The sequence below is a fragment of the Pseudonocardia nematodicida genome (assembly GCF_040105385.1).
Classification (GTDB): domain Bacteria; phylum Actinomycetota; class Actinomycetes; order Mycobacteriales; family Pseudonocardiaceae; genus Pseudonocardia; species Pseudonocardia nematodicida.
Map to the genome: position 1 here is coordinate 113971 of NZ_JBEDNQ010000002.1, position 230686 is coordinate 344656.

The following is a 230686-nucleotide window of genomic DNA, read 5'->3' on the forward strand; positions in this document are numbered from 1 at the left end:
AGGATCGGCCACGTCGCGGCCCACGCGGCGAGGAAGACCTTGCTCTCCAGCCCGACGCCGAACACGAGTACCGCGAGCGGGATCAACGCCACCGAGGGGACGGGCCGCAGGAACTCGACGATCGAGCGGGTCGCCCTGAAGAGCAGGAACACCGAGCCGATGAGGATTCCCAACGGCAGCGCGACCAGCACGGCCAGGCCGAGGCCGAGCGCCCACCCCAGCAGGGTCTGCCCGACCGGGAGCCGGAGCGAGCCGTCGGAAACCATGCCGAGCAGCGCCACGAGCATCGATGACACCGGCGGAAGGAACCGGTCGTCGACCAGCCCGGCGCGCGGGACGAGCTCGAAGATCGCGAGCGCGACGGCGACGCCGCCGACGGGCAGCCATCGCCCCTGCGCCGTCCCGGAACGCGCCCGACCGCCACGGTCCCGCCCGGCCGCCCGCCCACCACGGTCGCGCCCGGCCGCCCGTGCGGCCGCGCGGTCCTCGGTCGTCCCCGGTGTGGTCGCGAGCCGGGATGGGGGTCGTGGCACGCTGCTCCCCTGCGCGTCGATGCGGCTGTGCCCCGCCCGGTCTGTCCGAGAAGGGGCCGGAACCGGACCCTATGGCGGCCCGGATGCCGGTTGCGCCGGTCGGATGACGGGTCACGAACGGCGAGACGTCGGCCGTCCGGACGCGACGGATGTCTCGGACACCGGCCGACTCGCCGGCCGGTCCGGTTGCGACCACCCCGTCCGGAACGTCGGTGCATGTCACCCGAACGTCGGGGGTACAGACCCTGGATCGCGCACGCGGTCCGGCGGACCATCGCTCCCCTGCCCGACCGGCGCACCGGTGCCGGTCGACGGGGAGGGAGATCGAGATGACCGTTCCGGGAGGGGATCAGGCCGCACGGGCTCGGGCCACGACGGCCGATCAGAGCACGGTCGGCACATGGGTCCGGGGCCTGGTGGCGCTACGCGGAGTGCTGCTGCTGGTGCTCGGCCTGGCGGTGCTGCTGACGCCGGGGATCGCGCTGCTGGCGCTGGTGTACGTCTTCGCCGCCTACGCCCTGGTAGACGGCGTGGCCGCGATCGTGCTCGGCGTGCGGCACCGCCACGAACGGCCGGGCTGGGGCTGGGCGATCGCGCAGGGCGTCATCTCGGTGCTCGCCGCGATCGCCGCGTTCGTGCTGCCGCTCGCCGCGGCCGTGGCGATCCTGTTCGTGATCGCCTTCTGGGCGATCGTCGCGGGCGTGGTCACCGCGATCTCGGCGAACGAGGTGCGCAAGCACGACGGCCCGTGGGGCTGGATCGCCACGAGGGCGGTGCTCGACATCGTGTTCGGTGTGGTGCTGCTGGTCTGGCCGGCGTCCGGGATCCTGGCGATCCTCTGGCTGATCGGCGGGTTCGCGGTGGTGACCGGGGTGGTGCTGCTCGTCCAGGCGTTCCGGTCGCAGCACCACCCCGCCGTCGGCTAGCCGCTGATCGCCGCGTAGGCCGTCTCGAGCAGTGCCGGGTCGGGGCCCTCCAGGCGCCCGGGCTTCGCCAGCCCGTCGAGCACCACGAACCGCAGGGTTCCGGCCCGGGACTTCTTGTCGCCGCGCATGGTCGCCGTCAGCTCACCGAGCACGCCGGGCTCGTAGGACGTCGGCAGCCCGACCCGCTCCAGCACCTCCCGGTGCAGGTCGGCGGTGGCGTCATCGAGCCGGCCGGCGGCGCGGGCGAGCTCGGCGGCGAACACCAGCCCGACCGCGACGGCATTGCCGTGCCGCCAGCGGTAGTCCTCGCGGCGCTCGATCGCGTGGCCGAGGGTGTGGCCGTAGTTGAGGATCTCCCGCAGGTGCGACTCGCGCAGGTCGGCGCCGACGACGTCGGCCTTGACCCGGATCGCCCGGCGCACCACCTCGCCGAGCACCGGACCGGCCGGGTCGAGCGCCGCGGCGGGGTCGGCGCGTACCCGGTCGAGGATGACCGGGTCGGCGATGAAGCCCGCCTTCCAGACCTCGGCGGACCCGGCGACGAGCTCCTCACGCGGCAGCGAGCGCAGCGTGTCCAGGTCGACCAGCACCGCCGCCGGCTCGTGGAACGCGCCGACGAGGTTCTTGCCGGCCGCGGTGTTGATCCCGGTCTTGCCCCCCACGGCGGCGTCGACCATCGCCAGCAGCGTGGTGGGGACGTGCACGACGCCGATCCCGCGCATCCAGGTCGCGGCGACGAACCCGGCGAGGTCGGTGACCGCTCCCCCGCCGAAGCCGACGACGAGGTCGGAGCGGGTCAGCCCGGCTGCCGCGCAGGCGTCCCAGCAGGCGGCGAGTGATCCGAGGGACTTGCCGGCCTCGGCGTCGGGGACCTGGTGGGTGAGAGCCGCCGTGCCTGCGGCGGCGAGCTCGGCGCGGGCGGCCTCGGCCCGGTCGGCCAGGGTCGGCGGGTGCAGCAGCAGCACCCGGCCGGCACCCGTCCCGGCGACGACCTCGGCGAGCCGGCCGGCCACGCCCGGGCCGACCAGCACCGGGTACGGGCGGTCGGCGTGCACGTCGATCCGGACGGCGCCGTCGGGCTCGACCACACCGGAGCCGTCCGGGGTGGAGCCGGCCATCGGGGCCCGCTCGCCCGGTGGCGTCCCGGGCTGCCGGCCGCGGCCGGCGTTCCCACCGGGGCCTGACCCGCCGCCGGTCACCGGGCCGGTCGCCATGAGGGCGCGACCGGTCCCGGACGGTCCGGACGCTGCGGGTTCGGTGGGCTCGGTGGAGGCATCCGATGTGCCGGTCGCCGCGTGCCCGGCACCGGTGCCGGACGCTCCGGCCGGGGCGCCGAAGCCGGGGGTGGGCAGCGCCGCGTCGTCGCGCTCCGTCGGACGGTCGTGCGGGTCCGACGCGTCGCGGGACGCCGTGGGCTCCTCGTCCCCGCCGAGCCCGAACGCGGCCAGCACCGCGGCGACGACCTGGTTCGGGCTGCGCCGGGCGGTCTGCACCTGCACCGTCGCGACCCCGGCGTAGAGCGGCGCGCGGTCGGCGAGCAGCGTGCGGAACGTGGCCCGCGGGTTCACCCCGGCCAGCAGCGGGCGCGCGGTGGACATACCGGTGCGGCGCATCCCGTCGGCCAGGTCGACGTCGAGCGCGACGACCCGGTGCTCGGCCAGCAGCTCGCGGGTGTCGGCACGCAGCACCGAGCCGCCGCCGAGGGCGAGCACGCCGTGCCCGGCGCGGAGCTGCTCGGCGACGACCTCGTACTCGAGCTCCCGGAACGCGGGCTCGCCGTCCTGGACGAACATCTCGGCGATCGGCTTGCCGATCCGCTCGACGATCGCGGCGTCGGTGTCGGCGAAGGCCAGACCGAGCCGCTGCGCGAGCAGCGTCCCGATCGTCGACTTGCCCGATCCGGGCGGGCCGACGAGCACCAGGAAGGGACGGCCCTCGGCGTCCGGACCCGGGGCGCTCACCGGTCCCCCGCCAGGTAGCCGGCGACGTTGCGCCGGGTCTCGGCCACCGAGTCGCCGCCGAACTTCTCCAGCGCGGCCCGGGCCAGCACCAGCGCGACCATGGTCTCGACCACGACCCCCGCTCTCGGCACGGCGCAGGCGTCGGAACGCTGGTGGATGGCGGTGGCCTTCTCACCGGTGACCGTGTCGATGGTGCGCAGCGCCCGGGGCACCGTCGAGATCGGCTTCATCGCGACCCGGACCCGGACCGGCTCGCCGTTGGTCATGCCGCCCTCGATGCCACCGGCCCGGTTGGTGAGCCGGCTGACGGGGACGGTGCCGGCCGGGCCCTCGTGCGGCTTCCCTGCCGGGACCATCTCGTCGTGCGCGACGCTGCCGCGGCGGTGCGCGGTGCGGAACCCGTCGCCGATCTCGACACCCTTCATCGCCTGGACGCCCATGAGGGCCGAGGCGAGCTGCGCGTCCAGGCGACGGTCGGCCTGCACGTAGGTCCCGACGCCGACCGGCATGCCGTAGGCGATCACCTCGATCACCCCGCCGAGGGTGTCCCCGTCCTCGTGCGCGGCGTCGATCTCGGCGGCCATCGCGGCGCCGGAGGCCTCGGTGAAGGCCCGGACCGGGTTCGCGTCGATGCGCTCCAGGTCGCCGGGGCCGGGCAGCGGCTCGTCGTCCGGGGCGTCGGCTCCGCCGATCGCGACGACGTGCGACACGATCTGCACGCCGAGGGCCTGGTCGAGGAACGCCTTGGCCACGGTGCCGAGCACGACGCGCGCCGCGGTCTCCCGGGCGGAGGCGCGCTCCAGGACCGGGCGGGCCTCGTCGAAGCCGTACTTGGTCATCCCGGCGAGGTCGGCGTGCCCGGGACGCGGCCGGGTCAGCGGCGCGTTGCGCGCGCGGTGCGCGATCAGCTCCGGGTCGACGGGATCGGCGGCCATCACCGTCTCCCACTTGGGCCACTCGGTGTTACCGATCCGGACGGCCACCGGGCCGCCCTGGGTGACCCCGTGCCGGACGCCGCCGATCACCTCGAGCTCGTCGGCCTCGAACGCCATCCGCGGGCTGCGGCCGTAGCCCAGCTTGCGGCGGGCCAGCTCGGCCTGCAGCTCCTTGGTGGTGATGCCGACACCGGCGACCATGCCCTCCAGCACGCCCACCAGCGCAGGGCCGTGGGACTCACCGGCGGTGATCCATCGCAACACGGAGTTCGTCCTCTCGCCCGCCGGTCCCGTCCCGCCGGGCCTGTCGTTCCGTCGGCGCGTCCCGCCCTCGTGGGGTCCGGACCACGCCTGAATAGGCATGTTCGGGTTGTCAACCCAGTCTCTCACTCACCGTCGCGCGGCCCGGATCAGGTCATGTCCCCGCACCCGCGACGACGACCACGAGCGCCGACCCCAGCAGCACCGGCCCGTGCGGGAGCCCGGTCCGCCACCCGGCCCGGCCCGACACGAGGGCCACCACCGCCACCACCGCCGAGAGCTGGACCACCAGCACCGCCGCCACCGGTAGCGACGCCCACGCCGGCCCGGTCACCGCGGCCCCGACCGCGCCGGCGAGCTTCACGTCACCGGCCCCCATCGCGACCGGCGACACCAGATGCACCACCGCGTACGCCCCGGCGAGCACCAGCGCCCCGCCGAGCCCACGCAGCACGGCGGCCTCCCCGGCCGGAACCAGTGCGAGCAGCACCAGGGGCAGGGCGGGCAGCGTCAGCGCGTTCGGCAGCCGCCGGCGGAGCAGGTCGGTCGCCGACCCCGCCACGGTGAGCCAGGACAGCACCGTGAGCAGCGCCGCCCACCGGACATCGACCAGGCTGCCGGCGACGCCGACCCCGAGCGCCGCCCAGAGCACACCGAGCCCGACCTCGCACCACGGCGGCTCGACCGGGGCTCCGCGGCGCAGGCGGACCAGCCACCGGCGCGTCAGCGCGCCGGCGAGGGCACCGGCCGCGCCGCACAACACCGCGGCCACGAGCGGAAGGGCGGCGCCGAGCGGGACGGCCGTGCCGAGCAGGGAGGCCGCGACCAGAGCAGCGGCGTCGCTGGCCCCGGCGGCGGGCGGGAGGAGCAGCAGGTCCACACCCCCGAGCCTGGCGCGCCCGGCCGCCGCCGCACCCACGATCTCGCGCCCTGTGGACAACTCCCCGCCGCACCGCCGACGAGTCGCCCCGCCCCGCAGCCGGCCCACCCGCCCGCCGACCGCTCGGGGGGGCACGTGGGAGTAGTTCGATCAACCGATGACGACCCTCATGTACCCCTCGCGGGCGGTCGACCCTCGCCACCGAGCCGTGCCGGGCCCGCCGAGCGGCTCACCGGGCACCATGGGCGCATGGGTTCCGGTGTGCCGCAGCGCGGGCGCGTGGCGACGACGGTCGTCCGCGCCGAGGTCGACCACGGCGTCGCCGAGCTCGTGCAGGACCCGGACCGCGCGCAGTCGTGGACGCTGCTGGTCGACGGCACGGCGCAGTCGCACGTCGACCTCGACGACCCCGAGCACCTGGAGTTCGAGTACGTCCGGCGGATCGCGCACGTCGCCGACCTGGCGGTGCCGCCCGCGGTCCCGCTGCGGGTGCTGCACCTCGGCGGTGGCGCGTGGACGCTGGCCCGCTACGTCGCCGCGACCCGGCCCGGGTCGGCGCAGACCGTCGTCGAGCTCGACGCCGCGCTGGCCGAGCTGGTCGCGCACCGGCTGCCCGGCCCCGGCGCGGACGACGGGCTGGAGGTCCTGACCGGTGAGGCGCGGGCGAGCCTGGCCCGGCTCCCGGCGGCGTCGGCCGACCTCGTCGTGCTGGACGTCTTCGCCGGCGCCCGCACCCCGGCCCAGGTCACCACGGCGGAGTTCGTCGCGCAGGTCCGGCGGGTACTCGCCCCGACCGGGATCTACCTGGCGAACCTCGGCGACGGCGCGCCGTGGCCCTTCCTGCCCGGCCAGGTCGCCACGTTCTCCGCCGCATTCGGCGAGCTCGCGCTGATCGCGGCCCCGGACGTGCTGCACGGGCGCCGGTTCGGCAACTGCGTCCTGGTCGGCTCGGACCGGGCACTGCCGATCCCCGGCCTCACCCGCCGGGCCGCCGCGGACCCGTTCCCGGCCCGGGTGCTCGACGACGACGACACCCGCGCGCTGGCGGGTGACGCCGCCGTCGTCACCGACGCCACGGCCGCACCGTCTCCGAGACCGCCGGCCGGCCTCTGGGGCCAGTAGTTCTCAGGCGATCGCGATCGACGGATCGACCAGCACCTTCATCTTCCGCCCGGCGTGCAGCGCCTCGAAGCCCTCGTCGACGACGTCGCGCATCGCGATCTTCTCCACCCACCCGGTGGTGTCGTAGTGCCCGCGGCTCATCAGCTCGATCACGGCCCGGTAGTCCTCGTGGGTGTAGCAGAGCGAGCCCTGGATCCGGGACTCGCCGAGCACCAGGTTGAGCAGCGGGGTCTCCAGCGGCGTCTCGTAGATCGCCACGCTGACCATCGGCCGGCCCGCGCCGAGCGCGTTCAGCGCGGTCGCGACGGCCGGGGCGACGCCGGCCGCGTCGTAGCAGGCGTCGGCGCCGCGGCCACCGGTCATGTCGTTCACCAGCGCGGGGACGTCGTCGGCGGTCGGGTCGAGGGTGGCCGCGCCGAGCCGCTCGATCGCCGCCCGCCGGGTCGCCGACGGCTCCACCACCTGCACGTTCTCCACGCCCATACCGCGCAGCGCGAACCACAGCCCGATGCCGATCGGTCCGGCGCCGAACACCAGCGCGGTCGAGCCAGGGTTCACGTCGCCGAGCTTGGCGGCGTGGTAGGCCACCGCCATCGGCTCGACCAGCGCGCCCATCTCCAGGGAGACCTCGTCGGGCAGCGCGTGCAGCATGTGCGAGGGCACGACGGTCCGCTCGGCCATGCCGCCGTCGGCCATGAGCCCGTGGAAGCCGATCTGCGCGCAGACGTTGTAGCGGCCCTCCCGGCACCGCGGGCAGACCCCGCAGGTGTAGAGCGGCATGACCGCGACCCGGTCGCCCACGGCGGCGTTCTCGACGCCGGCGCCGACCTCGGCGACGGTCCCGGAGAACTCGTGGCCGAGCGTCAGCGGGAGCTCGCGGCCGGTGAGCGGGTGCTTCTCCCCGTCCGGGATGAAGATCGGTCCGGCGTAGTACTCGTGCAGGTCCGACCCGCAGATACCGTTGAAGCCGACCTCCAGCCGCACCTCGCCCGGCCCGACCGGGCCCTCCGGCACGTCGGTGATGTCGAGGTCCTCGCGACCCCGGTAGACGACCGCACGCATGATCGAAATCCCTTCACCCGACGACGCTGTCCGGCTCCGGTGTACCCGCTGGACGTGACTCCGGTCACGCGTTGGACCGAGGTTGCATGCGGCAGAAGGTCAGAACGCCCCGGCGGCCCGCGCCTTGTCGACCTCGACGAGGTGCTCCTCGTAGGTGACCGAGAAGCAGGACGCACCCTCCGTGGTGCACCGCACGAAGAACAGCCACGGCCCCTCGGGCGGGGCCTCGGCGGCCGCCAGCGCGGTCGTCGACACCGACGCCACCGGCGTCGGGGGCAGCCCGGTGTTGAGGTAGGTGTTGTACGGCCCGGGGGTGCCGCGGGCCTCCGCGGTGGTGCGCAGCGCCTGGACGTCGAGCGGGTAGTTGACCGTCGAGTCCATCTCGAGCCGCTGGTTGATCGCGAGCCGGTTCTCGATCACCCGCGCGACCTGCGGCATGTCCTCGGCGAGGCCCTCCTTCTCCACGATGGAGGCCAGCACCAGCGTCCGGTAGGCGCCCTCGCCGGAGAGGCCGGCCTCGGCCAGGCGCGCCGACGAGATCTCCAGGACCTCGCGCAGCACCTGGTCGGGGTTCCCGACGGGGTCGATGTTGTACGGTCCGGGCGCGATCAGCCCCTCGAGCCGGCGTTCCGGGGTGGCGGCGCGGAAGCCGTCCGCGGCCCAGTCCGGCACGCCGATCGCCGCGGGGTCCGCCGCGGCCATGGCCTCGCGCAGCTGGTCGGGAGTGGTGCAGCGGGGCTCGTCGTCGGCCCGGCCCAGGCAGGTCGCCTCGGAGATCTGGGTGATCACGCCCGCGCTGACGTCGCCGTTCGGGGCGCGGGTGTCGTCGAGCTGGACGCCGCCGCGGACGTCCATGAACCCGACCCGCCGCTCCGGGTCGACCATCGCCTCGGCGGCCGACGAGCCCGACATCTCGGACCGGAGCTCGTAGAAGCCGGGCTGCACGCGTGCGATGTCCGGCTCCCCGGCGGCGGCGCCCACGAACGCGGAGCGCGACTTCACGACGCCCGCGGCGACCAGGGTGTCCCCGATCGCGCTGGTCGAGTCGCCCTGCTGGACCCGGACGACGACCGATCCGCTGCCCGTGCCGATGTAGTCGTCCGGGCCGAGCACGAACAGCGCCGAGGCCACCAGGACGGCTCCGGCGAGCAGCGCGGAGGCGAGCAGCGCCAGCCGGCGGCGGCGGAACTGCGCGGGCGTCGGACGGTGGCGGACGGGCCGGGCGGTCACCGGTGCGCTCACTCCCGGTCCCGTCCCGGGGACCGTCGGTTCTCGTCGTTCACACCGGTCCCGGTCACGACCCGAGGGTAGCCGCCGGGGCACACCCGCATGCGCGACCGGGCCTTGTCGATCACGGAAGACCGCCTGGTAGGGCGGTCACGAACGGGTCGTGTCCAGCCATCCCTGCAGGATCTGGACAGCGGCGGCCTGGTCGACCACGGCCCGCTGCTTGCGTCCCTTGACCCCGCGCCCGGAGAGCTGCCGGGCTGCGACGACGGTCGTCATCCGCTCGTCGGTGAGCTCGACGGGCACGTCCAGGCCCGCCCGCAGCGCGTCCGCGAACACCCGTGCCGCCTCGGCGGCCGGGCCGTCCTGCCCACGCAGGTTCCGCGGCAGCCCGAGCACGACGCCGACGACGTCGTGCTCGGCCACCAGCTCCGCGATCCGCCGCACGTCCGCGCCACCCTCGAGGTCCCGCGCGACGGTCTCCACCGGGGTGGCGAGGATCCCGTCGGGGTCGCACATCGCGACCCCGACCCGGACCGCACCCACGTCGATCCCGAGGCGCCGCCCGCGCGACCACGTCATCCGCGTACGGCCCCGCGCAGGGCCTGGATGGCGGCGTCGATCCCGGACGGGTCGGTCCCGCCGCCCTGCGCCAGGTCCGGCTTCCCGCCGCCGCGACCGCCGACGGCCGGGGCGAACTCCGGGATCAGCTTCCCGGCGGCCAGACCGTTGTCCCGGGCCGCGGCCGTGGTGGCGACGACGAACGACACCTTCCCGTCCGCGACGGCGAACAGCGCGACCACACCGGGGCGGGTGCCGAGCTTGCCGCGCACGTCGGCGGCCAGGGTGCGCAGGTCGTTGCCGCTCACCCCGTCCGGCGCGGTGACGGCGACGAGCGCGGTCCCGTCCAGGTCCTCGGCCCGCTCGGCGAGCGCCCCGGCCGAGGCGAGGACGGCGTCGGCGCGGTGCTTCTCCAGGTCCCGCTCCGCGGTGCGCAGCCGCTCGACGATGCCCTGGATGCGGTCGGGCAGCTCCTCCGGACGGGCCTTGAGCTGGTCGGCGAGCTGGTTGACCAGCAGGTGCTCGGTGGTGGCGTGCCGGTACGCGTCCAGCCCGACCAGCGCCTCGACCCGGCGGACGCCGGAGCCGATGGAGGCCTCGGACAGCACCCGGACGAGCCCGAGCTCGCCGGTGCGCCCGACGTGGGTGCCTCCGCACAGCTCGCGCGAGTAGTCGCCCATGTCGACGACGCGGACCTTGTCGCCGTACTTCTCGCCGAACAGCATCATCGCGCCGAGCTTGCGGGCCTGGTCCATCGACGTCTCGTAGGTCTGGATCTCCCGGTCGGACTGCAGGACCGAGTTGACCTCCTCCTCGATCTCCACCAGGGCGGCCGGGGCGACGGCGCCGGTCGGCGAGGTGAAGTCGAACCGCAGCCGGCCCGGGGCGTTGAGCGAGCCGGCCTGGGCGGCCGAGGTCCCCAGCGCCCCGCGGACACCGGCGTGCACCAGGTGGGTGGCGGTGTGCGCGCGGGAGATCGCGGCCCGGCGCCCGGTGTCGACGGAGGCCACGACCTCGGCGTCCAGGGTGACGGTCCCGGCGGTGACGACGCCGCGGTGCACCCGCAGGCCGGCGACCGGGGACTGGACGTCGTCCACCCGGACCTCGAAGGAGGCGCCCTTCAGGACGCCGGAGTCGGCCTGCTGGCCGCCGGCCTCGGCGTAGAACGGGGTGCGGTCGAGCAGCACCTCGACCTTCTCCCCCTCCTCGGCGGCGGGCACGGTGGCGCCGTCGCGCAGCAGCCCGACGATCCGGGACTCGGAGTTCAGCGTCTGGTAGCCGAGGAAGTCGGTGGCGCCGTGCGTGTCGAGCACGGCCCGGTACACCGAGGCGTCGACGAAGCCGACCTTGCGCCCGGCGGCGTCGGCCTTGGCCCGGTCGCGCTGCTCCTTCATCAGAGCGGCGAACCGGTCCCGGTCGACGGCCAGCCCGGCCTCGGAGGCCATCTCCAGGGTGAGGTCGATCGGGAAGCCGTAGGTGTCGTGCAGCGCGAACGCCTGGTCCCCGGCCAGCACGGTGCCGCCGGACCGCTTCGTCTCGGCCACCGCACCGTCGAAGATCTTCTCCCCGGCGGACAGCGTGGCGAGGAAGGTCTCCTCCTCGGCCCGGATGACCGCGGAGATCCGCTCGAAGTCGCTCGCGAGCTCCGGGTAGGTCGGGGACATGGCGTCCCGGACGACGGTGGCGAACTCGCCCAGGCACGGCCCGGTCACCCCGAGCAGGCGGGCCGAGCGCACGATCCGGCGCAGCAGCCGGCGCAGCACGTAGCCACGGCCCTCGTTGCCGGGGGTGACACCGTCGCCGACGATCATCATCGACGACCGGGCGTGGTCGGCGATGACCCGGAACCGGACGTCGTCGACCTCGTTCCCGCCGTACCGCCTGCCGGAGAGCTCCTCGGCCTTGGCGATCACCGGGCGGACCAGGTCGGTCTCGTAGACGTTGTTCACGCCCTGCAGCAGGAACGCGACCCGCTCGACGCCCATGCCGGTGTCGATGTTCTTGTGCGGCAGGGTGCCGATCGGCGGGTGCCCCTTCTTCGGGGACAGCTCGCCGCGCTCGTCCTGCATGAAGACGAGGTTCCAGATCTCGAGGTAGCGGTCCTCGTCGGCCTCCGGGCCGCCGTCGGCGCCGAACTCCGGCCCGCGGTCGAAGTAGATCTCCGAGCAGGGTCCGCCGGGACCGGGCACGCCCATGTCCCAGTAGTTGTCGTCGCCGCCGCGGCGCTGGATGCGCTCCTCGGGCAGGCCGGCGATCTCCTTCCAGAGCTCGATCGCCTCGTCGTCGTCGAAGTAGACGGTGACCCAGATCCGCTCGGGGTCGAAGCCATACCCGCCGTCGTCCTGGCTGTTCGTGATCAGCGACCAGGCCTGCTCGATCGCGCCGCGCTTGAAGTAGTCGCCGAACGAGAAGTTGCCGGCCATCTGGAAGAACGTGGTGTGCCGGGTGGTCTTGCCGACCTCGTCGATGTCCGGCGTGCGCACGCACTTCTGGATCGACGTGGCGCGCGGGTAGGGCGCGGGCACGTCACCGAGGAAGTACGGCTTGAACTGGACCATGCCCGCGTTGACGAACAGCAGCTGCGGGTCCTCGAGGATCAGCGACGCGCTGGGGACCGGCGTGTGCCCGGCGTTCTCGAAGTGGGCGGTGAAGCGACGGACGATCTCGTGGGTCTGCACCGTGAGGGACTCTCGTTCTCGGGTACGGCGACGGGTGTGCGCTGCTCGCGCAGGCCGACACCGTACGGCGGGACGGCGCCGCAGCGCCGTGGAGGCTCGGGGACGCGGGAGCTTCTCAGGCGCCCGCGCCGGGCGCTCGGTCACGGTACGGCTCACGGGGCACGGTGGAGGGAACGGCGGCGATGGTCACGCGGCTCCTCCCCTCGTCCCGAGTCCGACCGCCACGTGGCGTCGAGGTCGCGGACCAGGTTACTCCCCGCGCCCGGCAGACCTCTCCCCGGTTGCGTCCGGTCAGGACCGGTCGAGCTCGTCGGCGAAGGTCGTCGTGCCGGCGCCGGGCTCCAGACGGGCCCGCAGCTCGCCGTAGAGGACGACGGCCGCGGCGAGGGCGAACACGGTCAGCGGGATGAGGAGCAGGTTGATCAGCAGCTGGCTCACGATCAGCGCCGGGTCGCCCGGCACGGCCCCGAGCGCGGGGACCGAGCCGACCAGGGTGGCCACGACCGAGTAGGCGGCGGAGAGAAGGAACAGCGCCAGCAGACGGCCCAGCACGCCGAAGAACCGCGGGTTCACCAGCGCGAACGCCCGCCCGATCCCGGCCCGCTCGACGACGACGGCGCCGGTCAGCGCGCCGGCGAACACGACCGTCAGGTAGATGCCGGGAAGGACCAGCGCCAGGAACCCGATCACGGTGAGGATCGCCGACAGCACGATCCAGCCGATCAGCGGCAGGAATCGCCGCCCGGCGAACCCGAGGACATCACCGGGGCTCCATGCCCGGCCGGCCGCGTCGCGGACGACGACGAAGACGGAGGCGGCCAGTCCGAGGGCGCCGAACACGATCGACGCCAGACGGACTCCGGCGGACTCGGTGGCGAGGCTGTACTCGAACCCGAACCGGGGGGCGAGGGCCTCGGCGTCCTCGAACGCCCCGAGACCACCGAGCAGGCCGACGACCACCGCCACGGGCACGAACACGCAGAGCTGGATCACGACGAGCGGGACGAGGCTGCGACGGACGACCGCGATGCTCTTGCCGAGCCAGTCGGAGAAGCCGCCGGAGACGAGCGGGTCCTCGGCGTCCTGCGGGGCACTCGCGTGCGGGGAGACCATCCGGCGCACGCTATCTGGGCTGTTCGGCGCACTATCGAGCCACCGCGCGGGAGCCTGTCGAGGGCTCGACCGAGCAGAGCCGGTGCCGGCGCGCGCCCGAGCGCGCCGGCACCGGCGGGGCGGGCCACGCCGCCGTCTCCCGGTACGGGGGGACCGGAGACGGCTCGTGGCGGACCCGCTGCCGGGGGCCGGGTCAGACGGCGACCGGGAGCCCACGCCCTCGACCGGCCGCGTCCGTGCGGACCTCGTGCGGGCGGGGGGCCGGGTGGGCGGCGGACCAGGCCACACGGCCGGGACGGCGCGGACCGGGGATGACGGGTCCCGGCCGGCGTCCACCGGCGGCCGGAGACGGCGCGACGGTCACGTCGCCGTCGGTACGGCGGGCGGCGGGCCGCGGCCGGGGAGCCCGGACCGGCGCCGACGGGGCGAGCCGCTGCTCGGCCGCGGCCAGGCGGGCGTCGCGCTCGGCGATCTCGCGACGCAGCCGGTTCAGCGCGCGGTGCTGGGCGACCCGGATCGCGCCGGGGGTGGACCCGAGCGCGTCGGCCGTCTCCTCGGCGGTGAGACCGACGGCGACCCGGAGGGTGAGGATCTCGACCTGGCGGGGTCCGAGCACGGCGAGCAGGTCGCTCAGCCGCGCGCTGCGCTCGGCGTCGAGCACGATCTGCTCGGGGTCCTCCTCGCGGCCGATCCGCTCGGGGATCTCGTCGACGGCGTCGGAGCGGTTGCGGGCCATCGCGCGGAACGCGTCGGCGATCTTGTGGCGGGCGATCCCGAAGACGAACGCGCGGAACGACATCCCGGACAGCCGATACTGGGGCAGCACGGCGAGCACCGCCATGCACACGTCCTGCGCGACGTCGTCGGCGGAGCCCAGGGTGGTCTCCCGCCGTCCGAGCCGGGCCCGGCAGAAGCGCTCGACCTGCGGCTGGATCACGGCCAGCAACGCCGCGATCGCGTCGGGCTCACCGACGACCGCGCGCGCCAGGAGATCCGCCGGGAGCGGCTCGGCGACCGGCGCCGGTGTCGCGGCGCCCGGTCCCTCCCCCGGTTCCTCCTGTTCATCGGGCTCGTCGAGGACGGCGCCTTCGGCCACTGCGGGTCCGTGATCCATCCTGCGCTCCTCCGGTGCGGCTGCCGCCGCGCCCCCTCGTGTCGGTCGCCGGGACGTCGTGTGCGCCGGACCTCAGGGCCGACCGGCCGCGTCCCGGCCTGCGATCAACACTGTCGAGACACCCGATCGGGGTCAATCAACATGGTCAATTTGCGGTACGCCGACAGGAAGCGGGACGGAGGGTGCGCCAGTGACCCCAGGGACACCCGTTCAGGGCCACCCGGTCCGGGCACGCCCATGTCCGTGACCCGGACGGAGCAGTCTCGTTGATCCAGATGTCACGGTCCGCTCACCGTCCTAAGGACTACTCCCGGTGCCTCTCCGTCGTCGGAACCGCCTCCTGCTCGCCGCCCTCGCCGGGGCCGCGGCGATCGCCGTCGGGGCTGCCGTGCCGGCGACGGCGGCACCGGAGCCGGCCGCGCTGCCGCTGCTGAGCGAGGTCGCGGCCGCGGGCCTGCTGCCGGAGGTGTCCCGGGTCGCGGGCGGGTCGGCGGCCGGGGTCTGGTTCGACGACGGCCGGCTGATGGCCGGCGTCTGGGACCCCGCGGAGGCCGCGGCGCTCGAGGCGATCGGGGTGACGCCGGTGCTGCGCGACGGTCCCCGCCGCGACCCGGCCGCCGCCCGCACGGCGCTGGACGCCCGCACGGCGTCGGGTATGCCGGAGGGCCTGGCCTCCTACGGCGTGGACCCGCGGACCGAGCAGCTGGTGCTCGACGTGGTGGCGGGCCAGGACACGGAACCGCTGGTCCGCGAGCTCACCGCCGGGCTGGACCCGTCTGTGGTGCGGGTGGAGACGGTGCCGGCCGGCCCGGCGCGCCAGGCCGCGGTCACCGGCGGTGACTCGATCTCCGACGGCAGCCGCCGGTGCACCGCCGGGTTCTCCGGCTCGGACGCCGCCGGGGACTGGCTGATCACCGCCGGGCACTGCACCCGCGGGTCGTCGACCTGGTACGCCGCCGACGACAGCACGATCGGCACCGATTCCCGCAGCGCGGAGCGGGGCATCGACGTCGGGGCGATCGCGGTCGACCCCGGCAGCGCCTCGGCGACCGTCGCGGGCACCCGGGTGACGGGGACCCGGGCGGCGCCCGTCGGGTCGTCGGTGTGCCTGTACGGCTCGACCAGCGGCCGGTCCTGCGGGACGGTCGAGCGCACCGACATGACCGTCAACTTCGACGGCCAGCAGCAGTCCGGTCTCACCTCGGTGCGCGCGTGCGCCCGGCAGGGCGACTCCGGGGCGCCCTACATCACCGCGGACGGCCAGGCCCAGGGCGTGCACACCGGCGCGGGCGGCCCGGACGGCTGCACCAGCTACTTCACGCCGATCGGCACCGCGACCAGCGCGCTCGGGCTGACCCTGCGGACCGGCTGACGCCCCATCCGCCCCACGCATCCCATCCACCCCATCCACCCCATTCCCGTGGGCGACTCATGGAGCTTTAGTTCGGTATGGCCGAACTAAAGCTCCATGAGTCGGTCCGTGGGCCGGGGCGGGTCGGGTCGGGGGGCGCTCAGTCCCGGCGTCCACGGACCACCCGTCGCAGCTTGGGCAGCCGCTCGGCCAGGGTCCGCTCGTGACCGCGCCCGGTGGGCGCGTAGTAGTCGGTCGCGACGAGGTCGTCGGGCGGGTACTGCTGGCGCAGGACGCCGTCCGGGTCGTCGTGCGGGTACCGGTAGCCGACGGCGTTGCCGAGCTTCTGCGCACCCGCGTAGTGCCCGTCGCGCAGGTGGGCGGGCACCGTGCCGACGGCGCCGGCCCGCACGTCGGCCATCGCCGAGTCGATCGCGGTGATCACGGCGTTCGACTTCGGCGCGGTCGCCAGGTGCACGGTGACCTGGGCGAGCGCGATCCGCGCCTCCGGCATCCCGACGAGCTGGACGACCTGGGCGGCCGCGGTGGCGGCGGGCAGCGCGGTCGGGTCGGCGAGGCCGATGTCCTCGCTGGCGTGCACCATCAGCCGCCGCGCGATGAACCGGGCGTCCTCCCCCGCGACGATCATCCGGGCCAGGTAGTGCAGGGCGGCGTCCGGGTCGGACCCGCGGATGGACTTGATGAAGGCGCTGATGACGTCGTAGTGCTGGTCGCCGGCCCGGTCGTAGCGGACGGCGACCTCGGTGACGGCGCGTTCGACGGCGTCGAGGTCGACGACGGGACTCTCCGCTCCGGTCGCGCCGCCGGCCGGGTCCGCAGGATCATCGTCGTCGGCGGCGGTGCCCAGCACCCCGTCGGCTGCGGCCTCGAGCGCGGTCAGGGCGCGTCGCCCGTCCCCGGCGGCCAGCCGGATCAGGGCCTCCTCCCCGTCCTCGGCGAGGACGACCGCGCCGGCCAGCCCGCGCTGGTCGGCGACGGCACGGCGCAGCAGGCCGCGGACGTCGTCCTCGCCGAGCGAGGTCAGCTGCAGCACCAGGGAGCGGGACAGCAGCGGGGAGACCACCGAGAACGACGGGTTCTCCGTGGTCGCCGCGACGAGCAGCACGAGCCGGTCCTCGACGGCGCCGAGCAGCGCGTCCTGCTGGGTCCGGGAGAAGCGGTGCACCTCGTCGATGAACAGCACGGTCGAGGTCCCACTGCGGTCGCGGCGGCGACGGGCCTCCTCGATGACGGCCCGCAGCTCCTTCACCCCGGCCGACAGCGCGGAGAGCGCGACGAAGTGCCGCGCCCCTCCCCCGGCGCGGGCCATCAGCCGGGCCAGGGTGGTCTTGCCGGTGCCCGGCGGGCCGTAGAGCAGCACCGAGGCGGCCGCACCGCCGTCGAGCAGGCGGCGCAGCGGCGCACCGGGCTTGAGCAGCTCGGCCTGCCCGACGACCTCGTCCAGGCTGCGCGGGCGCATCCGGACCGCCAGCGGGGCGTCCGGGCGCGGGGTCGCCCCGCCGTCGTCGCTGTCGTCGATGCCGTCCACGGCTCCGCCCGGGCCGGGGTCGAGGTCGAACAGGCCGTCGGTGCTCATCGCCGTCCAGCCTGCCAGGGGTGCACGCACCCCGGCCGGTCAGGGACGGTCCAGCTCACCGTCGAGGACCGGGGTGTGGACGGGGTGGTGCTCGCGGAACCGGTTCTCCGCGTAGATCACCACGAGGGCGGCCGTCGCGACGACCGACATCGGGATCAGCAGCACGTTCTGCAGCAGCTGCACGAGCACCAGGCTGGTCAGCGCGAACGGGCTGGTCAGCAGGCCGATGAGCCCGCCGTAGACCAGCGCGAGGACGGCGATCAGCGCGAGCCGCCCGAACGTCGGGAAGAACCGCGGGTTGACCAGGGCGAAGGCCCGGCCCATCCCGGCCCGCTCGACCACCACGACACCGGTGAGCGCGCCGATGAACACGACCGCGAGGTAGACACCCGGGACGACGAGCGCGACGAGCCCGAGCACCACGAGCAGGCCGGCGAGCAGGTTCCAGCCGACGACGGCGAGCGCGCGGCTCCGCGCGAACGCGAGCACCTCGTGCGGGTCGTACGTCCGCTGCGCGGCATCCCGCACGACGACGAACACCGACGCCGCCGAGCCGAGGGCCATGAGGACGACGGATACGGCGAGCTGCAGGAGCTCGATCGCGCCGAAGGTCGCCAGCGTCGTGACCGCGGGGACGCCGACGGTGCTCGCCCGCGAGGTGGCGCCGAGGCCGACCAGGGTGAGGATCCCGTCCAGCAGGGCGATCGGGACCCAGACGGCGACCTGGATGACCGCGAGCGGCCGCCAGCTGCGCTGCACCGTGCCGATGACCTTGGAGACCCAGTCGCCGAAGGAGAAGGGCACGAGCGGGTCCGGCGAGGGTCCGTGGGGGACACCGGTCGCCGACACCGGATACCCGCCGGGCTGGGCGTCGTAGGGCGCGGAGCCGTACCGGGGCGCTCCGTAGGGCGACTGACCGGAAGGCTGCTGGGCGTCGTAGTTCTGCTGCCCGTAGGGCTGGGCGCCGTAAGGCTGCTGCCCGTAGGGCTGGGCACCGTAAGGCTGGGCGCTGTAGGGCTGGGCACCGTAGGGCTGGGCGCTATAGGGCTGGCCCGTGTACTGGCCGTGGGTCCGGGCGCCGTAGGGGTCGCCACCGTCAAGAGCCCGGCCCTGAGTGGGCTGGTCGTACGACTCCACCTTGTAGCCCTGCCCGCCGTCCGGCTGCTGACCGGGAGCCTGGTGACCACCGTAGGGCGCCGCGCCGTAGCCCTGCCCGTCGTAGGGCTGCGTACCGTGCGCCTGGTGCGCAGCAGCCGGCCCCGTGCCGTGGCGCTGTTGAGCGTCGGCCTGCTGCTCGCCGTGGGCCGGCTCGCCACGGAGCTGGTCACCCTGAGCCGGCTGCTCACCGGAGGCCCGCGGATCGTCCGGGCGTTCGGCCGGGACGTCCCCGCCCGCGGGCGGGAGGGGCCCGGCGGGCCCGTCCTGCGAGGTCTGCGACCCGACCGTCCGCTCCGGTTCCCCGGACCGCACCTCCTGGGTGTCCGGTTCGTCCGGTGCCGGCGACCCGGCGGTTCCCCGAGACGGGTCGTTCACCGGCGGCTCCGTGCTCATACGCGCGGACCCTAGCCCCACCCCCGGACACCCGCAGTGATCATGGTCCGCCGCGTCCGGTTCCCGGTGCGATGACCGGTGATCGCGACGGACCCCCGATCGTCGCCGGAACGCAACTCCGGCGACGCGTGGTGTCACCGACCGGCAACACGGGCGCGGCACCCTCGTCGGGCATGGACACGATCCCGGCCTGCCCCCTGTGCTCCCGCCCGCGCACTCCCGCGGCCGTCCGCGGCCAGGAGTGGAGCGGTCACCACGGACCCGACGGCACCGTCTGGGTGTGCGGGCCGTGCACCCGCACCCACCTCACGGACCTCGAGTGCGGCCTGCTCGACCCGGTCCGCCCGGTACCGCGGGTGGCCGCCCGCGAGAGGCGGGCGGCCTGAGACCCGCGCCGATCCGGGTCGTCGTTCAGCGGCGGTTGTGGATGTCCTCCGACATCCGCACCACGGCGTAGTAGAACTCCAGCGTCACCCGGAACAGCGTGAGGTAGATCAGGAACCCGATCGCGCCGCCGATGAGCGCGAGCAGGCCCAGTCCGAACCCCTGGCTGAATCCGGCGACGACCACGAACACGTAGCCGATCACGAGCGCCGCGAACAGCAGGATGTAGAGGAACTTGACGATATAGGGCGTCACGAAGCGGTTGAAGCCGAAGTCGAACAGCGCGACGAACGGGTTCGACGGCGGCGGTGGCGGCGGTGGCGGCCCGCCTGCCGGGTAGGGGCTACCCGGGTACTGCGGCGGCGGTCCAGGTGGTGGTGAGCTCATGGCGGCGGACAGTAGCGCCGAACCGCGGAGTCGATAGGCCGTTCGCACCAATCGTGATCGGCTGGTCACCCGATGGACGTCTCGCGGCCCGGCGAGTCGTAGGGTCCATCACCGTGCGGGAGATCCTGGAATTGCTGGAACGGGACGCGTCGCTCGGCCACGCCACGATGGCGACCATGCTCGGCCTGCCGGTCGAGGAGGTCGACACCCGGGTTGCCGAATGGGAGCGGACCGGTGTCATCCGGCGGCACCGCGCCGTCGTCGACTGGGCCCGGTACGAGGACGGCACACCGGACGGCCACGTCGCCGGCGCCGGCCGGGCGGGGGCGCAGGTCACGGCGTTCATCGACGTCGCTGTGGCCCCGGCGCGCGGGGTCGGGTTCGACGACGTCGCGCACCGCATCTCCCGCTTCGACGAGGTCCGGGACTGCCATCTCGTCTCCGGCGGGCACGACCTGCGCTGCACGGTCATCGGCCCGGACATCCGGGCGATCAGCGACTTCGTGTCCCAGAAGCTGTCGACGATCGACCGGGTGCGGTCCACCGCCACGCACTTCGTGCTGGCCACGCACAAGCGCGACGGCGACACGTTCGCCGAACCCGAGCCGGACCACCGGCTGCCGGTGACCCCGTGAGACCGCTCAACACGACGATCACCGCGATCCCGCCGTCCGGGATCCGCCGGTTCTTCGACATCGCCGCCGAGATGGACGACGTGATCTCCCTCGGCGTCGGCGAACCGGACTTCGTGACCCCGTGGCGGATCCGCGAGGCCGGGATCTACGCCCTGGAGCACGGCTACACCACCTACACCGGCAACGCCGGGCTCCCCCGGCTGCGCGACCTGATCTGCGCCGACCTCGCGTCCCGGTACGACGCCCACTACGACCCGGCCACCGAGTGCCTGGTGACGACCGGGGTCTCCGAGGGGCTCGACCTCGCCCTGCGGGTGCTGCTGGACCCGGGCGAGGAGGTGATCGTCCCGGAGCCCTGCTACGTCGCCTACCAGCCGTGCGTGCGGTTCGCCGGGGGCACACCGGTCGAGGTGGCGACGCGGGCCGCGGACGGATTCGCCATCGACGTCGCCGCGGTCGAGGCGGCGGTCACGCCGCGGACCAAGGCGATCCTCATCGGGTCGCCGGCCAACCCGACCGGCGCGGTGCAGCCGCCGGAGGTGCTGCGCGCACTCGTCGCACTCGCCGAGCGGCACGACCTGTACCTGGTATCCGACGAGATCTACGACCGTCTCACCTACGACGGCGTGCACACCTGCCTCGGCGCGGTGCCCGGCGCGCGGGAGCGGACCGTGGTGCTCGGCGGGTTCTCCAAGGCCCAGGCGATGACCGGCTGGCGGGTCGGCTGGCTGGCCGCGCCCGCGCCGATCGCCGAGCTGTGCCTGCGCGTGCACCAGTACACGATGCTGTGCGCCCCGCACGTCTCGCAGGCCGCCGCGATCGAGGCCCTGGCCGGTGCCGAGCGCGAGGTGGCCGAGATGGTCGCCGACTACGACCGCCGGCGCCGGGTGTTCGTGAAGGGGCTGCGCGAGGTCGGGCTGGACTGCCCGGAACCGGCGGGCGCGTTCTACGCGTTCCCGTCGATCCGCGCGAGCGGCCTCGACGCGGAGACGTTCGCCGAGCGGCTGCTGCGCGAGGAGTCGGTCGCCGTCGTCCCGGGGACCGTGTTCGGGCCCTCCGGCGAGGGGCACGTCCGCTGCTCGTACGCGACCGCGCTGCCCCAGCTGGAGACGGCCGTCGAGCGGATCGGGAACTTCCTGCGCCGGCTCTGACGCCACCGGCTCTCCCGGCCGCACCGGGTGATCATCGCCCGGGTCCCGGACAGTGCCACGGATGGCACCGACCGGCGCCGGAACGGCGATCACCGGACCCCGGCACCCAGCCGACTCCCCCACCGCCGCGAAGATCGTCGACCGGGTCCCGGGAGAGGCCATCCATGGCACCGATCGGCACCAAGACGGCGATCATCGCTCACCCGCCTCGGCGTCGGCGGGCTCCCGGGCCAGCTCCTCGGCGCGGGCCGCCCAATGGGCCGCGCCGAGGGCGCCGGCCAGCTCGCCGGCCCGGCGGGCGAACCGGGCGGACCCGGCGTCGTCGCCCAGGACGCGCGCCGTGCGGGCCAGGAACAGGTCCACCGGGCCGAGCACCAGCAGCCCGTTCCCGGTGCACACCAGCCGGCCCGACCACGGCAGCAGCTCCTCGTGCGCCGCGGCGGTCGCCGCACGGTCGCCGAGCGCCACCGCGTTGCGGGCCCGCAGCGCGGTCACCGCGAGCCAGGTGGCGTCGCGCGGCCACGGCGGGAGCGGCCAGAGCGCGCGGGCCTCGTCGGGCCGGCCGGCGTCGACGAGCGCGGTGACCAGCAGGTCGTCGACGCCGCCGTGCGCGTGCGCGGCGACCGCACGCAGCCGCTCGACGAGCACTCCGGTGTCGCCTGCGGCGAGCTCGACCGTCGCCGACGTCCAGGCCCGGATGATCTCGGTGTTGGGTTCGCCCTCGGCGCCGAGCCGGTCGACGACGTCGGTGAACAGGGTGCGGGCCTCGCCGATCCTCCCGCGCAGCACCGCGTCGGTCGCGCGGGATATCCGGGTGGCGAGCAGCATCGTGCCCAGCCGCCCGGTCCGGCTGGCCCGCACCGCCGCGTCGAGGTTGCGGTCCCGGTCGGCGGTGTCGGCGCGGCCGACCGCGTCCGAGGCGGCGACGAGGTGGCCCAGCGCCAGGTAGTCCGGGTCGTCGGCGGCCCGGGCGGCCTCGATCAGCTCGGCGGCGCAGCGGCCGAGCTCCGCGGTGTCGTCGTCGGTGAACGCCTGCACCACCCGCGTGTTGAGCACGCGGCAGCGCAGCAGCGGGTCCCCCAGGCCGTCGGCGAGCCGGCCGGCCTCGCGGGTGCTGGGCAGCGCGACGTCGAGCAGCCACGGCTCGGCCTCCTGCGCCCGGGTGACCAGGAGCTCGGCCCGCAGCCGCAGGTCGGCGGGGTCGATCCGGTCCAGCAGCCGGCCGATCTCGTCGGCCGTCGCGGCGCTGTCCGCGGGGTCGAACGGACGGGCCGTCCACAGTGCCGGTCCGGGGATCGGCCATGCCCGGGCGACGTCGGTGTCGGTCCCGAGCTCGCGGGCGGCGGCCAGCGAGACCTCCCGCTCCCGGCGGGCGCCGACGACGTCGCCACTCCCGGCGACGGCCGCCACCAGCTCCCGGTGCGCCGCCAGCCGGCCCGCCGGGGTGCCCGCGCCCAGCCGGTGCGCGGCCAGCACCTCGCGCCAGTACCCGGCCGCCTGGGCCGGGGCGCCGCCGTCGCCGGCCCGTCGCGCGGCCCGCTCCAGGTGCGGCAGCGCCCGGGCCGCGGTCGCCGGCCCCAGCGACCGGGCCGCGTGCTCGGCCAGCAGGAAGGTCCGGTCGCCGGCGCGCTGCTCCAGCGCGGTCAGCGCGGCGAGGTGCATGCGGGCCCGGCGCAGCGGCGGGATCCGCTCGTAGCAGGTGTCGCGCACCAGGACGTGGGTGAACCGCAGCTCCCCCGGCGGCACCGTCTCCAGCAGCCCGGCGACGACGGCGGCGTCCAGGTCGTCGATCACCTCCTCCTCGCCGTCGGTCCCGCGCGGCGGCGACAGCTCCAGCAGGAGGTCGACGTCGACGTCGCGGCCCAGCACCGCGGCCCGGGACAGCGTGCTGACCGCACGGGCGGGCAGCTGCTCGAGCCGGCGGGTGAGCAGGTCCCGCAGGGCCCGGGGCAGCGAGCGGACCGCGGCCGGCCCCTCCAGCGCGACGACGCCGGCCAGCTGGCGCAGGAACAGCGGGTGCCCGGCCGCGCGCTCGACGAGCTCCCGCCAGGCCGCATCCGGCAGCGGGCGGTCGAGCAGGTCGCGCAGCAGGATGGTCGCCGCGTCGTCGTCGAGTCCACCGAGGACGATCCGGTCCGCGGTCCGGCCGGTGGTCGCGGCCAGGGTGGCGAGCAGCTCCGGACCGCCCTCCACGCTGCGGAAGGTCGCGACGACGAGGAGCCGGCCGCCACCCCGCCCCGAACCGAGCAGCTGGCGCAACACCTGCAGGGTCTCCTCGTCGGCCCGGTGCACGTCCTCCAGCACGACCAGGACGCCGGGGTGTGCGGCGACCGCGGACGCGACCCGGCCGGCGAGGTCGAAGGCCCCCGACGGGCCGGGGTCGTCGTCGCCGGGGGCGAGCTCGCCGAGGACCTGCTGCCACGGCCATCCCGGCGGAGAGCCCGTCGCCTCAGGGCAGCGACCGCGGGTGACCCGGACTCCGTCGACACACCGGGCGTACTCCTCGACCAGCGCGGACTTGCCGGTCCCCGCCTCCCCCTCGACCCAGACGACCGACGGCTGCCCGTCGCCCCGCCCGGCCGCCGCGGCCAGCCGGGCGAGCTCGGCGTCGCGGCCGACGAGGCGGGTGCGGGGATCCGGCGGTTCCGGGCCCGCCGCGCCGTCCGATCCGACGGCGCCGTCCGGGCGGACCGGATCCGCCGCGCCGCCCGGGCCCGCGGCATCGGCCAGGACCGCCGCGTCGGCCGGGACGGTTGCATCGACCGGGCCCGCCGCACCCCCGGCCCCCGTCGAGCCGACGGAGCCACGTTCACCACCGCTGTCACCCGGCGCCGCACCCGCCCGGCCCGGCGCGGGAGCGAGTGGGCCGGGGCTGTCGAGGACCGGGGACTGGGTCAGGATGTCGGACTCCAGGGTCCGAAGCGCGGGGCCGGGGTCCAGGCCGAGCTCGTCGGCCAGTCGCGCGCGCAACGCCCGCAGCTCGGCCAGCGCCTCCCGCTGACGGCCCGCCCGGTACAGCGCCCGGGCCCGGAGCGCGACCGCCGGCTCCCGCAACGGGTCGGCGCCCAGCAGCGCGTCGGCCAGGACGTCCCGTGGCCGGTCCAGGTCCAGTGCGGCGGCCGCGCGCAGCTCCACCGCCGTGGCCCGCGACTCGCGCAGCCGCGCGATCTCGACGTCCGCCCACTCCGATCCGGAGTAGGCGGCGAACGGCTCGTCGGTCCACAGTGCCAGCGCCCCGGTGACCAGCTCGACCACCTGTGCCGGGTCCGCCGACCGGGCCGCCGTGGCGACGAGACGGTCGAACGACCACACGTCGACCGCGTCGGGCGGGAGTCGCAGCGCGTAGCCCGGCACCGCGCTGACCAGCACCGACGCCGGCGTCCGGGGAGCGCGGTCCGGTTCGAGCAGGCGACGCAGGTGCGACACGTAGGCCTGCAGCGACCCCAGCGCGTGCGGCGGAGCACCGGTGGACCACAGGTCCGTGGTGAAGCGGTCGGCCGACACCACCCGGCCCGCGGCCGCGACCAGCACGCCGAGCACGGCGCGTTGCCGGGGGCCGCCCAGCTCCACCGGCTCCCCGTGGACACGGGCCGATATCGGCCCGAACGCGGTGATCGTCACGTCCGCCACGCGCGCAGCGTAGACCGATGCGCGGTGGAAGATCAGCCCTCGGCGGGACCCCGTGTCACGAACCCGCGGTGCGGAACGCGGGGAACAGCGGGAGCTCGGACGGCGCGTCCGGGAACCGTTCGTCCAGGGCGTCGACGACCGCGCCGGCGAGCTCCGCGGTCCCCGGCAGCCCGGTGGCCGCCGCGATGCCGGCCAGCCCGCGCCAGTAGTGCCGCAGCGCGGTGCTGATCCGCGGCGACCGGCCGGCGTCGCTGCCGATCGGACCGTCCCGGTGCCGGATCCGCGGCAGCAGCATCCACGTCGACCACCACACCCACAGCACGTGCGCGTCGGTCAGCCGGGACGCGAGCAGGTCGGGATCGTCGAGCTCGGGCCACACCGGCGCGACCTCGATACGCCAGGCCTCGAGCATCTGCTCACCCATCCCCGCGGGCAGCGCGAAGCTGGCCGCGCACCCCGGGAACGGGACGCGGGCGTAGGCGGCGTCCAGCACGACGTCCCGGAAGCACCCCCACTCGAAGTCGACGAACCGCACACCGCGGCTGGTCACGAGGTTGTTGTCCGGGCAGGTGTCGGACGGGCTGAACGCGCGGAACCCGGTGCCGCCGAGCAGCCGGACCGCGGCACGGGCCTCCAGCACCGCCAGCTCCGGCGGCGCGACGCCGAGGTCGGTCCCGAGCAGCTCGGGCAGCCCGGCGAGCGCGGCCCGGGCCTGGTCGGCGACCGGGTCCCGGCGGACCTTCTCCCCCAGCCGGCGCAGCAGGGCCCCGAAGTCACCCTCCCGGCCGGCGGTGGCGGCCTGCATGCGGCCGAGCCCGCGGGCCCAGCCGAGCAGGCAGGACTTCGCGGCCTCCCGGTCGTGGCCGAAGAGCTTGTCGGCCAGGGTCGAGCTGCGTCCGAGGTCCTCCAGCACCAGGAGCCGCTGCTCCGGGTCGTGGGCGATGATCGCCGGGCTCGGCCGGACGTCGGTGGGCAGCGCGGTGAACAGCTGGCAGGACGCGACCTCATAGCGGAACGGGTCGGACGTGGCCGGCCCGCCCGCCGCGGGCTCGGCGGTGATCGGGAAGTACTGCTTGACGACGACGCTGCGGCGGTCGGAGAACGGGTTCTGTCCCATCCGGGCCCGGGCGACGACCGAGTTCCCGCTGCCACCGAGATCCTCGGGCTCGGAGAGCTCGACCTCCGAGCCGGCCCGGCGCGACAGCAGCCGGGCAGCACCGGCCGCCGCCGCGACCGCCGTGGGGGTCGCGTACGGATCGGACATCGCCGGAAACCCTACCCTCCGTCCGCGCCCCGGTCCGCGCCGTGACGGCACGAACCGGCGAGCGGCGCGGGGCGGTAGGAACGCTCCCGGCCCGGCAGCGCCGCACAGGATCCGGCCGCGGCGCACAGGTCACGGCCTGTGCGGCGAAAGCCACGACCTGCGCGGCAGCGCTGCCGGTCAGGCCGACGGGGCCGGCTTCTCCGGGGCACCGCCGCCGGTCTCGGCCGGCTTGCCGGGGCGGGCGCCGCCGGGGGCAGCGGCGGCCGGCTTCGCGTCGACACCGGCCTCCTTGCGCTGGGCCGCGGTGATCGGCGCCGGGGCCTGGGTCAGCGGGTCGAAGCCGCCGCCGGTCTTCGGGAACGCGATGACCTCGCGGATCGAGTCGACACCGGCGAGCAGCGCCGTGATCCGGTCCCAGCCGAACGCGATCCCGCCGTGCGGCGGCGGGCCGTAGGCGAACGCGTCGAGCAGGAACCCGAACTTCTCCTGCGCCTCGTCCTGGGTCAGCCCCATGATCTCGAAGACGCGCTTCTGGACCTCGGCGTCGTGGATACGGATCGAGCCGCCGCCGATCTCGTTGCCGTTGCAGACGATGTCGTAGGCGTAGGCCAGCGCGTTGCCGGGGTCGGACTCGAACTTGTCGATCCAGTCCGGGGTCGGCGAGGTGAAGGCGTGGTGCAGCGCGGTCCAGGCGCCCGCACCGACCGCGACGTCGTCGGTGTCGGCGGCCGACTCGAACAGCGGCGCGTCCACGATCCACACGAACGACCACGCGGACTCGTCGATCGCGTCGATCCGGCGGGCGATCTCGCCACGGGCGGCGCCGAGCAGCGCGCGGGCCTCGGACGGCTTCCCGGCGGCGAAGAAGATGCAGTCGCCCGGGTTCGCGCCGACGGCCCCGGCCAGCCCGGCCCGCTCGGTCTCGGAGAGGTTCTTGACGACCGGGCCGCGCTCGTCGACCTGCCCGTCGTCGCCGATCAGCACGTAGGCCAGCCCGCGGGCGCCGCGCTGCTTGGCCCACTCCTGCCAGCCGTCGAGCACCTTGCGCGGCTGCGACGCCCCGCCCGGCATGACGACGGCGCCGACGTAGGGGTTCTGGAACACCCGGAACCCGGTGCCCTCGAAGTACGAGGTGAGCTCGGTCAGCTCGATCCCGAACCGCAGGTCCGGCTTGTCCGAGCCGTACCGGGACATGGCCTCGGCGTAGGGCATCCGCGGGAGCGGGGTCGGCACGTCGTACCCGACCAGCTTCCAGAGCGCGACGAGCACCTTCTCGGCGAGCGCGATGACGTCGTCCTGCTCGACGAAGCTCATCTCGACGTCGAGCTGGGTGAACTCGGGCTGCCGGTCGGCGCGGAAGTCCTCGTCCCGGTAGCAGCGCGCGATCTGGTAGTAGCGCTCCAGCCCGCCGACCATGAGCAGCTGCTTGAACAGCTGCGGGCTCTGCGGCAGCGCGTACCAGGACCCGGGCCGCAGCCGGGCCGGGACGACGAAGTCGCGGGCGCCCTCGGGGGTGGACCGGGTCAGCGTCGGGGTCTCGACCTCGAGGAAGTCCTCGGCGGCCAGCACGTCGCGGGCGGCCTTGTTGACGTCGCTGCGCAGCTTCATCGCCGCGGCCGGGCCGGGGCGGCGCAGGTCTAGGTAGCGGTGCGTCAGCCGGATCTCCTCGCCGACGCCGGTGTGCTCGTCGACCGGGAACGGCAGCGGCGCGGCCTCCGACAGCACGGTCAGCCCGGTGACAGTGACCTCGATGTCGCCGGTCGGCAGCTCGGGGTTCTCGTTGCCCGCGGGGCGCCGGACGACCTCCCCGACGACCTGCACGCAGAACTCGGAGCGCAGCCGGTGGGCGCGCTCGGCCATCTCGCCCTCGCGGAAGACGACCTGGGCGGACCCGGAGCGGTCGCGGAGGTCGATGAAGATCACGCCACCGTGATCGCGGCGGCGGGCCACCCATCCGGCGAGGGTCACGGTCTGGCCGGCGTTCTCGGCACGCAGGGTGCCGACGGGGTGGGTTCGCATCACGGCGGTCAAGGCTATCGGCCGGGCCCGGGGGCGCCGCCACCAGGTTTACGACGACCGGCGACCTGCGCACAGCGGACTCGTGGCCGTGGGCAGATGGCGGAGAAGAGGCTGCGTCGCGCGGTCCCGGCCGGCGAGGTCGACAGGCTGCTCGACGAGCTGCCGCCGGTCGATGCGCGAGCCTGGTCCCGCGACCGCGCGGAGGTCGAGGCGCTGCTCGATGACGGAGCACTCGGCGATCCCGCCGAGGACGGACCACGGTGACGTGTGAGCCCACGGTGAGCGGCCCCGACTCCGTTCACATGAGGCTCAGCTGCCCCTCCCGCGGGTCGGGCGCGGGGGCCTGCTCGGGGATCCGCTGCCACCCCGGATCCCGCGGATTCGGCAGCGGCCGGTCCAGCCCGTGCCGGGCCAGCAGCGGCGCGACCCGCCGGGCGAGCGCCTCGCGGTGCTCCCGGCCGGCGTAGGCACCGCGCCGGTAGAGCCGTTCGTAGCGGCCGACCAGGGCCGGGTACTCACGGGCCAGCCACCGCAGGAACCACTCCCGGGTGCCGGGCCGCAGGTGCAGCGCCAGCACCGTCGCCCGCGTCGCCCCGGCCGCCGCGATCTCGGCGAGCAGCGCATCGAGGGCCTCGTCGGAGTCGGTCAGCCACGGTAGGACGGGCGCGACCATCACCCCGCACGGGAGGCCCGCGTCGGTGATCCGGCGGACCAGGTCCAGCCGGGCCCGCGGGCTCGGCGTGCCCGGTTCCAGCCCGGCCTGCAGGTCCCGGTCCAGCAGCGCGATCGAGACGCCGGTGCCCACGGTGACATCGGCCGCGGCCGCGCTCAGCTCCGGCAGGTCCCGGGTCAGGACAGTGCCCTTGGTCAGGATCGAGAACGGCGTCCCGGACCGGGCGAGCGCGGAGATCACGCCGGGCATCAGCCGGTACCGCCCCTCCGCCCGCTGGTACGGGTCGGTGTTGGTGCCCATCGCGACGTGCTCGCGGGCCCACGACGGCTTCGCGAGCTCACGCTCCAGCACCCGCGCGACGTTCACCTTCACCACGATCTGGGAGTCGAAGTCGGTCCCCGCGTCCAGGTCGAGGTAGGTGTGGGTGTTGCGGGCGAAGCAGTTGTGACTGACCACCCCGGCGGCGACGAAGTCCCCGGTGCCGGTGGTGATGTCGAACATCGGCACGATCTCGCCGGTGTCGGCGACCGACACCACCCGCGGCTCTCCCCGCGGCCCCGGCTCGACGAGCGCGCCGCCGACATCGCGCACCCGCGCTACCGCCGGGTCCGCGAGCGCGACCAGGCGGAGCTGCTCGGCGACCCCGCCGAGCAGCCGCAGCACCCGCACCCCCGGCCGCCCGGACGGTTCGGTCGCGACCCGGAACCCGAGCCGGCGCAGCGCGTCGACACCGGCGCGGGCCAGCGCCTCGTCGCCCGGGACGATCCGCAACACCCCGGCGGTGACCTCGCCGCAGCCGTCGAGCAGGCCACCGAGGAACCCGGCCGACCAGCCGGCGCCGGGCCGGGCGGGCCAGGCGGTGACGCCGACGGTGCGCCCTCCCCCGCGCTCCGGGAGCGACGGACCGCCGGCCGGGACCGGCCGCACCGTCGTGAGCAGGTGGTGGGCGCGGGTCAGCGCCTCCAGCTCGACCCACGCGGACGGGAACGGCTCCGCCGTCACCCGGGCCCGCACGGCGTCGGCCCGGACCAGCCCGCAGAGGTAGCCCTCCGTCCAGCCCTCGGGACGTTCCCCGCCCGGCACCGCGTCGGCCCCGGGGCCGACGAGCGCCGTTCCCGGCCGGAGGTGCGGGCGGTCCGACGACGCGCGGCAGCGGCCCGGCCGGACGTGCGCCCAGCCGTCTCCGGTGAGGAACCGGTGCTCGGCGGAGGTGACCAGCACGGTGCCGTCGTCGAGGGTCACCCGCTGGGCGCGGCGCCGGGTCGACCAGTGCGCCAGGACCGGGGTGCGGGCGAAGCGGCGCCGGCCGCGCCGGTCCGGCACCGTTCCGATCACCTCGTCGCCCGGACGCAGGTCCGCGATCGGCCGGGACCGGCCGTCGGCCATGAGCACGGGTGTGTCCCCGCGCAGGCAGTAGGTGCAGGCGTGGGAGCAGCCTCGATACGGGTTCACCGTCCAGCCGAACGGCACGGGCGACGACGCCCCGACCCGGTTCAGCACCGAGCGCGCCTCCACCTCGTGGAAGACCGTGCCGGCGAACTCCGGGGTCCGCACCGATCGCAGCAACCCGCGCATCCCCGGCAGCGCCGCGTCGCCGCCGACCCCGTCCATCCCCACCTGCTGTCCGCTCCACCGCACCCACTGAGTCGAACACATATTCGAACAACGGGCAACCGGTCGGCGCCCGGCGGTGTCGTCCGGGCGAGCACCGGTCGGGCCGGCGCGGGGCGCTTGCGAGGATGGGGCCGTGCAGCCCCACGACCCCCGTCACGGTCCGCCCGGCGGCCGTGACGGACGGTCCGGCCGGGGCGAGCCCACATCCGAGCCCGGCACCGGACGCCGCCGTGCCGTACGCCCGCCCGAGACCGGTCCGTACGCACGCCCCGCGACCGGGCACACCGGTGGGCACCGCCCGCCGGACGTCCGGCGTGGTCCAGGGGATGACCCGGTCCCGGAACGTGGCTCCGACCGGGAATACGAACGCGGCGGGTACGAGCGGGACGGATACGACCCGTACGACCACGACCGGCGGGAGTACGACCGGCACGGCCACGAACCGGGCGGCTACGACTCGCACGGCTACGAACGGACCGGTCACGAACCCGACGCGTACGATGAGCCGTACGACCGGCACGGTCACGACGGGCACCGGCCCGGACGAGAGCCGTACCCGGCCGGGGCCCGTCGACGCGGTCCCGGCCGCCGGACCGGCCCCCCGCACCCCCGGGAACCGTGGCCGGACGCCGACCGGGCCACCCCCTCGACCGCGGGTGTGCGGGACACCGGCGCGATCCCCGTCGGCGCCGGTACCGACCATCCGGACGGTGCGGACACCGGACGCCGGGCCACCCGTACCCGCGCGTCCCGCCGGTCCGGGCCCCCTCCCCCGCCCGCCGACGACGCCGCAGCGACCGGGCACGGCCACGGGCACGGACACGGACACGGCCCCGCCACCCCGGCCGGCCGGCGGATCCGCACCCTGCTGATCGCGCTGCTCGTACCGTGCGCGCTCGCGACGCTCGCCGGCGTCGTACTGCTCTGGCCCGGCGAGCTCCCGGTATCGGAGCTCCCGCGGACCGAGCAGGTGCGCGCCGACGTGACGGCCGTGCAGGTCGCGGACTGTGCCCCCAACTCCGGGGACGGTGCCTGCACCGGCGTCACCGTGACCATGACCGACGGGCCGCGCGAGGGAAGGGAATTGGTCCAGCTGGTGCCGAACGAGCCGTCGAGCCCGCGGTTCGCCGTCGGCGACCCGGTGACGATGTCCTACTCCGGCGGTGACCCGGACGCGGCGAGCTCCTACCAGATCAACGACTTCCAGCGGACGCCCGCGCTGGTGTGGCTGGCCGGGGCGTTCGCGCTCGCCGTCGTGCTGCTCGGCAGGCTGCGCGGGCTCGCCGCGCTGGCCGGCCTGGTGCTGAGCTTCGTGGTGCTGCTGGGCTTCGTGCTGCCCTCGATCCTGTCCGGGCACGCGCCGCTGGCGGTCGCCGTCGTCGGCGCCTGCCTGATCATGTTCGCGGTGCTGTACCTGGCACACGGGGTCTCGGCGCGGACGTCGTGCGCGGTGCTGGGCACCCTGGCGTCGCTGGCGCTTATCGGGGTGCTCGGCTACGTCTTCACCGCGGCGACCCGGCTGACCGGGCTCGACGACACCACCGCGAACCTCATCGGCACCCTCGGCGACGCCCCGATCGACCCGCGCGGCCTGATCCTGGCCGGGCTGGTGATCGGCGCGCTCGGCGCGCTCGACGACGTCACCGTCACCCAGGCCTCGGCGGTGTGGGAGCTGGGCGCGGCGAACCCGGAGCTCGGGGCGAAGGATCTCTTCGCGGCGGGGATGCGGATCGGCCGCGACCACGTCGCGTCGGCGGTGAACACCCTGGTGCTGGCCTACGCCGGTGCCGCGCTGCCGCTGATGCTGCTGTTCACGGTCGCGGCCGGGAGCGTCGGTGACGTGCTGACCAGCCAGGACGTCGCCACCGAGATCGTCCGGACGCTGGTCGGGTCGATCGGGCTGGTGGCCTCGGTCCCGGTCACCACCGGGCTCGCCGCGCTGGTCTGCGCCCGGCGGTAGTGCTCGCGACGCACCGGCCCGATCCGGTTCCTCCTCACTTCGGGTACCGACGGCCGGACCACGAGCGGCGGGACGGAAGGTGCGCGATCTCGTGCCGCCAGGCCACGGTCAGGTTGAGACCGCCACCGAGGTCCGGGAGCTCCGCCAGGTCCGCCTCCGGAACGGGAGCCGGGGTCCCGCCGGCCGCCGCGACGGCCAGGGCCGCCCTCGCCAGCACGTCCACGCTGCGTGCGCGCAGCACGGCCTCCGCCGGCCCCGCCCCCACCGCTGTCAGTCCGTGTCCGCGAAGGACAATCACCGGCCGGCTCCCGAGCGCCTCGGCCACCTCGCGGCCGAGGTCCGGCGTCCGCACCAGCACGCTGCGCGGGTACACCGGGACGCCCCCCGCGGCGAGGTGCGCGCCCGGGATGTCGTAGGCCCCCAACAGCGGCCGGACCGGATGCCCGGCCAGATCCGCGGCGACGACCGCGAACGGGTGCGCGTGCACGACGCAGCGCACGTCCGGTCGTGCCGCGAGGATCTCGGTGTGCAGCGGCAGCTCGGCCGGCGGTGCGTAGCCGCCACCAGGATCCCCGGAGCCGTCGACCGCCACCACGCGGACGTCGGCCGGTTCGGTGTGGGCCAGTCCGCGTTCCCGGGGCCCCCGGCAGCGGATCAGCATCCGGGCCGCGTCGAGCCGCACGCTGATGTGCCCCAGGAACCCGTCGGCCAGACCCCGCGCGGCCAGCACGCGGCAGCCCAGCGCGATCTCCCGGCGCAGCCGGCGAACCCCCGCAGCGGTCACCGTCCCGCGGGCCGTCAGATGATCACGGCCTCTCGGGTCTCGGGCGCGAACAGCTCGTCGGGCTCCAGAAGGCGGCCGGTGAGGCCCTGCTCGTGGGCGTAGCGGAGGAACACCTCCAGCACCCCCCGGTTGGCCTCCAGCCCGTAGGGCCAGAAGTCCTCGCCGAGCAGCGCGCGGGTGCGGTCGAGCTCGTCGGACAGCCAGGGCACCATCGTCGGGTTCGCCGCGGCCTCGGTCATCCGGGCCTCGACGAGCTCCTTGGAACGCTCGAACGCCGTCAGCATCGACCCGGCGAGCCAGGGGTGCCGCCGGTAGAGGTCCCGGCGCAGGACCACGGTGTGCATGATCGGGAAGATGCCGGTCTCGGCCGCGTAGCGCTCCTCCTCCGCCCGCGGATCGGTGAAGAGCGTGCGCACCGATCCGGGCTGCGACGGCCGTGGTGTGCGCGGCGCGTACAGCGCGTCGATCTCGCCGTCGACCAGCATGTCGACCAGGGTCCGGTCGGCCGGGATCGGCTCCACATCGATACCGGCCGGCAGCGCGAGCGGTTGTTTCTCCACCCGCCCGGGGCTGTGCATCCCCCCGGTCCGGTACCGCACCGACCGCACCGGCAGGCCGTGCCGGTCGGCGAGGATGCCGCGGATCCAGACGACGGCCGTGAGCTGGTACTCCGGCACCCCGACCACACCACCGGCGAGCTCGGCGGGGTCGGTGACCGGGCTGTCGGTGCGGACGTAGATCCCGTGGTGTCGGAACGCCCGGGACGGGAACGCGGGCAGCGCCACCAGGTCCGGGGAGTCGGTCGCGGCGACGTGCGTGACGTAGGACGACAGCGACATCTCGGCGGCGTCGAACTCGCGGTGCCGCAGCATCCGGAAGAAGGTCTCCTCGACCGGCAGGCACAGGTAGGTCAGGTCCACCCCCACCGGCCGCACGCCACCGTCGGCGAGTGCGCGGGTCCGGTCGTAGTCCCAACAGGCCAGGGACACCGGCAGCGGGCTCACGTGATGTCCCGGACGATCTGCTGGAACGCCGGGTCGGCGTTCAGGACCTCGCGTACCGCGCCGGCCAGCTCGGCGCCCGGCATGAACCCGATCGGCCGGCGCTGTTCGGCCGAGGCCGCGACCAGGTCCGGGTTCTCCAGGGCACAGGCGAACGCCTCGCGCAGGAAGTCCAGCCGGTCCGGCGGGAGGTCCGGCGGGGCGGCGACGGTCCGGCTCAGCGCGACGAGGTCGAGCAGCGACGACAGCGTCTCCCGCTGGTCCGTCCCGGCGACCGGCAGATCCCGCGCACGGGGGACGTCGTGGAGCTGGGGGCTCTCCGAGTCACCGATCACGAGGACCGGACGTAGCTCACCGGAACGGATGCCGCCGATCGTGCTCGCCACGGGGAGCACCTGGGCGTCGGCGTCACCGCGCAGGTACGCGGTCCTGGCCTCGCCGGACCCGGCGAACCCGCTGATCACCTCGACCGGGAAGTCGAAGATCTGCTGGAGCAGGGGCGGGTTGACGTAGTCGTTCGACCCCGGTCCGGTGGAGACGAACCGGACCGGATCGACCGAGTCCCGCATCGCGTCGACGCTGTCGAACCGTCCGTCCGCCGCGACCACGACCACATTGGCCTCATCGGAGATCCTGGCCACCCAGGACAGGTCCTCGAGCCGGAAGTTGATGCCGTCGGCACCGCCCATCTGCGCGGTGACGGCCCCGACCGTGTTCACGATCTGCACCCGGGTCCCGTCCGGTGCGGCCGCCGCGGTGTTGGACGTGGCGAGGAGGCCGCCCGCGCCCGCTTCGTTGACGACCTTGACCTGTCCTCCGGTGCACGACGCCAGATACGGGGCGATGTCCCGGACGTACAGGTCGTATCCACCGCCGGGCTCGTACGGGACCACGAACTCGATCGTCCGGTCCCGGTAGAACTCGTCGGCGGGCAGTGTCGCCGGGGCGGCGCCGCAGCCGGACGCGGCGAGGACCGCGAGGCTGGTGAGCACGCCGGCGAGTGTCGTACGCAGTCTCATCCGAACAGCCCTTCCGGGAGTGCGATCTCGAACACGACGCCGAAGAGGAGCCACGTCGTGAGGCCGATCGCGACGGCGTAGAGGAGACAGGCCGGCCAGCCCGACCGGGCCTGCACGCGCAGGTAGGCCGCCGCGAAGCAGGCCGCGGTGACGGCCAGCCCGAGCACCCAGGTCGCCAGGAAGAACCCGCCCGTCCAGAGCAGGGCCGAGACCCACGACCGGCGATCGGCCTCCCGGAACACCCGGGCCGTCTCGTCGCCGGAGGACGGCCGGTCGCCGGCCGACGGGGGTCTCCCCCGGCGGCGCCCGACGAGCGCCGTGACGAGGTACAGGCCGCTCAGCGCCGCACCGGTGCCCGACACCAGCAGCGGTGTGAGCGCGGCGCGGAAGCTCCAGTCGCCCGCCAGGACGAGCGCCACGACGAAGACGACCAGCAGCGTCGCCGAGATGACGACACCGGAGCGGTCGATGCCGCGCCCTGCCGGCACGGCGTCGTCCACAGCGGCCCGGGCCTCCGCGCCGTCGCCGGATGTGCGGTCGGTGGTACTCATCGCGGACTCCCACTCGTGGTCGCGCTGCGGACGGCACGGCGACGCCGCAGCAGCGGGCGGAGCAGCGCCAGTGCCGCGATCACCCCGATGACGACGACCGTCGGCCGGGTCAGCCACTCGGCCCCGTACAGCGACACGGACAGGAACAGGTAGCGCTCGGCGATGGACCCGAGCACGACGGCCAGCAGGAACGGCACCCTCGGCCAGTTCCACCGGACGCACACCACACCGATCCCCGCGGCGCACAGCATCACCAGCACGTCGCCGAAGTTGTTGCTCGCCGTGTAGGTGCCGATGGTCAGCAGGACGAGCAGCGCCGGGACGATGTAGGTGCTCGGGACGTCGGTCAGCTTGACCAGGTGCCGCACCGTGAGCAGCGCGATCGCGACGGCGACGACGTTGGCCAGGATGACGATCCAGGCCATCGACAGCGTCACGTCCAGGTCGGTGGTGAGCATCTCCGGCCCGGGGTCGAGGCCGACCACCAGGAACGCGCTCAGCAGCACGGCCGTCGCTGCACCACCCGGGATGCCGAACGCGACCGTCGGCACCAGGGCACCGCTGTCCTTGGCGTTGTTACTGGCCCCGGCGGCGATGACGCCCTCGATCGCTCCCGTCCCGAACTCCTCCGGGCGGCGCGAGGTCTGCTGGGCGTGTCCGTAGGCCAGGAACTGGGCGACCGAGCCGCCGACACCGGGCATCATCCCGACCGCCACGCCGATCGCCCCGGAACGGATCACCAGCCACCAGTGGGCGAAGGTGTCCCGGACGCCGCTCAGCAGCGCCGACATCCCGCTGGCCCGCACCTCCTCGCCGGCCGCGACGGCGTCGGACACCGCCTTCCCGGAGCGGTTGATCGATCCCTTGGTCATCATCAGCTGGAGCAGTTCCGCGCCACCGAAGAGGCCGACCACCAGTGGCACGAGCGGGATCCCCGCCCAGAGGTACAGCTCGCCGAAGGCGTACCGGGGCACGCCCTCCTGCGCGTCGATACCGATCATCGCGACGAGCACCCCGAACAGGGCCATCAGCAAACCGCGGAGGATCTTCGCACCGGAGAGGGCGACCACGAAGGTGAGGCCGAGGATCGTCAGGGCGAAGAACTCGGCCGGTCCGAACGCCAGCACCAGTGGCCGCACGATCGGGATCACCGCGACCAGCACGATCGCCCCGAACGCGGCGCCGAGTGCCGAGGCCGACAGGACGGCGCCGAGCGCGCGGCCGGCCTCGCCGCGTTTCGTCATCGGATGGCCGTCGAGGACGGTCGCGGCCGAGGTCGCCTCCCCGGGCACCCCGAAAAGCACCGAGGTGATGTCGCCGGCGGTCGAGGTGACGGCGAGCATGCCGAGCAGGAAGGCGAACGCCTGGACCGGCTCGAGGCCGACGGCGAACGGCAGCATCAGCGCGAGGGTCACCGCCCCGCCGAGACCGGGGAGGATGCCGACCGCGAAACCGACGGCGACGCCGATCAGCATCAGGAGCAGTGTCTGTGGCTGGAGCAGCTGGGTGAGGCTGCTGAGGAGCGCTTCTCCCATGGATCCTCCGTGATCTCGCCGTCGGCTCCTCGGTGAGCCGAATGGGGTGAGCGGGACGTACCGCGGCCTCGGCCAGACCGGGGCCGGGGGCGATGCGTCGCGCAGACCCTGCCACACCGACGGCGCATTGGGCTATTGTCAGTCCAATAATTTCTTGAGTTCGACCAGCGCCCACGCCGGCAACGCGTCCGGCCGGGCCGCGCACTTCCCGCACAGCGCCGGAAGCGGTCTTGCTTCGCGCTGATTGGCATGATGTCATACCAATCGCCTCCGACCAACGAGGCTGTTCGCCCGCCGCCAGGGAGGTCTCTCGTGCCGAAGGTCCTGTTCGTCCTGCCGGACGGCACCCGCACGGTCGTGGACGCGCGGGGCGGGGACTCGGTGATGGTCACCGCGACCCAGAACGGTGTCAGCGGCATCGTCGCGGAGTGCGGCGGTAACGCCAGCTGCGCGACCTGCCACGTCTGGGTGCGCGACGACTTCGTGGCCCTGTTCGACCCGCCCGGCGACATGGAGGAGGACCTCCTGGACCTGGCCGTGTCCGAACGGCGGGCCGGGAGCAGGCTGTCCTGTCAGATCACCGTGACCGACGAGCACGACGGCCTGACGGTCGACGTCCCGCCGGAGCAGCCGTGAGCGGCACCCTCGTCATCGGCGCGGGTCACGCCGGGGTCCAGCTGGCCGTCGCACTGCGGGAGGGCGGGGACACCGCGCCGGTCACCCTCGTCGGTGGTGAGCCGCACCCGCCCTACCAGCGACCGCCGCTGTCCAAGGGGTACCTGGCCGGCGCCGTTGACGCCGACCGGCTCGCCCTGCGCGCGCCGTCGTTCTACGCCGATCGGGACATCGACCTGGTCACCGGCGAGCGGGTCACCGACCTCGCAGACGGACGGGCGGTGACCGACCGCGGCCGGGAGATCCCCTTCGGCCGTCTCGCGCTGGCCGTCGGCACCGGCGTCCGCCGGCTCGACGTCCCGGGATCCGATCTCGACGGGGTGCACCATCTGCGCGACCGCGCCGACGCCGACCGCCTGCGCGCGGGGCTCGGGAGCGCGCACCGGATCGTCGTGGTGGGCGGCGGGTTCATCGGTCTGGAGGTGGCCGCACACTGCGCCGCACAGGGGCGATCGGTCACCGTGGTCGAGGCCGCCGACCGGTTGATGGGCCGGGCCGTCGCCCCGGCCGTGTCCACGTTCTACCGCGACACCCACGAGCGGCGGGGCGTGCGGGTCGTCCTCGGCGGGACGGTCGCCGCGCTCGGCGGCGAGCACGCCCGGGTCCGGGCGGTCGTCCTCGGCGACGGCCGGGAACTGCCGGCCGACCTGGTACTGGTCGGCATCGGCTGTGACCCACGGACCGGGATCGCCGAGCGGCTGGGCCTGGACTGCCCCGGCGGGATCCCGGTCGACCGGGCGGCGCGGACCGCACTGCCGGGCGTGGTCGCCGCGGGCGACTGCACCCTGCAGCCCCACCCCACCGTTCCCGGCGCGGGCCCGGTCCGCGTCGAGTCGGTGCAGAACGCGGTCCACCAGGCGAAGGTCGCGGCCGCGACGCTGACCGGCGGGACTCCCCCACCGCACGAGACACCCTGGTTCTGGTCCGACCAGCACGACCTCAAGCTCCAGATCGCCGGCCTGGCCCACGAGGCCGACGAGGTCGTGGTCCGGGGTGATCCGGCGACCGAGCGATTCGCCGCCCTGCACTACCGGGCGGGCCGGCTCCAGGCCGTCGACGCCGTCAACTCGCCGGCCGACTTCCTGGTCGTGCGGCGGGCGCTGACCCGCGGGATCGCCCTGCCCGCCGAGGTGGCGCGCCGGTCCGACCGTCCGCTCAAGGAACTCGTCGGCACCTGAGCGATCGACCCGATCGACCGACACGACCGTTCGGCACCGAGCAACGGAGGGGTTGCAGTGCTCAAGACAGAGATCAACGAGCTGCTGACGCAGACCGGACCGGGTACACCGATGGGCGAGATGTTCCGGCAGTACTGGATCCCGGCGCTGCTCGCCGAGGAGCTGCCCGAAAACGACTGCCCGCAGGTCCGGGTCAAGCTGCTCTCCGAGCGGATGATCGCGTTCCGGGACAGCACCGGGCGGTACGGGCTGATCGACGAGTTCTGCGCGCACCGCGGGGCGTCGCTGTGGTTCGGGCGCAACGAGGAGGGCGGCCTGCGCTGCGCGTACCACGGCTGGAAGTTCGACGTCACCGGACAGGCCATGGAGGTGCCGTCGGAGCCGGAGAACAGCAACTTCTGCGCGCACGTCCGGCTGCGCTCCTACCCGCTGGTCAGGATCGGCGACGTGCTCTGGACCCACATGGGCGATCCGGCCACGCGCCCACCGCTGCCCGAGTTCGAGTTCTCACGCGTCGCGCCGGAGCAGAACTACACGTCCAAGCGCTGGCAGGAGTGCAATTGGCTGCAGGCGTTCGAGGGCGGGATCGACTCCAGCCACGTCTCGTGGCTGCACTCCGGCGGGCTCAAGAACGATCCGCTGTTCAAGGGCGCCAAGGGCAACGACTACAACATGAACGACCTGCGGCCGTTCTTCGAGGTCGCCGACGCTGAGGGCGGGCTCTTCGTCGGCGCCCGGCGGAACGCCGAGGCCGACTCGTACTACTGGCGGATCACGCCCTGGGTGATGCCCAGCTTCACGCTCGTGCCCCCGCGTGGTGACCACCCGGTGCACGGGCACTGGTGGATCCCGATCGACGACCACAACTGCTGGGCCTACTCGTTCGACTACCACCCGACCCGTCCGTTGAGCGACGACGAGCTCGCCGCGATGCAGGCCGGGCACGGGGTACACAGCGAGAACATCCCTGGCACGTACCGGCCGGTGGCGAACCGGGACAACGACTATCTGATGGACCGCGAGGCCCAGCGTCGCGGAGAGTACTTCTCCGGCGTGAAGGGCATCGCCATCCAGGACTCCTCGCTGCAGGAGAGCATGGGGCCGGTCGTCGACCGCTCCCGGGAGCGCCTCGTCTCCGCCGACGCGGGCATCATCAAGGCCCGCCAGAAGCTGCGCCGGGCCGCGGTCGCACTACGGGACCAGGGGGTCGTGCCACCCGGCGTCGACCCCGCACACCACCACGTCCGGTCGGCGGCGGTGGTGCTCCCCCGCAACACCGCGTTCATCGACTCCAGCCGGGACGCGCTCACCGCGGAACCGGGCAAGCCGCACGCGTCGGTGTGAGAGCCATGACGTATCCGGCCCCGACGGGACGACCGATCCTGCAGAGCAGCTGCGCCCTGGCCACGACCGCGACGGAAGCCGGCTACCGGATCGACGCGAGGGTCGAGAGCCGGCCCGGCGCCCGGGTCGTCGCCCTCGACGACGACGCGGCCACGCTGGTCCGGCGCATCGCCCGCGACGAGTGGGCCGCCGCGCGCTTCTACGCGCTCGACGCCGGGCGGGGCGAGCGGCCCCTCCTGCGCCGGACCTCGGGAGCCCCGGCCGAGCTCGCCGACGAGATCGCGACCGCGGACGTCGTCGTCATGGTCGCCACGGCGCGCGCCGGCCGGGACGCCGCGGACGCCGCCGCCGGGATCGGCCAGGCCTGCGCCGAGCGCGGCGTGATGACCGCCGGCGTCGTCCTCGGCGAGGACCGGGACACGGCCCCGACGGTCCACGCACTGCGCCCGTACGCCCGGGTACTGCTCGTCGGCGCCGCCCCGACCGACCTCACCGACCTGCTGACCGCGATCCGTGCCTGAGGAGGACCCGATGGGCGAACCGATGACCGTTCCGGCACTCCGGGCGATGAAGCAGGAGGGACGAAAGATCGTCGGAGTGGTGGCGTGGGACTATCAAATGGCGCGGATCGTCGACCGCGCCGGCGTCGACCTGATCTCGGTCGGTGACACCGTCGGGATGAACCTGTGGGGCCAGCCGAACCCGCTGGAGATCACGTTCGAGCAGCTCCTGGTCGTCTGCCAGGCCGTGCGGCGCGGGACCCGGCACGCCCTGTTGTCCTGTGACTTCCCGTTCGGCCCGCTGCAGGAGGGTCCGCGCGAGGCGGTCCGCGCGGCGATCCGGCTGGTCAAGGAGGCCGGCGTCGACATGGTCAAGCTGGACGGCGCCGCCGACCACCTCGACGCCGTGACGGCCGTCCACCGGGCCGGGATACCCGTGTTCGCCCAGTTCGGCATCACCCCGCAGACCGCGCTGCGGCACGGCGTCGGCTACGACACCACCCCCGGGGCGGACAGCGAGGTCCCGCCCGCGATGGCCGAGCAGATGGTGGCCGAGGCGAAGGCCCTGGAGGCGGCCGGTGCGTCGCTGCTGAACTTCACCAACTCCGGCCCGGTCGCCGGACCGGCGGTGGTCGAGGCGGTGTCCGTCCCGGTGCTCGGCGGGCACGGCGGCGGCCCGTGGCTCGACGGCCGGGTCCGGATGGCCAACGCGGCGATCGGCTACGCGGCCTCGCAACTCGACGACCCGCGTGAGAGCTACGCCGACGTGGCCCGGATCAGCTTCGAGGCGATCTCGGCCTACGCCGGGGACGTGCGGGCCGGCCGGCAGATCCGCGGCGGGAGGTGAACCCGTGCCGACGACCACGATCGACGGACTGACCACCCGCTACGAGGTGACCGGCGACGGCCCGCCGCTGCTGCTGTTCTCCCCCGGCGGATTCAACGCCACGCTGGAGAACTGGGCCACGCACGGCGTGTACCGGATCACCGGGATCGTCGAACGGCTCGCCGAGCGCTTCACCTGCATCGCCTACGACCGGCGCGAGGCGGGCCGGTCCGGCGGGCGGGTGGAGCGGATCGGCTGGGCGCACTACGCCGCGCAAGGCGCGGGGCTGCTCGACCATCTGGGGATCGGGCGCGCGTTCGTGATGGGCGGCTGCGTCGGCGCCTCGGTGGCCACGACGTTCGCCGTCCAGTATCCGGAACGCACGTGCGGGATGGTGCTCTACTCCCCCGCCGGCGGGGCCCGGTACCGGATGACCCAGCATCGGCGGTTCGCCGACCACGCCGCGTTCGCCGCTGCGAACGGTCTCGCGGCGGTGGTCGCGCGGGCCCGCGGCTCCGACGCCGGCTTCGGTGCGGACGCCGCGGTCGGCCCGTGGGCACCGGTACTGCGCCGCGACCCGGATTTCGCCGCGGCCTACTCCGGCCTCGACCCGGAGCGCTACCGCACGGTGCTCGACGGACTCGTGCGGACGATGTTCGACCGGGACACCGTGCCCGGCCCCGAACCCGAGGACCTGCTGGCCTCCGACGTCCCGGCGCTGGTGGTGCCCGGTCAGGACAGCTCGCACGCCCGCTCGGCGGCCTGGTTCCTGCACGAGTGCCTGCACGGCTCGCAGCTGTGGAACGTACCGGTGGCCGAGCAGACGCAGGAGACGGCGCCGGAGCGGGTGCTGCGGTTCCTCGTCGAGCACGGCGGGTGAACGGCCCCTCCGGTCACCGCGGAGCGTGCGGGTACCCGAGCAGGGACTCGCCCCGCTCCAGGGCCGCGATCTGCGCGACACGTCCGGCGTGCCGGCCGCCGCGGAACTCCGTGGCGAGCCAGACCTCGAGGATGCGTTCCGCCGCGTCCGGGGCGATCACCTTCGAGCCCATCACCAGCACGTTGGCGTCGTTGTTGCCGCGGGCGACCGAGGCGACAAAGGTGTCGTGGCACAGCGCGGCCCGGATCCCGCGGATCTTGTTGCAGGCCATCTGCTCCCCGCTCCCGCTCCCGCCCAGCACGATCCCGGCGCCGGCGGCTCCGGTGAGCACCTGCCGGCACAGGTCCTCGCACAGCGGCGGGTAGTCGACGACCTCCTCGCCGTGCACCCCGCGGTCGTCGACCCGGTGGCCGCGGGCGGTGAGCCAGGCGCCGAGCCGGGTCTTCATCGCCACGGCGTTGTGATCGGCGACGATCGCGATCCGGGGCGCGCTCATGCGACGAGGGCGCGGGTGCCCGCGGCGAACAGGGTGTCGATCTCCGGACGGTCGGAGAGGATGTGCTGGTCGTGGGCCAGGTCGACCAGGTGCTCCAGGGCGGCCCGGTTGGGCTCGACGCCGTAGGGCAGCGGGTCGGCATCGGTCTCCGTCGCGACCGCAGTGTTGAGCCGGTCGGTCGCGTCGGGGGCGGGAATCGCCCCGGCGACCAGGTCGGCTACGTAGCGCCGCTTGGCCTCGGCGAAGGCCTCGAACAGGTCCTCGGCCAGCCACGGGTGCGCGGCGAGCAGGTCGTCCCGCACGACGACCAGGTGGTTGATCGGGTGGAAGCCGTCGCGGCGCAGGGCGGCGAGGGCGGCCGCCTCCGGATCGGGGAGGAGCGGCTCGACCCCCGCCACGGCCGGTGCGGCTCCGATCACCGCGGCGAGCGCGCCGGAGGCGACCTCCGCCGCCAGGTCGGTGCCGGCCGGAGCGGACTCCACATTCAATGGCGGCCGGTACCCCTCGACGTGCTCGTCGTCCGAGGTGACCCAGGTGATCCCGTCGAGGTCGAGCCCGTACTCGGCCGCGAGCACACCGCGTGCCCACACCCCGGTGGTCACGGTGTAGCCGCGGTTGACCCCGACCCGGCGGCCTGCCAGGTCCTCGGGTCGGCCGACCGAACCCGAGGCGACCTGGATCGCGCCGTGGTGGAACCCCCGCACCAGGAACACCGGGAGCGCGGTGAACGGAACCCCGTGCTCCCGGGCGACGAGATAGGTGGTCACCGCCATCTCGGCGACGTCGAACTCCAGCCCGCGCACCATCCGCCGGAAGCCGCGCGGCAGCGGTGACACCTCGACGACGTCGAGCTCCGCGCGCGCCGGTGTGACGGCCCCGCTCAGGAGCGCCGCGTTCGCGCCCTGACCACGGGTGAGCGTCGACAGGTGCAGCAGCTCGGTCATGTCCTCCGCCTCTCGCCCTCGGGCGGACCTCTGGTCACTCCGCCACCCGGAGGCTAGCATTGGTATGACACCAGACCATAGGCCCGCTTCGCGCGGACCCCCGGCAGAGGAGAGAGATGACGGACGACATCGTGGCCGCCGTCCGGGTGGCCCCCGGCCACACGGAGCTGCAGCACTTCCCGATGCCACGGGTGCCCGCGGACGGTGCCCTGCTGAAGGTGGAGGTGGCCGGGATCTGCGGGACCGACGTCAAGATGTACGCCCGCCCGCCCTTCGCCGACCCGGTGATCATGGGCCACGAGAACGTGGGTGTGATCGTCGACGCGGGCCCGGAGTTCGTGCGGCGGCACAGCGTGCGGGACGGCGACCGGGTCTTCGTCGAGCACTACGTCGGGTGCTTCCACTGCGAGTGGTGCCACGCCGGCGAGTACCGGCACTGTGAGAACACCGACTGGCGGACCAACCCCGACGCCCGCCGCTACGGCTACACCTCGGCGCACAACGAGCACCATCTGTGGGGCGGCTTCGCGCAGTACATGTTCCTGCCCTGGAACGCGGTCCTGCACCGGGTCCCGGACGGCGTCTCCGCCGAGCTCGCCGGGCTCGCGACCCCGCTGTCGAACGGCATCGAGTGGGCGCTCAACGCCGGCGGGGTGGGGTACGACTCGACGGTGCTCATCCAGGGACCGGGCCAGCAGGGCCTGTCCCAGGTCGTCGCCTGCCGGCAGGCCGGAGCGTCGACGATCATCGTCACCGGCACCGCGCGGGACGCCGCCCGGCTCCAGCTCGCCAAGGACCTGGGCGCCGACCACGTGGTCGACGTGACCTCGGAGGACCCGGTCATCGCGGTGCGCGACCTGACCGGCGGCCGCGGGGTCGACGTGGTGCTCGACTGCACCGCGGGCGCCGGCACCGCTCCGCTGCTGCTCGGGGTGGAGGCGCTCCGGCGCCGGGAGGGCGTGATGGTGGTCCAGGGCGAGGTCGCGGCGTTCCCGGACTTCCCGCTGAAGAAGATCACCGAGAAGGCGATCACCATCCGGAGCGCCCGCGGCCACGGCTACCGGTCCTGCGAGCTCGCGATCGCGCAGCTGGCCTCCGGCCGGTTCCCGCTCGAGCGGCTGGCCACCCACAGCTTCGGGCTGGCGGAGACCGACGCGGCGATCCGCGCCGTCGGCGGCGAGACCGGCGACGACGTCGTGCACGTGTCGCTGCTGCCCTGGGGCGGTGACCGGTGAGCGGGCCGGTGGTCGTGCGCAACCCGCCGCGGGCCGATCCCGACGCGGTCGCCGCGCTGGGCCGGTTCGGGGTGTCCACGGTGCACGAGGCCCAGGACCGGACCGGCCTGCTCGCGCCGCGGCTGCGGCCGATCCACCCGGGTGCCCGCATCGCCGGCACCGCTGTCACGGTCTCCGTCCCGCCGGGCGACAACTGGATGATCCACGTCGCCGTGGAGCAGTGCCGCCCGGGCGACGTGCTGGTCGTCGCACCGACCACGCGGTCCGAGGCCGGCTACTTCGGCGAGCTGCTGGCGACCTCGCTGGTGGCCCGCGGCGTGCGGGGACTGGTCATCGACGCGGGCTGCCGCGACGTCCGTGAACTGACCGAGCTCGGGTTCCCGGTCTGGTCGCGCGCGGTGTCGGCCTTCGGCACGGTGAAGGAGACGCTGGGCCGGGTCAACGTGCCGATCTCGTGCGCCGAGCAGATCGTGCACCCCGGGGACGTGGTCGTGGCCGACGACGACGGGGTCGTCGTCGTCCCCCGGAGCGACGCGGCCGCGGTCGCCACGGCCTCGGCCGCCCGCGAGGAGCGGGAGTCGGTGGTCCGCGAGCGGTACCGGGCCGGGGAGCTCGGCCTGGACGTCTCGGACATGCGCGGGCGACTGGAGAGCAAGGGACTGCGCTACGTCGACCATCCGGAGGGAGCCGCGTGATCATCGACTGTCACGGCCACTTCACCTCCGCGCCGCGCTCGCACCGGGACTTCCGGCGGGCGCAGCTCGACCGGCTCGGGGATCCGGCGCTGCCGTCCCCCGTCCCGCCGGCCGTCGGCGACGACGAGGTCCGGGAGGCCATCGAGAACAACCAGCTGCGGGTGCTCCGCGAACGCGGCGCGGACCTGATGATCATCTCCCCGCAGGCCTCGGCGATGGACCACCACGTGCCCGACCAGGACGTGGCCACGACCTGGGCCCGGACCTGCAACAACCTGGTCCACCGCGTGACCACGCTGTTCCCGGAGCACTTCGCCGGGGTCTGCCAGCTGCCGCAGACCCCGGGGGGCACGCTCGACGCCTGCATCGCCGAGCTGCGCCGGTGCGTCGAGCAGCTGGGCTTCGTCGGGGCGAACCTGAACCCGGACCCCAGCGGCGGGGCCTGGACGGGGTCGGCGATGACCGATCCGTCCTGGTTCCCGCTCTACGAGGCACTGGTCGAGCTGGATGTCCCGGCGATGATCCACGTCTCGGGCTCGTGCCTGCCCCCGGTGCACACGCTCGGCGCGCACTACCTGCACGCCGACACGACCGTGTTCATGCAACTGCTGCTCGGGGACCTGTTCGCGCGCTTCCCGGGCCTACGCCTGGTGATCCCGCACGGCGGTGGCGCGGTGCCCTACCACTGGGGACGGTTCGAGGGGCTGGCCGCGCGGCTCGACCGGCCGCCACTGCGCGAGCACCTCATGGACAACGTCTGGTTCGACACCTGCGTCTACCACGCACCGGGGGTACGGCTGCTGCTCGACGTGGTGGGGCCGGACAACGTCCTGTTCGCCTCCGAGATGCTGGGGGCGGTCCGCGGGACCGATCCCGCGACGGGCGCCGCCTGGGACGACACCCTGCGCTACGTCGACGCCGCGGGACTGGCCGGCGACGCACGCACCGCCGTCCTGGAGGGGAACGCCCGCCGGGTCTACCCGCGGCTGGCCGCGCGGACCGCGGCCCACGCCTGACCGCCGGCGATCCCCGGAGCGTCCCGGGGACCGCCGCCGGTCACTCCCGGGCCAGCCGTTCGGCCGTGCGGGCCAGGTGCGCGGTCATCACCGCGGTCGCCGCCGCGACGTCGCGCATCCGCACGGCGTCGACGAACTCCCGGTGCTCCGCGGTCCCCTTGACCCCGACCCGCGGGTCCTCCTCCTGCGCGCGGATCAACGACCGCAGGATCGGACCGTGGAACGAGCGCGCGAGCATCTCGATGGCCGGGTTGTGCGTGGCGCGGGCCACCCGGACGTGGAACTCGGCGGACAGCGACACCGAGTAGCCCTCCCCCGACTCGAGCGACTCCTCCGCGCGCGCGCAGATCGCCTCGAGCTCGGCGATGTCCTGCTCGTCGGCGCGCCGGCACACCAGCGGGACGATGGCGAGCTCGAAGACCTGGCGGGCCTCGGTGACGTCGGACGGCTCGACCACCGAGAACCGCAGCAGGTCGGAGATGCCCTCACCGACCTGCTCGCTCGTGGGTGCGGTCACGAAGGCGCCACCCCGGGCACCGACCCGGATCGTGACGATGCCGGTCGCCTCCAGCATCTTCAGCGCCTCGCGCACGGTGACCCGGCTCGCGCCGAACCGTTCACCGAGGTCCCGCTCTGAGGGCAGCCGGTCCCCCGCGACGAGCTGGCCGTCCGCGATCAGCGTCCGGATCTGCTCGACGATCAGGTTGGAGACCCGCCCGGCCCGCACCCGGCCGAACATCTCGGGGTTGTCGCGGCGCGCGCCGGTCTCGTCGGCACTACCGGGCACTGGAGGCATGGACCAATAGTATGGCCATCGACCGGAAGGCGGGCACCCGTGCCGGTGCGCCGGCACCGTCGAGCTCAGCGCCGTGCGTCGTCCAGCGCGCGCAGCCGCCCGAGCGTCTCGTCCGCCATCGTCCCATCGCCGAGCATCCTCCTGCACAGGAACATCGCCTTCGGCCAGTTCACGGTCACCGCCCCGCACAACCGCCCGTCCGCGCCGGCGTACACGGCGGCACCGCGGGCGGCGTCCCCGGCGATCGACCCGACGAGCTCGTGCCGGTCCGCCTCGACCGGTCGGCCGGCGATCTGGATCTTCCAGTCGTACTGGTCGCTCCACACGTACTCGACCGGATCGTGCACCCGGAGGTCCTCCGGCGCCACGATGTTGTGCGCCGCGACCGCCGCCATCTCGGAGGCGTTCGTCCAGTGCTCGGCCCGGACGTGCCGCCCGAGACCGCGGCGGTAGCTGCGGGCGCCGTCGCCGACGGCGTACACCCCGGCTGCCTGCGCGCCGGCGTCGTCGACGGCCCTGCAGTGCTCGTCGGTCACCACCCCGTCCTCGATCCGCAGGCCGGAGGATGCCAGCCAGGCGTCGTTCGGGACCGCCCCGATCCCGACGACCACCGCCGCGGCCCCGAGCGAGGACCCGTCGTCGAGCAGGACCCGGAGCCGGCCGCTGCCGCCCTCGATGCCCGCGACCCCCGTGCCGAACCGGGTGGCGACGCCGTGCCGGTGGTGCAGCTCGGTGAACAGGGCACCGACCTCCGGGCCGACGACCCGGCCGATCGGCGCCGGGAGCGGGTCGACGACCGTCACCGCGCAACCGGCCGACCGCGCGGTCGCCGCCACCTCGGCACCGATGAAGCCGCCGCCGACGACGACCAGCGGGGCGCCTGGCACCAGCTCGGCGCGCAGGGCTCGGGCGTCGTCCAGGCAGCGCACCACGTGCACGCCGGAGCTCACCGGCCACGGGACGGCTCGCGCGTCGGCCCCGGTCGCGAGGACGACCGCGTCCCAGTCCAGGGTCGTGCCGTCGGCCAGCCGCAGGGTCCGGCCACGCGGGTCCAGGCGCTCGGCGGCCGATCCGAGCCGCAGCTCGATCCCGAGCCGGCCGGCCATCTCCTCGGTGAGCAACGTGACCCCGGCGAGGTCCCGGCCACCGGCGAGGAACTGCTTCGACAGCGGTGGCCGGTCGTAGGGCAGGTGGGGCTCCCGGTCGACGAGCACGATCCGCCCGTCGTGGCCCTCCGATCGCAGGGCCTGGGCGACGCGGACACCCGCCACCGACCCGCCGACGACGGCGACGGTCGGCATCTCACCCACCCAGCGTCAGGGCGTGGACCGGGCAGCTGCGGGCCGCCTCCTCGACCCGGGACCGCTCGGTCTCGTCGATCTCCTCCTTCAGCAGCACCACGACCCCCTCGTCGTCGAGGTCGTACACGTCCGGTGCCCCGGTGACGCAGTTGCCGTAGCCCTGGCAGGCCCGGTGGTCGGCATGCAGCTTGTGCATCCGGTCTCCTCCTCCGTGAGTCGGACCGCGGCGGGTCAGACGAAGATCCCGCCGCCGTCGACGGTCAGTTGCTGGCCGCTGATGAAGGCGCCGGCCTCCGAGGCGAGGAACAGCACCGCGCCGACGACGTCGACCGGGTGCATGTCCCGGGCGAGGCTGCGCTCGCGGGCGCGGTCGGCCGCCCGGATGTCGAAGGTGTCCTCCTGGCCCTCGCGGCTGGCCTCGTTGTCGACCAAGCCCGGGGTGACGCAGTTGACCCGGATCCCGTGCGGACCGACCTCGCGCGCGATCGCCCGGGTCGCCGCCAGCACGGCGCCCTTCGACGCGACGTAGTGCAGGTTGTGCGCCGTCCCCTTCAGCGCGGTCGTCGAGGCGATGTTGACGATCGCGCCGGAGCCGGCCGCACGCATCGAGGGCAGCACCGCGGCGGTCGTGTTCCAGACGCCCCGCACGTTGACCGCCATCACGTCGTCCCACTCCTGGGGCGGGATCGACTCGAGCGGCCCCCGGTAGAGGCCCGCGTAGCGCGCCGCGTTGTTGACCAGGACGTCCACCCGCCCCCACCGCTGCAGAGCCGCGGCCACCATCGCGTCGGCCTCGGACCGGAGCCGCACGTCGGTGCGGACCCAGGCCGCGTCGACGCCCAGCGACCGGGCCTTCGCGGCGGTGTCCTCGCCGTCGGAGACGTCGGCGACGAGCACCCGGGCGCCCTCCTGGGCGAAGGCGTGCGCGTACTCGGCACCGATGCCGCGGGCGGCACCCGTGACGATGACGACCTGGTCGACGAACGACATGCTCACCCTCCCTGGGCGTGACCGGCCGGCCACGCGATCGATCGGATCTGGAGATAGGCCCGCTCGTCCGGCGGGCCGCCGACCGCGCTGTCCTTGAAACCCTGGAACGCCGCCGCGATCTCGCCGTCCTGACCGTTGATCGAGACCGTCCCGGTCTCCATCGCGCGGGCCACCGCGCGCGCCCGTTCCACGTCGGCTCCAAACACCGCTCCGCCCAGCCCGTACGAGGAGTCGTTCGCGATCCGGACCGCGTCGGCGTCGCCGTCGTGCGGCACCACCACCAGGACCGGCCCGAAGATCTCCTCCCGGACGACGCGCATCTCCCGGTGCACGTCGACCAGGACGGTGGGCTCGACGTAGAAGCCCTCGGGGAGCCCGGCCGGGCGCCCGCCCCCGAGCGCGACGCGCGAGCCCTCGTCGCGCGCGGAGCGCAGGTAGTCCTCGACCCGCGCCCGCTGGGCCGCGCTGACGAGCGGCCCGAAGTCCGACGCCGGGTCGGCGGGGTCCCCGAGCACCGCCCGCGACAGCACGGTCGTCGCGACGTCGACCAGCTCGTCGAACCGCGCCCGCGGCACGATCAGCCGGGTGCACGAGTAGCAGACCTGCCCGGTGTTGGGCAGGCAGGTGCGGATCAGGTGTGTCGCGAGCAGCGCGGGGTCGGCGTCGTCCAGCACCACGGCGGCGGACTTCCCGCCGAGCTCGGCCAGCAGTGGCACGAGGCGCTCCCCGCACCGGGCGGCGATGCCGCGCCCGGCGGCCGTGGAGCCGGTGAAGGACACCATGTCGACGTCCGCGCACCCGACGAGGGCGGCCCCCGTCCCGCGACCGCCGGTCACCACGTTCAGGACGCCGGGCGGGATCCCGGCCGCCGTCGCGAGCTCGGCCAGCAGGAGCGCGTCCAGCGAGGTCTCCGGCGACGGTTTGACGACGACGGTGCACCCCGCCGCCAGTGCCGGCCCGAGCTTGGCCGCCAGCAGGGACTGGGGCGCGTTCCACGGGACGATCGCGCCGACCACGCCGGCCGGTTCCCGGCGGGTCACGCCCCGCCCGGACGGCCACGGCGTCTCCCGGTCCAGCGAGCGCGCCCGCTCGGCGTAGTGCCGGTAGAGCGCGACCGGGCGGGTGCCGTTCGTCCGCCGGGAGCGCGTGATGACCGCCCCGTTCTGCTCGGTGACCAGCGCCGCGATCTCCTCCCGCCGCGCGTCGTAGGCCGTCGCCAGGTCCGTCAGCAGCTCGGCCCGCCGGTCGCCGGTGGTCCGGGACCAGTCGGGCAGGGCCCGGCGGGCCGTCGCCGCGGCCTCGGCGACGTCGGCGTCGCCGGCGTCGACGACCGAGCCGATGCGCTTCTCGGTGACCGGGCTGGTCAGCGTGATCCGCGCGGACGAGTGGGCGGTGCGGTACCGCCCGCCGACGTGGATCCGGTCGACGTCATGCATCGGCACGCCGCCCCCGCGCCGGGCCGCCCGCCGCGGCGGTGGCCGCCGGCGCCGGGGTGAACGTGGTCGGGACGCTACGGAGCCCGCGGAGCACATTGTTGATCTTGCGGACGGGTTCGCCGGTGGTCACCGTCCCGACCTTCGCCAGCATCGCCTCCAGGACCGCGCGCAGCTCGAGCTTCGCCAGCGCCTGACCGGCGCAGGCGTGCAGTCCGGTGCCGAACGCGAGGTGGCCGGCGGGGTTGCGGTGGATGTCGAAGCGGTCCGGGTCCGGGTACTGCCGCTCGTCCCGGTTGGCGCTGGCGTAGACGACCGCGACCCGCTGCCCCTCGGCGATCGGCACGCCGGAGACCGTCACGTCCTCGGCGGCGACCCGGGAGAACAGCTGGGCCGGGGCCTCGATCCGGAGCACCTCGTTCACCACGGCGGGTGCCTGCTGCGGCATCGTGCGCAGCTCCTGGTACTGCTCGGGATGCGTGCCCAGCAGCCAGACCATGGCGCCCAGCGCGTTCACCGTGGTGTCCATCCCGGCCGTGAGGTAGGCCGAGAGCAGGTGCAGGCAGTACTCCTCGGGGATGATCCCGGCGTCGGCCGCCTCGTAGACCGCTGCCCCCATGCTGCCGGGCGCGAGCCGCTCGCGGGTGGCGACGGTGCGGATGTAGGAGAACTGCTCGGCGATGTCGCGCAGCCCCGCGCTGGTGCGCTCCCCGGGTGGTCCGAAGGCGTCGAACGCCCCGTTCGCCCAGCGCAGCAGCTCGCTGCGGCCCTCGACCGGGAGTCCGATCAGCTCGCCGACCACCTCCACCGGGAAGACCTGGGCGAGGTCGGTCATCGCGTCGAACGTCCCCCGGTCGAGCATCTCGTCCACCAGCTCGCCGGCCCGGGCCGTGATCACCTCCTCCGCCGAGCGGAGGGAGCGCGGCCCGAGCCTGCCCTGCAGGACCCCCCGCAGCACGTCGTGCCGGGGCGGGTCCGAGGCGATCACGCTGCTCTTGCGCACGCTGTTGAACTCGTCGTTGAACCCGACGCCGCGGCCCGAGACGAACCGGGTGTGGTCCATCAGGACCGTCCGCGCCTCGGCGTAGCGGCCGACGGCGAGCACGTCGTGCCGGGCCAGGCGGACGACCGGCCCGAGCTCGCGGATCCGCGCGTAGACCGGGTAGGGGTCGGCGAGCACATCCTCGGAGAACAGGTCGACGTCGATCTCGGGAGCTGCGGAACCCACGGTGGTGCTGCCTCTCGTCGGGGACGTGTGGTCGGCCATCAGGCGACGCTCGTCCCGGCGGTCGTCGTCTGCTGCTGGAAGTGCGTGGCCCTACGGATCAACGCGCTCAGGCCGAGGCTGACCACGGCCGCGGCGGCGAACACGATCAGCAGCAGGGCGTACATCTGCGCGGTGTCCAGCCGGCCGTAGTACTCGATCGCCCGGTAGCCGAGCCCCATGTCGGCGACCTTGGTCTCCGCGAGCAGCGCCGCGGTGATCGCGACTCCCAGCCCGAGCCGGACCCCGCCGAGCAACGGGCCGAGCAGCGCCGGCAGGTGGACGAACCGGTAGACCTGCATCCGGCTCGCACCCAGGACCCGGGCGGCACTGAGGTAGATCGGGCGGATCTCGCGGACCGCGACCGCGGTGCTGACCGCGATCGGGAACGCCGCGCTGATCGCCGCGATGCCGACCTTGGACTCGATGCCGGTGCCGAGGAACAGCACGAAGATCGGCAGCAGCACGATCTTGGGAACGGCTCCGAAGTAGTACAGCAACGGGTCGAGCAGCCGGTAGACGTAGTCACCGGCACCCATGGCGCTGCCGAGCGGCACGCCCACCAGGACCGCGATCGCGGTGCCGACCGCGATCTCGTACAGCGAGGCGCTCACGTCCAGGGCGAAACTCCGGTGTCCCACCACGTCGCCGACCGCCAGCAGTACCTCGGTGGCGGGCGGGAACACCGACGCCGCGATCACACCGGTCCGGGCGATCAGCTCCCAGACGAGCAGGAGGAACAGCAGCGCGAGCACGCGCAGGATCCAGACCGTCCTCATCGGGTCACCACCCGCTGCAGGTGCGCGATCAGCCACATCAGCGTGGCCGAGATGGCGACGGTCAGACCGACCGAGACGTAGAGGTCGACGGCCTGGAACCGCAACGAGGCCTCGGCGACGGACAACCCGAGGCCACCGATCTGGAGGATGTACTCCATCGCGATCACCACGATCAGCACGTAGGTCAGGGCGACCCGCAGACCGGTGAAGATCGTCGGCGCCGCGGCGGGGAGCATGACGTGACGGAACAGGCTCCACGTGCCGAGCCCGAGGCTCCGGCCGACGTCGAGCAGGGTCCTGCGGACCTCGCGGAGCGCCATCCGGGTGTAGAGGATCGTCGGCAACGTCGCGAACACCGCGGCGAGGGCCACGATCGCGGTCGGTGTGCGCCCCATGACCACCAGGAAGATCGGGTACAGCAGGACGATCGGCGACGAGAACAGCGCCGCCACCACCGGCTCGAACGCCTGCCCGGCCCGGACGGACCGCCAGAGCACGAACCCGACGGCCACCCCGACCGTTCCGGCGATCACGAACGCGGCGAGCACTTCACCGAGGGTCACCGCCACCAGCCGGAGGTAGCCGGGATCGGCGATGCTGCGGGCCATCCCGACGACGACCCGGGACGGCAGCGGGACGAAGAACGGGTCCAGGAACCGCAGCCGCACCCCCAGCTCCACCAGCGCGAGGAGGACCCCGATGAGCGCCACGCGCACGATCCACAGGGGCACCCGGAACCGGCCGGTTCCGCTGCTGGCGCCCCGCTGCCGGACGACCTTCGGACCGGCCGGCGCGACGGTCACGACGCGCCCTCGGTCTGGTAGCTGCTGTCGAAGAGCTGCTGTTCCTGCTCGGGGGTGAGCTCCTCGGTGATGAAGTCGAACTTGAGCGCGTCCTCGAGGATCACGTCCTGGCCGTTCAGCGGCGCGGTACGGAAGTTCTCCCGCTGCAGGTAGTCGAAGGTCGTGAGCAGCGTCTCCCGCTCGATGTCCAGGTCGGTGGACCGCTGCCAGATGTCGACCGCCTCGTCGGGGTTGTCGAAGATCCAGTCGAAGGACCGGTCGACGGCCTGGAAGTAGGCCCGGGCGGCGTCCGGGTGCTCGGTGAGGAAGCGGTCGTTGGCGATGTTCACGCGGACCGCCACGTCGCGGTAGCGGTCGAGGTCGGCGCCGTCCGCGACCTCGACGAGGGTCCCGTCCTCGATCTCGGCGAGGAAGAAGGGCGGCTGGGTCCAGCCGGCGTCGATCTGTCCGGTCTCGACGGCGGTGAACTGGTCCGCGGGCCCGCCGATGACCTGGGCGTCGACGGGCGGGAGGCCCTGGGCGGTGTTCAGGTCGTTGATCTCCAGGATCCCGATGTGGCTGGATCCGCCGGTCGCGCTGTAGCCGACCGACTTCCCGGCCAGGCCGCGCTGGTCGGTGATGCCGCTGTCCGGCTTGGCGAACCAGACGAGGTCCAGGCCGGTGGTGGACGCGGCGACGATCCTGATCGGGGCGCCCTCGACGAACGCGCCGACCGCGGCGGGTGCGCTGGTCTCCACCCCGATGTCGCTGCTGCCGGACACGACGGCCTGGACCGTCTCGGCCCCGCCACCGGTGAAGGTGACCGACACGTCGAGCCCGGCGTCGGAGAAGAAGCCCTTCTCCTGGGCGACGTAGTAGGGCAGACCGGTGCTGAACAGCGTCCGGTTCGACACCGCGATCCCCATCGGCGTGACGCCGTCCGCCGCGCCGGACTGCCCCGGCGCACCACAGCCGGAGAGCAGGAGGACCGCACCGAGCGTGAGGGCGGTCAGGACCCGGGACATCGGCCGGCTAGACATTGGCGTGCTCCGCCCGGACCGGGGCGGCGGGCGCCTGCTGCTCGCGGGCGAAGGCCTGCAGCGACTCGTCGCGCAGGACGGACCAGACCCGGCCGACGATCGCCGCGAACTCGTCGGTGGCGAGCAGGCTCGAGTCACGGTCACGCGGCAGGTCGACCTCGACCACGGCCTTGATGCGGCCGGGCCGCGCGCCCAGGACCACGATGCGGTTGGAGAGCAGGACCGCTTCCTGGATGTTGTGCGTGATCAGCAGGATCGTCTGCTCGAGCGTGCGCTGGATGCGGAGCAGCTCCTCGCCGAGGATGATCCGGGTCTGCTCGTCGAGCGCACCGAACGGCTCGTCCATCAGCAGGATCGCCGGGTGCATCACCAGCGTGCGCGCGATCGCGACCCGCTGCTTCATCCCGCCGGAGAGCTGACCGGGATAGCTGCCGACGAAGTCCTCCAGGCCGACCAGCTTCAGCATGTCGAGGGCCCGGCGGCGGCGCTCCACCTTGCCCACACCGCGCATCTCGAGTCCGAACTCGACGTTCTTCTGCACGGTCCGCCAGGGGAAGGTCGACTCCTCCTGGAAGACGGCCCCGACGTCGCGGTGCGGTCCGGTCACGGTCTCGCCACGGACCACGATCCGCCCCTCGTAGCCGCTGAGCAGGCCGATGATCGTCGACAGCAGGGTCGACTTGCCGCAGCCCGAGGGGCCGACGACGGACACGAACTCGCCCTGGTCGACCGACAGATCGATGTCGCGCAGTGCGGCGACCGGCTGGGCGGTCCTCGTCGTCGGGGGATAGGTGACGTTGAGTCCCTCGATCGAGAAGAACCGGTCGGTCGTCACCGGGGCTGCCGGGGCAGCGGGGTCGATTGCGCTGGGCACACGTTCCTCCGGGTGGTTGGCGATCAGGCGTCGCTGCGAGACGCACCCCCGCGAGCGGACTTTCTGCTCTGCAGAGAGAGATTCTTCAGAGAAGATGACGGACACGGGCCTGCCGTGTCAAGGGTCACGATCTCGGACGCCTTCGGATGCACCACCGGACGGGCCGGCGCCGGAGCGGGCGTGCGCGTCGCCCCCACCGAGGGAGCCTCGGGCGGGGACACCCCCCCCCGGCCACGACTCAGATCAGCGAGTCACCCAGCTCGGTGGCGGCCTCGCGCAACAGCTCGACGGCGAGGGCGACCGTCTCCTCGGTCGCCCGGTGGATCGGGGTGGCCACACTGAGGGCGTACCGGGAGTCCCCGACCCCGGACACCGGGACGGCGATGCCGACGACCCCGTCCTCGGTCTCCTGCCGGGACAGGGCGTACCCGCGGTCCCGCACCACGGCGAGCTCCGCCAGGAGGTCGGTACGGGTGCCGATCGAGTGCTCGTTGACCTTCTGCAGGACCTCGTCCGGGTAGAGGGCCACCACCACGTCGTCGGAGAGCCCGCTCAGCACGGCCTTCCCGCTCGCCGCGCAGTGGGCCGGCATGGACACCCCCGTGCGCGACCCGACCCGCAGCGCGCGGCCGCCCTCGATCGAGTCCACGTAGCGCAGCGACGTCCCCTCGAGCCGGCCGAGTGCCGTGGTCTCCTGCAACCGCAGGTTGAGCCGCTCGAGGAACGGGCGCGCCTGAGCACGGGCGTCGATCTGGCGCGCGGCCGCCGCGGCGAGCACCGTCAGCGAGCGGCCCGGGGCGTAGGCGCGGGTGCCGGACTCCTGGACGACGAACCCGCGGAACTGCAGCATCGCGAGCAGCCGGTGCGCGGTCGACGACGCCACGCCCAGGTACTCGGCGGCCTCCTTGAGTCGCACCCTCGGCCGCTCCTCGAACAGCAGGAGCAGCTTGAGTGCGTTGTCGACGGACTCGATGGGGTACTGCGGCGGCACCGGACCGTGGACCTCCTCGGACGACTGCGGGGTGGTCATCGATCACTGTCCTCTCGCCACGGGGAGCCCGACCCGGTCGGAACGGGCCCGATTCTGCTCAGCAGAGAGACATTGTGCCCACCGCGGCGCAACGTCGGCGAACCTTGCCGCCGGACGGTCGAAGGACTAATAGTAAGACCGTCATTCTGCGGATGAGCGCGCGTCGCCGGGACTCCGGTGACCGGCCGGACGTCCCCGTGCGAGAGGCGGCTTCATGACCATCCTGGACGGCGCGACCAGTGTGCTGGACCGACGCTACGACCTGTTGCTCGGCGGGCGCCCGACGCCCACCGCGGCCCGGTACCCGGTCGAGGACCCGGCGACGGGCGACCAGCTCACCGACGCCCCCGACTGCTCGGCGGACGAGGTCGACCGGGTGGTCCGCGCCGCGGCGGCGGCCCAGCCGGCGTGGGCGGCCCTGCCGGTCCCGGCCCGGGCCGCCCGGCTCCGGCGGTTCGCCGGCCTGCTGCGCGAGCACGTCGACGAGCTGGCCGCGCTGGACGCCGTCGACGCGGGCTTCCCGCTGCCCGCGATGCGCGCCGACGTCGAGGCCGCGGCCGCGCTGGTCGACGCGGTGGCCGATCTCGCGTCGGGCCTCGGCGGCTCCACCTACCCGATCTCGGAGCACCTGCACTACTCGGTGCAGCAGCCCTACGGCGTGGTGGCGCGGATCGTGCCGTTCAACCATCCGCTGATGTTCGCCGCCGGCAAGGTCGCCGCTCCCCTGGTGGCGGGCAACGCCGTCGTGGTGAAGGCGCCGGACCAGACCCCGCTCTCCGCACTGCGGATGGCCGAGCTCGCGGCCGAGGTGTTCGGGCCCGACCTGTGCGCGGTGGTGTCGGGCAGGGGCGCCGTGGCCGGTCGCGCGCTGGTCACCCACCCGCTGATCCGCCGCATCGGCTTCATCGGGTCACCCGCGACCGGACGGCTGATCCAGCGCCAGGCGGCGGAGGTCGGGGTCAAATACGTGACCCTCGAGCTCGGCGGGAAGAACGCGATGCTCGTGCTGCCCGACGCCGACCTCCCCCGGGCCGCGGCGAGCGCCGTGCAGGGCATGAACTTCACGGTCACGGCCGGGCAGTCGTGTGGCTCGACGAGCCGGCTCCTGCTCCACGAGTCGATCGCCGACGAGGTGCTCGCGATGGTCGTCGAGCAGGTCCGGGCGATCCGGGTCGGCCCGCCGCTCGACCCGGACACGCAGATGGGGCCGCTGATCGACGAGCGGCAGTACGACATCTCGATGCGGGCCATCGAGGCGGCACGCGCGTCCGGTGTCCCGGTGCTGTGCGGAGGCGGGCGGCCGGACACCGGCGGCGACCGGGGTTTCTACGTCGCCCCGACCGTCCTGGGACCGATCCCGGCCGACCATCCGACGGCGGTGGAGGAGATCTTCGGCCCGGTCCTGTCGGTCATCACCTTCCGCGACGAGGAGGAGGCACTGCGGATCGCCGACTCCGGCGAGTACGGGCTGACCGCGGCCGTCTGGACCCGGGACGTCACTCGGGCGCACCGGCTCGCCGCCCGGCTCGAGGCCGGCTACGTGTGGGTCAACGGCAGCGCCCGGCACTACTGGGGACTGCCGTTCGGCGGGGTCAAGAACTCGGGCGTCGGGCGCGAGGAGTCCATCGAGGAACTCCTGTCCTACACCGAGACCAAGGCGGTCACGGTGACCCTCGACGCCGACGGGCCGGCCCGATGAGCGCGGCCGCACCGGGCCCCGGCCGGACCGGGGCGGACCTGGTGGTCGCGTGCCTCGTCGCCGAGGGCATCGAGATCGTCACCGGGGTCCCGGGCACGACGGTGATGGACGTCATCGACGGCATCGCCCGCGAACCCCGGATCCGGTTCGTGGCCACCCGGCACGAGCAGGTCGCGGGGTTCATGGCCGACGGGGCGTCCCGCGCCGGGGCGGCACCCGGTACCGCCCTGGTGTCGCGGGGGCCGGGCGCGGCCAACCTCGCGATCGCGGTCCAGAACGCCTACGACGAGTCGGTCCCGATGCTGGTGCTGGTGGGGCAGGTCTCGGGCGCGATCGTCGAGCGGCGGGCGTTCGAGGAGATGGACGTCGTCGCGACCTTCCGTCCGATGAGCAAGTGGGCGGTGGAGATCCACGACGTGGCGCGGATCCCGGAGCTGCTCCAGCGGGCGATCCGTGCCTCGGTGAGCGGGCGACCGGGGCCGGTCGTGGTGTCCCTCCCGCTGGACGTCCTGCAGCACCCGGTTCCGGACGGCGTCGTGGCCGCGCCGCGGTGGCGTCCGTACCCGCCGGCACCGGCACCGGACGCGGTCACCGAGGCCGCCCGGCTGCTCGCCGGGGCCGAGCGGCCGGTGCTGCTGCTCGGGGGTGGCGCCGTCGGGGACCCCGGCCCCTACCTCGCCCTCGCCGAGCGGACCGGCGCGGCGGTGGTCACGACCTGGATGCGCCAGAGCCTGGTGCCCTACAAGACCCCCGGCTACGTCGGATGCCTGGGGTACGGCGCGCACGAGGTCACCGAGCAGGTGGTCCGCGAGGCCGACGTCCTGGTCGCGTTCGGCTGCCGGTTCTCGGAGTTCACCACCAAGCGCTGGACCCTGGTCTCCGACGAGACGGCACTGATCCACGTCGACGTGGACCCCGAGGAGCTGGGACGGGTGCACCCGCCGCGGCTCGCGCTCGTCGCCGACGCGAGGCTGGCGGCACAGGCCCTGCTCGACCGGGCCGAGCGGACGGTCGGGGACGCCGGCCGCGAGCGGCTCGCCGGGTTCCGCGGGTGCTTCGAGGAGGCCACCGATCTCACGGCCGACGCGCTCGCCGGCGACGACCCGCGCGGCGGGGTGAGCGGGGCGAGCGGGGTCCGGGCGCTGCAGCACGTACTCGACCGGCCGGACACCGTGCTCGTCCAGGACGCGCCGAGCTTCGTCCCGTGGATGCAGCGGCACCTGCGGGTCCCGCGGGCCCGCAGCGTGTTCGGCTCCGCCGGGGGTGCGATGGCCTGGGGCCTCCCGGCCGCGATGGGCATCGCACTCGCCCGCCCCCGACAGCGGGTGGTGACGGTGAGCGGGGACGGCAGCTTCTGGATGGTGGCCCAGGACTTCGAGACCTGTGTCCGCGAGGGCATCCCGCTGGTCAACCTGGTGATGAACAACTTCGCCTACGGCAATACCCGCGATCGGCAGCGGGCGGCACACGGTGAGCGCTACCTCGGCGTCTTCTACGACAACCTCGACTTCGCCGGGTTCGCCCGTTCCCTGGGCGGGTACGGCGCGCGGGTCGAGACCGACGACGGGCTCCTGCCCGCGGTCGAGTCGGCGCTGGACCAGGACCGGCCGGCGATCATCGACGTGCTCCAGCACCCGATGTACGGACTACCACCGGGGCTCACACCGCTGCCGGCGCGCTGACAGGCCGTCTACGTCGTGACGAGCTCGGCCCGCAGCACCTCCGCCGCCCCCGCCATCGCCGCCATCTTCCCGGCGGCGCTGTCGCGGGGCAGGTACTTCATCCCGCAGTCGGTCGAGATGACGATCCTCTCGGGTGCGGTGTGGCCGAACGCCCGCCGCACCCGGGCGGCGACGACGTCGACCGGCTCCACCGCGTGGTCGGCCAGGTCGATCACCCCCAGGATGATCGTCTTGTCCGCCAGGTCGGCGAGCACGCCGAGGTCCAGTCCGGACTGTGCGGTCTCGATCGAGATCTGGTCGGCGGTGCAGCCGGCGAGCTCGGGCAGGAACGAGTAGCCCTCCGGGCGTTCGTGGATGATCGCGGCGTAGCCGAAGCACAGGTGCACCGCGGTGGTGCCGGTGACACCGTCCAGCGCGGCGTTCAGCGCGGCGAGGCCGTAGCCGCGGGCGGCGTCCGGGTGCGCCTGCAGGTAGGGCTCGTCGATCTGGACGATGTCGGCGCCGGCCGCGTGCAGGTCCTTGATCTCGGCGTTGACGGCCGCCGCGTAGGCCATCGCCGCGGACTCGACGTCCGGGTAGTGGTCGTTCTGCGCCTGCCGGCTCATCGTGAACGGCCCGGGCACGGTCATCTTGATCGTGCGGTCGGTGTGCGCGCGCAGGAACCGGACGTCGTCGACCTCGACCGGGTGCGGCCGCCGGATCGGCCCGGTGATCCGCGGGACCGGGTTGGGGTGCCCGCTGCGGTCGAGCGCGGTGCCCGGGTTGTCGACGTCGACGCCCTCGAGCGCGGTCGCGAAGTGGTTCGAGTAGCTCTCCCGGCGGATCTCGCCGTCGGTGAGGATGTCCAGACCGGCCTCCTCCTGTTCCCGGATCGCGACGAGTGTGGCGTCGTCGAGGGCTTCGGGCAGCAGCTCGGGCGCGACCCGCCACAGTTCCTCGGCCCGCACCCGGGGCGGGAAGCGTCCGGCGAGGCGGGCACGGTCGATGAGCCATTCGGGCTGGGCGTAGCTGCCGACCAGCGAGGTGGGGAGCAGTGGCAGGGCGGGTGTCACGGTCGGTCCCTCCGGGAGTCAGGGGGTCAGGACGATCCGTCCGCGCGCCCGGCCGGCGGCCTGGCGTTCCCAGGCGGCCGCGGCGTCGTCGAGCGGGACGCTCTCGTGGTCGACGCGCAGCGACCCGTCCGCGACGGCGGCGGCGACCCGGCTGATCGCGGCGGCGCGCTCGGCGCGGGTCAGCGCCAGGTTGGTGTAGCCGAGCAGCCGCAGCGAGCGGCCGCGGATCGTGCCCGAGTCCAGCGGGATCGTCTCCCCCGCCGCGCTGCCGAGGTGCACCAGCCGCCCGCCCGGGCGCAGTGCGCGGGCGGCCGCGGCGGCGGGTGGGCCGAACAGCGGATCCAGGACGAGGTCGACGGGCCCGCCCGCGGCCTGCCGCAACGCGCCGGTGAGCGCGTCCGGGTCGGCGTCGTCGATACCGACGACGGCGTCCGGTCCGGCCTTCCCCGCCCGCTCCCGGGCAGCCACCGAGCGGGCCGCGGCGACCACCCGGGCCGCGCCCTGGGCCCGGGCGAGCTGGATCGCCGCCTGCCCGACGACGCCACCGGCCCCGAGCACGACGACGGTCTCCCCCGCCGTGAGCCCACCGGTCGCGGTGAGCGCCTGCAACGCCGCGACCGCGGAGAGCCCGGCCGCGGCGACCGCGACCGGATCGACCGGCGCGGGCAGCTCCACCACGTCCTCGGCGACGGCGAGCGCGACGCCGGCCATGCTGCCGTCGCCCGCAGCGGTCCCGGCCGTGGTCGGGAACCAGACCAGGCGGCCGCCGGCCCGCCCGACGCCCTGCACACCCGGCACATACGGCGTCGCCGGCGTCCCGAGGTAGGACGTCCCGCTCGCGCACAGCAGGTCAAGCGGTGTGATCGGCCCGGCGAGCACGGTGACGGGTACCGCCCCACCACCCGGCTCCGGTTCCGGAACCGGACGGTCGGCGACGACCGGTGGCGCACCGAGGTCACGGATCTCGGCAGCGCGCATCTACCCGGGCTGCAGCACGAAGTCGTAGCGGCACTCCAGCCACGGCACGTCGGAGGACCCGCCGTCCGGCGTCGGGCCCGGGTCCCGCCGCTCGAACCCGACGACCAGCTCCCGCTTCACCCCGAACACGACGTCGGAGTCGAGGTACTCGGCGCCCTCCCGGAACAGGTGGGTGATCAGCGGTTCGTAGCCGGGCACGGCGAGCAGGAAGTGCACGTGCGCGGGCCGGTAGTGGCTGATGTCGGTCTGCGAGATCAGCGCGCCGACCGGGCCGTCCATCGGGATCGCGTACCCGAGCGGCGCGATGGTGCGCAGGCAGTACCCGCCGTCGTCGCCCGCGGTGTACTTCGCCCGCAGCCGGGCCTCGTCGACCGGGAGCTGGGCCTCGTAGTTGCCGTCGGAGTCGGACTGCCAGACGTCGAGCACGGCGCCGGGCACCGGAGTGCCGTCCAGCGCGCGGACGGTGCCGTGCACCCAGAGCGGCTCGCCGGGCAGCCCGTCGGACATGTCCTCGCCCCAGCCGCGCTCCGGGGAGCCGTCGATGTGGAACGGGCCGAGCACGGTCGCGGGCGTCGCGGACGGGTCGAACCGGTGGTTCTGCTGCACGACGAGCATCGACAGCCCGAGCACGTCGGAGGCGAGGATGAACTCCTCACGCTTGTCGTCGGAGATCTGCCCGGTGTCGGTGAGCCACCGGATCGCGGCCATCCACTCGGCCTCGGTCAGCTTCGTCTCGCGGGCGAACTCGTGCAGGTGCCGGACCAGGGCGGACATCAGCTCCGCGGTGCGCGGGTCGTGCGCGGTCGCCCAGCGCGCGGCGGCGACGTCGGTGATGGTGTCCTCGGTGACGGTGAGCGGTTGCGTCATGGCGACTCCTCACAGGCGGTAGGGGCTCGGCTCGACCGGGACGCCGTCCCGCTCGACCCCTCGGAAGATCTGATCAGCGACCGGGCTGCGCAGTTCCTCGGCGAGCTGCCCGATCAGCCCGGCGGTGCGGGCGAGCAGCGCGAACCCGCGCAGCAGCTCCAGCGGCAGGCCGAGGTCGGCCAGCGCCGCCCCGCAGACGCCGGCGCCGTTGAGCGGCAGGCGTTTCCCGAGCACCTCGGGGTGTACCCGGCCGATCGCGGCGAACAACCGCAGGTGCGGGCCGGTCACCCGCTCCTCCTCGGCGATCGCGAACAGCCGCGGGGTGCGCGGGTCGCCGTCCTTGTGCAGGTGGTGGCCCAGGCCGGGGACGAACCGTTTCGCCTCCCGCTGGGAGCGCACGACCTGCAGCGCGACCGCGTCCCAGCCGTCGTCGTCGACCGGGAGCGAGCCGGGGAGATGGGCGTGCAGGAACCGGCCGCAGTCCTCGGTGACGCCCAGGAACCGGGACCCGCCGCCGAGCAGCCCCGCGGCCAGCGCGCCCTGCACCGAGTCCGGCGCGGACAGGTGCGTCAGTCGGGTGACGATCGCGGTCGGGGTGAACCCGTGGTCGGCCAGCGCGGCGAGCACGGCCTCGAAGACCCGGGTCTCACCCGGGGTGGGGCGGCGCTGGGTGGCCAGCCAGAACGCGAGCTCGCCGAACCCGACCTCGCCCATCACCTCGCCGGCGAGGTCCCGGCCCAGCAGCGTGATGGAGTCCTTCGTGGACGCCCCCAGGGCGGTCGGATACGTCATGTGTCGAGCCACTTCCGCAGGTCGTCGCCGTGCTCGTCGAGCCGCGGCGGGGGCAGGTCGTAGACGGCCGGGGTGGCCGAGAACCGGATCGGGTTCCGCGTCGTCCCCACCGCGCGCTCCCCCTCGCCGACGGTGACGACGGGGTCCAGCCCGAACCGCTCGGCCATCGCGAACCCGCCGTCGATCGTCTGGATCGGCCCCGACGGCACCCCGGCCGCGGTGAGCAGCTCGAACCACTCGACAGCGCCCCTGGTCGCCAGCCGCTCGACCAGCAGCGGGCGCAGGGCGTCCCGGTTCACGGTGCGGTCGGCGTTGCGGGCGAACCGCGGGTCGTCGGCCACCTCCGGGATCTCGAGCACCACGCAGAGCTTGCGGAACAGCGTGTCGTTGGCGGCGGCGACGATCATGTCGTCGTCCGCGGTGGGGAACGGCTCGTAGGGCACGACGGACGGGTGCGCGTTGCCCATCCGGTACGGCACGGTGCCCGACGCCACCCACGCCGAGCTGTGGTTGACCAGCCCGGACAGCGCCGAGGACAGCAGGTTGATCTCGACGTGCTGCCCCTCGCCGGTCGCGTCCCGGTGCCGCAGCGCGGCCAGGATCCCGATCACCGCGTGGTTGCCGGCCATCACGTCGAACACCGAGATCCCGGCCCGGTACGGCGGCCCGTCCGGGTCCCCGGTCAGGCTCATCAGCCCGGACACCGCCTGCACCATCAGGTCGTAGCCGGGCACGTGCGCGCCGGCGCCGGACCCGAACCCGGAGATCGAGGTGTAGACGACGCCCGGATTGGCCGCCGCCACGTCGTCGTAGCCGAGGCCGAAGCGGGCCATCCCGCCCGGGCGCAGGTTCTGGATGACGACGTCGGCGCGGCGGGCGAGCTCGCGGGCGGCGGCGAGATCGCACTCGTCGCTCAGGTCGAGCGCGACCGACCGCTTCCCCCGGTTGATCCCGAGGTAGTAGGTGGCCTCGCCGTCGTGCTCGGGCGGGCGCCAGGTGCGGGTGTCGTCGCCGTTCGGTCCCTCGACCTTGACGACGTCGGCGCCCAGGTCGGCCAGCAGCATCGTCGCGTACGGGCCGGCGAGGACCCGGCTGAAGTCCGCCACCAGCAGCCCGGCCAGTGGTCCCGCTGTCTCGGTCATGATCCGGTCCACCGCTGCGACATGACCCGATCCTGGCGCGTGACCCCCGTCATGCGCCAGGGTGACGTGATCCGTGTAGCGAACGCGAAGGAGCGGCTCCGATGACCGGTTCGACTGTTCTGCGCGGAGGCACCGTCCTGACCGTGGACGCCGGGCGCAGCGTGCTCCCGGGTCACGACGTCCTGGTCACCGGCGACCGGATCGCCGCGATCGGACCGGACCTGGCGGTCCCGCCCGGCACCGAGGAGATCGACGCGACCGGCGGGATCGTGATGCCGGGGATGATCGACACACACCGGCACATGTGGCAGACCGCGATGCGCGGCTACGGCGCCGACTGGACGCTCACCCAGTACTTCGTCTGGTACTACCTCGAGTGGGGCACGATCTTCCGGCCCGACGACGTGTACGCCGGCAACCTGCTCAGCGCGCTGGAGAGCCTGGACGCCGGCGTCACCACCACCGTCGTCTGGTCGCACGGGCTGCAGACCCCGCAGCACGGCGACGCCGCCGTCGACGCGCTGACCTCGACCGGCGGCCGGTTCGTCCTCGCCTACGGCAACATCCAGCAGGCCCCGGCGGCCTGGACCGCCGACCCCGGCTTCCGCGATTTCGTGGCCCGCCGGATCACCCCCGGCGACGACATGCTCGGCTTCCAGCTGGCCTTCGACGTGACCGGCGACCCGGCGTTCCCGGAGCGCCCGGCGTTCGAGGCCGCCCGCGAGCTCGGCGTCCCGGTCACCACGCACGCCGGGGTCTGGGGCGCGACGAACGACGACGGCATCCGGCTCATGCACGAGCACGGCTTCATGACCCCCGAGACCGTCTACGTGCACTCGGCGACCCTGTCCGACGACTCCTACCAGCGGATCGCCGCGACCGGCGGGTCGGTGTCGGTGGCGACCGAGAGCGAGCAGAGCGCCGGCCAGGGCTACCCGCCCACCTGGGCGCTGCGCCGCTACGGCATTCCGGTCTCGCTGTCGATGGACACCTCGGTGTGGTGGAGCGGGGACCTGTTCTCCGCCATGCGCACGACACTCGGCGCCGACCGCTCCCGGGAGCACCTGGAAGCGCACGCCCGCGGGGACACCGTCACGAACTCGGCGCTGCGGGCGGACCAGGTCGTCGAGTGGGCCACCCGCGGCGGGGCGCGCGCGATCGGGCGGGAGCACGACCTGGGCAGCGTCGAGGTCGGCAAGAAGGCCGACCTGGTGCTGATCCGCAACGACCACTCGCCGGTGTCGTTCCCGCTGCTGAACCCGCACGGGCACGTGGTGTTCCAGGCCCAGCGCGGCGACGTGCACACCGTGCTGGTCGAAGGCCGGGTCGTGAAGCGCGACGGCCGGCTCGTCGCCGACCTGGGGCGGGCCCGCTCGGCGATCGAGTCCACCGTGGCGCACCTGCGCGGTCACCTGGGCGAGGACGCCTGGCAGGCGGGGATGCATCCCGAGGTCGTCGAGACGACGGTGCTGGAGAACCCGTACCAGTACTCCGACTACCAGCGCACGACGACGGCCGGGGACTGAGCCGGGCTCAGCCGCGGGCGAGCAGGTACGCCTCGCCGTCGCCCTCGTGGTGGGCCAGCACCTCCAGGTCCCCGAAGGCCGCAGCCAGCTCGCCGGGCGCGGCGCGGAACCGCCCGCCCTCGTCCCCGACCTCGGACCGCACGGAGATCACCAGCAACCCGCCGGGCGCGACGGCCGCGGCCAGCGCGGGATACAGCGCAGGGTCCCGGAACCGCTGGCAGACGACGAGGTCGTAGGTCCCGTCCTCGTCCGGGAAGCCGCCGTCGAGGTCGGCCTCCACCCAGCGGACCCGGACGTCGTGGTCGTCGGCGAGGGCGGCGCCGGCGGCCAGCCCGGCCGGGGACACGTCGACGGCGACGACGTCGAGCCCGCGCGCGGCCAGCCAGACCGCGACACCGCCGCGCCCGCAGGCCACGTCGAGGGCCCGGCCGGTCGACGGCACGAGGTCGAGCCGGCCGCGCAGCGCGTCCGGCGGCAGCGGGGTCCCGGCGCCGAGGGCGCGGTGCTTCGCGTCCCAACGTTCCCGATCGGCTTCGGCCATCGCCGCGCTCAGCCCTCCGGCGCCGCGTGCACGGCGGTGGTCACCGCGTCGACGACGGCGTCGAGCGGCACGTCCTGCTGCTCGCCGGAGACGAGGTCCTTCAGCCCGACCGTGCCCGCCGCCAGGTCCCGCTCGCCGAGCACGAGGGCGAACCGGGCGCCGGACCGGTCGGCGGACTTCATCGCGCCCTTGAGGCCACGGCCACCGTAGGACAGGTCGACCCGGATCCCGCGCGCCCGCAGTGCGGCGGCCACGATCACCAGCCGGCGCTTCGCGGCGTCGCCCAGCGGCACCCCGAAGACCTCGGCACGCGCCACCGACCAGGGCCGGACGCCCTCGGCCTCGCACGCCAGCAGCGTCCGGTCGACGCCGATGCCGAACCCGACGCCGGACAGCTCGGGCCCGCCGAGGGTGGCCATCAGGCCGTCGTAGCGGCCGCCACCGCCGATCCCGGACTGGGCGCCGAGGCCGTCGTGCACGAACTCGAACGTCGTCTTGGTGTAGTAGTCCAGGCCGCGGACCATCCGCGGGTTCGGCGTGTAGGCGACGCCGAGGTCGTCGAGGTGGCCGAGCACGGCGGCGTGGTGCGCCGCGGCGGCGTCGGACAGGTGGTCCATCAGCAGTGGCGCGTCCGCCATCGCGGCGCGGACCTCGGGACGCTTGTCGTCCAGTACCCGCAGCGGGTTGATCTCGGCGCGGGCCCGGGTGGGCTCGTCGAGGTCGAGGCCGGCGAGGAACTCCTGCAGCCGCTCGCGGTAGGCGGGCCGGCAGTCGGCGTCGCCGAGCGAGGTGATCTCCAGCCGGTAGCCGGTCAGGCCGAGGGCCTTGAAGCCCTCGTCGGCGATCGCGATGACCTCGGCGTCCAGTGCCGGGTCGTCGACGCCGATCGCCTCGATCCCGACCTGCTGCAGCTGGCGGTAGCGGCCGGCCTGCGGGCGCTCGTAGCGGAAGAACGGGCCGCTGTAGCGCAGCTTGACCGGCAGCCCCTGCTTGTCGAGGTTGTGCTCGATCACCGACCGGACGACGCCCGCGGTGCCCTCGGGCCGCAGCGTCACCGAGCGGTCGCCGCGGTCGGCGAAGGTGTACATCTCCTTGGCGACGACGTCGGTGGACTCCCCCACCCCGCGGGCGTAGAGCGCGGTGTCCTCGAACACCGGCAGCTCGATGTGCCCGTACCCGGCCCGCTCGGCGGCTCCGGCCAGGGTGTCCCGGACGTGCGTGAAGCCGGCCGACGCCTCCGGGTAGTACTCCGGGATCCCCTTCGGCGCGGCGAACGGCTCGGGCCTGCGGGCCCGGCCGCCGTCGGTCCGCTGGTCGGTGGCGGTCACAGCTGGTCGGTGTCCTCTCGGGCGGGGTGTCGGCGTGCCCCACCAGCCTAGAAGGACCGTCTCCCGGATTCCGTCCGAGGTCGTCCGGATACGCTCGCCGGACCCGAGCATGTGATCGAGCAGGGAGTAACGAGAAGCGTGGCGACGAACGAGCAGCGCCGGGAGGCCGCCAAGCGCAAGCTGGCCGCCCAGCAGGAGCACCGGGCCGAGCGGGCGAAGAAGCAGAAGAAGAACGCGACGGCCGCCGTCATCGTGACGGTGCTGGTCGTCGCGCTGCTCGGTGGTGCCCTCTACGCGCTGAGCACCGCGTGGGGCGGCGGGGACGGCGACGACCAGGCGGCCGCGCCCGAGACCGGTGCCCCCGCCGCCGGTCCGGACACCTCCGGGCTGCCGACGGTGCCACTGCCCACCCGGCCGGAGGCGCTGCCGGCGTCGGTGAACTGCACCTACGCCCCGGACCGGGAGCCGTCGAAGCCGGTGAACCCGCCCGCCGACGGCGAGGTCACCACCGAGGGCACGGTGCCCGCGACGGTCGCCACCAGCGCCGGGACGATCGACCTGACGCTGGACCGGGCGCTGGCGCCCTGCACGGTGAACAGCTTCGTCAACCTGGCCGAGCAGGGCTACTACGCGGACACGAGCTGCCACCGGATGACCACCAGCCCCGGCCTGCAGGTGCTGCAGTGCGGCGACCCGACCGGGCAGGGCGCGGGCGGTCCGGGCTACTCGTTCGCCGACGAGGTGTTCGACGGCCTGACCTACGGCCGCGGCCTGCTGGCGATGGCCAACGCGGGCCCGAACACCAACGGCAGCCAGTTCTTCATGATCTTCGGCGACGCCCAGCTCCCGCCGGACTACACCGTGTTCGGGTCGATCGGGCCGGAGGGTCTGCAGACCATCGACACGGTCGCCGCGGGCGGGGAGGACACCGGCTCCGGGGACGGGCGGCCGAACATCCCTGTCGACATCTCGGACGTGACGGTCGGCTAGGCGCCTGCGGCGCCTGTGAGTACTTTTCGGGGCTCCGGCCCCGAAAAGTACTCACAGGCGGCTACGCCGCACTCGTCACGCGGTAGACGTCGTAGACGCCTTCGATGTTGCGCACCGCCTGCAGCAGGTGCCCGAGATGCTTGGGGTCGCCCATCTCGAAGGAGAACCGGGAGACCGCGACCCGGTCCCGGGAGGTCGTCGTCGACGCCGAGAGGATGTTGACCCGCTCGTCGGCCAGCACCTTGGTCACGTCGGACAGCAGCCGGTGCCGGTCCAGGGCCTCGACCTGGATGGCGACCAGGAACACCGACTCCGGGGAGACCGACCAGGCCACGTCGACCAGCCGCTCGGAGCGCGCGGTCAGGTCGGCGGCGTTGGTGCAGTCGGTGCGGTGCACACTGATCCCGCCGCCGCGGGTGACGAACCCGAGGATCTCGTCGCCGGGAACCGGGGTGCAGCACCGGGCCAGCTTGACGTAGAGGTCGCCCATCGCGCCGCCGTCGGCGTCGGTCACGACGACCCCGGCGTTCCCGGACGGCCGCCGGTGCCGGACGGTCGACAGCGTCGCCCGCTCGGCGAGCTCCTCCTCCGCCTCCTCCTCACCGCCGAACCACGCCACCAGGCGCTGCACGACGTGCTGGGCGCTGGTCTGGTGCTCGCCGACCGCGGCGTAGAGCGCGGAGACGTCGGAGTAGTGCAGCTCGCGGGCGATCGCGGACATCGCGTCGCCGGAGATCAGCCGCTGCAGCGGCATCCCGGTGCGGCGGGCCTCCCGGGTGATCGCCTCCTTGCCCTCCTCGACGGCCTCCTCGCGGCGCTCCTTGGCGAACCACTGCTTGATCTTGGCCTTGGCCCGCGGGGACTTGGCGATCTGCAGCCAGTCCCGGCTGGGGCCGGCGTCCTCGGCCTTGGAGGTGAAGATCTCGACGACGTCGCCGGAGGACAGCTCCCGCTCCAGCGCGACGAGCTTGCCGTTCACCCGCGAGCCGATGCAGCGGTGGCCCACCTCGGTGTGCACCGCGTACGCCAGGTCGATCGGGGTGGAGCCGGTGGGCAGGGTGACGACGTCGCCCTTGGGGGTGAAGACGAAGATCTCCCGGGCGGCGAGGTCGAAACGCAGCGAGTCCAGGAACTCGCCGGGGTCGGCGGCCTCGCGCTGCCAGTCGAGCAGCTGGCGCATCCACGCCATCTCCTCGACCTCGAGCTCCTTGGACGAGCCGCGGACCTCCTTGTAGCGCCAGTGCGCCGCGATGCCGTACTCGGCGGTGCGGTGCATCGCGCGGGTCCGGATCTGCACCTCGAGGGGCTTGCCGTCCGGCCCGATCACCGTGGTGTGCAGCGACTGGTAGACGCCGAACCTCGGCTGGGCGATGTAGTCCTTGAACCGGCCGGGCATCGGCTGCCACAGCGCGTGCACCATGCCGATCGCGGCGTAGCAGTCCCGCACCTCGTCGACCAGCACGCGGACGCCGACCAGGTCGTGGATGTCGTCGAAGTCGCGACCCTTGACGATCATCTTGCGGTAGATCGAGTAGTAGTGCTTGGGCCGCCCCTCCACCGTCGCCGCGATCCGCGCGGACTCCAGCTGGTGGGTGACCTCGTCGATCACCTGACGCAGGTAGGTGTCCCGGGACGGCGCCCGGTCGGCGACGAGCCGGACGATCTCCTGGTACTTCTTCGGCTGCAGGATCGCGAAGGACAGGTCCTCCAGCTCCAGCTTGACCGTGGCCATCCCGAGCCGGTGCGCGAGCGGGGCGAACACCTCCAGGGTCTCGTTCGCCTTCTTGACCTGCTTCTCCGGCCGCAGGAAGCGCATCGTGCGCATGTTGTGCAGCCGGTCCGACAGCTTGATCACCAGCACCCGCGGGTCGCGGGCCATCGCGACGACCATCTTGCGGATCGTCTCGGCCTCCGCCGCGCTGCCGAACTCGACCTTGTCGAGCTTGGTGACGCCGTCGACCAGGTGCGCGACCTCGTCGCCGAAGTCGGCGCGCAGCCGCTCCAGGGAGTAGTCGGTGTCCTCGACGGTGTCGTGCAACAGCGCCGCGACCAGCGTGGTGGTGTCCATGCCCAGCTCGGCCAGGATGGTGGAGACGGCCAGCGGGTGGGTGATGTAGGGGTCCCCGGACTTGCGGGTCTGCCCCTCGTGCTTGGTCTCGGCGACGTCGTAGGCGCGCTGCAGCAGCACGAGGTCGGCCTTCGGGTGCAACGAGCGGTGCACCGCGGCCAGCGGCTCGAGGACCGGCTTGACGACCGCGACCCGGGCCGGCGTCATCCGCCGGGCGATGCGGGCCCGCACCCTCCTGGTCGCCGACGGGCGGGGCGGCTCGTCCTCGGCGGGCGTGAGCGGCCGCGTCGCCGGGTGCTGCGGTGCCCCCGGGGGCTGCTGCGCCGCCGGTGCGGCGCTCGTCCGGTCGACCTCGGTCACCGCACCTCCTGATCGTGCCGGTCGTGCTCGCCGACTGCGAGGATAGTCCGCGTCACGGGGCGGCGAGGACCCCCGCCGTTCGACGATCGTTCACGTGCGGGTGTTACGCCCGGCCGTTCACGCCGTCAGCAGCGCGTCCACCCGCACGTCGGGCAGCGTCGCGCGGCCGTGCAGCCCGGTCAGCTCCAGCAGCGTCCCGAACCCGACGACCTCGGCTCCGACGTCGGCGAGCAGCGCGCAGGTCGCGGCGGCGGTCCCACCGGTGGCGAGCACGTCGTCGACCACATACACCCGCGTCCCGGGCTCGACGACGCCGGCCGGCAGCTCCAGGGTGGCGCTGCCGTACTCCAGGTCGTAGCTGCGCGACGCGGCGACGGCGGGCAGCTTCCCGGCCTTGCGCACCGGCACCGTCCCGAGCCCGGCGACCAGCGCGACGGCGGCGCCGAACAGGAACCCGCGGGCCTCCACCCCCGCGACGACGTCGGCGTCGCCGGTCCGGGCGGCGAGCTCGGTGGTGACGGTCGCGAACGACTCGCCGTGCGCGAGCACCGGGGTGATGTCGCGGAACAGCACGCCCGGCTGCGGGTAGTCGGGAACCGACCGGATCCGTTCGGCGACCCGGAGCATGTCCTCGACGGCGGCATCGTCGTCCGCCCCGTCACCGACGCCCGGGCCGACCCGGATACCGCCGACCTCGGCGCGGCCGTTCACCGGCGCCTCCGTCCGGCGCGACCGGTCGGCCGCGCGCCCGGGCGCGGCGCGGGACCGCGGCCGGATCCGTCCCGGCCGGGGCCGGTGGAACGCCCGGCGCCGGCCGGCGCGGGCCCGCCGGTGGACTCGTCGTCGAGCGTGCCGGTGGAGTCGGCGTCCGCGGCCCCGTTCCCGGCGCGGGCACGGCGGGCGGCCACCCGCGCGGCCTGCGCGCGGAAGCGGGGATCGCGGAGTTTCAGGTCCACCAGCAGCGGGGTGGCCAACAACAGGGAGGAGATCACCCCTGAGATCATGCCGACCAGCTGGACGAGCGCGAGATCGGCCAGGGTCCCGACGCCCAGCAGCCCCACCCCGACCACGAGCAGGCCGAGCACCGGCAGGATCGCGATCAGCGAGGTGTTCAGTGACCGCATCAGGGTCTGGTTCAGCGCCAGGTTCGCGGCCTCGGCGTAGCTGCGCCTGGTCAGGCCCAGCAGCCCGCGGGAGTTCTCCCGGACCTTGTCGAACACCACGACGGTGTCGTACAGCGAGAAGCCCAGGATGGTCAGCAGCCCGATCACCGTCGCCGGGGTGACCTCCAGGCCGACGATCGAGTACACACCCGCGGTGACGACGACGTCGTTGATCAGTGCGACCAGCGCCGCCGCGGCCATCGCGCGCTCGAAGTACAGCGCCAGGAACGCCGTGACCAGCACGACGAACACCCCGAGCGCGATCAGTGCCTTCGTGGTGATCTCGCCGCCCCAGGTCCCGGAGACCAGCGAGTCGCTGATCGCCGAGGGGCTCGGGCGGCCGTCGGCGCCGAGGGGTTGCAGCTGGCCGTACAGGGCGTCGCGCAGCGGGACGAGCTGCTCCGGGGTGAGCGGCTCGGACCGGACGAGGATGGACGCCGCGTCACCGGTGCCGACCGACTGCACGGTCTCCGGCGGGGTGCCGATCACCTGCTGGTAGATCCGCTCGACCTGCTCGGTCGAGATCGTGCCGTTCGCCCCGGCGGCGGGCATCTGGATCTGCGAACCGCCGGTGAAGTCGATGCCGAGGTTGAAGCCCCGGATCAGCATCGACAGCACGCAGAGCGCGATGAGGACGGCGAAGCCGAGGTAGAAGATCCGGCGGCGGCCGATGACGTCGACGTTCGCGGTGCCGGTGGTGAGCCGGGTCCAGCCGGATGTCCGGTGCTCCGTCCGCGTCGTGGTCATGCCTGGGCCCCCTTCGCGGACGCTGCCTTCCGGCCGACGGTGGGTGCCCCGCGCCGGACCCGCGACCCGATCCGGTCGACCGCGGCCAGACCGGACAGCCCCGGCCGCCCGAGGGTGCGCGACCGGGAGATGAGCACCACCAGCGGGAACGTCACGAGGAAGACCACCACCAGGTCGAGGACGGTGGACATGCCGAGGGTGAAGGCGAAGCCGCGGACCTCGCCGACGGCCAGGACGTAGAGCACCGCGGCGGCCAGAAAGCTGACGGCGTCGGCGGTGAGGATCGTGCGCCGGGCGCGTTCCCAGGACCGGGGCACCGCGGAGCGGAAGGTGCGGCCGTCGCGCATCTCGTCCTTGAGCCGTTCGAAGAAGATCACGAACGAGTCCGCGGTGATGCCGATGGCGATGATGAACCCGGCGACGCCGGCGAGGTCGAGGGTGAACCCGATCCAGCGCCCGAGCAGGATCAGCACCGCGTAGACGACCAGCCCGGACAGCGCGAGCGAGAGGATCGTCAGCACGCCGAGCAGCCGGTAGTAGAACAGGCAGTAGGCGAAGACCAGGGCCAGGCCGACGCCGCCGGCGATCAGTCCCGCGTCCAGCGACGCGAGGCCGAGCGAGGCGGAGATCGTCTGGGCGGTGCCGGAGTCGAACGACAGCGGCAGCGAGCCGTAGCGCAGCACCTGGGCGAGTTCCTGGGCGCGGTCCTGGTTGAACTGGCCGGAGATCTGGGTGGGACCGTATATGGGGCCCTCGATCTGCGGGGCGGAGACGACGTCGCCGTCGAGGACGAACGCGACGTTCTTGCCGACGTGCTGGGCGGTGTACCGCCCCCAGGTGTCGGCGCCCTGCGGCGTGAAGGTGACGCTGACGACCCAGCCCACACCCTGCTGGTTCTGCTGGGCCGACGCGGAGGCGATCTGGGTGCCCTCGATGAACGACGGGCCGAGGACGTACTTGCCGGTGCCGTCCTCGCTGCAGGTGACCAGCGGCTTCGACGGGTCGTCGTAGCCCTGCAGCGGGTCCTGCTTGGTGCAGTCCAGCGCGGCCAGGGCCTGCTGCTGGACGGCCGGGTCCTCGCTCTGGCGCTGCGCCCGGAGCTGGGAGACCTCGGCGGCGATGCGTGGATCGGTCGGGGAGGCGGTGCCGTTCCCGTCGGGGGGTGGGGCGGGGGGTGGCGACGGGTCCTGTCCGGAGACGGCGGGTTCGCCGCTGCCGGCGCCCTGCCCGGCCGCGGCCGCCGGTCGCGTCGTGCCGGCCCGGTCACCCGTGACGGCCTGCTCGAGCTGACCGCCGGTGCCGGACGGCTCGGCCGGTGCGTCCTGCAGCGTCACGGTGTACGCGGCGGGTGCGACGGCGCGGTTCTCGGGCGCGCCCATCCCCTGCGGCTGGGTGCCGTCCCCCCGGGACTGGGTGCCGTCCGGGGCCTGGCTCGTCTGCCCCTGTTGTCCGGGCTGGGCGGGTTGCCCCGCCCCGGTGGCGACCGGTCCGGCCAGCACCTCACGGAACCGCAGCTGCGCGGTCTGGCCGAGCGCGCGGGCCTGCTCGCCCTCGTCGCCGGGGACCGTGATGACGATGTTGCTGCCGTCGAGCTGGACCTCGGCGCCGCTCACACCGAGCCCGTTGACCCGCTGCTCGATGATCGCCTGCGCCTGCACCAGCTGGTCGCGCGGTGGCGGCCCGCCGTCGGTGGTCCGGGCGGTCAGCGTGACCCGGGTGCCGCCCTGCAGGTCGATGCCCAGCTTCGGGGTGAGGTTCCCGCCCCCGGTGAACAGCACCAGGGTGTACAACACGACGACGATCCCGAGGAAGGCCGTCAGGTAGCGCCAGGGACGAATGCGGTGCTGCGGTCCCGGCTGCCCCCGCGAGGGTGCCACGTGTCTTCTCCGATCCGACTCACGAGGCGGCTACGGCCGGCCCGGTGGTCGGTCGGTCCGGTCTCGCGCCGACCCGGCCGGTGCGGACGTGTGCCGTCCGGGGCCGGGACCGGTCGCGATACCGGTGCCGCCGAGGCGGACCGGTGTGGCCCGCCCCTGTGCTCAGTGGATCGTCGGCTTGCTCTCCGACGTTCCAGTCGAGCCGGAGGAATCCGCCGAGTCGTCCTCGGACGTGGTGTCCGGGGCGACCTTCTCCCGGATCGCCACGCGCAGCCAGGTCGTGACCACGCCGTCGGCGATCTCGAGGTCGATCGTGTCCTCGTAGGAGGCGTCGACGATCGTTCCCCGCAGCCCGGACGTGGTGATGACGACGTCGCCGTCCTCCAGCGCCGACTGCATCGCCTGGGTCTCCTGCATCTGCCGGCGCTGCTTGCGGCCGTTCAGGAACAGCGGCACGAACAGCAGCAGGATGATGAGGAAGGGCAGCAGGGACAGCAGGCTCGACCCGCCGGCCTCCTGCGCAAGGGTCAGATCCATCGTGCGGATTCTCCGTCTCGTCTCGTAACGCTGAAGTGTGCCAGCCGGGGCCGGCAGCGACGGGCGGCGCCCTCCCGAACGCGGGACCGCTCGTCGCACCACCGTGGCCGAACGGTGTCCGTGGGCTCCCGGCCCGTGCACTGACGAGCCGGATGTCCGGATCGGTTCCGGCAGGTGTCCCGCCGGAGGCCGATCACCCACGCGGTGTCCGGGTGCTCCCGCGCGGTGTACGGACATCCCAGGATGCCCTGGACGGCACCGGTGTGGTGCCCGATCCGTTCGGTCCGTCCGGATCCTCCCATGTCGGACGACGGCGACATGCCCCACGTCTCCCGGGCGTCCCACCCGTGGCGTCCGCGCGGAGTCCGGATCACCGGACCGGTTCCGGTCACACCGCGTCCGTCTGCGCCGCCCGCGCTCGGACCCGGACAGGTATCGAGGTCATCCGCGGCATCGCGTTGATCCGTTCGACGACGTCGTCCGTCCGGACCAGCAGGTTGGTGGACGAGCCGACATCGACGTAGGAGAGTCGGTCCTCGGGCAGCCCTCCCCAACAGTGGGACATCGAGACGCACCCCGGGCGCAGCCCGGGCTCCGCCTCGGCGATGGCGGGGATCCGGCCGCCGTTGTCCGCCTCGATCTCGATGCCCGCGCCGTTCTCGATGCCGAGGGTCTCCATGTCGACGGGGTTGAGGTAGGCGGCGTTGTAGGGGTGCCGACGCCGCACTCCGGGCTGGAGCAGGCCCAGCGAGTTCATCATTCCGCGCAGCCGGCGAACCGTGAGTCGGAAGGGGAAATCGTCGGTTCCGCTGCTCACCGGTCGGGTGCATTCAGCGGCGACCTCGCCCAACTCCTGCGCCACGTCGGGGGGCATCACATCGAACTGCGCGACCGCCTCCGGTCGCCGTGCGAGTACCTCGGCCGGCTCGACGTCGAACACGTGTCCACCCGGGTGACTACGGATCCGCTCCAACGGGACGTGGGAGTTCCGCAGGATGATCGCGAGCAGGTCCTCGGAGCTCGGGGCCCGCTCCATGTCGAGGTCGACGCCGGCGACAGTGAGCCCGACCCCGAGCCTGCGGGCCAACGCCCAGTAGACGTACCAGTCGTCCACGACCTCGGACCCGACGGGCGGACGGACGACGCCCGTGACGTACTGCGCGAACGGGACCTCGAGCAGCGGCTCGTAGTGGGGGGAGGACACCGTGTCGGCGCGCTCGAACTGCAACGTGGGGGGCAGCACGTAATCGCAGAGTGCGGCCGTCGGAGTCATGAACGGCTCCACTGCGACCAGCAGGTCGAGCCGCTTCAGTGCGGACACGGCCTTCGTCTGATCCGGCAGCGCGACCGCCGGGTTGCCGCCGTTCACGAACAACGCTCGCAGTCGGCCCGGATCCGTCCGCAGGATCTCGTCCGCGAGGACCCCGCTCATCAGTTCCCCGAACAACGACCCGTGCCCGGTCGAGGTGAACGGCCCCCGCTCCCATTCCCGGTCCGCCGGCACGACCTCGGCGCGGAACGCCCGCCGTGGATTCTGCACGCCCGGGTTCGTCACCCGGTCCCCCGCTCTCGGGTACCGTCCGCACACCACGTTGAGGCACTCCACGAGATGATCGGCGAGATTGGACCGCGGCGCCATCGACGGGCCGGTGCCCGCAGTGGCGATCCCCCGCCGGGCCTCGCGCGCGAACATCTCGGCGGCCCGTTCGATCAACCCGGGATCGACCCCGGTCCGATCGGCCACCCGGTGCAGGGTGAACGGTTCCACGGCCGAGCGCAGGGCGGCCATACGGTCCGGCCCGACGTACTCCGTGCAGAAAGCCGCGTCGTACCAGCCGCGCTCGAGCACCACACGCAGTAGACCGGCGACGAGCGTGGGATCCTCCCCCGGCCTGACCTGTAGATGCAGATCAGCCGCGCGGGCGGTTTCAGTCAGACGAGGGTCGACGACGATCAGTCGCATGCCTCGCTTGAGAGCCGCCTTGAGCCGTTTCACCGGATCGTAGGTCAGATTGGCCACGGCCACCGAGACGAACGGGTTGCCTCCGACGATCATCTGCACGTCCGAGTCGCCGAGCCGGTCCTTTCCCGCGTCCCAGAATCCCATGCGGCGCATGGTCACCTGCTTGGCCGACTGGTCGATGGTGATCGTGGTGAAGACCCGCGTGGAGCCGATGGCGCGCGGCCACGCCAGCATCGTGTGGTGCGCAGTGACGTTCTTCCACGTCTGAGTGCCCTTGAACACGCCGACCGCTTCACCACCGCTCTCGTCGAGGATGGTGCGCAACCGGGCGGCGATGTCGTCGAGCGCCTGCTCCAGTCCGACCTCGACGAAGCCGTCAGGGGTGCGCTTGAGCGGTCGCAAGATCCGACCGGGGTGATACATCGCCTCCGCGGACTGCAGGCCACGGGCGCAGGAGAAGCCCTGGGTGAGCGGATGCTCGCGGTCTGCGACGAGCGACGCCAGCCGCCCGTCCTCGCCGACAGTCGCGATCATTCCGCAGGAGCCCGGGCAGTACCGGCAAGCGGTGCGGACCGAGTGGGACGTGCCGCGAGGAGCGTTTCGTCCGACTGCCGGCATCACGGAAGGATTACCCGAACCGTCAATCTTCATGTTGTAGATTATGGCCGAACACCACGTCGGTGACCAGCCCGCACGAGAGATCGCGCAATCGGCCCCGTCGCTCCGGCCTGCCACACTGATCCGGTGCCACGCCCCCTGACCCCGATGCTCAACCGCGATCTGATCATTTCGACGGCCCTCGAAGTGATCGACCGGGATGGGCTCGACACGTTCAGCATGCCTCGGCTGGCGACGTCGCTCGGCGTGCGCTCACCGTCGCTCTACTACTACTTCGAGGACAAGCAGACGCTGCTCGCGGCCGTCGCGCGGGCGATCGTCTCGAAGACCAGGTACCCGCCGATGGAGGATTCCGACGACTGGGTCGAATGGTTCGTCTGCATCAGCACGGACTTCCGCCGCCGCGTCCTGGAACACCCCAACGCCGCTCCGGTGCTGTTGCGCTACATGCCGCGTGACCTATTCGTCGAGATGTACGAGCGCACCGCCGAGTTCCTCTCCCGTGCGGGCATCCCCGAAGACGGTCAGATGGTGATCATCGACTGCCTCGACCGGCTCAGCATCGGCGCCGCTCTCACCGAAGCCACGAGGACCCCGGAGGAGCGACGCCGCATCTTCGCCGGCATCGACCCCGGCGCCATGCCCCGGCTGGCCGGCGTGGTGCGGGCGAACGAGCGCGACTCCGAGCAGCTGTTCGCCGACGCCGTACGGATCTTCCTGCGAGGCGCCGCGGCCCGATCGCGGAACGGCGGAAAGGACACCACTCGCTGAGATCACGCTCCGGCATCCGCGCCGGATACTAGATAATCTACTGGTTGTTGATTACGCTCCAGCACGCCGGGTGGCGCCCATCGTCTGCGCCGCTCGCGCCGGGCGGAGGTCCACGGCAGGCGATCCCGGGCTCGCTCCACCGCCACTCGTTGCAGATCCCACCGCTCGGCGCCGCCGCAGCGGCGATCCCGTCTGGAGTCCTCACACATGGCGATCCCGATCGAACGGCCGACCGACCGGAAGGAGTCCCGGCGCGCCGGCAGGGCCGCGTTCACCGGGACGCTGCTGGAGTACTACGACTTCAGCCTCTACGCGGCCGCCGCCGCGACCGTGTTCCCCCGCGTCTTCTTCCCGGACGCGTCTCCCGCGCTGGCCACGCTGCAGTCCGTCGCCACCTTCTCCGTCGCCTTCCTGGTCCGGCCCGTCGGCGGTGCGATCCTCGGCAGCCTCGGCGACCGGATCGGACGCAAACGTGTCCTGGTGTTCACGCTCGTCCTGATGGGCGTCGCGACCACGGGCATCGGCCTGTTGCCCGGTCACGCGACGATCGGGTGGGCTGCTCCGATGCTGCTGGTCCTGATGCGGATCCTGCAGGGCATCGGGGCGAGCGCCGAGTACGGAGGCGCGACACTCGTGGCCGTCGAGTTCGCGCCGGAAAAGCGCCGGGGTCTGCTCGGTTCCCTCCCCGGTGCAGGCTCCGCGTTCGGTGGTGTCCTGGGCACGCTGGCGCTGCTCACGGCGTCGAGCACGCTCAGCGCCGAGCAGTTCGCCTCGTGGGGGTGGCGGGTCCCGTTCCTGCTCAGCGGCATCCTGGTCGTCTACGGCATCTGGCTGCGAGCCACACTGCCGGAAACCCCGGACTTCGCCCGAGCCGAGCGGTCCGGGCGCACCTCACGGACGCCGCTGCGCGACGTCCTCCGTCGGTATCCGCGGGCCGTCGTCACCGTCATCGTCATCGTGACGGCGCAGACCGGACTCGGTTACTTCTACCTGGTCTTCATGGTGTCCTATGCCGGCTCGCAGCTCGGGTTCAGCCAGAGCGAGACGTTCACCGGACTGCTCGTGGCCCAGCTGTCGTGCGGTCTGCTGATCCCGGCGTTCGGCGCGCTGTCCGACGTCGTCGGGCGCAAGCCGGTGGTGGCGTTCGGCATGCTCGTGTCGGCCGCGACCGCCTTTCCGACGTTCATGCTCGTACAACCAGGCTGGCCGCTCGGACTGTGGCTGGCCATGTTCCTCGGCAACGGGGTCGGCGTCGCGGCCATCTTCGCTCCCGTCGGCACATTGGTCGCCGAGATCTTCGCCAGCCAACACCGGTACAGCGGGATGGGGCTGGCCCGGGAGACCGGCAACATGATCGGGGCAGCCGTCGTTCCCGTGCTGGCGGTGCAGTTGTCGTTCATGGGTGCGGGGACGACACCGCTGAGCCTGCTCCTGCTCGGTCTCGCGGCGCTCGGTCTCGTCGGGGTGCTCGCCGCCCCGCGCCCGCACGCTCCCGCCGCGTCTCCCGGCGGACCGCCGGTGTCGGCCACCTCGCGTCCCGGCGGGTGAATCCGGGTGGCCACCACGGGCGACGCCGTCGCTCACGAGGGCGGGACCAGCACCGTCTTCCCGCGGGTGTCGCCGTCACGCATCGACGCGAACGCCTCACGCGCGTCGGTCATCGGCAGCCGCGCCCCGACGACGGGCCGTACGCCGGTCGACACGCAGAACCGGACGAGATCGGCGAGCTCGGCGCGGGTGCCCATCGTCGTCCCGACGATGCGCAGGTGCTTGATGAAGATGTGCTGCAACTCGGTACGGTCCGGCTCCCCGGTCGTCGCCCCGCATGTCACCAGGACCCCGCCGGGGACCAGCGCACGGACCGAATGCGGCCACGTCGCCCGCCCCACGCTGTCGAACACGCCGTCGACCCGTTCCGGCAGCCGTGCCCCCGGCTCCACGGCGACGCAGGCGCCGAGCTCGCGGGCGAGGGCCCGCTTGGCCTCCGAGCGGCCGGTGGCGACGACGCGGAAGCCGGCAGCGGCGCCGAGCCGGACGAGCGCGGTGGAGACGCCACCCGAGCAGCCCTGCACGAGGATCGTCTGTCCCGGCCGGAGTCCGGACGCGACGAACAGCATCCGGTAGGCGGTCAGCCAGGCCGTGCCGAGACAGGCGGCCTCGTCGAAGGTCAGCTCGACGGGCAGGGGCAGGGCGTTGGCCACCGGCACGACGACGCGCTCGGCGAACGTTCCCTGGTATCCGCCGGACAGACAGGTCCGTCCCGGGTCCAGTGCCTCGTCGCCCATCCAGCCGGCGGACCGGATCATGCTGTGCAGCACGACGGGGCTGCCGTCGTCGAGTGTTCCCGCCCCGTCCATGCCGAGGATCATCGGGAACCGGTCGGCGGACAGACCCACGCCCCGCAGGGTCCACAGGTCGTGCATGTTCAGGGAGGCGGCCCGCACCGTCACCGCGACATGACCGGCCGGCACCTCCGGTTCGGGCCGGGAGCCGATCCGCAGCGCCGCGAGCGGATCGTCGGGCCGCGGAGCGGCGGCGTACACGGCGAGCATCCGCCATCACCTCCGATTTCCGGCCGGCAGGCCGTCGCTCATCCGAACACACCCATCCCGGACCGGAACAGGTCCGCCACTGCGTCACCCGCCGTCGCGAACTCGTCCCCGCTGGTGGCGCCCGAGAGATGGCGGTGGTGAATGCCCTGCGCGATGACGGCCAGCTTGTAGTAGCCCAGGGCGAGGTGGAAGTCGTTGCCGCGGAGGCGCACTCCGGCCTGCTCCTCGTAGCGGGCCAGCAGCTCTTCCGAGCCCGGCAGGCGGTCGCTGGTCCATGCCGCCCGTTCGCCGACGATCAGGTCGAGGGCCGGATGCCGATAGACACGCATCATCGCGACGTCCGCGACCGGATCACCGATCGTGGACAGTTCCCAGTCGACGACCGCGCGCACGATCCCCGGATCGGAGGGGTCGAGCAGCGTGTTGTCGATGCGGAAGTCGCCGTGCACCACCGACACCGTGTCCTGGTCGGGCACGTGCCGGCTCAGCTGCTCCCGCAGGCGTCTCTCCAGCTCCGCGGTGGCTGCCGGCGCCGACGTCCCGACGTGCACCCACTGCGCCGACCAGCGCCGCAGCTGCCGGGCCGCATAAGCGTCCCGTCGCCCGAACCCGGCCAGCCCGGCGGCGTCGGGATCCACGGCGTGCAATGCGGCCAGCCGCGCGAGCAACTCGTCGACACAGCGGTCCAGGTCCGCGTCGCTGAGCTCCGCCAGATCAGCGGCCGTGCGCACGGTCCGTCCGGCGACGTACTCGACGACGGTGAAGGGCACGCCCAGGACGTCGTCGTCCTCGCACAGCAGCACCGGTGCCGCCACCGGCACACCCGTGCCGTGCAGCGCCGTCGTCACCCGGAACTCGCGCGCCACGTCGTGGGCCGACGGGGTACGTCCGGCGAACGGGGGGCAACGCAGGACCCAGCGGGGATCTCCGCCGTCGCGCAGGACGAAGGTCTGGTTGGAGCGGCCACCGGCGATCCGGTCCGCCGTCAGCTCCCCCGCCGAGCCGACGCCGGCTTCGGCGAGCCGACAGCGGACGGCGGCGAGATCGAGCGCCGGCGCGCTCACACCCGGGCCCCGGCGACGCGGCGGACCGCTCGGCGGGCGATCGCCCAGCGGTGCACCTCCGACGGCCCGTCGTAGATCCGGAACGGCCGCAGCTCGCGGTGGATCCGCGCGACCGGCAGTTCCGCGGACACGCCCAGGCCCCCGCAGATCTGCATGCTGCGGTCCGCGACCCGGAACAGCGCCTCCGCCGCGAACGTCTTCGCGATCGACGTCGACTGGGACGCCGCCCGGTCTCCGGCGTCCAGGTCGGCACAGGCCCGCAGGAGCAGCGCCCGGCTCGCCGCGAGGTCGATCTCGTTGTCGGCGATCTGCTGCTGCACCATGCCCAGGGACGCCAGTGTCGCCCCGAACGCATCGCGGCCGCTCACGTGCTGCACGGCCGACTCGTGGGCCCGCCGGGCCGCACCGAGCCAGCGCATCACGTGCGTCATGCGCGCCGGGCCCAGCCGGACCTGCGCATACCGGAACCCCTCGTCCACCGCGCCGAGCACGTTGTCCTGCGGCACCACGACGTCCTCGAACGTGACCTCGCAGTGCCCGCCGATCATGGAGCGGTCCACCGTGTCCAGGTGGCGGCCGACGGTCAGCCCGGGCGAGCCCGCCGGGACCACGAACATCGTCGCCCCATCCGGTCCACCGGGCTCGCCGCCCGTCCGGGCCATCACGATGAAGAACCCGGCCCCGTCGGCACCGGTGATGAACCACTTCCGGCCGCTGATCGACCACCCGTCCGACACCCGCACCGCCCGGGTGAGCAGGGCGGACGGGTCGGAGCCCGCGCCCGGCGCGGGCTCGGTCATCGCGAACGCGGACCGCTGCGTGCCGAGCGCCAGCGGGGTGAGGAACTCCTGCCTCTGCGCCGCGGTGGCGACCTCGGCCAACAGGTGCACGTTGCCCTCGTCCGGAGCGGCGATGTTCAGCGCGAGCGGCCCGAACAGCGAGTACCCGGCCTCCTCGAACACCGCGGCCCGATCGGTCATGCCCAGCCCGTGCCCGCCGAGCTCCACGGGTGCGTGCGGGGCGAACACCCCCGCGTCCCGGGCCGCGTCCTGCAGCCGGACCCGGGCCCCTTCACCGCCGGCCGCGGCGATGTCACCGTCGTACTCGTCGTCGAGCGGCAGGACCACCTCGCGGACGAACTCCCTCGTCCTGGCCGCCAACTCGGCCGGATCCGCCCGCTGTGCCGTCTCGGCAGTAGCCACGTCGTCCTCACCTCTCGTTCCTGGATCCGTCCGGATCCGCCGGCCACCCGGCGAGGACGGAGTCGATCTCCTGCGGCCCCGCGCCGTGCCGTGCGATCGTCGTCGCCGTCCGGGAGAACCGCGGGGCCGGCGCGGCCTGGGTGACCCCGTCGACGGTGACCACGGTGTCGCGGGCCACCAGGTGCGGATGGGCAGCGGCCTCGCCGAACGACAGCACGGGGGTGACGCAGGCGTCGGTGCCCTCGAAGACGGCGGCCCACTCGTCGCGTGTGCGGGAGCCGAACACCGTCGTGAACAGCTTTCGCATGGCGGGCCAGGACGCACGGTCGTACTGCGCGCCGGTGTCCCGCTCGGTGACCCCGAGCCCTGAGGTCAGCTCGGCGAAGAACTGGGGTTCGAGGGCTCCCACCGCCACATGCCGCCCGTCGGCGCAGGTGTAGGTGTCATAGAACGGCGCGTGGCCGTCGAGCAGGTTTCGGCCGCGCTCGTCGACCCAGCTCCCGTCGGCGAGGAAACCACGGAACATCTGGGTGAGGACGCTGGCGCCGTCGACCATCGCGGCGTCCACGACCTGCCCGCGACCCGAGGACCGGGCCTCCCAGAGGGCGGCGAGCACGCCGACGACCAGGAGCATCGAGCCGCCACCGAAGTCGCCGACCAGGTTCAGCGGCGGGACCGGCCGCTCCCCCGCCCGGCCGACGGCGTGCAGCGCACCGGTGAGCGAGATGTAGTTGATGTCGTGGCCCGCCCGGGACGCGAGGGGCCCGTCCTGCCCCCAGCCGGTCATCCGCCCGTAGACCAGGCGCGGGTTGCGCCCCAGGCACTCGTCGGGGCCGACACCGAGCCGTTCCGTGACTCCGGGCCGGAATCCCTCGAGGAGCACGTCGGCACGTTTCACCAGGCGCAGCAGTGCGGTGCGACCGTCGGGATCCTTGAGGTCCACGACGACGCTGCGGCGTCCCCTGTTCGTCGGGTCGGGGACGCCGCCCGCGTCATCCGTCCCCTCCGGCGACCGGTCGACGCGGACCACGTCCGCGCCGAGATCGGCCAGCACCATCGCTGCGTGCGGGCCGGGACCGATCCCGGCCAGTTCGACGACTCTCAGGCCGGCCAGCGGGCCGTGACCTCGTGTCACTCCGTCTCCTCCATCCTCGGTACTCCACCGGCGTCCGCACGCGCGACCCCAGGTCCATTTGGCGATGACGTCACGGGAGCAGGATGTGCCGGCCCACCGCACGGCGCGCACGATGCAGCCCGAGGACACGTCCGGCGTCCTCCAGCGGCACCGCAGCCGGGGCCGGGGGGCTGAGCTCACCCCGGTCGATGCGGCCGAGCACGTCGGCCAGCAGCGCCGGGTTGCCCGCCCGGCCGGCGTCCTGGCGCGACCAGTCCCCCCAGTCCACCCCGACGACCGACCGGTTGCGCAGCAGCACGATGTTCGCCGGGATCCGCGGGATCTCCCCCGCGGCGAAACCGAGCAGGCACAGCCGCCCCCCGCTGCCGAGTGCGCGCAGCGCGGTCTCCGTGGTGGCTCCCCCGACCGGATCGACGACCACGTCGGCGCCCCCGCCGGTCGCTTCCCGGATCGAGTCCTTGAGGTCGTCGTAGCCGAGCGCGACGTCCGCGCCGGCCCGGAGCACCGCCTCCCGCTTCTCCGGCGACGAGGCGACGCCGATCACCCGGGCGCCCAGACTCCGCACGACGTCCACGGCGGCGAGCCCGATCCCACCGGCCGCCCCGAGCACGACGACCTGCTCCCCCGGCCGGATCGTCACCCGCCGGGTCGTCGCGTGGGCGAGGGTCAGATAGGACTCGACGACCGACGCCGCGAGCTCGGCCGGCACGCCGGGGGGCCGGGCGACCGCGGTCCACTCCGGCACGGCCACGTGCGAGGCGTAGCCGCCGAACCCCGCGACGACCGCGGCGACGTCGGCCCCGGTGAGGTTCCGGTCGACCCCGTCCCCGGTCGCCACGATCCGCCCGGCGACCGCGATGCCGGGAGTGAAGGGCAGCGCCGGCCGGAGCTGGTAGCCGCCGGCGACGATCAGACCGTCGACGAAGCTGACCCCCGCCGCAGCGACACCGATGACGACCTCTCCCGGTCGGGGGCGCGGATCGGGACCCTCGGCCACCTCGAGCAGCGGGGGATCACCGAACTCGGTACAGATCATTGCGCGCACGGCCCGCCCCTTCCCCGGCCCGTCCCGCTGGTGCAGGTCACAGGCCCAGACCGCGGCCGATGACCTCTTTCATGATCTCGGTGGTACCCCCGTAGATGCGGGTGATCCTGGCGTCTGCGTAGGCCTTCGAGACCGGGTACTCGCTCATGTAGCCGTAGCCACCGTGCAGCTGCAGGCAGCGGTCGACGACCCGACCCTGAAGCTCGGTACACCAGTACTTGGCCTTGGAGGCGTCGATCGCGGTGAGCTCGCCGGCGTTCAGCGCCCGCACGCAGTCGTCGACGTAGTGCTCGGCGATGTCGATCTCGGTGTCGAGTTCGGCCAGCACGAAGCGAGAGTTCTGGAACGAACCGACCGGCGAGCCGAACGCCTTCCGCTCCTTCACGTACTCCAGCGTGGACCTCAGGGTCGACCTGGCTGCGGCGACGCCCGCCAACGCGATCGAGAGGCGTTCCTGCGGAAGCTTCTGGACCAGCTGGGTGAACCCCTGTCCCTCGTCGGGTCCGAGCAGGTTGCCGACCGGCACGCGGACGCCGCGGAAGGACATCTCGGCGGTGTCCTGGGCGTGCTGGCCCAGCTTGTCGAGGTTGCGACCACGCTCGAAACCCGTCATACCGCGCTCGAGCACCAGCAGGCTGATGCCCTTGTGACGCTGCGACGGGTCGGTCTTGACCGCGACGACCACCAGATCGGCGTTGATGCCGTTGGTGATGAAGGTCTTGGCCCCGTCGACGACGTAGTGGTCGCCGTCCCGGACCGCGGTGGTGGTGATCGAGGCCAGATCGGAGCCGGTCCCCGGCTCGGTCATCGCGATCGCGAGGATCGACTCCCCACTCACCGCCCCCGGCAGCCATCGCCGCTTCTGCTCGTCGCTGCCGTAGGACAGCAGGTAGGGGATGACGATGTCGTTGTGCAACGTCATCCCGAGGCCCAGCCCACCCACGCCGGAGTCCATCAGCTCCTCGATCACGACGGCGTTGAACCGGAAGTCCGGCACCCCACCCCCGCCGAAGTCCTCCGGCACGTCCATCCCCAGGAAGCCGCTCGCGCCCGCCTTGGTGAACAGCTCACGGGAGACGATCCCGTCGCGCTCCCAGTCCTGCTCCCCGGGGACGATCTCCTTCTCGACGAACGCCCGGAACGCGTGCCGGAAGTCCTCGTGATCGGACTCGTAGAGCGTGCGTCTCACGGGGTCTCCCTCCCTGTGGCGGTCACCGCGGCTGCATCCGGATCGCGCCGTCGAGCCGGATCGTCTCGCCGTTGACCATGGGGTTCTCGATGATGTGTGCAGCCAGCTGTGCGTACTCCGCGGGCCGGCCCAGCCGCGACGGGTGCGGGACCTGCGCGCCCAGCGAGGCCTTGACGTCGTCGGGCAGGCTGCCCAGCAGCGGGGTCTCGAACAGGCCCGGCGCGATCGTGACCACCCGGATACCGAGGCTCGCCAGATCGCGCGCGATCGGCAGCGTCATGCCGACGATCCCGCCCTTGGACGCCGAGTACGCCGCCTGGCCGATCTGTCCCTCGAACGCGGCCACCGAGGCGGTGTTGACGATGACACCGCGCTCCCCGCCGGCGTCGTCGGCGCGGGCGATCCGCTCGGCCGCCAGCCTGATCACGTTGAATGTGCCGATCAGGTTCACTGAGACGACCTTGGCGAACCCGTCCAGTGGGAAGGGGCCCTTCTTCCCGTAGGTCTTCTCCGCGTTGCCGATGCCTGCGCAGTTCACCGCGACCCGTACGGTGCCCAGTTCCTCGGCCACGTCCAGGGCCGCACCGACCTGCTCCTCGCTGGTGACGTCGGTCGGCACGAACCGGACGTCCTCACCGAGCTTGCCGGCGACCGCCTCACCGTCCGAGGACGCCAGGTCGATGATCACGACTCGCGCGCCGAGCTCGACGAGCTTCTCGGTGGTCGCCAGGCCCAGGCCCGACGCGCCGCCGGTCACGACGGCCACGGAACCGTTGATGTCCATCTGGATCCCTTTCTCGGAGGTCAGAGCAGCTCGAGGATGGTGGCGTTGGCCTGGCCGCCGCCCTCGCACATCGTCTGCAGGCCGTAGCGGACACCGTTGTCACGCATGTGGTGCACCAGCGTGGTCATGATCCGCGCGCCGGAGCCGCCCAACGGGTGACCCAGTGCGATCGCACCGCCGTTCGGGTTGAGCCGGCGGTCGACGCCGGCGTCGTCGCCGCCGACGTCGGCCAGCCACGCCATCGGGACCGGCGCGAACGCCTCGTTGACCTCGAAGGCGCCGATGTCGGACAGCGAGAGCCCGGAGCGGCGCAGCGCCTTCTCCGTGGCCGGGATCGGCGCGGTCAGCATGATCACCGGGTCGGCGCCGGCCAGCACCGCGGTGTGCACCCGGGCGATCGGGGTCAGCCCGAGCTCGGTCGCCTTCTCGCCGGTGGTCATGAGCAGCGCCGCGGCACCGTCGGAGATCTGCGAGGAGTTCCCGGCGTGGATGACGCCGCCCTGGTCGGCCTCCTTGAAGACCGTCCTGAGCTGGGCCAGGCTCTCCAGGGTGCCGCCGCGGCGCACACCCTCGTCGGCGTCGACTCCGACGATCGGGGCGATCTGGCCGTCGAAGCGGCCGTCGTCCTGCGCGGCGGCGGCGCGCTCGTGTGACCGCAGGGCGAACTCGTCGAGCCTGGTCCGGGAGAAGCCCCACTTCTCGGCGATCATCTCGGCACCGACCCCCTGATTCGGGGCGACGCCGTAGCGGGCGAGGAAGTCCGAGCCCAACGGATCCTGGCCCTGGCTCGAGGAGAACATCGGCACCCGGGTCATCGACTCGACACCGCCGGCCACGACGACGTCGTACTGCCCGGCGATCAGACCGGCCGCGGCGAAGTGCACCGACTGCTGGCTGGACCCGCACTGGCGGTCCACCGTCACCCCGGTCACGGTCTCGGGGAGTCCCGCGGCGAGCGCCGCGGTGCGCCCGATGTCCATGGTCTGTTCGCCGGACTGGGACACGCATCCCCAGATGACGTCCTCGATCTCGGCCGGGTCGACACCCGACCGCTCGACCGCTGCCCGCAACACGTGTGCCGACAGATCGGCCGGGTGCACCTCCGCCAGACCGCCCTTGCGCTTACCGACCGGTGTGCGCACCGCCTCCACGATGACTGCGTCCCGCACGATTGACCTCCAGAGTCGACTACCCGGCGTCGGTGGCGCGTTGCCGCCCGAGACACCGATGAACAGAAACGTCACATGTTCGCGGCCGACCGGGCAGGGTGCGCGGGTCATCGTCCGTCCCGGACACCCTGGCCGGCTCCTGCCGCGTCACGGGTCGGCGTGGCTCAGGCGGGCACCTGCCGCTCCGTCGTCCCCGCTTCCCCGGCTGTCGGGCGCGCCCGGTCGGTGAGCCCGGTCCGCGGCACCAGTGCGACCAGTGCGGCCGCGATCAGCCCCACGACCGTGAACGCCCAGAACACTCCGTTCGCGCCGGACGGTGTCGCGATCACGATGCCGACCAGGATCGGGCCCGCCACGCCACCCAGCCGTCCGAGTCCGGTGCACAGCCCCAGCGCGGTGCCGCGGGCGGCGGGCGGGTAGTAGACCCCGGCGAAGCCGTACACGGCGGACTGCGACGAGGCGCAGAACCCGATCAGCAGGACGAGCGCGAAGACGAAGCCCTGGGCGGGGCCCAGGGTCAGGGTCGCCACGGCCGCCGCGCCGACCACGAACCCGGTGGAGATCACCCGTCGGGAGCCGAACCGGTCGGCCAGCCCGGTGAGCACCACCATCCCCAGCGCACTGCCGAGGTTGAACGCCAGCATGAACGACAGCGCCGAGCCGAGGTCGTATCCGGTGGTGCGCAGGATCTGTGGGATCCAGGTGTTCATCCCGTAGGAGAGCAGCAGGCCGAAGAAGCTGATCAGAGGGAAGAGTATCGCCGCGGTGCGGAATCCGGGCGCGGAGAGCAATCGGACAGCCGACCGACGCCGTCCGGTCGTGCCGGCGTCCGATGCCGCGACGGCACGCCCCGACTCGGCCGCGGTCCCGATCTCGTACCGCTCCGCCAGCGCCGCCGCCTCCTCGTGCCGCCCACGAGCCACGAGGAACGCCAGGGACTCGGGCAGGTTCCGGTAGGCCACGGCGAACAGCACGATGCCCACCAGGCCGGCCGTGGCGAACAGCGACTGCCACCCGAAGGCCGGGATGACGAAGATGGCGATCACCGAAACGAGTGCACCGCCGATCGGGAACCCGGTCTGGACCACCCCGTTGTAGAACTGACGACGGTCGATCCGCACGTACTCCATGGTCAGAGCGATCACCGTCGGGAGGGCGCCGCCGAAGCCCAGGCCGGCGAGGAAGCGCAGCAGGCCGAAGACCTCCAGGCTCGGGGCCAGCGCGCACAACCCGGTGAACACGCTGAAGCTCGCGACGCACGCGAGCACGATCGGGCGCCGGCCGACGATGTCGGTGAGGTAGCCGGCCAGCATCGCGCCGATCATCATGCCGAACAGCGAGAGGCTGCCGACCAGACCGGCCTCGACCGTGGTCATGCCCCAGACCTGGTCCTCGAGCAGCACCGGCAGGACCGCGCCGAACATGAGCAGGTCGATCCCGTCGAGGACGGTCACCGCGAGGCAGGTGGACACCACCGCCCCGAAGCCTGTCCTGCGGGTGAGGGATCTGGACATCGGTGTCCTCCGTGTGGTGGTCGCGCCGACCGGATGGGAAGCGGGGCTCCGACGAGCGGAGACGGTCCGCGCGCCCCTCCCTGCCGACTTCGGCCGGGCGGAACGCCGCGCTTAACTTATGGTTATAGGTAAGATGAGGTCAAGAGCCCTGTCGGCGGGACGTCGCGGCGTAGCACTCTCGCCGACGGTCGCCATCGTGACGCAGTGAGACTGTAGACGGTTTTTGTCTCACGTGTCATTCTCCCGATGCGCTGTGACACCGACCGCACCGACGCGGTCGCCGAGGCGCGCCGAAGCGGAGGACCTGATGGGCGACAGTCCGGCCCCCTCGATACGTGATGTCATCGACCGCAGCCCCGTCTCTCGGTTCCAGAGGCGCACGGTTCTGCTCTGCTTCCTGCTCGGGATCGCGGACGGCTTCGACGCGCTCGCCATCGGCTACCTGCTGCCGGCGATGGCCGCCGAGTGGGAGGTGCCGGCCGGCTCGTTCGGGCCGGCGATCACCGTCGGGCTGATCGGCATGATCGTGGGCACCACCCTGGTGGCCCCGCTGGCCGACCGCGTCGGCCGCCGGGCCGTCCTGCTCGGTGCGACGCTGCTCTACGGCGCGGTCACCGCGACGATCCCGCTCGTGTCGACGGTGGGTGAGCTCGCCGGGGTGCGGTTCGTGGCGGGGATCGGCCTCGGCGCGGTGGTGCCGAACCTGGTCGCTCTCTCGTCCGAGTACATGCCTGCGCGTGCGCGTGGACGCGCTGTGCTGATCGTGCTGTGCGGCATCACGATCGGCGGCTTCCTCTGCGGGATCGTGGCCGGCCGGCTGGTGCCGACGCTCGGCTGGCGGTCGGTCTTCCTCGTCGGCGCGATCCTGCCGATCGTGCTCGTCGTGGTCTGCTGGCGCCTGCTGCCCGACTCGATCGGGATGCTGGTCCGGCGCGGCCGGCCCGACGCGGCCCGTGCACTGCTCGCGCGGATCTCGCCCGAGCTGGCCACGACACCGCTGGACGACTCGCTCTCCGGCTCGGCACCCCGCACGGCACGGATCCCGGTCGGCAGCCTGTTCGGCAGCCGGAGCCGGGCGACGACCCTGCTCTGGATCACCTGGTTCGCGACCTACGTGATCGTCTACTTCCTCTACAGCTGGCTGCCCACACTGCTCGTCGACGTCGGGGTGGACCAGGGTGTCGCGATCCTCGCGATGTCGTTGTGCCTGCTGGCGAACACGGTCGGCGGGCTGTCCCAGGGAGCGCTGATCGACCGGCGCGGCGACTACTTCTCGCTCACGGTCGGACTTCCCGTAGCAGTGCTGGTGATCCTCGCGGTCCCGTCGACGTTCGGGCAGCCGGTCCTGCTGACCTTCCTGATCTGCCTGATCGGCTTCTTCGCCGTCGGCGTGAACCAGGCGCTGTCCACGATCACCGCCGAGATCTACCCGATCGACGTCCGGGCGACCGGCATCGGCTGGGCGTTCGGCGCCGGCCGCGTCGGATCGTTGGTGGCCCCGCTCGCCGGTGGGCTGCTGATGACCACCGGCGTCCCCGGAGCAGTGATCTTCCAGCTCATCGCGGTGCCCGCCGCGGTCGGTGCGATCTCCCTGGTCCTACTGGTCCTGCTGGTCCACCGGACGCGACGGCGGGCCACAGCCATGGCGCCATCCGGAACACATCCCACCGCGGCGGACGCCGGGTGAGCCCGAACCACCACCCCCACCCACGGAGCATCCGATGAACGTTCCCGAACTCGTCCGATTCTGGGCCCGGACCCGGACCGACCACGACGCGATCGCCTTCGAGGGCACGAGCGAGTCCTGGGGCGAGCTCGACGCGGTCAGCGACTCGCTCGCCCGCGGGTTGGCCGCGCGCGGCATCGGTCACGGCGATCGGGTCGCGCTGCTGATGCACAACCGCCCCGAGCTGGCCCGGGTCATGGTCGCGGTGCTCAAGCTGGGCGCGGTCTGTGTCCCGCTGAACTTCCGGCTGCTGCCCGGGGAGCTGGGCGAGCTGCTGCGCGACGCCGACGCCGCGCTGATCGTCACCGAGCAACGGCTGCTGGACCGGCTGCCCGACCGGGTGGACGGCGAAGCCTACGACGTCGTGTCGCTGGACTCGACCGACGTCCCCGGGTTCGACACGCTGCTCGCCGACCCGGGCCCGGCCCCGCGGGTCGAGATCGCCGACGACGACCCGGCGTTCCTCTGCTACACGTCCGGGACGACCGGGGTGCAGAAGGGCGCGGTGCTGACCCACCGCAGCGTCCTCGCCCCCGCCCAGGGGCAGATGATCGCCTACAACCTGTCCTGGCGGGACCGCGTGCTGGTCCCGGCTCCGCTGGTCTACACCGGATCCGTCGTCTCGGTCTTCGTGCAGCTCGTGATCTATCCGGGCGCGACGATGGTGCTGCTCGCGGACTTCGACCCGGAACGCAGCCTGGAGATCATGGTGCGGGAGCGGGTCACCGCCGCGACCTTCGTGCCGGTGATCTGGCAGCGGATGGCGGCGCACCCGGGCTTCGCCGACGCCGACCTCGCGAGCTTCACCTACGCCGCGGCGGGTGGCGCCCCGGTGCCGACCCAGACCCTGGACATCTACCGCCGGCGGGGCGTGCCCCTGAACCAGGTCTACGGGCTGACCGAGGCGTCCGGGCTGGTCACCAGCCTGCCGTGGCACGACGCGCTGGCGCGGCCCGAGTCGTGCGGGCGCGCCCTGGTCGGCACCGAGGTCCGGGTCCGGGCGGACGCGCCGGGTGAGGTCGGCGAGGTACTGGTGCGCGGACCGCACGTGATGCAGGGGTACTGGCGCCGTCCCGAGGCGACCGCCGACACGATCGTCGACGGCTGGCTGCACACCGGCGATCTCGGCCACATGGACGAGGAGGGGTTCCTGACCATCGTCGACCGCAGCAAGGACCTGGTCATCTCGGGGGGGATCAACGTCTATCCCGCTGAGATCGAGAAGGTGCTCGCCGCGGTACCCGGCGTCGCCGACCTGGCGGTCATCGGGGTCCCCGACCCGTCGTGGGGCGAGGTCCCGATGGTCGTGTTCCACTCCGATCGTGACCCCGCGAGCGTGGTCGCCGAGCTCGCCGCCGCCGCCGAGTCCCGGCTCGCCCGGTTCAAGTGGCCCAAGCACGCCGTCGCCTCGCCGGAGCCGCTGCCGCGGACCTTCTCCGGCAAGCTGACCAAGGCCACTCTGCGGGAGCGCTTCCGCGAGGTGCCGCCCGAGGCGATCGTTCTGCGGAACCGGACGACGGCCTGAGCTACGACCGACGCCGGGGTGGTCCGGAGACCGGAGCCGTCCGGTCCACCCCGCGTTCAGGTCGGTCGCTGCTCCGCCCGGGCTGCCATCCGGGTCGCGTCGGCAGGCCACTCCCGACCGAGCGAGGCGCCACCGTCCACGACGATCTCCTGGCCGGTCAGGAAGGCCGACGAGTCCGAGGCGAGGAACACCGCGGCGCCCGCGAGATCGTCCGGCTCACCGGCACGCGGCATCGGCTGCAGCGAGCGCAGGCCCGCGCGGACCGTGTCGACCGAGTCGTCGAGGCGGTCGCCGGTCAGGCCGGCCCCGTGGCCGACGATCCGGGTCGCGACGCCACCGGGAACCAGGGTGTTCACCCGAACGCCGTGCGGCGCGAGTTCGACGGCGGCGCTGCGGACGAGCTGGGCGACGGCCGCCTTCGCCGCTCCGTAGGCGTGCGGACCGTACCCGGTGCGCAGACCGGCGACGCTGCCGGTGGCGACGATGCTGCCCCGTCCGGCGGCCTTCATCGGCAGCGACGCGTACTTGATCGCGAACAGGACCGAGCGGCAGAGCAGCGCGAACGCGGCGTCCCACTCCTGCGCCGGGGTGTCGTGCAGGAACCGCCAGCGTCCCACGGCCCCGGCATTGGCGACGACGCAGTCGAGCCGCCCGTGCCGCTCGACGACCTCAGCCACTGCCGACTCCACATCGGACTCCACCGTGACGTCGACCCGGCGGAAGCGGGCGCGAGCCCCGAGCGATTCGGCGAGCCGGGCACCGCGCGGCTCGTCCACGTCGGTCACCAGCACGGTCGCCCCGGCCGCCACGAACCGGGCGGCGACCGCCGCGCCGATTCCACTGGCCGCACCGGTCACGACGGCGGTGCGGCCGTCCAACCCGGTACCGGTCACCGGTTGCGGAACACGGCCGGGCGCTTCTCCAGGAACGCCGTCACCGCCTCCCGATGGTCCCGGGTCAGCGCAGTGAGGATCTGGGAGCGGTTCTCCAACTCGACCGCGGCCTGGAAACTGCCGGTCTCCTGGTTGGCCCACAGCACCTCCTTGCTCATCCAGACCCCGAACGGACTGTGCCCGGCGATCAGCCGGGCCCGCTCGAGGGCGGCATCGGCCAGGACGTCGTCCTCGACGACGGCCGAGACCAGGCCGATGCGCTCGGCCTCCTCCGCATCGACCGTCCGGCCGGTGAGGATGAGATCGGTGGCGCGGGCGAACCCGACCATGCGCGGCAGCAGCCAGCTGAGTCCGATATCGGTCCCCCCCAGGCCGCGCCGGATGAACGACGCCTGCAGGATCGCCGACCGCGCCATCAGCCGGATGTCGCAGAACACCGCCAGCGCCATCCCGCCGCCCGTCGCCGGGCCGTTGACCGCCCCGATGATCGGGGCCCTGACCCGGCGGAAGGCCTCGCCGAGGCTCGAGATGTGCTGCTGGACCCGCATCCCCGCCTGGGAACGGCCCTCCTCCTCGTCGGGCTGCTGCGGCGGGTCCCCGTACCCGCGAAGGTCGATGCCCGCGCAGAACGCCCGCCCATTACCGGTCAGGACGACCGCCCGGACCTCGGAGTCCTCCTGGACCGCGCGCAGCTCGGCGTGCAGGGCCTCGATGAGCTCGGCGCTCATCGCGTTCAGCGAGCCGGGCCGGTTCAGGGTCAATCGCAGGATGCCCGGTTCAGGCCGGTCGGCCAGGACCGGGGCGGGCTCCGCGGTGGCTCCGGGCTGCCCTCCGGGCCCGGTGGCACCGTCGTCGGTGGTGCTCGTCATCAGTTCCTCCGGGGTCGTCGGCCGGTGCGGCCGTGGTCACGGAGCGAGGCCGGACGGACCGCCCAGCCACACGCCGAGCTGCTCTCCTGAGACGTGGGCCGCACGGTCGGAGACGAGGTAGGACACCGCGTCGGCGACCGCGGCGGACGGGATCTCGGGCCACTCGGCCCGCAACGCCGCGATCGCCCGTTCCCCCTCGCCTCGGGTCATGTCGGTGTCGACGAAACCCGGGACGACCGAGTTGACGGTGATCCCCCGCCGGGCCGTCTCCTTCGCCAGCACCGCGACCAGTGCGCCGATCCCGGCCTTCGCCGCGGCGTAGGCGCCCGTTCCGGGCAGCACGGAGCGCCCGGCGGCCGGGCTGCCGACGAACACGACCCGTCCGTGCCCGGCCGCGTACATCGCCGGGAGCACGGCGTGGGTGCAGTAGAAAGCCCCGCTGAGGTTCACCGCGATCACCTGGTCCCAATCCTCTGTGGCCAGCCTGCGCCCCGACGCCGTCAGGTTGAGCCCGGCGTTGTTGACCAGGACCGACGGCGGAGCCCAGGCCGAGGACACGGCGTCGACGAGTCCGGAGACCGCCGCGGGGTCGGTGACGTCGGCCTGCCAGCACCGGGCGGTGCCCCCGCCCCGTCGGATGTCGTCGACCAGTGCGCCCGCCTCCGTCGCGCTGCGGGCGTAGTTGACCGCCACGGCGTACCCGTCGTCGGCGAGCCGCCGCGCGATCGCGGCTCCGATACCCCTGGCTCCCCCGGTGAGCAGCGCCACCCGCGTGTGCCCGGCCTCCGGCGAATGCACGGCCGGCCCCCTCTCGTCGTTTCTCTGCATCCTGACACGTGATACGAATGACGTCTAATGTTTCAGCGCCACAGGAGGTCCTGATGCGACTCGGCCTGCACCTCGGCTACTGGGGATCCGGCCCGCCCCGGGACGCACAGCAGTCCGTACTGCGCGCGGAGGAGCTCGGCTTCGACTCGGTGTGGACGGCCGAGACCTACGGATCGGACTGCCTGACGCCTCTGGCGTGGTGGGGGGCGGCCACCGAGCGGATCACGCTCGGGACCGACGTACTGCAGCTCTCGGCACGGACCCCCACCGCCACCGCGATGGCGGCCATGACACTGGACCACCTCTCCGGTGGCCGGTTCGTGCTCGGCCTCGGGGTCTCGGGTCCCCAGGTCGTGGAGGGGTGGTACGGCGCGCCCTACCCGCGACCGCTCGCGCGGACCCGGGAGTACATCGAGATCGTGCGCGCGGTACTCGCCCGCGAGGCACCTGTCACCAGCGCCGGCGAGCACTACCCGCTACCCCGTCCCGGAGGCACCGGGCTCGGCACCGCGCTCCGCTCGACGGTGCACCCGCTGCGGGCAGACCTGCCCATCCACCTGGCCGCCGAGGGCCCCCGCAACGTCGCCCTGGCCGCCGAGATCGCCGACGGCTGGCTGCCGTTGTTCTTCTCGCCGCGCCTGGACGGGTTCTACCGCGCGGCACTGGCCGAGGGGTTCGCCCGGCCGGGGGCCCGGCGGACGGCGTCGGAGTTCCGGATCTCGGCGACGGTGCCGGTGGTGATCGACGACGATGTGGAGCGCGCCGCCGACCGGGTCCGCCCGATGCTCGCGCTCTACGTCGGTGGGATGGGCGCGCGGGAGGCCAACTTCCACCGCGACGTGTTCGCCCGGCTCGGCTACGAAGCCGAGTGCGCCCGGATCCAGGACCTCTTCCTGGCGGGCCGCCGGGAGGAGGCGACGGCCGCCGTCCCCACCGCGATGGTCTCCGACATCGCGCTCGTCGGGCCGCCGGCCAAGATCCGGGACGAGCTCGCCCGCTGGGAGGAGACCGTGGTCGACACGCTCGTGGTCCGCGCCGGACCCCGCGGGCTGGTGCGGATCGCCGAGGTCGTCGGCCGGTGACCCGCCGTGGCCGGGCCCGGCTGCTCCGTATGCTGGGCCCGTGCCCGACCGTCCGTCCCCGGTGACCGCCAGGCCCCCCGCCGCCGTCGAACGAATCCTGGACGCCGCTGACTCGTGCTTCACCCGGTACGGCATCGCGAAGACGACCATGGAAGACGTGGCCTCGGCGGCCGAGATCTCGCGCGCGACCCTCTACCGCACCTTCTCCGACCGGGAGAGCCTGTTGACCGCGCTGGTGCGCCGGCACGCCCGGATGAACATCGAGCGGAGCCGGGCCCGGATCATGGCGCTGGACACGCTCGCCGAGCGCCTCGTCGAAGGGATCACGTGGAACGTGCGGGTCGGTCACCGGGACCCGTTGATGCACGCGCTCGTCTCCCCCGAGCAGATGGCACTGGCCAACACCCTGCTCAGCTCGACCGGTCTGGCGACCGAGCTGACTCAGGAGTTCTGGGAGCCGGTGCTCGTCGCGGCCCTCGATGCCGGAGAGCTCCGGTCCGATCTCGACCTGGTCGGCCTGTGCGAGTGGATCGCGCGACTGGAGATCATGTTCATCGTGCAGCTCGGCGACTCCGCCGAGGACGAAGCCCGGATCCGCCGGCTGGTCGCGGACTTCGTCGTGCCCTCCCTGATGCCGGTCGGCTGAGCAACCGGTCGGCAGGGGTCAGTCGCCGAGATCGGCGGCGAGCTGACGATGGAGATGCTGGCAGGACTGCTCGTTGCGGCCGTAGAGATAGGTCCCGTGCGGCCATGCCGCGGCGTTTCGCTGGATCGTCAGCTCCATCGGCCAGTCCTCGTTGACCGCTGCGTCCTGCAGGATCTCCCAGCTGCGCAGCACCCGCTTCTCGATGCGCTCGGTCCGCTTCTCGGGCCGGACCAGGAACCGGATCTGGGTCGTCGAGCGGTGCGGCGTCGTGGTGTCGGGCCAGACGGTCCAGAACTCGACGTGGTCCGGTGTCGAGATGACCATGGAGTTCGGGTAGAGGAACAGGTTGCTGCCCATGAGCCGGAAGTCGGCGTCGACCGGCTCGCCGGCACGGGCCATGTCGCCCATCCGGGTCCGGGGGCTGAACGACTGGCCGTGCCGGCCGTACTGCCGCCAGACGCTGGTGTTGGTCTCGATCAGCTTGCCGACCCCCTCGGGGTGCAGGAACTTGGGGTGCAGCACGTCGATCGCCCCGTCGAGGACCAGCTTCCAGTTGATGTCGAGCGTGAAGGACTCGTCGAGGAAGATCTCGGCACCGTCGAGGCCGTACGGCGCCAGCTGGGCGTCGACCTCGGGGCCCAGCCACTCGTCGGCGTCCCAGTCCTGACCGCCGGACAGCACCGCGAACAGGAACCCGTGCCGTTCCTCGGTCCTCACCTGGCGCAGGCTGTGCCGGTCCTTGTCGACATGGGTGTAGAAGTCGTCGTAGGGCACGCCGCGCAGGCTGCCGTCCTCGCGGGAGTAACTCCAGCCGTGGTAGTGGCAGGTGAAGATCCGCTTCTTCCCGCACGACTCGTCCTCCACTCGGCCGCCGCGGTGCCGGCAGATGTTGAGGTAGGACCCGACCGTCCCGTCCGACCGGCGCACGGTGATCAGTGGGATCCCGAGGATCTCCCGGGTCATGAAGCTGCCGGGAGCAGCGATCTCGGAGCCGTGTCCGATGATCACCGGGAGCTCGGTGAGCAGCCGGCGCTCCTGGGCCGCCCGTTCGTCGCTGACGAAATGGGAGATCGGCACCCGCAGATCCGTCGATGACATCTCGGTGGTCCCCGCCCGTAGATGCTCGGCCAGGGTGTGGGCGACGTCGTTGTTCAGCAGTGTCACCGTGGTGTCCTCCGTAGTCCGGCCGGCGCCGACGTGGTCACCGGAGTGGTGGGTCGAGACGCGCGAGCACCTCGGCGGTGTGCTCGCCCGGGCCCGGCGCCAGAGCAGGGGCGAAGTGCTCGCCGACCACGCGCACCGGGGACGCGGCGAGGCGCAGCGGCCCGTCCGGCCCGGCGACCTCGTAGACGGCGCCGCGTGCGGCGAAGTGCGGGTCGTCGAGGAGCTCCTCGACGGTGTTGACCGGTCCCCCGGAGACGTCGTGGGCGAGAAAGAGGTCGACCCACTCCCGTTTGGTGCGGGTCCGGAACAACGCCGACAGCTCACGCCACACGAGCTCGGCCCGCTCGGAGCTGCCCTCGTCCACCGTGGCCAGGTCGATCTCGAGGAGGTCCGGGCGGTCGACGGCGGCGCAGAACGCACGCCAGAACTTCGGCGTGTGCGAACCGAAGACGATCGCGCCCCCGTCCGCGGTCCGGTAGGCGTCGAGCAACGGCCAGTCCGGCAGTCGACCGTCGACCGTCCAGCCCGTCCGTCCGTGGGTCCGGCCGACGTTGAGTGCCGCGTCGATGCGGTCGGGCATCCAGGACGTCGCGACGTCGACGCTGCTGACCTGCAGCCGGGCGCCACGGCCCGTCTCGCGCGCCCGCAGCACGGCCGCCACGACCGCCATAGCCCCGTAGGCACCGAGCGCGTACATCGCCTGCGGGGTCTCGGCCGACCCACCCATCACCCCCGGCGGGGACGGCCGGTCCGGATCCACCCGGCGCAGGCCGGCGTAGGCGTCGAACCACATCCCGCCGGTCGCCAGGTCCCGGTAGGGCCCCTCGGCACCGGTCCCGGAGACCTCGCACAGCACCACGGACGGTCGCTGCGCGGTGAGCCGGTCCCAGCCGAGGCCGAGCCGCTCGAGATGACCGTGCCGGGTGCCCTCGACGACCGCGTCGGCCGAGGCGGCCAACCGCAGGAACGCCGCGGCCCCCTCCTCGGTGCGCAGGTCCAGCTCGACGCTGCGCTTGCCGCGGTTCCACCGCAGGTGCATGAACCCGGGGCCGTCCGGGCCCCCCACCGCGCGCGCACCGGCGTAGCGCACGCCCTCACCACGGCCTGGTGCCTCCACCTTGATGACCTCGGCCCCCAGGTCGGCGAGGTGCCCGCCGACCGAGGACGGCGCCAGCTGCGCGACCTCGACGACGCGCACCCCCTCCAGCAGCGAGTATCCGCTCATCGCGCCTCCTTCGACGCCGTCGACGCTGACACGTGAGACAAATATTGTCAAACATCTCACCCCACGAGCCGGTGTCCGCGCCATAGGGTCGACGGATGTCCCCGTTCCGGTTCGGCCTGCTCGGCACCGGCTCGACCGCCGGTCCGGGCGGCTGGACGGCTTTCGCCCGCCGGGTGGAGGACCTGGGCTTCGCGGTCCTCCAGGTCCCCCAGCACTTCAGCGTGCCGTCCGTTCCCCCGCTGCCCGCGCTGGCCCTCGCCGCCGCGGCGACGTCCAGGCTCGTCGTCGGCACCCTGGTGCTGGACAACGAGACCACCCACCCGGCCGTCGTCGCCCGGGACGCCGCGTGGCTGACCACCGAGACCGGCCGCCGTTTCGAGCTCGGCATCGGAGCCGGCTGGCTGGCAGCCGACCACAGCATGCTCGGCCGCCCCTTCCGGCCGGCGGGCGAACGCGTGGACCGGCTCGCGGAGGCGCTCCTGCTCATCCGCGCGGTCTGGTCCGGGCAGCAGTCCTTCACCGGCACGCACTACACGCTGGACGGGCTGCCGGAGGGCGCCGCCACGCCGGTCGCCCCACCGTTGCTGGTCGGCGGAGGCGGGCCCCGCGTGCTCGACCTCGCCGCCCGGCTCGCCGACATCGTCGGGATCGCCCCGGACATGCGGACCGGAAGGATCGGTCGCGCGGCGGCGCGGACCACCGGGCGTGCACCGGTGGCGGCGAAGGCCGCCCGCATCCGGGAGGTGGCGGCCGACCGGGGGGCCACCGTCACGCTGCACATGTCGATCACCGGTCTGTACGACCGGACCGACACCGCGCGCATCGGCCGGCTCGCCGACAGCTTCGGTGTCGCGGCCGAGCAGGTGCCCTGTCTGCCGGGCGTGCTGATCGGCGAGCCGGCCGAGATGGCCGACGAGCTCCGCCGCCGGCGGGCGGAGACCGGCGTGAGCTACCTGACCGTCAACGAGTCCCAGCTGGAGCGGATGGCCCCGGTCGTCGCCGAGCTGGCCGGGACCTGAACCGGCCGTCCGACCGAACCCGTGAGCGGGTTCAACGGCGCGTACCGGCCTCGACCACGTCGAGCATGTCCCGGATGTCGACGAGCTTGACCCGCGGCCGGCCGGCGGCGCGCCCGGCCCGGCGCTCGTGGGCGTCGATCGCCCGCCACTCCGCGAGCCCGAGCGCCTCGGGACGGCGCTGCGCCAGCAGCGCGACGAACTCCGCATCACCGCGGGCGGGCGACGGCAGGCGGCCCTGCGCGAAGTCGGTCAGCAGCGCGTCGACGGTGTCCTCGGCGCACCAGCGGTTGGTGCCGATGACACCGCTGGGACCGCGCTTGATCCAGCCCGCGGCGTAGGTGCCGGGTACCGCCCGCCCGGTGTCCGGGTCCACGACCCGCCCGTCGTCGGTGGGCAGGACGCCCCGACGCTCGTCGAACGGCAGACCCGGGATCGCGGCCCCCCGGTAGCCGACCGCGGTCAGCACCAGCCCGCAGCCGAGGTCGGTGGTCTGCTGCGTGGCCCGCGCCACCACCCGGTCGCCGTCGGCCTCTGCCGTGGTCCGCGCGACGCGCAGACCCTCGACCCGCTCGTCCCCCAGCACCCGGACGGGCGCGCTGCGGAACCGCAGGACGATGCGGCGCGCGGCACCGCTAGGGGAGCGCTCGGCCAGCTCCCGGAGAACCTCCAGCTTCAGGGACAGGACAGCGTCGCGATCACGCTCGAGCCGGCCCGCCGTCAGCTCGTCGAGCAGCAGCTCCTCGGGGTCCACCACCACGTCGACTCCGGGGAGGTCGCCCAGTGCGAGCAGCTCCGGTGTGGTGAACGCGGCCTGGGCCGGGCCACGACGCCCCAGCACGACCACCTCGCGTACCGCGCTCGTCGACAGCGCCGCGAGCGCGGCCGGGGAGATGTCGGTGCCGGCCAGGTGCTTGTGCCCCGCGACCAGCACCCGGGCCACGTCCAGGGCCACGTTGCCGTTGCCGACCACCACCGCCCGCTCGCCGGAGAGGTCGACGGTGCGCCCGGCCGCATCGGGATGCCCGTTGTACCAGGACACGAGATCGGTGGCGGACACGCACCCGGGAAGGTCCGCACCGGGGACACCGAGCGCCCGGGCGCCCGGGGCACCCACGGCGTAGAGCACCGCGTGGTGGTGGGCGAGCAGGTCCTCGTGCCCGAGGTGGGTGCCCACCTCCACGTTGAGGTGCAGCCGGACCCGGCGGTCCCCCCAGGTGCGTGCGAGCGTCGTACCGGCGCCCTTGGTGTCCTGGTGGTCAGGCGCCACGCCGTGCCGGACCAGCCCGCCCGGCACCGGAAGCCGGTCGATCATCGTGATCGCGACGTCCAGGCCCGGCAGGCGCAGCAGGCTCTCCGCCGCGTACGACGCGGCCGGGCCGGTCCCGACCACCGCGACCCGCAAGGTCCCTGCACCGGCCGGTGGCGGGACGGACGGGGCGGCCCGAGCCACCCGCGGCTCCGGCGGCCGGCCGGCGAACCACGCCGCATTGATCTGCAGGTAACGCTGGGCGCCGAGGTCGAGGTCGGCGTCCGGCACGATCGCCGCCACCGGACACACGTCCAGGCACGCCGCACAGTCGATGCAGGTGTCCGGGTCGATATAGAGCATCTCGGCGCTCGTGTAACCCGGTTCACCAGGGGCCGGATGGATACAGTCCACCGGGCAGACATCGACGCACGACGCATCGTTGCAGCACGCGCGGGTGATCACGTGGGTCATCGCCGGCTCCTCGTCAGCGCACCTTGCTGTGGGTCGCCGCGATGTCGGCGTACTCCGAGCGGACCGCCGGCTTGGCGATCTTGCCACTGGGTAGCCGGGGCAGCGGTTCGTCGCGGACGACGACGTAACGGGGGACCTTGAAGTCCGCCATCTGACGGTTGCACTCCGCGATGATGATCTCGGGTTCGAGCCCCTCGCCCCAGACGACGGCGGCCGGCGTCTCCCCGAACCGCTCGTCCGGCGCGGCGATCACCGTGACCTCCTTGACGCCGGGTATTCCCGAGATCACCGCCTCGAGCTCGAACGGCGACACGTTGATCCCGCCGGTGATGATGAGGTCCTTCAGCCGGTCGACGAAGGTCAGCCGACCCTCGGCGTCACGGCGGCCGAGGTCGCCGCTGTGCAGCCAGCCGTCCCGCAGCGCTCGTCTCGTGTTCTCCTCGTCCTGCCAGTAGCCGGGGGTGACCCCCGGTCCCCGCATCAGGATCTCGCCGTCCTCGCCCGGATCGCACTCGCCACCGTCCTCACGGACGACCTTGATCTCGGTGAAGATGTTGCCGCTGCCGCAGGTGTCCGGGTGGTCGGCGGCCTCCTCCGGCCAGGTCGCCGTCGCCACCCCGCCCACCTCGGTCATCCCGTAGATCTGCCGCAGTACCACGCCCTTGGCCGCGTACGCCTCCAGCAGCGGCACCGGGACGGCGGCGCCGCCCACGATGGCAGTGTCGAGGCTGCTGAGGTCGGCGTCACCGAACTCGGGGGCCGCGGTGAGCGCCTGAAAGATCAGCGGGACGCCGAACATCACGGTGATGCGGTGCTTCTCGATCAGCTGCACCGCCCGCGAGGGCTTGATCTCCCTCTCGGCGACCAGGGTGCCACCCAGCACGCCGGTGATCATCACGCCGTAGACGAGGCCCGGGGTGAAGGCCAGCGGCAGCAGCAGGAGCGTCCGGGCGCCGGGCCGCATTCCGGGATCGGTCAACGTGTTCTCGAAAACGATGTCGAGCAGCGTCCGGTTGGTACAGACCACGCCCTTGGACAGCCCTGTCGAGCCGCTGGTGAACAGGATCGCCACCGGCTCCTCGGGCGCCCGGTCGATCCGGAAATCCTCCTGAGGTCCCTCGCGCAGCCGCAGGACCTCGTCATGGCCGACGAACCGGTGGTCGTGCCCGAGGCCCATGACCTCGTTCAGCGTCGCCTCGTGCTGCTCCGCCGCCACGACGAGCCGCGCCCCGGACTCGCCGAGGATCTTGTACAGCTCGACCGCGACCAGGCGCGGGTTGAGCGGCACGAGCACCCCGCCCGCCTTGACGATCCCCCAGGCCGTCGCGACCCATTCGACGCTGTTCGCACCCATGAGACCGACCCGGTCCCCGGGTACGACTCCCTCGTCGGCCATCCGGCGGGCGATACGCCCCGACCAGTCCTGCAGCTCCCGATAGGTGACGGCGTCGTCCCCGACCACGACCGCCTGCTGATCCGGCTTCCGACGGGCCCACCAGTGCAGAGCCGATGCCACCGACGTCGCCATGATTCTCCTCCTCGCGCCACGATGCGCAGTCAGTGCGGACTCCGGGCCCGGTGCCCGGCCGCTCGGTGTGCCGGCCTGTACCTCGTGCCCCGGCCGTCAGCGGCCGGCGAACTCGCGTCTCAGGCGGGAACGACCATCCGCCCGGCCAACCGGCCGAGCACCTCCTCCGCCTCGCGCACGATGCGGTGCACCAGGTCGGCGACGGACGGGACGTCGCCGACCAGGCCCTGGCACTGACCGACCGTCCAGATGCCGGCGTCCAGGTCCCCGGTCTCGAACACCGTCCGGCCGCGCGCCCCGGCGACCAGTTCGCGGACGTCGGCGAACTCACCGCCGTCGTCGAGGATCCGGACGACCTCGGTGCTCACCGCGTTGCGCGCCACCCGCGCGGTGTTGCGCAGCGGGCGGAAGATCAGGTCGGTGGACCGTTCGTCGGCCTCGACGATCGCGCGCTTGACCCGCTCGTGCACCGGCGCCTCCACCGTCGCCATGAACCGGGTACCCATGTTGATCCCGTCGGCCCCGAGCGCGAGCGCCGCCGCCAGGCCACGGCCGTCGGCGAACCCGCCGGAGGCGACCACCGGTACCGAGAGTCGCGCGGTGGCGGCCGGGATCAGCACCAGCCCCGGCACGTCCTCCTCACCCGGGTGCCCGGCGCACTCGAACCCGTCGATGCTCACGCCGTCCACGCCGACCCGCTCGGCCTTCAGTGCGTGCCGAACGCTGGTGCACTTGTGCAGCACCTTGATCCCGTGCTCGTGGAACAACGGCAGGTGTGGCTCCGGGTTGGAGCCCGCCGTCTCGACGACCGGGATCCCCGCCTCGACGATCACGCGCCGGTACTCGTCGTAGGGCGGTGGGTCGATCGTGGGCAGGATCGTCAGGTTCACCCCGAACGGCTTGTCGGTGAGCTCGCGGCACCGGGCGATCTCGGTCGCCAGGTCCTCGGGGGTGGGCTGGGTCAGCGCGGTCAGGAAGCCGAGCCCGCCGGCCTCGGCGACCGCCGCGACGAGCTCCGCCCGGCCCACCCACTGCATCCCGCCCTGCACCACGGGGTGCTCGATCCCGAAGACCTCGGTGAACCTCGTCCGCAGCGGCATGTGTCTCCTCGCCCGTCGATTCCGGTGAGCACTCGTCAGAGCTGCTCGGTGAACGACGCGTCCCGTTTCCCCCGGAACGCGGTGAAGGCCTCCTCGGCGTCCGCCCCGCGCAGCGTGATCGCCTGCGCGGCCGCCTCGGCGTCCAGGGCCGACGGGAGGTCGCGTCCGCCGCCCTCGGCGAGCAGCCGCTTCGTCAGCGCCATCGCCACCGCCGGGCCGGCGGCCAGCCGGTCGACGATCGTGCCGACCTCCGTGTCCAGCTCCGCGCTCGGCACGACCCGGTTGACCAGCCCCATCGCGGCGGCGCGGTCCGCGGGCACGATGTCGCCGAGCAGGCACAGCTCCTTGGCCCGGTGCAGCCCGATCAGGCGGGGCAGGATCCACGACCCGCCGAAGTCGACGGCCAGACCGCGCCGGACGAACACCTCGGAGAAGCGTGCCCGGTCGGAGGCGACGACGAGGTCGCAGGCCAGCGCCAGGTTCAGCCCGGCCCCGACCGCGACGCCGTCGACGCGGGCGACGACGGGTGTGGCCATCCGATACACCGCCAGCGCGGTCCGGTTGATCCGGTTCATCGACCCGAGCGGGTGCCGGTCCTCGGACACCGCGGAGAGGTCGGCCCCGGAGCAGAAGTCGCCGTCCCGCCCGGTGAGGACGACGACCCGCACCTGCGGGTCGTCGTCGAGCTCCGGCAGCACCCGGTACAGCTCGTCGAGCATCGACGCGGTCAGCGCGTTGCGCCGGCCGGGGTTCGACAGCTCGACCGTGGCCGCCGCACCGTCCCGGCGCACCTGCACCGCGTCCTGGAGCACACCGGTCACGCGAAGTCCACGACGCCGCGGAGGTTCACGCCCGCGTGCATGTCCGCGTACCCCTGGTTGATCTCCTCCAGCGGATAGCGTCGGGTCACGAGCTCGTCGAGGCGCAGCGATCCCTGCCGGTACATCTCCAGCAGGTGGGGCACGTCCCGGGTGGGCGAGCACATCCCGAACAGCGCCCCCTGGATCCGCTTCTGGTACATCGCGAGCTCCAGCAGGTTGACCGGGATCCCGGTCGCGGCGTAGTTCGCGACAGCCGTCAGGACCACGGTGCCGTCCTTGCGTACCGCCGCGAAGGCCTCGGCGACGTGCTCACCGGTGGCGACCCCGACACAGACGATCGCGCTGTCGGCGCCCTGCCCGTTCGTCAGGTCCTTCGCCAGCGCGGTGGCCTCGGCCATGGTGCCGACCGCGTCGGTGGCGCCGAGCTTGAGGGCGCTCTCCCGCTTGAACTCGACCGGGTCGACGGCGACGATCCGCAGGGCGCCCGCGTGCCGTGCCCCCTGGACCGCATTGATGCCGATCCCGCCGACGCCCATGACGACCACGACCTGGCCCGGCCGGACGGCGGCGGCGTTGACCGCCGAGCCCCAGCCGGTCGGGACACCGCAGCCGATGAGCGCGGCGGACTGCAGCGGAATGCTCTTGTCGATCTTGATCGCGCCCCACTCCGGCAACACGCTGTACTCGGAGAAGGTCGACACCAGCGAGCACTGTGCGACGTCGACGTCCCCGTGGTGCAACCGGAACGTGCCGTCGAGCTGGGTGCCGGTCATCATGAACGCGCCGTTGTCGCAGAGGTTCTGCTTGCCCTCGGCGCACCACCGGCAGCGTCCGCACCCCGGGATGAAGCTGGCGACGACGTGGTCGCCGGGCCGCAGGTCACGCACGGCGGCGCCGACCTGCTCGACGACACCGGCACCCTCGTGGCCGCCGCAGTAGGGCAGATGCGCCGACGGCACGTCCCCCTTCGCGACGTGGTCGTCGGAATGGCACAGACCCGCCGAGACGTAGCGCACCAGGATCTCGTGATCCTTCGGCTCGTCGACGTCGACCTCGACGACATCCCACTCGCCCGGGGACTCCCACAGCACTGCCGCCCTCGACTTCATCGTCTGGTTCCTCTCGGGATGCGGGGGATGGCCGCCCGGCCGTGGACCCTCCGAGGACGGCCGGCGACCTCGCCGGAACCGCACCGGTGGATCGGGCCCCGCCGGAGCGGAGCCAGCCTAAAGTGAGTAGGTAGAAGCGTCAATACGCTTCCCGGCGGTTGTCTCACCGACAGCAACCGTTGCCGGTTCGACCCTGCTCACGCCGACACGGTGCCTGTTCGAAGATACATATGACATGATCCGTCATATGGTCGACGAGGATTCCGCCGGGCGCCCGGCACCACCCGACACCCCCTTGCTCGACCTGTTCCGGCTGGACGGCCGGGTCGCCGTGGTGACCGGCGCGAGCTCCGGCCTCGGGGCGGGCTTCGCCTGTGCTCTGGCCGAGGCGGGCGCCGATGTGGTGCTCGCGGCGCGCCGGTCGGACCGCCTGCACGAGACCGGGGACGCCGTGGCGCGGCACGGCGCCCGCTGGCACGCGGTGGCCGCCGACGTCGCCGACCCCGACGACTGCGAACGGGTCGCGGCCGCGGCGACCGAGCGGTTCGGCAGACTCGACGTGCTCGTCAACAACGCCGGGGTCAGCAGTGTGGTGCCCGCTCTGCGGGAGTCCCCCGGTGACTTCCGCAGGGTGCTCGACGTCAACCTCGCCGGTGCGTACTGGATGGCCCAGGCCTGCGCGCGGCGGATGTCCGCCGGCGCGTCGGTCGTCAACGTCTCCAGCGTGCTGGGTCTGGTCGCCTCGGTACTGCCCCAGGCCGCGTACTCGGCGAGCAAGGCCGGCCTGATCGGCCTCACCCGCGATCTCGCGCAGCAGTGGTCGGGCCGGCGCGGGATCCGGGTCAACGCCCTGGCCCCCGGTTTCGTGAACACCGAGATGACCGGGGAGATGACCGACGAGACCCTCGACCGCTTTCTGGCCGGGGCACCGCTGCGGCGGCTCGGCACCCAGCGCGAGCTCGACGCGGCCCTGCTCTTCCTCGCCGCACCGGCCTCGGCCTACGTCACCGGCGCGACCCTCGCCGTCGACGGTGGCCTGAGCGGGCACTGACCGACCGCGATCACCAGGACCGAACCACGACCGCAGGCCCGGGCGCCGGCAGTTCCGCGCTCCGTCTGCACCCTTCCCGAGGAGACCGGATGACCAGCACTCCGTCCACGGTCCCGCCGTCCGGCCCGCGGGCGGACGGCACGCGCACGGTCCCGCGCGGGTGTCCGCTCTGTGAGGCGATGTGCGGGCTCGAGGTCACTCTCGACGGCCGGGACCGGGTGGTCACCGTCCGCGGTGACGCCGACGACGTGTACAGCGCCGGTTACCTGTGTCCCAAGGGCGCCTCTCTCGGTGCCGTCGATGACGACCCGGACCGGCTCCGGGGTCCGCTCGTGCGCCGCGACGGCGAGCTGCGGCCGGCGAGCTGGGACGAGGCGTTCACCGAGGTGGACCGGCTGCTCCGGCCGCTGCTGGCCGACGACCGGAACTCGGTTGCCGCCTACACCGGCAACCCGACCGGGCACAACGTCGCCTTCACCCTGCTGGCCGGGCGCCTGGCCAGGTCCCTGGGCAGCGTCCAGGCCTACTCCCCGGCGACGATGGACCAGCTCCCCCAGACCGTCACCGCGGCGCTGCTGTTCGGCGAACCGACCAGCACCCCGGTCCCCGACCTCGACGCCACCGACCTGCTCGTGATCGTCGGGGGGAACCCGCTGGTCTCCAACGGCAGCGTCGGGGCGGCGCCGGACTACCGCGGCCGGCTCCGCCGGCTGCGCGCCCGGGGTGGCCGGGTCGTCGTGGTCGACCCGGCACAGACCGCGACCGCCGCAGCCGCCGACCTGCACCTGCCGATCCGCCCCGGCACCGACCTGTTCCTGCTGCTCGGTCTGCTGCACGTGGTGTTCGCCGAGGACCGGGTGCGACTGCGGGCGGCACGCGACCGGGTCTCCGGCCTCGCCGAACTCGGTGCCGCGGTCGGGTCGTGGACCCCAGAGGCGGCCGGCCGGGCCACCGGTATCGCCCCGGAGACGATCGTCGGGCTGGCCCGCGACATCGCCGGCGCCGATCGTGCGGCGCTCTACGGCCGCCTGGGCACCACCCTCAACCGCCACGGCACCCTCACCTGCTGGGCGCTGCAGGTCCTCAACGTGGTGTGCGGGCACCTCGACCGGCCGGGGGGCATGCGCTTCACCCGGCCCGTCACCGGCTCGCCGACGACCCGTCGTGCGACCCGTCCGGCACGCCCGTTCACCACCGGCCGCTACCACACCCGGGTCAGCGGCCACCCCGAGGTGCTCGGCGAGTTCCCGGTGGCCGCGCTGGCCGAGGAGATCAGCACCCCCGGACCCGGGCGGGTCCGCGGGCTGGTGATCTACGGCGGCAACCTCGCCCGCTCGATGCCGGACTCGGCGGCCGTGCAGCGCGCGCTCACCGAGCTCGACGCGCTGATCTGCGTCGACCCCTATCTCAACGAGACGACCCGGCACGCACACGTCGTCCTCCCCCCGCCCGGGTCGCTCACCCGCGACCACTTCGACCTGGTGCTCTTCCAGTTCGCACAGCGCAACTTCGCCCGGTTCTCCGAGCCGGCGCGGCCGGTGCCGGACGGGATGCTGCCCGAGTGGGACGTCCTGCTCCGGCTCTGCGCGATCTACGAGGGCCGGGGGCCGGACACCGACCCGGGTGAGATCGACGACGAGATCGCCGCGGCGCTGCGCCGGTCGGTCGCGCGCGGGCTCGACATCGACGAGCGGGAGGTCGTCACCGACTTCCCGGGCCGGGGCCCGCGCCGGCTGCTCGACATGCGGATCCGATCGGGTCCCTACGGCGATCTGTTCGGCCGGAGCCCGGGTGGGCTGACGCTGGCCCGGCTGCTCGACGCCCCGCACGGAGTCGATCTCGGCCCTCTCGGACCGCGGCTCGACGAGGTCGTACGGACCCCGTCGGGAAGGATCGAGCTGTTCGCCCCGCAGATCCGCGAGGCGCTGGCCGCCGCCCGGCCACCGGCGGTGGAGCCGGGGTCGCTGCTGCTCATCGGCCGGCGCGACCTGCGGTCGAAGAACTCCTGGCTGCACAACGTCGACCGGCTGGCCGGAGGCCCCGAGCGCGGGCTGCTGTATCTGTCCCCCGGTGACGCCGAGGCGTACGGCATCGCCGACGGCGGCTCGGTCACGGTCCGCTCGACGGCCGGACGGATCGAGGTGCCGGTCCGGGTGACCGATCAGGTGCCCGACGGCGTCTGCTCGCTGGCCCACGGCTGGGGGCACGACGACGACCGGGCCCGGCTGCGGGTCGCGGCCCGGCGTCCCGGGGTGAACAGCAACACCCTCACCGACGGGACGGTCCTGGACCCGCTGTCGGGCACCGTGCAGATGAACGCCATCCCGGTACGCGTCGAGCCGGCACCACGACCCGGGTAGAGCCGGCGGGGCGGGTCGTCTGCGTCACGTCACGGGCGGGCGGCGATAATGAGTGGATGCCCCGCCCGGCCAGCCCGCTCATCCGGTACGACGCGGTGATCGCGACCTCGCTGCACATCATCGACACCGAAGGTCTCGACGCGTTCAGTCTGCCGCGACTGGCCCGCGCCCTGAACGTGCGTGCGCCCTCGCTCTATCACCATTTCGCGGACAAGGCCGACATCCTGCGAGGGGTCGCCCGTGCGGTCGTGGCCGAGACCCCCATGCCGGACAGCGCCGGCGTACCGAACTGGATCGAATGGTTCGTCGCGCTGAGCCTGAACTTCCGGGTCGCGGTCCTGCGCCACCGCAACGCCGCACCCCTGCTGTTGCAGTTCATGCCCCGCGACATCCTGATCCGGACCTACGAACAGAGCGCCCGCTTCCTGGCCGAGGTCGGCGTACCGCGCGAGCGGCGGGTGCTGGTGCTCGACGGTCTGGACAAACTGGCGCTCAGCGCCGCGATCACCGAGGCGTCCCGCGAGCCCGGCGAGAGCCGGGAACTCTTCGGTACCGCCGACCCCGCGACCGAGCCGACACTGGCAGACGCGGTCGCGTGCAACCACCGGTCGCCCGAGGAGATCTTCGCGGACACCGTCCGCAGCTTCCTGCGCGGAGCCGTCCCCGAGGTCCCGGACGATGTACCGGCCCCACGGCAGACCCCCGGACAGACCGTCGCCGACCTGTCCTCGCCCGCGGCGTCCTGACCCGGGCGCCCAGCGGAGTCAGACCGTCGCCTCCGAGCCGAACAGGGTGGCGCTGACCAGCGGGGCCATCGGGCCCCCGAGCAGCAGCGAGACATCGGCCCCCGGTACCGGGTTCGGCGAGGTCCCGCGGATCTGGCGGACGGCCTCCACGATCAGCCCGAAGCCGTGGACGAACCCCTCCGCGATGTTGCCGCCCGCGGTGTTGAGCGGGAGTGCGCCGTGTGGCGCGATGAGGTTCTCCAGCTGCATCACGCGGCCCGCCTCGGCGCCGGGCGGGACGAGACCGACGTCGATCAGCGACGCGACGGCGGGCCCGGAGAAGTTCTCGTACACCTGCGTGACGTCGACCTCGCCCGGCTCGACCCCCGCCCCCTCCCAGAGGCGAGCGACCAGCGCAGGGTGGAAACCGGCGCTGGAGTACGGGTTCTCGTTCTCCACCGACTCGGTCCACGCAGGACCCGACCCCTGCACACCGGACAGCACGTAAGCCGGCTTCTGTCGCAGCCCGCGGGCCCGGTCCGCACTGGTCACGATCACCGCACCCGCGGCGTCGTTCTCCCGCGAGCAGTCGTAGAGCCGCAGCGGCTCGGAGATGATCCGGGAGTCCGCGTAGACCTCGGCGGACAGCGGCCTGCCGTAGGCGACGGCATCGGGGTTGTTCTGGGCGTGGTGGTAGGCCGCCGCGACCAGCGCGGCCAGCGCCTCCCGCGGCACCCCGTCGACCTCGAGCAGGCGCTGGGTCCGCAGGGCGCAGATCTGCGCGGGGGCGAACACGCCGTGCGCACCGTAGAGCGGACCGATGTGCCCCTTGCTGTAGCTCTGGCGGCCCGCGTCGGCCTCGGAGAGGCCACGGTAGACACAGACGGTCTCGGCCTGTCCCGAGGCGATGGCCGCGGCGGCCGTGTTCACCGCAGCCGCGACCCCGCCGCCACCGCCGCCCCAGACCATGCTGGACCAGCGGATCTCCTTCACGCCCAGTGCGGCACCGACGGCGAGGCCCTCGTTGTCGTCGTTCGCGTACGACACGAAGCCGTCGATGTCGTGGGCGTCGACGCCGGCGTCGTCGGCCGCGTCGAGGATCGCGCGCAGGGCCAGCTTCAGCGCACTGGAGGTGGCGGTACCGCGCTTGAGGAAAGGGGTGTTCGCCGCGCCGACCACGGCGGCGGCGGCGCGGAAGGTCCGGTCTGATGTGCTCATCGTGCTCCGTTCGATCAGGACAGGCGCCAGCGCAGCAGCGGGTAGGCCGCCGCGTCCGCGGAGTGGTCGAACTCCGCCGTGACGTGCTGCCCGATCCGGACGTCGGCGCCGTCGCCGTCCAGCAGGACACCGACGACCCGGCGGTTGCCCGCGGCGGGCAGCTCGACGGCGACGACGACGTAGGGCAGGTGCCCGGTCGCCGAGGGATGGAACGGCTGCCAGGTCCGCGTCCAGGCGTAGACGGTCCCGGTGGGGTCCACCGACGGCCACTCGAGCTCGTCGTGGTGGCAGGACGGGCAGATCGGGCGCGGCGACCAGATCCACTCCCCGCAGGCCGGGCAGTGCTGGATCCGCAGCTCCCGCTGGGCCAGCCCCGCCCAGTGCGGAGTGTCCAGGCCGTCCGCGGACGGCTCGGCGAACGGTGTGACCGGGGGGGTGTCCGGCACGTTGCGGACCTGGGTCACCCGCCACGTGCCGTCCATCGCGATCCACCGTGAGCGGAACACGGCCTGAGCGCCGCCGGCGCCGGTGTAGCGGATGTGCGCGGTGTAGAGCGAGTCCGGGCCGGGCTCGATCGACAGCAGCTCCGCCGCGTGCAGTCCGTCGGGCGGGCGGGCGGATCCCAGCAGCTGACCGATCCGGTCCTTCCGGAAGTCGGCCAGGACGGTCTCGTTGTCCAGGGCCGCGACGGCCCGGCCGTGGCGGTCGACGACCTCGGCCAGGTCGTCGGGGACGTCGGGGAACCGTGTCTCGGTCATCTCGGTCTCCGGATCACAGGTGCTCACCGGATCGCCGGCAACGGCGCGGTGGTCCGGTTCTGGACGGTGTACATGACGTCGGTCTGGTCGTGGACGAACCCGAGCGTGCGGGCCTCGTGGACCAGTGGCCGGTCCTGCGAGTCGATGGTCACAGCGCCGACCCGCACCCCCTGGTCACGCAGCTGCTCCAAGCCGGCCACCAGCAGAGAGCGCACCAGCGGGTCGGCGTCGCGGGTCCGATCCGGCTCGCGGGTCACCACCGCCACCAGACGGCCGGCAGTGCCGTACTCGGTCGGCTCGCCGGAGTGCGGGTCGACCCAGACGGCGCCGTCGGGGCGGGTTCCCGGGCCGCTGACCAGCAGCACGGCGCGCTCGGGCGGCGCGTGGCGGAGCCCGCTCGCGGCCCACAGCTGGGCCGCCGCGGCCACCTCGGCAGCCCCGTCGGCCGGACGCACCCGGGGGTGTGCGGGCTCGGCACCGGGATCGATCTCGCGGTCGATCCGCAACGGGGCCAGCATCTGCCACTGGCGCAGCGTCGTGCGGATGCCGTAGCGCCGGAACCGCAGTGCCATCCGCAGCGCGGCCGGGTGGTTGGCCCGCGCCCAGATCCGCAGCCGGGACACTCCGGTGCCCTGCCAGCCGTCCGGCGAGCCGAGCTCGAGCCCCATCTTCTCGACCAGCAGCGTGGTGATGCCGCGGGAGCGGAAGTCCGGCCGGATCACGTGCGAGACCTCGGCGGTGCCGGGCTCGTCGTCGTGCACCGGCTCCACCCGCAGGTACCCGGCCAGGCTCGGTACCAGCGGGGCGTGCAGCCCGGACCGTTCGTCGGGCAGCAGCCAGACCAGCAGGTGGGCGGTGCCCGGCTCGACCGGGTCGTCCGGCGACAGCTGCGGGAAGCCGGCCTCGGCGTCGACTCCCGCAGCCTCGGCCAGCATCTCGCGCAGCTCGGATGCGATCTCCGGCGCGAGACCCGGGCCGCCGGGTCGATACCACTCGAAGTCGATCACGAGACCAGCTTCCGGAGCTCCCGGTGGAAGATCTGGTTGATGACCTCGTTGCGGCCCAGCAGCATCCCGCCGGCGTCGGCGCTGGCCATCCCGGCCTGGGAGCTGCGCAGCAGGGGGAAGTCCTCCTGGTGCAGCACCGCGAGCAGGATCTTCCAGTTCTTGTCCCAGATCCGGTTCCAGCGCTCCTCGTCCATGCCCGAGTCCTCGAGCGTCGGCACGACCAGCCGCATCTCCATCCGGCAGCGGGCGGGGTCGGTCGGGTGCGGCCGGAAGGTCAGCAGCTCGAAGTGGTCGGGCTGGCGCAGCAAGGTGCTGTTGGGCAGCAGGAAGTGCGTCTCGGTGATGTACGGCGAGAGGTCCTCGTCCGGGGCAGGCGGCTCCTCGAGGTACTTGTCGATCGTCTTGCGCGGCGCGACGAACCGCGCGTGCCGGCCGAAGTCCTCGACGGCCATCACGTTGGTGTGGATGTGCTTCGCCGCGGTGTTCGGGTGCGCGTACTGGATGTGGTAGCCGTCGAGGAAGGCATCCTGCATGATCTTCCAGTTGACCGGCTCGTCGAATCCCTCCGACCGGGCCGCGACCAGCCGGTCCATCCCGTAACCCGCGAGGATGCCGTCCATCTCGGTGCCGAGCCAGCCGGCGACGTCGATCTCCGCGTCAGCGTCGTCGACCATCCAGACGAACCCGTGGCGCTCCTGAGCGGGCAGCTCCACCAGGCCGTAACGGGTGCGGTCGATCTCGCCGAAGGTGTTGTCGCGGGTGATCGCTCGCAGCGAGCCGTCGGTGTCGTAGGACCACCGGTGGTAGCCGCAGGAGAACAGCCGGCAGCGACCCTTCTCCTGCTCCTCGAGCAGCGCACCCCGGTGCCGGCAGAGGTTGACGAACGCCTTCACCGAGTGGTCCCGCTGCCGCACGATGATCACGTTGTTGCGTGGCATGCGCATCGTGATGAAGTCGTTCGGCTTCGGGATCTCGCTGCCGTGGCACACGATCGAGGGCACCGCGCCGAACACCGCGTCGCGCTCGCGCCGAGCGATCGCCGGATCGGTGTACTCCTGCGCCGTGAACGTCGAGACGGCGTCGACCGAATCGGTGCTGTCGTTGCGGATGTGGTCCAGGGTTCGCCGGATCCTGTCGTTGCGGTCGGCCAGCACGTCCGTCCGGTGCGTGCTCGCCGCGGTCTGATCGGTGGCCACTGCCGCCTCCTTCGCCCGCGACCGTTGTCGTCGCGTCCGGGGTGTGATCCCACTATTCTACAGCCATAAGGTTTATCGCGGGAGTACCGGCCCCGAGCGCCGGGACCGTTCAGCGATCGAGGACGAGCCGGCCGGACAGGCAGCGCGAGACACACGGGAACATGACGTCGTTCGCGGCCCGCTCGTCCGGGGTGAGGAGCGAGTCCCGGTGTTCGGGGACCCCCTCGAGCACCTCGGACTCGCAGGTGCCACAGGTGCCCTCCCGGCACGAGGTCTCCATCTCGACCCCGGCTGCCGCCGCGGCGTCGACGATGCTCACCCCGGGCGGCACGCTCACCGTGACCCCGGACCCGGCGAACTCGACCTCGAAGACCCCGTCCGCGGCCGGCTCGGACGCCTCCTTGGGCGAGAACCGCTCCAGGTGCAGGGCGCCTCCCGGCCAGGACGTACAGCGCTGTTCGACCGCTGCGAGCAGTGCCTCCGGCCCACAGCAATAGACGAGGACGTCCTGACTCGGGGCGCTGAGCAGCCCGTCGAGGTCGAGCAGGCCGCGCTCGTCCTGCGGTGCGATATCGATCTTGTCGCCGTACCGCTCCACGAGGTCGTCGACGAAGGCCATCGAGCCTCGGGACCGGCCGCCGTAGACCAGGCGCCAGTCGGCACCGCTCTTCTCGGCGGCGGCGACCATGGGAAGGATCGGTGTGATGCCGATGCCTCCCGCGACGAACAGGTAGCGCCGGGAGTCGGCGAGCGCGAAATTGTTACGCGGGCCGCGCACACTCACCCCGGATCCGGTCCGCAGGACGTCGTGTACATGTGCCGAGCCGCCCCGGCCGGACGGCGCACGCAACACCGCGACCTGGTAGACCTCGCGGTCGGCCGGATCCCCGCACAACGAGTACTGCCGGACCAGCTCGTCGCCCAACCGCAGGTCCAGGTGCGCTCCGGGCGCCCACTCCGGCAGCGGCCCGGCCCCCACCGGGCGCAGGGTGAGGCGCACGACGCCGTCCGCGACCGGCTCCCGGCCGGCCACCACCATGTCGATGTCGTGCACGAGTGTCCCGTCGGACCTGGCCACCTCGTTCGATCCTTTCCTGTTCCCGCCGCCGACCGTGCGGCCGGCGACCCTGCCGCTCACGCCGGTGACGGCTCCACCAGTGCAAGCGCCCGCTCCGGGCACATCGCGACCACCCGGCGCGCCGTACCGGCCAGGTCCGCCGGTACCGGCTCGGTGACGATGACGGGGTCCCCCTGCTCGTCGGAGTCGACGAGCTCCGGTGCGGAGCCGTAGCAGAGCCCGTGTCCGGCGCAGATGGCCCGGTCGACCGTCAGCCGCTGCATCACGTCCCGTCCCCCGTCACGACCCGTTCTCCGTCGGCACGCAGCGCCCGGTCCCGGTAGGCACGTGGTCCACCGGCCTCATGCCGCGCCGACCGGGGTGAACCGCAGTCCCAGCCGGGCGAACCCGCGGACCTGGCTCGGCAGCACCACCGGCGGGTCGTCGGGGTCGAGCCGGTAGTCGGGGATCCGCCCGTGGATCTCCTCGGCCGCGATCCGCAGCATCAGGCGGGCGAGGTGCGAACCGATGCAGCGGTGCGGCCCGGAACCGAAGGTCAGATGCCGGTTGGGCGAGCGCCCGACGTCCAGCGCCTGCGGCTGGTCGAACTCGTCCCCGTCCCGGTTCGCCGCGCACAACAGCAGCAGCAGCTGATCGCCGGCCCGCACGGTGACGTCGCCGATCACGGCGTCGACCGTCGCTCGCCGGCCCATCGCGACCGCGGCCTCGTAGCGCAGGATCTCCTCGACCGCAGCCGGAACGGCGCCCGGATCGGCCACGATCTTGTCCCGTTCCGCCGTGTTCTGCGACAGGTGCAGCATCATCCACGCGAGCGAGCCCTGAGTCGTGTGCAACCCCGCGATGAGCAGCAGGAAGAACATCCGGGCGAGCTCGTCGTCGGTGAGCGGGCGCTGCTCCCCGTCGGTGTCGGCGACCTGCGCCGCCAGGATCGCGTCCGTGATGTCGTCACCGCCGGCGCGGCCGGTCGTCGACGCGGCACGTCGTTCGGCGATGACACGCAGGAAGTAGCCGAACATCTCCTGGGCGGCGGCGGTGCGCGATGCGACCGCCTGTTCGGGGTCGTCGCCGGGGCGGCCGTTCAGTGCGACCTCGGTGGCTTCGGTGAACAGGACCGCATCCCGCAGGGGCCATCCCATCAGCGCGAGGAACACCCGGGTCGGCAGCTCGTGGGCGAACCGGCCCACGAACTCCACCCGGCCGTCGGCCTGGAAGGACGTGATCAGCTCGACGGCGATCTCCCGGATCCGGGGCTCCAGCGCCTTCATGCGACTCGGGTTGAACAGCGGTTGCAGCGCCTGCCGGTAGGAGGTGTGCTCCGGCGGGTCGAGCTCGATGGGGAGGAATTTGCCCTGTCCGGCGTCGACGAGGTTGTTGGGATGACTGGAGAAGGTGTGCGGATCCCGCAGGATCGCGTGGACCTGAGCGTAGGAGGTGACCAGCCAGTGCCCTCCGTGCGCGGTCGACCACACCAGCGGCCCGCGCTCGGCGAGCTCGGCCGTGCGCTCCTGCATCCGGTCGACCGGCATGGTGACGGTGGGGTCGTAGATGTCGAAGTCGCTGACGAGGTCGGGGGCGAGATCACTGGGCGTGGTGGTCATCCGGGGCTCCGTTCGGGTCGACACTGACACGAAGTAACAGATAACTCGAATCGTCTCATAGTAATGCGGCCCGGACGACTCTCCACCGCAAGCCTCGCCGTCACCGTTCTGCGGGCACCCGGTCGGGCACCTGGAGCACGCCGGCGGTCACCAGGTCGTCGATCGCCGGTCCGGAGAGCCCCAGCAGCTCGGCACAGATGCGGCGGGTGTGCTCTCCGGGCATCGGGGCCGGGCGGAGCTGCGGGTCGGGCACGGACGAGAACCGGGCGATCCGGGCGTTCGTCGGCACCGGGGCGCTCAGCTGCGGATGCTCGAGGGTCCGGAAGGCCCCACGGGCGACGAGCTGGGGATCGGTCAGCTCGTCGGGGAGTCTGAGCATCGCGGCCGCGGGCACCCCGGCGGCCTGCAGGATCCCGGTGACCTCGCCAGGGGTGCGGGTCGCGGTCCACTCCGCCAGTGCCGCCTCGATCTCGGCCCGTCGCTCGCGGCGGCCCGGCGTGGCGTCCAGGGACGGGTCCTCGGGCAGGCCGGTCGCCGCGACCAGCCTGCGCCACTGATCGTCGGTGCGGACCGACACCACACACCACTGGTCCTGCCCGGCACAGCGGAACACTCCCGCAGGCGCCCGGTCCCGGCGTGTGTTCCCCTCGGCCGTCACCTCGCCCGGCCGCAGCGACGCCCTGGCCAGCGTCGGACCGAGGGCGACCAGTGCCGCGTCGGCCTGCGCGGAGTCGATCGCGGCACCCCGCCCCGTCCGTGCCCGGCCGATCACCGCGGCCAGCACTGCGACCGCGGTGGCATGCCCGGCGACGTGATCGGGGTAGACGGTCGACCCGTCGCAGAACGCCGCCGGATCGCCGGGGTCGGCGGCCGGGTCGCGCCAGAGATGGGAGATCCCGCAGGAGGCCCGCACGAGCGGGCCGTACCCCATCCGGCGACGCCACGGACCGCGGGAGCCGAACGCGCTGCTGTCCGAGACGATGATCCGAGGGTTCACCGCGGCCAGTTCGGCGTGCGAGAAGCCGAGCGAGGCCAGCGTGCCCGGCTTGAAGTTCGCCAGCACGATGTCGGAGGCGGCCGCCATCTCGCGGAACAGCTGCGCGCCCTCGCTGCTGCGCAGGTCGAGCCCGAGGCCACGCTTGTTGCGCTGCGCCCAGGCGAACGACGGGTTCATCCCGCCGCCCCTACGCGTCTGGCGCAGACCGTCCGGGTAGGCGTTGTTCTCCACCTTGACCACGTCGGCGCCCTGGTCGGCGAACAGTCGCCCCAGTTCGGCGCCGAAGACGATGATCCCCAGGTCGAGCACCCGCAGGCCGGCCAGCGGGCCCGCACCGGCTCCGAGCTCGGGCAGGCCGAGATCCTGAGCCGGTGCCGCACCGAACCCGGTTCCGCGGCCGCCGGGCGCGGGAGCGGGTGTCCGCAGCCCCGCCCGGACCCCGTCCACCGTCACGTACCCGGATGGGACCCGCGCTCGCAGCCCCTCCCCCAGCTCGGCCTCGACCAGGGAGCCGGTCTCGCGGAAGTGCTCGGCCGCGAGCACCTCGTCCGGGCTCAGCATGCCCCCCAGCGGGATGCCCCGCGCCGCGCCCTCGGCGACCAGCTCGTCGCGGGTTCGGCCCGCGAACAGCGCCGCGATCAGTGGGTGCAGCCGGTCGGCCGCGGCGAACCGTGCCGGGATCGCGTCGAAGCGCGGGTCGGCGAACTCGGCCGGCTCGCCGAGCCACGCGAACATCGCCCGCCACTGCCGGGTCGCGAGCAGGCAGAGCCGGACGTGGCCGTCCGCGCACGGGAAGACCGGGTAGAAGGCGGCGGCGTCGGGCCGGTCGGTGGGAAAGGTCTCGGCCCGGCCCGCGGCCGCGCTGCCCTGCGCACCGAACGCCGGATCCACACCGTGCACCACGGACTCGAACGCGGACACGTCGACGTGCTCGCCGACCCCGGTGCGCAGCCGCTTGACGTAGGCGACCAATGCCGCCCAGGCGGCGTGCACCCCGACGATCTGGCCGACGATGCCGGCCGGCGGCAGCAGCGGCACACCTCCGGGCTGGCCCGAGCGGCACAGCACCCCGCCGGTCGCCGCCAGGACGTCCTCGTCGGCGACCCGGTCCCGATAGGGCCCGGTCCGGCCGAAATCGGTGATGGAGACGACCACCAGCTGCGGATGGGCCGCGCCGAACCGCTCCGGGGTGAGACCGAGCGATTCGGCCCGGGCGTGCGTGAACGACTCGAGCAGGATGTCGGCCTCGCCGGCCAGGGCCAGGAGGGCGTCCGCACCGTCCGCGGTGTCCAGGTCGAGCTCGGCCCCCCGCTTGTTCGCGTTGCGCAGCGCGAACCCGATCCGGTCCGACCGGCTCTCCGACCCCCCCGGCGGCTCGATCCGCAGCACGTCGGCGCCCAGATCGGCGAGGTACCGGGCGCAGCTCTCGGCGTCGCCCTCGGTCAGGTCGATGATGCGCAGTCCCGACAGGGGGAGTTCGTCGTGCCGGATACCCGTTCCACTCACGCAGTGCGCCCCTTCGGTCGTCGCCGCCGCGGCGCGGCTCGGCCACCGTCATATCTAAAGAACATAGGTTGCTACCGGGAGCCTACCCGGGTCCAGCGGGTTGGCGACATCGAACACTTTGTGTTGTACGTATCACCACGCAGAATGGGTTCGAGGTACCGCCCGGCGGGTCCGACACCGGGGTCCGTGTCCCCGGGCCGTGCCCCTCGACCCGTGTACGGTGCGCCACGAACGGAAGTCGAGGTGCCATGTCGAACAACGCCGATGGCGGTGGGCGCCGGGTCTCCCGGAGCCGCGTGTCGGATCCCGCGACCGCGATCCTGCTCGCCGCCGAGTCGTGCTACCTGCGCCTCGGCGTCGCCAAGACCACGATGGACGACATCGCGCGGGAGGCGGGCGTCTCCCGGCCGACGGTGTACCGGCACTACGCCAACCGTGACGACCTCGTTCTCGGCGTGCTGCTCTCGCGCGCCCGCGGTGTGCTGGAACGGGCACGCCGGTTCATCGACACCCGGGGGCTGATCGACGACAAACTCGTCGACGGGCTGATCTTCCGGGTGGACGCCGGAAGCCGCGATCCGATGCTGGCACAGCTGGTGGACCCGGAGTTCCTGGAGGGAATGGCGGGCCATCCCGAGGCCTCACGATTGCCCGCGGCGCTGGCCGTGGAGCTGTGGGAGCCGGTGGTGCGGGCGGCGCAGGCGACCGGCGACGTGCGTGCGGACCTCGACGTGACCGGCTTCTGCCTCTGGCTGACCTTCATCGAACTGGTGGTGCTCAGCCGGATCAACCGTCCGGGGAGCACCGACGAGGAGCGGCGCGCGCTCGTCCGCGCCTACGTCGTCCCGGCCCTGCACCGGTCGGGGGTGCGGGGCGGCAGCGCGATCGCCGCGGGCTGATCCGTTCCTACCGCCCGGTGGGCCGGGTCACGCCACCAGCGCCGGCAGCAGGAACTCCCCCACCAGGTCACGCACCCCCGGCCCGTCCGGGTCGAGCAGGTCTTGCCGGCCGATGAGCATCAACTCGAGGTCGGCCATCAGCCCGCAGAGCTCCCGTGGGTCGAGGTCCGGCTGCATCTCGCCCGCCTGCTGGGCCGCAACGAGCACGGGCTCCCACACCTCCAGGGACAGCTGCTCGGCGACCCTGCCCGCGGTGAGGATTCCGCTGGTGGCCGAGAGGTTGTCCGGCCGGAGCAGGGTGCGCAGGATCGGGTCCCGCTGACCGCCCCGGACCAGGAACGTCAGCCCGTCGACGATCTTGGAGGGAAAGTCGGACCGTCCTGCGATGTACTCACGGGCCCGCCCTGCGAAGGCCCGCGCGCGCAAGGTCACCACCTCGACGACCAGCGCGTCGCGATCGCTGAAGTAGCGGTAGACGGTCGGCCGCGAGACGCCCGCCCGGCGGGCTACATCGTCCATCGTGGTCCGGCGCACGCCGTAGTCGAGGAAGCACTCCTCCGCCGCCCCGACCAGTCGCCGGCGCGCCTCCTCCGGCCCTCCGGCGAACGGACCCCGCCCCCGTCCCACGGCTGCTCCCCCGCTCGTCGACCCCGCAGATGGTACCGCCCGGTCGCCTCAGGCCCGGGCCACCGGTGCGAACACCGGGAGGGTCTCACCCGGGTCGTCGGGCCCGCCCGACGAGACGAAGCGGATCTCCACCGCCTCCCCCACGTGCAGCGAGTCGGTGTCGCCGACCAGCCGGACGATCAGCCACGGTCCCTCGGCAAGCTCGACGACCGCACTCACGTAGGGCACGGCGTCGGCGAGCGCGGGCACCGGCGCCCGGTGCACCACCGCCCAGCTCACGAGGGTCCCCTCGCCGGACGCCGAGACGTCGACGAGGTCGGACGACCCGTCGACCGGATCCGTCCGGGCCTCGGGGGGCAGTACCGTGCCGGACGAGCCGCGGCGCACGAGCAGCTCCCCGCGCGCGGCCGCCTCGAAGAACGCGGCGCTCGAGGCGTCCCGCTCGACCTTCGGGAACGCGGTCATGGACGACTCCCTCCCCGGTGCGGGCTGAGCACGAGCGTGGAGTGGTGCTCGAGGATCCCGCCGTTGCCACTGACCAGCACCATGTCGTGCCGGGGCGCCTGACGGGCCCCACCGGCACCCCGGGCCTGCACGACGGCCTCGGAGAGCGGGGTGAACCCCCACATGTAGTACGACGACAGCTGGCCGCCGCCGGTGTTGCAGGCGAGCGCGCCGCCGGGGGCCAGCCGACCGTCGGCGACGAACGCGCCCCCCTCGCCCTTCGCGCAGAACCCGTAGTCCTCCAGCGTCACCAGGACGGTGTAGGTGTAGCAGTCGTAGATCTCGGCGACGTCGACGTCACCGATCCCGATCCCGGCCATCGCCATCGCCTGCGGACCGGACCGTGCGGCGGGAGTGACCAGCCCCCAGTCCGATCCGGCGTGCATCCGGCGTGGCGCGTGCGCCTGGCCGTAGCCGCGGACGTGGACCGCCGGCTGCGCCAGCCCGGCCGCGCGCTCGGCCGAGGTGACCACGACGGCCACCGCGCCGTTGCTCACCAGGCAACAGTCGAGCAGGTGCAGCGGTTCGGCGATCCACCGCGAGGCCTGGTGATCGGCGACGGTGATCGGATCGCGCAGCTGGGCCAGCGGATTGCCCGCGGCCCAGGCCCGCTGCGCGACGGCGATCTGCGCCAGTTGCTCGGAGGTGGTGCCGTAGCGCTCCATGTGCCGGCGGGCGCACAGCGCGTAGAGGATGTTCGGGTTGATCGCCCCCGAGGCCAGCGACCAGCCGGCGAGGCCACGTGCGGGCCCACTTCGTCCGCCGCTGCTCCTGCCGGGGCTGCCGTAGCTCGCTCCGGAGGACTCCTTCGGCCGCAGCGGGCTGTCGGCGAACACACAGACCACGGTGGTGGCCGCCCCGGCCGCGACGGCCTGCGCCGCCTGCGCGACCATCACCCCGGCCGTCGCGCCGAAAGCATTGACCTGGTTCAGCAGCGACAGGTCGTGCATACCCAGCACTGCCGCGAGGCCCACCCCCACGTCCTGCCGGATGCCGGAGCTCACCAGCAGCCCGTCCACGTCGGTGAGGGTCAGGCCGGCGTCGGCCACGGCGGTGCGCACGGCCTCGGCGGCCAGCGACGTGGACGACCGGCCGTAGACCTTGCCCATCTCGGTCAGACCCAGCCCGGCGATCGCGGCACCAGTCATCTAGCGCCCCTCCCATCGGGGGGCCCGCTTCTCGGCGAAGGCGGTCGGCCCTTCGCGGGCGTCCCGGCTGGCGAACACGATCGCCATCGCCTCGTCGCTGAGCGCCCAGGCCGGGTCCTCCCAGTCCGACCCCTCGTCCCGGGACCGGTGCACGACCCGTTTGCTGTGCTGCACCGACAGCGGGGCGTTGCGTGCGATCACGTCCGCGACGCCGAGGGCCACCTCCAGTGCGGTCCCCGCGGCCGCGATCCGGTTGACCAGGCCGAGCTCGTAGGCCCGGGCCGCGTCGATCGGCTCGCCGGTCAGCACCGCCTCCAGCGCCACCTTCTGTGGGATCTGCCGGGACAACCGGATCAGCCCACCGGCACCGGCCACCAGCCCGCGGGTGACCTCCGGCAACCCGAGCGAGGCGGTCTCGTCGATCACTGCGAGGTCACAGGACAGCACGATCTCGGTGCCACCGCCGAGGGCGAACCCGTTCACGGCGGCGATGGTCGGCTTGCCGATCCACTGCCGGACGAGTCCGGCGAAGCCCCGTTCGGGGTGGTCCCGATCATCGATCCGGTGGCCGCGGGCGACCTCCTTGAGGTCGGCGCCGGCGCAGAACCCCCGGCCGGCGCCGGTGATCACCACCACCCGAACCTCGTCGTCGGCCGCGGCCGCTGCCAGGGCGTCACCCGCCGCGGCCGCCAGCGCCGCGTTCACCGCGTTCATCGCGCGCGGCCGGTTCAGCGTGATCACGCCGACGTGGCCACGACGCTCCCAGCGGGCGGGAGCGTCCTGGTCGCCGGCGTCCTGAGGAGTCTCGGTGCTGGTCATCGGCTCTCCGGGGGCAGGTAGACGGATTTGAGGGCGACGTAGGCCGCGAGCCCCTCGGGGCCGAGCTCGCGGCCGAGGCCGCTGGCCTTGACGCCGCCGAACGGGCCGAGCACGTCGAGGGCGTAGTGGTTGACCCCGACCGTGCCGGACCGGATACGGTCGGCGATCGCCGCGCCGCGTCCGGGGTCGGTGGTCCAGACCGTGCCGCCCAGCCCGTACTCGGAATCGTTGGCGATACGCACCGCGTCGTCCTCGTCGTCGTAGGGCAGCACGCACAGCACCGGGCCGAATATCTCCTCACGGGCGAGCAGGCTGTCGTTGTCGACTCCGGCGACGACGGTCGGCTCGACGAACCAGCCCCGGTCCCGTCCGGCCGGCACGCCGCCGCCGGTGGTGAGCCGGGCCCCCGCCGCCCGCCCGGCCCCCACCAGGCCCAGCACCCGGTCCCGCTGGGCGGCACTGACCAGGGGCCCGATCCGGGTGGCCTTGTCCAGCGGGTCACCGACCGGCAGCGCACGCACGGTGTCGGTGACCGCGTCGACGATCTCGTCGTAGCGTCCGCGCGGCGCGAGGATGCGGGTGCAGGCGTGGCAGGTCTGGCCGTTGTTGGCCAGCGATACCTCGGGCAGCGCGGCGAGGAAGGCGTTCAGGTCGGCGTCCTCGGCGAGGAGCGCGGCCGACTTGCCGCCGAGTTCCAGGGTCACCGGGCGCAGCAGCCGCCCGCACGTCTCCCCGATGGCACGGCCCGCGGCCGTGGAACCGGTGAAGGCGACCTTGTCGACGACGGGGTGCGCGACGAGGTGCGCGCCGGCCTCCCGGCCACCGGGGAGGATGTTCAGCACCCCGGCGGGTAGTCCGGCCTCCGCTGCGGCGTCGGCCCAGGCGTAGGCGTCGAGGGCGGTCTCCGGTGCCGGCTTGAGCACCACGGTGCAGCCGGCGGCCAGCGCCGGAGCGATCTTCATCGCGGCCAGCGCCTGCGGGTAGTTCCACGGCGTGACGGCCGCGACGACCCCAACCGGCCCGCGGCGCACGCTGACCCGGGCGAGCATCCCCGAGCGCAGGTCCTCGTCGTCGAGACCCTCGGCGAGCCCGGCGTAGTAGTCGAGCATGAGCGGGGGCGCGAACCCGTTGGCCCCGATCGAGAGGGACCGGGGCATCCCGTTCTCCCTGCTGACGAGCGCCGCGGTCTCCCGGGCCCTGCTCGTCAGCACCGCGGCCAGGCGGCGCATGACGGCCGCGCGTTCGGCGCCGGTCATGCGGCCCCACGGCCCGTCCAGGGCGGTCCGTGCGGCCGCCACCGCGGAGTCGACGTCAGGAGTCGAGGCCAGCGCGGCCCTGCCAAGGACCGCGCCGGTGGCGGCCTCCAGGACTTCTGTGCTCTCGGTGGTGGCGGGCGCATGCCACCGCCCGTCGACGAAGAAGGCATCCCGATCGGCGGTCCCGGTGTCGTGATCGGTCACGTGCCGCTTCCCCTCCGCGCCCGGGGGCGCTGCTTCGCGTTCGGCGCACGGACGCTAACCGGATACGATGTGACAAGCAACGTCATACGTCTCACGCAGCCCGGTCGCGGCCCGCTCGATCGACCGCCGACGCTCACGTGATAATCAACCTACAGTCATACGGTTTACCGGGTGGCCATCCGGCACCCGGCCGAGTCCGCCCCGATCGGGGCCAAGAGCCGGAGGAAGGTCATGACCTCCACCGACGCGCCACCCCACCCGCAGATCCGCTACGAGGTCACCGGAGCCACCGCGGTGATCACGCTGGACCGGCCCGACCGGCTCAACGCCTTCACCCCGACGATGGCCGACGAACTGGTCGCCGCCCTCGACACCGTCGACGCCGACGACGACGTCCGGGCCGTGGTGCTGACCGGTGCCGGGCGCGGCTTCTGCGCCGGGGCCGACCTCGACCGCGGCACCGAGACCTTCGCCGGCGAGCCGGCGGGCGGCCCCGGCGCCCACGGCACCGTCGATGGCGTGGCCCGCGACCTGGGCGGGGTCGTCGCCCTACGGATCGCGGCGTCCCACAAGCCGGTCATCAGCGCGATCAACGGACCGGCGGTCGGCGTCGGAGCCACCATGACACTCCCGTCGGACGTGCGGATCGCCGCCGACACGGCGCGCTTCGGCTTCGTGTTCGCCCGGCGCGGACTCGTGCCGGAGGCCGCGTCGACCTGGTTCCTGCCCCGGATCGTCGGGATCTCACGCGCGATGGAGTGGGTCGCCACCGGACGGGTCTTCGGCGCCGAGGAGGCGCTGGCCGGCGGGCTCGTCTCCCGCGTGGTGCCACCCGCCGAGCTCCTGCCCACCGCGCTCACGCTCGCCGGCGAGATCGCCGAACACACCTCGGCAGCCTCGGTCGCGCTGTCGCGCCGGCTGTTGTGGGCCATGCTCGGCGCAGCGGACCCGTGGGAGGCCCACCGGCTCGAGACGCTCGCCATCGACGAGCTGGGCCGCGGCGGCGACGTCGCCGAAGGTGTGTCGGCCTTCCTGGAGAAGCGACCCGCCCGCTTCCCCGACCGGATCGCCGACCGGATGCACCTGGTCCCACAGTGGCCGTCGGTGGAGACGGAGGACGCCCGATGAGCGGCACGACCGACGTCCGGAACGAGCCGGGCGATACGGTGATCCGTGTTCAGGGCGACGGCGTCGTCCTCGTCGGCGACCTGCGCGAACCGGCCGGTCCGGACCGGCACGGCGCCGCGGTGCTGCTGCACGGCGGTGGACAGACCCGGCACTCCTGGCGGCACACCGCTCACCGGCTGTCCGAAGCGGGGTGGGCCGTGCTGTCGCTGGACCTGCGCGGGCACGGGGACAGCAGCTGGGCGCCCGACGGGGACTATCTGCTCGACGCGCACGTCGGGGACCTGCGAGCCGCGGTCGACGTCCTCGGCGAGCCCCCGGTGCTGATCGGCGCCTCGCTGGGCGGGATGACCTCGCTGCTGGCCCTCGGCGCGGACCCGGATCTGGCGCGTGGACTGGTGCTGGTCGACGTGACGCCGCGGACCGAACGGGCCGGCACCGCCGCGGTGACCCGGTTCATGCGGGCCGGGCGGGACGGGTTCGCGTCGCTGGACGCGGTGGCCGACGCCGTCGCGGCCTACAACCCGCACCGCCCCCGGCCCCGTGACACCGGTGGGCTGCGCAAGAACCTGCGCCACCGGTCCGGCCGCTGGTTCTGGCACTGGGACCCGCGGATGGTCGAGGAACCGCAGACCGCGCCGGAGACCCTGGACGCCAACGAGCACCGGGCTCGCGCAGCCGCGCGCAGCCTCCGGGTCCCGACCATGCTGGTGCGCGGTGCGGGGTCCGACGTGGTCAGCCCGGCCGGGGCGCGCGAGCTGCTCGACCTGGTGCCCTCGGCGTGGTACGTCGAGGTGGAGGGCACCGGGCACATGGTCGCCGGGGACGACAACGACGTGTTCACCGGCAGCTTGCTCGAGTTCATGCGGCACATCGCGGACGGGACCGGGGCCGATCGTCCGGCCGGGCCCTCGCGGCCGGGGTGACAGCGGTAGCGCGCCCGATCACCCGTCGCCGGCACCGGCTCCCGCGGCGGCGATCAGGCCGTCGATGGTGACGATCTTGCGGCGGGGCGCCCCGGCGGGACGCCCGCCGAGCCGCTCGGCCCGGTCGATCGCCCGCCAGCCCTCGAGACCGACCCGCTCCGGCCGGCGGGCGCGCAGCAGCCGGTCGAGATCGTCGGCCGCGGACGGTGCGGGCTCGGTCAGCCGGCCCGCGGCGTGGTCGGCGAGCAGCGACCCGACGGTCTCGCCCGCGCACGTCCGGTTCGTGCCGATCACCCCGGACGGTCCGCGCTTGATCCAGCCCGTCACGTAGTGGCCGGGCACCACCCGGCCACCGGGCCCGGTCAGCACCCGGCCCGCCTCGTGCGGGACGGCGGCGCGCGCGTGGTCGAAGGGCAGGCCCGCGACCGGGGTGCCGCGGTAGCCGACCGCACGCAGCACGAGTCCGCACTCCACGTCCTCGACTCCGCCGTCCGGGGTGCCGAACCGCACCGCCCGCACCGCGTCTCCGCCGAGGATCTCACGAGGGGCGCGCCCGAACCGCAGCACGATCCGGCGACGCGCGGGGTCCGGGACACGCCCGGCGAACCCGGCGACGATCCCGGAGCGAGCACCGTCGGCGAACCCCGTCGTCGGCCCCGACACCGCCTCGCCGCCGGGGACGAGCACCTGCACACCGCGGACCCGGTCCAGCCCGAGCAGCTCCGGGGTGCTGAACGCCGCCCGTGCCGGGTCCCGTCGTCCCACCACGTGCACCTCGCGGATGCGGCTCCGCCGCAGGGTCTGCAGCGCGGGCAGCGCGAGGTCGGTGGTGGCGAGGTCCGCGGGGTCGGAGACGAGGATGCGGGCCACGTCCAGCGCGACGTTGCCGTTCCCGATCACCACGGCCCGTTCGGTGTCCAACGCGAAGTCCCGGCCGTCCAGGTCGGGGTGGCCGTTGTACCAGGCGACCAGGTCGCGGGCCGGGTGGCTGCCGGGCAGGTCCTCGCCCGGGATGCCCAGGCGCCGCTCCCCCGCGGCACCGACCGCGTGTACCACCGCGTCGTGGCCGTCGAGCAGCTCGGCGGCGGACACGTGCGCCCCGACCTCGACGTTCAGGTGCAACCGGACCTGCGGACGACGCAGCAGGCGCTCCATCCCGTCGCCGAAACCCTTGGTCGCACCGTGGTCGGGCGCGACCCCGTACCGGACCAGACCGCCGGGGACCGGGAGCCGGTCGAGCAGCGACACCTGAACGTCACCGGCCGTGCGCTCGAGCAGCTCCTGCACCGCGTAGAAGCCCGACGGCCCCGTCCCGACGACGGCGACCCGCAGGCCGCCCCGTGTGCGAGGCGCCGACCGCACCGGGCGACGGTCGGGCCCGGGGGCCACGGGCGCCTGCGCGAACCACGACTGCGCCAGCGCCAGGCCGGTCCGGCCCTCGTCGTCGAGTCCGCGGTCGGTGACGATCGCGCCGACCGGGCAGACGTCCGCGCACGCCCCGCAGTCGATGCAGGTGGAGGGGTCGATGTAGAGGGTCTCGGCCGAGCCGAAGCCGGGGTCGCCGGGGCGGGGCCGGATGCAGTCGACCGGGCACACCTCGACGCACGCGGCGTCGTTGCAGCAGGACCGGGTGATCACGTGGGTCATCGGCGGGCCTCCTCGGCGACGGTGGTCCCGGCGGGACGCACGGTGACGGGCACACCGTTGAAGACCGGCGTCCCGGTGAGCGGTTCGAGGCTCCGGTCGTCGACGAGCAGGTTGACGTTCGCTCCGGGGGCGGCGGTCGCCCGTGACATCCGCAGACCGTCGCCGGTGTGACCCCACCCGTGCGGCAGGCTGACCACCCCCGGCCGGATGTCCGAGCTCACCCGCAGCTCGACGACGACCTCGCCGGGCCCGGCCTCCACCCGGACCAGCTCGCCGGGCACGAGGCCGAGCCGGTCGGCGTCGTCCGGGTGCATCATCAGTCCACCGGCACCGTCGTCGCGGTAGGGCAGGGCGTTGTGCAGCCACGAGTTCATCCCACGGTGCTGACGGCGGTTGATGAGCCGCAGGCCGGTGTCCGGGGCCGCCCGGGTGCTCGCCCACAGCCGCGGCACATCACCGGTCAGCAGGCCGGGGGCGACGTCGATACGGCGGTCCGGGGTGCGCAGCACGTCCGGCAGTCGCGGCTCGAGTGGTCCGAGGTCGACGCCGTCCGGTGCCGCCTCGAGCGTCGCGAGCGTGAGGCCGCCGGGTTCGGCACCGAACCGGTCGCCGAACGGCCCGCTGCGCACCCGCAGATCGACCAGTCTCTCCGGGCCGCGGCGGGGCGACACCGCCGCGAGCACCTCGTCCTGCCCGAGACCGCACAGCCGCGCGGCCCGCCTGGCCGCTTGGTCCGCCACCTCGTCGTCCATCGCCGCCACCGGCAACTCGGGGACACCGCGCACGATCGCGGCGATCCGCAGCACCTGGTGCCACTCGGGCAGCTCACCGGGCGCCGGGGTCAGCACCGGCGGGCTGTAGCGCGCCACGTTGCGGAGCTGGAAGTGGTTCAGCGTCAGGTCCATGTGACCGTGCGCGAACATGCCCGGGGCCGGGAGGACGACGTCGGCGTGCCGGGTGGTCTCGTTCAGGTAGCCGTCGAGGCAGAGCAGGAATCCGACCTCGCGCAGGGCGCGTTCCACGGACGCGCTGCCGGGCACACTGCGCGCGGGATTCCCGGCGATCGTGATCAGCGCCCGGACCTGCCCGGGCCCGGGGGTGAGGATCTCCTCGGCCAGGCAGGCGACGGACAGCTCACCGAGCGTCTCGGGGATGCCGCGGACGCGGGACCGCCAGCGGTCGAACTGTGGTCGCGCGGGGCCGCCGGGCCAGGTCGTCGGCCCGCCGGCCGGGGGCGTGGCGAACATGGCCCCGCCCGGCACGTCGAGCCGGCCGGTGGCGATGTTGAGGACCTCGACCAGCCAGTTGGCCAGCGACCCGTACTCCTGCGTGCAGGTACCGATCCGGGAGTGCGCGACGGCCGCCCGCGCCGCGGCGAAGGTGCTCGCGAGGTCCCGGATCGCCGCCGCGCCGACACCGCACACCGGGGCGACCCGCTCGGGGGTGAAGGGACGGGCGAGTGCGAGGACCTCGTCGAGCCCGTCGACCAGCGGCCCGGCCGGGCCGGGGTCGACCAGACCTTCGGCGTCGATCACCGACAGCAGTGCCATCAGCAGGTGCGCATCCGTGCCGGGCCGGATCGCCAGGTGCCGGTCGGCGATCTCGGCGGTGCGGGTGCGCGCGGGGTCGACCACGGTGAGGGTCCCGCCACGCGCACGGAGGTCGTCGAGCCGCCGGGCGAAACCGGGGGCGCACACCGTGCTGCCGTTGGACACGACCGGGTTGCTCCCCAGCAGCAGCAGGTGGTCGGTGCGGTCGATGTCGGGCAGGGACATCCCGAGACCGGTGCCGTAGAGCAGCACCGTCACCAGGTTCTTCGGCCAGGTGTCCATGCTCGCCGGCGAGAACAGGTTGCGGGAACCGATCGCGCCGAGCAGCGCAGGCAGGTACAGGGTGTGGTCCAGATGATGGGCCGCGGGGTTGCCGGTGTAGACCGCGACCGACTGCGGATCGGCCGCCACCAGCGGTGGGAGCCGGCGTCCGATCTCGGCGAAGGCCTCGTCCCAGCTCGCCTCCTCCAGCCGGCCGTCCCGCCGGACCAGCGGGACGGTCAGCCGATCGGGATCGCCGTCGACCCGGGCGAGCCCGAGGCCCTTCGCACAGGCGTGCCCGCGGCTGAACACGTCATCGGGGTTCGGACGGACCGAGCGGGCGACCCGTCCGTCGAACTCCACGAGCAGGCCGCAGGTCGCCTCGCAGAGCGGGCAGATCCGGTGGTGGGAGCCGGTGCGGGCCACCGGCAGCACCGCCGGTTCGACATGAGACATAGTCTGTCCAGTGTATCGCCGTAGCGCGTCCGGGCACAGGGGCGCGAACCGGTCCACCGGGGGCGTACCGGCCGGCGAGGTCAGCCGGGCCGGTCCCCGGGCGCGCCGAGGAGGGCCATCCCCGGCAGCTCGCCGGTGTCGCGCCAGTCGCGCAGTATGCGGTCGAACTCGTAGAAGCCGCGTCCGTACCGCTCGCCGGTCGCGGGCCGGATACCACCGTTCCCGCCGCCCTCGTTGTTGTAGTAGCCGGGCGTGCACTGCTCGAGGAAGGTCTTCGGTGTCGCGACCGCCCGGATCAGCGCGACCCAGTCGTCCTGGGCCCGCCGGGTGGGCTCGACGGTGGTCGCCCCACGGGCGTGGGCCTGGGCGACGATGTAGGCGATGTGCTCGCCCTGCTGTACGTAGTTCGCCGTCACGCTGGCGTTGCCACCGCCCTGGGTGTTGCCCATGAAGAACATCCCCGGGAACCCGTGGCTGGTCATCCCGTGCAACGTCCGGAAACCGTCGCGCCAGTGGTCCTGCAGCGAGAGCCCGTCCCGCCCGACGATCTCGTCGATGCCGGAGGCGAGCCGCTGATCCTGGGCGGAGATCTCGAAGCCGCTCGCGAAGATCACGCAGTCGACCTCGTACTCCCGCCCACCGGCGACGAGTCCGTGCTCGGTCATGCGCTGGACCCCGCGGGTCCCGGAGACGTCGACCAGGGTGACGTTCGGCCGGTTGAAGGTCTCCAGGTACTCGTTGCTGGAACAGGGTCGCTTGCACAGGTAGCGGTAGTACGGCTTGAGGGCCTCGGCGGTGGCCGGGTCCGCGACGATGTCGTCGACCCGGCGCCGGACCCGCTCCATGACGGCGTAGTCCTCCTGCTCCCGGATCGCCGCGAGCTCGTCAGGGGGCAGCTCCCGCCCGGCGATGCGCGCGGAGACGTTGCGCCCCACCTCGGTAAAGAAGTCACAGGCGACGTCCTCGGACGGCGACCGGGTCGGGAACGGCTCGGAGGCGAAGGTGTGGAACGCGGCCTGACGCCGCTTCTGCCACCCCGGTTCGAGCGAGGCTGCCCACGCGGGGTCGGTGGGCGGGTTGCGGCGGGCGTCGACGGCCGACGGGGTCCGCTGGAACACGTACACGCGCTCCGCGTGGCGGCCGAGATGGGGAACGATCTGGATCGCGGTGGCCCCCGTCCCGATCACCGCGACGCGCTTGTCGGCGAGCCGGTCCAGGGCGGTGTCGGACACGCTGCCGCCGGTGTAGTCGTAGTCCCAGCGCGCCGAGTGGAAGGTGTGGCCGGTGAACTCGTCCAGGCCGGGGATTCCCGGCAGCTTCGGCTTGCTCCACGGACCGGTCGCCAGCACGACGTAGCGGGCCCGGAGCTCGTCGTCGTGGTGGGTGGTCACGACCCAGCGGCCCGTGGGCTCGTCCCGGCGGATCGCCCTGATCATCGTGCCGAACAGCGCACCGTCGTAGAGTCCGAAGTGCTTGCCGATGTTGCGGCAGTGCTCGTAGATCTCGGCACCGTCGGGGAACCGCTTCGACGGCATGTACCCGAGTTCCTCGAGGAGCGGGATGTAGGAGTACGCCTCGTTGTCGCACTGGATGCCGGGATAACGGTTCCAATACCACACCCCACCGAAGTCGCCGGCCATGTCGATGATCCGGACGTCGGTCACCCCCGACTTCGTGAGGTGGGCCCCCGCCAGCAGGCCGGCGAAACCCCCACCGACCACGAGCACCTCCACCTCGGAGACGATCGCGTCGCGCTGTACCGGCGGGCTGTGCGGGTCCGCCTCCCAGAACTCGCTGCGCTCCCCCGCACCGGTGTGGACGTACTGCGCCGAGCCGTCGGAGCGCAGGCGCCGGTCCCGCTCGGCCGCGTACTTCTCACGCAGCGCCGGCAGGTCGAAGTCCCTCGGGGGGGACGAGGGGCCGCAGGTGGTCATGGGTGCTCCTGTCCGTCGATGCCCAGGCCGCGCCGCAGGGCGACCAGGCGGTTGCGCTTGAAGGCCTCGCTCACCGGCGCGGATCCCACGTCGAACCCGTGAAAGGCCCGCGGGCAGACCTCGACGTGGGTCGGGACCCCCGCCGCGATCAAGCGCTTGGCGTAGTCCAGGTTCTGGTGCACGAGCAGGTCCAGGCCCGCAGCACCGATGTAGGCCGGCGGCAGGCCGGCGAGATCGGTGGCGCGCGCCGGGGCCGCGTAGGGGGACACATCGGGCCCGCCGACCGCGTCCGGCCCGAGCAGCGAGGCCCAGCCGAAGGCGTTGCTCTCCCGGAACCAGGCGATCCTCCCGGTGACCCCGTCCGGTTCGGTTGCGGCGGGGCGGTCGTCGAGCATCGGGTAGACGAGCGACTGCAGCACGAGCGAGAGCTCGCCGCGGTCGCGCACCAGCAGTGCGAGCGACGCCGCGAGCGCCCCGCCGGCACTCACGCCCTCCACGGCGATCCGGGACGGGTCCACGCCGAGGTCACCGGCGTCGTCGTGGAGCCACTGCAGAGCGGTGTAGCAGTCCTCGATCTGCGCGGGGTAGCGGTGCTCGGGGGCGAGGCGGTAGTCGACCGAGACCACCACAGCACCCAGCTCCGTGACGATGCGGCGCTGGAACGGTGCGCCGTTGTCCGCCGTCCCACCCACGAATCCGCCACCGTGGACGAACAGCAGCGCCGGCACGGGCCGAGACCCGCGCTCGGCCGGGGCGAGGGTCACCACCCGCACGTCGCTGCCGGGAACGGTCCGTTCCTCGCGGACGACGCCGTCGTCGGGCGGGGGTGCGGCGGAGGCCCACACCCCGCGCATCGCCGCGCGGTCCGCCTCGAGGGTGGCTGCGCCGAGCGGACGGGTGGGCATCCGTGCCATCAGCGGTCGCAGCTCGGGGTCGACCCCGGAATCGGTCCCGCTCACCGGCTACACCCGGCTCCGCGCGCTGACCAGGGAGATGCCGCCGTCGCAGACCAGCGACGCGCCCGTCACGTTGGCCGCGAGATCCGACAGCAGGAAGCCGACGGTGTCGGCGACCTCCTCCGGCCTCGCCCACCGGCCGCGCGGCGTGTTGAGCGCCCCCATCCGCGCGACGACCGCGTCCCGGTCGCCGTCGTGGTCGGCGACGATCCGCCGGAAGCCCTCCTGTGCGTCCCAGATCCCGGTGTCCACGCTGCCCGGGACCACGACGTTGACCCGGATGCCGTGCGCGGCGTTCTCCAGGGCGGCGACGCGTGCCAGGTGTGTCAGGCCGGCCTTCGCCGCGCCGTAGTCCGCCGTCTTCTCCATCGGCCGGACACCCGCCACCGAGGAGGTCAGGACGACGCTGCCGCCTGCTCCCCGGCGCATGATCCGCAATGCGCAGCGCAGTCCGTGGAAGGCACCGTCCAGATTGGACGCCAGCACCCGGCGCCACTGTTCGGCGGTCATGTCGGCGATCGCAACGCCCGCGGGCGGCACCCCGGCGTTCAGCAGGGCGTGGTCGAGGTGCGGGGTCCGCGCCTCGATCCGCTCCCACAACCCCGGGTCGGCGACGTCACCGACCTCCCGGCGCACGGCGCAGCCGGGGTCGACCGCGGCGAGCCCGTCGGCGTCGATGTCGACCAGGACCAGGCCGGCGACCCCGGCTTCGGCCAGCCAGGCCGCCGTCGCCCGGCCGATGCCCGAGGCGGCGCCGGTCACGAGGGCGTGGCGCCCCCCGAGGTCGAGCTTCGCGGCGGCGCTCACGGGACGACCGGGGTGAACCGCAGCGGCAGGCGCTCCAGGCCCCGGACCTGACTGTGGTGGAACACCGGATCGCCGTCGAGGGCGTAGTCGGGTACCAGCCGGTGGATCTCCTCCAGCGCCACCCGGATCTCGATGCGCGCGAGGTGTGAGCCGACGCAACGGTGCACCCCGGCGCCGAAGGCGAGATGCCGGTTCGACCGCCGATCCAGGACCAGCGAGTGCGGGTCGTCGAAGACCTCGCCGTCCCGGCCCGCCGCGGAGGACATCAGCAGCACACGGTCACCCGGTCGCAGCGTCACCCCCCGCAGCTCGGTCGGACGGACCACGAGCCGGCCCAGTGCGACGGGGGAGTCGATCCGCAGCAGTTCCTCGGCTGCCGGGCCTGCCAGCAGCGGGTCGGCGATCAGTGCCGCGCGCTGTGCCGGATCCTTGATCAGGTGAAGCATGCCGAAGGAGAGCACTCCGCGGACGGTGTGCAGTCCCCCGACCATCAGCAACCAGAGAATCTTGCGCAGCTCGTCGTCGTCCAGGGGCCGTTCGCCCTGGTATCGGGCCGCGAACAGCACGCTCATCACATCGTCCGCACGGGGGTCGTCCCGACGGGCGATCATGTCCCCGAAGTAGCCGAACACCGCGTCGTTGGCCGCACCGCGCACCGCCGCGTCCTCCTCCGGGGTGCCACCCGGTTCACCGAGCAGCAGGTCGGTGGTCCACCGGTCGAACAGCGCACCGTGCTCGGCCGGCCACCCCATCAACGCCACGAAGGTGTTCGCCGTGAGCGGCTGGGCGAATTCCGTGACGAAGTCGCAGGTACCGCGTTCGGCGAAAGCCTCGATCAGCTCGACCGCCGCCGTCCTGATCCGTTCCTCCAGTGCCTGCATCCGGCGCGGGCTGAACAGCGGGTTGAGGATCTCCCGGTAGGACTTGTGGGCGGGCGGGTCGATCTCGTTGGGGATCGAGGGCTCACTGGTGATACGCGGGACCTGGGCGCTGGCGACCGAGAAGGTCTCCCAGTCGCGACAGGCGTCGTAGCAGTCGTCGTAGCGGGTCAGGATCCAGTGCCCGCCGTGCAGCGGGGACCAGGCGACGGGGGTCCGCTCCTGCATCTCGGCCAGTACCGCGTGCGGTGTGGCGAGCCCGGGATCGGTGATGTCGAAATCGACGACGAGCGCGCGCGGAACATCGGCGGTCTGCGTGGGCATGGTGGTGGCTCCCGGTCGGACGAGTGGTGTCGAGTGGTGTCGGACGAGTACGACCGTCGGGCGGAGCCCGGGAGCGAGCCGTTCACGGGGTCCGCGACATTCCGAGCTCCCGGTGGCGGAAGGCCACCGCCGGGATCTCGGTCAGGACGGGTGCGGCGGGCGAGGTCCCGACGGCCGTTCAGCCCGTCGGCGGCTCTCGGATGTCAGCCGGCGCCCCAGCGGCGCCAGGTCAGTTCGTCGAACAGGACGCGGCCGGAGCGGCTCCGGCGTTCCTCGGTGCGCAGGACGAGCTCGGGGCCGGCCCAGCGCGCCGTGCGCACCAGGTCCGTGCCGGGGTGTTCGGGATAGAGCGAGACGTCGAGCCGGTGGGTGACGACGTCGCCGTCGACGGCGAACGTGCCGCCGTAGCCGACGAAACCGAGAGCGGCGGCGCCCCGGGTGGCGTCATCGGCCCGCAGGAAGTCCCCGTCCGCGGGCCACGACCGGTCACGCTGCATGAGCAGGGCCGTGACCCGGCCGTCCGGCTGGTAGCAGATCCGCCCGACGGGATCGGGGCCGAGCACGTCCCCGACCACCTCGCCCGCGACCAGCCGCACGAAGGACACGAGCTCCCAGGTGCCGTGCAGATCCTCCGGCCGCACGCTCATGATCCGTCGGCCGACCGCGACGCACGGCTGCCCCCGACGATCGTCGAGAGCACCCGTACGGGCTCCGACGACCTGTTGTGCCAGGCGTGCCTGCTGCCGTTCACCACGACCAGATCCCCCACGGCCAGGACGACCTCACCCTCGTCGAGCTGTAGGACGACCTCGCCGGACAGCACGAGGTTCACGTCGACGGACTCCGTCGAGTGGAACCCGGGCCGCTCGCCGGTACTGGCCACGATGTCGTCCGGATCCTCCCCGGTGGCGCCCGCCGGGATGGTCCAGGTGATCACCCAGACGCCGCCCGCCGGCGGGAAGGACACCTCGGCCGGCACGTCCGGATCTGCCGGTAGCGTCGGCACACTCTCATTGCGCCACAGCAGGTCCAGATCCATTCCCCCTACCTGGGCGGTCACCGCGTCACCGTCGGAGAGCACGAACGAGCGCCCATCGGGCCCCTCGGTCGTGACCACACGGCGCATCACAGCGCCGCCGATCCGGCGAGCAGCGCGGTGGAGACGACGGGGTCACCGGGGCCGCCGGTCACCAGCGACAGCGTCGCGCCGGGTACCTGGTTGGTCGAGGTGCCCCGGACCTGGCGCACCGCCTCACCGACCAGGCTCATGCCGTGCACGAAGCCCTCGGCCAGGTTCCCCCCGGAGGTGTTCACGGGCAGCATCCCCGTGGGAGCGACGAGGTTGTCGAAGGTGACGAACTCGCCTGCCCCCTCCACCGTGCAGAAGCCGTGCTCGATCAAGGCCGAGACCCCCATCCCCGTCATGTTCTCGTAGATCTGGGCGACGTCGACGTCGCCCGGGCCGTAGCCGGTCTCGCGCCAGAGCCGGTCCGCCACGCCCTGGAAGCCGGCCGACCAGTACGGATCCCCGGACTCCTCGCGCATCCCCCAGCGCCCTGCCGCTCCCATCGGGGCACCGAGCAGGTAGGCGGGCGTGCGCCGCAGGTCCCGCGCCCGCTCCGCGGACACCAGGATCACCGCGGAGCCGGCGTCGTTCTCCCGCGAGCAGTCGTAGATCCGATAGGGCTCGGAGATCCATCGGGAACTGTCGTAGGTCGCGGCGTCCAGGCCGCCGCGCCCCACGGCCCGTGGGTTGTTCGCGGCGTGGTGGTACGACACCAGCGCCATGTCCCGCAGGGTCCGCGCGGGCACCCCCTCGGCCTCGATCAACCGCATGGAGCGCAGCGCGCACATCTGTACCGGCACCTCGATGCCGTTGACCAGCTGCTGGGCCGGGGTGTCGCCCTGACCCACGTCGACATTGCCTCGGTTGCCCCGGAACTCCGACATCGCCCGGTAGACGGCCACGACCTCCGCCTGCCCGGTGACGATCGCGGTCGCGGCGAGGCCGAGGGCACCGGGGATCCCACCACCGTGCGTCCACGCCAGGGCGCCGAACCGCAACTGCTTCGTACCGAGTGCGGCCATCATCCGCTGCCCCTCGGCGCGCTCGGCGCCGTAGGACACGAACCCGTCGATGTCCGCAGGATCGATCCCCGCATCCTCGGCTGCGGCCACGATCGCCCGCAGCGCCAGCTTGAGGGCGGGTTCGCCGCTCGTCCCGCGCTTGTGGAAGGGCGTGTCGCCGAGCCCGACGACCGCCGTGGCGCCCCTCACCACGACACGCTCCACCGCACGACTGCGTAGCCCCGGGTCCGCGGCGACGGCGGGTCGATGTGCCCGTTCACCCGCGCACCGACCCGCACCCCCTGGTCCGGCCCGGCCAGCCTGCCGAGGACCCGGGCCCCCGCGGCGGCCGGCAGCTCGGCCACGATCACGACATAGGGCAGGTCCGGGGCGCCCTCGCGGGCGCGGTCGACAGCGGTGTGCACCCGTGTCCAGGAGTACACCCGGCCGTCCATCGGAGTCGGCTCCCAGCGCTGCTCCCAGCACCCGCAGACGGCGCAGCGGTGATGTGCGGGCCACATCCACTCCGCGCAGTCGGCACAGCGTGGGAGCCGGAACCCGCCGTCCTCGAGGGACTCCCAGAAGCCGTCGTCCGCTCCGATGCCGCCGGTGATCCGGTGGGCGTGGAAGGAGTACCCCACGGTCAGCCCCGGTGCCGTGGGTCGTCGAGGGCCGCGGCCATCCACCGGTGGAAGTGCTGGTTCGCGATCTCGTTGCGGCCGAAGTAGAGCGGTCCGAGGTCGGCGTTGGACACCGCCTTCTGCAGTCCCTCGTTGACGACGATGTCCTCGTCCTGCAGCACCGCCTGGAGGATGCTCCAGTTCTTCTCCCAGCGGGCCGTCATGTCCTCGGTGGTCGCGGGCTCGCGGGTGAGGATCCGCATCTGCATCCGGGTCCCGACCGCGGTGCCCGGAGCGGGCACGAAGTTGAGCACCTCCAGGTGGTCCGGTTGACGCAGCACGCTCATGTTGGGCATGAGGAAGTGCGCGACCGTGAGGTGCCGGTTGACGTCGACAGTCGCCGGATCCTGCCCGCGGATCGTGTCGATGCTCTTGCGTGCGGAGACCATCCGGCCGTGGCGGCCCATCGGCTGCCAGGTCTGGGCGTTGTTGTGGAAGTACGGCGCGACGGTGCCGGTGTGGGCGTAGGCGATGTGATAGCCGTCGAGGAAGGCGTCCATGAGGACCTTCCAGTTGATCTGGAGGTCGAAGTCGCCCACCCGGTGGCAGTGGTAACGATCCATCTCCATCGCGCCCAGGGACGCGTCGAAGTCCGGACCGAGCCACTCGCCGAGGTCGACCTTGCGTCCCGGGGCGGCGGAGTCCACGGCCCACACGAAACCGTGCCGTTCCTCGACCGGAATCTCCGTGAGTCCCAGGCAGCTCTTGTCCACCTCGCCGAAGGTGGACTCGTCGGCGATGGCGCGCAGGCTGCCGTCGCCGCCGTAGGACCAGCCGTGGTAGCGGCAGGAGAAGAACCGTCGGTTCCCGGAGTCCTCGTTCACCAGCCGGGCACCGCGGTGACGGCAGGTGTTGACGAACGCGCGGACCTGCCCGTCGCGCTGCCGTACGAGCACGACCTCGTTGTTGGGCAGCTGCACGGTCAGGAAGTCGTTCGGCTTCGGCAGCTCGGTGCCGTGCGCGGCGATGATCGGCACGTGGCCGAACAGCTCGGCGCGTTCCCGAGCGGCGAGGTCGGGGTCGGAGTAGACGCACGGGTCGATCTGCAGGATCTCGGGCGCCATGTCGGTGGTGCCGTGGTCGAGGTGGTCGAACATCGTCCGGGCGAAGCCCGTCGCGGTCTGCGCGTCGTAGGGGAAAGGAGGGAAGAGCGAGGGATCGGCCATGATCGTGGTGGGTCCTTCTCGGCTGGTCAGGACGTGGGACGGAACTGCATGCTCTTGATCTCGACGAACTCGTCCAGTCCGAACGCTCCGCCCTCACGGCCGTGCCCGGACTGCTTGAAGCCGCCGAAGGGCGCGGCACCGTTGAAGCCGCCACCGTTGATCTCGATCTGAGTGGCCCGGATGCGCCGGGCCACGGTCTCGGCGTGTGCGGAGTCGGTGGACCAGACCGCGCCGGCGATGCCGAAGACCGTGCCGTTGGCGATCGCGACGGCCTCCTCCTCGGAGTCGAACGCGATGATCGACAGCACCGGACCGAAGACCTCCTCCTGCGCCACGGTGGCGTCCGGCGCGACGTCGGCGAGCACCGTGGGTGCCACGAAGTAGCCGTCGCCGTCCAGCGGCTCGGTCGAGCCGGTGACCAGGCGAGCGCCTTCGTCCAGGGCGGTCCGCACGTAACCGAGGACCTTGTCCCGCTGGGTCGCGGTCACCATCGGGCCGAGCCTGGTGGTGTCCGCGGCGGGGTCACCCGGCACGTAGGCCTCGGCGGCGCGCGCCGCCAGCTCCTCCGCGACACCCAACCGCTCGCGCGGGACCAGCATGCGGGTCTGGGCGTTGCAGGACTGCCCGCCGTTCATGTAGCAGGCGCGCACCGTGTGCGGGACCGCACGGGCGAACTCGTCGTCGGTGAGATCGGGCAGCAGCAGCGCGGCGCTCTTGCCTCCGAGCTCCAGCGACACCCGTTTCACGGTGGCCGCGGACAGCTCGATGATCCGCTTACCGACGGCGTTCGAGCCGGTGAACGACACCATGTCGACGTCCGCATGGCGCGCCAGGGCCTCCCCCACCACGTGCCCGCTCCCGTGGACCAGGTTGAACACCCCGGCCGGCACCCCGACGGCGTCGACCGCCTCGGCGAGCAGGTTCGCGGTGAGCGGAGCGACCTCACTGGCCTTCACCACCACGGCGCAACCCGCGATGAGCGCAGCCCCGACCTTGGCGGTGATCTGGTGCAACGGGTAGTTCCACGGGGTGATGGCGCCGACCACTCCGACCGGCTCACGTACGACCACCGAGTTCCGCAGCGGCTGCTCCCACGGGAAGTCCCGGGCCGCCGTCACCGCCTCGCGCAGGTCCAGGATCCCCAGACCGACCTGTGCCCACCGGGCGGTCCGCCGCGGAGTGCCGACCTCGGCCACCACGAGGTCGGTCAGCTCCTCCTGGCGCCGCTCCAGCTCGTCCGCGAGACGGGTGACGACGGCGGCCCGCTCGGACGGCGCGGTCGCGGCCCAGCCGTCGAGCGCCCGGCGGGCGGCAGCGACGGCGCGGTCGACGTCGGCGGGGTCGCCGGCCGGGACGTCGGTGAGCGACTTCTCCGTCGACGGGTCGAGCACCTCGATCCACTCGGTGCCGACGGACGGGGCCCAGGCTCCGTCGATGTAGAGCTCGAGACTCACAACGCACTCCCCTCGTCGGGCAGTCCTGATGACAGAAGATCCACCCACGGAAAGACCGGCCAGGAATGCCGTTCGTAGGAATACTTTTTACCTTACGCATATAGTTAAAAACGTGTCAAGCGGCCTACCGGACCCCGCCACTGACCGGGACGGTGTGGCCGGTGACCATCGCGGCCGCCGGGGAGCACAGGTAGACCACCGAGGCCGCGACCTCCGCCGGCGTCGCCGCTCGGCCGATGAACTGGCTCCCGGCGACCTCCTCGGCGATCGCGTCCTGCGCGAACCACTGCTCGACCCGAGGCGTGAGCGTGATACCCGGGGCCACCGCGTTCACCCGGATCCCCTGGTCCGCGTACTGGCGCGCGGCATAACGGGTCAGGTGCGCGACACCGGCCTTGGCCGCGGCGTAAGCGGGCGAGGCGGTGAGCTGTGGACTGACCCCCGCGCTCGAGGACATGTTCACGATCACCCCGCCGCCACGCGCGACCATCGCCGGGATCTCGTGCTTCATCGCGAGCCAGGTCGAGGTCAGGGACAGACCGAGGATCGCGTTCCAGCTCTCCAGCGACGTGGTCGTCACCGTGCGCCCCAGTTCGCCGCGTCCCACGTTGTTGAGGGCCAGGTCGAGCCCGCCGAAGTCCGACACGATCCGGCGGACGGCATCGGCGACGTGCTGCTCGTCGGTCGCGTCGACGTGCAGGAACACCGCCCGACCGCCGAGACCGGCGAGCCGTCGCGCGGCCGCGGCACCGCCATCGGAGTCGATGTCGGCGACCACGACATCCGCGCCGGCGACCGCGAGGGCCTCCGCCGACGCGAGCCCGATCCCCGACGCCCCACCGGTCACCAGCGCGACCCGCCCGTGAAGCACACCCATTCAGGACCTCCTCGTCCGTGGCCGAACCCGGCCGCAACTCACCTTACGACAGTAGGTGAGCCTGCGTTCCGGTCGAGCCGAGTGCGCCATACTCGAGCCATGCCACGCCCCGCCCAGCCGCTGCTGAGCCCCGCGTCCATCGTCGCCGCCGCGCTGGCGATCATCGACGCGGAGGGACTCGAGGCGTTCAGCCTCAAACGGCTGGCTCGCGACATGGAGGTGCAGGCACCGTCGCTGTACCACCACTTCCCGGACAAGGCCTCCATCCTGGAGGAGGTCGCCCGGGCGATCGTGCTGGAGACCCCGCGACCGCGCCGGCGTGACCCCGAGGACTGGATCGAGTACCTGGTCACCCAGAGCCTGAACTTCCGGCGGACCGTGCTCCGGCACGCCAACGCGGCTCCGGTCCTGCTGCAGTTCATGCCGCGTGAGGTGCTCGCGCCGGTCTACGAGGTGTCGGCGCGACTCCTGGCGGACGCGGGAGTGCCCACCCACCTCCAGGTCCTGGTCCTCGACGCCCTGGACCGCTTCACCCTGGGAGCGGCGCTGACCGAGGCGATGAAGCGACCAGGGACGCGCCGGGAGATCTTCCCGCACGTCGACCCGGCGGAGGAGCCGGCGATGGCCCGGGCCATGGCGGCGAACCGACTGACCCCGGAGTCGTTGTGGGCGGAGTCGATCCGCACGTTCCTGCGCGGCATCGTCGACGTCGAGTGAACCGGATCACCGACGTGCATTGACCCCGGTTACCTACTGTCGTAAGGTAGCGCTCATTCTTCGCGTTCCCGATCGGGAACGCCCGTCACCAGGTCGTCCCCGCACGCAGGAGTGCGGACGCCGGTCGCCCCTCCCGAACGTGTGAGGACGGCTCCGCGCTCTCCTGACCACCACCGGGAGAAGCGAATGATCATCGACGGCGTCCGCTGGTGGGCGCGCAACAATCCGGATCGGACGGCGATCGTCTTCGACGGCGCCGACGAGGTCGACTACGCGACCCTCGACCGCTGGACCGACGGCGCCGCCCGTCGTCTCGCCGGGGCCGGCGTCCGGCCCGGTGACCGTGTCGGTTTCGTCGGCGCCAACAGCCTCGAGTGGATCGTCTCGGCGATCGGCGCGCTCAAGCTCGGCGCCGTGGCGGTGCCGTTCAACAACCGTTTCACCGCCGCGGAGTTCCGCTACCAGCTCGGCGACGCCGAGCCCGTCGCCGTGGTCGCGGACGGGCACGCCCGATCGACGATGGCCGACGCCGTCGGGGACGCCCCGATCGCGCTGCTGCCGATGGAGTCGTTCGCCGAGCAGCGCCCGCAGCCGGACTCCGCACCCGCCGATCCGCTGCCCCCGACCCCGGTCGCCCCCGACGACGTCGCGATCATCGTCTACACCTCCGGGACCACCTCGGAACCGAAGGGTGTCACGATCACCCACCGCGGGTTCGTCAGCTTCGTGACCGAGTTCGCGGTCACCGAGCCGGTGATGCGGCCCGGCGGCCGGATCATCTACGTGCTCTCGATGTCGGGCATGCCCGGACTGCCCTGGCACGTGCTGCACCCGCTCACCCGCGGGATGACCCTGTTCTACGAGCGCGGCTTCCACGCCGCGTCGATGCTACGGCGGATCGCCGATCGGCGCATCGAGGTAGCCTGCGGCGTCCCACTGCTGTTCGAGCAGATGTCGGCGACCCCGGAGTTCGCCACCGCGGACCTGTCCTGCCTGCGGCTCGCGACGGTGGCAGGCGCCAGGGTCTCCCCGGACAACCTGCGGCAGTGGCTCGACAAGGGGGTCCTGCTCCGGCAGTCCTACGGCATGACCGAGCTGCACGGACTGTCGTCGATGAACCCGGTCGACGAGGCCGTCGTGCACCCGGAGGCGATCGGGCGCGGCTCGGTGTTCACCCCGCACCGCGTCGTGCGTGACGACGGGAGCGAGTGCCGACCCGGCGAGGAGGGTGAGATCGTGGCCCGCGGACCGTCGATCACCCCCGGCTACTGGCGCAAGCCCGACGCGACCGCCGCCGCCTGGCGCGACGGCTGGTTCCGCACCGGGGACCTCGGCGTGGCCGACGAGTCCGGGCTGATCCGCATGGTCGACCGGATGAAGGACCTCATCATCTCCGGGGGCTACAACATCGCCCCGTCCGAGATCGAGAACGTGATCGCCGAGCTGCCCGGCGTCGACGAGGTGTGCGTGATCCCGGTCGACGACGCCCGCTTCGGCGAGACGCCGGCCGCGATCGTCCACGGTGACGCGGCGCCGGACGGCGCCGCCGTCGCCGCCCACTGCCGGACGTCGCTGGCCGGCTACAAGGTCCCCCGCTACGTGATCCACCACTCCGACCCGTTGCCCCGCACAGCCAGCGGGAAGATCGCCCGTCGCCTGGTCCGAGACCTGTACCCCGACGTTCCCGGCACCCATCCCCGAATCCGTGAGGAGTCCCGATGAAGAGCAGAGCGGCCCTGTTGATGGAGGTCCCGGGGAAGTGGGAGGTCCACGAGGTGGACCTCGACGAGCCCCGCGCGAACGAGGTCCTGCTCCACTACGCCGCGTCCGGTCTCTGCCACTCCGACGAACACCACGCCACCGGCGACAGCGGAACCCAGGTGCTCCCCTACTGCGGCGGGCACGAGGGGGCCGGCGTCGTGGAGGCCGTCGGGCCGGGTGTGACCACGTTGACGGTCGGTGACCATGTCGTCACCTCGTTCCTCCCGGGCTGCGGGCGTTGCCGCTGGTGTGCGAGCGGGATGCAGAACCTGTGCGACCTGGGGGCCCTCATCGGGCGCGGGGCCATGCTCGACGGCACGTTCCGCATGCACCTCGGGGACCGCGACGTGTCCCAGGCCGCGTTCACGGGCACGTTCTCCCAGCGCAGCGTGGTCCCTGAGTTCTGCTGCATCCCGATCGGGCGCGACATCCCGCTGATCGCGGCGGCCCTGGTCGGCTGCGGGGTACCGACCGGGTGGGGCGCGGCGGTGAATGCCGGCGGTGTCCGGCCCGGCGACGTCGTGATCGTCATGGGGGTCGGCGGGCTCGGCGTCAACGCCGTGCAGGGCGCGTCGCACGCCGGGGCCGTCCGGGTGATCGCCGTGGACCCGTTGGCGAACCGGCGCGAGAGCGCGCTCTCGTTCGGCGCGACGGACGCGACCGCGTCGATGGAGGAGGCCACCGAGCTCGCCCGGTCGCTGACCAACGGGCAGGGAGCGGACGTCGCCGTCGTCACCACCAGCACGCTGCAGGGCTCCTACATCGCCGAGGCCTTCGACGCCGTACGCAAGAACGGCACCGTCGTGGCCGTCGCCGTGCCCGGGAGGAACGCCGGACAGATCCCGCTCGACCTCACCCAGCTACCGATGTACCAGAAGCGGATCCAGGGCTGCCTCTACGGCTCGTGGTCACCGACGCAGGCCGTCCCCGCGCTGCTCGACCTCTACCGCGCGGGCGCCCTCAAGCTCGACGAGCTCGTCAGCCGCACCTTCACCCTCGACGAGATCAACGACGGGTACGCCGCGATGTACGACGGCAGCACCCTGCGCAGCGTCATCGTGCACGACTCCTGACCAGCAGCGCCGGCGGGCGTCCCCGGCTATCCGGGACGCCCGCTCAGCGCACTCTCGGGAACCGGTCGGGGGCGTCGGCGTAGACCGCGCGCAGATCCCTCTTGGCGATCTTCCCGCTGGCCATCCGCGGGAGCGGTCCACCGTGGGCGATGACGTAGCGCGGGACCTTGTAGTCGGCGAGCCGCTCGTTGCAGAAGGCCACCACCGACGACGGTTCGAACGTGTCCGCGGCATGCACGACCGCGGCCGAGGTCTCGCCGAACTTGGCGTCCGGAACGGGCACGACGGCGACCTCCACCACGCCGGGGACCTGCGCGATCACCGTCTCGAGCTCGGCCGGAGAGATCTTCAGCCCGCCTGAGTTGATCATCTCCCCCATCCGGTCCACGTAGGTGAGCAGGCCCTCCTCGTCCAGCGTTCCGAGGTCGCCGGAGTGCAGCCAGCCGCCACGCAACGCCTGCGCCGTGGCCTGCTCGTTGCGCCAGTAGCCGGGGAACATGCCGGGTCCGCGCATGAGGATCTCGCCGACCTCACCCGGCGCGCAGTCGCGCCCGTCGGGGTCGACGACCCGGATCCGGGTGAACGGCCCTCCCGCGCCGCACTTGTCCGGATGCCGTCGCGCACCGTCCGCCGACATCGCGGTGGCCGTACCGCCGATCTCGGTCTGCCCGTACAGCTGCCGCAGGGCGACCCCCCGGGGCCGCCACGTCTCCAGCAACGGCACCGGTACCCGGGCACCGCCGACCCAGGCGGTCGTGAGGTGGCCCAGCCGTACCCGGTCGAACCCCGGCACCCGGGCTATCTGCTCGAACAGGATGGGCGGTCCGGTGAAGGTGGTGATCCGGGCCGACTCCAGCACCTCGAGAGCGCGGGGCGGGTCGAACCCGGGCTGCAGGAACATCGTGCCGCCCTGCACCAGGGTGCGGGACAGCCCCCAGACGATGCCGGCCGCGGTGAACATCGGCAGCACCAGCAGCACGCGGAAGTCCCCGGGTGCCACGGACTCGGCCAGCGACCACTCGTGCATGGCCCCGGCGAGGGAGCGGTGGGTGAAGACGACGCCCTTGGGGGTGCCGGTGGTTCCACTGGTGAAGACGATGGAGGTGGGGTCCTCGGGGTCGGTGTCGACCGCGACGGCCGGGGGGTGGGCACGGCCGCGCGCGGTCGACACGACGTCGTCGAGTCCCAGTGGGACGAACGACGTCCCGGAACTCCCGACCTCGTCCAGCAGCGGCAGATGGCTCGGGTCGCCGAACACCACGGCCGGTTCGCACAGCTGCACCAGCGCACCGAGTTCGGTCGCGCGGAAACGCTGGTTGAACCCGCAGACGACGGCCCCGACCTTCCAGGCCGCGACCGCCGCGACGCACCACTCGAGGCTGTTGGCCCCGACGATGCCCACCCGGTCGCCGCGGGTCACGCCACGCCCGACCAGGGCCGCGGCGACGCCGTCGGCCCAGGTGTCGAGCTCGGCATAGGTCACGACGTCACCGTCGAGGTCGATGGCGGGGTGGTCCGGGACCGTTCGGACCCACCAGGCCAAGGCGTCGACGACGGTACCGCTCACGAAGGACCTCCGATGGGGGCGTGGTGGGAGCAGGAGGCGCAGGTCAGGAGAACAGCGACGCCATGTCCGCGGTGAGGTTGACGGTCTTCAGCTCGTAGTAGGACTCGATCGCCTCGGCACCGGTGTCGCGGCCGACGCCGGAGCACTTGACCCCGCCGAACGGCGCCTCGGTGTTGTAGGTGAACGAGTTGACGCTGAACGTGCCGGTCCGGACCCGCCGGGCGACGTCGGCCGCGCGCTGCGGATCGGTGGTGAACACCGCACCGTGCAGTCCGTACTCCGAGTCGTTGGCGATGGCGATCGCCTCGTCGACGGTGTCGTAGCGGATCACGGAGGCGACGGGGCCGAAGATCTCCTCCTGCGCGATCCGCATCCCGTTCTCGACGCCGGTGAAGACCGTCGGCTGGATGTAGGCCCCCCTCTCGAGGCCGTCGGGCACCCCGCCGCCGGTGGCCACGGACGCGCCCTCGGACCGGCCGGTGGCGACATAGCCCAGCACCCGGTCCTGCTGACGCTTCGACACCAGCGGACCCATCGTCGTCGTCGGGTCGGTGGGGTCGCCGACCACGAACGACTCCGCGGTCGCCACCAGCGCCGCGACGACCTCGTCGTGCCGGGCGGCCGGCACGAGCACCCGGCTGTAGGCCGCGCAGACCTGGCCGGTGTTGTAGAACGATCCGGTCGCCAGCGCGGACATGGTGGTCTCGAGATCGGCGTCGTCGAGCACGATCGCCGCGGACTTGCCGCCGAGCTCGAGCTGCAGGCGCTTGAAGCTCCCACCGCACTCGGTTCCGATCTGCCGGCCGGCCGCGGTCGAGCCGGTGAAGCTGACCTTGTCGACGCCCGGATGCGCGACCAGTGCCCGCCCGGCGTCCCGGTCGCCCGTGACGAAGTTGACGACGCCGGGCGGCACGCCGGCCTCGGCCAGGGCCTCGGCGACGTAGTAGCCGTCCAGCGGTGTCTCGGGGGCCGGCTTGTAGACCACGCTGCAGCCGGCCACCAGCGCCGGCCAGATCTTCGAGACCGCCATGTTGAACGGCCCGTTCCAGGGTGCGATGGAGGCGACGACCCCGACCGGCTCCTTCACGACCGCGGCCGGGCCGTACATCGTCTGCCGTACCTCGGACAGCGGGCTCTGCCGCGCCACGCCGAGGAAGTACTTGCCGACGCTGAGCGCGCCCGGGATCTGCATCGCGGCGAACGAGCTCGGCAGCCCCATCTCGGCGGTCACCAGACGGGAGATCTCGTCGAGCTTCGGTTCCAGCAGCGCGAGCGCGCGCTCGAGCACGTCGGCACGCTCGGCGACCGGCATGAGCCGCCACACCCCCTCGTCGAACGACCGGCGCGCCGCGCGCACCGCGGCGTCGACGTCGTCGGCGTTCGCATCGGGAGCTGCCCCGATCACCTCGCCGGTCGCGGGCGAGACCACGGGGATGCGGTCCGGCGAGCCGGAGGTACGCCACTCGCCGTCGATCAGCAGTTCGTCTCGGTTCACGACGATCCCTTCAGCGGTTGAGGTAGCCGGCGTCGACCGGGAAGGTCACGCCGGTGACGTAACGCCCCTCGTCGGAGGCGAGGTAGACGATCGCGTTGCTGATGTCGACCGGCTCGACGAGCTGCACCGGCATCGGGTTCTGGTAGTTCGGGCTGCCGGCGATCTCGGGGAACTCCTCGACGAAGGCGCCGTACTGCTCGTTGACGACCATCGGGGTGTTCACGCCGGTGGGATGCACCGTGTTGACACGGATCGAGTGCGTCGCCAGCTGGGAGGCGTAGAGCCGCATCAGGCCGACGACGCCGTGCTTGGCCGCGGAGTACGCCGCCTGCCCGGGCAGGGTGTTCAGTCCGATGCCGGACAGGCCCGCGGCCGAGCTCGTGATCAGGACCGAGCCGCCCCGCCCACGTTCGATCATCGACGGCAGACAGACCTCCATCGTGTGCCACACACCGGTGAGCATGGTGTCGATCCCGTCGGACCAGGCCTGGTGCTGCGCACCCTCGTTGATCACCGGCATGATCCCGGCGTTCGGCAGGACCGTGTCGACGTGCCCGAACTCCTGTACTCCCGCGTCGTGGGCGGCCTGCAGGGCGGCGCGGTCGCGCACGTCGGCGACCCGGGCCACGATGCGGCCGCCGACCGCCTCGACGAGTGCGACGGTCTCGTCCAGGTCCTCCTTGGTGGCCATCGGGTAGAACACCGTCGGCACCTGTTCGCAGATGTCGACCGCGACCACCGCCGCGCCCTCCTCCGCGAACCGGACGGCGTGCGACCGGCCCTGCCCGCGCGCTGCCCCGGTGATGAACACGACCTTGCCGTCGAGACGCCCCATGCCGATGCTCCTCCGATGGTCGAGCGGCCGGGCCGGAGCACTCGCGCACAGCCCCGTCCCCGCGAACGATCGGACCCTATGGGCGTTAGGTAGGCGTGTCCACGATCACATCGGTGATCTACGGATGACCGATGTGGTCACGCGCGGCAGCGCCGGAGCAGTGCGGGCAGTCCGCTCCCGAGATCGGGCCGGTCCGCGCGCCAGACCGCGTTCGTCTCCAGACGTTCTCGATCGGCGTCGAACGGCAGCAGCAGGACCGGCTCGTGGAGGAAGGCGTTACGTGTGGCGCCGAACGCGGCGCCGCACAGGGTGAACGCCTGCCCGGCGGAGACCGTCGGCACGAGGTCGGCGTGGGTGGTCTGCACCGGGAGCCGCCCCTCGATGCCGTGCCGGGCGAGCAGGGCGTCGGCGGTGCGGGCGACGAAGGGCGCCGACGAGGCCTTGAGATAGGTATAGGGGAGGTGGGCGAGCTCGGCCAGATCGACCGCGTCCCGATCGTCGAAGCCGGCCCCCTGCGCCACGACCACCCGGATCGGCTGGGACTCCATCGCGAGAGAGGTCAACCGCTCGTCCTGCACCCGGCCGTGCACGAAGGCGAGGTCGACGTCGCCCTTGAGCACGGCGTGCAGCAGCGGTGCTGTGCTCGCCGGCCGCTGCCGCACGACGAGGTCCGGCCGTTCCGTGCGCAGGGCCGCGAGCAGACGCGACCGCAGTCCCGGAGACACCTCGGGCGCCGTCCCCACGACGATCGTCGCCACCCGACCTCCGGTCGCGGGCAGCAACGAGGCGAGACCGTCGACCCGCTCGACGATGCCGCGGGCCTCGTCGAGGATCGCGCGGGCGGCCGCGGTCGGCGTGACGCGGTGGTAGTCGCGGACGAACAAGGCGACCCCGAGCTCGCGCTCCAGGTCCCGGATCCGCCGGCTCAGCGGCGAGGTCGCCATGCCGAGCCGTTCGGCCGCACGCGAGAAACTGGCCTCCTCGGCCACGGCGACGAAGTACCGGAGATGTCGGACCTCCACCGTGCGAGCTTCCCGGCAGCCCGGCGACCTTGTCCACCGTCGCCGGATCGCACACCTACGCGTGTTAGTTTTCTCTCGGTGCCCACCGACGAGGAAGGCCGGACATGGATCTCAGCTGGTCGGCGGAGGATCTCGCGTTCCGCGACGAGGTCCGCGCGTTCCTGGACGAGAAGCTCACCCCCGACCTGCGGGACGCGGGCCGGTTGATGACCAGCGTGTACGCCGACCACGAGGCGAGCATGCGGTGGCAGGCGATCCTGCACGAGCGGGGATGGGCCGCACCGGCCTGGCCGGTCGAGCACGGCGGGTGCGACTGGTCGCTGACCCAGCACTATCTCTTCACCCGGGAGTCCGTCCTGGCCGGCGCTCCTCCGCTGTCACCGATGGGGATCTCGCAGGTCGCGCACGTGATCATCGAGTTCGGGACGCCGGAGCAGAAGGAGTACTTCCTGCCCCGGATCCTCACCGGCGAGATCTTCTTCTGCCAGGGGTACTCCGAGCCCGAGTCGGGATCCGACCTCGCGTCGCTGTCGATGACGGCCGTGGCCGACGGCGACGACCTCGTCTGCAGCGGGAGCAAGATCTGGACCACCCACGCGCACGAGGCGAACTGGATGTTCTGCCTGGTGCGCACGAACCGCACCGGACGCAAGCAGCAGGGCATCACGTTCCTGCTGATCGACATGACGTCTCCGGGCATCGAGGTCCGCCCACTCGTGATGACCTCCGGCGAGCAGATCCAGAACCAGGAGTTCTTCGACGGGGTCCGGGTGCCGAAGGCCAACGTGATCGGCAGGATCGACGACGGCTGGACGGTGGCCAAGTACCTGCTCGAGTTCGAGCGCGGAGGCACGGCTGTGGCACCGATGCTGCAGGTGATGGCGGGTGACATCGAACGGGCCGCGAGCGGCCGGCCCGGTCCCGACGGACACCCACTGCTCGACTCGCCGGATTTCGCCGGGAAGCTGGCCGACGCACGCATCCGGATCGACGTGTTCGAGGTCCTCGAGTTCCGGGTTCTCTCCACATCCGCGGCGGGCGGCAACCCGGGGACCGCGTCGTCGATGCTGAAGATCCTCGGAACCGAGCTCAGCCAGACCCTCACCGAACTCCTTCTCGAGGCGTCGGGGCCGCGCGGGCGCGTGTACCAGCCGCACGCGACCCGGCCCGGCGGACCCGTCGCGGACGTCGTCGCACCGGCCGACCGATACCTCAGCGGAGAGCCGTGGCAGGCGGTGGCACCGCTGCGCTACCTCAACGACCGCGCCGGAACGATCTATGCGGGCAGCAACGAGATCCAGCGGAACATCATCGCGAAAGCGGCATTGGGGCTGTAGATGGACTTCCAGTTGAACGCGGAGCAGGTGCTGCTGCGTGACTCGCTCGCCGGGTTCCTCGCCGACCGCTACGACCTCGCGCGCAGTCGTGAGGCTGCGACGTCCGCCGAGGGATGGCAGCCGGGAGTGTGGCGGGCGTTCGCCGAGGATTTGGGAGTCCTCGGTGTGGCGCTCCCCGCGGACGCCGGCGGGTCGGGCGGCGGCCCGGTCGAGGTGTCGGTCGTCGCCGAGGAACTCGGGCGGGCGCTGGTCATCGAACCCTTCGTGGACACCGTGGTGCTCGGCGGGGGCGTGCTGCGCCGGGCCGAGGCGATCGACCTGCTCACGGGCATCGGCGCGGGCACCGTCCGGATCGCCCCGGCGCTGCTCGAACCGGGGTCGGCGCACACCGCGCACGACGTCGCGGTGACGGCCCACGTCGATGACGGCGGCTGGAAGCTGACCGGCGAGAAGACCGTCGTCACCGGCGTCCGGTTCGCGACCCACCTCCTGCTGAGCGCCCGGACAGCAGGCGAACAGCGCGATCACGACGGGATCTCGCTGTTCCTGGTCCCGTTCGACGCTGCATCGCCGCCGGACGGCCTTCGGGTCCACGGCTACCGCACGATCGACGACCGGCACGCCGCCGATCTGGTTCTCGACGGGCTCCGGGTGCCCGGGGACGGGCTCCTCGGCGTCCGCGACCGGGGGTGGGACCTGCTCGGCCCGGCCCTCGACGAGACGGTCGCGGCGATCTGCGCCGAGGCCGTCGGCTGCCTGCGGCGGATCCTCGCCGACACCGTCGCCTACGCCAAGGAACGGCGGCAGTTCGGACAGCCCATAGGGTCGTTCCAGGTGCTGCAACACCGGATGGTGGACATGCACATCGAGGTCGAGCAGGCCGCCGCCGCCGCCCTGCTCGCGACGCTCCGTCTGGAGGACGGCCCCTGCGAGCGCGCCCGTGCGGTGGCCGCCGCGAAAGTCACGGTGAGTCGTGCAGCGAGGTTCGTGGGTCAGAACGCCGTGCAGCTGCATGGCGGGATGGGGATGTCACAGGAACTGGCTGTCGGGCACTACTTCAAGCGTCTCACCGCAATCGAGTACGAGTGGGGGGCGTCGGATCAGCATCGGAGCCGTTACACCGGGCTGAGCCGGGCGACGGGGGTCACCCCCGCCGAGTAAACTAAAGGTTTTAGAATCAGGCCATGAGCGCCGCAACGGAGCCGATGGCGATTCCGGACGACGATTCGCCCGAGCCGGACGTGCACACGACGGCGGGCAAGCTCGCCGACCTCTACCAGCGGTTCGACGAGGCGGTGCACGCCGGCTCGGAGGCGGCCGTCGAGCGCCAGCACGCCAAGGGCCGCCAGACCGCCCGCGAGCGCCTCGACCAGCTGCTCGACCCGGGCTCGTTCGTCGAGCTCGACGCGCTCACCCGGCACCGGTCGACGAACTTCGGGATGGCCGACAAGCGCCCGGCCGGCGACGGCGTGGTGACCGGCACCGGCACGATCGACGGCCGCCCGGTCGCGGTGTTCTCCCAGGACGCGACGGTGTTCGGCGGGGCGCTCGGCGAGGTCTACGGCGAGAAGATCGTCAAGGTGATGGACCTGGCCGCGAAGATCGGTGTCCCGATGATCGGGATCAACGACGGCGGCGGCGCGCGCATCCAGGAGGGCGTGGTCGCGCTCGGGCTCTACGGCGAGATCTTCCGGCGGAACGTGGCCAGCTCGGGCGTCGTCCCGCAGATCTCGCTGATCATGGGCCCGTGCGCCGGTGGCGCGGTCTACTCGCCGGCGATCACCGACTTCACCGTGATGGTCGACGAGACCAGCCACATGTTCATCACCGGCCCGGACGTGATCAAGACCGTCACCGGCGAGAACGTGGACATGGAGGAGCTCGGCGGCGGCCGGGCGCACAACTCCAAGTCGGGCGTCGCGCACTACCTGGCCGGTGACGAGTCCGATGCGTTCGACTACGTGAAGCAGCTGCTGAGCTTCCTGCCGTCGAACAACCTGTCCGAGCCGCCGTCCTACCCGGCGCCGGAGCCGGTCGAGGGCACGGTCGCCGACGGGCTCACCGACGCCGACCGGGAGCTCGACACGATCGTGCCGGACTCCGCGAACACCCCGTACGACATCCGCGAGGTGATCAACCGGGTGGTCGACGAGGAGGACTTCCTCGAGGTCCAGGAGCTCTGGGCGCCGAACATCGTGATCGGCTACGCCCGGGTGGAGGGGCGCAGCGTCGGGATCGTGGCCAACCAGCCGACCCAGTTCGCCGGCTGCCTGGACATCGACGCCTCGGAGAAGGCCGCCCGGTTCGTGCGGACCTGCGACGCGTTCGGCATCCCGGTGCTGACCTTCGTCGACGTCCCCGGCTTCCTGCCCGGCACCGACCAGGAGTGGAACGGCATCATCCGGCGTGGGGCCAAGCTGATCTACGCCTACGCCGAGGCCACCGTCCCGCTGGTCACCGTGATCACCCGCAAGGCCTACGGCGGGGCCTACGACGTGATGGGGTCCAAGCACCTCGGCGCGGACGTCAACATCGCCTGGCCGACCGCGCAGATCGCGGTCACCGGCGCGCAGGGCGCGGTGTCGATCCTCTACCGCAAGGAGCTCAAGGGCCTCTCCGGGGACGAGCTGGCGGCCAAGCGGGCGGAGCTGCAGCAGGACTACGAGGACACCCTCTGCAACCCCTATGTGGCCGCGGACCGCGGTTACGTCGACGCGGTGGTGCCGCCGTCGCACACCCGCGGCTACGTCGGCCGGGCGCTGCGGATGCTGGTCACCAAGCGGGAGCAGGGGCCGACCCGCAAGCACGGGAACATCCCGCTCTGATGGGGACCGAGGAGCAGACGCCCGAGGAGCGCCGCGCGCTGTTCCGGGTCGTGCGGGGGAATCCGGACGACGCCGAGCTGGCCGCGCTGACCGCCGTCGTGGCCGCCGCGGCGTCGGCGGGCGGGGCCGACGCGCCGCCCCCGGCCCCGCCGAGCCCGTGGTCGCACCCCGCGGCGCAACTGCGCGCACCGCTGGTCCCCGGCCCCGGCGCCTGGCGCGCCTCGGGCCTGCCCCGCTGACCCGTCACCCTCACCGGATCCCGGCCCCGCGATCCGTGAACGACCCATCGCCGCGCCATCGGGCCGGCGCCCCCGAACCGGAGGAGTTTCGACCGTGCCCGCACTGCGGAAAGTGCTCGTCGCCAACCGGGGGGAGATCGCCGTCCGGGTGATCCGCGCCGCCAAGGACGCGGGTCTGGCCAGCGTCGCCGTCTACGCCGAGCCGGACCGGGACGCGATGTTCGTCCGGCTCGCCGACGAGGCCTTCGCACTCGGCGGGTCCACCGCCGCGGAGTCCTACCTGGACATCGAGAAGGTCATCGGCGCGGCACAGCGAGCCGGTGCCGACGCGATCCACCCCGGGTACGGGTTCCTGTCCGAGAACGCCGACTTCGCCCAGGCCGTGATCGACGCCGGCATCACCTGGATCGGGCCGTCCCCGCAGGCGATCCGCGACCTCGGGGACAAGGTCACCGCCCGGCACATCGCCCTGAAGGCCGGTGCCCCGCTGGTGCCCGGCACCAAGGACCCGGTCTCGAATGCCGACGAGGTCCTCGCCTTCGCCGACCAGCACGGCCTGCCCGTCGCGATCAAGGCCGCGTTCGGCGGTGGCGGCCGCGGGATGAAGGTCGCCCGCGAGCGCTCCGAGGTCGCCGAGCTCTACGAGTCCGCGGTACGCGAGGCGACCGCGGCGTTCGGTCGCGGCGAGTGCTTCGTCGAGCGCTACCTGGACCGGCCCCGGCACGTGGAGACGCAGGTGCTGGCCGACCAGCACGGCAACGTCGTCGTCGTCGGGACGCGGGACTGCTCGCTGCAGCGCCGCTTCCAGAAGCTCGTCGAGGAGGCCCCCGCGCCGTTCCTGACCGACGAGCAGCGCACGACCCTGTACGACGCCTCGAAGGCGATCTGCACGGAGGCCGGCTACTACGGCGCCGGCACCGTCGAGTTCCTGATCGGCGAGGACGGGATGATCACCTTCCTGGAGGTGAACACCCGGCTGCAGGTCGAGCACCCGGTGTCCGAGGAGACCACCGGCATCGACCTGGTGCGGGAGATGTTCCGGATCGCCGAGGGCCAGGAGCTGGGCTACGACGACGACCCCGAGCCGCGCGGGCACGCGATCGAGTTCCGGATCAACGGCGAGGACGCCGGCCGCAACTTCCTCCCGGCCCCGGGCACCGTCGAGCGGATCTGGTACCCGGCCGGGCCGGGCGTGCGGACCGACGCCGGCGTCGAGGACGGCTCGGTGATCGGCGGGCAGTTCGACTCGCTGCTGGCGAAGCTGATCGTCACCGGCAAGGACCGGCAGCAGGCCCTCGAGCGCTCCCGGCGTGCACTGGCGGAGTTCCGGGTCGAGGGCATGGCGACGGTGCTGGAGTTCCACCGGCTCGTCGTCGCCGACCCGGCGTTCACCGCCGCGACCGGCGACGACTTCGCCGTGCACACCCGGTGGATCGAGACCGAGTGGGACAACACCGTGCCGCCGTTCTCCGGTGGCGCGGGGGCCGACGACGAGGCCGGCGAGCGGCAGACCGTCGTCGTCGAGGTCGGCGGGCGACGCCTGGAGGTCTCGCTGCCCGGCGACCTCGCCCTGGGCGGGGGCGGCGGCGCGGCGGCCGGGCGCAAGGCCGCTCCGCGCAAGCGGACCGGGTCCGGTGGCGGGGCCAAGGTCTCCGGCGACGCCGTCACCGCGCCGATGCAGGGCACGATCATCAAGGTCGCGGTGTCCGACGGCGACACGGTCTCGGCCGGTGACCTGATCGTCGTGCTGGAGGCGATGAAGATGGAGAACCCGGTCACCGCGTCCAAAGACGGCACCGTGACCGGGCTGAACGCCGAGCAGGGCGCGTCGGTGTCCCAGGGCACGGTGCTGTGCGAGATCAAGGACTGAGCGCGCAGCCTGCGGAGCCGCGCACCTGCACCGAGCGCCCAGCCTGCGGAGCCGCGCATCTGCACTCAGAACAGAGGGTCGATCCGGTGCCCCGCGGGCGCATCGGCGGGTGGGGTCAGCCCCAGATGGGTCCAGGCCAGCGGCGTGGCGACCCGGCCCCGGGGCGTCCGGGCCAGCATCCCGGCACGCACGAGGTAGGGCTCGCAGACCTCCTCGACGGTCCCGGCCTCCTCCCCCACCGCGACGGCGAGCGTGGAGACCCCGACCGGGCCGCCGTGGAACGACCGCACGAGCGCGCTCAGCACGGCGCGGTCGAGCCGGTCGAGGCCGAGCTCGTCGACGTCGTAGACGGCCAGCGCGGCCTGCGCGACGTCGCGGCGGATGACGCCGTCCGCGCGAACCTCGGCGAAGTCGCGGACCCGGCGCAGCAGCCGGTTCGCCACCCGCGGGGTGCCCCGGCAGCGCCCGGCGATCTCCTCGGCGCCGTCCGGGCGCAGGTCGATGTTCAGGATGCCGGCGGCCCGGTGCAGGACGCGTTCCAGCTCGTCGCCGGAGTAGAACTCCATGTGGCCGGTGAAGCCGAACCGGTCGCGCAGCGGACCGGTCAGCGACCCGGCCCGGGTGGTCGCGCCGACCAGGGTGAAGGGGGCGACGTCGAGCGGGATCGACGTGGCGCCGGGGCCCTTCCCGACGACGACGTCCACCCGGAAGTCCTCCATCGCCAGGTAGAGCATCTCCTCGGCCGGCCGGGCCGTGCGGTGGATCTCGTCGATGAACAGCACGTCGCCGGGCACCAGGTTGGACAGCATCGCGGCGAGGTCGCCGGCGCGTTCCAGGGCGGGCCCGGAGGTCAGCCGGATCGCCGCACCCAGCTCCTGCGCGATGATCATCGCGAGGCTGGTCTTGCCCAGGCCCGGCGGGCCGGAGAGCAGGATGTGGTCCGGCGGGTCGCCGCGGCGCCGGGCACCCTCCAGCACCAGCTCGAGCTGCTCGCGGACCCGTGGCTGGCCGACGAACTCGCCCAGCGAGCGCGGCCGGAGCGAGGCCTCGACGTCGGCGTCCCCGGGCTGGGCGTCCGGGTCGATCTCGCGCGGCTCGCCGGCGACGAAGCCGGTCTCCGCCCACGGCTCCGGTGGAGCCCCGGTCACGGGGTCGGAGCCGTCCGGCACGGTCACCGCGCGCGGCCCAGCGAGGACAGCGCGGTGCGCAGCAGCACGGTCGGGGTCGCGTCGGCGGACTCGGCGAGCACCGCGTCCACCGCCTGCTCGGCGGGGCGCTGGGTGAACCCGAGCCCGAGCAGGGCCTCGACCACCTGGTCGCGCACGCCGAGCACCGGCTGCGGCGCGCTCGGACCGGCCCCGCCGCCGGCACCGGCCGGGACCGTGGCGGGGGCGGTGACCTTGTCGCGGAGCTCCACGACCAGCCGTTCCGCGCTCTTCTTCCCGACCCCGGGGATCCGGGTCAGCGTCGCGAGGTCGCCGTCGGCGAGCGCCCGGCGCAGCGTGTCCGGCTCCAGCACCGCGATCGTGGCCAGCGCCAGCCGCGGCCCGATCCCGGACACGGTCTGCACCAGCAGGAACAGCTCGCGCTCCTCGGTGTCGGCGAAGCCGAACAGGGTCAGCGACTCCTCGCGGACGACCAGCGTGGTCGCCAGCCGGGCCTCCTCGCCGCGACGCAGGCCCCCGATCGTCGCCGGGGTGGCGTACACGGCGAGACCGACGCCACCCACCTCGACGACCACGTGGTCCAGCCCGATCTCCAGCACCGGACCCCGCACCGAGTGGATCACTGTTCGGTCCCCTTTCCGCGAACGGTCGTTCGAGGCGGGACGCTACCGGGCGGCACCGACGGCCCCGAGCCCGACACCGCCGGCCGGGCGCCCGCGGCCCGGCCGCGGGACCGGCCGCCGCCCGCCCCGGCGGTGCCGGACCGGATGCTGTCGGACCAGCCCGCCCCCGGCCCGGCGGCCGCCCGCGCCGCAGCCCATTGCGCGGCCGCCGTCGGGCGACCGTCGGTGTTCGCGGCCTGCGCCTCGGCGAGCCGCGCCCGGTGCACCGCGGCGAGCTCCTCGGCCCGGGCCTGCGCCTCCGCCATCCGGTCCAGCATCGGCGACCGCCAGCAGTGGCAGATCGCCAGCGCCAGCGCGTCCGCGGCGTCGGCCGGCTTCGGCGGGGTCTCGAGCCCGAGCACCCGGGTGACCATCGCGGCGACCTGCGCCTTCCCGGCACGTCCCTGGCCGGTGATCGCCGCCTTGACCTCGCTGGGGGTGTGGAAGGCGACCGGGAGCCCGGCGCGCGCGGCGACCAGCGCGACCACCCCGCTGGCCTGCGCGGTGCCCATCACGGTCCGCACGTTGTGCTGGCTGAACACCCGCTCGACGGCGATCACGTCCGGCCGGTGCCGGGCCACCCAGCGTTCGACCTCGTCGGCGACGGTCAGCAGCCGTCGCTCCAGGGGCAGGTCGGTCGCGCTGCGGACCACGCCGACGTCGACGAATCCGACTGTGCGACCGGCCCCGGACTCGACGACGCCGATCCCGCACCGGGTCAGGCCGGGGTCGACCCCGAGCACCCGCACCGCGCCACCCCTTTCCGCACGCCCGTTCGAGGTCCGCACGCTACCGGGCGGGGTGCGGAGCCAGGTCGGGGGCGCGCCGGGAAGGAGCCGCCTCGATCAGGGCGGGGCCGGAGATGGCAAGGTGCGCGGGTGACCTGGTTCCTGCGCGTGCTCGCGCTGGCATGGGCGGCCGTGCTGCTGGTGATCCTGGTCGGCGCGTTCCGGCCGGAGACGCCGGGGATCGGGTTCGCGGGTTCGTTCGTGACCGGGCTGTACCCGCTGCACGTCGCGCTCGCGGCGGTGCTGGGCATCCTCATCGGACTGGCCGCACGCGCCGCCCGCGCACCGCTGATCGGCTACGCGACGGCGGTCGTCGCGCTCGCCGCGGTGGTCGGGTCGGTCGCCGTGCTCGGGGCGCAGGGCCGGGCCGCGTCGGCGGAGGGCGTCGGGCTGGACTGGACCTCCGTGCTCACCGACGTCGGGCAGCCCGACGGCGCCCCGGACCGCACGGTGGACTACGCGCCGGGCCGCGAGATGGACGTCTACCTGCCGGCCGGCGCGGGACCGCACCCGGTCATGGTGTGGATGCACGGCGGGAGCTGGGTACGCGGTGACCGCGAGGACCGGACCGCACAGCACCGTGCGCTGGCCGACGACGGCTGGGCGGTCGCGGCCGTCGACTACCGCCTCCCGGAGTCCGGCGACGACCGGCCGGTGGGCCGCGACCAGCAACGCGACGTCGCCTGCGCGGTGGACCGGATCCGCGCCCAGGAACCCGACCTCGACCCGGACCGCCTCGTGCTGGCGGGGCAGTCCGCCGGGGCGACGCTCGCGCTGAGCACCGCCTCCGGACTGCTCGACGGCTCGCTGGCCTGCTCCGACGCGGGGAACGCGACCGGCGGCGGACCACCGCCGGTCGGCGTCGTCGCGCACTACCCACCGGTCGACCTGACGCTGATCGACCCGGACCTGCAGCAGGTCCTGTTCGGCGGCCCCGCGGCCGACGCGCCGGGGCTGCTGCGGCTGCTGTCGCCGTCCGAACAGGTCCGTCCGGGACTGCCGCCGACGCTGATCCTGCTCGGTTCCGCCGACCACTTCGTCCTCCCGGACCGGGTCACCGCCTACGACGGCGAGCTCCGCGCGGCCGGTGTCCCCGGCCGGCTGGTCACGGTGCCCTACGCCGACCACGTCTTCGACCGGCCCTTCGGCAGCCCGGGTGCGCAGCTGACCCGGGGAGCCGTGCGGCAGTTCCTGTCCGAGGTGGGCTGAGCGGCGGTGCGGGTCGAGGTCGTCGCGCCGCTCGCCTCGTCGCGGCATGCCTACGAGGGGCGCCCGTCCGACGGGCCGGTCCCCGACCCGGAACCGCCGCTGCGGGAGTACGTCCGGGGCCGGGCCGGACACGGCATCGAGGGCGACCGCTACGCCGGCCACACCGCGCACCGGCCCCTCCACGCCTCCGCACCACCGGCCCGCCGCGCTTCCGTACCCCGCCGAGATGCAGTCCACGGTCGTCCGGAGATCCACTTCTCGCGATGGTCCGCATCTCGGTGGGTGATCGCCCGGAGTTGATCACTCTCTGTCCACGTACGACCACCGGGCGTGCCGGACGCACCGCCGACCGGGCCGCTGCCACCGTCCGTCTCGGACGGGTAACGCCAGGTCACAGCCCTGCGACCTTCCTCCCGTCGGCGAAACGGAAGGTCAGACCGATGTCCATGATCCCGCTCCCCCGCGCACCTCACGACGGGCACGTCCCGGCGAGGCACGCGCATCCCACGACCCGCCGGCCGTTGCTCCCCGGCGACCGTCCGACATGGACTCTGCGCGCGATGCGGATCGGCGGCCTGCTCGTCGCACTCGCGGACGCCGAGGCGGACGGGCTCGCCCTCCCCGAGCCGCTGGGCGGCCGGCAGGCACTGGACGCATGGGCACGCATCGCCCGTCCGGTACTGGCGGCCGCGGGTGCGTCCGCCGACGCCCCCGAGTCGGTCTTCAGCGTGACGGCGGAAGACATGGCGACCCTGCGCGCGGCCGCGGACCTGCTGGCGCGCCGGCTGCTCCGCGACCGCCGTCGCCGGGCCGGACACGGGTCCGTCGCGGCGGTCCTGCACCGGGAGGCCGAGGTGCACGGCCTCCCCGCGGAGCGGCTGGTCGCCGAACTCGGACGGGCCGTGCGGCTGATCGCCCCGCACGCGGCGGAGCCTCCCGGCTCCACGGCCCGGCCGGCGCTCGGCATGCACGACGGGTCGCGGCGCCTCGCGTACCGGCAGACCGTGTACACCGGCTCACCGGCGGCGCGCCGGCCCTGTCCCGCGGGAGCCGCGACCGCGACCTCGGACCCGGCGACCTGGCAGACCCGACCGCACAACGCGGCCCAGCCGCGTCCTCCCGTGAGCCCACGCTGAGGCGCGCGACACCGGTACCTGCGCGCCCGGCGCGGGTGCCTCAGTGCGCCGCGGCATCCCAGCTGCGCCCGTAGCCGACCGAGACCTCCAGCGGCACCGACAGCTCGGCGGCCGCGGCCATCTCCCGGCGCACCAGCGCCTCGAGCGCCTCCCGCTCGCCGTCGGCGACCTCGATCACGAGCTCGTCGTGCACCTGCAGCAGCATCCGGCTGCGCAGCCCCTCGCTCTGCAGCGACCGGTACACGTTGAGCATCGCGACCTTGATGATGTCCGCGGCGCTGCCCTGGATCGGTGCGTTGAGCGCCATCCGCTCGGCCATCTCCCGGCGCTGCCGGTTGTCGCTGACGAGGTCGGGCAGGTAGCGGCGCCGGCCCATGATCGTCGCGGTGTAGCCGTCCTTGCGGGCCTGGTCGACGACCCCGGCCAGGTAGTCGCGCACCCCGCCGAACCCGGCGAAGTAACCGTCCATCAGGCCCTTGGCCTCGTCGGTGGAGATCCGCAGCTGCCCGGACAGCCCGTAGGCCGACAGCCCGTAGGCCAGGCCGTAGTTCATCGCCTTGATCTTGGCGCGCTGCTCGACGGACACCTCGGTCGCGTCGACCTCGAACACCCGGGCGGCGGTCTCGGCGTGGAAGTCGTGCCGGGACCGGAACGCCTCGATCAGTGCCTCGTCCTCCGACAGGTGCGCCATGATCCGCATCTCGATCTGGCTGTAGTCGGCGGTCATCAGCTCGGCGAACTTCTCGCCGGACGGGCCCGAGCCCACCACGAACGCGTCCCGGATCCGGCGCCCGGCGGCGGTGCGGATCGGCACGTTCTGCAGGTTCGGGTCGGTCGAGGACAGCCGGCCGGTCGCCGCGATCGTCTGCGAGTAGGTGGTGTGGATCCGGCCGTCGTCGGCCACGGACTTGATCAGCCCGTCGACGGTGACCTTCAGCCGCGTGGCGTCCCGGTGCTGCAGCAGGAACTGCAGGAACGGGTGCTCGGTCTGCTCGAACAGGTTCTGCAGCGCGTCCGCGTCGGTGGTGTAGCCGGTCTTGGTGCGCTTGGTCTTCGGCATGTTCAGCTCGTCGAACAGCACGACCTGCAGCTGCTTCGGCGACCCGAGGTTGATCTCCTTGCCGATCACCTCGTACGCGTTCTGCGCGGCCTCGCGGACCTGGGCGCCGAAGTCGGACTCCAGGTCGGACAGCGTCTCGGAGTCCACCCCGATCCCGGCCGCCTCGCAGTCGGCGAGCACGAACGCCAGCGGCAGCTCCAGGTCGGCGAGCAGCCCGGTGCCACCCCGCTCGGACAGCTCGGTGTCCAGCGCGTCGGCCAGCTCGGAGATCGCCGACGCGGCCAGCATCTCCTGCTGTGCGGCCTGCTGGTCGGCCTCGTCCTCGCCGCCGAGCAGCGACAGCTGCCCGTCGGCGGCCTCCTCGGTGCGCAGCTCCCGGCGCAGGTAGCGCAGCGCCAGGTCGGCCAGGTCGAACGTGCGCTGCCCCGGCCGGGCCAGATAGGCGGCCAGCGCGGTGTCGCTGGTCAGGCCGTCGAGGGTCCAGCCGCGCGAGCGCAGTGCGTGCAGCACGGCCTTGATGTCGTGCGCGGCCTTCGGCACGTCGGCGTCGGCGAGCCAGTCGCCCAGGGCGGCCTCGTCGTCGGGCGTGAGGGCCTGCAGCGTCAGGTACCCGGCCCGCGGCACCCCGGCCGCTGCGCCGGCGGCGCGCTGCTCGACGGTCGGCTCGCCCACGGCGAGCGCGATCCCGGCCATGTCCCGCGCCGCGACCGGGCCGCTCACCCCGGCGAAGCTGAGCGCGACCCGGCGGCCGTCCCGGGCGTGCGTGTCCAGCCAGGCCCGCAGCGCGCCCGGCTCGATCACCTCACCGGCGATCTCGAACCCGGACTCGGCCTCCGGCTCGGCGGAGGACAGCGTCGAGAACAGCCGCTCGCGCAGCACCCGGAACTCGAGCTCGTCGAACAGCCGGTGCACCGCGTCCCGGTCCCACGGGCGCACCTCGAGCTGCTCCGGGCCGGAGCCCAGGTCGACGTCGCGCACCAGCTCGGTGAGCTGCCGGTTCAGCAGGACGTTCGCCAGGTTCGCCCGCAGTGCGTCCCCGGCCTTGCCCTTCACCTCGTCGACCCGGTCGGTCAGCTCGGACAGCGAGCCGAACTCGCGCACCCACTTGGCGGCGGTCTTCTCCCCGACCCCGGGGATCGAGGGCAGGTTGTCGGAGGGGTCGCCGCGCAGCGCCGCGAAGTCCGGGTACTGCGTCGGGGTCAGCCCGTAGCGCTTGTCCACCTCGGCCGGGTCGATCCGGCCCAGGTCGGAGACGCCGCGCTTCGGGTAGAGCACCGTGACGTCGTCGGTGACCAGCTGGAACGCGTCCCGGTCGCCGGTGGTGATGAGCACCTGGAAACCCTGCGCCTCGGCCGCGGTGGACAGGGTGGCGATGAGGTCGTCGGCCTCGTAGCCCTCGACGGCGAACACCGGGATGTTCAGCGCGCCCAGGACCTCCTTGATGAGGTCGATCTGGCCGCGGAAGTCGTCCGGCGTCGCCGAGCGGTTGGCCTTGTAGTCGGCGTAGCGCTCGGACCGGAACGTCTTGCGGGAGACGTCGAACGCCACCGCCAGGTGCGTCGGCTCCTCGTCGCGCAGCAGGTTGATCAGCATCGAGGTGAAGCCGTAGACCGCGTTCGTGGTCTGCCCGGTGCCGGTGCGGAAGTTCTCCGCGGGCAGCGCGAAGAACGCCCGGTAGGCCAGTGAATGACCGTCGAGCAGCAGCAGACGCGGACGGTCGGGCTTCTTCGCCGCGTCCTTCTTCGCACCAGGCTTCGAAGAGGCGGTCTGCGTGGCTGTGCTCATCGGCGGCGAGTCTAGAACCGACCCCCGACAACGAACGCGGCCGCGCCCCGTAGGGACGCGGCCGCGCAGGGTGTAGAGGAACCCGCTAGACCTCGGCCATGACCTCGTCGGACGCCTCGAAGTTCGACCAGACGTTCTGCACGTCGTCGGAGTCCTCGAGCGCCTCGATCAGCCGGACGATCTTCTTCGCGCCCTCGACGTCCAGCTCGACGCTCATCGACGGGCGGAACTCCGCATCCGCCGAGTCATAGTCGATCCCGTTGTCCTGCAGCGCGGTGCGCACCGCGACGACGTCGCCGGCCTCGGAGAGGACCTCCCAGCTGTCGCCGAGGTCGTTGACCTCCTCGGCGCCGGCGTCGAGGACGGCCATCAGTACGTCGTCCTCGACGAGCTCGCCCTTCGGCAGCACGACGACACCCTTGCGGGTGAACAGGTAGGCCACCGACCCCGGGTCGGCCATCGCGCCGCCGTTGCGGGTCATCGCGGTCCGGACCTCGGTCGCGGCCCGGTTACGGTTGTCGGTCAGGCACTCGATCAGGACGGCGACGCCGTTCGGGCCGTACCCCTCGTAGGTGATCGACTGGTAGTCCGCGCCGCCCGCGTCCGCGCCGGAACCGCGCTTGACCGCACGGTCGATGTTGTCGTTCGGGACCGAGCTCTTCTTCGCCTTCTGGATGGCGTCGTAGAGCGTGGGGTTGCCCTCGGGGTCACCCCCACCGGTGCGGGCCGCGACCTCGATGTTCTTGATCAGCTTGGCGAACATCTTGCCGCGGCGGGCGTCGACCACGGCCTTCTTGTGCTTGGTCGTCGCCCACTTGGAGTGGCCGCTCATCGGCTCGTCTGCCCACCTCTCGTGCTCTGGCCGGGCGCGGGGCACGCGACCGGCCGGGGCAGGCCTGTGCCGTGCCGCGGCACGGGGCAGCGGCGCGTCGGACCTGCGGGAACCCCACGATGCTACCGGCGGCGCGGTTTCGCGGCCGGTCCGGGCCGTCCACTCCCACGACCGCGACGCTCCGGCCGCCCGACCGCGCCGGCGCGTCGGCGTCAGACCTGAGACGATCTCCGCTCGGTCCGCGACATGCGGAAGAACGCGGTGGCGGACGGGTGGAACAGCAGCACCAGCGCGACCAGCACCTCCACCAGGTGCAGCGCCCGCAGCCCGGCGGCGGCCAGCTCCGGAAGGCTCGCGGTGACCAGGAACGTCGCCGCCGAGGCACCCCCGAGCAGCGCACGGACCGGTTCGACGACCAGGGACAGCGACCCGAGCACCCCGAGGACCAGCACCACGGTCCACCGGATCGGGTCGTGCCCGGTCCGCAGCAACAGCACCAGCGCCGCCAGCACCAGGTAGATGCCCGCGCGGGCAGCGACCTCGCCCCCGGTCGGCGGCTCCGCGACGGCGAGCCGTACGAGGGTCTCCGCCATCCCGGCGAGGATCGCGGCCAGCCACGACACGATGCTCACGACGACGGCGTGCGGGACAGCCGGACGCCGGACCACACGTGGAACGACGAGCGTGCTCATGCGGACCTCCCCGGGACGCGGTCCGTCCAGCCTCGCCCCTCCGGTGCCCGGAACCCACACGGTCCGCCCCCGGCCGGGGTTCGGGTTGCCCCCACCGGTCGCCCGGCAGTCCGACGGACCGGCCGGCCCCGGCGCGTCGTGCGGCGAACGGCAGACGATGCCCGATTCAGCGGGTTCCTGAGAGCCACGACTGTCCGTACGGCGGCGTCCGCTCTGCCGAAGGGAGCATCGCCCCGGCCGTTGGTCGCGGCGACGGGGCCGGACGGCGGCACGACACCTCAGGAAGACAACCCGGCGTCGATCGACTTCCTACGGTCGTCCCCAGCCGAGTCACGCCCCGCTCCCCCTCGTGGCGCCGATCCGGCCTCCCGGGCGCTCCCCCGTCGCCCCGGGCCCCGCTACGGAAACGAAACGATGCCCGACGCCTCCCCCGCTGTGCGCCGCCGCGGTCCCCGAGCCGCCCCGGACGCTACCTCCGACGCGACCGGATCCCGACCGGCCGCCGTCGTGTCGCCGTCCCCCGCCCCACCGGGCTTCGTCCGGCCCGCGCTGCACGTCCTGCTCGCCGCACTCCCGCTGCTGGCGATCTCCGCGCACGTGTTCGGGCTGGTCGAGATGCAGATCTCGGCCGCCGTCGCGGTGATCCCGCTGGCCACCGTGGTGCTGGTGCTCAGCGTCTTCGCCCCGCACGCCGCCGACCGCGTCGTCCTGCACGGCCTGGTCTGGGGTGTGCTCGCCTGCGGGATCTACGACGTGTTCCGGCTGGACACGGTGTACATGCTCGGTCTCTGGGGCGACTTCATCCCGACCATGGGCACGTGGATCACCGGGAACCCGGACGGCATGGTGGGCGGCGCCGTCGTCGGCTACCTGTGGCGCTACATCGGCGACGGCGGTGGCATCGGGATCACCTTCTTCGTCGTCGCCGCGGTGTGCGGGCTGCAGCGCTGCTCGCGCCGGACCGTGGTGCTGGCCGCGGTCGGGTTCGGCGTGTTCCCGGTCTGGTCCGGGCTGATCGCGACGGTGGGCCTGGCGCCGCAGGGGCAGCAGCTGATGTTCACGCTGACCCCGACGACGGTGCTGCTGTCGCTGATCGGCCACCTGATCTTCGGGCTGGTCCTGGGGCTGGGGTTCTGGCGGTCGCGGGCGGTCCTGTCGTCCTGGCCGTGGGCGCCGCTGCTCGGTCTGCGGGCCGCGGAGCCGTCCCCGGGTGTGGCCGCGCCGCGGTCGTCGGAGGACGCGGAACCCGCCCCGCTCTTCGCGCCCGGGCCACACTCCGCCGTCGTCGAGGACGCGTTCGTGCCCGAGCCGCGCGTCTCCGGGACCGGGGGCATGGCCGCCCGACGGCCGCACCCCGGCCGGGTCCGGGAGCGCGCCGTCCGGGTCCGGCAGCGCGGCGCCGAGGCCCGGGAGCGGCGCGACGCGCAGGAGTTCGCGACGGTGCAGGCCCTCGTGCCGAGGAAGGGCACCCCTGCGGACGACGCCCCGGGGATCCCCCGCCAGCGGGCCTCCGCGAGCCCGGAGGACGACGGCCCGGTGCGGACCCCGGCGACGTCCGGCAGCCCGGCGATGTCCGGCACCTCGCCGGCCGAGCGGACGCTCGACCCCGACACCTGGGCCGAGTTCCGGCGACGGCTCGAGTCGACCGAGCCCGGCCGGCGCGCGCACGGCGGGCGCCGGTACGCCGGCTCCGAGCAGCGCGACCCGGTCTGACCCGGCCGCCGGCGCAGCGCCATCCGGACCCGGACGGGTCCACGGCCCCCACGTGGCCCGTCCGTGCTGCGGCTCAGCCCCCGTGCCTGCGCGCCGGGGGCTGAGCCGGCAGATCGGGCCGACCGATCGGAGCGGGGCGGCCCCCGGACCGGTCAGGCCGCCGCGCGCACCATGTCGACGAACAGCCCGTGCACCCGCCGGTCCCCGGTCAGCTCCGGGTGGAACGACGTCGCCAGCACCGGACCCTGCCGGACGGCCACCGGCCGCCCTGCGGCGTCCCCCGCGACGTCGACGTGCGGGACCGCGGCCAGCACCTCGACCGCGCCACCCGCCTTCTCCACCCACGGGGCGCGGATGAACACCGCGTGCACCGGGTCGCCGGGCAGCCCGGCGAAGGACAGGTCGGTCTCGAACGAGTCCACCTGCCGGCCGAAGGCGTTGCGCCGCACGACGACGTCCAGGCCGCCGAGCTGGTGCTGGTCCGGCCGCCCGTCGAGGATCTCGTCGGCGAGCAGGATCATCCCGGCGCACGAGCCGTAGGCCGGCATCCCGGCACGCAGCCGGGCGCGCAGCGGGTCGAGCAGCTCGAAGGCGTCGAGCAGCTTCGACATGGTGGTCGACTCCCCGCCGGGCAGGACCAGGCCGTCGACGGCGTCGAGCTCGCCCGCGCGGCGCACCGGCACCGCCGTCGCCCCGGACGCGGTCAGCGCGGCGAGGTGCTCGCGGACGTTGCCCTGCAGGGCCAGCACACCGATCGTCGGGGAGGACATGTCCCCGAGGATAACCGCGCCCCACCTGCACGAACGGCCGCGCCCGGGGTGAGCCGCCGCACCCCGTGGGAGGTCGCGGCGGCCCGCCGGGGTCAGCCCGTCCCGACCTCGCGTGCCTTGGCCTGCTTCTCCGCGGCGGTGCGCAGCGCCTCGGCGACGGCCGGGGCGACGTGCTGGTCGAACACGCTCGGCACGATGAACGACGGGTTCGGCTCCGCGACGACATTCGCGATCGCCTCGGCGGCGGCGAGCATCATCGTGTCGGTGATGTCGTGCGCCTGCGCGTCGAGCAGACCACGGAACACGCCGGGGAACGCGAGCACGTTGTTGATCTGGTTCGGGTAGTCCGACCGCCCGGTCGCGACGACCGCGGCGTGCTGCATCGCGACCGCCGGGTCGACCTCGGGGTCCGGGTTGGCCAGCGCGAACACGATCGAGTCGTCGGCCATCGTGGCCAGCTCCTCGGCCCCGAACAGGTTCGGCGCGCTGACCCCGATGAACACGTCGGCGCCGACGAGCGCGTCGGCCAGCGTGCCGGTCTTGCCCGACGCGTTGGTCTGGGCGGCGATCGAGGCGAGGTTGTCGTCCATCCCCTCGCGTCCGGTGTGGACGATGCCGTCGACGTCGACCGCGACCACGTCGGCGGTCTCCTCGGACCCCAGCAGCCGGATGATCGCCGACCCGGCGGCGCCGACCCCGCAGACCACCACGCGGACGTCGGAGAACTTCTTGCCGACCACCCGCAGGGCGTTGCGCAGCGCGCCGAGCACGACGACGGCGGTGCCGTGCTGGTCGTCGTGGAAGACCGGGATGTCGAGCATCTCGCGCAGCCGGCGCTCGATCTCGAAGCAGCGCGGCGCGGCGATGTCCTCCAGGTTGATCCCGCCGTAGCCCGGAGCGATCAGCTGGACGGTGCGGATGATCTCCTCGGTGTCCTGGGTGTCCAGGCAGACCGGCCAGGCGTCGACGCCGGCGAACTGCTTGAACAGCGCCGCCTTGCCCTCCATCACCGGCATCGCGGCGGCCGCGCCGATGTTGCCCAGGCCCAGCACCGCGGACCCGTCGGTGACGACGGCGACGGTGTTCCGCTTGATCGTCAGCCGGCGCGCGTCGTCCGGGTTCTCGGCGATCGCCATCGACACCCGCGCGACGCCCGGGGTGTAGGCGCGGGACAGGTCGTCACGGGTGCGCAGGCTGACCTTCGAGCGCACCTCGATCTTCCCGCCGAGGTGCAGCAGGAACGTCCGGTCCGAGACCTTGCGGACCTTGAAGCCGTCGAGCAGCTCGATCGCCGCCTTGACCTCCTCGACGTGCTCGGTGTTGCGCGCGTTCACCGAGATGTCGACGACGAGGTGCTCGGTGCGCGCCTCCACGACGTCGAAGGCGGTGACGACGCCGCCGACCTTGCCGACGGCGGCGGTCAGGTCACCGGCGGAGGTGGGGTGGGCGGGGGCGTCGACGCGTGCGGTGATCGCGTAACCGGGACCGGGAATGGGCACGGGCCAGCACAGTACCGGCCCCGGGGTTGTGATCTCGGCACGACGGGGTGTGTGATCCAGGACACTCACTCCCTCGATTGGCGGAGGTGGTCGCCCGTGGCGGTCAGAGCAGAGCGGGCGCGGGCCGGGACGGCGGAGATCACCGCCGTCACCGACCCGACGCGGATCAGGAACGTGGCCCTCGTCGGGCCGTCCGGGGCCGGGAAGACCACCCTGGCCGAGGCGTTGCTCGCGCACACCGGCGCGATCCCGCGCGCCGGGTCGGTCGCCGCGGGCAGCACGGTCACCGACCACGACCCTGCGGCGCAACGCCAGCAGCGTTCGGTCGGGATCGCGGTGGCCCCGCTGCAGTCCGGCGGGGTGACGGTCAACCTCGTCGACACGCCCGGCTACGAGGACTTCCGCGGAGAGCTGCTGGCCGGGCTGCACGCCGCCGACGCGGCGCTGTTCGTGGTGCCCGCCGCCGAGGGCCGGGAGGGCGCGCTCGAACCCGGCACGCTGGCGCTGTGGGAGGAGTGCGCCGAGCTCGGGATCCCCCGGGCCGTCGCGGTGACCCGCTGCGACGCCGCCCGCGCCGACGTCGAGGCGACCCTGCGCGCCTGCCGCGACTCGTTCGGCGGCGGGGTGGCGGCCGCCTACCTGCCGGTGCGCGACGGCGACGGGGCGATGACCGGTCTCTACGGCCTGCTGTCGCAGACCCCGGCGGACGCCGCCCCGGACGGCGCGGACACCGCCCGGGCCGAGCTGATCGAGGGGATCATCGAGCAGTCCGAGGACGAGGAGCTGATGGAGCGCTACCTCGCCGGCGACGACGTCGCGTTCGACACCCTGGTCGACGACCTGGAGACCGCCGTCGCGCGCGGCTCGTTCCACCCGGTCGTCCCGGTCTGCTCGACCGGCGGGACCGGGCTGGACGCGCTCCTGGAGATCCTCACCGGGGCCTTCCCGTCCCCGCTGGAGCGGACCGGGACGAACGGCGACGGCGGCACCCAGGCCGGCCGCGCGGGCCGGCCGGACGGCCCGCTGATCGCCGAGGTCGTGCACACCGGCGCGGACGCCTACGTCGGGCGCGTCTGTCTCGTGCGGGTGCTGTCCGGGACGCTGCGCCCCGAGTCGACGGTGCACGTCGGCGGCCCGGTCCCGGCACCGCGGCAGAGTCCCGAGTCCGGCAACGGCCACGACGCCGACGAGAAGATCGCGCACGTCTACTCCCCGCTGGGTGCCACGCTGCGCGAGACCTCGGAGTGCGTCGCCGGGGACCTGTGCGCGGTGACCCGGCTGGAGGCCGGCGTCGGGGACACGCTGTCCGACCCGTCGTCGCCGGTGCACCTGGCGTCGTGGGCGCGCCCCGAACCGCTGCTGCCGGTGGCGGTGGTCGCCGCGTCCCGCGGTGACGAGGACGCGCTGGCCCGCGGCCTGGCGAGGCTGGTCGCGACCGACCCCGGGCTGCGTCTGGAGCGCGATCCCGAGACCCGCCAGACCGTGCTGTGGTGCGCGGGCGAGGCGCACGCCGACGTCGCGCTCGGCCGGTTGCGCGAGGGCGGCGCCGCGGTCGAGACGACCGAGGTCGTCGTCCCGCTGCGGGTCACCCTCGGTGGGTCGGCCCGGGTGACCGGACGGCACGTGAAGCAGTCCGGCGGGCACGGCCAGTTCGCGGTGTGCCACGTCGAGTTCGCGCCCGGCGAGCCGGGGTCCGGACTGACGTTCCGTTCCGCGGTCGTCGGCGGGTCGGTCCCGACCAACTACGTGCCGAGCGTGGAGAAGGGCATCCGGGCCCAGATGGAGCGGGGGCTCGCGGTCGCACGTGGCGAGGACGAGGAGCCGGGCGAGCCGCACCCGGTCGTCGACGTCGTCGCGACCCTGGTCGACGGCAAGGCGCACAGCGTCGACTCCTCCGACGCCGCGTTCCAGACCGCCGGGGCGCTGGCGCTGCGGGAGGCCGGCGCGGCCTGCGGGCTGGTGCTGCTGGAACCGCTCGACGAGGTGCGGGTCCGGATCCATGACGAGCACCTGGGCGCGGTGCTGGGCGACCTCGCGTCGCGGCGCGGGAAGGTACTGGGCACCGAGCCGGACGACGCCGGCCGGACCGTGGTGCGGGCCGAGGTCCCCCGCGCCGAGCTGCTGCGGCACGCGGTCGACCTGCGCGCGCTCACGGCGGGCACGGCCGTCGCCACCCGGTCGTTCGCCCGCTACGCCGAACGCAGCAGCTGACCAGGACCCGGGGCGCGGCCGCCGCACCGGGAGAACGCGCGCCGATCCGGAGGACACGTGTCGGTCACGCACACGAGCGCGCCGTGACGCGCGCGGCGGCCGGATCCCCGCGCGTCCAGCGGATCAGCGCGGGGTCAGTCCGTGACCCTGGGGAGCTTGCCCGTGGGCGTGTCGGCGACGGCGGCCTTGGCCGCGGAGTCGGTCGGCGCCCGCCCGCCGAGCGCGGCGAGGGCGGCGTCGTTGCCGACGTCGGCCCCGTTGCGCTCGGACAGCAGCCAGCGGACCTCGAGCAGGTCGCAGTAGGCCTGCACCGGCGACCCGGCCCCGCCGAGCGCGTCGTGCGCCGACGCCGAGCCGGGATCCAGGCACACGGTGCGCCAGCTGCGTGCCGCCGCCTCCTCGGTCACCTCGCCGCCGGTCCGCCGGCGCATCCACTCCCGGTGCGCGGTGAGGTCGCCGAGCAGGATCCGGGCCTGCCCCTCCCCCACGTCCACCCCGGTCAGCGCGCGCAGCTGCGCGCTGTGGAAGTTCCGGTCGCCGACGGCGATCTGCAGCCGGGACCGGCCGTCGCCGACCGGCTGCAGCGCCACCTCGTCGACCGCGAAACCGAGGTCGTTGAGCTCGCGGATGGCGCCCTCGACCCGGTAGCGGTCGTCGAAGGCGAACACCGGCGTGGCGTGCAACGCCTCCCACAGCCGGTGGTAGCGCTCGGGGAGCGCGGTCGCCTCCTCGATCAGCTGCGGGTGGATCTCCGGCGGCCGGTCCAGCGACTCGGCCAGGTCGATCATCCCGGCGGCCACGTTCTCCACCAGGATCGACAGGTCGAACTCGCGCTGCCCGTCCGAGAGCCCCGTCGGGTGCACCTCGCTGGTCTCGGCGTCGACCAGGTAGGCGGCCAGGGTCTGGCCGTCCCGGACGAACAGCGTGTTGTTCAGCGAGCAGTCACCCCAGAACACGCCGTGCCGGTGCAGGTCGACCAGCAGCGAGATCATCCCGTCGAACAGCCGGGCCCGGTGCCGCGGCCGGTTCGGCGGCAGCCGGGCGATCAGCCGCTTGTACTGCCAGGACCCGCTCAGGTAGCGGGTCACCAGGATCGCGGTGTCGTGCGCGGGCTGGTCGACGAACCCGGCCGGGCGGACCGCGGGCAGGCACTCGTCCTCGAGCCGGCGCAGCACCTCGTACTCCCGCCGGGCGATCCGCTCGGGCATGTCCTTCAGGGCCCAGAGCGCCCCGTCGGCCTCGACGAACCGCACGAGGTGCCGGCTCGGGCCGACCTCGATGTCGCGCAGCGGGACCCGGGTCTCGTCCCACTCAGCGAGCGGGGAGTCCCAGGGCAACGCGATCAGCTCCGGGGAGTGCGCGCGCAGGATCAGTTCCGGGGGTGGTGCGGGCATCTCTACGACTCCCCTGACGGTGAGCGGGGCGGTGCCGTCGACCCGCGGATCACGAGGTGGGTGGGGACGGTGACGCGCTCCTCGACCGGCTCGCCGAGCAGGCCGGCGAGCACCATCCGGCCGGCCTCGGCGCCCTGCTCGAAGACCGGCTGCGCGACCGTCGACAGGTCGGTGAGCGCGGCCAGGGGGTGGTCGTCGATGCCGATCACCGACACGTCCCGCGGCACCTGCAACCCGGTGCGGCGCAACGTGCCGACAGCGCCGACCGCGACCTCGTCCGAGTGCGCGTAGACCGCGGTCGGCGGGTCGGAGAGGCCGAGCAGCTGCCCCATCGCACGCGCTCCCCCCTCCGGACTCCAGGGCACCGAGACGACCAGTGCCGGGTCGATCCCGACACCGGCGTCGGCGAGCGCGCGACGGTACGCCGCCGACCGGTGTCCCGGCTGCCCGGGGTCCAGCTCCGGGTCGGTCGTCTCGATCATCCCGATCCGCCGGTGGCCGAGGTTGAGGAGGTGGTCGACGGCCTGCCGGCCGGCGGCGTGGTCGTCGATCGAGACCGACGGGTGGCTGCCCACCCGGGTGCCCGCGGCCACGATCCCGACCCCGATCCGTTCCAGGCGCTCGCGCTCCTCGTCGTCCACCCCGAACCCGAGCAGGACGACGGCGTCGGCCCGCCGCCGGGCGGGCAGGTCGGTGAAGAACGTCCGCCGGGCGTCGGCGTCGCCGAGCCGGTAGAGCAGCACGTCCTTCGCGGCCGCGCTCAGCTGCGCCACGAGGCCCTCCAGCGCGGCACCGAACCACCACCGCGACAGGTGCGGCACGACGACCGCGACCCGCCCGGTCCGCCCGCTCGCCAGCCCGGACGCCTCCGGTGACGCGACGTACTCCAGCTCCCGGGCCGCCTCCCAGACCCGGGCCCGGGTCGCCTCGGCGACGTGCGGATGGTCGCTGAGCGCACGCGACGCCGTCGCCGGGGACACTCCCGCGCGGCGGGCCACGTCAGCGAGGTTGACCGGTCCGGACACGCCACCTGTATGCCCGAACATTGCAAGCGCGTGCAAGTGGCAGAGTTGCCGTTCCGTGCTGGACCGAATCGCCCGCGTGGGTGATCATCGGGCGCATCGGGCGGTGATGTGTGACCCTTGACACCTTTGGGCGACGGGGTCACAGTCGGACTTGGAACCGCTTCCAGGTCCGGTTCACGCCGCCGGAAGCCGTCGGCAGGGGGTCGGCGGCGAGCATCGGAGCAGTACCGCAGTGACGAACACGGGAGTTCGGAGTTGACCATGCGTCGCACACGGTGGAGGAGGGGACTTGCCGCCGGAGCGGCCGCCGTCGCCCTCGCCGCACTGGCCGGATGCGGGGGCGCCCCCGCCGGACCGCCGGTCCTGAACTGGTACACCAACCCCGACGACGGCGGGCAGGCCGCGATCGCCGCACGCTGCACCGAGGCGTCGGGCGGGCAGTACCGGATCGCGACGTCGGTGCTGCCCCGCCAGTCCGGTGAACAGCGCCAGCAGCTGATCCGCCGACTCGCGGCGAACGACTCGTCGATCGACATCATGAGCATCGACCCGCCCTACATCCCGGAGTTCGCCGAGGCCGGATTCCTCGCCCCGGTGCCGCCGGAGGTCGGGCAGCGCACGACGGAGGGTGTCGTGAACTCCGCGGTCGAGGGCGCGAGCTGGAACGGCGAGCTCGTGACGGTGCCGTTCTGGGCGAACACCCAGCTGCTCTGGTACCGCCAGTCCATGGCCGAGGCGGCCGGGCTGGACATGACCGGCCCGGTGACCTGGGACCAGCTCATCGAGGCCGCCCAGGCCCAGGACTCGACGATCGCCGTACAGGGCACCCGCGCCGAGTCGCTGACCGTCTGGCTGAACGCGCTGGTGGAGTCCGGCGGCGGCGAGATCATCACCGACCCGTCGCCCGGGAACCCGGAGGGCGTCCAGCTGGGCCTGGACACCCCGGCCGCCGAGAAGGCCGCCGAGATCATGCGCGACGCCTCGGCCGTCGGCGGGCCGGGCTTCTCGACGTCGTCGGAGGACGAGAACTCGAACGCCTTCCAGGGCGGCAACGCGATGTTCCAGATGAACTGGCCGTTCGTCTGGGGCAAGGCGAAGGGCGGGGTCGAGGACGGAAGCGTCGAGCAGTCCATCCTGGACGACTTCGGCTGGGCGGTGTACCCGCAGGTCGACGCCGCCGACCCGGCCGCGCCGCCGTACGGCGGGATCAACCTCGGCATCGGCGCCTTCAGCCCGAACGTCGACCTCGCCTACGCCGCGGCCGAGTGCATCGTCTCGGAGGAGAACCAGAAGGACTACTTCCTGACCAACGGCAACCCGGCGGCCAAGGAGTCGGTGTTCACCGACCCCGAGGTCCTCGAGGAGTTCCCGATGGCGCCGGTGATCGAGCAGTCGCTGCAGCAGGCCAAGCCGCGGCCGCAGACGCCGTACTACAGCGAGGTCTCCGAGTCGATCCAGCGCAACTACCACCCCACCGCCGGCATCGACCCGCCCACCGTGGGCCCGGCCACCGCCGAGCTGATCCGCGCGGTGCTGGCGAAGGAGGAACTGCTGTGACGACGACGTCGGAGCGGACCGGGACCGGGGGCGCCACCCCCGCGGCACCGGCCGGCACGGGCACCAGCGACAAGGCCCGGTCCGAGCAGCGGCTCGGCTGGATGCTCGCCGGCCCGGCGTTCGCGATCATGCTGCTGGTCACGGCGTACCCGATCGCCCAGGCGGTCTGGTACTCGCTGTTCAACTACCGGCTCACCGACCCCGACAGCTACGCGTTCGTCGGGCTGAACAACTACGCGGTGATCCTGTCCGACTCCATCTGGTGGACGTCGTTCGGCGTGACCGCCTTCATCACCGTCGTCACGGTGGCGGTCGAGCTGGTGCTCGGCTTCCTGCTCGCGCTGGTGATGATGAACGCGCTCAAGGCGATCCGGCCGGTGCTGCGCGCGGCGATCCTGATCCCGTACGCGGTGATCACCGTCGTGTCCGCGTTCGCCTGGCAGTACGCCTTCGCGCTGGACTCGGGCTTCGTGAACTCCTGGTTCTCCTGGCTGCCCGGCGTCGCGGCGGACACCGACTGGTTCGGCGGCACCTGGACGTCGCTGCTCGTGATCTGCCTGGCCGAGATCTGGAAGACCACGCCGTTCATCTCGCTGCTGCTGCTCGCGGGTCTGGCCCAGGTGCCGGACGTGCTGCAGGAGGCAGCCAGGGTCGACGGCGCCACCTGGTGGCAGCGGATGCGCAAGGTCACGCTGCCGAACATGAAGGCCGCGATCATGGTGGCCCTGCTGTTCCGCACCCTGGACGCCTTCCGGGTGTTCGACACCGTCTTCGTCATGACCAACGGCGCGAACAGCACCGAGACGGTCTCGTTCCTGGCCTATCGGCAGACGATCGCCCGGCTGGAGATCGGCCTCGGATCCGCGGTGTCGGTTCTGCTGTTCCTGTCCGTCGTGATCATCTGTGTCGGATTCATCAAGGGCTTCAAGGTCGACCTGTCGCAGGCCCGAGGGGAGAAGTGATGGGCACCCGCGAGAGGGTCCTGTGGATCGTCGCCGGCATCGTGATCGTGATCTACGCGTTGTTCCCGGTCGGCTGGATCGTGTCGCTGTCGCTGAAGTCGTCGGCCGACATCGCCAACGGTCAGTTCCTGCCGACGGCGATCTCCTGGGAGAACTACTCCCAGATCCTGGTCGGTGACGCGGCCGAGCTGTTCCTGCCCGCGTTGCGGAACTCGTTCGGGATCGTGCTGATCGCGACGTTCATCGCCTGCGTGCTGTCGATGTTCGCCGCCTACGCGATCGCCCGCCTCGACTTCAAGGGCAAGCGGCTGATCCTCTCCACCGCGCTCGCGGTGGCGATCTTCCCGGTGATCTCGATCGTCACGCCGCTGTACAACCTGTGGCGCCAGATCGGGCTCTACGACACCTGGCCCGGCCTGATCATCCCCTACCTGTCGCTGACCCTGCCGCTGTCGATCTGGACGATGTCGGCGTTCTTCCGCGAGATCCCGTGGGAGATGGAGCAGGCCGCGCAGGTCGACGGTGCGACGCCGTGGCAGGCGTTCCGCAAGGTGATCGTGCCGCTGGCGACACCGGGTGTGTTCACCACTGCGATCATCGCGTTCTTCATCGCCTGGAACGACTTCGCCTACGGCATCTCGCTCACCTCGACCGGGGCCGCGAGACCGGTACCCGCCGCACTCGGCCTGTTCTCCGGGGCCTCGCAGTTCGAGTCGCCGAACGGCCCGATCGCCGCCGCCGCGGTGATCGTGACGATCCCGGTCGTCGTGCTCGTCCTAATCTTCCAGCGTCGGATCGTGGCCGGTCTGACCAACGGCGCCGTCAAGGGCTGACCCGTACTCCCAGAAAGGAAGCGACCGCGCCATGGCGTCGATCGAGATGAAGAACATCGTCAAGAAGTACGGGGACGGCTACCCGGCCGTGAACGACGTGAGCATGGACATCGCCGACGGCGAGTTCATGATCCTCGTCGGCCCGTCCGGCTGCGGGAAGTCCACGCTGCTGCGGATGATCGTCGGACTGGAGGACATCACCTCCGGTGACATGGTCATCGGCGGGAACCGGGTCAACGAGAAGGCCCCGCGGGACCGGAACCTGTCGATGGTGTTCCAGAACTACGCGCTCTACCCGCACCTGTCGGTCTTCGAGAACATCGCGTTCCCGCTGCGTCTGTCGAAGACGCCCGAGGACGAGGTGCGCAAGAAGGTCACCGAGGCCGCGGACGTCCTGGAGCTGAACGAGCACCTGGAGCGCAAGCCGGCCAACCTGTCCGGCGGTCAGCGGCAGCGGGTCGCGATGGGCCGGGCGATCGTCCGGTCCGCCGACGCGTTCCTGTTCGACGAGCCGCTGTCCAACCTGGACGCCAAGCTGCGCGGCCAGATGCGGACGGAGATCTCCCGGCTGCAGCGCCGGCTGGGGATCACCACGGTCTACGTCACGCACGACCAGACCGAGGCCATGACCCTCGGCGACCGGGTCTGTGTGCTGCGCAAGGGGATCATCCAGCAGGTGGCCTCGCCGCGGGAGCTCTACGAGCAGCCGGTCAACCTGTTCGTCGCCGGGTTCATCGGCTCGCCGCCGATGAACTTCCTGCCCGCCACGGTGTCCGGCAACGCCCTCGAGACCCCGTTCGGGAAGATCGAGCTCGACGCCGCCCGCGCCGAGAAGGTGAAGGGCAAGGAGCTGGTGCTGGTCGGCATCCGGCCGGAGTACTTCGAGGACGCGTCCCTGGTGGACGAGGCCAAGAAGCACGTCGGCTCGACCTTCACCGCCCGGGTGGACGTCACCGAGTGGCTGGGCGACTCGCAGTTCGCCTACATCCCCTACGAGGCCCCGGCCGAGGTGGAGAGCAAGCTCAAGGAGCTCTCCCGCGAGCTCGACTCGGACCAGCTGCGGACCCAGGCGATCGTGTCGATCGACTCGACCAGCCGGATCCGGGAGGGCCGCGAGGCGGAGTTCTGGCTGGACGCGCGGAAGATCCACGTGTTCGACCCGGAGTCCGGTGACAACCTCACCCGCGACCCCGAGGCCGGCGCCGAGCTGACCCGGATGGCCGCCGAGGACCGCGAGGAGCAACTACGGCGCTGACGCGCCTGTGAGTGGTTTTCGGGGCCGGAGCCCCGAAAACCACTCACAGGCGGCGCAGCCGCCCCCGGTACCGCGTCTCCGCGACGCCGGACAACGTCTTCGCCATCACGGCGAACACGAAGCGCTGGGTCGGGTAGCAGGCCAGCCAGGCCAGCCGCCCGCCCATCCCGCGCGGCCGGAACCGCAGCGTCTGGGTATAGGTGCTGGTCAGGCGTCCGGTGGGGCGGACGGCCAGTTCCAGGTGTGCGACGCCGGCGGGTCCCGCCCCGGCGCGCAGCAGCAGCCGGGTGCCGGGCTCGACCGCCTCGATCCGCCAGCGGTCGATGTCCTCCCCCGCCACCAGGCGCGGCGGGCGGTGCCAGACCCAGCCCGGGCCGCCGGCGAGCACGTCCAGCAGGCCGGCCGTCGTCGTGGCGCCCGGGACGGTGTACCAGCCGTTCTCCCCGCCGAGGGTCTCGATCACCGCCCACACCGCGTGCGACGGCGCGTCCACCTCGACGACGTCGGCGGTGGACCACTCCATCGGCCCGCTGCCCGGCGGGTCGGACGGCTCCGGCCCGGCCGCGCCGACCTCGTCCAGGGCGCGCCGGACCGCCGTCCGGTACGGGGTGCGACCGCCGGGGGGCGGCCCGATCAGCGCGTCGAGGGCGGCCAGGTCGTCCGGGTCGGCGACGAGCTCGTGGCGCATCGACTCGACCAGCGGCTCGGCGAGCCCCCGCTGGACGGGGGTGAGCGCGGCGACCGCGCGGGCGGTCAGCCGGGGTGCGGACAGCGGCACCGGCAGCGGCACCGGGCGCAGCAGGCCGGCCTCCTCCGCGTAGCCGGTCATCAGGGTCCGGTAGGTCAGGACGTCCGGGCCGCCGACGTCGAACGCCCGGTTCACCTCGTCCGGCAGGTCCAGGCAGCCGATCAGGGCGTGCAGGACGTCGTCGACGGCGACCGGCTGGATCCGGTTCCACAGCCGGTCCGGCAGCGGCAGCACCAGCGGTCCGCCCATCGCGGTGTCGGTGAGGTGACGGATCATCTCGAAGCTCGCCGACCCGGTCCCGACGACGATCCCGGCCCGCAGCACGGCGGCCGGGACGGGCCCGGCGAGCAGGACGTCGCCGACCTCGCGGCGCGAGCCGAGATGCTCGGAGACGTCACCGTCGGCCGCGGCGGGCTGCAGACCGCCCAGGTAGACGATCCGCCGGACCCCGGCCGCGGCGGCACCGTCGGCCACCGCGTGCGCGGCGACCCGGTCCCGCTCGGCGTAGCCGGGGCCGTCCATCGCGTGCACCAGGTGCACGACGGCGTCGGTGCCGGTGCAGGCCGCGGCGACCGCGGGGGCGTCCTGCGCGTCGCCCTCGCTGACCTCGACGCGGTCCGCCCACGGCAGCTCCCGCACCTTCCCGGGGTGCCGGGCGAGCACGCGGACGTCGTGGCCCGCGTCGAGCAGTCGCGGGACGAGCCGCGAGCCGATGTAGCCGGTGGCACCGACGACGAGGACGCGCATGGGCACGATCCTCGCCGCCCCCGGCCAGGGGCGCGCGGTGGGGCCCGTTCCGGGCCGGGGCTCGCCGCGCATCGCGGCGGTGGAGCGGGTCCGGCGGGTCGGTGCGGGCCGCTGGACCACCGCCGAGATACGCGTCAGCGGGCTCTGGAGATCGACAACTCCCCGTGAGGCGCATCTCGGCGGTGACACAGGGCCGCTCCCGGGCGGCGCTGCGGGGATCGGCGCTACAGGGATCGGCGCTGCGGCGTCGACGTGTCGTCGCGGCGGGACGGGGCTCGCCTCAGGGGACCCCGGCCAGGCGCAGCAGCGCGGTGGTGCCGGCGGCGAGCACCACGACCAGCACGAACGGCAGCCTGCGCCACAGCGCCAGCCCCGCGACGGCGACCCCGGCCGGGCGGGCCCAGCCGGCGAACTCGCCGCCGTCGAACCAGGTTCCGGTGGCGAGCAGCGCCACGAGCAGGGCCACGGCCCCGAGCTCGACCAGCCGGACGGCGCGCTCCGACAGCGCGACCCGGTCGTGCAGCACGAGCGGGAGCAGCCGGGCCAGGTAGGTGCCGCCCGCGAGCACGACGAGCGCGGCGACCGTCATCGCGCACCCCCGTCCGAGGCCGATCCCTCACCGGCGTCGGCACCGCACCGGGATCGATCGTGGCCGTCGGGCTCCTCGGCACGGCCGGGAGCCGCCGCGTCGTCGGCAGCCGGCGGATTCCGCTCGCCCACGGCCTCGACCCGTTCGGAAGCCGCCGTGTACCCGGCGACGGCCGGTGTGCGCCCTTCCGCCGTCCCGGCGGAGGTCCGGGACCGGCCGGCCAGGGCGAGCCCGGCCATCCCGGCCAGCACCGGGATCCCGGCCGGCAGGAAGGGTGCGCAGGTCAGCGAGACGGCGGCCGCGCCCGTCCCGACCCGCCGGGCGTCGGCGGCGCGCAGCGTGGGGACCAGCAGCGCGAGCAGGACCGCCGGGAACGCCGCGTCCAGCCCGAACGCCGATGGGTCCGGGACGACCGCGCCCAGCAGCAGTCCCGCGACCGTCCCGGCCTGCCAGCAGCCGTACTTGAGCACGCCGAGGATCCGGAACGCCCGCCACGCCCGGCCGGGCTCGCCGTCGGTCCGGGCCAGCACGAAGGCCGCCATCTCGTCGGTGACGACGTGCGCGGCCGGCACCCGCCGCCATCCGCGAGGGAGGTGCCGGGCCAGCGCGAAGCCGTACGGCAGGTGCCGCAGGTTCACCAGCAACGCCGCGGCCACCGCCGCCCAGATCCCGCCGCCGGCCGCCAGCACGCCGGTGACCAGCAGCTGTGCGCCGCCCGCGAAGAGCAGGACCGACATCGCGATCGTCATCGCCGGGGACAGGCCGGCCGTCGGTGCGAGCGCACCGAACGACACCCCGACGACGCCGACCGCGACCGATATCGTGACGGCGTCCCGGAGATCGGCTCGGGTCTCCGCGCGCCGTGTTCGTTGTACCGAACGCATGTCCGATACAGTGAACGGAGCGCTCATCGTTCGTCAAATCGATTGAGGAGACCGATGGATCGAACGCCTCCGCTGGAGACGATCGCCCTGGCCATCCGGCGGGAACGGGAACGGCTGGGGATCTCGTCGGCCGAGCTGGCCCGCCGGGCCGGGATCGCCAAGTCGACGCTGTCCCAGCTCGAGGCGGGGACCGGGAACCCGAGCGTGGAGACGCTGTGGGCGATCGCGGTCGTGGCCGACGTGCCGTTCAGCGCGCTGGTGGACCCGCCGGCGTCGTCGATCCGGGTGGTGCGGGCCCACGAACGCCCGGCCGTACGTTCCGAGGACTCACCCTTCACCGGAGCACTGCTGTCGGCCTGCCCACCGGGCGCGCGGCGGGACGTGCACGTGATCACGTCCGAGCCCGGCGAGCCGCGCCGTGCCGATCCGCACCTGCCCGGCACGATCGAGCACCTGGTCGTCGCGAGCGGCCGCTGGAGCGCGGGCCCGGACGGTGAGGAGGTCGATCTCGACCCCGGTGACTACCTCACCTTTCCCGGCGACCGACCGCACGCCTACCGGGCCCACTCCCCCGGCGCCACCGCCGTCCTCGTCATGGAGTACCGCTGAGGATCAGGTTCCGCTCGGTGCGCGGCTCGCCGCGCCGCTCGGGTCCGGGGCCCCCTCGGTGATCCGGTCGAGGATGTCGCCGACGAGGCCCTCGCTGCGGCCGCCCTGCTCGCTCTCCGGCATCGAGTACTGACGCACCCAGTCGACCTCCATCTTCGACGGCTGCACGTCGCCCTCCCCGCGCGGGAACCAGTCGAGCTGGATGCACAGGTGCATCGGCCCGGGCGGCAGGATCGAGGTGTCCTCGGTGCGCCACCACTCCTCGCCGTTGACGAAGGCGACGACGCCCTCCGGGCTCCACTCGACCGCCCAGTTGTTCCACTGCGTGCCGTCGATCTCGACCTCGCCCTGGACCTGGCTGTTGTCCTCGCCGTAGTGCAGGAACAGCTCGGTGGTCTGCCGGGTGTGGTCGGTCATCTCCATGAAGTCGATCTCGCCGCCGACCGGGAAGTCCTCGGCCGTGGGCCAGAGCAGCAGCAACGCGTTGTACGTCGGGTCGGACTCCGGGGCGCGGACGCGGCCCTCCCAGCGGCCGTACTTCTGGTTGTGCCCGGTCCAGGCCATGCCGGCGGTGGTGCCGTCGGCGTCGCCGTCGATGGTGAGGACGCCGTCCTGCACCGACACGGCGCTCGGCGAACGGGTGCCCTCGCCGGCGTGGCCGGGGCCGTCGTAGATGTTCCACTCGGAGAGGTCGCTCGAGTCGAACTCGTCGACGACGTCGGCCTCGCCCCACCCGTGTGCGACGGCGGCGCTGGTCGACTCGCCCACGTAGGCCTCCTGCCCGGGCGCGCCCGGCGAGGTCTGCGGGTCCTGCGGGGCGGTCGTGTCCCCGGGGGCGTCGGCGGGATCGCAGTCGTCGGGGCCGGTGGGCTGCGCGGGGGTCGCCGGGGTGGGGCTGCCCGGGCCGGACGGGGCGCCGGGTCCGTCCGGATCGCCGGCCGGATCCTGGTCCCCCTGGCCGGACGGGTTCGGGGTGTCGGCGGGACCCGGGTCGCTCTGGTCGCCGGTCGGGTTCGGGGAGCCGGCGGGGTCGGTGTCGTCCGGGTTCGCCGCGCGGGCCGAGGCCTCGGCATCCCCGGAGCCGCTGTCGCCCGAGTCGCCCGAGTCGCCCGAGTCGCCCGAGTCGCCCGCGTCGCCGGTCCCGCCGGAGCCGTCGCCCGGGTCGCCGCCCGATCCGTCATCCGGGTCGCCGGAGCCGGCATCCGGGTCGGAGCCGGCATCCGGGTCGTCGGCCGCGCCGGAGGGGTCGTCGCCGGCGTCGCCCGGGCTCCCCGGTGCGCCGGGTCCGGCCGGTCCCGAACCGGCGCCCGCACCCGGGTCCGAGCCCGGTGCCGGGCAGTCCACCGCCGTCGTCGCGCCCGGCTGTGCCGTCCCGGTGTCGGCGAACGCCGCAGCCGGGAGGCTGATCAGCATCGCGGCGGCGATCGCCGCGACTCGCACAGAGCGTCCCATCAGGCTCCTCCGCCCCACTGGTCTCTACTTGCTCACGAGACGCTAAGTGCCACAGAGTCACCGCGTGCACCGCTTTCACCACATCGAGTAGGCAACCCCGCGCACGAGTGAGCGCAAACCGGGTGCAGATCGGAGTCGACCCCACGTCGGGTGACGCTGCGGTTCACGCGACCGTGGTGCACACGACCGCCCGGCCGGGGCCGTCCCGCCGGCGCCGTCCTCGCAGAGACCTCCCCCACCTCGCAGCCGTGACGGCCTCTGCGACGTCGACGGGGCCCCTGCGACGCCGGTCGCCGGTGCGCCCGGCCGCCCGGGAACGCGCGCGGAGCCGGCATCCGCGCGGGTGTCCGGAGAACACGCGCGTCCCGGCGCGCGCGTCCGCGGGTTCGGCGCGCGTCGCACGGATCAGCGCGCGTCCGTGGTCCGGAACCACGGCGCCGCGCCCGAGGTCGGCGCGTACCCCGGCAGGCGCCCGATGATCATCCGTTGTGGAGCAGAACCTGCGTCCGACGCACGCTCCGCTCCCCGACCGTCGATCAACGACGGCCGGCGGCCCCGGGAACGACGAACGCCCCGCCCGGAGCGCGCCGGGCGGGGCGTCGTGCGAGGGTGCTAGCGGGTCACCAGCCGCGCGAGGCGTAGCGCTGGTCCTCCGGGATGTCGCCGATGTTGATCCCGACCATCGCCTCACCAAGGCCGCGGGAGACCTTCGCGATCATGTCGGGGTCGTCGTGGAAGGTCGTCGCCTTCACGATCGCCGACGCGCGCTGGGCCGGATCACCGGACTTGAAGATCCCGGAACCGACGAACACGCCCTCGGCGCCGAGCTGCATCATCATCGCCGCGTCGGCCGGGGTGGCGATCCCGCCCGCGGTGAACAGCACGACCGGCAGCTTCTGAGTGCGCGCGACCTCGGCGACCAGCTCGACCGGGGCGCGCAGCTCCTTGGCCGCGATGTAGAGCTCGGCGGCGTCGAGCGAGGCGAGCCGGCCGATCTCGGTGCGGATCGAGCGCATGTGCCGGGTGGCCTCGACGACGTTGCCGGTGCCGGCCTCACCCTTGGAGCGGATCATCGCCGCGCCCTCGGAGATCCGGCGCAGCGCCTCGCCCAGGTTCGTCGCGCCACAGACGAAGGGCACGGTGTAGGCCCACTTGTCGATGTGGTGCGCCTCGTCCGCGGGGGTGAGGACCTCGGACTCGTCGATGTAGTCGACGCCGAGCGACTGGATGACCTGGGCCTCGACGAAGTGCCCGATCCGGGCCTTGGCCATCACCGGGATGGACACGGCCTCGACGATCCCGGCGATCATGTCGGGGTCGGACATGCGGGCGACGCCGCCGTTCGCGCGGATGTCGGCCGGGACGCGCTCGAGGGCCATCACGGCGACGGCACCGGCGTCCTCGGCGATCTTCGCCTGCTCCGGGGTGACGACGTCCATGATCACGCCGCCCTTGAGCATCTCGGCCATGCCGCGCTTGACCCGCGCGGTGCCGTGCTGCGGACCCTCGTCGTTGGTGGGCGCGGGACGGGACACGTCGGACACGGGGATCGGAGCTCCTCACATGGCGGTCGGATGACGGATCGATTCTACGTCAGACCCGACCGGCGAACCCGCGGGTTCCGGGTCCGCGACCTCGAAGTACACCGGCTCCGGCGCGGTGCCGTGGAGGTGGAACCAGCGCACCAGCCGGCGGGACCGGAGCACCCGGGTGTCCCGGACGGCGTCGTTGTGCACCCGCCGGGCCAGCACGACGAACACCTCGGCGTCGGCCAGCCCGGCGGCCAGGCGCGGGTCCAGCCCGGCCCGGTCGACGGCGGCGAGTGCCCTGGTCAGCGCGTTCTCGCACACCTCGCGCTCCTCCCGCACCCCGGCCGGGTCCCGGCCGTCCGGGGCCGGCGCCGGGACGGCCGTCGCGGCGTCCGCGGCCCGGCGCAGTCGTTCCGCCACCGGCGGTGCGACGACGGCGGCGACCCGGCGGGCCACCGTCACCCGCCGGTCCAGGGCGACGGCGAGGCCCGCGCGGGCGGCGTCGGTCCGGGCGTGCAGCCGGTGCAGCCGACGCACCCGTGTCAGGCACCACAGGGTGAGCGCGGCCACGACGAGCACGACGGCGGCGAGCAGCAGGGTCGCGGGCGCCGTCACGCCACACCGCCCTCGACCGCCCGCGGGGCCGCCGCGATCGCGGCCCGGTAGACCCGGACCACCTCCCCCGCCACGACCGGCCAGTCGAACCGCGCGGCCCGGGCCTGTCCGGCGGCGGCCAGCCGTGCCCGTTCCGCCGGGGTGTCGAGCAGCTGTTCCAGCGCGGCGGCGAGCGCGCCGGGGTCCCCGGCCGGGAACAGCCGTCCGGCCGGTGCGGGCCCGAGCACCGCGCGGAACGGCTCGATGTCGCTCGCGAGCACCGGCGCCCCGGCGGCCATCGCCTCGGTGAGCACCATCCCGAAGCTCTCGCCACCACGGTGCGGGGCGCAGTAGACGTCCATCGCGCGCAGCGCCGCGGCCTTCACCGGCTCGTCCACCGCGCCGAGCAGGTCGATCCGCCCGGCGAGCTCCGGCCCGGCCGCGCGGCGCAACGCGTCGCCGTCCCCCCGCCCGACGACCGGCACCCGCAGGCCGGGACGGCCGGGGGCGAGCAGGCGCAGTGCGTCGAGCAGCACCGGCATGCCCTTGCGGGGCTCGTCGAACCGGCCGAGGAACCCGACCCGCTCCCGCGCCGGGGGCAGGCCGGGCACGAGGTCGTCGAGGGCCGGGCCGCGGGCGAACCGGCCGACGTCGACGCCGTTCGGGATCTCGGTCGCGTCCCCGCCGAGGTGCTCGACCTGCACCCGCCGGGCGGTCGCCGAGACCGCGATCCGGGCGGTGACCTTCTCCATCAGCGGCCGCAGCATCCCGCCGAACGCGACCAGGGCCCGGGACCGCTCGGTCGAGGTGTGGAACGTCGCGACGATCGGGCCGCGGGCGGCCATCAGGGCGAGGACGGAGACGCTGACCGTCGTCGGCTCGTGCAGGTGCAGGACGTCGAACTCGTGCGCGGCGAGCCAGCGCCGCGCCCGGTGCCAGGTCAGCGGTCCGAAGGTCACCCGGGCCACCGACCCGTTGTAGGGGACGCCGAGCGCCCGGCCGGCCGGGGTCACGTAGTCGGGGACCGTGCCGCCGGGGAAGGAGCCGTCGCCGGACGGGGCCAGGACGTCGACGCTGTGCCCGCCGTCCCGCAGCGCGGCCGCCAGGTCGAGCACGTGCCGTTGCACCCCGCCGGGCACGTCGAGCGCGTACGGGCAGACGATCCCGACCCGCAGCGCGCCGCTCACGCCGGCGCCCCGATCGGCTGCAGCATGTGCCAGTCCTCCGGCCGGGCCGCGATCAGCTCGCCGAACGCGTCGGCCAGCGCCTGCACGGCCTTCCCCTCGGCCATCCGGTCCGGGACCGGGATCTCCGGGCCGACATGCACGCCCCAGGCGTCGCCGGCGAAGACCGGGTACGCCGGGTGCAGCGCGGCAACGGTGGCCCGGGCCAGCCGCGCGGGTCCGGCCGGGAACCGGGCCGGGGCGCCGAGGAAGGAGACGTCGACGCCGGCGCCGGACAGGTCGCGGTCGGCGACCAGGCACACCACTCCCCCGTCGCGCAGCCGCCGGGTCAGCGCCCGGTGCGCGGCCCGCGGCCGGTCGGCGGTGACGATCTCGAACCCGAGCGCGCGCCGGTAGTCGACGAAGCGGCGGAACAGCCGTTCCGGGCGCAGCCGCTCGACGACCGTGGTGAGCGCCGGGTCGAGCCCGAGCCGGGCCAGCTCGTGGATCAGGTAGACGCCGGCGAGGTCCCAGTTCCCGGAGTGCGGCAGCGCGTAGAGCACGCCCCGTCCGGCGCGGAGCGTCTCCAGCGAGCCCTCGATGCCGTGCACGTGCGGGCGCATGGCCGCGTGCACCGCGGCGGGATCCATCGCGGGCAGCGCGAACGCCTCCCGCCAGTAGCGGGCGTAGCTGCGCATCCCCCGTCGCAGGAGGTCGTCGAGCTCGGCCGGGCCGGCGTCCGGGCGGGCCCGGGCGAGGTGGGCGCGCAGCCGTCGTACACCGGGGCCGTCGCGGCGGACCGCGAGGTCGGCGCCCGCGTCGGACAACCGCGCGGCGACGCCGGTGGGCAGCCGCCCGGCCAGCGTCCAGCCGGCCGTGTACCCGGCTGTGGCGAGCAGCTCGGAGAGCCGGTCAGCCGGCACGGGGGACCTCGCGGGAGCTGCGCCGCACGGCCAGGATCCGCTGCCCCAGGGTCACCACCGTCCCGATCGCCAGCAGGACCAGCGCGACGGTGAGCGCGTACGGCACCCCGAGCCCGGCCAGGAACGCGCCGAGCAGGCCGAGGATCAGCCGTTCGGCGCGCTCCACCAGCCCGCCCTCGGCGGTCAGCCCGACCGACTCGGCGCGGGCCTTGACGTAGGAGACGATCTGGCCACCGACCAGGCTGACCAGCGCGGCGGCCCCGGCGACCGGCTCGGCGCCGCCGGTCAGCGCCCACCAGGCGAGCGCGGCGAACAGGGCGCCGTCGACGATCCGGTCGCAGGTCGAGTCGAGCACCGCCCCGAACCGGGTACCGCCACGGACCCGGGCCATCGCCCCGTCGATCAGGTCGGTGAGCACGAACAGCGTGACCAGCACCGCGCCGAGGACGAGCCATCCGGCGGGCAGCAGCACCACCGAGCAGACGACGGCCCCGACGGTGCCGGCGACCGTCACGGTGTCCGGGCTGACGCCGCGCTCGACCAGCCGACGTCCTACCGGATCGGTGAGCCGGTCGACGTGCCCGCGGGCGAACAGGTTCAGCATCGTGGGCGGCGGACTCCTCAGCGGAGGGACAGGACTCTCCAGCCTAGTCCGGTGGCGCCGCCGGCGGCGGTGGCGCCACCCATGCCGAGGCCAGCTGCTCCCGGGTCTCGGACAGCAGCTGCGGGATCACCTTCGTCTGCCCGACGACGGCGATGAAGTTGGCGTCCCCGCCCCACCGCGGGACGACGTGCTGGTGGATGTGCTCGGCCAGCGACCCGCCGGCGACCGTCCCCAGGTTCAGCCCGACGTTGAAGGCGTGCGGTGCGGCGACCTTCTTCAGCGTCACGACGGCCGCCCGGGTGAAGGCCGTCAGCTCGGCCGTCTCGGAGTCGGTGAGGTCCTCCAGGTCGGCGACGTGCCGGTAGGGCAGCACCATCAGGTGTCCCGGGTTGTACGGGTGCAGGTTGAGCAGCGCGAACACCTCGTCGCCGCGTGCGACGACGAGGTTGTCGGCGTCCGGGTCCTCCGACGCTCCGTCGGTCTCACCGGCGGCGATCCGGCAGAACGGGCAGCCGGCGTCCGCGGAGGCCTTGATGTAGGCGAGCCGGTGCGGGGTCCACAGCCGGGTGAACCCGTCGGGCGTCCCGACGCCCTGCTGCGGTACCCACTCCGGCTCGCCGTGCTCCATGACCGGCGATCCTAAGTGCCGCCGGAGCGGTGTCGCCGGGTCGGCCCGGACCTCAGGCCGGGAGGAACACCTCGGCGTCCGGCGAGACGTTGGTCCGCGAGCCGACCCAGTCGGCGATCGCCCGCACGGCCTCGTCCACCGGTACGCCGTTGCGCTGCGAGCCGTCCCGGAAGCGGAAGCTGACCGCACCGGCCTCGACGTCCCGGGCCCCGGCCAGCAGCAGGAACGGCACCTTCGCCATCGTGTGGGTACGGATCTTCTTCTGCATGCGGTCGTCGCCGGCGTCGACCTCGATCCGGATCCCCTGGGCGCGCAGCCGCGCGGCGATCTCGCGGACGTACTCGTCCTGGGTGTCGGTCACCGGGATGCCGACCACCTGGACCGGGGCCAGCCAGGCCGGGAACGCGCCGGCATAGTGCTCGGTGAGCACGCCGAAGAACCGCTCGATCGACCCGAACAGCGCGCGGTGGATCATCACCGGACGCTGCCGGGAGCCGTCCGGCGCGGTGTATTCCAGCTCGAACCGGTCCGGCAGCATCAGGTCGACCTGGATGGTCGACATCTGCCAGTAGCGGCCGATCGCGTCCCGGGTCTGCACCGAGATCTTCGGCGCGTAGAACGCGGCGCCGCCCGGGTCGTCGCGGAGCTCCACCCCGAAGCTCTCCGCGGCGGACCGCAGCGCCTCGGTGGCCTCGGCCCACGACTCGTCGTCGCCGATGGACTTCTCCGGGTTGCGGGTGGAGAGCTCCAGGTAGAAGTCGTCGAGGCCGTAGTCGCGCAGCAGGTCGAGCACGAACTGCAGCAGCGAGCGGATCTCGTCGCCCATCTGCTCGCGGGTGCAGTAGATGTGCGCGTCGTCCTGGGTGAACCCGCGGGCCCGGGTCAGGCCGTGCACGACGCCGGACTTCTCGTACCGGTAGACGGTGCCGAACTCGAACAGCCGCAGCGGCAGCTCCCGGTACGACCGCCCGCGCGAGGAGAAGATCAGGTTGTGCATCGGGCAGTTCATCGGCTTGAGGTAGTAGTCGATGCCCGGCCGCTTGAGCTCGCCGTTCTCGTCGTACTCCGCGTCGAGCTGCATGGGCGGGTACATGCCCTCGGCGTACCACTGCAGGTGCCCGGACTTCTCGAACAGCTGGCCCTTGGTGGCGTGCGGGGTGTAGACGAACTCGTACCCGGCGGCCGCGTGCCGCTCGCGGGACAGGTCCTCCAGCTCCTTGCGGACGATGCCGCCCTTGGGGTGGAAGACGGGCAGCCCGGAGCCGATCTCGTCCGGGAAGCTGAACAGGTCCAGCTCGGCGCCGAGCCGGCGGTGGTCGCGGCGCTCGGCCTCGGCGATCCGCTCGAGGTAGGCGTCGAGGGCCTCCTGGGACTCCCAGGCGGTGCCGTAGATCCGCTGCAGCTGGGCGTTGTCCTGGTTCCCGCGCCAGTAGGCGGCGGCCGAGCGGGTCAGGGTGAAGGCCGGGACGAACTTGGTGGTCGGCAGGTGCGGGCCCCGGCAGAGGTCGGACCACACGACGGCGCCGGTGTGCGCGTGCACGTTGTCGTAGACGGTCAGCTCGCCGGAGGCGTCGACCTCCATGACCTCGCCGTCGCTGTCCGCGCCACCCTTGAGGTCGATGAGCTCGAGCTTGTAGGGCTCCTCGGCCAGCTCGGTACGGGCCTCGTCCTGCGACGCGTACCGGCGGCGTTCGAACCTCTGCCCCGCCTTGACGATCTTCTTCATCGCCGACTCGATCTTCTTCAGATCCTCGGGGGTGAAGGGCTCGTCGACGTCGAAGTCGTAGTAGAAGCCGTCGGTGACCGGCGGGCCGATGCCCAGCTTGGCCTTCGGGAACAGCTGCTGGACGGCCTGGGCCAGGACGTGCGCGGCCGAGTGCCGGATCACGCTGCGGCCGGCCTCGGTGTTCGCCCCGACGGCGACGACGTCGGTGTCGGACTCCGGCGCCCACGCCAGGTCGCGGAGGTTCCCCTCGGCGTCGCGGACGACGACGATCGCCTCCGGGCCGCTGGTCGGCAGGCCGCCCTCCCGGATGCGCGCACCGGCGGTCGTCCCGGCCGGCACCCGGATCGGGGCGGACGCGGGCGGGGCGGGCGGTGCGGACACGGTGCGGCCTCCAGGGCTGTGGCGTCGGGTGTGTGACTCCATGGCGGGGTCGACATCGATGCTAGTCGGGACGCACCAACGGGTTGCGCGGGCCGGGTTCCCGCACCCGGCCCGGACTCGCCCCCTCGGCGCCGCTCCCGTACCGGGCTCACCACCCGCGGCGAGGCCCGCGCCGGGAAGATTCGCCGCCGCGCCGACGTTGAAGGTCGTCGTGGTTCCGCTCTCCGTGCTCGACCTGGTCCCCGTCGCCGACGGTTCGTCGGCCACCGACGCGCTGACGCACAGCACCCGCCTGGTGCAGCGCGCCGAGCAGCTCGGCTTCACCCGGTACTGGGTGGCCGAGCACCACGCCATGCCCGGCATCGCCAGCTCGTCGCCGCCGGTGCTCATCGCGCACCTGGCCGGCGCCACCGAACGGATCCGGGTCGGCTCGGGCGGGGTGATGCTGCCCAACCACCGCCCGCTCGTCGTCGCGGAGCAGTTCGGCACCCTCGAGGCCCTGCACCCGGACCGGATCGACCTCGGCATCGGACGCGCCCCGGGGACGGACCCGCGCACGGCCGCGGCGCTGCGCGGGATCGCGGCGGACCGGCTGCACGCCCCCGACGACTTCCCGGACCAGCTGGTGGAGCTGTCGTCCTACTTCCGCGGCGACGCCGACGTGGTGGCCGTCCCCGCGACGGGCAACGCACCCTCGCTGTGGCTGCTCGGGTCCAGCGACTACTCCGCCCAGGTCGCCGGGATGCTCGGCCTGCCGTTCGCGTTCGCGCACCACTTCAGCAGCCGCAACACGCTGCCCGCGCTCGAGCGCTACCGGGCGCGGTTCCGGCCCTCGGCGACGCTGTCCGAGCCGTACTCGATGATCGCCGCGAGCGTGTTCTGCGCGCCGACCGACGACGAGGCGCGCGAGCTGGCGCTGCCGTCGGCGCTGCAGTTCCTCCAGCTGCGGCTCGGGAACCCGCGCACCCTGCCGGGCCCGGAGGAGGTCGCCGGCTTCGAGTGGACCGACCAGGCCCGCGCGTTCGTCGAGCAGCGGCAGGCCGACCAGATCATCGGGTCGCCGGCGACCGTCCGGGCCGGCGTCGAGGAGCTGGTCGCGCGCACCGGCGTCGACGAGCTGATGGTCACCACCTCGATGTTCCGTGGCGAGGACCGGCTGCGCTCCTACGAGCTGCTCGCCGAGGCCGTCGGGATGCCGGCGGCCGCCACCGCTGCCTGACACCGCCGCCCCGCCGCCCTGCCGCACGGTCGCCCTGCCGCGCGGTCGCTCGACGGAGCCCACCGATCGACCGAACGCGGACGCGGACGCCGGGATGATCGGACATGCGGCTGACAACCCGGCACCCCGCCGTCACCGACCGCTGCCCCGGCCGGACGGCGTGCCGACGATCGAGTGACACGAAGGACGTGTCCACATCGCAACGTGTCGTTAACTCGTTGATCCGGCGAGCACGTATACCGACGACCGGACGCCGGCCCCGCGCCGGCCGGACCGCGAGAGGAGTGGCGGTTGAGCGCTGGCCCGCCCCCGCCTCCGCGGTCCCGGTGTCCCGCCGAGGAACCCGACCCGGACGGGTACGGACGGTCCGTCCGTACCCGGGAACGCCCCGCGCGGCGCAGCCGCGAGCGGTACGACGGCGACCGGCCCGGCGACGGTCGACACGACGACCGCTACGGCGACGACCGGCGCGGCGACGACCGCCCCCGGCGCACGACCCCGGCACGCGACGGGGCGCCCGACCCGCGCGGCGCCGACCCGGCTCGCCGGGCCCGCCCGGACCGCCGGACCGCCGATCCCCGCGGCCGGCGGGACCCCGCGGCCGACGCACGGCCGCAGACCTCGGAGACCGGCGCCCGCCGGGCCGCGACCGTTCCCGGTGGCCCGCACCGAGCCCGGGCCGGCGACGCGGGACCGGGCGCGCCCGGGCACGGGGCGGAGCGGCGTCCGCGTCCCGCGCAGCGCCCCGACGAGCCGGGTACGGCCACCGGAGCAACCCGCGCGACCCGGACCGCCTCCACCGGGGCGACACGCCCGGCCGGCGGCCGCACCGGCGCGCACGGCGCCGCAGGCACACCGGGCGGCCCGAACACACCGGGCGGCACACCGGGCACACCGGGCGGTCGCGGCAGCGACGGCGATCGCGGCGCCCGGAGCGGCCCGAGGCCCCAGGCCGGTCCGGGCGCGCTGGGCGGGCCGGGGTCGCAGAGCACCCAGAAGGTCGGTCTCCGGGTGCGCGGCGGCACGGTCCCGCGCGACCCGGGGGCACCGGCCCCGGCACCCCTGCCGGTGCCGCCGCGCGGCGGGCGTTCCGGCGCGACGCCCGTCCCGGGCGTCCCGGGCGGACCGACGGCCGCGCGTGTCCCGGGCGGACCGCCGACCGCGCGCCCGGCCCCGTCGTCCGGGTCGGATCCCGAGGCCGGCCCGCCCGCCCGCGACGACCGGTCCGCGCCGCAGCGGGACCGCGGTGACCGCGCGCCCCGAGGACGTCGTGCCGGGGACACCGGCGGGACCCGGTCGGGCCGTGCCACCGGCGAGCACGCACACGCCGAGTCCGGTTCCACCTCGGGGCGCCGCCGTCGACGAGCCGGGCCCGCCGGCCCCTGGGGCCGGGTCGTCGCGTTCGCCGGCCCGGGGGTCGAGGTGGCCCGCCGCCGGCTCGGCATCCTCGATGCCGAGCAGAAGGCCGCGCTGTCCCCCGCGCAGCGGCGCACCCGTCGTCGCACGCAGATCAGGTACTCCCTGGTGGGCACCGCGGCCTCGGTGGTGCTCCTGCCGCTGCTGGTGCTCGGGCTGGGCTGGCTGATGTTCCCGGTCCCCTCCCCCGACGACGCGGTGCAGAACCAGATCGCCACCGTCTCCTTCGCCGACGGGGACCAGCTCGCCCGGCTGGTGCCCGAGCAGGGCAACCGGATCCGGGTGTCGATGGACGCGATCCCGGTGCACGTGCGGGAGGCGGTGCTGGCCGCCGAGGACCGGAGCTTCTACTCGAACCCCGGGTTCGACCTCACCGGGATCGCGCGGGCGGTGCTCAACCAGCTCTCCGGCGGCGCCGGTGGCGGGTCCACGATCACCCAGCAGTACGTCAAGAACACCCTGGTCGGCAACGACGCGACGTACTGGCGCAAGTACAAGGAACTGGTCATCTCGCTGAAGGTCTCCGGCCAGAAGTCCAAGGACGAGATCCTCAACGACTACCTGAACGCGATCTACTACGGGCGCGGTGCGTACGGCATCGAGTCGGCCAGCCTCGCCTACTACGGCAAGCCGGCGGCCCAGCTGAGCCCCAGCGAGGGCGCGCTGCTGGCCGGGATCATCCAGTCGCCGTCGAACTGGGACCCGGCCGTCGCGCCGGAGCGCGCCGAGGCGCGCTGGAACTTCGTGCTCGACGGCATGATGAGCCAGGGCTGGCTGTCCGAGGCCGACCGGCGGGCGGCGGTGTTCCCGGAGACGATCCCGCCGGAGAACACCTCGCGGTCGTCGTCGCTGACCGACGAGCGCGGCCACATCCTCAACGCGGTGCGGGCCGAGCTGGGCTCGCTGGGGATCTCCGAGCAGGCCTTCGCCCAGGGCGGGCTGCAGGTCACCACGACGATCGACCCGGCCCGCCAGCAGGAGCTCACCGAGTCCGTCCGGGCCCGGATGGAGGGCCAGCCCGAGGTGCTGCGCACCGGCGCCGTCGCCATCGACCCGCGCACCGGCGGCATCGTCGGCTACTACGGCGGCGCGAACGGCACCGGCCTGGACTACGCGCAGGTGATGAAGCAGCCGGGGTCGACGTTCAAACCGTTCGCGGTGCTCGCCGGGCTGCTGTCCGACCCGCCGATCGGGCTCGGCACCGTCTATGACGGCTCGGAGCGGCCCGGCCTGCGCAACGCCGAGGGCGCCAACTGCCCGAGCTGCGACCTCAAGCAGGCCATGACGATCTCCAACAACGTCGTGTTCACCCAGCTGGCCCGCGAGGTCGGGCCGCAGAAGGTCGCCGACGCCGCACGCCTGGCCGGGATCACCGCGCCGATGGAGGAGCCGGACGCCCGCCTGCCGCTGGGCAACAAGGAGGTCACCCCGGTCCAGCTGGCGTCGTCGTACGCGACGATTGCCGCGGGCGGGGTCTGGCACGCCCCGCACCTGGTCTCCAGCGTCGTCGACTCCGACGGCCGGCTGCTCTACGAGTACGAGCCCGGCGACGGCGAGCAGCGCTTCTCCGACCAGGTCGCCCGCAACGTCACCGAGGCGATGATCGACGTCGTCTCGCACGACGACCTGGACCTGCCCCGCGGCCAGGTGGCCGCGGGCAAGACCGGCACCGTCCAGTCCCGGTTCGAGGGCGAGAACAACGACGCCTGGTTCGCCGGCTTCACCCCCGAGCTCGCGACGGCCGTGTGGGTCGGGACCGACCGCAACGACCCCATCCGCAACGCCGCCGGGTCCCCCATCAACGGGCGCGACCTGCCGGCCGCCGTCTGGCAGGGCTTCATGTCGAGCGCGGTGCGCGGCGGTGAGGTCGCCGAGTTCCCGACCTTCCGGGCGCTGGGCAGCACCCCGTCCTCGTTGTCGGCGAACGAGCCGGCCACGCCGGTCGCGCCGCCGACCAGCACCGCCCCCGAGCCGACGACGCCCGAGGAACCGGCGGCCCCGGACGTCGCACCCCCGCCCGAGGACGGCGCCCCACCACCGCCGGACCAGCAGGAGACCCCGGCCGGTCCGGACGGTCCCGGCGCACCCGAGGGGACGCCGCCGCCGGCGGGCGAGCCGGAGCCGCTGCGGGCCCAGCAGGAGGAACCGCGGCCCGGCGAGGAGGCGGGCCGCCGGGACGGGGACCGGCGGGAGGAGTGACCCCGCGCCGCAGGCACCCGTCCGCCCCGCGCGGGCTCGAGCCCTGCCGAGGTGCTCCGGACCGGGCTACCGTGGTGCGGTGACCGGACACCATCACTTCGAGGTGGTGGCCTGGCGGGCGGACCGCAGGCTCACCCTCTACGTGCCCGGTATCGAGGCCTCCACCACCGTCGACGACCCGCGGACCGCCGAGGACGCGGTCCGCGACCTCATCGCGGACCTGACCGGTGTCGACCGCGGCACCATCACCTGCGACATCCGGCTCGGCCGGCCGTGGCGGTCCGGGATCTGAGGGCGGCTCAGCCGGGCGGGACCAGTGCCCGCGACGCGACCTCCTGCACCGACGCGGTCAGCGCGTCCAGCACCGCGGTGCTCAGCTTCCAGCGCTGCCAGTACAGCGGCACGTCGAGGCACCGGTCGGCGTCGAGCAGCACGGCCCGCCCGGTCCGGGTGGCCGCGCGGGCCTGGTCGTCGGTGAACATCCCCCAGCCCAGTCCGGAGCGGACCGCCTTGACGTAGCCGTCGGCGGCCGGGACCCGGTGTGCCGGACCGGTGCACGGCCGGTGCGTGAGCCCGCGGACGAAGCGGGTCTGCAGCCGGTCCTTGGCCCCGAAGTCCACCCGCGGCGCGGCCGGGAACGCCTGTGCCGGGTCGCGCCCGGCGAACCAGCGGTCGTACACCGGGCGGGCGGCGACCGGCCGGTAGCGGGTGGCCCCGAGCGGCTGGACGGCGCAGCCCTGCACCGGCGACGCCGACGTCGTGACCGCACCGACCACCGCGCCCTCGCGCAGCAGCGCGGCGGTGTGCTCCTCGTCGTCGACGTGCAGGTCCAGGCGGACGCCGTGCTGCTGGGCCAGCGGGACGAGTGCCCGCAGGAACCATCCGGTGAGCGAGTCGGCGTTCACCGCGATGGGCAGGTGCACCGGCGCGGCCCGGTCGCCGTCGCCGAACGTGCGGGCGACCTCGCCCTCCAGCACCTCGATCTGCCGGGCCAGCCGCAGCAGCGCCTGGCCCGCCCCGGTCGCCACACAGGGCCGGGACCGGCGGACGAGCACCTGGCGCGCCTGCCGTTCCAGGGCCTTGATCCGTTGCGACACCGCGGACGGGGTGAGCGCGAGCCGCTCGGCCGCCGCCTCGAAGCTCCCCTGCTCGACGACGGCGCTCAGCGTGGCCAGCCGGTCCCGGTCGTACATGAAGCCATTCTTCACCGACTGACAGAAGTTGAGCCAGAGCGGGAGATCGGGCGAACCCGATCTACGGTCGCGGCGTGAGCGTGGTGGTGGGGTACGGGACGGGCCTGTCGTTGATCGCGGCGATCGGGGCGCAGAACGCGTTCGTGCTGCGGCAGGGGCTGCGTCGCGAGCACGTGTCCGCGGTCGTGGTGTTCTGCGTGCTGGCCGACGTGCTGGTGGTGGCGGCCGCGGTGGGCGGGGTCGGGCTGCTGCTGTCCGGCGTGCCGGGCCTGCTCGAGGTCGTCCGCTGGGGCGGGGTGGCCTACCTCGCCGGTTACGGGCTGTTCGCGGCCCGGCGGGCCCTGCGCCCCGGCACGCTGAGCGCCGACGCGACCGGCGCCCGGCGCCGGCTCGCCCCGGTGCTCGGCACGGCCGCCGCGCTGACCCTGCTCAACCCGCACGTGTTCCTCGACATGCTGGTGCTCGGCTCGCTGTCCGCCCCGCACGGTGAGCAGCGCTGGGCCTTCGCCGCCGGGGTGATCGCGGCCAGCCTGACCTGGTTCGTCGCCCTCGGCTACGGCGCCGGCCGGCTGTCCGGCCTGTTCGCCCGGCCCGCGGCGTGGCGGGTGCTCGACGGCGGCGTCGCGGCCCTGATGTTCGCGCTCGCCGCCGGTCTGGCCCTCTCCTGAGCACTCACCCCAGCCCGGCCGGCCCCGAACGCTCACCCGACCGGTTCGTGCTCACGCGATCGCGTGAGCACCCACGAGTCCGGTGAGCGCCGCCGGGGCGACCGGGCGCGGAGCGGACCTTCCGGGGCGCGCCCGTTCATCTGATCGACCCCGGGTTGCCACGCAGCGTCACCGGACTGCCCGGTAACGTCCGATGCGAGCGTCACTGTCCGGTTCATCGTGTGAGATCCGGCCCCGGCGGGCCGTGGAGGAGTCCCCGTGCCCAGATTCCGCGCCTCGGCCGCGATGGCCGCCGCGCTGACCGCGTCCGCGATGGTGCTCACCGCCACCCCGGCCCTCGCCGGCGGCGGCGACGAGCCGGTCGCGCCGGGGACGACCCGCCTGACGCTGCTGCACGCCAACGACCTGGAGTCGGCACTGCTGCCGATCGAGCTGGCCGGCGCCGAGCACGCCGGGGCGGCCCGGTTCGTGCAGCTGCTGCGCCAGGAGCAGGAGGCGGCGACCGGCCCGCTGGGCACCGACTCGCTGCTGACCCTGCACGCCGGCGACGGGTTCCTGCCCGGCCCCGAGCTCGACGCCGGGCAGGCCGAGGACGCCGGGAGCCTCTACGACGCGACCGCGTTCGCCGCGGCCGGCTTCGACGTCGGCGTGCTGGGCAACCACGACTTCGACCTCGGCCCGGAGTTCCTCGCCGAGTACCTGCGCCTGCTGCCCGACACCGACTTCGTCTCGGCGAACCTGGACCTGGCCCCCGAGCCGGCGCTGGCCGAGCTCGCCGGGGACGGCACCGTCGTGGCCCGCACGGTCGTGGAGGACGGCGGCGAGCAGTACGGCGTCATCGGCCTGACCACCCCCGAGCTGCCGCAGCTGTCGAGCTCCGGCGACGTCGCGGTGGACCGCGACCTCGCCGGTGTGGTCAACGCGCAGGCCGCCGCCCTGGAGGCGAGGGGTGTCGACCGGATCATCCTGCTCAGCCACCTGCAGGACATCGGCAACGAGATCGAGCTGGTCGCGGACCTGACCGGCGTGGACCTCGTCGTCGGCGGGGGCGGCGGGGAGATCATGGCCTCGCCCGGGAACCCGCTGCCGCCCGAGGACGAGGTGGACACCGGCGCCGACGGTCAGCCGCTGGCCTACCCGACGACGGCCGTCGCCGCGGACGGGGCCGAGGTCCCGGTCGTCACCACCACCGGGCTGTACCGCTACGTCGGCAAGCTCGTCGTCGACTTCGACGCCGAGGGCGACGTCGTCGGGGTCGACGCCAACGAGAGCCGGCCGCTGCCGGTCGACTCGTCGGTCGAGCCCGACCCGCAGGTGCTCGCCGAGGTCGAGGAGCCGGTCAGCGCCTACGTCGCCGGGCTCGCCGACGAGGTCGTCGCCACCTCCGAGGTGCCGCTCGACGGCACCCGCACCGCCATCCGCGGAGGCCCGACGAACCTCGGCGACCTGGTCGCGGACTCGCTGCTCGCCGCGGGCCGCGCCGGGGCCGCCGACGCCGGGATCGCCGAGCCGGTCGTCGCGCTGCAGAACGGCGGCGGGATCCGCAACGACTCGGTGCTGCCGGCCGGCCCGATCAGTGCGCTGGACACCTTCGACGTGACGCCGTTCCCGAACTTCGTCGCGGTCGCCCCCGAGATGCCGGTCGCGGACTTCGTCGCCGCCCTCGACCACGGGTCCGTCGCCGGTGAGGGCTCGTTCGCCCAGATCGCGGGCTTCACCTACACCGCCGACCCGGCCGCCCCCGCCGGGACCCGGATCACCGAGCTCACCCTGGACGACGGCACCGCGCTGGTCGCCGGCGGCGAGGTCGTCGGCGAGGGCACCATCTCGGTGACCTCGATCGACTTCCTGTTGCGGGGCAGCGACGGATACGCCGCCTTCGAGGGCACCGAGTTCACCGTCCTGCCGCAGTCCCAGCAGGCTGCCCTGCAGTCCTTCCTGCGCGACGACCTCGGCGGCACCGTCACCGCGGAGGCCTACCCCGCGAACTGAGACCTGCGGTCGACGACTTGCGGTTGACGTCGCGTCAACTCCTACCGTTCTCCTCGTGACGGGAACGGAGTCGTGGACGACCGACCAGGTCGTCCGGCTGACCGGGGTCAGCTCGCGCACGCTGCGGCACTACGACCAGGTGGGTCTGCTCCGTCCGGCCGGGACCGGTCCGGGCGGACGGCGGATCTACCGGCGGCCGGAGCTGCAGCGGCTGCAGCACGTGCTGGTGCTGCGCGAGCTGGGCCTGGGGCTGCCGGACATCGCGGCGGTCGTCGACGGCGTGGGCGACCCATCGAGCGAGGTCGCCGCTCTCACGGCGCACCACGCGCGGCTGCTGGCCGAGATCGGCCGGCTGCGCCGGCTCGCCGACTCCGTCGCCCGGTCCATCGAGGAGAGGGAGGGAGGGGACCCGATGTCCGCCGACGAGATGTTCGCCGCGTTCCGGAACGATCCGTACGCGGCCGAGGCCCGGGAGCGCTGGGGTGACCAGGCCGTCGCCGTCCAGGAGCAGGTCGCGACCTGGGGCCGGGACGAGGCCGTCTCGGCGCAGGCCGAGATGAGCGCCGTGCACCGGCGCCTGGCGGCGCTGATGGCGGCCGGTGAGCCGGTCGACGCGCCCGAGGTCGGGGACGCGGTCGCCGCGCACCACGCGTGGGTCGGCCGGTTCTGGACGCCCGGGCGGGAGGCCTACACCGGGCTCGGCGCGATGTACGTCGACGACCCGCGGTTCACCGCGACGATCGACGGCTACGGCGAGGGCCTGAGCGTCTACCTGCGGGACGCGATCGCGGTGTACGCGAACGCGAACCTGGAGTAGGAACGACGCCCATGGACGCCGAGTACGTGCCGGCGCGGCCGCCCGCCGCGCTGCGCCGGCACGTGCTGCGCTACCTCGGCTACACCGAGCACGCGGACCGGCCGTTGCGCCGCCGGCAGGCCCCGGCGTCCGGTGTCGCGCTGATCCTCGGGTTCCACCCGCTGGGCCTGTCCGGCCCGGCCCTCCCGACGACGACGGCGTCCGCGTTCGTCGGCGGGCTCGGCGACACCTGGGTGCTCACCGAGTTCACCGGGCCGCAGGCCGGGGTCCAGGTCGACCTGACCCCGCTCGGGGCCTACACCCTGCTCGGCGGGCGCGCCCTGCCCGGCGGGGCGGTCCCCGGGCTCGACCAGCTCGAAGACCCCGCCCTCGCGTCGCTGCCGGACCGGCTCGCCGCGACGCCGTCCTGGGCGGCCCGGTTCGCACTGGTCAGCGCCTTCGTGGGCGACCGGCTGCTGGGCGAGGGGGCGCGACACCCGGCGCCGGAGGTCGCGCACGCCTGGCACCGGCTCGCCCGCAGCGGCGGGCGGGCGAGCGTGGCCGGTCTGGCCGCGGAGACCGGGTGGAGCCGGCGGCACCTGCAGAGCCGGTTCACCACCCAGATCGGCCTCGGGCCGCGCACCGCGGGCCGGGTGCTGCGCTTCGCCGGGGCGGCCCGGCTCGTCGGCGGGACCCCGGCCCCGCTCGCCGAGATCGCCGCGACCTGCGGCTACGCCGATCAGCCGCACCTGAGCCGGGAGTTCCGCAGCCTGGCGGGCATCTCCCCCGCCGCGTTCCGGGCCGAGTGGGCGACCACCGCCCCGGAGTTCCCGAACGTTCACGACGAGGACCGCACGGCGGAGCAGGATCTGGCGTCATGAGCATCCACACCACGCTGCGCTACGACGACCCGCAGGCCGCGATCGACTTCCTGACCGGCGCGCTGGGGTTCCGCGAGCTGCACTGCTACCGGGGCGACGACGGCACGATCGCGCACGCCGAGCTGGCCTGGGACGACCGGGGCGACACCGCCGTCCTGGCGCTCGGCGCCCGCAGAGCGGGCGACCGGTTCGACACCGGGCGGGCCGTGCTCTACCTGACCTGCGAGGACCCGGACGCGCTGCACGAGCGGGCCGTCGCCGCCGGGGCGGAGGTCGTCATGGGCCTCACCGACCAGGACTACGGCTCGCGCGAGTTCGCCGTCGCCGACGCGGAGGGCAACGTCTGGTCGCTCGGCACCTACCGGATGGGCGGATGAGCCGCCCCCGCCATCCCGACCCGGCCGACCCGCTGCCCTGGCTGCGGGAGATCTGCCTGGCCCTGCCCGAGGTGACCGAGAAGGTCAGCCACGGCTCGCCGTCCTGGTTCGTGCGGAAGATGTTCGTGTCCTACACCGAGTACCACCACGGCGCCGAGCACCTGGCGTTCTGGTGCGCCGCGCCACCGGGGGTGCAGGAGGAGCTCGTCGACACCGAGCCGGACCGGTTCTTCCGGCCGCCCTACGTCGGGCACCGCGGCTGGCTGGGCGTCGTGCTCGACGGCACCGGGTCGCCCGGCGGGCCCGCGCGCGCCGACCGCGACGAGATCACCGCGATCGTGACCGAGGCCTACCGTTGCGTCGCGCCGAAGGGTCTGGTCGCGCAGCTCGACCGGTGAGCCCGACGCTCGGACTACGATCACCACCCGTGCCCGCGACGACGCTGATCGAGCTCGACGGCCTGCGCCACGAGTACGACGAGGTGCCCGGCTCCGACGACCGTGCGCCGCTGCTCTTCCTGCACGAGGGCCTCGGCTCGGTCGGCCTGTGGCGCGGTTTCCACCGCCGGATCGCCGCGGCGACCGGGCGCCGGACCGTCGCCTACTCCCGGCTCGGGCACGGCCGCTCGGACCGGCCGGCGGGTCCGCGGACGCCGTCGTTCCTGGCCGAGGAGGCCGCCGTCGTCGTGCCGGCGCTGTGCGCGGCCCTCGGCCTCGACCGCCCGATCCTGGTCGGGCACTCCGACGGCGGCACGATCGCGCTGCTCGCCGCGGCCCGGCTCGACGTCACCGCCGTAGTCGCACTCGCCCCGCACGTGCTGGTGGAGCCGTTCGCGCTGACCGAGATCCGGGCGGCCCGTACCGCGTTCGAGTCGGGCGACCTGCGGACCCGGATGGCGCGGCACCACGACGACCCGGACGCGGCCTTCCGGGGATGGAATGACATGTGGCTGGCTCCGGACTTCCGCGACTGGGATGTCCGCGACTCCCTGTCCGGCATCACCGCCCCGGTGCTGGGGATCCAGGGCGACGACGACCCGTACGGCAGCATCGTGCACCTGCGCGAGGTCGCGGACCGGGCCGCCGGACCGGTGACGATCACCGAGCTCGGGTGCGGGCACTCGCCGCACCTGGAGCTGCCCGACGACACCGCGGACGCGATCACCGGGTTCCTCGCCGGCCTCCCCTGACACCCGCACCTCCCAGCGCGCGGCCATGCCCCGAGCGTCGCGCCCCGACCGGGTGATCGCCTGCTCTCATCCGCCGGGACCCGGTTCGCGAGCCTCCGGGGAGCCTGAGCCTTGCGACCAGTTCTGAATAAGTTCAGAATCAACTGATGACGACCGAGGTGCAGTGGAGCGAGCTGCAGCGCGATCCCAAGGGGGTCGCCGCTCTCGCCGATCAGGGCGACGTGCGGGTGCGTCGGCGCGACGGGGTGCCGCTGCTGCTCGTGCGCGAGGAGACCGCCGAGTCCGCGTCCGTCGGGGCGCTGAGCGCCGCCCGGGCTCTGCGCAACGCGCTGGCGCACCTTCAAGCCGACGAGGGCGTCGCGGTGTTGGTCGAGGAGTTTCCCTGGGTCGACGTCCTTCCCGACGACGACCGCCGCCGATTCGCCGCCGAGTTCGTGCGCGCGGTCTCGGCCTCGGCCGAACTCGGACGCTGGTCCCTGCTCGCCCAGGTGGTCCAGGAGTGGAAGGCGACCGCGACGGTCCACGCCGACCCCGCGTTGGCCGCGGAGCTCAGCCGTCCGCTCGACGCCGCCGACCACGGGCCGGTTCCCGCCCCGGAAGGCGCCTGAACCCGGTGCCGGCCAAGCGTGGGGACCGCGTCGCACCACCGGCCGGTCCGGGCGGTTGGGAAGCCCGCTTCGCGACCAGCGAGGCCGCCAAGGGCTGGGAGGAGCTGTGCCGTACCGCCCGCCCGAACACGTGGGAGGCCTGGGTCGTACTGACCGAGCGACCCACCGCGCCGCACAACTCGGCCCGTCAGCAGCGTCTCCGCGGTCGACTCGCGTCGCGCACGATCAGCGGCCGCGAGCTCGAGCAGTGGCAGTACGAGGTCACCGCCGGCGGTCGGATCTGGTACTGCCCGGATCCCGATCGACGCATCGTGTGGGTGGTCGCCGCCGGCACCGGTCATCCGAAGATCACCGAGTGAGCGCTCACCCCGCCGTCCACCCCGTCCACCGCGCCGGCGTCAGCACCAGCACCGGCCCGTCCGGCGGGCTCGCCCGGTAGGGCGGGTACTTCACCACGAGCGCCGCGACCGCCCGCTCCCAGAGCTCACCCCCGTCGTGCACGACCACCGTGCCATCCACCCGCACCCACCACAGCCGCGACCAGTCGTCGTCGTAGTGGTCGGCCAGTAGCCCGACCCGCGGGTCGGCCTCGATGTCGCGCAGCCGGGCCAGCCGGGTGTGCCGTTTCGGCTTGACCCGATCCACAGCGGACACGATCAGCCCGTCGACCAGGGCGAAGGTGATCGGCACCAGCCGCGGGGTGCCGTCAGCCTGCCGGATGGTGGCGAGCCGGGCGACCGGGACGGAGCCCAGCAGGTCGCGGGCGGCGGCGTCGGAGGAGAGCGCGGGCACCCCTCGAGTCTGGAGCCGGCGGAACATCCCCGCTACCGTGATGGTTGAGCGTGCAACCAACTACCCACGTGGAGGACCCCATGCCCGCCGTCACCGTCGCCGACACCAGCACGCTCCCCCGCGTCCCCGCACCCGGCCCCACCGACGTCGACCGCGGGGTCCGCACGGTGACCACCGCGCCGAAGGGCTACGAGGGCGAGGGCTTCCCGGTGCGCCGCGCGTTCGCGGGCGTCGACCTCTCCGATCTCGACCCGTTCCTGCACATGGACCAGCTCGGCGAGGTCGAGTACGCGCCCGGCGAGCCGAAGGGCACCCCGTGGCACCCGCACCGCGGGTTCGAGACCGTCACCTCCATCCTCGACGGCACCTTCGAGCACGGCGACTCGCACGGCGGCGGCGGGACGATCACCGACGGCGACACCCAGTGGATGACGGCCGGGTCGGGCCTGCTGCACATCGAGCGCCCGCCGGAGGCGCTGGTGCGCAGCGGCGGGCTGTTCCACGGCCTGCAGCTGTGGGTGAACCTGCCGCGCAAGGACAAGTGGCTGCCGCCGCGCTACCAGGACCTGCGCGGCGGGGAGTCCGCGCTGGCCGCGTCGCCGGACGGGGGCGCGCTGGTGCGGGTGATCGCCGGCGACGTCGCGGGCGTGTCCGGACCGGGCGCGACGCACACCCCGATGGCGATGGTGCACGCGACGGTCTCGCCCGGCGCCGAGCTGCACCTGCCCTGGCCGCGCGAGTTCAACGCGCTGGTCTACGTGCTCTCCGGCGCCGGGACCGTCGGCACCGACCGGCGCCCGATCTCGACCGGGCAGCTCGCGCTGTTCGGCGGTGGCGACGCGATCACCGTGGGAGGCAATGTCTCCCAGGAGTCCCGCCACCCCGCGCTGGACGTCGTCGTGCTCGGCGGGCTGCCGATCCGCGAGCCGGTCGCGTGGGCCGGACCGTTCGTGATGAACACCGAGGACGAGGTGCGGCAGGCGTTCTCCGACTACCAGCGCGGCAAGCTGGGCGTGATCCCGTCCGACTACGTGCCGCACGGCTCGCTGCCGTCGTCGTTCCGCTGAACCCGATGGGTCAGGTGACGCTGGAGACGGAACGGCTGCGGCTCGTCCCGCTGGCCGAGGAGCACCTGGAGCACGCGGTCGAGCTCGACTCCGACCCCGAGGTCATGCGCTACCTGACCGGGCGCCCGACGCCGCGCGCGCAGGCCGAGAAGGACCACCGCCGGCGGCTCACCTCCGCCCGCGACGGCCTGGGCCACTGGGCCGGCATCTCGGACGGGGAGTTCGTCGGCTGGTGGCTGCTGCGGCCCGCGAAGACCGAGCCGGTCGAGGACGAGGCAGAGCTCGGCTACCGGCTGCGGCGCCGGTTCTGGCGCCGCGGCCTGGGCAGCGAGGGCTCCCGCGCACTGCTCCGGCACGGCTTCGCCGACCTCGGCCTGCGCCGGATCTTCGCGACGACGATGGCGGTCAACACCGCGTCCCGGGCGACGATGACCGCGGTCGGGCTGCGCCACGAGCGCACGTTCCACCCGGTGTTCGACGACCCGCTGCCCGGTATCGAGCACGGCGAGGTCGAGTACGCACTGACCCGGGACCAGTTCATTCAACTCAACAGTTGAGTAAACGCGCGTCCTCCGCTATCGTCATGTTCAACCGATAGGTTGAGCAAGGAGGACGACGTGGAGGACCGGCTCTCGAAGGTGTTCGCCGCCCTGGCGGACCCGACCCGGCGCGACATGGTGGCCCGGCTGGCCACCGCCGACGCGACGGTGAACGAGCTCGCCGAGCCCTACGACGTGTCCGTCCAGGCGGTCTCCAAGCACATCCGGGTGCTGACCGACGCCGGGCTGGTCCGGCGCAGCCGGGAGGCCCAGCGGCGTCCGGTGCATCTCGACGCGGAGGTGTTCGACCTGATGACGGCCTGGATCGAGCGGTACCGGCGGCACGCCGAGGAGCGCTACCGGCGCCTCGACGACCTGCTCGCCGCGGAGAGCGACGACACCGGCGACGGCGAAGGAGCAGCATCATGAGCACGACGACCCGTGAGACCACCATCGAGGCCGACGAGACCCTGCCGATCATCCGGATCACCCGCGAGTTCGACGCCCCGCCGGAGCGGGTCTTCGCCGCGCACGTCGACCCGGACGACGTCGTGCGCTGGCTCGGCCCGCACGGCTACACCATGACCCTGCAGCGCTGGGACGCCGAGACCGGCGGCGGCTACCGCTACACCCACGTCTCCCCCGACGGCGGCGAGTACCGCTTCTTCGGCTCGTTCCACGAGGTCCGCCCGGCCGAGCGGATCGTGCAGACCTTCACCTTCGAGGGCTTCGGGGACAGCGTCGCCCTGGAGACGATGACCCTCACGGCACTCGACGGCGGCCGGACCCGGATCACCGGGACGTCACTGTTCGACTCGGTGGCCGCCCGGGACGCGATGCTCGCCTCCGGGATGGAGACCGGCGTCGTCGAGGGCTACGAGCGGCTCGACGCGCTGCTACTCGACGCGTAGGTCGAGCTCGCCGTCGGAGACCGCGAGGCGCACGGTCCCGCCCGGTCGCAGGTCCCCGGACAGCAGCAGCCGGGACAGCCGGCGCTCCACCTCGCGCCCGATGGTGCGGCGCAGCGGGCGGGCGCCGTGCTCGGGCCGGTGCGCGTGGCTGCTGAGCAGATCGACGGCGTCGTCGCCGGCGCGCAGCGTCACGCCCTGCGCGCGCAGCCGCTCCCCGGTCTCGGCCAGCATCATCCCGGTGATCCGGCGCAGCTCGGGCCGGCTGAGCGGCGCGAACAGCACGACCTCGTCGATCCGGTTCAGGAACTCCGGCCGGAAGTGCGAGCGGGCCAGGGTCAGCATCGGCTCGCGGACGTCGTCGAGCGGGGTCCCTGCCGTCACCGCGAGCAGCAACTGCTCCGACCCCAGGTTGCTCGTCATGATCACGATGGTGTGCCGGAAGTCGACGGTGCGGCCCCGCGAGTCGGTCAGCCGGCCGGCGTCGAGCACGCCGAGCAGGGTCGAGGTGACCTCGACGTGGGCCTTCTCGATCTCGTCGAGCAGCAGCACGCAGTAAGGGGTGCGGCGCACCGCCTCGGTGAGCCGGCCGCCGTCGTCGTGGCCGACGTAGCCGGGCGGCGCGCCGATCAGCCGGGTCACCGAGGCGCGGTCGGTGTACTCGCTCATGTCCAGGCGCACGATCCGGTCCGGTGAACCGAACAGCGCCTCGGCCAGCGCGCGGGCCAGCTCGGTCTTGCCCACCCCGCTGGGCCCGAGGAACAGGAACGACCCGACCGGCCGGTCCGGGTGGCCGAGCCCCGCCCGGCCGGCGCGGACGGCGTCGGCGACGGCCTCGACCGCCTCGTCCTGGCCGACGACGCGGGTGTGCAGGTGCTCCTCCAGGGCCAGCAGCCGGTCCCGCTCGTCGGTGCCGAGCCGGGCCAGCGGGATGCCGGTACGCCGCGACACCACCTCGGCGACGTCGTCGGCGGTGATCTCCGGACGGGTGCCGCTGGGCCGCGCCTCCTTCTCCAGCCGCTCCAGCTCGCGGGTCAGCATCGCGGCCCGCTCGAAGTCCTCGGAGTCGACGGCGACCTCGCGGGCCCGGCGCAGCTCCTCGGTCCGGTGATCGGCCCCGTCCGACGGCGAGCGCATCCCGGCCCGGGCCGCGGCCCGGTCGACCAGGTCGATCGCCTTGTCCGGCAGGAAACGGTCCGGGACGTAGCGCGCGGACAGCGCGACGGCGGCGTCCAGCGCGCCGTCGGTGAGCCGGACGCCGTGGTGGGTCTCGTAGCGCTCGCGCAGCCCCTGCAGGATCGCGACGGTCTGCGGCTCGGTCGGCTCGGGCACCGGTACCGGCTCGAACCGCCGTTCCAGGGCCGCGTCGCGCTCGATGTAGCGGCGGTGGTCCTCGGTGGTGGTCGCCCCGATCAGCCGCAGCGTGCCGCGGGCCAGCGCGGGCTTGAGGATCGCCCCGGCGTCCATCGCGCCGCCGTCGGCGGCGCCACCGGCGCCGATCACCAGGTGCAGCTCGTCGACGAACACCACGATCCGGCCCTCGGCCGCGACCACCTCGTCGATGACGGCGGTGAGCCGCTCCTCGAACTCGCCGCGGTACTTGGTGCCGGCCACCATTCCGGCCAGGTCCAGCGCGATCACCCGCACCCCGCGCAGCGGCGCCGGCACGTCACCGGCGGCCACCCGGGCGGCGATCCCCTCGGCGATCGCGGTCTTGCCCACGCCCGGCTCCCCGACCAGCACGGGATTGTTCTTGGTCCGCCGGCCGAGCACCTCGGTCGCGGCGTCGATCTCGGCCTCCCGGCCGATCACCGGGTCCAGCCGTCCGCCGACGGCGTCGGCGGTGAGGTCGCGCCCGAACCGGTCCAGCCCGCGGGTGCCGCGGCTGCCCGGCGGGCGCTGGTCGGTGTCGGTGCCGCCGCCGAAGGCGCCGTCGAGGTCCCCCAGGTTCTCGAACAGCCGGCCGATCAGCGGTTCCAGCGGGCCGAGCGCGTCGCGGAACGGGTCCTGGGACATGGGGCCTCCTCTTCGGGCGGGAGCACCGCCTGCACCGCTCCAGTGTCCGGCCGATCGGAGGTCCCGCGCCACCGCACCGGGATTCCTGTCGGGGGTCGCCTCTAGCGTGGGGGGCGTGCTGGTCGTCCATGCTCTCCACTCCCCCGGCCGCGGCGTGCTGCTCTGGGCCGAGGACGGCGACCGCTCCGCGCGCAGCTCCCGCACGTCGGTGCGCACGGCGCGGCCGCACCCGTTCGCCGTGCCGTCGGACGAGCTGGCGGCGGTGCACCCGGGCCGCAACGCGTCGGCGACGGTCCTGCTGCCGTCCTACCCGAGCGGCCCGCAGGACTCCCCCGGCCTGGTCCGGGCGACGGCCCGGGCGCGCACCCGCAGCACCCCGTCGCTGACGCCGTGGACCGTGCCCGCCGTGCTGGTCGACTCGTCCGAGCTGACCGACCCCTCACCCGACGTGCGCTACGGCGCGGGCTTCCTCCATCTGGCCGAGCTCAGACGCTTCGCCGAGGAGCTGGCGGCCCGCGGGCGGGTACTGCCGGTGCTGACCACCCAGGCAGGACGGCCGACGGCCCGCTGGCGCCCGGTCGTCCAGGGGCTGGACGCGGTGGCCCGGGCCGACCTGGTCCGCCGGCTGCCACCTGTGGCCCGGTCCGAGCAGCGCCGGCCCGGGGACGTGAGCGGCGCCGATCCCGGCGAGCTGGTCGACGCCGCACTGCTGCGGTTCACCGACGCCGCGGTCCGGGAACGGCTCGGCCGCTCCCCCACGATGCCGGTCCCGCCGCCCGCCCGGCCGGACACGACGGCGTCGTTGCTGCACGCGCTCAGCGGCCCGGACCCGCGGATCCCCGCCGGTGACGGGGTCGGCCCCCTGCGCTCGGCGCTCGCCGAGTGGGACGGCGTGGGCCGCGAGGAGCCCGGTGCCGGGACGGCGCTGTTCCGGCTCGCCGAGGTCTCCACGCTGCACGACCCGGCAGACCCGGGCCCGGACCTCGAGGACCAGACCGGCGACGGCACCCGCTGGGAGCTGCAGTTCGCCCTGCAGTCGACCGAGGACCCCAGCCTGCAGTTCGACGCCGGCGACGTCTGGGACGGGATGGCCGAGGATCTGGTCGCCGGGGCGCAGGACGTGCTGCTCGCCGAGCTCGGCCGGGCCGCCGAGGCACTCCCGGGGCTGGTACCGGCGTTGCGCCGGGCGCGCCCGGAGTACCTCGAACTCGACATCGACGGTGCGCACCGGTTCCTCACCCGGGACGCGGGCGCCCTGCTGGCCGCCGGGTTCGGGGTCGCGCTGCCCCGCGGCTGGGACGGCACCCGCGCGCTCGGGCTGCGGCTGTCGTCGTCCGCCACGCCCGCGCCCGGCGCGGTCACCCGCGGCGGTCTCGGCCGCGACGAGCTGGCGCAGTTCCGCTGGACGCTGGCCGTCGGGGACGACGAGCTGGGCGAGGAGGAGATCAGCGCGCTGGTGGCGGCCAAGGCGCCGCTGGTGCGGCTGCGCGGGCGCTGGGTCGCGGTCGACGCCGACGCGCTGGCCAAGGGCCTGGACTTCCTGCGCCGCTCGGCCGGCCGCGCCCCGACCGTGCACGACGTGCTGGCCGCCGCGCGCGGGGACGTCGACGCCCCGCTGCCGGTCACCGGGGTGCAGGCCCGCGGGCGGCTCGGGGAGCTGCTCGCCGGGACCGTGGACCGCGAGCTCGAACCGCTGCCGGACCCGCCGGGGTTCACCGCGACGCTGCGTCCCTACCAGGAACGCGGGCTGGCGTGGCTGGCGTTCCTGTCCTCGCTCGGGCTGGGCGCCTGCCTGGCCGACGACATGGGGCTGGGCAAGACGGTGCAGCTGCTGGCGCTGGAGGCGCACGACCGGGGCGGGGCGGACCCGGCCGCCGCTCCGACGCTGATCGTCTGCCCGATGTCGATGGTGGGCACCTGGCAGCGCGAGGCCGAGCGGTTCGCGCCCGCGCTGCGGGTGCACGCCCACCACGGCGCGTCCCGCCCGCGCGGCGACGCGCTGCACTCCCGGCTCGGCGAGGCCGACCTGGTCGTCACCACCTACGCGACCGCCACCCGGGACGCCGAGGACCTGCGGCAGTGGCGGTTCCACCGGCTCGTCCTGGACGAGGCCCAGATGATCAAGAACTCGGCGGCCGCGGCGTCGAGGACGATGCGCTCGTTCGACGCCGCGCACCGGATCGCGCTCACCGGTACCCCGATGGAGAACCGGCTCGCCGAGCTGTGGTCGGTGATGGACTTCCTCAACCCGGGCATCCTCGGGGTGCCGGAGGTGTTCCGGCAGAAGTTCTCGGTGCCGATCGAGCGGCACGGCGACGCGGGCTCGGCCCGCACGCTGCGCCGGATCACCCGGCCCTACCTGCTGCGCCGGGTCAAGACCGACCCCGAGGTGATCGACGACCTGCCGGCGAAGATCGAGATGGTGGCCGACCACCGGCTCACCCGGGAGCAGGCCTCGCTGTACCGGACCGTGGTCGACGACATGATGGAGAAGATCGAGGGCAGCGACGGCATCGAGCGCCGCGGCAACGTGCTGGCGGCGATGAGCAAGCTCAAGCAGATCTGCAACCACCCCGCGCAGCTGCTGCACGACGGCTCGCCGATCCACCGGGCCGGCGGCCGGCACCGCTCCGGCAAGGTCGAGCGGCTCGAGGAGATCCTGGAGGGCGTGCTCGCCGCCGGGGACAAGGCGCTGCTGTTCACCCAGTACACCGAGTTCGCGGGCATGCTGCGCCCGCACCTGTCGGCCCGGTTCGACACCGAGGTGCTCTACCTGCACGGCGGCACCCCGAAGAAGCGGCGCGACGAGATGGTGGCCCGCTTCCAGGCCCCGGACGGCCCGTCGGTGTTCGTGCTCTCCCTCAAGGCCGGCGGGACCGGGCTGACCCTCACCGCGGCCAACCACGTGATCCACCTGGACCGCTGGTGGAACCCGGCGGTCGAGGACCAGGCGACCGACCGGGCGTTCCGGATCGGGCAGAAGCGCTCGGTGCAGGTCCGCAAGTTCGTCTGCCCGGGCACCGTCGAGGAGCGGATCGACACGCTGATCGCGTCGAAGCGGTCGCTGTCGGACATGGTCGTCACCGACGGCGAGGACTGGCTGACGTCGCTGTCCACCGCGGAGCTGCGCGAGGTGTTCGCGCTCGGGTCGGACGCGGTCGCGGATCCCGAGAACGACGACACGGGGGACGAGGGGGACGGCGATGAGTGACCGGCCGTTCTGGGCGCACGAGGACTTCACCGGTGGCCGCCCGATCCGCGTCGAGGGCGGCGGCATCAAGATCCATTCCACGAAGGGGGCGGTGGCCCGCCAATGGTGGTCGTCCCGGTTCCTGGCCGTGCTGGAGCAGCAAGGGATCGGCGGACGGCTGAGCCGCGGGAAGAACTATGCCCGCTCCGGGCAGATCGTGTCGCTGGACTTCGATGCGGGGGCGGCCGTCGCGCTGGTGCAGGGTACCCGGCCGGCGCCCTACCGGGTCCGGATCGGGATGCGAGTCTGGGACAAGCAGGAGTGGGCCCGCATCGAGCAGGCACTCGCCGCCGACGCCTGGTACGCCGCCGCGCTGCTCGCCGGGACGGTGCCGCCGGAGATCGAGGAGCTACTCGGCGGCCTGGGGCTCTCGCTCTTCCCGGCGGGCGGCTCGGACCTCTCGCTGGACTGCTCGTGCCCGGACCGGACGGTGCCGTGCAAGCACCTCGCCGCGGTCTTCTACCTGATCGCGGAGCAGTTCGACTCCGACCCGTTCGTCCTGCTGGAGCTGCGGGGCCGAGAGAAGGACACCCTGCTGACGCGGGTGCGGGAGGAACGCGACCGCGCGGCCGGGGCGTCCGGGTCGGGACCCGCGGCCCTGGGCGACCTGATCGACACCTTCTGGGAGACCCCGGAGGCCGGCCCACCGACGCCCCGCCCGCCGGACACCGAGCCCGACGCGGTCCTCGACCAGGTCCCGGAACCGTCGATGCGGGGGCTGACCGACGCACTGCGCCCGATCTACCGCGCGCTGGCCGACCCCGAGCAGTAGCGGCGGCGGGAACGAGGAGGGCCCGGCCGCTGTGGTCGGGCGGCCGGGCCCTCGTTTCCCGAACTGACGCGCCGCTCCCACCACGAAGCGACATCGAGGAAATTAGCCAAGGCTTACCTCAGTGTCAAGCGGTGGGGCGCATCAGCTCGCGAGCTGCCCGGCCCGGGTGACGTCGAGGCGCCCGGTGCGCGCGACGTGCCGCTCGAACCAGATCGTGGTCAGCGGCGGGATGCTCGCCAGCAGACCGATCACGGTGGTGCGCAGGTCCCAGCGGAACACCCGCGCGGTCCACAGCGTGACGAGGCAGTAGACGACGAACAGCGCGCCGTGGATCGGGCCGAACACCTGCACCCCGACCTCGGAGGTGCCCAGCACCCACTTGACGAACATGCCGACCAGCAGGCCGGTCCACGACACGGCCTCGGCGATCGCGACGACCCGGAAGATCCTGGCCACGAGAGTGGGGGCGGACATGGGAGTACGGCCTCCGGTGCGGGGAGCGGGTGGTCGGTGCCCACTCTGCCGTATCGGTCCGGCGAACTTCTACCGGGTGTCGAAATGGGAGTGGGTGCGCCGCACCGATGAGTCGGGTGGTGCCCGGTGGTCGTCCCTCCCGTACCCCGCCCGTCCGCCGGCGGGCCCGAACCCTCGGAGGCAGCCGTGCCCACGACGACGATCGACCTCTCCCCCACCGCCCGCGCCGTGTCCGCGGTGGTCACCGGCATCCGGGACGACCAGCTGGGCGACCCGACCCCGTGCCCGGAGATGTCCGTCGCGGCCCTGCTCGACCACCTGCACGGTCTCGCGTGGGCGTTCCGCGTGGCGGCGGAGAAGTCCCCGGAGGCGTCCTCGGCCGCACCGCACGCCCGCGCCGAGGACCTGGCTCCGGACTGGCGCACCGCGATCCCGGAGCGGCTCGACACGTTGGCCGTCGCCTGGCAGCAGCCGTCCGCGTGGACCGGGCAGACCGAGGCCGGCGGGATGACGATGCCCGCCGACGTCGCCGGCACCGTCGCCCTGGACGAGCTGGTGCTGCACGGCTGGGACCTCGCCGTCGCCACCGGGCAGGAGTTCACCCCCGACGGCGAGGCGGTGGGCGTGGTGCTCGGCTTCACCGAGTCGATGTCGGTCCCCGGCCAGGAGACGTCCCGGGAGGGCCTGTTCGGGCCGGTCGTCGCGGTACGGGCCGACGCCCCGACGTTCGACCGGGCGCTCGGGTTCAGCGGCCGCGATCCGCACTGGACGCCCTGAGCCCGCGCTCCGCAGCCGGTGATCACCGGTTCGGTTCCGGCCGGTGCCGTCGGTGACACCGATCGGAACCCGGACGACGACCACGCAGCGCCCAGCAGGGTCCATCAGCCCTGTGATCGTTCCGACCAGTGACCTCTGTGTGACCGGCAGGTAGCGTGGCGTGAGTGGTCCACTCCCCGCACGGCAAGGTCCGGATCGGCGTCGGACTGGTGGGGGCACGCAGCCTCCCCGAGCTGGGCACCGAGTTCGACGAGCTCCTCGACGCCCTCGACACGTCCGCGGTGGACTCGCTCTGGCTCGCCGACATCGTCACGAAGTCCGTGGTGGACCCGACGGTCGGGAGCACGTGGGCGGCCGCACGCACCCGCCGGATCAAGGTCGGCACCGGCGTCACCGTGTTGCCCGGACGCAACCCGATGCTGCTGGCCGCCGAGCTGGCGACCCTCGCCGTGCTCGCCCCGAAGCGGATCCTGCCGGTCTTCGGGCTCCGGGCGGCGGTCCCGGCGGACCGCCAGTACTACCCGGTCCCCGGGCACATCGCCGCCGTGTTCGAGGAGTCCCTCACCGTCCTGCGCCGGCTGCTGACCGAGGACTCGGTCACCCATCACGGCGAGTTCTTCACCCTCGACGACGCCTCGGTCGTCCCGCGCCCGGACCGGCCGCTGGACCTGTGGCTCGGCGGTCGCGCACCGGCCGGACTGCGCCGGGCCGGCCGGTTCGGCGACGGCTGGCTGGCCAGCTTCCTCACCCCCGCCGAGACCGCGCACGCCCGGACCGTCATCGAGGCCGCGGCCCGCGACGCCGGCCGCACGATCGACGACGACCACTACGGCACCAACGTCTGGGTCGCACCGCCCGGAGCCGACCCGGACGCGGCCCTGCGCGTCGCGACGCTCCAGCGTCCCGACGCCGACCCGCGGGACCTGATCGGGATCGGCTGGGAGCACACCGCGGAGCTGATCCGCCGCTACGTCGACGGCGGGCTGACCAAGTTCGTCGTGCGGCCGACCGAGCCGGTCGCGGACTGGGCCGGGTTCCTGGACCAGTTCAGCACCGAGCTGGGGCCGCTGGAGTCCGGCTGAGTTCCGTCGAGGGCGCTCGCACGATCACCGGCGACCGGCCGCCGGGGCGGCGCCTCCCGGCCGGGTTTGGCAGGGTCTGCAGACCATGACCCGCTCCCGTGACCGCGACGAGCGCGGGCGCGCCCGCAATGCCCGCCCCCGCGACGCCGCCGGGCGCCCGCTCCCCCGTGGCGCCGCCGGCGTCGCCCGCGTCCCCGAGGATCTGGTGCTGACGCCCGACCAGGCGGTCACCGAGGCCCAGCGCCTGCTCGACGACGGCATGCCCTTCGGGGCGCACGAGGTCCTCGAAGGGGCGTGGAAGGACGCCGGCGACGACACCCGCGAGCTCTGGCGGGCGCTGGCCCAGCTGGCCGTCGGGCTGACCCACGCCCAGCGCGGCAACGCCCGTGGCGCGGTCTCGCTGCTGCGCCGGGGGGCGGACGGGATCGCGCACTGGCGGGTGGACGGGGTCCCGGTCCCCGCCGGCCTGGACCTCGACGCCGCGGCCGCGCACGCTGAGGCGCTCGCCGACGACGTCGAACGGGACGGCCCCGCCGCCGCGACTCCCGGACGCCTCCGCCCCCGGCTGCGCGGCTGACCCCGGGGTCGCACGCCGAGATACGGCTCAGCGGGCCGCAGAGATCGAGAACTCCCGCTGAGACGTATCTCGGCGGTACGACGACCGCGCCCGGGCGGCGGTGGGTCGCGCCGCCGGCGTCCGCCCCGGACCCGTGATCCGTCGGCATCGCCTGCGCGACACCCGGTCCCGTAGTGCCCGATCCGGCCGATGCCCGGGCCGGCCGTGACGCCGTGCCCGTCGGGCAGGCACCATGGGCGCATGCGTCCGCAGCCCCCACGGCGCAGCACCGCCTGACGTGTCCACCCGCCCCGACTCCCGGCGGTCGTGGTTCCGCGCGCTGCTGCGCGAAGCACGATCGCTGCCGACCCTGCTCCTCGTCGCCCTGATCGCGGTCGCCGGCATCCCGCTGGTGATCATGCTGACCCCCGAGAAGCACGTCGAGGTGTTCGGGCAGGACGTCGGCGTCGGCGCGCGTGTCCCGCCGCTGAGCCTGTCCGGTCCCGCCCAGATCTCGCAGATCGGCAACGCCCGGTTCGACCTGACCGGTGTCGAGGTCTGGGGTCCGATCCGGCCGCGGCTGTCGATCGGCCCGCTGACCCGGCCCGCGGACAACGGCCCGGTCCTCGGGCCGCACACCGTCGACGAGGCCGGCGGCGCCGTGCACACCCTCGTCGAGGGCTTCGCCACGTGGTACCTCTGGGGCGCCGCGGTCCTGGTGGCCGTGACGATCGTGGCGAGCGGGCTGATGGGCTGCCTCCGGTTGCTCGTGGCGCTGCGGCGGGCCCGGCGCAAGCACCACCAGCCGGTGCACTGGGACGACCACGCCGGCCCGATCGGGCGGATGACGACCGTCGCCGTCACCGCGGCCGTCCTGATCTGGGGCGGGGCGGGCGTCGCGGCGCTGCACGGCACCGCGTCCGGGCTCGGGAAGGTCACGTCGCTGTCGGACCTGGTCGGCGCCCGGACGGTGAGCCCGTCGCCGGTCGGCCCGCCGGTCACCGGCGCCACCGGCGCCGTCATCGGTGACTCGCGGGCCGCGCGGATCGGCGGGCCGCCGGTGGGGGCCGCGGACGGCGCCGAGGCCGACCCCGACGACGTCGCGTGCGCGCGCAGCGCGGACTCCACCGCCGCCGAGCTGGAGATGCTGCGCGGCGAGCAGGTGCTCAACCTCGCCTGCGCCGGGGCGAGCGTCCCGGCCGGGCTGCGCGGGCCGATGGTCAGGAACGGTGTGACCGTCCCGCCGCAGGTCGGGCGGCTCAAGCAGGTGCAGGACCTGCAGTGGGTGGTCGTCGCGGTCGGCCCGAACGACCTGGCGTGGTCGGACTTCCTGCTCTACTGCTACGGCCTGCCCACCTGCGACGACCGGCTCTCCGACGGCGAGTTCGAGGCCCGGCTGGCGACCTTCGCCCGGGACGTCGGCGCGCTGTTCGGTGACCTCGACGCGCTGCCCGGGCGCCCGCGGGTGGTCGTGACGCTGTCCTACGACCCGTTCCCGTCGGCGTTCGACCCCGCCTGCCCGGACATGCGCGGTCCCGCCGGCACCGCCGGTCTGGACCAGGAGAAGCTCGACCTGCTGGCCGAGCGGAACCGGCGGCTCAACGACGTCCTCGCCGACGGGGCGTCGCGCTACGGGTTCACCACCGCCTCGCCGAACCTGACCCCGCTGTGCGCGTCGTCGCCGGACCGGATGGGCGCGGACCTGCAGGGACTCGACCAGCAGGACCCCTTCCACCCGACCGCGATCGGGTCACTGCGGATGGCCGCGTCGGCGGCGGCCGCGCTGGCCGTGCCCCGCGAGGAGCAGCAGGACAACCCGGTCAGCCCGGGCTGAACTCCTGGTGCCCGATGACGGCGAGCAGCTCGAACTTGCGGGCCGTCTCGCTGCGCGGCTCGGCGGTGAGCACCAGCAGGGCCTGCGACTGGTCCTCGGTGAACAGCGCCTGGCAGTCGACGTCGAGGTCGCCGAGCTCGGGATGCCGCAGGGTCTTGCGGTCGGCGAAGCGCCGGGCGACCTCGTGCCGGTCCCACAGCCGGGCGAACTCCTCGCTCCGTCCGGTCAGTGCGCGGACGAGCTCACCGGCGCGGGAGGTGTGGCCGAGCAGGCCGTGCGCGGCCCGCAGGTTCGCGACGTGCGCACGGCTCTGGCGGTCCCGGTCGTGCTCGGGGTAGAGCAGCCGCGCGTCCGGGTCGGTGAACCAGCGGTAGATCTCGCTGCGGGTGTGCCCGGTGTACCCGGAGTGGTCCCCGAACAGAGCCCGCGCCATGTCGTTCTGCACGAGCGTCTCGCCGAGCGCGGAGAGGATCAGTGCCGGGGTGTCCTGCAGCCGGTCCAGCACCCGCAGCAGGGACGGTGCGACGTGCGCGGAGACCGAGGCCGTCCGCGGCGGGTTGCGGCCCGCGGTGAGGAACAGGTACTCGCGCCCGCTCTCGTCCAGGCGCAGCGCCCGCGCGAGCGCGGCGAGCATCTGCTCGCTGGGCTGCGGGGCCCGCTGCTGCTCGAGCCGGGTGTAGTAGTCGGCCGACATCGCCGCCAGCGACGCGACCTCCTCCCGGCGCAGCCCGGCCGTGCGCCGCCGGGCGCCCGGCGGGAGACCGACGTCGGCCGGTCGCAGGGCCTCGCGGTGCCGGCGCAGGAACCCGGCCAGTGCAGCACGATCCACCCGACGAGTATCTCCTCCGGCGGCCGGGCCCAGCCAGGGATCGGCGGTCCCCCGATGTCCGGCCTCTGCCACGACGGCGCCGGCCGGGCGAGCGTGGAACCATGCAGATCACCGGACGCACCGTCTTCATCCCCGGATCCACCAGCGGCATCGGACTGGCGCTCGCGCTGGCGTTGCGCGACCGCGGCAACACCGTGATCGTCGGCGGGCGCCGCCGCGAGCGACTGGACCAGCTCGTCGCCGAGCACCCGGGCCTGGACGCCGTCGAGATCGACACCACCGACCCGTCGAACATCCGCACGGCCGTCGCCGAGGTGCTGAGGCGGCACCCCGACCTGGACGTCCTCGTCGCGATGGCGGGGATCATGCAGGCCGAGGACTGGCACTCCCCGGAGGGTTTCCTCGACTCCGCCGAGCTGGTCGTGACCACCAACGTGCTCGGCCCGATCCGGTTGATCGGCGAGCTGGTCGAGCACCTGCGCTCGCGTCCCGAGTCGATGATCATGACTGTCTCGTCGGGGCTGGCCTTCACTCCGCTCGCGGCCACGCCGAGCTACAACGCCTCCAAGGCCGCGATCCACATGCTGACCGAGTCGCTGCGCCTGCAGCTGGCCGACACCTCGGTCACGCTGCGCGAGCTCGTCCCACCGGCGGTGCAGACCCCGCTGATGCCCGGCCACGAGACCAACGAGACGGCGATGCCGCTCGACGAGTTCGTCGCCGAGGTGATGGCGCTGCTGAAGAACGCGCCGGACGCCCCGGAGATCCAGGTCGAGCGGGTGAAGCCGCTGCGCCTCTCCGAGGTCCGCGGCGAGTACGCCCGGACCGTCGCGATGCTCAACGGCTCGGACCCGCACGCCACCGCCCGTTCCTGACCCCGGGCGCGGGTCAGGGCGCGTCGGCGGCGCGCAGCACGCGCAGCGCGTTGCGGCCGGCGAGCTTGGCCAGGTCGTCGCGGGACCAGCCGCGGTCGGACAGCGCGTCGAACAGCCGCGGGTAGGCGGCGACGTCGTCGAGTCCCTCGGGCAGCTCCGCGGTGCCGTCGAAGTCGCCGCCGATCCCGACATGGTCGATCCCGGCGGCCTCGCGCAGGTGCTCGACGTGCGCGACGACGTCGTCCAGGGTCGCCCGCGGTTCCGGCCGCCCGTCCCAGCCGGCGGCGAACCGGTTCCGCACGGCGAGGTCGCGGTGGTCCTGCCCGGCCGCACTCATCGCGGCCTGCAGCTCGGTGTCCCAGGCGACGGAGGCGGCCGAGACGAACCGCGGCACGAACGTCGCCATGCACACCCCGCCGTTGGCGGGCAGCGTCTCCAGCACGTCGGCGGGCACGTTGCGCGGGTGGTCGGTGACGGCGCGGGCGCCGGAGTGGGTGAACAGCAGCGGTGCCGTCGTCGTCGCCAGCGCGTCGCGCATCGTGGACGCCGCGACGTGCGACAGGTCGACGATCATGCCGATCCGGTTCATCTCGGCGACGACCTCGCGGCCGAAGTCCGACAGCCCGCCGTGCCGGGGCTCGTCGGTCGCCGAGTCGGCCCAATCGTTGTTCAGGTTGTGGGTCAGGGTCAGGTAGCGGACCCCGAGCTCTCGCAGCATGCGCAGCACGCCGAGCGAGTTCGCGATGCAGTGCCCGCCCTCGGCCCCCATCAGCGACGCGATCCGGCCGCTCGCGTGCACCGCCTCCACCTCGTCGGCCGACCCGGCGAAGGCCAGATCCCCCGGGTGCGCGGCGACCAGCTCGTACACCCGGTCGATCTGCTCCAGAACGGCGGTCACCGCCTCGTGGAAGGCGAACGAGCCGGGCACGTACACCGACCAGAACTGGGCTCCGACCCGACCGGCGCGCAGCCGGGGCAGGTCGGTGTGCAGGCGGGAGTCGCCCGCGGTCAGGTCGGGCGCCGGGGCGGGCAGCTCGCGCAGCGCCCACGGCAGGTCGTTGTGCCCGTCGAGCAGCAGGAGATCGTCGTCCACACCGGGGAGGGTAGGCGGCGGGCCCCGGTCGTGGAGCCCGCCGCATCACCCGCCGGCCGTCAGAAACGGACGACGCCGCGGACGTTCTTGCCCGCGTGCATGTCCTCGTAGGCCGCGGCGACCTGGTCGAGGGTGTAGGTGGCGGTGACCAGCTCGTCGAGCTTGAGCGCCCCGGAGCGGTAGAGCTGCAGCTGGCGCAGGATGTCCCAGTTGGGGTTGGACATCCCGAACATCGCGCCCTGGATCCGCTTCTGCATGAGCGTGATGTCCGCCATCGAGATCGGCAGCGCGGTGGTGTCGTTGATGTCGCCGAGGGCGGTCACGACGACCGTGCCGGCCTTGCGGATCGAGGCCATCGCCTGGCCGATGTGGTCGGGCTTGATGATCCCGACGGTCACGATGGTCTGGTCGGCGCCCTGCCCGTTGGTGAACTCCTTGGCCAGCTCGGTGGCCTCCTCGATGGTCTCGACGGCGTGCGTGGCGCCGAGCTGCATGGCGGAGTCGCGCTTCAGCGCCACCGGGTCGACGGCGATGATGTTCGCCGCGCCGGCGTGCTTGGCGCCCTGCACGGCGTTGATCCCGATCCCGCCGATGCCCATGACGATCGTGGTGTCCCCGGGCGCCACCTGGCCGGCGTTCACCGCGGAGCCCCAGCCGGTGCCGACGCCGCAGCCGACCAGGCAGGCGACCTCGAGCGGGATGTCGTCGGGCACCTTCACGCACGAGTCCTCGGAGACCAGCGTGGTCTCCAGGAACGTCGAGATGCCGCACATCTGGCCGACCGGGGTGCCGTCGTCGGCCATCCGGATGCGGGTGCTGTCCTCGTTCCACCGCTTGCCGGACAGCAGACCCGCGCCCAGGTCGCAGAGGTTCTGCATGCCGCTGGCGCACCAGCGGCAGTGCCCGCAGGAGGGCAGGAACGAGAAGACGACGTGGTCGCCCTCCTTCAGTCCCTTGTTGTTGGCACCGGCCCGGGTGACGATCCCGGACCCCTCGTGGCCGCCGGCGAACGGGTACATGCCGACCGGGATGTCCCCGGTGGCGATGTGGTCGTCGGAGTGACACAGCCCCGACGCGACCATCTTCACCTCGACCTCGCCGGGACGCGGGTCGTCCACCTCCAGGTCCACGACCTCGTACTTGCCCGGAACGCTCCGGACCACGGCTCCGCGGGTGTGCGCCATCGCCAGATCTCTCCTCGACGTCGTCGTCTCGTGGGATGCGCACCCGACCATATGAGCCCGATCACAGGGTGGGAAGTCCGCCGTCCGTGGGGCGGGCGCCGGGCCCGATCCGGCCGCCCGTCAGCGCGGCATCCGCCGCCACACGGGCCGCGGCAGCAGCTGCAGCACCGCGAATAGCAGCCGCAGTGTGCCCGGCACCCAGACGTCGGCGTTGCCCCCGCCCCGCCGGACCGCGCGGACGGTGGCATCGGCGACCTGCTCCGGCGTCGACGACAGCGGCGCCGGGCTCATCCCCTCGGTCATCCGGCCGATCACGAACCCGGGCCGGATCAGCACCAGCCGCACCCCGCTGCCGTGCAGCGCGTCGGCGAGCCCCGACGCGAAGCCGTCGAGGCCGGCCTTCGCGCTGCCGTAGACGTAGTTCGCCCGCCGCACGCGGACCCCGGCGACCGAGGAGTAGACGACCAGGGTCCCGCTCCCCTGCGCCCGCAGCACCTGCGCGAGCTCGGTGAGCAGGTGCACCTGGGCGAGGTAGTCGGTGTGCACGATCGCGGCGGCGTGCGCGGCGTCGGTCTCGGCGCGGGCCTGGTCGCCGAGGATCCCGAACGCGACGACCGCGACGTCGATCCGGCCGTGCCGGGCCACGACGTCGTCGAGCAGCGGGCGGTGCGAGGAGAGGTCGTCGGCGTCGAACTCGGCGGTGTCGACCTCGGTCGCGCCGGCGGCACGGACCCGGCCGCTCTCCTCCGCCAGCTCACCGGCGCGGCGGGCGGCCAGCACGACCGTCCCGGCCTCGCGGCCCGCCAGCCGTTCGGCGACCGCCACCCCGATCTCGCTCCGGCCGCCCAGGACCAGCACCGTTCCGCTCACCCCGGCAGCCTCCCACCCGTCCGGGCATCATCATCGTCATGGGGTGTGAGCACGGGTCGGAGCGGACTGGACCGGTGCACGACTCGGTGCTCGACGCGGTGGGGGCGACGCCGCTGGTGCGGCTGCGCCGGATCGTCCCCGACGGCGGCGCGCCGGTCTGGGTCAAGACCGAGTGGAGCAACCCCGGCGGCTCGGTGAAGGACCGCGCGGCGCTGGCGATGGTGGAGGGCGCCGAGGCATCGGGCGCGCTGCGTCCCGGCGGGACGGTCGTCGAGGGCACCTCGGGCAACACCGGGATCGGGCTGGCGATGGTGGCCGCCGCGCGTGGGTACCGGTCGGTGTTCGTCGTGCCGGAGCGCACCACGCCGGAGAAGATCGCGCTGCTGCGGGCCTACGGCGCCGAGGTCGTCACCACCCCCGGGCTGGTCCCGCGGCACGTCCAGCAGCTCGCCGCGCGGATCGCCGACGAGACCCCGGGTGGCTGGCTCGCCGACCAGTACGGCAACCCGGCCAACCCCGGCGTGCACGAGCGCACCACCGGCCCGGAGATCTGGGCCCAGACCGGCGGTCGGATCACCCACCTCGTCGCCGGGGCGGGCACCGGCGGGACGCTGACCGGGGCGGGCCGGTTCCTGGCCCCGCACGGCGTGCAGATCGTCGCCGCCGACCCGTGGACGTCGCGCTACGGCGGCGGGGACGGCAGCCCGTACTACGTCGAGGCCGTCGGGCACTACCTGCACCCACTGACCGGCACCGACACCTGGCCGGCCGTCTACGACACCTCGGTCGCCGACCGCACCGAGCGGATCGGCGACGGCGAGTCGTTGCGCACCGTCCGCCGGCTGGCCCGCGAGGAGGGCCTGCTGGTCGGCGGCTCGGCCGGGACCGCCGTCGCCGCCGCGCTGCGGGTCTCGGAGCGGGCGGGGCCGGACGGGCTGGTCGTCGCGGTGCTGCCGGACTCCGGCCGGATCTACCTGTCGAAGTACTTCGACGACGCCTGGCTCACCACCCTCGGCTTCCTCGACTCCCCGGCCGCCCCGCTCGTCCGGGACGTGATCGCCGGCTACCGCCCCGGGCTGCTGGTCGCACCCGCGACGTCCACCGTGGACGAGCTGCGGTCCGCGCTGTCCGGCCGCGTGGCACCCGCCGTCCTACCGGTCGTGCAGCCGCGGGTCACCGACGCGACGACCTGGTCGGCGCCCGACGTCCTGGGCTCGATCGCCGTCGGTGCGCTCGCCGGGCTTGCCGGTTCCGACCGGGTCGGGGCGCACGCCGGGCCTCCCCCGGCGACCGTCGGCCACGGCGAGGCCGCCGTGGCCGCGGCCACCCGCCTCGACGACGCCGGCGCCGGACCCGGCGACCCGGTCCTGATACTGGTCGACGGCCGCGCCGTCGCCCAGATCCGCCGCGCCGACCTCTGAGCGGACCACCGGCCCGCGTTGCCGCACCCGCTACCGCTTCCCGCACCCCGGGGAGCCGTGGCTCTGCTCACACGTCAGCGGGTCGGGATGGTCGGCACCGGCCCGGTCGTTGTGTCCTGGCACGGGGCGTATCCCCGTGCGCCCGGGAAGGGGACGGCCGTGGACCTGTTGCTGCACCACGGGATCACCGTGCTCGGCCAGTTCGTGTCGTGGGCCGAGCTGATCGGCCAGATCGGCGCGCTGGCCGTCGTGTTCCTCGCGCAGCGCCGCAGCCTCGCGACCTGGCCGGTGCAGATGGCCGCGTGCGCGCTGCTGTTCGGCGTCTACGCCTCCGCGCAGCTGGGCGGGCTCGCCGCCCGCCAGGTGGTCGTGTTCGCCATCTCGGTGTTCGGCCTGATCGCGTGGATGCGGCAGCGTGACCCGGTCTACGGCCTGGCCGTCCGGCACGGGACGCTCGCCCAGCGGCTCGGGCTGGCCGGGCTGCTCGTCGGCGGCACCGTCGTGATGGCGCTGGTGCTCGAGGCGCTGGACGCCTCCTGGGCTCCCTGGCCGGACGCCGCGATCTTCGTCGGGACGGCGGTGGCGTTCCTCGCCCAGGGCCTGCGGCTGATCGAGTTCTGGGCGATCTGGCTGCTGGTCGACGCGGTCGGGGTGCCGCTGCAGCTGGCATCGGGGCTGTGGTTCTCCGCGGCGGTCTACCTGGTCTTCGCCGGGCTCGTCGTGCACGGCTGGTGGAGCTGGACCCGCGCCCGGCGGAACGTCGGGGTCGCGCCGAGGACCGCGAGCACGGGCTGATCCCGCCCCGGCGGCATACTGCGCCGGTGAGTTCCACCGTCCGCCGCGCCGCTGTCCTCGGGTCGCCGATCGCGCACTCGCTGTCCCCCACTCTGCACAACGCGGCCTATACCGCGCTCGGGCTGGACGGCTGGCACTACGACCGGTTCGACGTCGACGAGGCCGGCCTGGCCGGGTTCGTCGCCGCGATGGGCGCGGAGTGGGCCGGGCTGTCGCTGACGATGCCGCTCAAGCGGGTCCTGCTCGACGTCGCCGACCACGTCGACCCGGTCGCCGCCGCGATCGGCGCCGGGAACACGCTGGTGTGCACCGAGATCGGCCGTACCGCGTTCAACACCGACGTGACCGGCATCGTCGAGTCGCTGCGGGCCGCGGGGGCGCACCCCGGCCGGGCGGTCGTGCTGGGGGCGGGCGGGACGGCGCAGGCCGCCCTCGCCGCGCTGGCCGCGATGGACGTCGACCGGGTCGAGGTACTGGTGCGCGACGCCGGCCGGGCCGGTGAGCTCCGCGCCACCGCCGACCGCCTCGGCACCGAACCCGAGGTGCTGGAGGTGCTCGACGACCCGACGGCGGCGGCCCGGCTGATCGACGGCGCGGACGTCGTCGTCTCCACGCTGCCGGCCGGGGCCGCCGACCCGCTGGCCGGTGCGCGGTGGCGGCCGGGCACCGTGCTGCTGGACGCGATCTACGCACCCTGGCCGACGGTGCTGGCCGGTGGGGCGGCCGCCGCCGGAGCGACGATCGTCTCCGGGCTGGAGATGCTGCTGCAGCAGGCCGTCGCCCAGGTCGAGCTGATGACCGGGCGCCCCGGCCCGGTCGAGGAGATGCGGCGCGCCCTGGACGCCGCGGTGCTCGCCCGCAGCTGAGCCACGGCCGAGCGGCACAAGCCGTATCCGGGGCGGTCGCCGTCGCACACGGCACGTGCCACTCGACGGGCGGCCGACGCGCCCGGGGACGACCATGACGGGCGTGGAGGACAAGACCTGCGCGGTCTGCGGACGGCGCATCACCTGGCGCCGGAAGTGGGCCGACGACTGGGAGCACGTCCGCTACTGCTCGGCGGGCTGCCGGCGCCGCGGCGTCCGCACGGTCGACACCGCGCTGGAGGAGGCGATCGTCGACCTGCTCGACCACCACCGGAAGGCCGGCGCGACGATCTGCCCGTCCGACGCGGCGCGCGCGGTCGACGCCGAGGGATGGCGCGACCTGATGGAACCCGCCCGGATGGCGGCCCGCCGGCTCGTCGACGCCGGCCGGGTGGAGATCGTCCAGAAGGGCGCGGTCGTCGACCCGTCGACGGCCAAGGGGCCCATCCGGATCCGCCGCATGCCAGGGTGATCGGCGTGCCACACGATACCTACACGCACGGCCACCCCGAGGTCGTCGTCCGCTCGCACGCCGCCCGCACCGCCGAGAACTCCTGCGGCTACCTGCTCCCGCACCTGTCCCCCGGTACGTCGCTGCTCGACGTCGGGTGCGGGCCGGGCAGCATCACCGTCGACCTGGCAGCCCGGGTGGCACCGGGCCGGGTGCGCGGTGTCGAGCTCGTCGACGAACCGCTCGAGCAGGCCCGCGCGACGGCCGCCGAGCGCCGCGTCGACGCCGAGTTCGCCAGCGACGACGCCTACGCACTGTCCGAACCGGACGGCAGCTGGGACGTCGTGCACGCCCACCAGGTCCTGCAGCACCTGTCCGACCCGGTCGCCGCGCTGAGCGAGATGCGCCGGGTCACCGCGCCCGGCGGGCTGGTCGCCGTCCGCGACGCCGACTACGCCGGGTTCCACTGGTGGCCGCACGACCCGCGGCTGGACCGCTGGCTGGAGCTCTACCGGGCCGTCGCCCGGGGCAACGACGCCGAGCCGGACGCCGGACGGCGGCTGCTCGGCTGGGCGCACGCGGCCGGGTTCACCGACGTGACGCC

At 73.5% G+C, this 230686-nt stretch carries 203 protein-coding genes and 3 pseudogenes (2 of these 206 running past the window's edge); 79 read left to right on the forward strand and 127 right to left on the reverse strand.

Annotated features, from left to right (window positions below):
• Window positions 1–533 carry the 5' portion of an ABC transporter permease gene (locus tag WIS52_RS04900; RefSeq protein WP_349296896.1) on the reverse strand. The gene continues 367 nt to the left of window position 1, outside the view, so only the first 533 of its 900 coding nucleotides appear in the window; it begins with the start codon at window positions 531–533; its stop codon lies beyond the left edge, outside the window.
• A 329-nt stretch (window positions 534–862) separates the two neighbouring features.
• Between WIS52_RS04900 and WIS52_RS04905 the strand changes: the two genes are divergently transcribed.
• The gene (locus WIS52_RS04905; RefSeq protein WP_349296897.1) at window positions 863–1459 is read left to right on the forward strand and encodes an HdeD family acid-resistance protein; all 597 of its coding nucleotides are present in this window, start codon (window positions 863–865) and stop codon (window positions 1457–1459) included.
• Here WIS52_RS04905 and aroB read toward each other — a convergent pair.
• The 4 genes and pseudogenes from aroB to WIS52_RS04925 all read right to left on the reverse strand — a co-directional run bounded on the left by aroB (window position 1456) and on the right by WIS52_RS04925 (window position 5496).
• On the reverse strand, window positions 1456–2577 hold the full coding sequence (gene aroB, locus WIS52_RS04910; RefSeq protein ID WP_349297364.1) for a 3-dehydroquinate synthase: 1122 nt from the start codon (window positions 2575–2577) through the stop codon (window positions 1456–1458). The two genes, WIS52_RS04905 and aroB, sit on opposite strands and share 4 nt — an antisense overlap.
• Before the next feature lie 336 nt (window positions 2578–2913).
• A pseudogene (locus WIS52_RS04915) lies at window positions 2914–3420 on the reverse strand (shikimate kinase); the annotation flags it as partial.
• A complete protein-coding gene (gene aroC / locus WIS52_RS04920) occupies window positions 3417–4619 on the reverse strand; it encodes a chorismate synthase (protein ID WP_349296898.1) in 1203 nt (400 codons plus the stop codon). The gene aroC and the pseudogene WIS52_RS04915, both read right to left, overlap by 4 nt.
• 151 nt (window positions 4620–4770) lie before the next feature.
• Window positions 4771–5496, reverse strand: a complete 726-nt coding sequence (locus WIS52_RS04925) for an A24 family peptidase (RefSeq protein ID WP_349296899.1) — start codon at window positions 5494–5496, stop codon at window positions 4771–4773.
• Between the two features lie 249 nt (window positions 5497–5745).
• On the opposite strand from WIS52_RS04925, the gene WIS52_RS04930 reads away from it, so the two are divergent.
• A complete protein-coding gene (locus tag WIS52_RS04930; RefSeq protein ID WP_349296900.1) occupies window positions 5746–6618 on the forward strand; it encodes a spermidine synthase in 873 nt (290 codons plus the stop codon).
• A gap of 3 nt (window positions 6619–6621) precedes the next feature.
• Here WIS52_RS04930 and WIS52_RS04935 read toward each other — a convergent pair whose 3' ends face one another.
• The 6 genes and pseudogenes from WIS52_RS04935 to shbA form a co-directional block, all read right to left on the reverse strand.
• Entirely contained in the window at window positions 6622–7680 is a 1059-nt protein-coding gene (locus tag WIS52_RS04935; RefSeq protein ID WP_349296901.1) for a 2,3-butanediol dehydrogenase, read from the reverse strand.
• 99 nt (window positions 7681–7779) lie between these two features.
• Window positions 7780–8922 carry an endolytic transglycosylase MltG gene (locus tag WIS52_RS04940; RefSeq protein WP_349296902.1) on the reverse strand — a complete coding sequence of 381 codons (1143 nt, stop codon included), beginning with the start codon at window positions 8920–8922 and terminating at the stop codon, window positions 7780–7782.
• 135 nt (window positions 8923–9057) lie between these two features.
• The gene (ruvX, locus tag WIS52_RS04945) at window positions 9058–9489 is read right to left on the reverse strand and encodes a Holliday junction resolvase RuvX (RefSeq protein WP_349296903.1); all 432 of its coding nucleotides are present in this window, start codon (window positions 9487–9489) and stop codon (window positions 9058–9060) included.
• Window positions 9486–12146 (reverse strand): alanine--tRNA ligase, encoded by a 2661-nt coding sequence (gene alaS / locus WIS52_RS04950; protein WP_349296904.1) that lies wholly within the window; start codon window positions 12144–12146, stop codon window positions 9486–9488. Before alaS ends, ruvX begins: the two co-directional genes overlap by 4 nt.
• A gap of 291 nt (window positions 12147–12437) precedes the next feature.
• The gene (locus WIS52_RS04955; protein ID WP_349296905.1) at window positions 12438–13259 is read right to left on the reverse strand and encodes a hypothetical protein; all 822 of its coding nucleotides are present in this window, start codon (window positions 13257–13259) and stop codon (window positions 12438–12440) included.
• Window positions 13260–13716: 457 nt separating this feature from the next.
• Window positions 13717–14373, reverse strand: a pseudogene (gene shbA / locus WIS52_RS04960) (RNA polymerase sigma factor ShbA); the annotation flags it as partial.
• Between the two features lie 313 nt (window positions 14374–14686).
• On the opposite strand from shbA, the gene WIS52_RS04965 reads away from it, so the two are divergent.
• Window positions 14687–15745, forward strand: a complete 1059-nt coding sequence (locus WIS52_RS04965; RefSeq protein ID WP_349296906.1) for a S1 family peptidase — start codon at window positions 14687–14689, stop codon at window positions 15743–15745.
• Window positions 15746–15884: 139 nt separating this feature from the next.
• Here the strand turns inward: WIS52_RS04965 and WIS52_RS04970 are convergent, their stop codons facing one another.
• Both WIS52_RS04970 and WIS52_RS04975 read right to left on the reverse strand, forming a co-directional pair.
• Window positions 15885–17321 carry a replication-associated recombination protein A gene (locus WIS52_RS04970; RefSeq protein ID WP_349296907.1) on the reverse strand — a complete coding sequence of 479 codons (1437 nt, stop codon included), beginning with the start codon at window positions 17319–17321 and terminating at the stop codon, window positions 15885–15887.
• Window positions 17322–17360: 39 nt separating this feature from the next.
• Window positions 17361–18872 (reverse strand): ICP22 family protein, encoded by a 1512-nt coding sequence (locus WIS52_RS04975; RefSeq protein WP_349296908.1) that lies wholly within the window; start codon window positions 18870–18872, stop codon window positions 17361–17363.
• Between the two features lie 173 nt (window positions 18873–19045).
• Here WIS52_RS04975 and WIS52_RS04980 point away from each other — a divergent pair, with 173 nt between their 5' ends.
• Window positions 19046–19258 carry a hypothetical protein gene (locus WIS52_RS04980; protein ID WP_349296909.1) on the forward strand — a complete coding sequence of 71 codons (213 nt, stop codon included), beginning with the start codon at window positions 19046–19048 and terminating at the stop codon, window positions 19256–19258.
• A 25-nt stretch (window positions 19259–19283) separates the two neighbouring features.
• On the opposite strand, the gene WIS52_RS04985 is transcribed toward WIS52_RS04980, so the two are convergent.
• A complete protein-coding gene (locus WIS52_RS04985) occupies window positions 19284–19643 on the reverse strand; it encodes a DUF4282 domain-containing protein (RefSeq protein ID WP_349296910.1) in 360 nt (119 codons plus the stop codon).
• A gap of 113 nt (window positions 19644–19756) precedes the next feature.
• Between WIS52_RS04985 and WIS52_RS04990 the strand changes: the two genes are divergently transcribed.
• Complete coding sequence (locus WIS52_RS04990; RefSeq protein WP_349296911.1) at window positions 19757–20278, forward strand: Lrp/AsnC family transcriptional regulator; 522 nt, start codon at window positions 19757–19759, stop codon at window positions 20276–20278.
• Entirely contained in the window at window positions 20275–21429 is a 1155-nt protein-coding gene (locus WIS52_RS04995) for an aminotransferase class I/II-fold pyridoxal phosphate-dependent enzyme (RefSeq protein ID WP_349296912.1), read from the forward strand. Before WIS52_RS04990 ends, WIS52_RS04995 begins: the two co-directional genes overlap by 4 nt.
• A gap of 192 nt (window positions 21430–21621) precedes the next feature.
• On the opposite strand, the gene WIS52_RS05000 is transcribed toward WIS52_RS04995, so the two are convergent.
• The 3 genes from WIS52_RS05000 to aspS form a co-directional block, all read right to left on the reverse strand.
• On the reverse strand, window positions 21622–25059 hold the full coding sequence (locus tag WIS52_RS05000) for a BTAD domain-containing putative transcriptional regulator (protein WP_349296913.1): 3438 nt from the start codon (window positions 25057–25059) through the stop codon (window positions 21622–21624).
• A gap of 55 nt (window positions 25060–25114) precedes the next feature.
• A complete protein-coding gene (locus WIS52_RS05005) occupies window positions 25115–26323 on the reverse strand; it encodes a hypothetical protein (protein WP_349296914.1) in 1209 nt (402 codons plus the stop codon).
• Between the two features lie 177 nt (window positions 26324–26500).
• Entirely contained in the window at window positions 26501–28345 is a 1845-nt protein-coding gene (gene aspS / locus WIS52_RS05010; protein ID WP_349296915.1) for an aspartate--tRNA ligase, read from the reverse strand.
• A 93-nt stretch (window positions 28346–28438) separates the two neighbouring features.
• On the opposite strand from aspS, the gene WIS52_RS05015 reads away from it, so the two are divergent.
• The gene (locus WIS52_RS05015) at window positions 28439–28606 is read left to right on the forward strand and encodes a hypothetical protein (protein WP_349296916.1); all 168 of its coding nucleotides are present in this window, start codon (window positions 28439–28441) and stop codon (window positions 28604–28606) included.
• A 34-nt stretch (window positions 28607–28640) separates the two neighbouring features.
• On the opposite strand, the gene WIS52_RS05020 is transcribed toward WIS52_RS05015, so the two are convergent.
• Window positions 28641–30653, reverse strand: coding sequence for an intein-containing Rv2578c family radical SAM protein (locus WIS52_RS05020; RefSeq protein ID WP_349296917.1), 2013 nt, complete (start codon window positions 30651–30653; stop codon window positions 28641–28643).
• A 634-nt stretch (window positions 30654–31287) separates the two neighbouring features.
• Here WIS52_RS05020 and WIS52_RS05025 point away from each other — a divergent pair.
• Complete coding sequence (locus tag WIS52_RS05025) at window positions 31288–32589, forward strand: YibE/F family protein (RefSeq protein ID WP_349296918.1); 1302 nt, start codon at window positions 31288–31290, stop codon at window positions 32587–32589.
• A 34-nt stretch (window positions 32590–32623) separates the two neighbouring features.
• Here the strand turns inward: WIS52_RS05025 and WIS52_RS05030 are convergent, their stop codons facing one another.
• From WIS52_RS05030 to WIS52_RS05050, 5 genes are read right to left on the reverse strand one after another with little or no spacing between them, the layout of a single operon-like run.
• Entirely contained in the window at window positions 32624–33373 is a 750-nt protein-coding gene (locus WIS52_RS05030) for a class II aldolase/adducin family protein (RefSeq protein WP_349296919.1), read from the reverse strand.
• 14 nt (window positions 33374–33387) lie between these two features.
• Window positions 33388–34377 (reverse strand): substrate-binding domain-containing protein, encoded by a 990-nt coding sequence (locus WIS52_RS05035; protein ID WP_349296920.1) that lies wholly within the window; start codon window positions 34375–34377, stop codon window positions 33388–33390.
• Window positions 34374–35393, reverse strand: coding sequence for a Bug family tripartite tricarboxylate transporter substrate binding protein (locus tag WIS52_RS05040; protein WP_349296921.1), 1020 nt, complete (start codon window positions 35391–35393; stop codon window positions 34374–34376). Before WIS52_RS05040 ends, WIS52_RS05035 begins: the two co-directional genes overlap by 4 nt.
• Window positions 35390–35944, reverse strand: a complete 555-nt coding sequence (locus WIS52_RS05045; protein ID WP_349296922.1) for a tripartite tricarboxylate transporter TctB family protein — start codon at window positions 35942–35944, stop codon at window positions 35390–35392. Before WIS52_RS05045 ends, WIS52_RS05040 begins: the two co-directional genes overlap by 4 nt.
• Window positions 35941–37479, reverse strand: a complete 1539-nt coding sequence (locus WIS52_RS05050) for a tripartite tricarboxylate transporter permease (protein ID WP_349296923.1) — start codon at window positions 37477–37479, stop codon at window positions 35941–35943. Before WIS52_RS05050 ends, WIS52_RS05045 begins: the two co-directional genes overlap by 4 nt.
• A 312-nt stretch (window positions 37480–37791) precedes the next feature.
• Between WIS52_RS05050 and WIS52_RS05055 the strand changes: the two genes are divergently transcribed.
• Genes WIS52_RS05055 through WIS52_RS05080 form a run of 6 tightly spaced genes read left to right on the forward strand, consistent with a single transcriptional unit; the run spans window position 37792 to window position 42882 of the window.
• The gene (locus tag WIS52_RS05055; RefSeq protein WP_349296924.1) at window positions 37792–38115 is read left to right on the forward strand and encodes a 2Fe-2S iron-sulfur cluster-binding protein; all 324 of its coding nucleotides are present in this window, start codon (window positions 37792–37794) and stop codon (window positions 38113–38115) included.
• Window positions 38112–39332 carry an NAD(P)/FAD-dependent oxidoreductase gene (locus WIS52_RS05060; RefSeq protein WP_349296925.1) on the forward strand — a complete coding sequence of 407 codons (1221 nt, stop codon included), beginning with the start codon at window positions 38112–38114 and terminating at the stop codon, window positions 39330–39332. The genes WIS52_RS05055 and WIS52_RS05060 overlap by 4 nt, the downstream gene beginning before the upstream one ends.
• Before the next feature lie 57 nt (window positions 39333–39389).
• On the forward strand, window positions 39390–40676 hold the full coding sequence (locus WIS52_RS05065; RefSeq protein ID WP_349296926.1) for an aromatic ring-hydroxylating dioxygenase subunit alpha: 1287 nt from the start codon (window positions 39390–39392) through the stop codon (window positions 40674–40676).
• A 5-nt stretch (window positions 40677–40681) separates the two neighbouring features.
• Window positions 40682–41197, forward strand: a complete 516-nt coding sequence (locus WIS52_RS05070) for a hypothetical protein (protein ID WP_349296927.1) — start codon at window positions 40682–40684, stop codon at window positions 41195–41197.
• Between the two features lie 10 nt (window positions 41198–41207).
• Complete coding sequence (locus tag WIS52_RS05075) at window positions 41208–42023, forward strand: 3-methyl-2-oxobutanoate hydroxymethyltransferase (protein ID WP_349296928.1); 816 nt, start codon at window positions 41208–41210, stop codon at window positions 42021–42023.
• 4 nt (window positions 42024–42027) lie between these two features.
• Window positions 42028–42882, forward strand: coding sequence for an alpha/beta hydrolase (locus tag WIS52_RS05080; protein ID WP_349296929.1), 855 nt, complete (start codon window positions 42028–42030; stop codon window positions 42880–42882).
• Window positions 42883–42895: 13 nt separating this feature from the next.
• Here WIS52_RS05080 and WIS52_RS05085 read toward each other — a convergent pair whose 3' ends face one another.
• Entirely contained in the window at window positions 42896–43378 is a 483-nt protein-coding gene (locus tag WIS52_RS05085; RefSeq protein WP_349296930.1) for an RpiB/LacA/LacB family sugar-phosphate isomerase, read from the reverse strand.
• Complete coding sequence (locus WIS52_RS05090; RefSeq protein WP_349296931.1) at window positions 43375–44322, reverse strand: substrate-binding domain-containing protein; 948 nt, start codon at window positions 44320–44322, stop codon at window positions 43375–43377. Before WIS52_RS05090 ends, WIS52_RS05085 begins: the two co-directional genes overlap by 4 nt.
• Window positions 44323–44438: 116 nt before the next feature.
• Here WIS52_RS05090 and WIS52_RS05095 point away from each other — a divergent pair, with 116 nt between their 5' ends.
• Genes WIS52_RS05095 through WIS52_RS05105 form a run of 3 tightly spaced genes read left to right on the forward strand, consistent with a single transcriptional unit; the run spans window position 44439 to window position 47268 of the window.
• Entirely contained in the window at window positions 44439–45557 is a 1119-nt protein-coding gene (locus tag WIS52_RS05095) for a zinc-dependent alcohol dehydrogenase (protein ID WP_349296932.1), read from the forward strand.
• Window positions 45554–46252: a 4-carboxy-4-hydroxy-2-oxoadipate aldolase/oxaloacetate decarboxylase gene (locus tag WIS52_RS05100; protein WP_349296933.1), complete on the forward strand. Its 699-nt coding sequence runs from the start codon at window positions 45554–45556 to the stop codon at window positions 46250–46252. The genes WIS52_RS05095 and WIS52_RS05100 overlap by 4 nt, the downstream gene beginning before the upstream one ends.
• Window positions 46249–47268, forward strand: a complete 1020-nt coding sequence (locus WIS52_RS05105; protein WP_349296934.1) for an amidohydrolase family protein — start codon at window positions 46249–46251, stop codon at window positions 47266–47268. The genes WIS52_RS05100 and WIS52_RS05105 overlap by 4 nt, the downstream gene beginning before the upstream one ends.
• A 40-nt stretch (window positions 47269–47308) precedes the next feature.
• Here WIS52_RS05105 and WIS52_RS05110 read toward each other — a convergent pair whose 3' ends face one another.
• The 11 genes from WIS52_RS05110 to WIS52_RS05160 form a co-directional block, all read right to left on the reverse strand.
• Window positions 47309–48064 carry a FadR/GntR family transcriptional regulator gene (locus WIS52_RS05110; protein WP_349296935.1) on the reverse strand — a complete coding sequence of 252 codons (756 nt, stop codon included), beginning with the start codon at window positions 48062–48064 and terminating at the stop codon, window positions 47309–47311.
• Between the two features lie 65 nt (window positions 48065–48129).
• Window positions 48130–49365, reverse strand: coding sequence for an NAD(P)/FAD-dependent oxidoreductase (locus tag WIS52_RS05115; RefSeq protein ID WP_349296936.1), 1236 nt, complete (start codon window positions 49363–49365; stop codon window positions 48130–48132).
• 1 nt (window position 49366) lies between these two features.
• Window positions 49367–49561, reverse strand: coding sequence for a ferredoxin (locus WIS52_RS05120; protein WP_349296937.1), 195 nt, complete (start codon window positions 49559–49561; stop codon window positions 49367–49369).
• Between the two features lie 35 nt (window positions 49562–49596).
• The gene (locus tag WIS52_RS05125; RefSeq protein ID WP_349296938.1) at window positions 49597–50355 is read right to left on the reverse strand and encodes an SDR family NAD(P)-dependent oxidoreductase; all 759 of its coding nucleotides are present in this window, start codon (window positions 50353–50355) and stop codon (window positions 49597–49599) included.
• Between the two features lie 2 nt (window positions 50356–50357).
• Window positions 50358–51791: an aldehyde dehydrogenase family protein gene (locus WIS52_RS05130; RefSeq protein WP_349296939.1), complete on the reverse strand. Its 1434-nt coding sequence runs from the start codon at window positions 51789–51791 to the stop codon at window positions 50358–50360.
• On the reverse strand, window positions 51784–53055 hold the full coding sequence (locus tag WIS52_RS05135; protein ID WP_349296940.1) for a cytochrome P450: 1272 nt from the start codon (window positions 53053–53055) through the stop codon (window positions 51784–51786). The genes WIS52_RS05130 and WIS52_RS05135 overlap by 8 nt, the downstream gene beginning before the upstream one ends.
• Window positions 53055–53831, reverse strand: coding sequence for an ABC transporter permease (locus tag WIS52_RS05140; protein ID WP_349296941.1), 777 nt, complete (start codon window positions 53829–53831; stop codon window positions 53055–53057). The genes WIS52_RS05135 and WIS52_RS05140 overlap by 1 nt, the downstream gene beginning before the upstream one ends.
• Window positions 53828–54634, reverse strand: a complete 807-nt coding sequence (locus WIS52_RS05145) for an ABC transporter permease (protein ID WP_349296942.1) — start codon at window positions 54632–54634, stop codon at window positions 53828–53830. Before WIS52_RS05145 ends, WIS52_RS05140 begins: the two co-directional genes overlap by 4 nt.
• Entirely contained in the window at window positions 54631–55638 is a 1008-nt protein-coding gene (locus WIS52_RS05150) for an ABC transporter substrate-binding protein (RefSeq protein ID WP_349296943.1), read from the reverse strand. The genes WIS52_RS05145 and WIS52_RS05150 overlap by 4 nt, the downstream gene beginning before the upstream one ends.
• Window positions 55639–55645: 7 nt before the next feature.
• The gene (locus tag WIS52_RS05155; RefSeq protein ID WP_349296944.1) at window positions 55646–56527 is read right to left on the reverse strand and encodes an ABC transporter ATP-binding protein; all 882 of its coding nucleotides are present in this window, start codon (window positions 56525–56527) and stop codon (window positions 55646–55648) included.
• A gap of 238 nt (window positions 56528–56765) precedes the next feature.
• Window positions 56766–57557 carry an IclR family transcriptional regulator gene (locus WIS52_RS05160; RefSeq protein WP_349296945.1) on the reverse strand — a complete coding sequence of 264 codons (792 nt, stop codon included), beginning with the start codon at window positions 57555–57557 and terminating at the stop codon, window positions 56766–56768.
• Between the two features lie 214 nt (window positions 57558–57771).
• On the opposite strand from WIS52_RS05160, the gene WIS52_RS05165 reads away from it, so the two are divergent.
• Entirely contained in the window at window positions 57772–59256 is a 1485-nt protein-coding gene (locus tag WIS52_RS05165; protein ID WP_349296946.1) for an aldehyde dehydrogenase family protein, read from the forward strand.
• Entirely contained in the window at window positions 59253–60938 is a 1686-nt protein-coding gene (locus tag WIS52_RS05170; RefSeq protein WP_349296947.1) for a thiamine pyrophosphate-binding protein, read from the forward strand. The genes WIS52_RS05165 and WIS52_RS05170 overlap by 4 nt, the downstream gene beginning before the upstream one ends.
• Window positions 60939–60946: 8 nt before the next feature.
• Here WIS52_RS05170 and WIS52_RS05175 read toward each other — a convergent pair whose 3' ends face one another.
• From WIS52_RS05175 to WIS52_RS05195, 5 genes are read right to left on the reverse strand one after another with little or no spacing between them, the layout of a single operon-like run.
• A complete protein-coding gene (locus tag WIS52_RS05175) occupies window positions 60947–61990 on the reverse strand; it encodes a 5-methyltetrahydropteroyltriglutamate--homocysteine methyltransferase (protein ID WP_349296948.1) in 1044 nt (347 codons plus the stop codon).
• A gap of 18 nt (window positions 61991–62008) precedes the next feature.
• Window positions 62009–62968: a zinc-binding dehydrogenase gene (locus tag WIS52_RS05180; RefSeq protein ID WP_349296949.1), complete on the reverse strand. Its 960-nt coding sequence runs from the start codon at window positions 62966–62968 to the stop codon at window positions 62009–62011.
• Window positions 62969–63835 (reverse strand): dioxygenase family protein, encoded by an 867-nt coding sequence (locus tag WIS52_RS05185; RefSeq protein ID WP_349296950.1) that lies wholly within the window; start codon window positions 63833–63835, stop codon window positions 62969–62971.
• A gap of 9 nt (window positions 63836–63844) precedes the next feature.
• The gene (locus tag WIS52_RS05190; protein ID WP_349296951.1) at window positions 63845–64627 is read right to left on the reverse strand and encodes a citryl-CoA lyase; all 783 of its coding nucleotides are present in this window, start codon (window positions 64625–64627) and stop codon (window positions 63845–63847) included.
• The gene (locus tag WIS52_RS05195) at window positions 64624–65769 is read right to left on the reverse strand and encodes a CaiB/BaiF CoA transferase family protein (protein WP_349296952.1); all 1146 of its coding nucleotides are present in this window, start codon (window positions 65767–65769) and stop codon (window positions 64624–64626) included. Before WIS52_RS05195 ends, WIS52_RS05190 begins: the two co-directional genes overlap by 4 nt.
• 101 nt (window positions 65770–65870) lie before the next feature.
• On the opposite strand from WIS52_RS05195, the gene WIS52_RS05200 reads away from it, so the two are divergent.
• Window positions 65871–67295 carry an amidohydrolase family protein gene (locus WIS52_RS05200; RefSeq protein WP_349296953.1) on the forward strand — a complete coding sequence of 475 codons (1425 nt, stop codon included), beginning with the start codon at window positions 65871–65873 and terminating at the stop codon, window positions 67293–67295.
• Window positions 67296–67302: 7 nt separating this feature from the next.
• Here the strand turns inward: WIS52_RS05200 and WIS52_RS05205 are convergent, their stop codons facing one another.
• Window positions 67303–67836 carry a class I SAM-dependent methyltransferase gene (locus WIS52_RS05205; RefSeq protein WP_349296954.1) on the reverse strand — a complete coding sequence of 178 codons (534 nt, stop codon included), beginning with the start codon at window positions 67834–67836 and terminating at the stop codon, window positions 67303–67305.
• Between the two features lie 8 nt (window positions 67837–67844).
• Entirely contained in the window at window positions 67845–69164 is a 1320-nt protein-coding gene (hisS, locus tag WIS52_RS05210) for a histidine--tRNA ligase (protein ID WP_349296955.1), read from the reverse strand.
• A 138-nt stretch (window positions 69165–69302) separates the two neighbouring features.
• Here hisS and WIS52_RS05215 point away from each other — a divergent pair, with 138 nt between their 5' ends.
• Window positions 69303–70154: a peptidylprolyl isomerase gene (locus WIS52_RS05215; RefSeq protein ID WP_349296956.1), complete on the forward strand. Its 852-nt coding sequence runs from the start codon at window positions 69303–69305 to the stop codon at window positions 70152–70154.
• A gap of 61 nt (window positions 70155–70215) precedes the next feature.
• On the opposite strand, the gene WIS52_RS05220 is transcribed toward WIS52_RS05215, so the two are convergent.
• The 6 genes from WIS52_RS05220 to WIS52_RS05245 all read right to left on the reverse strand — a co-directional run bounded on the left by WIS52_RS05220 (window position 70216) and on the right by WIS52_RS05245 (window position 79520).
• The gene (locus WIS52_RS05220; RefSeq protein ID WP_349296957.1) at window positions 70216–72582 is read right to left on the reverse strand and encodes a RelA/SpoT family protein; all 2367 of its coding nucleotides are present in this window, start codon (window positions 72580–72582) and stop codon (window positions 70216–70218) included.
• A 117-nt stretch (window positions 72583–72699) separates the two neighbouring features.
• Window positions 72700–73209, reverse strand: a complete 510-nt coding sequence (locus WIS52_RS05225) for an adenine phosphoribosyltransferase (RefSeq protein ID WP_349297365.1) — start codon at window positions 73207–73209, stop codon at window positions 72700–72702.
• 80 nt (window positions 73210–73289) lie between these two features.
• On the reverse strand, window positions 73290–74492 hold the full coding sequence (gene secF, locus WIS52_RS05230) for a protein translocase subunit SecF (protein WP_349296958.1): 1203 nt from the start codon (window positions 74490–74492) through the stop codon (window positions 73290–73292).
• Complete coding sequence (gene secD / locus WIS52_RS05235; protein ID WP_349296959.1) at window positions 74489–76369, reverse strand: protein translocase subunit SecD; 1881 nt, start codon at window positions 76367–76369, stop codon at window positions 74489–74491. Before secD ends, secF begins: the two co-directional genes overlap by 4 nt.
• Window positions 76370–76531: 162 nt before the next feature.
• A complete protein-coding gene (yajC, locus tag WIS52_RS05240) occupies window positions 76532–76906 on the reverse strand; it encodes a preprotein translocase subunit YajC (RefSeq protein WP_349296960.1) in 375 nt (124 codons plus the stop codon).
• Between the two features lie 388 nt (window positions 76907–77294).
• Window positions 77295–79520, reverse strand: coding sequence for a molybdopterin-containing oxidoreductase family protein (locus WIS52_RS05245; protein WP_349296961.1), 2226 nt, complete (start codon window positions 79518–79520; stop codon window positions 77295–77297).
• Window positions 79521–79634: 114 nt separating this feature from the next.
• Here WIS52_RS05245 and WIS52_RS05250 point away from each other — a divergent pair, with 114 nt between their 5' ends.
• Window positions 79635–80258, forward strand: a complete 624-nt coding sequence (locus tag WIS52_RS05250) for a TetR family transcriptional regulator (RefSeq protein ID WP_349296962.1) — start codon at window positions 79635–79637, stop codon at window positions 80256–80258.
• A 207-nt stretch (window positions 80259–80465) separates the two neighbouring features.
• Entirely contained in the window at window positions 80466–81806 is a 1341-nt protein-coding gene (locus tag WIS52_RS05255; RefSeq protein ID WP_349296963.1) for an MFS transporter, read from the forward strand.
• Window positions 81807–81838: 32 nt separating this feature from the next.
• Here WIS52_RS05255 and WIS52_RS05260 read toward each other — a convergent pair whose 3' ends face one another.
• The 9 genes from WIS52_RS05260 to WIS52_RS05300 form a co-directional block, all read right to left on the reverse strand.
• Window positions 81839–82810: a zinc-binding dehydrogenase gene (locus WIS52_RS05260; protein ID WP_349296964.1), complete on the reverse strand. Its 972-nt coding sequence runs from the start codon at window positions 82808–82810 to the stop codon at window positions 81839–81841.
• A 38-nt stretch (window positions 82811–82848) separates the two neighbouring features.
• A complete protein-coding gene (locus WIS52_RS05265) occupies window positions 82849–83874 on the reverse strand; it encodes a phosphotransferase family protein (protein WP_349296965.1) in 1026 nt (341 codons plus the stop codon).
• Window positions 83871–85076: an acyl-CoA dehydrogenase family protein gene (locus tag WIS52_RS05270; RefSeq protein ID WP_349296966.1), complete on the reverse strand. Its 1206-nt coding sequence runs from the start codon at window positions 85074–85076 to the stop codon at window positions 83871–83873. Before WIS52_RS05270 ends, WIS52_RS05265 begins: the two co-directional genes overlap by 4 nt.
• A gap of 7 nt (window positions 85077–85083) precedes the next feature.
• On the reverse strand, window positions 85084–86211 hold the full coding sequence (locus WIS52_RS05275) for a CaiB/BaiF CoA transferase family protein (RefSeq protein WP_349296967.1): 1128 nt from the start codon (window positions 86209–86211) through the stop codon (window positions 85084–85086).
• A gap of 70 nt (window positions 86212–86281) precedes the next feature.
• A complete protein-coding gene (locus tag WIS52_RS05280) occupies window positions 86282–87247 on the reverse strand; it encodes an NADPH:quinone oxidoreductase family protein (protein ID WP_349296968.1) in 966 nt (321 codons plus the stop codon).
• Between the two features lie 46 nt (window positions 87248–87293).
• Entirely contained in the window at window positions 87294–88445 is a 1152-nt protein-coding gene (locus WIS52_RS05285) for an acyl-CoA dehydrogenase family protein (RefSeq protein ID WP_349296969.1), read from the reverse strand.
• A 22-nt stretch (window positions 88446–88467) separates the two neighbouring features.
• On the reverse strand, window positions 88468–89229 hold the full coding sequence (locus tag WIS52_RS05290; RefSeq protein WP_349296970.1) for a 3-hydroxyacyl-CoA dehydrogenase: 762 nt from the start codon (window positions 89227–89229) through the stop codon (window positions 88468–88470).
• Between the two features lie 20 nt (window positions 89230–89249).
• Window positions 89250–90398, reverse strand: coding sequence for a thiolase family protein (locus WIS52_RS05295; RefSeq protein ID WP_349296971.1), 1149 nt, complete (start codon window positions 90396–90398; stop codon window positions 89250–89252).
• Between the two features lie 164 nt (window positions 90399–90562).
• The gene (locus WIS52_RS05300) at window positions 90563–91912 is read right to left on the reverse strand and encodes an MFS transporter (protein ID WP_349296972.1); all 1350 of its coding nucleotides are present in this window, start codon (window positions 91910–91912) and stop codon (window positions 90563–90565) included.
• Window positions 91913–92219: 307 nt separating this feature from the next.
• On the opposite strand from WIS52_RS05300, the gene WIS52_RS05305 reads away from it, so the two are divergent.
• Together WIS52_RS05305 and WIS52_RS05310 are read left to right on the forward strand one after the other, a co-directional pair.
• The gene (locus WIS52_RS05305; protein ID WP_349296973.1) at window positions 92220–93599 is read left to right on the forward strand and encodes an MFS transporter; all 1380 of its coding nucleotides are present in this window, start codon (window positions 92220–92222) and stop codon (window positions 93597–93599) included.
• 34 nt (window positions 93600–93633) lie between these two features.
• Window positions 93634–95163 (forward strand): class I adenylate-forming enzyme family protein, encoded by a 1530-nt coding sequence (locus WIS52_RS05310; protein ID WP_349296974.1) that lies wholly within the window; start codon window positions 93634–93636, stop codon window positions 95161–95163.
• A 56-nt stretch (window positions 95164–95219) separates the two neighbouring features.
• On the opposite strand, the gene WIS52_RS05315 is transcribed toward WIS52_RS05310, so the two are convergent.
• Genes WIS52_RS05315 through WIS52_RS05325 form a run of 3 tightly spaced genes read right to left on the reverse strand, consistent with a single transcriptional unit; the run spans window position 95220 to window position 97723 of the window.
• Window positions 95220–96056 (reverse strand): SDR family oxidoreductase, encoded by an 837-nt coding sequence (locus WIS52_RS05315; protein WP_349296975.1) that lies wholly within the window; start codon window positions 96054–96056, stop codon window positions 95220–95222.
• Window positions 96053–96925 (reverse strand): enoyl-CoA hydratase/isomerase family protein, encoded by an 873-nt coding sequence (locus WIS52_RS05320; protein ID WP_349296976.1) that lies wholly within the window; start codon window positions 96923–96925, stop codon window positions 96053–96055. The genes WIS52_RS05315 and WIS52_RS05320 overlap by 4 nt, the downstream gene beginning before the upstream one ends.
• A 36-nt stretch (window positions 96926–96961) precedes the next feature.
• On the reverse strand, window positions 96962–97723 hold the full coding sequence (locus WIS52_RS05325; RefSeq protein ID WP_349296977.1) for an SDR family oxidoreductase: 762 nt from the start codon (window positions 97721–97723) through the stop codon (window positions 96962–96964).
• An 83-nt stretch (window positions 97724–97806) separates the two neighbouring features.
• On the opposite strand from WIS52_RS05325, the gene WIS52_RS05330 reads away from it, so the two are divergent.
• Complete coding sequence (locus tag WIS52_RS05330) at window positions 97807–98835, forward strand: LLM class F420-dependent oxidoreductase (RefSeq protein ID WP_349296978.1); 1029 nt, start codon at window positions 97807–97809, stop codon at window positions 98833–98835.
• Between the two features lie 40 nt (window positions 98836–98875).
• The gene (locus WIS52_RS05335; RefSeq protein WP_349296979.1) at window positions 98876–99481 is read left to right on the forward strand and encodes a TetR/AcrR family transcriptional regulator; all 606 of its coding nucleotides are present in this window, start codon (window positions 98876–98878) and stop codon (window positions 99479–99481) included.
• 18 nt (window positions 99482–99499) lie between these two features.
• Here WIS52_RS05335 and WIS52_RS05340 read toward each other — a convergent pair whose 3' ends face one another.
• Window positions 99500–100645: an aromatic ring-hydroxylating oxygenase subunit alpha gene (locus tag WIS52_RS05340; RefSeq protein ID WP_349296980.1), complete on the reverse strand. Its 1146-nt coding sequence runs from the start codon at window positions 100643–100645 to the stop codon at window positions 99500–99502.
• A 37-nt stretch (window positions 100646–100682) separates the two neighbouring features.
• Window positions 100683–101870: a CaiB/BaiF CoA transferase family protein gene (locus tag WIS52_RS05345; protein ID WP_349296981.1), complete on the reverse strand. Its 1188-nt coding sequence runs from the start codon at window positions 101868–101870 to the stop codon at window positions 100683–100685.
• Between the two features lie 95 nt (window positions 101871–101965).
• Here WIS52_RS05345 and WIS52_RS05350 point away from each other — a divergent pair, with 95 nt between their 5' ends.
• The gene (locus WIS52_RS05350) at window positions 101966–102889 is read left to right on the forward strand and encodes a TIGR03621 family F420-dependent LLM class oxidoreductase (protein ID WP_349296982.1); all 924 of its coding nucleotides are present in this window, start codon (window positions 101966–101968) and stop codon (window positions 102887–102889) included.
• A gap of 31 nt (window positions 102890–102920) precedes the next feature.
• Here WIS52_RS05350 and WIS52_RS05355 read toward each other — a convergent pair whose 3' ends face one another.
• The 5 genes from WIS52_RS05355 to WIS52_RS05375 form a co-directional block, all read right to left on the reverse strand.
• Window positions 102921–104498 carry an FAD-dependent oxidoreductase gene (locus WIS52_RS05355; protein ID WP_349296983.1) on the reverse strand — a complete coding sequence of 526 codons (1578 nt, stop codon included), beginning with the start codon at window positions 104496–104498 and terminating at the stop codon, window positions 102921–102923.
• Window positions 104499–104622: 124 nt separating this feature from the next.
• Window positions 104623–106137, reverse strand: a complete 1515-nt coding sequence (locus tag WIS52_RS05360; RefSeq protein WP_349296984.1) for a class I adenylate-forming enzyme family protein — start codon at window positions 106135–106137, stop codon at window positions 104623–104625.
• Between the two features lie 119 nt (window positions 106138–106256).
• The gene (locus WIS52_RS05365) at window positions 106257–107237 is read right to left on the reverse strand and encodes an NAD(P)H-dependent flavin oxidoreductase (protein ID WP_349296985.1); all 981 of its coding nucleotides are present in this window, start codon (window positions 107235–107237) and stop codon (window positions 106257–106259) included.
• A gap of 35 nt (window positions 107238–107272) precedes the next feature.
• Window positions 107273–108058, reverse strand: a complete 786-nt coding sequence (locus WIS52_RS05370) for an enoyl-CoA hydratase/isomerase family protein (RefSeq protein ID WP_349296986.1) — start codon at window positions 108056–108058, stop codon at window positions 107273–107275.
• Complete coding sequence (locus WIS52_RS05375) at window positions 108055–109167, reverse strand: NDMA-dependent alcohol dehydrogenase (RefSeq protein WP_349296987.1); 1113 nt, start codon at window positions 109165–109167, stop codon at window positions 108055–108057. Before WIS52_RS05375 ends, WIS52_RS05370 begins: the two co-directional genes overlap by 4 nt.
• A gap of 247 nt (window positions 109168–109414) precedes the next feature.
• On the opposite strand from WIS52_RS05375, the gene WIS52_RS05380 reads away from it, so the two are divergent.
• From WIS52_RS05380 to WIS52_RS05390, 3 genes are all read left to right on the forward strand, one after another.
• A complete protein-coding gene (locus WIS52_RS05380) occupies window positions 109415–110218 on the forward strand; it encodes an SDR family NAD(P)-dependent oxidoreductase (protein WP_349296988.1) in 804 nt (267 codons plus the stop codon).
• An 89-nt stretch (window positions 110219–110307) separates the two neighbouring features.
• Window positions 110308–112578, forward strand: a complete 2271-nt coding sequence (locus tag WIS52_RS05385) for a molybdopterin-dependent oxidoreductase (RefSeq protein ID WP_349296989.1) — start codon at window positions 110308–110310, stop codon at window positions 112576–112578.
• Window positions 112579–112634: 56 nt separating this feature from the next.
• Window positions 112635–113324 carry a TetR family transcriptional regulator gene (locus WIS52_RS05390; RefSeq protein ID WP_349296990.1) on the forward strand — a complete coding sequence of 230 codons (690 nt, stop codon included), beginning with the start codon at window positions 112635–112637 and terminating at the stop codon, window positions 113322–113324.
• Window positions 113325–113342: 18 nt separating this feature from the next.
• Here WIS52_RS05390 and WIS52_RS05395 read toward each other — a convergent pair whose 3' ends face one another.
• The 8 genes from WIS52_RS05395 to WIS52_RS05430 form a co-directional block, all read right to left on the reverse strand.
• Window positions 113343–114521 (reverse strand): thiolase C-terminal domain-containing protein, encoded by a 1179-nt coding sequence (locus WIS52_RS05395; protein WP_349296991.1) that lies wholly within the window; start codon window positions 114519–114521, stop codon window positions 113343–113345.
• Window positions 114522–114535: 14 nt separating this feature from the next.
• Entirely contained in the window at window positions 114536–115279 is a 744-nt protein-coding gene (locus WIS52_RS05400; RefSeq protein ID WP_349296992.1) for a Zn-ribbon domain-containing OB-fold protein, read from the reverse strand.
• A gap of 23 nt (window positions 115280–115302) precedes the next feature.
• Entirely contained in the window at window positions 115303–116286 is a 984-nt protein-coding gene (locus tag WIS52_RS05405; protein WP_349296993.1) for a GNAT family protein, read from the reverse strand.
• Window positions 116283–117482: an aromatic ring-hydroxylating oxygenase subunit alpha gene (locus tag WIS52_RS05410; RefSeq protein WP_349296994.1), complete on the reverse strand. Its 1200-nt coding sequence runs from the start codon at window positions 117480–117482 to the stop codon at window positions 116283–116285. Before WIS52_RS05410 ends, WIS52_RS05405 begins: the two co-directional genes overlap by 4 nt.
• A gap of 109 nt (window positions 117483–117591) precedes the next feature.
• Entirely contained in the window at window positions 117592–118560 is a 969-nt protein-coding gene (locus WIS52_RS05415) for a PDR/VanB family oxidoreductase (protein ID WP_459077131.1), read from the reverse strand.
• A gap of 56 nt (window positions 118561–118616) precedes the next feature.
• Window positions 118617–118823, reverse strand: a complete 207-nt coding sequence (locus tag WIS52_RS05420; RefSeq protein ID WP_349296995.1) for a ferredoxin — start codon at window positions 118821–118823, stop codon at window positions 118617–118619.
• Window positions 118824–118901: 78 nt separating this feature from the next.
• A complete protein-coding gene (locus WIS52_RS05425; RefSeq protein WP_349296996.1) occupies window positions 118902–120158 on the reverse strand; it encodes a cytochrome P450 in 1257 nt (418 codons plus the stop codon).
• 100 nt (window positions 120159–120258) lie between these two features.
• Window positions 120259–122661 carry a CaiB/BaiF CoA transferase family protein gene (locus tag WIS52_RS05430; RefSeq protein ID WP_349296997.1) on the reverse strand — a complete coding sequence of 801 codons (2403 nt, stop codon included), beginning with the start codon at window positions 122659–122661 and terminating at the stop codon, window positions 120259–120261.
• 296 nt (window positions 122662–122957) lie between these two features.
• On the opposite strand from WIS52_RS05430, the gene WIS52_RS05435 reads away from it, so the two are divergent.
• Window positions 122958–123560: a TetR/AcrR family transcriptional regulator gene (locus WIS52_RS05435; protein WP_349296998.1), complete on the forward strand. Its 603-nt coding sequence runs from the start codon at window positions 122958–122960 to the stop codon at window positions 123558–123560.
• Between the two features lie 27 nt (window positions 123561–123587).
• Here the strand turns inward: WIS52_RS05435 and WIS52_RS05440 are convergent, their stop codons facing one another.
• Genes WIS52_RS05440 through WIS52_RS05460 form a run of 5 tightly spaced genes read right to left on the reverse strand, consistent with a single transcriptional unit; the run spans window position 123588 to window position 128118 of the window.
• Complete coding sequence (locus WIS52_RS05440) at window positions 123588–124187, reverse strand: TetR/AcrR family transcriptional regulator (RefSeq protein ID WP_349296999.1); 600 nt, start codon at window positions 124185–124187, stop codon at window positions 123588–123590.
• Between the two features lie 48 nt (window positions 124188–124235).
• Window positions 124236–124652 (reverse strand): Zn-ribbon domain-containing OB-fold protein, encoded by a 417-nt coding sequence (locus WIS52_RS05445; RefSeq protein ID WP_349297000.1) that lies wholly within the window; start codon window positions 124650–124652, stop codon window positions 124236–124238.
• Window positions 124649–125839: a thiolase family protein gene (locus WIS52_RS05450; protein WP_349297001.1), complete on the reverse strand. Its 1191-nt coding sequence runs from the start codon at window positions 125837–125839 to the stop codon at window positions 124649–124651. The genes WIS52_RS05445 and WIS52_RS05450 overlap by 4 nt, the downstream gene beginning before the upstream one ends.
• A complete protein-coding gene (locus WIS52_RS05455; protein WP_349297002.1) occupies window positions 125840–126658 on the reverse strand; it encodes a crotonase/enoyl-CoA hydratase family protein in 819 nt (272 codons plus the stop codon).
• Window positions 126655–128118: an aldehyde dehydrogenase gene (locus WIS52_RS05460; RefSeq protein ID WP_349297003.1), complete on the reverse strand. Its 1464-nt coding sequence runs from the start codon at window positions 128116–128118 to the stop codon at window positions 126655–126657. Before WIS52_RS05460 ends, WIS52_RS05455 begins: the two co-directional genes overlap by 4 nt.
• A 231-nt stretch (window positions 128119–128349) precedes the next feature.
• Between WIS52_RS05460 and WIS52_RS05465 the strand changes: the two genes are divergently transcribed.
• Window positions 128350–129246, forward strand: coding sequence for an enoyl-CoA hydratase-related protein (locus WIS52_RS05465; protein WP_349297367.1), 897 nt, complete (start codon window positions 128350–128352; stop codon window positions 129244–129246).
• Entirely contained in the window at window positions 129243–130169 is a 927-nt protein-coding gene (locus WIS52_RS05470; protein ID WP_349297004.1) for an alpha/beta fold hydrolase, read from the forward strand. The genes WIS52_RS05465 and WIS52_RS05470 overlap by 4 nt, the downstream gene beginning before the upstream one ends.
• Window positions 130170–130187: 18 nt before the next feature.
• Here WIS52_RS05470 and WIS52_RS05475 read toward each other — a convergent pair whose 3' ends face one another.
• The 13 genes from WIS52_RS05475 to WIS52_RS05535 form a co-directional block, all read right to left on the reverse strand.
• Window positions 130188–131816, reverse strand: a complete 1629-nt coding sequence (locus WIS52_RS05475; protein ID WP_349297005.1) for a 4Fe-4S binding protein — start codon at window positions 131814–131816, stop codon at window positions 130188–130190.
• Entirely contained in the window at window positions 131813–134083 is a 2271-nt protein-coding gene (locus WIS52_RS05480) for a molybdopterin-dependent oxidoreductase (protein WP_349297006.1), read from the reverse strand. Before WIS52_RS05480 ends, WIS52_RS05475 begins: the two co-directional genes overlap by 4 nt.
• Before the next feature lie 80 nt (window positions 134084–134163).
• Entirely contained in the window at window positions 134164–136017 is a 1854-nt protein-coding gene (locus WIS52_RS05485; RefSeq protein WP_349297007.1) for a flavin-containing monooxygenase, read from the reverse strand.
• Window positions 136014–136976 (reverse strand): alpha/beta hydrolase, encoded by a 963-nt coding sequence (locus WIS52_RS05490; RefSeq protein ID WP_349297008.1) that lies wholly within the window; start codon window positions 136974–136976, stop codon window positions 136014–136016. Before WIS52_RS05490 ends, WIS52_RS05485 begins: the two co-directional genes overlap by 4 nt.
• 3 nt (window positions 136977–136979) lie before the next feature.
• The gene (locus tag WIS52_RS05495; RefSeq protein ID WP_349297009.1) at window positions 136980–137780 is read right to left on the reverse strand and encodes an SDR family NAD(P)-dependent oxidoreductase; all 801 of its coding nucleotides are present in this window, start codon (window positions 137778–137780) and stop codon (window positions 136980–136982) included.
• Window positions 137777–138982, reverse strand: coding sequence for a cytochrome P450 (locus tag WIS52_RS05500; protein ID WP_349297010.1), 1206 nt, complete (start codon window positions 138980–138982; stop codon window positions 137777–137779). Before WIS52_RS05500 ends, WIS52_RS05495 begins: the two co-directional genes overlap by 4 nt.
• Before the next feature lie 203 nt (window positions 138983–139185).
• Window positions 139186–139623, reverse strand: coding sequence for a lipocalin-like domain-containing protein (locus WIS52_RS05505; protein ID WP_349297011.1), 438 nt, complete (start codon window positions 139621–139623; stop codon window positions 139186–139188).
• A 2-nt stretch (window positions 139624–139625) separates the two neighbouring features.
• Complete coding sequence (locus WIS52_RS05510) at window positions 139626–140099, reverse strand: cupin domain-containing protein (protein WP_349297012.1); 474 nt, start codon at window positions 140097–140099, stop codon at window positions 139626–139628.
• A gap of 8 nt (window positions 140100–140107) precedes the next feature.
• Window positions 140108–141262, reverse strand: a complete 1155-nt coding sequence (locus tag WIS52_RS05515) for a thiolase C-terminal domain-containing protein (RefSeq protein WP_349297013.1) — start codon at window positions 141260–141262, stop codon at window positions 140108–140110.
• Entirely contained in the window at window positions 141256–141690 is a 435-nt protein-coding gene (locus tag WIS52_RS05520; protein WP_349297014.1) for a Zn-ribbon domain-containing OB-fold protein, read from the reverse strand. The genes WIS52_RS05515 and WIS52_RS05520 overlap by 7 nt, the downstream gene beginning before the upstream one ends.
• 2 nt (window positions 141691–141692) lie before the next feature.
• Complete coding sequence (locus WIS52_RS05525) at window positions 141693–142895, reverse strand: aromatic ring-hydroxylating oxygenase subunit alpha (protein ID WP_349297015.1); 1203 nt, start codon at window positions 142893–142895, stop codon at window positions 141693–141695.
• Between the two features lie 26 nt (window positions 142896–142921).
• Entirely contained in the window at window positions 142922–144349 is a 1428-nt protein-coding gene (locus WIS52_RS05530; RefSeq protein ID WP_349297016.1) for an aldehyde dehydrogenase family protein, read from the reverse strand.
• Between the two features lie 124 nt (window positions 144350–144473).
• A complete protein-coding gene (locus tag WIS52_RS05535; protein WP_349297017.1) occupies window positions 144474–145226 on the reverse strand; it encodes an SDR family NAD(P)-dependent oxidoreductase in 753 nt (250 codons plus the stop codon).
• Between the two features lie 99 nt (window positions 145227–145325).
• On the opposite strand from WIS52_RS05535, the gene WIS52_RS05540 reads away from it, so the two are divergent.
• The 3 genes from WIS52_RS05540 to WIS52_RS05550 all read left to right on the forward strand — a co-directional run bounded on the left by WIS52_RS05540 (window position 145326) and on the right by WIS52_RS05550 (window position 148777).
• Complete coding sequence (locus tag WIS52_RS05540; protein WP_349297018.1) at window positions 145326–145943, forward strand: TetR family transcriptional regulator; 618 nt, start codon at window positions 145326–145328, stop codon at window positions 145941–145943.
• Between the two features lie 186 nt (window positions 145944–146129).
• Window positions 146130–147665, forward strand: a complete 1536-nt coding sequence (locus tag WIS52_RS05545; protein ID WP_349297019.1) for a class I adenylate-forming enzyme family protein — start codon at window positions 146130–146132, stop codon at window positions 147663–147665.
• Window positions 147662–148777 (forward strand): NDMA-dependent alcohol dehydrogenase, encoded by a 1116-nt coding sequence (locus WIS52_RS05550; RefSeq protein WP_349297020.1) that lies wholly within the window; start codon window positions 147662–147664, stop codon window positions 148775–148777. Before WIS52_RS05545 ends, WIS52_RS05550 begins: the two co-directional genes overlap by 4 nt.
• Before the next feature lie 43 nt (window positions 148778–148820).
• Here WIS52_RS05550 and WIS52_RS05555 read toward each other — a convergent pair whose 3' ends face one another.
• From WIS52_RS05555 to WIS52_RS05570, 4 genes are all read right to left on the reverse strand, one after another.
• The gene (locus tag WIS52_RS05555) at window positions 148821–150344 is read right to left on the reverse strand and encodes a class I adenylate-forming enzyme family protein (protein ID WP_349297021.1); all 1524 of its coding nucleotides are present in this window, start codon (window positions 150342–150344) and stop codon (window positions 148821–148823) included.
• A gap of 43 nt (window positions 150345–150387) precedes the next feature.
• On the reverse strand, window positions 150388–151839 hold the full coding sequence (locus WIS52_RS05560) for an aldehyde dehydrogenase (protein WP_349297022.1): 1452 nt from the start codon (window positions 151837–151839) through the stop codon (window positions 150388–150390).
• 10 nt (window positions 151840–151849) lie between these two features.
• Window positions 151850–152674 (reverse strand): mycofactocin-coupled SDR family oxidoreductase, encoded by an 825-nt coding sequence (locus tag WIS52_RS05565; protein WP_349297023.1) that lies wholly within the window; start codon window positions 152672–152674, stop codon window positions 151850–151852.
• 137 nt (window positions 152675–152811) lie between these two features.
• Window positions 152812–153696 carry a LysR family transcriptional regulator gene (locus WIS52_RS05570; protein WP_349297024.1) on the reverse strand — a complete coding sequence of 295 codons (885 nt, stop codon included), beginning with the start codon at window positions 153694–153696 and terminating at the stop codon, window positions 152812–152814.
• Window positions 153697–153800: 104 nt separating this feature from the next.
• Here WIS52_RS05570 and WIS52_RS05575 point away from each other — a divergent pair, with 104 nt between their 5' ends.
• The 5 genes from WIS52_RS05575 (at window position 153801) to WIS52_RS05595 (ending at window position 159967) form a co-directional block, all read left to right on the forward strand.
• Window positions 153801–155033, forward strand: a complete 1233-nt coding sequence (locus tag WIS52_RS05575) for an acyl-CoA dehydrogenase family protein (RefSeq protein ID WP_349297025.1) — start codon at window positions 153801–153803, stop codon at window positions 155031–155033.
• Window positions 155034–156194 carry an acyl-CoA dehydrogenase family protein gene (locus tag WIS52_RS05580; protein WP_349297026.1) on the forward strand — a complete coding sequence of 387 codons (1161 nt, stop codon included), beginning with the start codon at window positions 155034–155036 and terminating at the stop codon, window positions 156192–156194.
• A 23-nt stretch (window positions 156195–156217) separates the two neighbouring features.
• The gene (locus WIS52_RS05585) at window positions 156218–157858 is read left to right on the forward strand and encodes an acyl-CoA carboxylase subunit beta (protein WP_349297027.1); all 1641 of its coding nucleotides are present in this window, start codon (window positions 156218–156220) and stop codon (window positions 157856–157858) included.
• Window positions 157858–158097, forward strand: a complete 240-nt coding sequence (locus WIS52_RS05590) for an acyl-CoA carboxylase subunit epsilon (protein ID WP_349297028.1) — start codon at window positions 157858–157860, stop codon at window positions 158095–158097. The genes WIS52_RS05585 and WIS52_RS05590 overlap by 1 nt, the downstream gene beginning before the upstream one ends.
• A gap of 94 nt (window positions 158098–158191) precedes the next feature.
• Complete coding sequence (locus WIS52_RS05595) at window positions 158192–159967, forward strand: acetyl/propionyl/methylcrotonyl-CoA carboxylase subunit alpha (RefSeq protein WP_349297029.1); 1776 nt, start codon at window positions 158192–158194, stop codon at window positions 159965–159967.
• A gap of 65 nt (window positions 159968–160032) precedes the next feature.
• Here WIS52_RS05595 and ruvB read toward each other — a convergent pair whose 3' ends face one another.
• The 3 genes and pseudogenes from ruvB to ruvC all read right to left on the reverse strand — a co-directional run.
• A complete protein-coding gene (ruvB, locus tag WIS52_RS05600) occupies window positions 160033–161052 on the reverse strand; it encodes a Holliday junction branch migration DNA helicase RuvB (RefSeq protein ID WP_349297368.1) in 1020 nt (339 codons plus the stop codon).
• A gap of 86 nt (window positions 161053–161138) precedes the next feature.
• Window positions 161139–161756: a Holliday junction branch migration protein RuvA gene (ruvA, locus tag WIS52_RS05605; RefSeq protein WP_349297030.1), complete on the reverse strand. Its 618-nt coding sequence runs from the start codon at window positions 161754–161756 to the stop codon at window positions 161139–161141.
• Between the two features lie 230 nt (window positions 161757–161986).
• Window positions 161987–162544, reverse strand: a pseudogene (gene ruvC / locus WIS52_RS05610) (crossover junction endodeoxyribonuclease RuvC); the annotation flags it as partial.
• Between the two features lie 129 nt (window positions 162545–162673).
• Here ruvC and WIS52_RS05615 point away from each other — a divergent pair.
• Both WIS52_RS05615 and WIS52_RS05620 read left to right on the forward strand, forming a co-directional pair.
• Window positions 162674–163792, forward strand: coding sequence for an alpha/beta hydrolase (locus WIS52_RS05615; protein WP_349297031.1), 1119 nt, complete (start codon window positions 162674–162676; stop codon window positions 163790–163792).
• A gap of 560 nt (window positions 163793–164352) precedes the next feature.
• Window positions 164353–164928 carry a hypothetical protein gene (locus tag WIS52_RS05620; protein WP_349297032.1) on the forward strand — a complete coding sequence of 192 codons (576 nt, stop codon included), beginning with the start codon at window positions 164353–164355 and terminating at the stop codon, window positions 164926–164928.
• 40 nt (window positions 164929–164968) lie between these two features.
• On the opposite strand, the gene polA is transcribed toward WIS52_RS05620, so the two are convergent.
• The 3 genes from polA to WIS52_RS05635 all read right to left on the reverse strand — a co-directional run bounded on the left by polA (window position 164969) and on the right by WIS52_RS05635 (window position 169297).
• Window positions 164969–167773 carry a DNA polymerase I gene (polA, locus tag WIS52_RS05625; protein WP_349297033.1) on the reverse strand — a complete coding sequence of 935 codons (2805 nt, stop codon included), beginning with the start codon at window positions 167771–167773 and terminating at the stop codon, window positions 164969–164971.
• An 85-nt stretch (window positions 167774–167858) separates the two neighbouring features.
• Window positions 167859–168605, reverse strand: coding sequence for a YebC/PmpR family DNA-binding transcriptional regulator (locus WIS52_RS05630; protein ID WP_349297034.1), 747 nt, complete (start codon window positions 168603–168605; stop codon window positions 167859–167861).
• 212 nt (window positions 168606–168817) lie between these two features.
• On the reverse strand, window positions 168818–169297 hold the full coding sequence (locus WIS52_RS05635) for a hypothetical protein (RefSeq protein ID WP_349297035.1): 480 nt from the start codon (window positions 169295–169297) through the stop codon (window positions 168818–168820).
• A 507-nt stretch (window positions 169298–169804) separates the two neighbouring features.
• Here WIS52_RS05635 and WIS52_RS05640 point away from each other — a divergent pair.
• Window positions 169805–171010 (forward strand): hypothetical protein, encoded by a 1206-nt coding sequence (locus WIS52_RS05640; RefSeq protein WP_349297036.1) that lies wholly within the window; start codon window positions 169805–169807, stop codon window positions 171008–171010.
• Window positions 171011–171162: 152 nt separating this feature from the next.
• Here the strand turns inward: WIS52_RS05640 and pdxT are convergent, their stop codons facing one another.
• Both pdxT and WIS52_RS05650 read right to left on the reverse strand, forming a co-directional pair.
• Window positions 171163–171780: a pyridoxal 5'-phosphate synthase glutaminase subunit PdxT gene (gene pdxT, locus WIS52_RS05645; RefSeq protein ID WP_349297037.1), complete on the reverse strand. Its 618-nt coding sequence runs from the start codon at window positions 171778–171780 to the stop codon at window positions 171163–171165.
• A gap of 92 nt (window positions 171781–171872) precedes the next feature.
• Window positions 171873–173279, reverse strand: a complete 1407-nt coding sequence (locus WIS52_RS05650; protein WP_349297038.1) for an NAD-dependent malic enzyme — start codon at window positions 173277–173279, stop codon at window positions 171873–171875.
• Window positions 173280–173375: 96 nt separating this feature from the next.
• On the opposite strand from WIS52_RS05650, the gene WIS52_RS05655 reads away from it, so the two are divergent.
• A complete protein-coding gene (locus WIS52_RS05655) occupies window positions 173376–175490 on the forward strand; it encodes an elongation factor G-like protein EF-G2 (RefSeq protein WP_349297039.1) in 2115 nt (704 codons plus the stop codon).
• Window positions 175491–175624: 134 nt separating this feature from the next.
• Here WIS52_RS05655 and WIS52_RS05660 read toward each other — a convergent pair whose 3' ends face one another.
• Window positions 175625–176884 (reverse strand): DUF4032 domain-containing protein, encoded by a 1260-nt coding sequence (locus WIS52_RS05660; RefSeq protein WP_349297040.1) that lies wholly within the window; start codon window positions 176882–176884, stop codon window positions 175625–175627.
• Window positions 176885–176886: 2 nt separating this feature from the next.
• The gene (locus tag WIS52_RS05665) at window positions 176887–177882 is read right to left on the reverse strand and encodes a LacI family DNA-binding transcriptional regulator (protein ID WP_349297041.1); all 996 of its coding nucleotides are present in this window, start codon (window positions 177880–177882) and stop codon (window positions 176887–176889) included.
• 288 nt (window positions 177883–178170) lie between these two features.
• On the opposite strand from WIS52_RS05665, the gene WIS52_RS05670 reads away from it, so the two are divergent.
• From WIS52_RS05670 to WIS52_RS05685, 4 genes are read left to right on the forward strand one after another with little or no spacing between them, the layout of a single operon-like run.
• Window positions 178171–179466 (forward strand): extracellular solute-binding protein, encoded by a 1296-nt coding sequence (locus tag WIS52_RS05670; RefSeq protein WP_349297042.1) that lies wholly within the window; start codon window positions 178171–178173, stop codon window positions 179464–179466.
• Window positions 179463–180428 (forward strand): carbohydrate ABC transporter permease, encoded by a 966-nt coding sequence (locus WIS52_RS05675; RefSeq protein WP_349297043.1) that lies wholly within the window; start codon window positions 179463–179465, stop codon window positions 180426–180428. Before WIS52_RS05670 ends, WIS52_RS05675 begins: the two co-directional genes overlap by 4 nt.
• Entirely contained in the window at window positions 180428–181261 is an 834-nt protein-coding gene (locus WIS52_RS05680; RefSeq protein WP_349297044.1) for a carbohydrate ABC transporter permease, read from the forward strand. The genes WIS52_RS05675 and WIS52_RS05680 overlap by 1 nt, the downstream gene beginning before the upstream one ends.
• Window positions 181262–181292: 31 nt before the next feature.
• Window positions 181293–182516 carry an ABC transporter ATP-binding protein gene (locus tag WIS52_RS05685; protein ID WP_349297045.1) on the forward strand — a complete coding sequence of 408 codons (1224 nt, stop codon included), beginning with the start codon at window positions 181293–181295 and terminating at the stop codon, window positions 182514–182516.
• A 43-nt stretch (window positions 182517–182559) separates the two neighbouring features.
• On the opposite strand, the gene WIS52_RS05690 is transcribed toward WIS52_RS05685, so the two are convergent.
• From WIS52_RS05690 to WIS52_RS05700, 3 genes are all read right to left on the reverse strand, one after another.
• A complete protein-coding gene (locus WIS52_RS05690; RefSeq protein ID WP_349297046.1) occupies window positions 182560–184011 on the reverse strand; it encodes a DUF2867 domain-containing protein in 1452 nt (483 codons plus the stop codon).
• Window positions 184012–184291: 280 nt separating this feature from the next.
• Window positions 184292–184600, reverse strand: coding sequence for an AzlD domain-containing protein (locus WIS52_RS05695; RefSeq protein ID WP_349297047.1), 309 nt, complete (start codon window positions 184598–184600; stop codon window positions 184292–184294).
• Window positions 184597–185484, reverse strand: coding sequence for an AzlC family ABC transporter permease (locus WIS52_RS05700; RefSeq protein ID WP_349297048.1), 888 nt, complete (start codon window positions 185482–185484; stop codon window positions 184597–184599). Before WIS52_RS05700 ends, WIS52_RS05695 begins: the two co-directional genes overlap by 4 nt.
• A 54-nt stretch (window positions 185485–185538) precedes the next feature.
• Between WIS52_RS05700 and WIS52_RS05705 the strand changes: the two genes are divergently transcribed.
• Window positions 185539–186093, forward strand: a complete 555-nt coding sequence (locus tag WIS52_RS05705; RefSeq protein ID WP_349297049.1) for a helix-turn-helix domain-containing protein — start codon at window positions 185539–185541, stop codon at window positions 186091–186093.
• A gap of 3 nt (window positions 186094–186096) precedes the next feature.
• On the opposite strand, the gene WIS52_RS05710 is transcribed toward WIS52_RS05705, so the two are convergent.
• The 8 genes from WIS52_RS05710 to thrS all read right to left on the reverse strand — a co-directional run bounded on the left by WIS52_RS05710 (window position 186097) and on the right by thrS (window position 195093).
• Window positions 186097–187545, reverse strand: coding sequence for a family 16 glycosylhydrolase (locus tag WIS52_RS05710; protein ID WP_349297050.1), 1449 nt, complete (start codon window positions 187543–187545; stop codon window positions 186097–186099).
• 620 nt (window positions 187546–188165) lie between these two features.
• Window positions 188166–189080, reverse strand: coding sequence for a pyridoxal 5'-phosphate synthase lyase subunit PdxS (gene pdxS / locus WIS52_RS05715; protein ID WP_349297369.1), 915 nt, complete (start codon window positions 189078–189080; stop codon window positions 188166–188168).
• A 24-nt stretch (window positions 189081–189104) separates the two neighbouring features.
• Window positions 189105–189689 carry an NUDIX hydrolase gene (locus WIS52_RS05720; RefSeq protein ID WP_349297051.1) on the reverse strand — a complete coding sequence of 195 codons (585 nt, stop codon included), beginning with the start codon at window positions 189687–189689 and terminating at the stop codon, window positions 189105–189107.
• Window positions 189686–190843: a glycosyltransferase family 4 protein gene (locus tag WIS52_RS05725; RefSeq protein ID WP_349297370.1), complete on the reverse strand. Its 1158-nt coding sequence runs from the start codon at window positions 190841–190843 to the stop codon at window positions 189686–189688. Before WIS52_RS05725 ends, WIS52_RS05720 begins: the two co-directional genes overlap by 4 nt.
• Window positions 190844–190851: 8 nt before the next feature.
• On the reverse strand, window positions 190852–191754 hold the full coding sequence (locus WIS52_RS05730) for a phosphatidylinositol mannoside acyltransferase (protein WP_349297052.1): 903 nt from the start codon (window positions 191752–191754) through the stop codon (window positions 190852–190854).
• Window positions 191744–192358 (reverse strand): phosphatidylinositol phosphate synthase, encoded by a 615-nt coding sequence (pgsA, locus tag WIS52_RS05735; protein WP_349297053.1) that lies wholly within the window; start codon window positions 192356–192358, stop codon window positions 191744–191746. Before pgsA ends, WIS52_RS05730 begins: the two co-directional genes overlap by 11 nt.
• Before the next feature lie 43 nt (window positions 192359–192401).
• Window positions 192402–192986, reverse strand: coding sequence for an HIT family protein (locus WIS52_RS05740; RefSeq protein WP_349297054.1), 585 nt, complete (start codon window positions 192984–192986; stop codon window positions 192402–192404).
• Between the two features lie 52 nt (window positions 192987–193038).
• Window positions 193039–195093, reverse strand: a complete 2055-nt coding sequence (thrS, locus tag WIS52_RS05745; RefSeq protein ID WP_349297055.1) for a threonine--tRNA ligase — start codon at window positions 195091–195093, stop codon at window positions 193039–193041.
• 211 nt (window positions 195094–195304) lie between these two features.
• On the opposite strand from thrS, the gene WIS52_RS05750 reads away from it, so the two are divergent.
• The 3 genes from WIS52_RS05750 to WIS52_RS05760 all read left to right on the forward strand — a co-directional run bounded on the left by WIS52_RS05750 (window position 195305) and on the right by WIS52_RS05760 (window position 200219).
• Window positions 195305–196312 (forward strand): LLM class flavin-dependent oxidoreductase, encoded by a 1008-nt coding sequence (locus tag WIS52_RS05750; protein ID WP_349297056.1) that lies wholly within the window; start codon window positions 195305–195307, stop codon window positions 196310–196312.
• Between the two features lie 291 nt (window positions 196313–196603).
• A complete protein-coding gene (locus tag WIS52_RS05755) occupies window positions 196604–199927 on the forward strand; it encodes a transglycosylase domain-containing protein (protein WP_349297057.1) in 3324 nt (1107 codons plus the stop codon).
• Window positions 199928–200006: 79 nt separating this feature from the next.
• Window positions 200007–200219, forward strand: a complete 213-nt coding sequence (locus tag WIS52_RS05760) for a hypothetical protein (RefSeq protein ID WP_349297058.1) — start codon at window positions 200007–200009, stop codon at window positions 200217–200219.
• Between the two features lie 7 nt (window positions 200220–200226).
• Here WIS52_RS05760 and WIS52_RS05765 read toward each other — a convergent pair whose 3' ends face one another.
• On the reverse strand, window positions 200227–201120 hold the full coding sequence (locus tag WIS52_RS05765; protein ID WP_349297059.1) for a LysR family transcriptional regulator ArgP: 894 nt from the start codon (window positions 201118–201120) through the stop codon (window positions 200227–200229).
• Between the two features lie 74 nt (window positions 201121–201194).
• On the opposite strand from WIS52_RS05765, the gene WIS52_RS05770 reads away from it, so the two are divergent.
• From WIS52_RS05770 to WIS52_RS05810, 9 genes are all read left to right on the forward strand, one after another.
• Window positions 201195–201788 carry a LysE/ArgO family amino acid transporter gene (locus WIS52_RS05770; protein WP_349297060.1) on the forward strand — a complete coding sequence of 198 codons (594 nt, stop codon included), beginning with the start codon at window positions 201195–201197 and terminating at the stop codon, window positions 201786–201788.
• Between the two features lie 258 nt (window positions 201789–202046).
• The gene (locus tag WIS52_RS05775; RefSeq protein ID WP_349297061.1) at window positions 202047–203780 is read left to right on the forward strand and encodes a bifunctional metallophosphatase/5'-nucleotidase; all 1734 of its coding nucleotides are present in this window, start codon (window positions 202047–202049) and stop codon (window positions 203778–203780) included.
• A 55-nt stretch (window positions 203781–203835) separates the two neighbouring features.
• Entirely contained in the window at window positions 203836–204597 is a 762-nt protein-coding gene (locus WIS52_RS05780) for a MerR family transcriptional regulator (RefSeq protein WP_349297062.1), read from the forward strand.
• 11 nt (window positions 204598–204608) lie between these two features.
• On the forward strand, window positions 204609–205457 hold the full coding sequence (locus tag WIS52_RS05785) for a helix-turn-helix domain-containing protein (RefSeq protein WP_349297063.1): 849 nt from the start codon (window positions 204609–204611) through the stop codon (window positions 205455–205457).
• Complete coding sequence (locus WIS52_RS05790; RefSeq protein WP_349297064.1) at window positions 205454–205834, forward strand: VOC family protein; 381 nt, start codon at window positions 205454–205456, stop codon at window positions 205832–205834. The genes WIS52_RS05785 and WIS52_RS05790 overlap by 4 nt, the downstream gene beginning before the upstream one ends.
• A complete protein-coding gene (locus WIS52_RS05795; protein WP_349297065.1) occupies window positions 205831–206232 on the forward strand; it encodes an MmcQ/YjbR family DNA-binding protein in 402 nt (133 codons plus the stop codon). Before WIS52_RS05790 ends, WIS52_RS05795 begins: the two co-directional genes overlap by 4 nt.
• Window positions 206233–206261: 29 nt before the next feature.
• The gene (locus WIS52_RS05800; RefSeq protein ID WP_349297066.1) at window positions 206262–207023 is read left to right on the forward strand and encodes an alpha/beta fold hydrolase; all 762 of its coding nucleotides are present in this window, start codon (window positions 206262–206264) and stop codon (window positions 207021–207023) included.
• 146 nt (window positions 207024–207169) lie between these two features.
• Window positions 207170–207631: a hypothetical protein gene (locus WIS52_RS05805; RefSeq protein WP_349297067.1), complete on the forward strand. Its 462-nt coding sequence runs from the start codon at window positions 207170–207172 to the stop codon at window positions 207629–207631.
• 5 nt (window positions 207632–207636) lie between these two features.
• Window positions 207637–207990: a hypothetical protein gene (locus WIS52_RS05810; RefSeq protein ID WP_349297068.1), complete on the forward strand. Its 354-nt coding sequence runs from the start codon at window positions 207637–207639 to the stop codon at window positions 207988–207990.
• A 4-nt stretch (window positions 207991–207994) separates the two neighbouring features.
• Here WIS52_RS05810 and WIS52_RS05815 read toward each other — a convergent pair whose 3' ends face one another.
• Window positions 207995–208423 carry a TIGR03668 family PPOX class F420-dependent oxidoreductase gene (locus WIS52_RS05815; RefSeq protein WP_349297069.1) on the reverse strand — a complete coding sequence of 143 codons (429 nt, stop codon included), beginning with the start codon at window positions 208421–208423 and terminating at the stop codon, window positions 207995–207997.
• Between the two features lie 80 nt (window positions 208424–208503).
• On the opposite strand from WIS52_RS05815, the gene WIS52_RS05820 reads away from it, so the two are divergent.
• The 4 genes from WIS52_RS05820 to WIS52_RS05835 are packed head-to-tail and all read left to right on the forward strand — an operon-like array spanning window position 208504 to window position 210940.
• The gene (locus WIS52_RS05820) at window positions 208504–209490 is read left to right on the forward strand and encodes a pirin family protein (RefSeq protein WP_349297070.1); all 987 of its coding nucleotides are present in this window, start codon (window positions 208504–208506) and stop codon (window positions 209488–209490) included.
• Window positions 209491–209495: 5 nt separating this feature from the next.
• Window positions 209496–210047, forward strand: a complete 552-nt coding sequence (locus WIS52_RS05825; protein ID WP_349297071.1) for a GNAT family N-acetyltransferase — start codon at window positions 209496–209498, stop codon at window positions 210045–210047.
• A 60-nt stretch (window positions 210048–210107) separates the two neighbouring features.
• Entirely contained in the window at window positions 210108–210458 is a 351-nt protein-coding gene (locus WIS52_RS05830; RefSeq protein ID WP_349297072.1) for an ArsR/SmtB family transcription factor, read from the forward strand.
• On the forward strand, window positions 210455–210940 hold the full coding sequence (locus WIS52_RS05835; RefSeq protein WP_349297073.1) for an SRPBCC family protein: 486 nt from the start codon (window positions 210455–210457) through the stop codon (window positions 210938–210940). The genes WIS52_RS05830 and WIS52_RS05835 overlap by 4 nt, the downstream gene beginning before the upstream one ends.
• Here the strand turns inward: WIS52_RS05835 and WIS52_RS05840 are convergent.
• A complete protein-coding gene (locus WIS52_RS05840) occupies window positions 210926–212953 on the reverse strand; it encodes an ATP-dependent Clp protease ATP-binding subunit (RefSeq protein WP_349297074.1) in 2028 nt (675 codons plus the stop codon). The two genes, WIS52_RS05835 and WIS52_RS05840, sit on opposite strands and share 15 nt — an antisense overlap.
• Window positions 212954–213068: 115 nt before the next feature.
• Between WIS52_RS05840 and WIS52_RS05845 the strand changes: the two genes are divergently transcribed.
• Both WIS52_RS05845 and WIS52_RS05850 read left to right on the forward strand, forming a co-directional pair.
• The gene (locus WIS52_RS05845) at window positions 213069–216164 is read left to right on the forward strand and encodes a DEAD/DEAH box helicase (protein WP_349297075.1); all 3096 of its coding nucleotides are present in this window, start codon (window positions 213069–213071) and stop codon (window positions 216162–216164) included.
• On the forward strand, window positions 216157–216975 hold the full coding sequence (locus WIS52_RS05850) for an SWIM zinc finger family protein (protein WP_349297076.1): 819 nt from the start codon (window positions 216157–216159) through the stop codon (window positions 216973–216975). Before WIS52_RS05845 ends, WIS52_RS05850 begins: the two co-directional genes overlap by 8 nt.
• A 141-nt stretch (window positions 216976–217116) precedes the next feature.
• Here WIS52_RS05850 and WIS52_RS05855 read toward each other — a convergent pair whose 3' ends face one another.
• A complete protein-coding gene (locus WIS52_RS05855; RefSeq protein ID WP_349297077.1) occupies window positions 217117–217449 on the reverse strand; it encodes a DUF3817 domain-containing protein in 333 nt (110 codons plus the stop codon).
• Between the two features lie 186 nt (window positions 217450–217635).
• Between WIS52_RS05855 and WIS52_RS05860 the strand changes: the two genes are divergently transcribed.
• The 4 genes from WIS52_RS05860 to WIS52_RS05875 all read left to right on the forward strand — a co-directional run bounded on the left by WIS52_RS05860 (window position 217636) and on the right by WIS52_RS05875 (window position 221698).
• A complete protein-coding gene (locus WIS52_RS05860; protein ID WP_349297078.1) occupies window positions 217636–218226 on the forward strand; it encodes a TIGR03086 family metal-binding protein in 591 nt (196 codons plus the stop codon).
• Between the two features lie 164 nt (window positions 218227–218390).
• Window positions 218391–219308 carry a TIGR03854 family LLM class F420-dependent oxidoreductase gene (locus WIS52_RS05865; protein WP_349297079.1) on the forward strand — a complete coding sequence of 306 codons (918 nt, stop codon included), beginning with the start codon at window positions 218391–218393 and terminating at the stop codon, window positions 219306–219308.
• Between the two features lie 85 nt (window positions 219309–219393).
• Window positions 219394–219885: a DUF309 domain-containing protein gene (locus WIS52_RS05870; protein ID WP_349297080.1), complete on the forward strand. Its 492-nt coding sequence runs from the start codon at window positions 219394–219396 to the stop codon at window positions 219883–219885.
• Between the two features lie 277 nt (window positions 219886–220162).
• Window positions 220163–221698, forward strand: a complete 1536-nt coding sequence (locus WIS52_RS05875) for a GDSL-type esterase/lipase family protein (RefSeq protein ID WP_349297081.1) — start codon at window positions 220163–220165, stop codon at window positions 221696–221698.
• Here the strand turns inward: WIS52_RS05875 and WIS52_RS05880 are convergent.
• Window positions 221685–222527, reverse strand: a complete 843-nt coding sequence (locus WIS52_RS05880; RefSeq protein WP_349297082.1) for a helix-turn-helix transcriptional regulator — start codon at window positions 222525–222527, stop codon at window positions 221685–221687. The two genes, WIS52_RS05875 and WIS52_RS05880, sit on opposite strands and share 14 nt — an antisense overlap.
• Window positions 222528–222628: 101 nt before the next feature.
• Here WIS52_RS05880 and WIS52_RS05885 point away from each other — a divergent pair, with 101 nt between their 5' ends.
• Window positions 222629–223402: an SDR family oxidoreductase gene (locus WIS52_RS05885; protein WP_349297083.1), complete on the forward strand. Its 774-nt coding sequence runs from the start codon at window positions 222629–222631 to the stop codon at window positions 223400–223402.
• Between the two features lie 13 nt (window positions 223403–223415).
• On the opposite strand, the gene WIS52_RS05890 is transcribed toward WIS52_RS05885, so the two are convergent.
• The 3 genes from WIS52_RS05890 to WIS52_RS05900 form a co-directional block, all read right to left on the reverse strand.
• On the reverse strand, window positions 223416–224495 hold the full coding sequence (locus tag WIS52_RS05890; RefSeq protein WP_349297084.1) for a dipeptidase: 1080 nt from the start codon (window positions 224493–224495) through the stop codon (window positions 223416–223418).
• A 59-nt stretch (window positions 224496–224554) separates the two neighbouring features.
• Window positions 224555–225679 carry an NDMA-dependent alcohol dehydrogenase gene (locus WIS52_RS05895; protein WP_349297085.1) on the reverse strand — a complete coding sequence of 375 codons (1125 nt, stop codon included), beginning with the start codon at window positions 225677–225679 and terminating at the stop codon, window positions 224555–224557.
• Window positions 225680–225799: 120 nt separating this feature from the next.
• Window positions 225800–226549 (reverse strand): SDR family NAD(P)-dependent oxidoreductase, encoded by a 750-nt coding sequence (locus tag WIS52_RS05900; protein ID WP_349297086.1) that lies wholly within the window; start codon window positions 226547–226549, stop codon window positions 225800–225802.
• 38 nt (window positions 226550–226587) lie between these two features.
• Here WIS52_RS05900 and WIS52_RS05905 point away from each other — a divergent pair, with 38 nt between their 5' ends.
• The 5 genes from WIS52_RS05905 to WIS52_RS05925 all read left to right on the forward strand — a co-directional run.
• Window positions 226588–227970, forward strand: coding sequence for a PLP-dependent cysteine synthase family protein (locus WIS52_RS05905; RefSeq protein WP_349297087.1), 1383 nt, complete (start codon window positions 226588–226590; stop codon window positions 227968–227970).
• Window positions 227971–228129: 159 nt separating this feature from the next.
• On the forward strand, window positions 228130–228765 hold the full coding sequence (locus tag WIS52_RS05910; protein WP_349297371.1) for a nicotinamide mononucleotide transporter family protein: 636 nt from the start codon (window positions 228130–228132) through the stop codon (window positions 228763–228765).
• A gap of 26 nt (window positions 228766–228791) precedes the next feature.
• Window positions 228792–229631: a shikimate dehydrogenase gene (locus WIS52_RS05915; protein ID WP_349297088.1), complete on the forward strand. Its 840-nt coding sequence runs from the start codon at window positions 228792–228794 to the stop codon at window positions 229629–229631.
• Window positions 229632–229725: 94 nt separating this feature from the next.
• Window positions 229726–230103 (forward strand): DUF3253 domain-containing protein, encoded by a 378-nt coding sequence (locus tag WIS52_RS05920; protein ID WP_379611481.1) that lies wholly within the window; start codon window positions 229726–229728, stop codon window positions 230101–230103.
• A 5-nt stretch (window positions 230104–230108) separates the two neighbouring features.
• A protein-coding gene (locus WIS52_RS05925; protein WP_349297090.1) for a methyltransferase domain-containing protein crosses the window boundary here: on the forward strand, window positions 230109–230686 show its 5' portion. It continues 220 nt past the right edge of the window; the window shows 578 of its 798 coding nt (coding positions 1–578); it begins with the start codon at window positions 230109–230111; the stop codon falls past the right edge of the window.

Coding starts and splice junctions, on each gene's coding strand:
- WIS52_RS04905 (WP_349296897.1), top strand. CDS start 863: ATGACCGTTCCGGGAGGGGATCAGGCCGCACGGGCTCGGGCCACGACG.
- aroB (WP_349297364.1), bottom strand. CDS start 2,577: ATGGCCGGCTCCACCCCGGACGGCTCCGGTGTGGTCGAGCCCGACGGC.
- WIS52_RS04930 (WP_349296900.1), top strand. CDS start 5,746: ATGGGTTCCGGTGTGCCGCAGCGCGGGCGCGTGGCGACGACGGTCGTC.
- WIS52_RS04935 (WP_349296901.1), bottom strand. CDS start 7,680: ATGCGTGCGGTCGTCTACCGGGGTCGCGAGGACCTCGACATCACCGAC.
- ruvX (WP_349296903.1), bottom strand. CDS start 9,489: ATGACGTGGTCGCGCGGGCGGCGCCTCGGGATCGACGTGGGTGCGGTC.
- WIS52_RS04955 (WP_349296905.1), bottom strand. CDS start 13,259: ATGGTCTCCCCGCACGCGAGTGCCCCGCAGGACGCCGAGGACCCGCTC.
- WIS52_RS04970 (WP_349296907.1), bottom strand. CDS start 17,321: ATGAGCACCGACGGCCTGTTCGACCTCGACCCCGGCCCGGGCGGAGCC.
- WIS52_RS04975 (WP_349296908.1), bottom strand. CDS start 18,872: ATGAGCACGGAGCCGCCGGTGAACGACCCGTCTCGGGGAACCGCCGGG.
- WIS52_RS04980 (WP_349296909.1), top strand. CDS start 19,046: ATGGACACGATCCCGGCCTGCCCCCTGTGCTCCCGCCCGCGCACTCCC.
- WIS52_RS04985 (WP_349296910.1), bottom strand. CDS start 19,643: ATGAGCTCACCACCACCTGGACCGCCGCCGCAGTACCCGGGTAGCCCC.
- WIS52_RS05005 (WP_349296914.1), bottom strand. CDS start 26,323: ATGTCCGATCCGTACGCGACCCCCACGGCGGTCGCGGCGGCGGCCGGT.
- WIS52_RS05015 (WP_349296916.1), top strand. CDS start 28,439: ATGGCGGAGAAGAGGCTGCGTCGCGCGGTCCCGGCCGGCGAGGTCGAC.
- WIS52_RS05040 (WP_349296921.1), bottom strand. CDS start 35,393: ATGAGACTGCGTACGACACTCGCCGGCGTGCTCACCAGCCTCGCGGTC.
- WIS52_RS05045 (WP_349296922.1), bottom strand. CDS start 35,944: ATGAGTACCACCGACCGCACATCCGGCGACGGCGCGGAGGCCCGGGCC.
- WIS52_RS05050 (WP_349296923.1), bottom strand. CDS start 37,479: ATGGGAGAAGCGCTCCTCAGCAGCCTCACCCAGCTGCTCCAGCCACAG.
- WIS52_RS05070 (WP_349296927.1), top strand. CDS start 40,682: ATGACGTATCCGGCCCCGACGGGACGACCGATCCTGCAGAGCAGCTGC.
- WIS52_RS05075 (WP_349296928.1), top strand. CDS start 41,208: ATGGGCGAACCGATGACCGTTCCGGCACTCCGGGCGATGAAGCAGGAG.
- WIS52_RS05085 (WP_349296930.1), bottom strand. CDS start 43,378: ATGAGCGCGCCCCGGATCGCGATCGTCGCCGATCACAACGCCGTGGCG.
- WIS52_RS05090 (WP_349296931.1), bottom strand. CDS start 44,322: ATGACCGAGCTGCTGCACCTGTCGACGCTCACCCGTGGTCAGGGCGCG.
- WIS52_RS05095 (WP_349296932.1), top strand. CDS start 44,439: ATGACGGACGACATCGTGGCCGCCGTCCGGGTGGCCCCCGGCCACACG.
- WIS52_RS05110 (WP_349296935.1), bottom strand. CDS start 48,064: ATGCCTCCAGTGCCCGGTAGTGCCGACGAGACCGGCGCGCGCCGCGAC.
- WIS52_RS05115 (WP_349296936.1), bottom strand. CDS start 49,365: ATGCCGACCGTCGCCGTCGTCGGCGGGTCGGTGGCGGGTGTCCGCGTC.
- WIS52_RS05120 (WP_349296937.1), bottom strand. CDS start 49,561: ATGCACAAGCTGCATGCCGACCACCGGGCCTGCCAGGGCTACGGCAAC.
- WIS52_RS05125 (WP_349296938.1), bottom strand. CDS start 50,355: ATGTCGTTCGTCGACCAGGTCGTCATCGTCACGGGTGCCGCCCGCGGC.
- WIS52_RS05130 (WP_349296939.1), bottom strand. CDS start 51,791: ATGCATGACGTCGACCGGATCCACGTCGGCGGGCGGTACCGCACCGCC.
- WIS52_RS05135 (WP_349296940.1), bottom strand. CDS start 53,055: ATGGCCGACCACACGTCCCCGACGAGAGGCAGCACCACCGTGGGTTCC.
- WIS52_RS05140 (WP_349296941.1), bottom strand. CDS start 53,831: ATGAGGACGGTCTGGATCCTGCGCGTGCTCGCGCTGCTGTTCCTCCTG.
- WIS52_RS05150 (WP_349296943.1), bottom strand. CDS start 55,638: ATGTCCCGGGTCCTGACCGCCCTCACGCTCGGTGCGGTCCTCCTGCTC.
- WIS52_RS05160 (WP_349296945.1), bottom strand. CDS start 57,557: ATGACCACCCCGCAGTCGTCCGAGGAGGTCCACGGTCCGGTGCCGCCG.
- WIS52_RS05165 (WP_349296946.1), top strand. CDS start 57,772: ATGACCATCCTGGACGGCGCGACCAGTGTGCTGGACCGACGCTACGAC.
- WIS52_RS05170 (WP_349296947.1), top strand. CDS start 59,253: ATGAGCGCGGCCGCACCGGGCCCCGGCCGGACCGGGGCGGACCTGGTG.
- WIS52_RS05180 (WP_349296949.1), bottom strand. CDS start 62,968: ATGCGCGCTGCCGAGATCCGTGACCTCGGTGCGCCACCGGTCGTCGCC.
- WIS52_RS05185 (WP_349296950.1), bottom strand. CDS start 63,835: ATGACGCAACCGCTCACCGTCACCGAGGACACCATCACCGACGTCGCC.
- WIS52_RS05190 (WP_349296951.1), bottom strand. CDS start 64,627: ATGACGTATCCGACCGCCCTGGGGGCGTCCACGAAGGACTCCATCACG.
- WIS52_RS05195 (WP_349296952.1), bottom strand. CDS start 65,769: ATGACCGAGACAGCGGGACCACTGGCCGGGCTGCTGGTGGCGGACTTC.
- WIS52_RS05200 (WP_349296953.1), top strand. CDS start 65,871: ATGACCGGTTCGACTGTTCTGCGCGGAGGCACCGTCCTGACCGTGGAC.
- WIS52_RS05205 (WP_349296954.1), bottom strand. CDS start 67,836: ATGGCCGAAGCCGATCGGGAACGTTGGGACGCGAAGCACCGCGCCCTC.
- WIS52_RS05225 (WP_349297365.1), bottom strand. CDS start 73,209: ATGCTCCGGGTCGCCGAACGGATCCGGTCGGTTCCCGACTACCCGCAG.
- secF (WP_349296958.1), bottom strand. CDS start 74,492: ATGACCACGACGCGGACGGAGCACCGGACATCCGGCTGGACCCGGCTC.
- yajC (WP_349296960.1), bottom strand. CDS start 76,906: ATGGATCTGACCCTTGCGCAGGAGGCCGGCGGGTCGAGCCTGCTGTCC.
- WIS52_RS05245 (WP_349296961.1), bottom strand. CDS start 79,520: ATGAAGATTGACGGTTCGGGTAATCCTTCCGTGATGCCGGCAGTCGGA.
- WIS52_RS05250 (WP_349296962.1), top strand. CDS start 79,635: ATGCTCAACCGCGATCTGATCATTTCGACGGCCCTCGAAGTGATCGAC.
- WIS52_RS05255 (WP_349296963.1), top strand. CDS start 80,466: ATGGCGATCCCGATCGAACGGCCGACCGACCGGAAGGAGTCCCGGCGC.
- WIS52_RS05260 (WP_349296964.1), bottom strand. CDS start 82,810: ATGCTCGCCGTGTACGCCGCCGCTCCGCGGCCCGACGATCCGCTCGCG.
- WIS52_RS05280 (WP_349296968.1), bottom strand. CDS start 87,247: ATGATCTGTACCGAGTTCGGTGATCCCCCGCTGCTCGAGGTGGCCGAG.
- WIS52_RS05290 (WP_349296970.1), bottom strand. CDS start 89,229: ATGGACATCAACGGTTCCGTGGCCGTCGTGACCGGCGGCGCGTCGGGC.
- WIS52_RS05300 (WP_349296972.1), bottom strand. CDS start 91,912: ATGTCCAGATCCCTCACCCGCAGGACAGGCTTCGGGGCGGTGGTGTCC.
- WIS52_RS05305 (WP_349296973.1), top strand. CDS start 92,220: ATGGGCGACAGTCCGGCCCCCTCGATACGTGATGTCATCGACCGCAGC.
- WIS52_RS05310 (WP_349296974.1), top strand. CDS start 93,634: ATGAACGTTCCCGAACTCGTCCGATTCTGGGCCCGGACCCGGACCGAC.
- WIS52_RS05320 (WP_349296976.1), bottom strand. CDS start 96,925: ATGACGAGCACCACCGACGACGGTGCCACCGGGCCCGGAGGGCAGCCC.
- WIS52_RS05330 (WP_349296978.1), top strand. CDS start 97,807: ATGCGACTCGGCCTGCACCTCGGCTACTGGGGATCCGGCCCGCCCCGG.
- WIS52_RS05345 (WP_349296981.1), bottom strand. CDS start 101,870: ATGAGCGGATACTCGCTGCTGGAGGGGGTGCGCGTCGTCGAGGTCGCG.
- WIS52_RS05350 (WP_349296982.1), top strand. CDS start 101,966: ATGTCCCCGTTCCGGTTCGGCCTGCTCGGCACCGGCTCGACCGCCGGT.
- WIS52_RS05355 (WP_349296983.1), bottom strand. CDS start 104,498: ATGCTCTATATCGACCCGGACACCTGCATCGACTGTGCGGCGTGCCTG.
- WIS52_RS05360 (WP_349296984.1), bottom strand. CDS start 106,137: ATGGCGACGTCGGTGGCATCGGCTCTGCACTGGTGGGCCCGTCGGAAG.
- WIS52_RS05365 (WP_349296985.1), bottom strand. CDS start 107,237: ATGCCGCTGCGGACGAGGTTCACCGAGGTCTTCGGGATCGAGCACCCC.
- WIS52_RS05375 (WP_349296987.1), bottom strand. CDS start 109,167: ATGAAGTCGAGGGCGGCAGTGCTGTGGGAGTCCCCGGGCGAGTGGGAT.
- WIS52_RS05380 (WP_349296988.1), top strand. CDS start 109,415: ATGGTCGACGAGGATTCCGCCGGGCGCCCGGCACCACCCGACACCCCC.
- WIS52_RS05385 (WP_349296989.1), top strand. CDS start 110,308: ATGACCAGCACTCCGTCCACGGTCCCGCCGTCCGGCCCGCGGGCGGAC.
- WIS52_RS05390 (WP_349296990.1), top strand. CDS start 112,635: ATGCCCCGCCCGGCCAGCCCGCTCATCCGGTACGACGCGGTGATCGCG.
- WIS52_RS05395 (WP_349296991.1), bottom strand. CDS start 114,521: ATGAGCACATCAGACCGGACCTTCCGCGCCGCCGCCGCCGTGGTCGGC.
- WIS52_RS05400 (WP_349296992.1), bottom strand. CDS start 115,279: ATGACCGAGACACGGTTCCCCGACGTCCCCGACGACCTGGCCGAGGTC.
- WIS52_RS05420 (WP_349296995.1), bottom strand. CDS start 118,823: ATGCAGCGGCTGACGGTCGACCGGGCCATCTGCGCCGGACACGGGCTC.
- WIS52_RS05425 (WP_349296996.1), bottom strand. CDS start 120,158: ATGACCACCACGCCCAGTGATCTCGCCCCCGACCTCGTCAGCGACTTC.
- WIS52_RS05445 (WP_349297000.1), bottom strand. CDS start 124,652: ATGACCGCGTTCCCGAAGGTCGAGCGGGACGCCTCGAGCGCCGCGTTC.
- WIS52_RS05450 (WP_349297001.1), bottom strand. CDS start 125,839: ATGACTGGTGCCGCGATCGCCGGGCTGGGTCTGACCGAGATGGGCAAG.
- WIS52_RS05455 (WP_349297002.1), bottom strand. CDS start 126,658: ATGACCAGCACCGAGACTCCTCAGGACGCCGGCGACCAGGACGCTCCC.
- WIS52_RS05465 (WP_349297367.1), top strand. CDS start 128,350: ATGACCTCCACCGACGCGCCACCCCACCCGCAGATCCGCTACGAGGTC.
- WIS52_RS05470 (WP_349297004.1), top strand. CDS start 129,243: ATGAGCGGCACGACCGACGTCCGGAACGAGCCGGGCGATACGGTGATC.
- WIS52_RS05475 (WP_349297005.1), bottom strand. CDS start 131,816: ATGACCCACGTGATCACCCGGTCCTGCTGCAACGACGCCGCGTGCGTC.
- WIS52_RS05480 (WP_349297006.1), bottom strand. CDS start 134,083: ATGTCTCATGTCGAACCGGCGGTGCTGCCGGTGGCCCGCACCGGCTCC.
- WIS52_RS05485 (WP_349297007.1), bottom strand. CDS start 136,017: ATGACCACCTGCGGCCCCTCGTCCCCCCCGAGGGACTTCGACCTGCCG.
- WIS52_RS05500 (WP_349297010.1), bottom strand. CDS start 138,982: ATGCCCACGCAGACCGCCGATGTTCCGCGCGCGCTCGTCGTCGATTTC.
- WIS52_RS05525 (WP_349297015.1), bottom strand. CDS start 142,895: ATGGCCGATCCCTCGCTCTTCCCTCCTTTCCCCTACGACGCGCAGACC.
- WIS52_RS05535 (WP_349297017.1), bottom strand. CDS start 145,226: ATGGGTGTGCTTCACGGGCGGGTCGCGCTGGTGACCGGTGGGGCGTCG.
- WIS52_RS05540 (WP_349297018.1), top strand. CDS start 145,326: ATGCCACGCCCCGCCCAGCCGCTGCTGAGCCCCGCGTCCATCGTCGCC.
- WIS52_RS05545 (WP_349297019.1), top strand. CDS start 146,130: ATGATCATCGACGGCGTCCGCTGGTGGGCGCGCAACAATCCGGATCGG.
- WIS52_RS05550 (WP_349297020.1), top strand. CDS start 147,662: ATGAAGAGCAGAGCGGCCCTGTTGATGGAGGTCCCGGGGAAGTGGGAG.
- WIS52_RS05565 (WP_349297023.1), bottom strand. CDS start 152,674: ATGGGGCGTCTCGACGGCAAGGTCGTGTTCATCACCGGGGCAGCGCGC.
- WIS52_RS05575 (WP_349297025.1), top strand. CDS start 153,801: ATGGATCTCAGCTGGTCGGCGGAGGATCTCGCGTTCCGCGACGAGGTC.
- WIS52_RS05580 (WP_349297026.1), top strand. CDS start 155,034: ATGGACTTCCAGTTGAACGCGGAGCAGGTGCTGCTGCGTGACTCGCTC.
- WIS52_RS05585 (WP_349297027.1), top strand. CDS start 156,218: ATGAGCGCCGCAACGGAGCCGATGGCGATTCCGGACGACGATTCGCCC.
- WIS52_RS05590 (WP_349297028.1), top strand. CDS start 157,858: ATGGGGACCGAGGAGCAGACGCCCGAGGAGCGCCGCGCGCTGTTCCGG.
- WIS52_RS05620 (WP_349297032.1), top strand. CDS start 164,353: ATGCGGATCGGCGGCCTGCTCGTCGCACTCGCGGACGCCGAGGCGGAC.
- polA (WP_349297033.1), bottom strand. CDS start 167,773: ATGAGCACAGCCACGCAGACCGCCTCTTCGAAGCCTGGTGCGAAGAAG.
- WIS52_RS05630 (WP_349297034.1), bottom strand. CDS start 168,605: ATGAGCGGCCACTCCAAGTGGGCGACGACCAAGCACAAGAAGGCCGTG.
- WIS52_RS05635 (WP_349297035.1), bottom strand. CDS start 169,297: ATGAGCACGCTCGTCGTTCCACGTGTGGTCCGGCGTCCGGCTGTCCCG.
- pdxT (WP_349297037.1), bottom strand. CDS start 171,780: ATGTCCTCCCCGACGATCGGTGTGCTGGCCCTGCAGGGCAACGTCCGC.
- WIS52_RS05660 (WP_349297040.1), bottom strand. CDS start 176,884: ATGCCCGCACCACCCCCGGAACTGATCCTGCGCGCGCACTCCCCGGAG.
- WIS52_RS05670 (WP_349297042.1), top strand. CDS start 178,171: ATGCGTCGCACACGGTGGAGGAGGGGACTTGCCGCCGGAGCGGCCGCC.
- WIS52_RS05680 (WP_349297044.1), top strand. CDS start 180,428: ATGGGCACCCGCGAGAGGGTCCTGTGGATCGTCGCCGGCATCGTGATC.
- WIS52_RS05685 (WP_349297045.1), top strand. CDS start 181,293: ATGGCGTCGATCGAGATGAAGAACATCGTCAAGAAGTACGGGGACGGC.
- WIS52_RS05690 (WP_349297046.1), bottom strand. CDS start 184,011: ATGCGCGTCCTCGTCGTCGGTGCCACCGGCTACATCGGCTCGCGGCTC.
- WIS52_RS05695 (WP_349297047.1), bottom strand. CDS start 184,600: ATGACGGTCGCCGCGCTCGTCGTGCTCGCGGGCGGCACCTACCTGGCC.
- WIS52_RS05700 (WP_349297048.1), bottom strand. CDS start 185,484: ATGCGTTCGGTACAACGAACACGGCGCGCGGAGACCCGAGCCGATCTC.
- WIS52_RS05705 (WP_349297049.1), top strand. CDS start 185,539: ATGGATCGAACGCCTCCGCTGGAGACGATCGCCCTGGCCATCCGGCGG.
- WIS52_RS05710 (WP_349297050.1), bottom strand. CDS start 187,545: ATGGGACGCTCTGTGCGAGTCGCGGCGATCGCCGCCGCGATGCTGATC.
- pgsA (WP_349297053.1), bottom strand. CDS start 192,358: ATGCTGAACCTGTTCGCCCGCGGGCACGTCGACCGGCTCACCGATCCG.
- WIS52_RS05740 (WP_349297054.1), bottom strand. CDS start 192,986: ATGGAGCACGGCGAGCCGGAGTGGGTACCGCAGCAGGGCGTCGGGACG.
- WIS52_RS05765 (WP_349297059.1), bottom strand. CDS start 201,120: ATGTACGACCGGGACCGGCTGGCCACGCTGAGCGCCGTCGTCGAGCAG.
- WIS52_RS05785 (WP_349297063.1), top strand. CDS start 204,609: ATGGACGCCGAGTACGTGCCGGCGCGGCCGCCCGCCGCGCTGCGCCGG.
- WIS52_RS05790 (WP_349297064.1), top strand. CDS start 205,454: ATGAGCATCCACACCACGCTGCGCTACGACGACCCGCAGGCCGCGATC.
- WIS52_RS05795 (WP_349297065.1), top strand. CDS start 205,831: ATGAGCCGCCCCCGCCATCCCGACCCGGCCGACCCGCTGCCCTGGCTG.
- WIS52_RS05805 (WP_349297067.1), top strand. CDS start 207,170: ATGACGACCGAGGTGCAGTGGAGCGAGCTGCAGCGCGATCCCAAGGGG.
- WIS52_RS05820 (WP_349297070.1), top strand. CDS start 208,504: ATGCCCGCCGTCACCGTCGCCGACACCAGCACGCTCCCCCGCGTCCCC.
- WIS52_RS05825 (WP_349297071.1), top strand. CDS start 209,496: ATGGGTCAGGTGACGCTGGAGACGGAACGGCTGCGGCTCGTCCCGCTG.
- WIS52_RS05835 (WP_349297073.1), top strand. CDS start 210,455: ATGAGCACGACGACCCGTGAGACCACCATCGAGGCCGACGAGACCCTG.
- WIS52_RS05840 (WP_349297074.1), bottom strand. CDS start 212,953: ATGTCCCAGGACCCGTTCCGCGACGCGCTCGGCCCGCTGGAACCGCTG.
- WIS52_RS05850 (WP_349297076.1), top strand. CDS start 216,157: ATGAGTGACCGGCCGTTCTGGGCGCACGAGGACTTCACCGGTGGCCGC.
- WIS52_RS05855 (WP_349297077.1), bottom strand. CDS start 217,449: ATGTCCGCCCCCACTCTCGTGGCCAGGATCTTCCGGGTCGTCGCGATC.
- WIS52_RS05870 (WP_349297080.1), top strand. CDS start 219,394: ATGACCCGCTCCCGTGACCGCGACGAGCGCGGGCGCGCCCGCAATGCC.
- WIS52_RS05885 (WP_349297083.1), top strand. CDS start 222,629: ATGCAGATCACCGGACGCACCGTCTTCATCCCCGGATCCACCAGCGGC.
- WIS52_RS05895 (WP_349297085.1), bottom strand. CDS start 225,679: ATGGCGCACACCCGCGGAGCCGTGGTCCGGAGCGTTCCGGGCAAGTAC.
- WIS52_RS05905 (WP_349297087.1), top strand. CDS start 226,588: ATGGGGTGTGAGCACGGGTCGGAGCGGACTGGACCGGTGCACGACTCG.
- WIS52_RS05920 (WP_379611481.1), top strand. CDS start 229,726: ATGACGGGCGTGGAGGACAAGACCTGCGCGGTCTGCGGACGGCGCATC.